This is a genomic window from Roseovarius sp. MS2 (assembly GCF_051447875.1).
GTDB classification, from domain to species: domain Bacteria; phylum Pseudomonadota; class Alphaproteobacteria; order Rhodobacterales; family Rhodobacteraceae; genus Roseovarius; species Roseovarius mucosus_A.
Window position 1 is genome coordinate 2,699,413 of the sequence record NZ_JBKHVF010000001.1, and the last position, 220,474, is coordinate 2,919,886.

Sequence of the window (220,474 nt, forward strand, 5' to 3'; positions counted from 1 at the left end):
CTCGGCTCCGGGCTGCGGCAGAGACACTCGAACACGTTGCATCACCGCATCCAGAAGCAGAGACAGGAACTGACGACTTGCCTGCCCCCCAACACACGCCAGTGGGCCAAGAGAAAACGTGGCCGTTGGTTGACGGGGCCGATCCAACAGGCAGGTGTCAGGCTCTTGCCAGAGCGCAGGGTCCCGGTTCGCAGCGGAAAAATCCAGCACCACAAGACTGCGCGGCGGTAGCCAGACATCGCCAAGGTTCAACCCCGTCGCTCCGATTTGCCGTGTTCCATATCGGATTGAAGTCATCAGCCGCTCCACCTCTCGGATATAGCCGGGGCGCAGCTCGGGCCGCGCGCGCAATGTCTCCTGAAGCTCTGGGGTCTCCGCCAAATGGGCCAGCATCGACACGCTTGTGTAGGTGATCGGCAAAAGCGCCAGAAACGCAGGAAAAATCCAATGCGTGATCGGCATTTCACGCGCCTTGCCGCGTGTTTTCTCCAAAATTGACAGGTCCTGCATCACGGCACGCGCCAGAGGTTCAACAGGTGCAAGATCGCTCGGCCCGTGCCGCTCGACCGTGAGCATTATCGCCAGCAACCCGTCTTCGACCCTCTGACCCAACTCGGGGTCGATGGCCAACGCCGTTGCCCGACATGCGCCAAGTATGGGGCGCAAGAGGTCCGCCATCACATCGACCGTGCGGCCTTCGGCTGAGGCAATAGCCCCAAGCGCGGACGCCATGTCCAGATCCTGAAGCGTGCCTTGAAAAAGCCGCGTGATTGCAATGGCATCACGTCTTTCTGCGTCGTTGGGAACCCGATGTGCGCGCGCCACGATCCTTACGATTTCCATCGTTTGCTCAAGTGTAACCCCCTGTTGCGACATAAACCGCGCCATCGCCTTGGGGGTCAGCATATCCACCGTCGTGGTTGGATCGGTCAGAACGGTCCGCACATCGCACATCCGCGAGACGATCCACTGCCCATATCCGCGCTGTTTTGGCAGCCCAACCAGCAACGGATCGGCGTTGGGGTCCAGCGCAGGCGGGGCGGCCAACCGCGGAGCATCTTGCGTTGGGGGGACAGGTGAGGGCATGAAAGGCTCTGGACAAGATGGGGCAGGGGAATCGATCAAGGATATGAGTAAAGTTTTCCCGGCCAAAGTGACAGATTTATCGACCCCAGACATCTCCATAGCCATCACCTGCTGGAACATGGAGCGGGAACTGCCGCGCACCCTTTGGTCTTTGTCCCGTGCCTTTCAGCAGGGGGCAGATGACTTGACCTGGGAGATCATCGTTGTCGACAACGGCTCAGACCGTCTTCCCCTCTCCCCCAAGATGAAGCCCGCGCCGCGCATCCTCACGGCCCGCCTCCCCGCGCCCTCGCCCGTGGGTGCCATGAATGAGGCGCTTGCGCTTGCGCGTGGGCAGATCATCGGTGCCTGGATCGACGGCGCTCGCATGGCCTCGCCTAATCTACTGGCCAGTGTCGCCCGCGCCGCCAAGGCCCATCAGGCGCCGGTCATCGCCATCCCCAATCGGCAATTCGGATCAGACCGCCAAGCCACCGCCGCGCTACAAGGATATGATCGCGCAGCAGAAGATGCGCTGCTTGCGGCGGCTGGCTGGCCAGAGCCCTCGGCCGATCTGTTCGCTGTGTCTTGGCCGGAAGAGCCCTCGCCAACAGCGCCCATGCTGGAATCAAACGCCTTGTTCCTGCATCGCGATACCTGGGCTGCGTTGAGCGGCTATGACCCTGCCTTTGTCGAGGCCGGCGGTGGGATGTGCAATCCGGATATGCTCGACCGCGCCCTAAGACACCCGGGCACCCAGTTCATCCGCATGTCGGGCGTGGCTACCTTTCACCAGTTTCACGGCGGCACGTCGACCTCGGACGAGATGCGGGCGGTTGAGATGGTCAAAAAGGCCACACGCGCCTACGTCGCTCTGCGCGGCCATCCCCCGCGCAAGCAGCGCGCGCGCGGTTGGGTTTACGACGCCACAACCGCCACGATGGACTATGGTTGGTCCAAAGTCTGATTGGCCCCGCGCGCATCGCGGAAAGATGGCATCCCCCCAACGGCTCAACTCCAAAGCGAGGGTCGACCCTCCCTACCGCGGGTCCGCGTCCAAGGTCGCCGCCTCGCGCATCACAATCCCGGCGGAATGGCGCAGGATGTCGCGGTGTCTCCTGAGGGCCTCTGGCTCCAGATCGATCTTGGGCTTTGCCTCGAGCAAATAGGTGCCGTGATCCTGACCACGGACCATTGTCGCATAGCCCTTGGCCGTGCCACGCTGCGCCACATCCCCGGCGATATACCGGATGGCAAACCCAATTCTGCGGCCCGTGGTTGCGCGGTTCGTCGCTGAGCCATGCACCAGCATCACATGGTGGAGCGACATTTCTCCGGGTCTGAGCACGCAATCCACTGCGCGCGTCTCGTCTACTGGCTCTCGCACTTCTTCGCCCAATGGCAGCATAGAGGACGCGGCATTTCGGACGGCATGGGGCACCGCCGCGGTATGGCTCTCTGGTATGACACGTAAACACCCGGTTTCCGGCGTGCTTGGCGTAAGAGCAAGCCACGCGGTCAACCCCCTTGGCGCATTCAGCCCCCAGCAGGTTCCATCCTGATGCCACGGCACCACATCGGCAGAGCCCGCTTGCTTGCAAAAGAAACTCGATCCCCAACACAGCACATCAGGCCCCAGGATTTCGGCAACGCGCGCAACGATCCGCGCATCTTGCACAACATCCCAAAGAAACGGAAAGAGCAGATGCCCTTTGACGTTCAGCAGTTTGAAAATACTTGGCCCGAGCCGCTCTTCCACCTGCTCGAACTTTGCGACAAGCTCTGCCGCCTCCGCCTCGGTCATCACCGGGACAGCCGAGACATAGCCGTCCCTCGCGTAGCTCTGCATGATATCTTCGGTCATGTCCCAGTCTCCGGTGATGGATCAACCTGCCTAAGATGGGCCTCTTTCGCGCGGCGGATCACCCGCCCGGCCTGGCGGATGACATCCGCATGCCGCGCCAGCGCGTCAGCGCTCAGCGCGCCCTCTGGTGCGGTTTCTAGCGGCATCCCCGATATATTGCGCCCGCTCACCAGTGTTACGGTGGCCCCATCTTGGCTGATGGTGGCTGGTACATAGCGGATAACGAACCCAAGCCGTCGATCCGACGAAAGATTGCGCCCAGACCCGTGCAAGACGAGCGGATGATGCAAAGACATTTGACCCGGTCGAAGCACCAGTGCGCGCGCAAGAGAGCGGTCGATTTCCTGCCGTACTGCCTCGCGCGCACCCAGCATGTTGCGGGCATCCTGCGTATCCAGATGCGCCAATTGCCGCGTGTGTGTGCCCGGGATCACCTCCATGCAGCCCGACTCGGAATTGGTAGCACTCAGCGCCAACCAGGCGGTCGCACCAATTGCGTCGCTCAGTCCCCAAAAGGTTGCGTCCTGATGCCAGGCCACATACCCGTCAGATCCCGCCGGCTTGTCGATAATGCTTGATCCAATGCAATAAATGTCAGGCCCCAGCAGGCTTGAAACGGGGCCGACGATCCGCGGATCATGCACAATGTCCCAAAGAAACGGCAGAAGCAAATGCGGCTTGACCCGTGTCAATCCCGAGAGGCGTCCATGCGATTGCGCCTCCTGTGCCTCGATATGCGCGCGTATCGTCGCGGCCTCCTCTTCCGACATGACGTCGAGAGGACAGAGCACGCCATCATGCCCGAAAGAGCCGCAGGATTCGGGGGTAAGCGCATGGCGTTGTGAGGAATAGGCATCCGTCGAGGGCATGGGTTAGAATGGCTCCGTTTCGTGTATGTCCTGCCCCGTCAGGGCGGCTTTGCGGTCCTGCGGCGTGCTGAAAGGCGTCATCGCCCAGTTCAACCCATCTTGCCTCAGACCTTCACGAAAGGCGAGCGCTGCGAACGCGAGCCGCTCACGCCGTTTCGCGTCTGGTCCGGCCCGAAATGTCTCGGCAACTCTGTCCCAATGGCGATCAAGTCTGGCGAGCACACCGGGCGGTATGGGCTGTGATGGGCCTTGCACAGCCTGTTCCAGCGCGGCAAGCGCCTCTGGCCAATCCTTCATCAGGTCGCAACTACGCCCCAGATGTCTGACAAGGCCGTCGAACTTTCGGTAGGCCGGGCGCGCCACCAAAAGCCCAGGCACACCATACGCAGCGGCGGTGATATAGCCGTGTAGCGATGACCCGGCATAGGCACGCGCATGCGCAAGAAGTGCTGCGATATCCCGGAGCCCGCGCGGCCGGTCAAGGGCTGCGGCGGCCACCCCCCGCGCAACAAGTGCTGCCGTCAGTTCGCGCGCCATCCGGTCGTCGGCATGCGCTGTGCCAAGCCCGATCACAATCGGCGATACGTCAAGGCGCGTGCACATCTGCGCCAGACCTTCGGCGAGGTCGCACAGCGATGCCTCCCCAAGCGATCTGCGCCGAACATGCGTCGCCAGCACCCGGTCTGTCCGTGTCACGCCCAGAGTGGCGCAGACCCGGGCAAAATCTTGGGCCAGTTCTGCTTTTGGCCAGACTGTTTCAAGGCCGAGAATCGTATCTGGAACGATCTCGACCTCTGGATGCTCTGACAGGCCCACCATCCGGATCGAACCGGCATCCCGGAGTGCAAGGTAATCGGCACAGTCAAAGGCCGCCGCCGCGAGCGGCTTTAGTCCGGGCCGAAGAGGGTGCGGAACGCCAGGGGCATTCCACGCTACAGGCACATCCCGCAACGCCGCCGCCAACGTGGCCCCGAGCCAGGTCAAGGGGCCAATCGCAGCGCCGATCCCACCCTCGCGATACTCTTTGAGCGGGTCCATGCGATGGGTATGCACAATATATCCGCCGCCTATGAGTAGGCCATCACACGGGGCAAGCGGATCAAACGCTGTGGCAATGTCGCGAGATGCCATCGCCTCGCGCAGGCCGGTCTCTGCCCCGGTCGGTGACATCGCATGCACGCGACATCCGCGACGGCCCAGTTCATGCGCGGCAACCACGGGGAACATGAGATCGCCGAAATTCGGCATATCGAACATGCCGGTGATCATGATATCGAGCGGTCTTTGGCCGCAAGCGTTACCCATGGCTATGCCGTCGCTCGGCTCTCGCCAATCGGATGAGCGAGATGGTGGCCAAGGACCCTGACGCTCGGATTGTCAAAAATCTCATTAGGGTTCACTTGAATGGCGAACTGCTCGTTCTTCTGGGCGCAGATGTTTGTGGTTTCGGTGGTATCAAGCCCGTAGACATCGAAACGGTCCTTCGTCGAAACGGGATCCGGCACCTTGATCACTGTGGTGATATATGCCGCAATCCCGCCGCGGATCACGCCCTTGTCAGCGGGTTGGATCAGAGGTGTTCGGCTGGGCATGAATCACCTGCGTTATTTCGTTACGGGCCAGATGTGGGTTGGCCTAAGTATCCCCGAATTATCCCGGTCTTGCAATCAATTGGGCCAGACGCCGATCAGATCACGACTGGGGAGAGAGGTCGTGTAACCCGCCCCCCTTTCGCGCCGCACAGGGCAGAACCAGCCCGCGTTCCAGTGCCAAGGCGTCAAACCACACGAAGCTTGCCCCAACACATTTGCTTTGGAATTCAAAGACGTGGTCGAACACCCGTTGCAGTGCCGTGTGACGCAATTCGCGCCCGATCCATTGTCATACTCAACGGGCCTGCCACGACCGATCATACGATCCTCGCCATAACGCTTCGCGACACCGGCCATTACTGCATCCAAGGCTCGTGACGCCTTCGCTTGTCCCTGCCGCGTCTAGGCCCTCTTTACTTGTGCAGCACCCAGGTTTGCCGTTTTGCCTCGATCTCGAACCCATGGTCGCGTGCGAACTCTTTGATTGCCTCCTGCATCACAAAGCATCCGGATTCGTCCGGCCAGAGCCAGTCATCACCACACAAGATCGCATCGGGATAGAGCGCATAAGCCGCATCAAGATCGGCCCGATGCTTGAACGCGTCGATATAGATCATGTCCACCGGAATTTCCCGGCGCCTCAGGTAATAGAGCGCCTCAGGCGAGAACCGACGAACCGGATAGAAGCGATGCCTGAAGTCCCGCAGATTGTTCAGGGCGACAGCAAAATTCCCATAGTCGGACAAGAGGCGGGCGATGCGTTTCACTTCGGTATCTGACAGATGTTCAACATGGAGCGACATCGACGGATGATGTGCCATCCCCAAAACGTAATCCGCCCAGTTGCCATCCCAAGGATCAACGCCAATCAAGTTTAGATCAGGATTTGCCGTCAGCCAGTGCAGCGCCGATCCCCCCAAGAAACAGCCCACCTCAACCATGAGACGCACGTCCTTTGCGACGATCTCACGCAACACGATGTCGCGTCCCCCATCGCCATTCGCGTCCAGCGCCAGCTTGAAGGGTGCGTGGTCTTCCCATGGGAAATCCGGCCATGGATTGTCGCGTCTCAGCGCCTCTAATCCCAACATGATCTGCGACCCCGGTGGCGCGTCTTCCGCAGGATAGCTAGCATCCACCTCGTTGCGCACAGTCCGAACCGCCGCCGAAGCCCCCGGTGCGATGGTCCTCTCAGGTTTTGGCGCGCTCTTGGATCGGGCTTCAGCCAAGACCACCGCAGGCGGATGCGCCCCCTTGCAATAGTGGAATACGCTATGCCCCGACGCGCCTTGACGCGCCGCCGTGGGGATCGCTGCGCGCCGCAGGTCGTCGCGGTCAAAGATCTCAATTGGCTCGATCAGATGTGGGCCTGTTCCCCAAACCTCTTGCAGCAAATCCCTCAGATCGCTTGACCCGAAAATGCGCATGTGATCCTTTTCGCCAAAGCGTGCCAGGCGCTCAGCATCCGTCAGATCAGGCGATAGATCTTCGTCAGTCTTCTCGCCACGGATCGGGACAGACAGGAAATGCAGCCCGCCCGGTGCCAATATCCGGTCCAACTGACGCAAGACTTCGCGCACGTCGCACGGGACATGCTCCAGAACATGGTTGTGAAGGATCACATCATAACTGGCATCCGGGATCGCCGCGAGGTCCGTGCATAAATCCAACATGCGGATGCTTTTGTTTTGGCTTTTCTGGAAACGTTCCGCGTTCACCTCGGCCCCGTGGTAGGCATCGCCGGACAATTCGCTGAACTTTCGCGCAAGGCTTGGTTCCGGTGCCAACTGCAGCACTCGCTTGCCCGGTTCAAATCCGCCCAGCCGATCCAAAATCATCCACATCAGCCGGTTGCGCTCTACGGCTCTGCGTGTCGAGCACCGCGCGTTCTGGCGACCGTTGAAGTCTTCGTACTCGGAGCCCTTGCAAATCGGACATTCCAGATCCTTGGCACGCTCCTGCACAGGCGGTTGCACGGCACTGTGAACGCTCCGCATCTCTGGCGATGCGACTTTGCGCATCACGAATGTCGCATTGGTGTAACAGGGCTCCTGCACGCCGCTGCGTCTCACCACGGCCAGATGCCCCCCAAAGAGCGGATGATCTCCGACAGATCGCTCCCGTAGTCGGTGAACACCAAGCATTTTGTCCCATCCCCAGCGTTATGATAGCGCTCGGGTTTGAAATGAACCAACGTTCCCTGCTCCAGTCGCGCCCGTGTCTCGGTGCGATCCGGTAGCGGATAGTCATTCGGGATAGAGAAGACATGGAGGCCACCGGGCCGAAGCACACGCAGCGTCTCGGCAAAGGCTTTCTCGATATCGGGAAGATGTTCCATCACATCGCTGGTGATGATCAGATCAAAGCTGTTGTCTTGGAAAGTCAGCCGGGTCAAATCTTCGTTGCGCACGCCGTCCGAAGAGACGTCTCCAAGCGGCTCATCGGGGCGGAAATAGGACCGGACGTAGTTTTGCAAGCCTTTGAGGCGTGCAACGAACGGCCCCCGCAGCGCCGGTTCATAGATCGATATGTCATTCAGCAGGCCGCGCTCGACAAGTTGATCAAGAGAAATCGCCTGTCCGCGACCGAACTCATCTACGATGACTCCAGCCTGGTCTCGCCAGCGCAACGTAAAGCGACAGTTCGAACAGGCATAGGATTCCCGCACAGACCGCTGATCGCCGCGAAGCATAGTGCCGACGTGACCACAGATCGTGCAGAGACCGAAAAGATCGGATTGTTGCAAGGTGTTCCCTCCGAATGACCGACTGCTTGACGCGCAGTTTCATTCGATCTTACGCACGCTCTCACCTTCTTGCGCAGGTCAAAAAATGTCAACTGCGGACACCGAACCGATGCGCCTCTGCAAGATGCCGGTGGTATCCAACTGTCATCTACGTAACGTCATGTAAGCAAGTATCCTCCCATGCCGTCATTTTTCCGCTCAACCGGAAGCATTCCACTGTTTACCTTAAATGCGACGCGAGATAGTGATGGGTCGAGAAAAACGGGACTGCTCTAGAATGAATAACAAGTTGTTTTCAAACCTTTTCCTGAGCATCGGTGCGATGAAAGCGGGCACAACATGGCTCTATGCAGTCTTGGAGCGTCACCCAGAGCTTCATTTCACGCCCGAAAAGGAACTGCATTATTTTTATCATAGGTATGTGGACAACAGTTACCTGAACGAAAAGCGACGGCTCAAGGACGCCAAGGATCGCTACCTGTTCCGCTACGATCCAGAAAAGGCGAATATCGACCGCATCCGCGCGAATTTGCATTGGGTGTCGAACTATCTGAACAGCCCATTGGATGATTTCTGGTATCGCAATCTGTTCCAGTTGCGGGATCATCAGGTCTGGGCCTGTGATTTCTCTAATCTTCATGCCTTTGTGCCCGAGGCGGCATGGCCTAGGATTTCTGCCGACTGCGAGCGGCTGCGCGTTCTTTATACGATGCGGCATCCGCTCAAGCGGCTGTGGAGCCACACCAAGTTTCATCTTCAACTGACCGGCAAACTGCACCTGCTTGATGAGTGGACCGCCGGCGATTACGAGACCTTCGTGCGTTTACCGCATATATGGGACAACGCGGAGTACGGGGCGGTTCTACGGCGCATGAAATCTGGCCTCAAAGAGCAGGAACGCATGGTAATGTTCTATGAAGATCTTCATGCCGACCAGCGCGGTACTCTGGCGCGCATCGAAGAGTTTCTTGGTGTGGCGCCCTTTCAGTATCCGCAACCCCTGCTGAACCGCCGGTTCACTGAAAGTGCTTCGCGCCCTATGCCTGATTTCTTTGCCAAGCTCTTCGCGCAGGACATAGAGCGCATTACACATGAAGTCGAAACAGAGGGTTTTGTCGTGCCAAAAGAGTGGCAGTCGCACTGAAATTTTTCGTTTCAAGAATCCGGTGCCGCGTTGCCGATAGAGGCATTTTTGAGATAACACCGCAAATACCACGGCCAGAAAGCGTCTGAAGTCACGGCTTGGGCACCGCAAACCGTGAGAGGAGCGACAAACGTCCATTTGGGCCCTTCGGCAGCAAGGGCTGAGGCGCGGCGCGGCCGGTCTGGAAAATCTTTGGACAAATCTGAGGCAGTGGGTTCTTTGAGCCTCAAATCTCCCAGACATGACTATGCCCTCGCCAGATGCCTCTAGCGTGAGGGATGTCGCGTAAAGCCGCGTCTCCCAGCTTAACTCAAGTTTTGCCACCAATCAGAAAAGATGGATTTATCCGATCATTTTTGTGGTTTGGGGCTTCAAAGGAGGAGAGCGCCTGAAGGCTTTACTTAACTCTTTGAAATCAGGGGTTTTTGGCGGAAGCTCAGGCCCCCCTAGTTATAAGTCAATAATTTGCACAGCTATGCACTAATATGTTGAAAGTAAAAAATTAAACGCGAAAAAATCCCAAAATATGTTTGCAATCTTGTGCAATTTTACGCCTTCAATTACACTTTTTTTGTGGGGTTTTATGAGGGATCAGGAAAATGCCTAGGATTGCAAGGGAGTTGACCGCGTTGGACGTGAAGCGTCTGGCCCATCCGGGCGGCAAACGTAATATGCTTTTTCCGGTTGGCGGCGTTCCCGGTCTGCATTTGCAGGTTTCCCCGAATGCAGGCCGTTCTTGGGTGTTGCGTGCCATGGTCGGAGAGAAGCGCCGGGATATTGGATTGGGCGGCTTTCCCGGCGTCACGCTATCGCAAGCCCGCGATAAGGCGCGTGAAGCGCGCGACAAGATCGAACGCGGTCTTGACCCCGTAGAGGAACGCAAGGCCGCTAAGGCTGCGTTGGTGGTGGCCCAGCGCCGTGGTCTGACCTTTGCCGATGCCGTGGACAAGGCGCTTGCCGCCAAGCTCGACGCCTTCAAGAATGCGAAACATCGCCAGCAATGGGAAAACACGCTGGCCGCCTATGCGACGCCAGAGTTGGGCAGAATGCTGGTGCAGGATATAACGACCCAAGACATTTTGCGCGTTCTCAAGCCGCTTTGGATGGAAAAGACCGCAACTGCGTCACGCCTACGCGGGCGGATTGAGGCCGTTTTGAGTTGGGCGACGGTTGCAGGGCATAGGAAAGGTGACAACCCGGCGCGCTGGGCTGGAAATTTGAAAGAGCTTTTGCCGCCCCCGTCCAAGGTTGCAAATGAGGGCAATCACCCCGCCTTGGCGCTGGAGGATGCGCCGCGTTGGTTTGCGGCTTTGCAGGCGCGCGAAGGTTTTGGGGCGCGGGCGCTGGAATTTGCCGCTCTGACCGCAACCCGGTCGCAAGAGGTGCGGGGCGCGCTTTGGGATGAAATCGACTTGAAAGCGGCGGTTTGGATCATCCCCGGCGCGCGCATGAAAATGGGTAAGGAACATCGCGTTCCCTTGTCTGCCCGTGCTGTTAATATGCTAGAGGCGCTTCCCCGGCTCAAGGATAACCCGTTTGTGTTTCCGGCGGCACGCGGCGGGCAACTGTCCGATATGACGCTATCGGCCACAATGAAGCGGATGCACGAGGCAGAGGTTGCCGAAGGCGGCACCGGGTTCCTTGACCGCACGTCCAAGCGCCCAGCCGTGCCGCATGGCCTGCGCTCGACGTTCCGGGATTGGGTAGGGGAAAAGACCGCTTATCCCGGTGATATGGCTGAGGTTGCCTTGGCCCATAAGATCAGCAACGCGGTCGAGGCCAGCTATCGGCGGGGCGACATGATCGAAAAGCGGCGGCGCATGATGGGCGATTGGGCGGATTTCGTGGCGGGTAAGGTCAAGGGCGGCAAGGTTGTGAGGATTGGGTGATGTGGTGTCCCGAAGGATACTATTCTTGGCTTCAAGTGTTTTCAGAATTGTCAGATGCTTCGGAGCAAATTCTGTCGTTAGTCTGCTTGGGTGGAGAGCCGAAAACACTCGTAAATGGCGAGCCTAAGTTGGTTCACTCTGCCGAATATTATTTGGTCAAGGCTGGCTTTGCCAAGTCGGATTCCGAAGCGAGGCTAATCACTGGCATCACGTCAACTTTTCTCATGTCGAAGTTTTGCGCCGATTTTCAACCAGTTGTCGCCAGCGTGAGTGGAAATAGGATTACACCTGACTGGCCAATGTTCAGTCACATCGACCAGCTTGAAGTGTGCAACTATGTATGGCCCCTGAAATCCGATACACAGTTTCAATCCTTGTTTACTTTCCACGACGAGAACGGCTTTGATACGCGAGCTTTGTTGGACAGATTTGCATTCGTCGATCCGGATACAGGGCAGATCAAGCCGAAAAACAGTTCAAAGGCACATCTTGAAAATGGTCTTGGTTTCGAGAGTGTCACAGCACGGCGTTTTGAAGAACTCGCGAACAACTTGCGAGATTTTGTAGTTTGTTGGCCCGGTTTTCCAGACGATGAAGAGTATCGCAGCTTTCTAGGATATATCGAAATTGATGAGATTTTTTCGAAAGCGCTCGATTTCGAGTTTGGATCAATAACCGATTTGAAGCCTCAAGCGAAAAAGCGGGCGGTCGGTAGACCCTCAAAGAGAGATGATGCAGCGCGGGTGTATTTCTCGCATTTTCCCGATGGACACGCGGCTGGCGGCAAAAGCTGGAAGGAAGCTCTAGCGGTGGTCAATCGCGGTCTAAAAGTCCCAATATCTGAATATACGCTCAAGCGTGCGGTCAACGATGTAGGGCAAAAATAGCATAATCTATTTTGCCCCATGTGATGTTTTTGCCGGTGTTTCAAAGACATATACATCATGCTTTGCTTTCCATAGCGAAACTATGGAGGCACATATGTCTGAGATTTACCTTTCTGACCGCCAACTTGGCGCTCGATATTCGGTCCATTTTCTGACCCCCCGGCGCTGGGCGAATGAAGACCCGACTTTCCCCAAACCTGTGAAGCTGTCGCCCGGTTGTGTGCGCTGGCGGTTGTCCGACATTCTCGCTTGGGAAGCCACGAAAGCCGATGCCAAGCCCAAGGCTTGAAGCGGGCGCGAAACAATCAAGGACAGGTTTGCACATGACTAAGCGCCCTAATCCGCGCGCCATCAAGGCTGCGCGCACCTACACAATCGAAGAGGCGGCCCTTGCCCTTGGCGTGACCGTTAGCACGATCCGCAGTTGGGTGAAATCCGGCTTACCTCTGATGAAATCGCGGCGGCCCTTCCTGATTTTGGGGGATGCCCTGCGCGCCTTTCTCGAAGACCGCGCGAAAGGGGCGAAGGTGCCATTGAAGCCCGACCAGCTCTATTGCTTTACATGCAAGGCGGCCCGCGCCCCAATAGGGCTATTTGTCGATTGCATCCCTCAGACACCCAAAACCGCCCGCCTGTTTGGTCTTTGCGAGGTCTGCGAAGGCACCTGCAACCGGATAATCAGCCGGTCCAAGATCGACTATTTCAGCCAAACTTTTCGTGTCGCGATCAAAGAGGGGCAATGCCCCTAAAGGATACCACGAAACCCCTCTAAAACCGTCACTTCGGAAAGGACGCACAATGAACCGGAAATTCAACGAAGAAAACGAACGGGTAAAGCGCCGATACCTGGAATTCCTGCGTGAAGCCAAACGCAGCGACATGGCCACGGTGGACAAGGCCGCCGATGCCATTTTGCGATTTGAACGCAGCATCAAATACAAGCCCTTCAAGCGGTTTCGTATTGAGCAGGCGGTCAAGTTTAAGCTGGAGTGACGTTGCCCCCTGCATCTAATCCAGTTTGAGATAGACTCTGGCCCAACCGAAAGGACCAGAGATGAAGCGCAGCAGATTTACCGAAGATCAGATCATTGGCATCCTGAAAGAGCATGAGGCGGGTATTTCCGTGGCCGATCTGTGCCGCAAGCACGGTGTCAGCGATGCAACTGTCTATAAATGGAAAGCCAAGTATGGCGGCATGGATGTCAGTGAGGCGAAGCGTCTGAAGGCGCTTGAGGATGAGAACGGGAAGCTGAAGAAGCTGCTCGCCGACGCCATGTTGGACAACTCGGCTCTGAAAGACTTGCTCGGAAAAAAATGGTGACGCCCGCCGCGAAGCGGCAAGCGGTCGCACATCTTGTGGAAGGCCACGGGATGAGCGAACGGCGGGCGTGTCGGGTCATCGGCTGCTGCAGGATGACGATGCGCTATGAGGCGATCCGGCAGGATGATCCCGCGCTGCGGGAGAGGCTGAAGGAACTGGCACGAGTTCGCCGCAGGTTCGGCTATCGGCGTCTGCATGTGTTTTTGCGGCGTGAGGGCCATGAGGTCAATCACAAGCGGCTGTTCCGCATCTACCGCGAAGAGCGGCTGCATGTGCGCCGTCGCGGTGGGCGCAAACGTGCCATGGGAACACGGGCCCCGATGGTGTTGCCGTTGATGCCGAACCAGCGCTGGTCGTTGGACTTCGTATCCGATCAACTGACGGATGGCCGCCGGTTCAGAATCCTAACCGTGGTCGATGACTGCACCCGCGAATGCCTCGCGCTCATCGCCGACACTTCGCTGTCCGGGGCCAGAGTGGCGCGTGAACTGGCGACGCTGTTCGAGGCCCGTGGAAAGCCCGGAACAGTGGTCAGCGACAATGGGACCGAGTTCACCTCGAACGCGATCCTGACGTTCGCCGATGACCGCAAGATCGACTGGCATTACATCGCGCCAGGCAAGCCGACCCAGAATGCCTTCATCGAAAGCTTCAACGGTCGACTACGCGATGAGCTGTTGAACGAGACCCTGTTTCCGTCCCTGAACCATGCTCGCGTCACGCTGGCCGCCTGGCGCAAGGACTACAACACCGAACGCCCCCATTCCCGCCTCGGCTGGCAAACGCCCGCCGAGTTCGCACAGACCTTCACCCCGCAACGGGGCCTGACGCTGCGCAATACGCAAAGCTCCGCGCCAGACCCCGTTGCCCAATCCGCCGAAAACGGCAAAACTCAAACCCGGAGTCTCGCTCACGCTGGATAAAAGTTGGGGGCAACGTCACTCTATGCCAGAATTGCAACAAAAGGTCAGAGGCGTTGGGCGCGCGCATAGGTTCTTCTGGCGCGTCTGTGCCAAGGATAATTCGCCACCGCTTGACTCTTCCAGCCGCAGAAAAGTCAGTGAGGGGTATGAACAACTTGGCAGCGTCCAAGCGTTTTTCTTTTGTGGGGCTTTATGTGGGGTGGAAATTTTTAAGGCAAAATTAGTGTTTTAAATCAAATGGTAATGGCGGAAGCTCAGGGATTCGAACCCTGGGTACCTCTCGGTACGCTGGTTTTCAAGACCAGTGCAATCGACCACTCTGCCAAGCTTCCATGCCTTAGACGACACCGGCGCATCCGGGCCGGGTTAGGCCTGACAATGCGCCGCTGTGTGGTGCGACTGTGCCTATAGAGGTCCGGGCGATTCTGAAAGGGGGGATGCTGGGGAAAATCGCGCATCGAACGCCTGCGCACTTTTCACGCGGGGGGCAAGGCGCTAGAGTGCGGGCGCGCGACAGGACCGGGACGATAACAGGCAAGACCGGACCACCGGCTAACACCGCTGAAAACTTGCGCATACGGGCACGGGGCAAAGGGCAAGGGGCAAGAGATGACAATTGCGGAACAGGGCAAGGGCGGACAGGTGCGGCTATCGCGGCTCGTCCTCGTCGGTGCGGCGATGATGCTGCTGGCTGGATGCGAAGAGGGCGCGCCCTCATGGCTCAAGCCCGACAGCGCCGCGCAATCCTCGACGGGGGGCGCGACGCCTGCGCGTCAGTCGGTCAAGCTGGTGGAGCGTGATGTCGAGGCCCCGGATGTCTTTCAGGTGACCGATATGGGCCTTTGGGACGGGCGGCCATCGCTCGGCGGGGTTTGGGTGGCACATCCTGACGTCAAGGAACCGGAGCGGGTCATCATCCGCAGCACGGCGGATTCGAAATTCGTGATCGGCGCGTTGTTCCGGCGCGCGCGAGATATTCCCGGACCGGCTTTGCAGGTGTCTTCGGATGCTGCCGCGGCACTTGGCATGCTGGCAGGCGCTCCGGTACAGCTCAATGTAACCGCCCTGCGCCGAGAAGAGGCCAAAGAAGAAACACCCGAGCCCGAGAGCGCGCCGGATGCGGCAGAGGTCCTTGCAGCACCGTCCGAGATCGAAGCGACGGCGCTTGATCCCGTCGCCGGGGCGGCGGCGGCAATTGATGCGGCCGAGGCTTCTGCGGAGACGCCAGCCACTGCGGCGCAACCAACCGTTGCGGCGGCACCAATCCCTGCTCCTGCGGCCACTCCCACTCCCCCTCGCGCCTCTGGCCTTGATAAGCCCTTTATCCAGATCGGGATTTTCAGCGTTGAAGAGAACGCTCGAAATACTGCGACGGCGATGCGGCAGGCCGGGATGGTGCCGACGGTGCTAGAGCAAAACAGCCAAGGCAAAGCATTCTGGCGCGTGATCGTGGGGCCCGCGACCAGTTCCTCGGAGCGGGCAGCCTTGCTCAAAAAGATCCAAGGCATCGGTTTTGAAGATGCCTATGCCGTCACCAACTAAGATTAGGAGGGTCTGATGCGCCTTATCCGCCATATTGCTGCTGCAACGCTTTGTCTTGGGGTGGCGCTGCCTGCGCAGGCCTTTGAAACCAGTGCCAAGGCGGCTTATGTCATGGATGTGACCACCGGGACGGTTCTGCTCGACAAGAACGCCGACACACCCATGCCGCCCGCGTCAATGTCCAAGTTGATGACGCTCTACGTGGCTTTTGAGGCTGTGCGCAGTGGGCGACTGACGCTGGACGAGCGTCTACCTGTATCCCAGCACGCCATGAGCTATGGTGGCTCGACAATGTTTCTTGACACCACCGACCGAGTCCGGGTCGAGGACCTGTTGCGCGGTATTATCGTGCTCTCCGGCAATGATGCCTGCGCGGTGATCGCCGAGGCCCTCAGCCCAGATGGGACCGAGGCCGGGTTTGCCCGCTTTATGACGCAGCGCGCGCAGCAAATGGGCATGACCAACTCCATTTTCCGCAATGCCAGCGGTTGGCCCGCCGAGGGGCATGTCATGAGCATGCGTGATCTGGCGCTTTTGGCGCGCCACATTATTGAGGATTTCCCAGAATTCTATCCGATGTTCGCCGAAACCGAGTTTCGCTTTGACGGTCGCGCACCGAGCAATATCAGCAACCGCAACCCGCTCTTGGGGCTGGGGATTGGGGCTGATGGTCTTAAGACTGGGCATACAGAACAGGCGGGATTTGGCCTGACCGGATCGGCCAAGCAGGGCGAGCGGCGGGTGGTTTTCGTGATCTCGGGGCTGGCGACAGCACAGGACCGGGCGCGCGAATCCGAGTCGATCGTAAACTGGGCCTTTCGGCAATTTGCAGAGAAATCCGTGCTCACGGCGGGCGAGGAGGTTGCGCGCGCTGCGGTTTGGATGGGCGAGGCCACCAGTGTGGGTCTGACCGTGGCCGAGGATGTCTCGACCCTGCTTCCGGTGCTTGATGGCGGTGAGCTAAAGGGCGAGGTGGTGTATACCGGCCCGGTGCGCGCGCCGGTGGCCAAAGGTGATGTGCTGGCCGAATTGGTCTTTGCGCCCGAGGGGCTGCCGTCCACGCGCGTGCCTTTGGTGGCTGCCGAGGATGTGGCGCAGGGTGGGTTCATGACCCGGATACGCACTGTTTCAGGCGTGCTTTTGGCGCGCTTGCAGCAGGGCCCCGAGGGGGCGCTTTGAGCGGGCAGGGGTTGTTCCTCAGCTTTGAGGGGATTGACGGGTCAGGCAAATCCACACAGGCGCGACGGCTGGCAGAGACGCTGCGCGCCAAGGGCCGCGATGTGGTCTTGACGCGCGAGCCGGGGGGCAGTCCGGGGGCTGAGGAAATTCGGCGTCTGGTGCTCGAAGGCGACAAGGACCGCTGGTCCGCCGAAACCGAAATTCTGCTTTTCACCGCCGCGCGGCGCGATCATCTAGAGCGGGTGATCGCCCCCGCTCTGGCCCGTGGTGCGGTGGTGATCTGCGACCGCTTTGCCGACAGCACGCGCATGTATCAGGGTCTTGGCCGCGCTGATTTGCGCGGGATTGTCGATCAGTTACATACGCTGATGATCGGGCGAGAGCCGGATTTGACCGTGCTGATTGATATTGATCCCGGTGTGGGCCTTGGGCGGGCGCTGTCGCGCGGGGGCGACGAGGCGCGGTTTGAATCCTTTGGCGAGGGGATGCAGGCGCGGATGCGCACCGGGTTTTTGGCCCTGTCGCAGGAATTCCCAGCACGTTTTACGGTGATCGACGGCGCGCGAGACATGGACGCCGTGGCCGAGGACGTCGCCCGTGTGGTGCAGGCGCACCTGCCATGAACGACGATGGCCTGCTGCCTGAACCTGACCGCGTCGAGGGCGCGCCGCATCCACGCGAGACGGTGCAACTGGTTGGCCAAAGTGCGGCGGAGGCCGAATTTCTCGAGGCTTTCAACACCGGACGGCTGCATCACGGCTGGCTGATCACCGGGCCGCGTGGTGTAGGCAAGGCGACACTGGCGTGGCGCATTGCACGGTTTTTGCTGGCAACCCCGCTGGTGCAGGACGAGGGGTTCTTTGGCGCGCCGCCGCCACCCGCAACGCTGGATGTCGCGCCGGATCATCCGGTAGCGCGGCGATTGCTGGCTTTGTCCGATCCGGGGCTATTTCTGCTGCGGCGCGGCCCCACCGACAAGGGCGACCGGCTGGCCGCCGAAATTCGCGTTTCCGAAGTGCGCAAGTTGGGCAATTTCTTTGCCCTCTCTGCCGCAGATGGCGGGCGGCGGGTTGTGATTGTCGATGCGGCGGATGATCTTAACACCCAAGCGGCCAACGCCATCCTCAAGATGCTGGAAGAGCCGCCTGCGCGCACGGTCCTGTTGCTCATATCGCATCAACCCTCTGGTCTTTTGCCCACCATCCGCTCGCGCTGTCGCACATTGCGGTTGGCCCCTCTGGGACCGCAAGAGATGGCGCAGGCGCTGGAGCAGGCAGGAATAGCGCCCGAGGGCGATCCAGCGGCCTTGGCGGAGCTTTCAGGCGGCTCGGTTGGGGCGGCGGTGCGGCTGCTCAATCTGGGCGGGCTTAAACTCTACGCAGAACTGGTGGGCCTGATGGAAAGCCTGCCGCGCCTTGACCGTCCTCGCGCCCTGCGGCTGGCCGAAGCGGCGGCGACGCGCGGAGCCGAAGACCGGCTGGATCTGCTGTTTTCTCTCACCGATCTTTTGCTGGCGCGGTTGGCGCGGACAGGCGCCACGGGCCAGCCCCCCTCCGCCGAGGCCGCAGCGGGCGAGGCCGCGATGCTGGCACGGCTGGCACCTGATGCCTATCAGGGTCGGGCATGGGCCGACTGTGCCGAAACCATCGGCGCACGGGCCCGGCATGGGCGGGCGGTCAACCTTGACCCTGCCAGCCTGGTCCTAGATACGGTGTTCAGGATTCAGCAAACCGCCGGGGCCTAATCCCCGCGCCCGAGGACAGGCATGAGCACCGACATTCGCATCACTGACAGCCACTGCCACCTCGACTTCCCTGATTTCGACGAGGAGCGGGATCAGGTCATTTCCCGCGCTGTGGCTGCGGGTGTGCATCGCATGGTAACGATCTGCACCCGTCTGGACCAAGAGCCGCGCGTGCGCGCAATTGCCGAGGCGCATGCGCCGGTGTTTTATGCGGCGGGTATTCACCCGATGCGCGCGGCCGAGAGCCCCTTGGTGAACGTCGATGATTTGGTAAAATTGGCGGAACATCCCAAGTTTGTCGGCATCGGCGAAACGGGGCTCGACTATTACTACACTGCCGAGAGTGCCGAGGTGCAAAAACAAAGCCTGCGGGTGCATATCGAGGCCGCACGGCGCACGGGACTGCCGCTGATCATTCATGCGCGCAGCGCGGATGACGACATGGCGCGCATTCTGGCCGAGGAATATCGCAACGGCGCGTATACCTGCGTCATGCATTGCTTTTCTTCCAGCGCTGAATTGGCGCGCGCTGCACTTGATCTGGGGTTCTACCTGTCGATGTCAGGCATTGCGGCGTTCCCCAAAAGCCAAGACTTGCGCGATATCTTTGCAAGTGCACCGGTAGAGAGAATCCTGTTGGAAACCGACGCGCCCTACCTGGCGCCGCCCCCCCATCGTGGCCGCCGCAATGAGCCCGCCTATACGCTTCACACGGGCCAAAAGGCTGCCGAAGTGTTTGGCATGGGCTGGGCCGAATTTGCCGCGCAGACCGAGGCCAATTTTGAGCGACTTTTTACCAAGGCGGTGCTGTGATGGCAGAGTTGCGTTTTATCATTCTGGGCTGTGGATCGTCTGGGGGGGTGCCGCGTCTTGGGGGGCATTGGGGCGAGTGCGATCCCACCAACCCCCGCAACACGCGCCGCCGCTGCTCCCTTCTGATCGAACGAGAGACCGAGGGGGGCATTACCCGCGTGCTGATCGACAGCTCGCCCGACCTGCGCGCACAACTGCTGGATGCAGGCATCGGCGCGCTGGATGCGGTTGTCTATACCCATTCCCACGCCGATCATGTTCATGGCATCGACGATCTGCGGATGATCGTGTTCAACATGCGCAAGCGTTTGCCGGTCTGGGCCGATGGCGACACGCAAAACGCGCTCTATTCTCGGTTCGGCTATGCTTTTGTCCAACCTGCGGATAGCCCTTATCCCCCCATTCTTGACATGCACACGATCGACGGTCCGTTTGAGATCGAGGGTGCGGGAGGGGCTATCGCGCTCACACCGTTTCAGGTCAATCACGGCTCGATTGACTCGCTTGGCTTTCGCGTGGGTGATCTCGCCTATCTGCCTGATGTGGCCGCCATTCCCGAGGATGTCTGGCCGGTGCTGAGCGGGCTGGATTGCTGGATATTGGATGCGCTGCGCCGCACGCCGCATCCGACGCATGCCCATCTGGCGCTGTCGCTTGAATGGATCGCGCGCGCGGCCCCGCGCCGGGCTGTCCTGACCAATATGCATATCGATCTCGACTATCAGACTGTGGCAGAGGAGACACCGGCGCATGTGACCCCCGCCTATGACGGGATGATCCTGCGTTACACGGTCTAAGCGCGATGCAGGCGCTGTTTGAAATCATCCTGCCGGTCTTTCTGGTGATCGGCTTTGGCTATCTCGCGGTTTGGCGGCGCTGGTTCAGTCAGGCGGGCGTGGATGGCCTGATGAGCTTTACCCAGAAATTCGCCATTCCCTGTTTGCTGTTTACGGCCATTTCGCGCCTCGATCTGGGGCAGAGTTTCGATTGGCGGCTCTTGCTCAGTTTCTACGTCGGGGCGAGTTCCGGCTTTGCTCTTGGTCTTTTCGGCGCAAGGCTGATCTTTGGCCGGACATGGGAGGATGCCGTCGCTATCGGCTTTTGCTGCCTCTTCTCCAACTCGCTGCTTTTGGGCCTGCCGATCATGGAGCGTGCCTATGGGGCGGATGCCTTGGCCGCCAATTTCGCCATCATCGCTGTGCACTCGCCGTTTTGCTACGGTCTGGGCATCACCGTGATGGAAATCGTCAAGGCGCGCGGAACGGCGGGGCCGAAGGTTGTTGTCAAAGTGCTCAAGGCGATGTTTTCCAACACGCTGATCATGGGCGTCGCGGCAGGGTTTGTTGTCAACCTGTCGGGTTTGGTTCTGCCTGCGCCGGTGGACGATGGGCTTGATCTTATGGCGCGCGCGGCGCTGCCGGCGGCGCTCTTTGGTCTGGGGGGCGTGCTGGTGCAATACCGTCCCGAAGGCGATTTGCGGGTGATCCTCTATGTCTGCCTGATCTCATTGGTGGTGCATCCGGCGATCACCTTTGGCCTTGGTCTGGGGATCGGGCTGCCGGTTGAGGGCGTGCGCTCGGCGGTGGTGACGGCGGCCATGGCACCGGGGGTCAACGCCTATGTCTTTGCCAATATCTATGGTCACGCCAAGCGTGTGGCGGCCTCGAGCGTTCTTTTGTCCACTGGCTTGACGATCGTTACGGCTTGGATCTGGTTGCAGGTTTTACCCTGAGCCAAGGCGGTGCGTGGATCAGCCTTAGCGCATCCAGAACCCGTTGCGCTTGATGGTATTGCGGATCACTTGCTCGCGACGGGGCAGATCGTTTTGGTCAAAAAGCGCGCGCACCTTCATTCCACGGCCCTGATAGATCATCCGCTTCGCAGGTTCGTAATTCTTGAGCACGCGCTTGATCTTGTTGGGGGCCGTCACCTCTTGCAGAACTTCGACCACATGATCGGCCTCGCGTGCATAAAGCAGCGGCAAAAGCCGATAGTGACAACTGATCTGACCATCCAGTAGGTCGGGTGGCAGCGTGTCCCGCCCGCCTCCAAACGAATGGATCACCAAGGGAAGTGCCACCTGATCGAGCCAAGGATCGAGGGATTGCAGGAGTAATTCGCGCGGCGCATCATCGCGTATGCTGAGCGCATAGTCGAGAAAGCGTCGGCCAAAGACATGCGGGCAATGATAGAAAAAAAAGCCTGCGTTGAAATAGAGATAGCGTTGCCAATAGCCCTCTGGCTGGCCCTGATCGAGAGAGGTTTCGAAAGTGAGGCCGAACTTGTCGTAGAGCGATTTCCAGATCTGCGTATGGGTTGGGCCATAAAGCTCGATCTGCGGCCATGTGCCTTCGCGGCGCAAAGAGGCTGTGGGGCGGCTGAAATCGAAGGGAATAGAGGCAAGATCGCCGCAGATCAGCGTGTCGGTGTCGAAGAACACAAAGGGCTCGCCCTTGGGCAGCGCGAACAGCGCCTCGATCTTGTTGCCATAGGGATAAGCTGCGCCGAAATGGCGGCTTTCAAAGGCCACGAATTCCGCGCCGAGATCAGTCAAGAGCGCGCGGCTGTCCTCGTCCTTGATGCGTGGATCGTCGCCCCAGAGCGGCCCGGGCTGCGGCTCTGCCACAAAAAGACGCCCCGCAAAGCCGGGTGAGGTGGCGCGCAGTGACGCTGCAAAGAGAATAGCCTCGTATTGCAACCGACCGGCCTGACCGACGATCAGGATATTGTAGGTCTGAGGCACCTCTGTCTCGGGGACATTTGTCTTGGGGGCCATTCTTGTCGTGATCCTGCCTGACTGCCACCCTCACTATGGGGTTTTCCACCGCACAGATAAAGCGGTTATCGCAGGTCAGGGCGCGCTGCGTGTCAAAAGCGCAGGGTTAATCCCGCAAGTGGGCCCGAGAATGTCGCGTCAAACTTTCGGCCATTCTTGCTATAATCGACGTAAAGATGCCGGTAGCCCGCCGAGAGCCAGAGCCGGTCACTGGCCTGCCAGTTGAGCGTGCCGACAAGCTGAGATGTCATGTCTGAGCCCGCCCCAAAGCCACCGACATCGACGTAACCGATAAAGGACCAGCGGTCCGTGAGCCGCAGATTGGTCCGCGCGGCGAGGATCGGATCGGTAAAGCTCACGTCGATCCCGGCTGCAAGCCCCGGCACCGGCGTGGTGGCGCGTCCTTCAACCTGCCAGTGGCGCAGGCCTGCCATGAAATCAACCGTGGCATCAGGCGTCGTAAGCGCCCTATATCCTGCGGTAAGCGTCAGCGAGGATTGCTCGATCCGGCCACGCGCGGGCAGGCCGGGGGCAGGGGGTGGCAACGGCACGGTACCGCGTCGCGAACTTGCCGAATGGGACAGGTCGCCCATCACCACCAAACGCTGATAGCGGGCATACCCCGTGAGAAAGAACGCCGTATCGAGATCTTCGAGAACGTCTGACAGCCCTTTGTCAAAGCGCAATGACGGGCCGCCTGCACGGGGTGTGATCGTTCCGCCAATGCCGGTCCCCCATGCATAGGGCGTGATCTGGGCGTTCCAGTCTTGCGCATGAGCAGGCAGCGCGAGGCTGAGTATCGTCAACAGGGCTGCGAGGCGCGCAAACATCAGAGTTGATCCTTCACGACCGCACCGCCCTTGACGATCATTGCAAGGCTTTGCTCGGGCGTATCAAGCCAGTCAAGCCCTGCCTCGGGATCGGTCTCGACCACCAGAAGATCGGCCATCGCCCCTTCTGCGATGACACCAAGTTGTCCGTCATAGCCGCTGCGTTCCCCAGAGAGCGCCAGCAGATCGCCCGCCGCCCCTGTCGCCATGCGCAACGCCTCGAGCGGGGGCATGAAGCGGGTCAGCTTGGCCAATTGCCGCCCCTGACTGCTGGCCCCTGTGGGGTTCATCAGGATGTCTGTGCCAAAGGCCATGTTGACCCCCACAGTGCGGCCCATTTCAAAGGCCTGCACGGTGCCTACCGACACCTCCTGCCGCTTGGCGTTCTGTCTTGGATCGCTGCTTGGGTTGGAATCCTCATCTGCCAAAAAGGGCTGGATCGACCACCACGCGCCCATGTCGCGCATCAGGCGAACCGTCTCAAGATCCGCTAATTGACCGTGTTCAATGGATTTCACCCCAGCCCGCAGGGCGCGCTGGATACCTTTGGGCGTATAGACATGGGCGCAAACATAGGTGCCCCAATCTTCTGCGGCCTCGACGGCGGCGCGCATTTCGTCTTCGGTGAATTGCAGGCTCTCGAGCGGATCATAAAGCGAGGTGACACCGCCGCCGGCCATGATCTTGATTTGGCTTGCGCCCTTCATCAATTGTTCGCGGGTGCGGCGCAGCACCTCGGCGCGCCCGTCTGCGATCGCCACCACGCCGACCCGTTCACTATAGCTCAGATCGCCGTCGGCGCGGGGAAGTTCCGAAGTCATGCGGAAATCGCCATGCCCCGAGGTTTGCGAAATCATCGCGCCCGACGCAAGAATGCGCGGTCCGGGCAAAGCACCGCGATCAATGGCCAGCTTGAGGCCAAAAGCCGGGCCGCCGGTGTCGCGCACGGTTGTGAAGCCGCGCAAGAGCGTGGCCCCTGCCTCGCGCCCGGCCATCAGATGCACAAAACCAATGTCGGCTGTCATGGCCTGCATTTGGGTCACACCAACCAGCGTACTATGCCAATGTGCGTCGATGAGGCCCGGAATGACCGCCCGACCACCACAGTCTATGCGCTCAGCATCCGTCGGTCCCTGTTCGGCGGCGGGCAGGCCGGTGATCCGCCCGCCTTCGATCAAGATCTCGCGGCCTTGGATCAGAGAGAGGTCATGGCCGTTGAAATAGCGCAGGTTGGTCAAGAGCAGCGGGCGACCGGGGGTCTGTGCCCGAGCCGGTTTTGACGCCAGACCAAACCCCGCATAAAGACCCACCACCGCCGCCAGACCACCCAACATAGCGCGGCGGTTGAGGTCTGCCTCGATCCGGGCAAAGGCCGCTTGAGTAGTGGGGGCGCCGCAGAGGCAGCAATCAATTTCGTCGTGGCTGTTTGAAGGGGAAGGGCAGCATATCTGGCACATCGGTCTCGCCTCTTACCTTGATCTTGATCGGCAGAGGGCACGCCGCGCTGTCTCCGCTTGTCAGAAGTTAGGGACATCAGGCGCGACGTCAACGCAATAGCACATAAACTCGCCAATGCTCTGCGCACAGGCGGGTCCGCGATCCCTTGAAATTAAGAGGGAAAGTGGTGGGCGACCCAGGAATCGAACCTGGCGTGCGTCTCCGCGAGGGAGTTACAGTCCCCTGCCACACCTTGCGGCCTGTCGCCCACTTTCCCAGCACTTACGCGCCGGACGTGGGGGGCTGATTACTAGTGGCCGGATGCTGCGTCAACCGGAAAATCGCTTGCAAGCAGTGGCCGCCCGTCGCATTGTCACGGGCCGGAAAAGAGGGGCCTTACAGCCATGAAAAAACCCCGTTGGGTGATCGATAAGGAACAGGCCAAGCGGGCGGCAGCCTCTGAGACTGTGTGGCTGTTTGGTTTGCATGCGGTGCGTGATGCGCTGGAAAACCCGGCCCGCGAAAAACTGCGGCTTATCGTGACGAAAAACGCCGCTGACAAGCTGGAGGCGGCGATTGCTGCAAGCGGCATAACACCCGAAGAGGTCGATCCGCGCAAGTTCAACGCGCCGCTTGATCCCGGTTCGGTGCATCAGGGTGCCGCGCTAGAAGTCAAGCCGCTGGATTGGGGCCCGATGGCTGAGGTCTGTTTGGGGGATGGTCGCACCGCGCCCCGCGTGGTTCTTTTGGATCGGGTCACAGACCCGCATAACGTGGGTGCTATTCTGCGCTCTGCCGAAGTATTTGGCGCGCGGGCAGTAATTGCCCCCCGCCATCACGCCGCACCCGAAACCGGGGCACTTGCCAAGACCGCCAGCGGTGCGCTTGAACGCCAGCCTTACCTCAGAGTGCGCAATCTGGCCGATGCGATCATTGAGTTGCAGGCCATGGGCTATACGGTGCTGGGGCTGGCCGGTGAGGCGGAACTGACCATTGAGGCCGCTCTTGAGGGCAAGCGTGACCGTCCGGTTGCCCTTGTGCTCGGCGCCGAGGGGCCGGGGCTGCGCGAGAGGACGCGCGAGGTGTGCGATGCCTTGGTGCGGATCGAGTTCGCCAGCGATTTCGGCTCGCTCAACGTGTCCAACGCGGCGGCTGTGGCGCTTTACGCAGCGCGAGGCTGAGGGCGGGCGGCGGCATCCTCGAAGGCTGCGATGAACCGCCCCTTGATCATCCAACTGAGGCCAAAGGCGCAGAGGCCGAGGGATTCAAACAAAAAGGTTAGGCGGAGACTGTCCCAAATGGCCTCTATGCTCTGAGCAAGGCCAAGAGGCAGGATCATCTCAAGCAGCGCGGCCTTGATCGCCAGCACGCCCACCACGGCAAAAATGATGCGCCCAAGCGTGCGATACCACAGATTGCGCCGGTCCTTGCGATTGCCAGCAAGGCGCGCGGCGGTGGAATTTTCACGGGTAAAGACATAGGCGGAGAAATACCCAAGCACCAAAAACATCACCCCCGCCGCGCCGAAATGCATCATTTTGAGAACGGTTGGCACATCTGCACCGAGCGCGGCAAAGCTGGCCCAAAAATCAAAGCTGATCGTGCCTTCGACCGTGCCGCCCGGCGGGTGAAACCCCTCTGAGCCGCTGGCATTGGTCAGGAACACACGCGCCACCTCGCCGGAATAGGTGCACCCTGATCCGGTGGTCGGCACGAAGGCCACGATGACGGCGGCCACCCCGGCCAGTTTTAGTAGTACCACATCATACCAATGCCAGCCCAAGCACCCCTCGCGCCCCGGCGCACGAAAACTGTAAAAGAACATGAGCAACAGGCCGATAAAGCTGAGCGCGCCCACAAGGATATCCCCGCCGATCCGGCTGAAGTAATAGTGGCTGATCGAGGCGTTGAAGCAGGTGTTGGTCAGCAGGGACACCAGCCCAAGTGATACCGGTAAACCAAGCGCCACATAGCCGACGCCCAGATTGAGGCGGCGCAGGTCTATGTCAAAAGGCAGGTCGCGCAGGTCGGGGAGAGGCGCATTCGTATCTGTCATCTGGCGTATCCCTTGTCACTGAGACAGGATCAGCCTAGCCCAAGATCGCCGCAATCCGAAACGCTTTCACGCCTCAGGCGGCGTCTTCTGTGCTCTCTTGATCTGGCGCGGTCCAGCGGTTGACGTAATCGGATTGATACACCTTGTCTGCTGATTTTGTTGAGCGCTTCGGCTTGCGCACCGCATAATCGAGGATGATCCCGCCCTCTGCCAATGAACCGGACAGGCGCGGGCGCTTGCCGGTCACATTGGGATTGGTGGTTGTCACCACCTTTCGGGCATGCGCAGGCTTGATCGGTTGCAATGCGCAATGCAGCACCTCATAGCCCAGTGTCGCCTCCCAAAAGCCATAGACCATCTCGGGGTTGATCTGGTAAAATGAATGATTGACCCAGTTGTTGCAGGGGCTGTGCCCGATCAGCACGCCACCGGGTTTGAGCATCTTGTGAATATTGCGATAGGCGGTGGGCAAATCAAAGATATGCTCGCAGGTGCCGCCGTCATAGATCACGTCGAACTTGCGCTCCAGTTTCTTGGGCAATTCGGCGCTGAGGTCTTGAATGATACTGGCCTTTTCAAAACCCGAGTAATCCATGGAATCGACCGAGGCAAAACCGAGTTTCTCGAAGAAGGGTTCGGAATAGGTTGCACCTTCGGGAACCAGATCGGCCTCGCTCAGGCCCGGCAAGTGGTCTGCCAACGCTTGCGCAAACACCCGCGATGACGCACCGCGCCGTGACCCGATCCAGCGCTGCCGCCCAAGCATCAAGAAACTACCGTTCAACTCATGACCTTTTACAGTCTCAATCAGCCGGGCAGCAAGGGTATCAGGAATGGCCATAACGGGGCTCCCTAGGTGTTGGATTGAGCGCGTCGACCATCCCAAGGCCCCCGCCGGTCAACTTTGCAGCCATTGCGCGGGCGCTTCAAGTAAAGATATGCGCGCCCGGCTTGGCCAAAATCGCCGACTCGCGACGGGTTCCGCTCAGTGCGACTATTCAGCGCGTGCATCAGCGTTTGGGCGCGCTTTTGGTCAAGACGCGTCGTGGCAAAAGTCCGGACAGCCGGGCTTGACCCTTGGGCGCGCCTCTACTAACTAGCGCAAGAGCGCGGGCGTTGTGTAATGGTAAGACCCTTGCCTTCCAAGCAAGAGACGCGGGTTCGATTCCCGCCGCCCGCTCCACCAAATTCCCCCTACCATGGCCCTTGTGGCTGATCTGTCCCCTTGACCACGGCCTCATCGCCCGCCAAGAACCTTGGCCAAAGGATGAGGAATAAAAATCTATGGTGCGCAGGGCCGAAAACGGGGCTGATCTGCTGGATCGCGAGAAATCGAAACATGTGGGCGCGTTGGCTGAACTGTGGCCATTCTTGCGCCCCTATCGTAAACTGCTGACTGCCGCGGTTCTGGCGTTGGTCATCACCGCAAGCGTGGCCTTGATGCTGCCACTGGCAGTGCGCCGGGTGGTGGATAATTTCAGCGCTGAGAACGGCGCTATCCTTGACCAGTATTTCGCGGCGGCCGTGCTGATCGCGGCGCTTTTGGCGGTAGGCACCGGGTTGCGGTATCTGCTGGTGACCCGGTTGGGCGAGCGCGTGGTCGCCGATATTCGCAAGGCCGTGTTTGACCGCGTGATCGGCATGAGCCCAGCCTTTTTCGAGCGGCTGATGACGGGCGAGGTTCTGAGCAGGATCACGACAGATACCACGCTGATCCTGTCAGTGATTGGCTCTTCGGTGTCGATCGCGCTGCGAAATTTGCTGATCCTGATCGGGGGCATGGGGTTGATGATGCTGACCTCAGCCAAGCTGACGGGGCTCGTTCTGTTGATCGTACCCCTCGTCATCGTGCCCATTCTAACGCTTGGCCGACGGATGCGCGTGCTCAGCCGCGAGAACCAAGACTGGATCGCGCAGAGTTCGGGCAATGCGTCAGAGGCGCTTTTGTCTGTGCAGACGGTGCAGGCCTTCACCCATGAGCGCGAGAGCCGCGCGCGATTTGGTGATGTGACCGAACGCAGCCATGACGCCGCACGCCGCCGGGTCAATACCCGCGCGCTGATGACCGTGATCGTGATCTTTCTCGTTTTCACAGGGATTGTGGGCGTGCTTTGGATCGGCGCACGCGATGTGCGCGCAGGGGGCATGACCGCAGGTAGTTTGGTGCAATTTGTCATCTACGCGGTGATGGTCGCAGGGGCGGTTGCGGCGCTCTCGGAAATCTGGGGCGAATTGCAGCGCGCTGCAGGTGCAACCGAGCGTCTGGTCGAGCTGTTGCAAGCCGAAGATCCGGTGCGCGATCCCGCCCGACCATCCCCTGTGCCACGCCCGGTGCGCGGTGAGATCGCCTTTGAGGATGTGCAATTCGCCTATCCATCGCGCCCCGGCATCCCTGCACTGGATCACGTGAGCCTGACGATCCGCCCCGGCGAAACGGTCGCTCTTGTCGGTCCCTCTGGGGCGGGTAAGACCAGCGTCATTCAGTTGATCCAGCGCTTCTATGATCCGGATGCAGGGCGAATCACGCTCGATGGCGTGTCGCTTGCGGATATGGCGCGGCACGAATTTCGTCGTGATCTGGCCTTGGTGCCGCAGGACCCGGTGATCTTTGCCGCCTCGGCACGCGACAACATCCGCTTTGGCCGGCTTGATGCGACCGACGCCGAGATCGAGGCCGCGGCGCACGCAGCCAATGCGCATGATTTCATTTGCCGCTTGCCGGACGGCTATGACAGTTATGTGGGGGAGCGTGGTGTGATGCTGTCCGGTGGGCAGAAACAGCGTATCGCCATTGCCCGCGCTATTCTGCGAGATGCGCCAGTTCTGTTGCTGGACGAGGCGACATCGGCGCTTGATGCCGAGAGCGAACGCGCGGTGCAGTCAGCGGTAGAAGCGATGGCGCGCACCCGCACCACGATTATCGTGGCCCATCGTCTGGCGACGGTGAAAAAGGCTGACCGCATTGTGGTGATGGATCAGGGCCGCATTGTCGCGCAGGGCACGCATGACAGCCTTGTCGCTGAGAATGGCCTCTATGCGCGGCTCGCGCGGTTGCAATTCACCGATGGCGAGGCGGCCTGACGTCGGCAGGATGCCGACGTTATCGACTATGGTGGACCGCCTCGCAAACGCGTCCCGTTCAGGACCAATTCACCGATTACACCGGGCGGAAATGTGAGGCGGCCCCGCAGATCATCCCTCAGAAGGACATGATCCGCGTCTCCTCCGCCAAGAGGCGCGCAGCCACGGCAGGTGGTTTCGCGGCGGTGATCCCGTCTAGCAAAGCGGTCTCATCCACGCCCTTGTTGGGCAGGTATATGGCGCAGACCTCAATCGTTGCCCCGGTCTCCATGATCTTTTGCATCAGGCCCTGTGGGCTCATCCCCATCGGCGCTTGCGGCGCGGTGGCACTGGCGGGGGCATCCTTGAGGGCCAGGTCGCCAGCCGGGCCGCAGAGCAGCACATAAGAGCTTGCCCCGGCCTGCATCGTCTGCATCGTCAGAACCATGCCCATGAGCTGCGTTTGGGGTTCTGCACTGGTCAGGATCGTGACCATCTGCTTTGCGTCCTCGGCCATGACAGGGCTTGTGAGGGCGGCCAGACCAAGCGTCGCCGCGGTGATGATTTTGCGCATGATGTCCTCTTTTCTAGCAAAGATGAATTCTGAATCCGTGTTTCACACGCACACCCTAGGGTGCCCGCATTGTCTCCGACCTTGATTTGGATCAAACATATTCCCAAAAAGGAATTTAATGATGCGCTTGCCCCAGCCGCGCCAGAATGGGGCCTGTGTCGAGCGTGCCAATCGCCCCGGCCACACGTCCACGCGGATCGCTGAGCCGCGTCGCGATATAGCCCTGCGCCACCGCGTCAGGGGCATGCCGCATCAGGACTGAAGCGGTCAGAAGCGTGGCGAGGCTCTCGGCATACCAACGGGCCTGTGCCTCTTCGGGCAGCTTGGGAAAGGTTTGCATATGCGCTTTCAGCGCGGCGTCAAACCGGCGGTCCTGCCCGGCGACGCTGGCCAACTCCGCAGTCAGAACCTCGCCTGCAAGCGGCTCTTTGCGCAGGGTGCGCAGGATATCAAGGCAGATGACATTGCCCGACCCTTCCCAGATCGAATTGAGCGGGGCTTCGCGGTACAAAAGGGGCAGGGGCGTATCTTCGACATAGCCCATGCCACCCATGGCCTCCATGGCCTCGTAGACCACACCGGGGCAGAGCTTGTTGCCGAGGAATTTCGCGAGTGCCACGCCAAGACGCGCAAAGGCGCGCTCTGCCGGGCTGCGCCCGTCAAATGCCCGCGCCACATGAAGCCCAAGCGCCAGCGTGCCCTCCCAATCAAGCGCGAGATCGGCCAGAACGGCGCGCATCAGCGGCTGGTCGATGAGTTGTTTTTGAAAGACGGACCGATGATGCGCCCAATGCCGCGCGTGATCCAGTGCCGCGCGCATCAGCCCTGCCGGGGCCATGGCGGTATCCAACCGCGTGTGATGCACCATTTCCAGAATGGTACGTAGCCCCGCGCCCTCGTCGCCCAACCGATAGGCGATGGCCCCGTGATATTCAATTTCCGCAGACGCATTGGCACGATTGCCAAGTTTATCCTTTAGTCTTTGGATCTGGATCTCATTGCGCGCGCCCTCCAGCCAGCGCGGCACCAGAAAGCAGGTCAGCCCCTCGGGCGCTTGCGCCAGCGTTAGAAACCCGTCTGACATTGGCGCGGAGCAGAACCATTTATGGCCGAAAAGACGATAATATGCGCCCTCTGGCGTCGCGGTGGTGGCATTGGCACGAATGTCCGATCCGCCCTGCTTTTCGGTCATTGCCATGCCCAGTGTGGCACCCGGTTTGCGCGCCAGCGGCTTTGCGCCCGGATCATAGGCGCGCGCCGTCAGTTTCGGCACCCAATCTGCAAAAAGCGCCTTGTCGCTGCGCAGGGCAGGCACGGCGGCATAGGTCATGGTCATCGGACAGCACACGCCCGGTTCCACCTGAGAGGTCAGATAGACCATCGCGGCATGGGTCACGTGGCCGCCCTTGGCCCCTTCCCACGGAATGGCCGCATAGCCCGCGCCGATACCAACGCGCATCAGATCATGATACGCGGGGTGAAACCGCACCTCGTCCAGCCTGCGCCCGCCCGCATCAAAAAGCACCAGTTCGGGTGGGTGTCGGTTGGCCGCGCGCCCTGCCGAACGCAGGGTTTCAGTGCCGATCCGTGCGCCATAGGCGGCCAGAGTTTCGGGATCGGCCCCTGCTGCCGTCGCATGGGTCTGCAAGCCAGAATCGTCTGCCCAAAGATCAAGATCACCGCGCGATGCGGGTTGGTTCGTCACCTCATGGGTACCAAGCATGTCCTTAGGCGGGCTGTCCTGCATCGCGCTCTCCTTTGGCGGGTATGCTAGTGGGGGTCGCGGAGCGGCGAAAGGGGATTCACAAAGCGCAGAGCCTGTGGCATGATGCCTGCAACGCCCGACACGAGGCGGATCGAAGAGGCAGAGCAGAGTATGACACCCCGCAGCCGCCCTTGGGGCCTGTTGATTTTTTTCCTGATCGCCTTTTTTCTAGGGGCGTATTTTACATTTGCGGCTGTTCAAGGGGATTACGGCCTATTCCGTCGCGCCGAAATTGATGCACAAAGCGTCGAGTTGCAGGCCCAGCTTGACGCGTTGAATGTGCGGCTGGCGCGGATGGAAAACCTGACCCGGCGGCTCTCGGACGGCTATCTTGATCTTGACTTGTTGGATCAGCAGGCGCGTGAAGTTTTGGGCCTGTTGCGCAGTGACGAGATTGTCATCCGCTGAGGCGCGCGTGACGTCTTGCTCAGAGTTTTCGCTTAAGCCCAACACCTTAGCCCGTTTAGGCCTCGGCCTTCTTTTCCCATCGCCCGCCGGCCTCGGACCAGTATTGCGCGGCGCAGCCTGCGCCGGTCAGCGCCTTCCATTGTCCACGCGCAACTTGAACGGCCGCGTCGTCATTCCCGTCAAAGAGAATGCAGACCCGTTGCAGTGACTGCACCTCCTCTGCGCTCACGTCTGCCCCGTCGATCGCCATAACGCAGGCTGCGCCATTGGGTCGGGCGTGGTCTGTCGTCAGCAAAACCGGCTGATCGGCGTCATGCGCCCCACCGGCCACGCCATGCGGCAAAAACCCATCCTCAGGCCCTAACCAGAGCCGTTCATCGAGCCAGACAAGCCGCGCCGCCTCTCTTCCCCGCACCACCACGCGCCAGCCAGCCCCCAAGGATTTCTCAAGCAACATCGGCAATGTCGCCTCAAGTGGCTGACGCGTCAGGTGATAGAAGTAGACGGCCCCCATCAACTCTCCTCAAGCATATCCGCAACCAGACGGTTGAGCGCCAGAACGCCCCAGCCTGTCGCGCCTTTGGGGGCGTAGGTCGTGTCCGCCTTGACGCTGGCCACCCCCGCGATATCAAGATGTACCCACGGCATGCCCTCCTGCACAAAGCGGTGCAGGAATTCCGCTGCCGTGATCGTGCCCGCAGGCCGCCCGGCAGAGTTCTTGATATCGGCAATCTGGCCCTTGATCATATCGGCATAGCCCGGCCCAAGCGGCAGACGCCATGCGCCTTCGCCTTCTGTCTTTGCGGCACGCAGGAAGGCGTTGCAGAGCCCTTCGTCATTGCTGAGAACAGCGGCATTCTCGTGACCCAAGGCCACAATGCAGGCCCCTGTGAGGGTGGCCAGATCAATCATCCCGCGCGGCTTATAGGTTTCTTGCGCATACCAGAGCACATCTGCCAGCACGAGCCGCCCCTCGGCGTCGGTATTGATCACCTCGATGGTGTCGCCCTTCATCGACGTCACCACGTCGCCGGGACGGGTGGCGCGGTCCGAGGGCATGTTTTCCACGATGCCCACAAGGCCCACGACATTTGCCTTGGCGCGCCGAAGGGCCAGCGTGCGCATGACCCCTGCGACAACACCGGCACCGCCCATGTCCATGGTCATTTCTTCCATGCCAGCGGCGGGTTTCAGGCTGATGCCGCCCGTGTCGAACACCACGCCCTTGCCGATGAGGGCCAGTGGTGCCTCGCCCTTTGGCCCGCCCAGCCATTCCATCACTGCCAGTTTCGACGGGCTGGCGCTCCCGTGACCCACAGACAAGAGCGCACCCATCCCGAGTTTCTCCATGTCCTTTTCCTCAAGAATGGTGATCTTGAGGCCCAGATCCTTCATCGCGGCGATGCGATTTGCGAATTCGGTGGTGGTCAGGTGATTGGCAGGCTCGTTGACCAGATCGCGGGTAAAGAATACCCCCCCGGCCAAGGCCAATGTGGGCGCGGCTTCGGCTTTGACTTCATCCGGCCTGCCGGTCATCAGCGTAACGGCACCGGGGTCCTTTGGTGCGGTGTCTTTCTTGGGCTGCGATTTGTGCGGGGTGAAATCATAGGCCCGCAGCAGCACGCCAAGCAGCACATCGACCGGACGGCGCAACGCCGATCCAAGGATCAAAAGCGGCTTGTCCCCCTTGAGGCGGCTTAGGTTCACACCTGCGCGGCGGCTTTCGGCGGGGCTGGCGCTGCGGGGAAGGATGACCACATCAATCGCCTCGGCCACCATCCCGGAGGGCCAGTTGATGCTGATCACGTCGCCAGGTTTTTTGTCGTTCAGGGCGGCCGCCTCGACCAGCCGGGCAAGCGTGCCGCGCGTCATGCGATTGATCTTTCGCGCACCGGCGTCAAGCTTGCCTTCGGGAGGAATGATCACAGCGATCCGGCCGGGCGCTGTGGCGAGCGCCTCTAGATCAGTCTCGGCAAAGACAACGTGCAGGGGGGTGGTCATCGAGGGCTCTCCTTGGTTCGGCTTTGCCAAGACCTAGCGCGGCTTGTCGCCAATGACCAGTTAGCAGTTTTCCCCCGCAATCAATTCCGCTAGGTTGCCCGGCAATACTGCTGCCACGGGGGATAAGAGTGACCAGATTCGACAGATACATGCTGTCGCAATTCATGGTTTTGTTCGGTTTCTTTGCGCTCGTTTTGGTTTCGATCTTTTGGATCAACAAGGCGGTGCGCATGTTCGACCGGCTGATCGGGGATGGCCAGCCCGCTTGGGTGTTTGTGGAATTCACGGCATTGACCCTGCCGGGGGTGATCGGCGTCGTGCTGCCGATTGCGGCCTTTGCTGCCGCCGTTTACGTGGTCAACCGCCTGTCAAGCGAAAGCGAGCTGACGGTGATGCAGGCCACTGGATATTCGCCTCTGCGCTTGGCCCGCCCGGTGTTTGTCTTCGGTGTGATCGTCGCGGTGATGATGTCACTCTTGGCGCATTTCCTCATACCCAGCAGCCTAAGCCAGCTGCGCCTGCGGCTGGATGAGGTCTCGCGCAACATCACGGCCAAATTGCTCAGCGAGGGCGAATTCCTGCATCCCGCCCCCGGCGTGACCTTCTATATTCGCGAGATCACATTGTCTGGCGAATTGCGCGACGTGTTTCTGTCTGACCGGCGTGATCCCGAAGCGCCTGTGACCTATACCTCGTCCCGCGCCTATCTGGTGCAAGAGGGGGGCGGCACACGGCTGGTCATGGTCTCGGGATTGGCCCAGAATATTCGCGCCGAGCAAAACCGGCTCTTTACCACCTATTTTGACGATTTTTCCTATGACATCAGCAGCCTTGTTCGGCGCGATGTGGTCAATTTAGACGAGGTGGCCTTTGCGGGCACGCTCGAGATGCTGCGCGACCCCGAGGCGGTTGCGGCGCGCACGGGCGTCAGTTTGGGGGCTGTGATGGCCCAGATGCATGGCCGCATCACGGCGGCTTTGCTCTGCGTGATCGCGGCTCTGGTTGGGTTCTGCACCCTCTTGGTGGGGGCACATAGCCGGTTTGGTGTATGGCGTCAGGTGTTGCTGGCCTTTGGTCTTTTGGTGGGGCTCAAGATCGTCGAGAGCCTTGTGCTGGCACCGGTTCTGGCCAGCGCTGTGCTGTGGCCGTTGCTTTATCTGCCGGCGCTGATCGGGCTGGCGTTGTCGGGGCTGCTCCTGGCGCTTGCCAGCTATCCGGGCCTGTGGCACCGGCTGCGGCGCAAGGGGCCTGCGGCGGAGGTGCCGACATGATCCTAGAGCGCTATTTCGGTCGACGTTTCTTTGTGAGCTTCATGGGGGTGACGATCACCATGCTCGTGATCATGGGGCTGATCGACCTGATGGACGAGTTGGGCGATTTCCCTGAATTGGCCTTTGGTCAGGTTTTGGGGATCGTGCTGTTGAAATTGCCCGAAGCCTATTACGAGATCATTCCATTGGTGATGATTCTTGCCTCGGTGGCGCTTTTCTTACGGTTGGCGCGCTCGTCCGAGATGGTGGTGCTGCGCGCCTCTGGCCGGTCTGCATTGCGCGGTCTGCTTGCTCCGGCAGCGGTGGCGCTGGCTATTGGCCTGTTGGGGCTGGCGGTAGGCAATCCGCTGGTGGCGGCGACTGCGAAACGGCATCACGATCTGGTCAATACCTACTCGGGTCAGACATATTCTGACCTTGCCATTGCGTCAGAGGGTCTGTGGCTGCGGCAGGGGGGAACGGCGGGCCAGACGGTGATCTATGCTGCCCGTTCCAGTTCCGATCTCAGCACACTTTACGGCCCCAGCTTTTACGACTTTGCCCCCGATGGCCAACCTCTGCGCCGCATAAGTGCCAGCACCGCACGGCTTGAGACGGGGGCATGGCTGCTCGAAGATGCCAAGATTTGGGATTTGGCCGAGAACATCAATCCCGAGGCTATGGCTCGCCAAGAGGCGCAGTTGAGCGTGCCCTCTGATCTGACCCAGGATCGAATTCTCGACAGTTTCGGCAGCCCGGAGTACATCCCGATTTGGGAGTTGCCCAAGTTCATTGATCAATTGGAAGAGGCTGGATTTTCTGCGCGACGTTACGCCATATGGTTCCAGAGCGAATTGGCGCAGCCGGTCTTTCTGGTGGCGCTTGTGTTGATTTCGGCGGCACTGACCATGGGGCACACGCGCGGTGCCAATGTCGGGCTTTCGGTATTGACGGCAGTTCTTTTGGGGTTCGGCCTGCATTACGTGCGCAATTTCGCGCATATCTTGGGTGAGAATGGCCAATTGCCGATCTTGCTGGCGGCTTGGGCTCCGCCCGTTGCCTCGCTGTTTATCGGTCTCGGCATCCTTCTGCATCTGGAGGATGGATGATCCGCCAAATACGCCTCTTTCTTGTTCTGCTGCTTTCGCTGGCAAGCCCGCTGGCCGCGCAGGATGCCCCCTCTGATCCGGCGGTGTTGGTCGCAGATGACGTGCGCCTCACGGCGGACAACCGCCTGATTGCAACGGGCAATGTTGAGGCGCTCTATCAGGGGCGCCGTCTGACTGCGCGCGAAATCACCTATGACCATGGCACCGGCCAGTTGGCGATTACCGGACCGTTGACGCTCACGGATGTCGAAGGTGCGTTGGTCGTGGCCGACAGCGCCGAGCTGGACCGCGACCTGACCAATGGCATCCTGCGTGGGGCGCGGATCGTCATGCAGGATCAGTTGCAATTGGCGGCCGTGGAGATGCGCCGCACCGATGCGCGCTTTAACCAGCTTTACAAGACTGCCGTGACCTCTTGCAGGGTTTGCGATAACGGCCGCCCTCCGCTGTGGCAGATCCGGGCGCAGCGGGTGATCCATGATGAGCAAGAACGTCAGCTCTATTTTGACAACGCGCAGTTCCGCATCCTGAACACCACCGTGCTCTATCTGCCGCGTCTTCGCTTGCCGGACCCGACGCTTGATCGCGCGCGTGGGTTTCTGACCCCGTCGCTGGTCAACTCTTCGCTTTTGGGCACGGGCATCCGCGTGCCCTATTTCATCCCCATTGGCGATAGCCGCGACCTGACGCTGGCGCCGTTCCTTGCGACCAATTCCAAGCGGCTGGAATTCCGCTATCGTCAGGCGTTTCGCCAGGGTGAAGTTGAATTCAACGGTGCCGTGGCCGAGGATGATTTCAGCCCCGACCCAACCCGTGGATATCTGTTTGGTACGGGTCGGTTCGAACTGCCGCGCGATTTCATCCTGCGGTTCAATGTCGAGCTGTCCAGCGACGATACGTTTCTGTTGGATCATGGATTTTCCGACAAGGACCGCCTGATCAATGAGGTGTCGGTCGAGCGTGCGCGCCGGGATGAGTATATCCGTGGCGCGATCACGCATTTTCAATCGCGGCGGGTGGGCGAGAGCAACGCAACCCTGCCCACGTTGGCGGGCAATGCCGAATATGAGCGCCGGTTCTTTCCCACACGGATTGGGGGCGAATTGCGCTTTGGCGCGGCACTGCACAGCCATTATCGCAGCTCGGATTCCACGCTGGCCACGCTCGACCGCTTTGCGGACGGGCGCGATGTAACACGGCTGACCACCCGGCTGGACTGGTATCGCGGTTGGACGCTGCCAGCAGGCGTGCTTGCCAGTTTCCAAACCGGCCTCATCCTGGATCATTTCGAGATTTCACAGGCGGGGATTACGGCCGCCTCGCAGGCCACCGAACTGACCCCCACACTCGCGCTTGAACTTCGGTGGCCGCTGCTCAAATCCACGCGCCATGCAGTCACCCATGTGATCGAGCCTGTGGCGCAATTGTCGTGGAGCGGTGGATCGAACCCCGATATTCCCCTCGACGAGGCGACGCTGATCGAGTTTGACGAAGGCAACCTTTTCAATCCCTCGCGGTTCAATTCCCCTGACCGGCGCGAACGTGGGTATAGTGCCGCCTATGGGGTTAGCTATACCCGGTTTGATCCGGCGGGCTGGCAAGGAAGCCTTGCTCTCGGGCAGGTCTGGCGCGAAGAGCGTTTGCTGGAGAGGGATGGCCTGACCCCAAGCTTTGCCAAATCCTCGGGGTTGCGCGCCCGTGCCTCGGACTTGCTGATCGCGGGACAGTTCCGCAATGCCACTGGCTTGACCGTGACGGCGCGGGGCCTGTTTGATTCCATGTTCGACACGACCAAGGCAGAGGCCCGCGCCAGTTGGCGTAACGATGATACCAATATTGCGGCCACTTATGTCTGGCTCTCGGCTGATCCGGCTGAAAATCGACCGGCGAAAGTGTCCGAATGGGCGATTGATGGCAGCTATCGCTTTGCTCAGCATTGGACTGGCCATGCCGAGTGGCGGTTTGACGCGGCGGCAGAGCGCAGCGTGCGTGCAGGGGCGGGGCTGACATATTCCAACGAATGCGTGGACATCACGCTTTCGGTCTCGCGCCGGTTTACCTCTTCGACTATCCTTGAACCGGAAACCAACTTCGGCTTTACGGTAGGGTTTACGGGGTTCTCGTCCGCGACCCGTGACCGAAGCTTTACCCGGACCTGCAGGAACTGACCAGAATGACACCGATCTTTCGCCGCCTGATTGCCGCCCTGACCCTCGCCGTGACGGGCTTTCTGGTGTGGCCCCTGAGCGGGGGTATGGCGCAGGCGCAAAACCTGTTCTCGCCGCAAATCTATGTGAACGATCAGGCGATCACCGGCTACGAGTTGCAACAACGCGCGCGCCTTCTGACGCTGTTTCGCGCGCCCGGCGACCCGCAGCGACTGGCCCGGGAGCAGCTGATCGAGGAACGTATCAAGCTTGACGCCGCCAGAGCCTCGGGCCTTGTGCTTGAAGAGGATTTGGTACGGGACGGGATGGAGGAATTTGCCGGTCGGGCAAATATGACCGCTGATCAGCTTATCGCGGCATTGGGAGATTCGGGCGTGTCGCAAGAATCCTTCCGAGAGTTTGTTCGCGCCGGGATCACATGGCGCGAGCTGACGCGCGCGCGGTTTGCTGCGCGCGTGTCGGTAAGCGAAGATGATCTGGAACGTGCAACGCGCGCCCTGACCGGGGGCGCTGCAGTGCGCGTTCTTTTGTCAGAAATCATCCTGCCGGTAACCAGTCTTGAGGATGCAGAGGCCAAGCAGGCCTTGGCCGCGTCTATTGCAGAATCCACCAGCGAAGGCGCATTCGCAGAGGCCGCGCGCCGTCACTCCGCGGCACCCTCGTCCTCGCGTGGGGGACGCATGGATTGGGTTGCGTTGTCTGAATTGCCCGCAGGGTTGCGGCCAATCGTTCTGGGGCTTGCCCCGGGCGAGGTGTCCGATCCGTTGCCTCTAGAAGGTGCTCTGGCGCTCTTTTACATGCGCGATATCGAGGAAATGACAGTGCCCTCTCCGGAATATGCCGCCATCGAATATGCCGCCTACTATATCCCCGGCGGGCGGAGTGAGGCGGCGTTGCAGCGTGCGGCACAGGTGCGCGCAGCGGTTGATACCTGCGATGACCTTTACGGCGTGGCGCATGGCCAGCCGCCTGAAGTGTTGGAGCGCGGGTCGAAGGCCCCAGAGGAAATTCCGCAGGATATCGCCATCGCGCTCGCCTCGCTTGATCCCGGCGAAACTTCGACCAGCGTGACGCGCGCCAATGGGCAAACACTGGTGTTCCTGATGCTCTGTGGTCGCTCGCCGAAACTTGACGGAGAGGCACCTTCGGTTGAGGATCTGTCGAATTTCATCCGCAACCAGCGGATCGAGTCCTTTGCCAATGGGTATCTCGAACAGTTACGCGCCGAGGCGCGGATCGTCGAGAAGTGAGCGCGCCCATTGCGCTCAGCTGTGGCGAGCCGGCTGGCATCGGTCCGGAAATCGCGGCCGCCGCATGGGACCGTCTGCGGGGTGCCCTGCCGTTCTTCTTGATTGGTGATCCGGCGCATCTGCCACCCGGAACACCTATCGCGCAAATTACAGATCCCGCCGAGGCATCCGCCGCCTGTGCCACTGCGTTGCCGGTTTTGGCGCATGCGTTTGATGGGCCGCTGACGCTTGGCACGCCCAACCCTGCTCATGCGCGTGGCGTGATCGACGTGATCGCGCGCGGTGTCGATCTGGTGCAATCCGGCGCGGCGTCGGCGCTCTGCACCGCGCCAATACACAAACAGGCGCTACAGGACGGGGCAGGTTTTGCCTTTCCGGGTCATACCGAGTTTCTTGCGCATCTGGCGGGGGTCGGGCGTGTGGTGATGATGCTGGCCTCGGATCAGTTGCGCGTCGTGCCCACGACCATCCACATACCGCTCAAGGACGTGCCGCAGGCGTTGACGCCCGGTCTGCTGGAAGAGACGATCCGCATCACCCATGCCGCGCTGATCCGTGATTTCGGCCTGAGTGCCCCGCGATTGGCCATTGCAGGTCTCAATCCGCATGCTGGTGAGGGTGGCAAAATGGGGCGCGAGGAAATCGAGGTTATTGCCCCAGTGATCAGCCGCCTTCGCGCCCAAGGGTTTGATCTGCGCGGGCCGCTCTCAGCGGATACGATGTTTCACGCCTCCGCCCGCGCGACGTATGATGCCGCAGTCTGTATGTATCACGATCAGGCGCTCATTCCGATCAAAACGCTGGATTTCGACCGGGGCGTGAATGTTACGCTTGGCCTGCCGTTTATCCGCACCTCGCCGGATCACGGCACAGCACTGGACATCGCGGGGCAGGGGCGGGCCAATCCCACCTCGTTGATTGAGGCCCTTAAGCTCGCGCAGACCATGGGCGAGGCGCGCCGCGCATGAGAGCGCTTGAAGACCTTCCACCACTGGCCAAGGTTATCGCGGCACATGGTCTTTCCGCCCGCAAATCCTTGGGTCAGAATTTCCTACTCGATCTGAACCTCACCTCGAAAATTGCGCGGCAGGCGGGGGACCTTGGCGGTTGCGACGTGCTGGAGATTGGCCCCGGACCCGGCGGATTGACTCGCGGGCTTTTGATGGAGGGCGCGCGACATGTGCTTGCGATCGAAAAGGATTCGAGGTGCCTGCCCGCCTTGCAAGAGATTGCCGAGGCCGCACCGGGCCGCCTGACGGTTCTAAATGCTGACGCGCTTGATCTTGATCCGCTGGCACATCTGACGCCGCCTATTCGCGTGGTGTCGAACCTGCCCTATAATGTGGGCACGGAGTTGTTGATCCGCTGGTTGACGCCGCCCGAATGGCCGCCCTTTTGGCAATCGCTTACCTTGATGTTTCAACGCGAAGTCGCAGAGCGCATCGTGGCGCAGCCGGGGGGCAAGGCCTATGGGCGTCTGGCCCTTTTGGCGCAGTGGCGCGCTTTGCCGCGCATCGTGATGCATCTGCCGCCGGGGGCCTTTACCCCACCACCCAAGGTGTCAAGCGCCGTGGTGCATCTGACCGCGTTGCCCGAGCCACGCTATCCCGCGGACCCCAAGATATTGGAGCGCGTGGTCGCCCGCGCCTTCAACCAGCGCCGCAAAATGCTGCGCGCAGCGCTCAAGGGGGCGGCCCCCGATATCGAGGATCGGTTGCTCTCTGCGGGGATTAAACCCACGGATCGCGCCGAGACTGTGAGTTTAGAGCAGTTTTGCGCGCTTGCACGCCGAATGCCGGGCGGAGTTGAGGCCTGAGGCTTTTGTTGTTTTGCTGGATGAGGGTGTCCGTGCTGCGGCATTTGGGCAGGGGTGTGCTGCACGACTTACTCTAGGTAAAATTCCCTCTCGCAACCGCGACGCGATTGGTGTATGAAATAGTTTAATGCTAAACTATATTCGCCAGCAAGGAGTCGCCATCCCATGGTTGCCCGGAAAAGCACTAAGAAATCCAACGTCTCAGCCGAAGATCTCAAGCAGTATTATCGCGATATGCTGCTCATTCGACGATTCGAGGAAAAGGCGGGCCAGCTTTATGGCATGGGTCTGATCGGCGGTTTCTGCCATCTCTACATCGGACAAGAGGCGGTTGTCGTCGGACTTGAGGCCGCCGCAGAAGAGGGCGACCGCCGCATCACCACATACCGCGATCATGGGCACATGCTGGCCTGCGGGATGGACCCCAACGGTGTGATGGCCGAACTCACCGGGCGTGAGGGGGCTATAGTCGCGGCAAGGGCGGCTCGATGCATATGTTTTCGACCGAAAAGCGGTTCTATGGTGGCCATGGCATCGTGGGTGCCAACGTGCCGCTCGGGGCCGGTCTGGCCTTTGCCGACAAATACCTTGGAAATGATCGTGTGACCTTCACGTATTTCGGAGATGGTGCCGCCAATCAGGGACAGGTCTATGAGACCTTCAACATGGCCGCCCTTTGGCAATTGCCGGTGATCTTCGTGATCGAGAACAACCAATACGCCATGGGCACATCGCAGAAACGATCAACCTCTAGCCCTGACATCTACACGCGTGGGCAGGCCTTTGGCATTCCCGGCGAAGCGGTCGACGGGATGGACGTGCTGGCCGTGAAAGAGGCGGGCGACAAGGCCGTTGCGCACTGCCGCTCGGGCGCGGGCCCCTACATTCTAGAAATCAAGACCTACCGCTATCGTGGCCATTCCATGTCTGACCCGGCCAAATACCGCACCCGCGAAGAGGTGCAGAAAATGCGCGAGGAGAAAGACGCCATCGAGCACGTGCGCGACCTGCTGGTGTCGGGGGGCCATGCCACCGAAGAGGACCTCAAGGCGATCGACAAAGAGATCAAGGATGTGGTGAACGCCAGTGCCGAATTCGCCAAGGAAAGCCCCGAGCCCGCGCTTGATGAGCTTTGGACAGATATTATTGCCGACGCGGCACCGCAGAACGCGTGAAGAGGAGAGACGACAATGGCAACCGAAATCCTGATGCCCGCCCTCTCTCCGACCATGGAAGAAGGCACACTGGCCAAATGGCTGGTTAAAGAAGGCGATACCGTCAAAGCTGGTGATATCCTCGCCGAGATTGAAACTGACAAGGCCACGATGGAGTTCGAGGCGGTCGATGAGGGCGTGATGGGCAAAATCCTGATCGCCGAGGGCAGCGAAGGCGTCAAGGTCAACACCCCCATCGCCGTGATGCTGGAGGAGGGCGAGAGCGCCGAAGACGTGGCAAGTGCCCCCGCCGCCAAGGCACCCGAGGCCGCCCCCGCCCCGAAAGCTGCCCCTGCTACTGCCAAGGCTCCTGAGGCACCGAAAGCGAATACCAGCCCCGATTGGCCTGAAGGCACCGAAATGCAGACCATGACAGTGCGCGAAGCGCTGAACACTGCCATGGCCGAGGAAATGCGCCGTGACGACACCGTGTTTGTCATGGGGGAAGAGGTTGCCGAGTATCAGGGGGCCTATAAGATCACCCAGAACCTGCTCGAGGAATTTGGTGCCAAGCGCGTGATTGACACGCCGATCACCGAGCATGGCTTTGCCGGGATAGGTGTTGGCGCGTCTTGGGGGGGCTTGCGGCCCATCGTCGAATTCATGACGTGGAACTTTGCCATGCAGGCGATTGACCAGATCATCAACTCTGCGGCCAAAACGCTTTATATGTCTGGTGGTCAGATGGGCAGCCCGATCGTGTTCCGTGGTCCCAACGGGGCAGCCGCGCGTGTCGGCGCGCAGCACAGCCAGGATTACGCGGCGTGGTACGCCCAAGTGCCCGGTTTGCGCGTGGTGCAGCCTTATTCGGCGGCGGATGCCAAGGGCCTGTTGAAAACCGCCATTCGCGATCCCAACCCGGTGGTGTTTCTTGAAAATGAAATCCTCTATGGCCGCTCGTTTGAAGTTCCCAAGCTCGACGATTTCACCATCCCCTTCGGCAAGGCCAAGATATGGCGAGAAGGCACGGATGTGACCATCGTCAGCTTTGGTATCGGCATGACCTATGCGCTAGAGGCCGCAGAGAAACTGGCCGAGGATGGGATCAGCGCCGAGGTGATCGACCTGCGCACGCTGCGCCCGATGGATACGGATACGGTCATCGCCTCTGTGATGAAAACCAATCGTTGCGTGACGGTGGAAGAAGGCTGGCCGGTGGCCTCAATCGGCAACCATATCTCGGCCGTGCTGATGCAAAAGGCGTTCGACTATCTCGATGCGCCGGTCATCAATTGCACGGGTAAGGATGTGCCGATGCCCTATGCCGCCAATCTGGAAAAGCTGGCGCTGACATCCACCCAAGAGGTGATCGACGCCGTTCGCCAAGTGACCTATCGCTGAGGGAGACCCTAAGATGGCAACCGAAATTCTGATGCCCGCCCTCTCGCCCACGATGGAAGAGGGCACGCTGGCCAAATGGCTGGTCAAAGAGGGGGATACCGTTTCTGCGGGCGATCTCTTGGCCGAGATTGAGACTGACAAGGCCACGATGGAATTCGAGGCAGTGGAAGAGGGCGTTGTTGGCAAGATCCTGGTGGCCGAAGGCACCGAAGGGGTCAAGGTCAACACCCCCATCGCGGTGATGCTGGATGAGGGCGAAAGCGCTGCGGATATATCCAGTGCCCCTGCCAAGGCCGAGGCTCCGGCAGCCAAACAGGCCGAGGCCACGCCGCAAGCCGAAGTTGCGGCCAAACCTGCCCCCGCCGCGCCGAAAACAGGCGATGGGGATCGCATTTTCGCCTCGCCGCTTGCGCGTCGCATCGCGGCAGACAAGGGGATTGATCTGGCAGGCATCACCGGTTCGGGCCCGCATGGCCGGATCGTCAAGGCGGATGTGGAAGGGGCCAAGGCTGGCGCTGCCCCTGTGGCAAGCGCTGCCGAGGCTCCGGCAAGCAAGGCTGCAACCCCGGCACCCGCTGCAGCCCCTTCTGGTCCGTCGTCGGATGCCGTGGTCGCCATGTATCAAGGCCGCGCCTATGAAGAGGTCAAGCTCGACGGCATGCGCAAGACCATTGCTGCGCGCCTGACCGAGGCCAAGCAAACCGTGCCGCATTTCTACCTGCGGCGTGAAATCCGCCTTGATGCACTGATGAAATTCCGCGCGGAGTTGAACAAACAGTTAGAGCCACGGGGCGTCAAGCTGTCGGTCAATGACTTTATCATCAAAGCCTGTGCGCTTGCCCTTCAGGCGGTGCCGGATGCCAATGCCGTCTGGGCCGGTGACAAGGTGCTGCGCCTGAAACCCTCTGACGTGGCGGTGGCGGTGGCCATTGAAGGTGGGCTCTTTACGCCGGTTCTAAAGGACGCCGAGATGAAATCTCTTTCGGCGCTATCGGCAGAGATGAAAGACCTCGCCAAACGCGCCCGTGACCGCAAGTTGGCACCACAGGAATATCAGGGCGGCACCTTTGCGATTTCCAACCTTGGCATGTTCGGGATCGAGAATTTCGATGCCGTCATCAACCCGCCGCATGGTGCGATCCTTGCCGTTGGCGCAGGGCTGAAAAAGCCGGTGGTGGGCAAGGATGGCGAATTGACCGTGGCCACGGTCATGTCGGTGACGCTCTCGGTGGATCACCGGGTGATCGACGGCGCACTTGGTGCGGAGCTTTTGACGAAAATCGTCGAGAACCTTGAAAATCCGATGGTCATGTTGGCCTAAAGATCGACGCCCCGGCTCTTAGTCGGGGCGTTACACCTTGCTCAGCGGGTCAGTACAAGACGTCCGCCAGTAATCTCGATGCTGGAAAAGCGTTGCAGATACTCCATCCCCAACAGAGATTGGCCCATTTCGCCCTGATTGACCACGGCCCGCAGGTTTTCATGCCGCACCGGCCCGACCGCGAGGCTTTCAAGACGCACCGGCGCTGTGCGCACCTCGCCATTGGCGGTATAGGCACGGCCCAGATAGGCCAAACTCTTGGTATCAAGCCCGATCCGTTCTGCGTCACTTTGGCTCAGCACGATCTGACTGGCCCCAGTATCGACGACAAACCGCACCGGCACGCCCTCGATCTCGACAGTCAGGTAGTAATGCCCGTCCGGCGCGCGCGGCACTTCGATCCGGTCGCCCGCGACGACGCTTTGCATTGGGCGCACCGTCTGGCGAATATCCTCCCAGAGGCCCACCGCCGCCAAGGCACCAACAAAGATAAGACCCCAGATCAACGCCTGCTGCGCCAATTTGCCCAAGGACGCGCGGTTCTGAGCCACAAACCAAACCAAAAGCACTGATCCAAGGATCATGAGATAGGTCAGTCGGGCGAAATCAAAATCCTGCATGGCCGCTATATAGGCGCTCAGCCGGCCAAACCAAAGCCGCGCAAGCCATCAAGCACGAATTGTACGGCAAGCGCCGCCAGCAGCATGCCCAAAAGCCGTGTCACCACGTTGATCCCTACCTTGCCAAGGGCGCGCTCTAACAGACCAGAGGTCAGAAACATCACGAAAACCAAGGCGATGACCGACAGCATAACACCGATGACCCAGAGTAGCCCCTCTGCCCCCGGCTTTTGCCCAGCCAATAGGATCACCGTTGCAATCGACCCCGGCCCGGCAATGAGCGGGATCGCGATGGGAAAAATCGACGGATCGTCGCTGTCGTCTTCTTCGGCCGCGTCGGCCTGTCCTTTGCGCCGCTGTCCGCGTCGCTCAAAAAGCATGTCGAGCGCCGTGAGAAACAGCAGCAAACCACCTGCAATGCGAAAGGCAGGCATCGAAATGCCGATAAAGCCCAACACCGCCTCGCCGAGCGCAGCAAACAGGATGAGCAACAGCGCAGAGGTGACGCAGGCCCGAATGGCAATCGCGCGCCGTCGCGCCGTGCTCATCCCTTGGGTCAGCGCCACAAAGAGCGGTGTCATCCCGATAGGATCAATGATCACGAAGAGCGTGACAAAGGCCGTGATGAGAAACGCAGTATCCATAAGGGTCTTGCACCATTTTCAGGCCGAAATGCCAAGGGTAAAGTCCCCTGATCCGAAAACCTGAGTGCCCGCAAAGGTAGATGCTCGTAAGGGCGCTCAGCGCTCTGCCGTTTCCAGCCGCTCCAATGCCTCCATCCAGAGGGTCTCGGCCAGCGACAGGCCATCCTCGATCTCGGCGTATTTCTTTTGCCATTGGGTCAGCCCGTGGATGTCATCGTAGATCGCGGGATCGGCCAATTTCGCGGCGACCTTGCTCTCCATGTCCTGCAGCTTGGCGATGCGCTCTTCGCAGCGTTTCACATCTTGTCGCAGCTTGAGGATCGCATCGCGCGAGGGCTTTTTGACCTTGATTTCCTTGGGTTTTTCACTTGGCTTTTCGGTGTCCGAGCCGCTGAGCAGCATGGCGCGATAGCTTTCCAGATCACCCTCATAGGGGGCCACAGCACCGTCCCGTACCAGCCACAGGCGATCCGCCACCAGCCCCAGCAGGTGCATGTCATGGCTGACCAGAATGATCGCGCCGGAATAGGCGGTCAGCGCCTCAACAAGGGCCTCACGGCTTTCGATATCAAGGTGGTTGGTCGGTTCATCGAGAATCAGCATATGCGGCGCATCGAGCGTGGCCAGCATCAGCGATAGCCGCGCCTTTTGCCCGCCCGAAAGCTTGCCGACCAGCGTTTCGGCCTGTTCGGCCCCGATTCCAAATCCGCCCAAACGCGCCCGCAGTTTCGCGGGTGCCTCTTCCGGGCGCAGGCGGCGGATGTGGTCAATTGGGGTTTCATCAAGGTGCAATTCCTCGACCTGATGCTGCGCAAAATAGCCGACGCGCAGCTTTGAGGCTTTGTGAATCTGGCCTTCAATTGGGTCAAGTTTGCCTGCCAAGAGCTTGGAAAGAGTAGATTTCCCTTCACCATTGCGCCCCAAGAGCGCGATCCGGTCATCTTGGTCGATCCGCAGGTTCAACCGCCGCAGCACCGGCACGCCATCATAGCCAACTGATCCGCTCTCGATCCGCAAGATGGGCGGTGACAACTCTTCGGGCGTGGGAAAGGTAAAGCGTTTGAGTGCTGCCTCTTGCGGTGTTGTGATCGGCTTGAGTTTGGCAATCATCTTGAGGCGGGATTGTGCCTGCACGGCCTTGCTCGCCTTGGCGCGGAAGCGGTCGACAAAGCTCTGGAGATGCGCGCGGCGGGCGTCTTGCTTTTTCGCCTCTGAGGCGGCGGCGGCAAGACGGGCGGCACGGGTTTCGGCGAAAGTCTCGTAACCGCCTTGATAAAGCGTGAGTTTTTTATCCTCAAGATGCAGAATCGAGCCCACCGCGCGGTTCAAAAGCCCGCGATCATGGCTGATGATGAGCACCGTATGGGGATAGCGCGCGAGGTAGGTTTCAAGCCAAAGCGCGCCTTCAAGGTCGAGATAGTTGGTGGGTTCGTCCAGCAGCAAGAGGTCGGGTTGCGAGAAAAGCACACCTGCCAAGGCCACGCGCATCCGCCAGCCGCCAGAGAAGGCGGAGCAGGGCATAAGCTGTTCTTCGTCGGTAAACCCCAGTCCTTTGAGGATGCTAGAGGCGCGCGCCTCGGCGGACCAAGCGTCGATATCTGCGAGCCGCGTCTGGATTTCGGCAATTCGTGCGCCATCGGTCGAGCGCTCGGATTCTTCCATGAGTTCAGCACGTTCCGTGTCATAGCTCAGAACGGTGTTGACCAGTGACACCTCGTTTCCGGGCACCTCTTGGGCAACGCCGCCGATGCGCGCGCGCGACGGCAGGCTGATGCTGCCACCTTCCAGTGCCAATTCGCCCCGGATCAGGCGGAATAGGGTGGTTTTGCCCGTGCCATTGCGGCCCACGATGCCAACCTTGTGGCCATCGGGGATAGAGGCAGAGGCGCTCTCGATCAGGGTTCGGCCCGCGACCGAATAGGTGATATCATCTATGTGCAACATGGCCCCCGCATGCCGTATGTGCGCGCCGCCGTCAATCGCGGCTTTTCAAGGCGCGGTGTGCATGTTATCGGACCCGCGATCAAACGCGGTCGGGCAAGGGGCCGGGCCGGTGAAACCTACGGAAAAGAGGCTGAAATGGCTGTTGAACGCACGCTGAGCATTATCAAACCCGACGCGACCAAGCGCAACCTGACCGGCAAGATCAATGCCAAGTTCGAGGATGCAGGTCTGCGCATCGTCGCGCAGAAGCGCATTCAACTGACACCGGAACAGGCGGGTGTTTTCTATGCCGTGCACAAAGAGCGCCCCTTCTACGGCGAACTGTGCGAATTCATGGCGTCTGGCCCGGTTGTGGTGCAGGTTCTGGAAGGCGAGGGTGCAGTTGCCAAGAACCGCGAAGTGATGGGCGCAACCAACCCTGCGGATGCTGCAGCGGGCACGATCCGTGCGGAATTTGCCGAGTCGGTCGGTGAAAATTCTGTCCACGGTTCGGATGCGGCAGAGACTGCAGCGGTCGAGATCGCCTATTTCTTTTCGGGTCTCGAACTGGTCGGCTGATCTGAAGGCGATAGATAAAGAAAGGGCCGTATCCTGTTGGGATGCGGCCTTTTTCTTTTATATACTTGCGTAGTCCTGGTAGACTGGCGCGGCATTTGGTTTGGGCTGCGGTCGCGCAGAGGGTTGCGGGGGCGCGGATTTGGCCCCGGATGTCGGGGGGGTGGCCTGTGGCATTGGACTGCTCCATTATGGGGTGGCAAACCTTGAACGGCTTGGCCTTTGATTATCCTTACAGGATCGGTAAGTTTCACGGCGCGGTTAGGGCGCGATTGTGGCGAAACTAAGGCGAATCAGGCGCTTAGCTGGTCGACCACGGTGACGCCATAGCCCTGAAAGCCGTCCATTGCGATCAAGGCATTGTTAAGTCCCGATAATCCGATGCGTTGGGTGATCAGGCGTTCAGGGTCGAGATGCCCGGCGGAGATCATGGCGAAGAGGGGGGCGAAGCGGTCAGCCCCCATGCCACGGGTGCCGTGCAACGTGATCTGGCGAGAATAGACCAGCTCTAACAGGGGTAATTCGGGTGTGGCATGGCGGCCAAGGGGCATGCCGATTTGAACGTGACGCCCCATTTTGCGAAGGCTTTTCAAAGAGTTGTGAAAGGTGTCCGTGATCCCGAGCGCGTCTAGAGAGACATGCGCGCCGCCGTCGGTCACGTCGCGCACGGCGGCACCGACATCTGGGGATTGGCTGGCATCAAGGGTGGCTGTCGCGCCGAGGGATTTGGCGATGCGCAGCGCCTCGGGGTTGACGTCGATGGCTAGAACACGGGCCCCGATGGCTGCGCCGATCATGATGGCCGAGAGACCGACGCCACCGCAGCCGTGGACGCTAAGCCATTCACCGGGTTGAGTTTTTGCGCGATCCACGACGGCGCGAAAGGCCGTGGTGACGCGGCATCCCATGCCAGCGGCGGCGGCATAGCCCATCGTATCGGGCAGGCGCACGAGGTTGAAATCGGCGCGCGGAATGGCGAGACGTTCCGCAAAGGCCCCCCAGCCGGTAAAGCCGATCACCTGTTGGTGATTGCAGACTGTGGGCTCTCCGCCCCGGCAATCGGGGCAGGTGCCGCACCCCAGAATGAACGGGGCCGTGACCCGGTCACCCACGGCGAAGGCCCGACATTCTGGCCCGATTTCAAGGACTTCTCCCGCGAATTCATGCCCCATGACATGCGGCAGGATGACATCGGGATCGGCCCCTTTCCACGCGTGATGGTCAGAGCGGCACACACCGCAGGCGCGCACAGCGATGATCGCGCCGTCACGGGGACAGTCGGGATCGGGCACTTCGGTGATGTCGGTGGGGGTATTGTAGCAGGTCAGGAGGGCTGCGCGCATCGGGCACCTGTAGCTGGAATTGTCGGCAGCCTAGGGGCGGGGTTTGGCGGGTGCAAGCCTGTAAGGTCTGTAAGGTTCTCAAGTCGATTTTGTAAGGTCCGGTAGGGTCGGGGCCGCCACAGGGAGAAGCGGCCCCAAGGTCGGGCGGGTCAGGCGACCATCCGCGCGACCACCTCGCCAAAGGAGGAGGGGGTCGGGACGATTGTGACACCCGCCTCGGAGAGGATCTCGACCTTTTCTTGCGCCGATTCGCCGAAGGCCGACACGATCGCCCCGGCATGGCCCATACGCCGACCTTTGGGGGCCGAGAGACCGGCGATATAGGCCGCGACCGGCTTGCTCATATGGTCGCGGATGTAAGCGGCGGCTTCGGCCTCTTGCGGGCCGCCGATTTCGCCGACCATGACCACGGCATCGGTGCCCTCGTCATTCTCGAACAACTCCAGAATGTCGCGGAAGGAGGAGCCGTTGATCGGATCGCCGCCGATGCCGACGGAGGTGGACACGCCGATGCCGCGCTCTTTCATCTGGCTGGCGGCCTCGTATCCAAGGGTGCCAGAACGCCCGATGATGCCCACCCGGCCCGGTTTGTAGATATGCGGCGGCATGAGGCCGGCAAAGGCCTGACCGGGGGTGATGATGCCCGCGCAGTTGGGGCCAATGAGGCGCATGCGTTTTTCCGCCTTGTAGCGGCGCATGTAGCGTTTGACCTTGATCATGTCGCTGGCGGGGATGCCATCGGCGATGCAGACGCAGGTGGTGATGCCTGCATCCGCCGCTTCCATGATGCTGTCGGCGGCAAAGGGGGGCGGGACGAAGCAGATCACGAGATCGGCGCCGGTTTCGGCCACGGCCCCTTTGACCGTGTTGAAGACGGGCAGGCCGTTATGTTTGGTGCCGCCCTTGCCCGGTGTCACGCCGCCCACGACGTTGGTGCCGTGGTTGATCATGTCCTGCGTATGAAAGCTGCCGATGCGGCCGGTGAGGCCGGTCACGAGCACGCGACTGTTCTTGTCGATGATAATGGCCATCATGCGGCTCCCTTGACGGTGTTTTTGGTGTCGGACCAGGCGCGGACCACCAGATCGGCGGCCTCGGCCAGGGTTTCGGCGGTCAGGATCGGCAGGCCGCTGTCGGCGATGAGGCGGCGACCCTCTTCGACATTGGTGCCCGAGAGGCGCACGACGAGGGGCAGGGTGAGGTTCAATTCGCGCACCGCGCGGATCACGCCCTCGGCGATCCAGTCGCAGCGGTTGATGCCTGCGAAGATATTGACCAATATCGCCTCGACGTTGCGGTCGTTGAGCACGGCGTTGAAGGACATCAGCACCCTATCGGGGCTGGCCCCGCCGCCCACGTCGAGAAAGTTGGCCGGTTCGCCGCCCGCCATCTTGATCATGTCGAGTGTGGCCATGGCGAGACCCGCGCCGTTGACGATACAGCCGATTTCGCCGGTCAGACCGATGTAGTTGAGGCCACGGTCAGAGGCGAAGGTTTCGCGCGAGTCCTCTTGGCTTTTGTCGCGGAGTTCCGAGATTTCGGGGCGGCGGAAAAGGGCGTTGTCATCAAAGCTGACCTTGGCGTCGAGCGCCATGATCTCGCCCGAGGTGGTGACGACGAGCGGGTTGATTTCCACCATATTGGCGTCGGTTTCCTCCATCATGCGGTAGCAGCCGATGATGGTCTTGACCGCCTGCGGGATGAGGGCGGCATCAAGGCCCAGGGAAAAGGCAATCTCGCGGGCCTGAAACGCCTGCATGCCCACGGCTGGATCGACCACGGAGCGGATGATGGATTCAGGCTCTTGCGCGGAAATCTCTTCGATCTCCATGCCGCCTTGGCCTGAGGCCACGACGACAACCCGCTCTTCTTTGCGGTCCATCACGAAGGCCAGATAGATTTCCTGCGCGATGCTGGTGGCCTCTTCGATATAGAGGCGGCTGACGAGTTTCCCTTGGGGGCCGGTTTGATGGGTGACGAGCATGCGCCCGAGCATCCATTGTGCGGCCTCGGAAATCTCGGTCTCGTTTTTGCAGATGCGCACGCCGCCTGCTTTGCCGCGCGCGCCGGAGTGGATCTGGGCCTTGACCACCCAACGGTCGCCGGACAGTTCTGAGGCGCGGTAGACTGCCTGTTCGGGCTATAGGCGATGCCGCCGCGCGGCACCTGCACGCCAAAGCGTTTCAAGAGTTCCTTGGCTTGGAATTCGTGGATATCCATTTGGTAGTCCTCCCTATCGTGGTTGGCCTTTTTGGGTGGCCCTCAGCCTTTGGCGGCGATGGCGTCGGCGACGCTGATGACGTTGTTGGCCATACGCTCGGATGCGGCGTCGATCATCTTGCCATCAAGGCTGGCGGCCCCTTTGCCTTGGGCCTCGGCCTTGCGCAGTTCCTCGATGATGCGGCGGGCGCGGGTGACTTCGGCCTCGGGGGGCGAGAAGACATCATTGGCGAGTGCGATCTGGCTGGGGTGGATGGCCCATTTCCCCTCGATCCCCAAGGTGGCGGCGCGTTTGGCGCTGAGCGTATAGCCGTCTGGGTCGGAGAAATCGCCAAACGGGCCGTCGATGGCGCGCAGGCCATACGCGCGGCAGGCGACGGTCATGCGGCTGAGGGCGAAATGCCACTGGTCACCGGGATAATCGGGGTTGAGGCCGCCGATGACCACGGTGCGGGCGCGGTTGGAGGCGGCATAATCGGCCACGCCAAAATGCAGCGCCTCGAGCCGTCCGGGGGCCGAGGCGATCGCCTCGACATTGGCCATGCCGAGGGCGGTTTCAATCAGCGCCTCAAGGCCGATCTGATGGGTAAAGCCCATCGCCGTCTCGATCTGGCTGACCATGGTTTCGACGGTGTAGAGATCGGCGGGCACGCCCACCTTGGGGACAAGGATGGTGTCGAGATGTTGGCCCGCCTGTTCCACAATCTCGACCACGTCGCGATACATGTAATGGGTATCAAGGCCGTTGATGCGGATCGAAATGGTCTTGCCCTTGGCTTTCCAGTCGATGTCGTTGAGGGCCTGAATGATATTGGCGCGGGCCTGCACCTTGTCCGGGGGGGCGACGGCATCTTCTAGGTCAAAGAAGATGTAGTCGACATCCGAGTCCGCCGCCTTGTCGATCATCGAGGGGCTGGAGCCGGGAACGGCGAGTTCCGAGCGTTGAAGGCGTTGCTTTTTCAGCGGGTGAAGCGTGTAGCTCATAAAGATGTCCGATCAGGCGGCGCGGGCGGGTGCGACGCGCACCTGCATTGTGGGGGTGGAGGCGCGGAAATGTTCCTGAGCGGCGGCGATGCCACAGCCCGGTTCGATCACAGCCCCGGCATCGCGCAGCGCCATTTCAGCCGCCGATATGGCCCCGCAGAGCATCACCGGGTTGAGCGAGCCCAAGTGACCGATGCGAAAGGCGCGACCGGCCAGTTTGGCAAGGCCAGAGCCAAGCGAGGTCTGGTATTTGTGATAGGCGGTGGCGATCACGTCGCGGGCATCGACGCCCTCGGGGGCATAGATGGCCGACACGGTATCGGAATGCCATTCCGGACCATGCGCCACAAGGCGGCAACCCTGCCATTCGGCAATCGCGGCACGTACGCCCGAAGCGAGGCGGTGGTGACGGTCCCAGACGCTTTCCATTCCTGCCGCCAGAAGCATATCGAGCGAGCAGCGCAGCCCGCGCAGGAGTTGGGTGGCGGGGGTATAGGGGAAATAGCCGGTGTCGTTCAGCTTGATCATATCGGCAAAGCTGAAGTAGCAGCGGGGCATTTTTGCGTGCTCATGGGCGGCGAGCGCCTTGTCGCTGACGCCCAAGAGACCAAGACCGGCGGGCAGCATGAAGCCTTTTTGCGAGCCTGCGACGGCGAGGTCGACGCCCCAATCCTCCATCTCGAATTCAATCGAGCCGATGGAGCTGACGCCATCGACAAAGAGAAGTGCGGGGTGGTTGGCCGCATCCATCGCGGCGCGAATGGCGGCAATGTTGGAGGTGACGCCGGTGGCTGTCTCGTTATGGGTGGCAAAGACCGCCTTGATCTTGTGCTCTTTATCGGCGGTCAGTTTGGCGGCGTAATCCTCGACCGGCACGCCCTTGCCCCAATCCACCTCGCAGAGGTCCACGTCGAGGCCCAAACGCTCGGCCATATCAACCCAAAGCATTGAGAACTGGCCAAACCGTGACATGAGCACGCGGTCGCCGGTGTTGAGCGTGTTGGAAATCGCGGCCTCCCAAGCGCCGGTGCCGGAGGTCGGGTAGACAAACACGCGGCCATGGGTCAGGCGGAACACCTTTTTCAGGTCCGAGAGCAGCGGAAGGATGAAATCGCCGAAATCCGGCGCGCGCATATCCTCCATCGGGATATTCATCGCGCGGCGCACCTCCTCGGGTACATTGGTGGGTCCGGGAATGAAAAGATGCGAATGGCCGTTCATGATTGTCCTCCTCTTGGCTTGGCCCTTTATGCGGGGTGGTGGCGCATGCCGTAATGCCCGCGCGCATGGAAAAACGCGGCCATGCGGGGGCTGATTGCCCCGGCGGGTAGGGGTGCCCTACCCGATGGGGGCGCGGCGGTATGCCGTTGCATTCTGAAAAATCGTTTGATTTCAGGACGTTCCTTGGTCTTGTATAGCGGGGCCGGAGGAGGAGACTGTGCGAGATATGATTGACGCGACCGTTCAGGACGCTGCATTGGAGCTGCCCGAGGTGATCGTGGCGGACCGGCAGGCAATTGTCTGTCAGGGCCTGGGATCATTGGTGGCGCAGATCGCGGCGGTGCGGCTTGGCCCCTTTGCCACCGATCTGGCCAGCCTGCGCAAGGCGCTGGGTGAGCGGCCGGGGCGGGTGGTGCTGGTGCTGGGGGTTCGGTTGGCGGATGCGGATCTGGGCCGGGTGTTGGACATGCTGCGGCGGGATCATCCGCGCGTGATGGTGGTGGTGGTTGCCGAGGAGGCGGAGTTTGCCTTTATCCGCACGGCGGTGAAGGCGGGGGCGCATTCGGTTTGTATGATGGGGCAGGTTCTGAGCAGTCTGCCGCGGGTGTTGGGCCATCTGGTTGAAGGCCACAGCATCCTGCCCGCCGAGATTCTCAAACGGTTGATGGGCGAGCAAGGCGATAGCCTGACCCGGCGCGAGCATGAGATATTGGGGCTGTTGGTGGATGGGTTGACCAATTTCCAGATTTCAGCGCGGCTGGGCCTGTCGGAGAATACGGTCAAATATTACCTCAAGGCGATTTACCAGAAACTGGACGTGAATTCGCGGGGCGGGGCCATCGCGAAATATGTCGCGGGGACGTATTGAGGGGCGCTGCGCGGCGGCGCTACGCGCCTTGATTCCGCGCGGGTTGAGTGCTGCGGATGACCGAGAAAATCCCTCTCAATCCACGACCGTCACCAGATGCCAGCGCAGCGCATCGTTGGGCACCGGATCGAAATGGGTCACGCGGTTGGAGAGCACCACGAGTTGCGTGACGTGAAAGGGGATGATCGTGCCGGAATTCATCGCCAGATATTCCTGCGCCTCGATATAGAGCGCGCGGCGGCGTTTGAAATCAAGCTCGGCGCGGGCGGTTTCGAGCAGTTGGTCGAATTTGGAATTCTTATAGAAAGTCTCGTTCCATTTAGCGGTGGAGTGAAACGCCTCGTTCAGCGCCTGATCGGCGGGGCGTTCGCCCCAAGAGGTGCTGAACGCATCCTTTTTCATCCAGACATTTGACCAATAGCCATCGGCGGCGGCGTTGATCAGGTTGACGCGGATGCCCGCGCGCGCGGCCTGTTCCTGAAACGCGACACCGATCACCGGCCAGCTGGGATCAAGGGCAGAGACATGCACATCGACATCGACCCCATCGGGATAGCCTGCCTCGGCGAGCAATTGGCGCGCACGCTCGGGGTTGGCGGGGCACTCCATCTCGGCGCGGTATTGGTCATTGGGGGCCACGGGCGTGTCGCAGGAAATCACCCCGCCGCCATCCAGCGCCAGTTGCAGCATCTCGTCGCGGTCGACGGTCAGGTGCAGCGCCTCGCGCACGCGGGGGTCATCAAAGGGTGGCACATCGGTGCGAAAGGCCAGACCCATCCAGTTGCCGGTGGGGATCTCTAGGAGTTGGTAGCGCAGCGATTTATCAAGCGCGCGGCGCATCATGGGGGCGATGCCGCGCTCCATGTCGAGCTGTCCGCCGAGGAACGCCTGAAGCCGGGCTTGGGCATCGGGCACGCCGATCACCTCGATTCGGGCGAGGGCGGGGGGGCCTTCCCAATAGTCCTCATTGGCGACCAGTGTGGTGATGCCGTCTGGGTCGAATTTCTCGACCTTGAATGGTCCGGTGCCAATTCCGGAATGGTGAATGGTATCGCCCGAGCCTTCTGGGATGATCCGAAGGCGGGGGTCCATCAATTGCAGCGGCAGATCGGCAAAGGGCGCGTCAAGGCGCAGTTCCACGCTGAGCGGCCCGGTGGTGGCAATGTGGGTGATCATCTTGACGGCGGCGCGGGCGGGGCTGCCGAAATCGGGGTCAATCACCCGCTTGATCGAATAGACCACATCGCCCGCATCCAGCGCGCTGCCATCGTGAAAGCGCACACCGTCACGAATCTGAAAGCTCCAGACGGTGCCATCTGAATTGGGGGTCCAAGAGGTGGCGAGATCAGGTGCGGGTTTGCCGCCGGGACCGGGGCGCACAAGGCGGCTCTGGATTTTCTCGATGATCTGGAGCACGCGACCCTGCGAGGCGGGATCAAGGCTCGAATGGGCGCCGAAGCCCACGTTATGCGCATGGCGGAACGTGCCCGAGGGGGCGGCGCCTGCCGGCGCGGCAAGCAGCAGGCACAGGATCGACAATAGGATGGGCCGCATCGACATCTCCCCGGGCTATTGGGGCAGAGTGTGCCAAGGCGGCGCGGGGAAATCAAACTATTCGGGATGCTGCGGAGATCACGATTTGGGCGCGGGGGGATGGGCATAGGAAAGTTGAAATTTCCGCCAGCCAGCGCTTGACGGGCGCGCAGCCCCGTCATAGAAGCGCCACACGTCGGGGGTTCGCCCCTGATCGTGCTGCGGGCGGTTGTAGCTCAGTTGGTTAGAGTACCGGCCTGTCACGCCGGGGGTCGCGGGTTCGAGCCCCGTCAACCGCGCCACCGCAGCCCTCAAAGGCCCCCGCCCCGGCGGGGGCTTTTGTGTTTGGGGGCTGGGTCTGAGGGCCTATCTGCCAATGCTTTCGATTCACGATTTTGGGATTGACGGGCGCGCGGGGGGCGCTTATGCAGCCTCCCACGCGCGGTTGTAGCTCAGTTGGTTAGAGTACCGGCCTGTCACGCCGGGGGTCGCGGGTTCGAGCCCCGTCAACCGCGCCACTTTCCCCTTAATGCCTGACAGACCAGCCTTGGCGGATCACTCTGCTGCGGCGATGCTTTGCTCTGCGAACTGCGGCATCACCTTGTCGATGAAGAGTTGCAGCGAGCGTTTTTGGCGATCCATATCAAGGCCCATGGACGCGTAGTAGATGAAGGCATCGACGCCCAAAGCCTCGTATTGGCGCACTTTGTCGGCCACGGTCTCGGGGCTGCCGAAGGCCAGATTTTCCTCGAGCATGGCGGGATCGGTGCGGGCGTTGCCCTCGAGTTCCGCGAGGGGGACGGGATCGGGGAAGCCATTGACCACTTCGCCGCGTTTCATCATCAGGTTGCCGAATTGGCCCAACACGCGGCGCAGGGCCGCGAGGGCGGCCTGCCGGTCGTCTTCGGTTTCATAGACCGCCGTGTGGCGCATGAGCGCCCAGCGTCCGTCATAGCGCCCGCCGTTTTTGGCAATCGCGGCGTCGAGCCGGGCGCGGTAATTCTCGGCCTCGGAAAAGGGCATGGTGAGCGGCCAGCTCATGATGTCGCAGCCATGTTCCACGGCATAGTCAAAGGTGATGGGGGCGCGGGCGGCGACCCAGATCGGCACCTCGGATTGCACCGGCTTGGGGCAGGAGGTGGCGGTGGGGAATTGCCAGTATTCGCCGTCATGGGCGTAATCGCCCGCCCAGAGGTTTTGAACCACGGGCAGCGATTCCTGCATGTAGCGCCAGCTGTCGGGCTGCGCGAGCCCCGGCATCATGCGGTCGAATTCGCGCTGATAGGCACCCGAGCCGATGCCGAATTCGAGCCGCCCGTCGCTGAGAAGATCCAGCATCGCGGCCTCGCCAGCCAGCCGGATGGGGTGCCAATAGGCGGCGTTGACCACGCCCACGCCCAAGCGGATGCGGCTGGTATGTTCGCCCCACCATGTCAGGATCTGAAACGGGTTCGGCGCGATGGTCATTTCCAGCGCGTGATGTTCGGCGGCCCAAGCGATTTCAAAGCCGCCTGCCTCGGCCATTTGGACCATTTCGAGGGTGTGGTCGCGCAGGGCCTTCATGTCGGCGCTGGGATCGAGCCGTTCGAGATTGATTGCGAGGTGGAATTTCATGCCGGTCTCCTGTGATCAGCGCATTTGAAAGGGGTTGGCCATGGGATCGTCGGACATATTCATCCAGACGGTTTTGGGCCGTGTGTAATCGTAAAGCGCCTGAAAGCCGCTTTCGCGGCCATAGCCGCTGGATTTCGTGCCGCCGAATTCGGCTATGGGGCTGATGGCGCGGTAGGTGTTGACCCAGACGATACCGGCGCGCACGGCGCGCGACATCCGCAGGGCGCGGGCGTTGTCGCGGGTAAAGATGCCTGCGGCAAGGCCATGCTCGGAGCCGTTGGCGAGGGTCAGCGCCTCGGCCTCGGTTTTGAAGCGCAGGACCGAGAGGACTGGGCCAAAAAGCTCGGTATCGACGATGCGCAGGTCGGGGGAGGGGCAATCGAGGATCGTGGGTTCAAAGAACATCTCGCCCGCCGCAGACCGTTTGCCGCCGCAGATCAGGCGTGCGCCTTGGGTCTGGGCATGGGCCACCTCGCGTTCGATATGATCCAGTTGCGCGCGGGTGCAGAGGGGGCCCATTTGCGTGGCCTCGTCCATCGGATCGCCGATGCGGATGTGGCTGGCGATGGCGCTAAGGCGGGTGAGGAAATCGTCGGCGATATCGGCGTGCACAATCAGACGCGAGCCTGCGACGCAGCTTTGACCCGAAGCGCCAAAAATGCCCGCGACAGCGCCGTTCACGGCACTTTCGATATCGGCATCGTCAAAGACGACAAAGGGGGATTTGCCGCCCAATTCAAGGCTGACTTGTGCGAAATTCTGGGTGGAGTTCGTGAGCACATGGCGCGCCGCGTTCGGGCCGCCGGTAAAGCTGATCCTTGCCACAAGCGGATGCGAGGTGAGCACGCGACCGCAGGGATCGCCGTGGCCGGTGACGATATTTACGACGCCATCGGGGATGCCTGCCTGCGCAATGAGCCGCCCGAATTCGAGAATCACGGCGGGGGCGTGTTCCGAGGTTTTGAGCACGAGGGTATTGCCTGCGGCCAAGGCCGGGCCGAGTTTGACTGCCGTGAGGAAGAGCTGGCTGTTCCATGGCACGATGGCGGCCACCACGCCCAAGGGTTCGCGGTGGGTGAAGACGAACATATCCGGCTTGTCGATGGGGAGGGTTTCGCCGGTGATCTTATCGGCGGCCCCGGCGTAGAACTGCAGGAATTCGGCGATATATTTGGCCTGCCAGCGGGTTTCCTTGAACATCTTGCCGGAATCGCGGGTCTCAATCTCGCCCAAGGATTCGCTGTGGTCGGCCAGAAGATCGCCCAAGCGACGCAGGCATTGGCCGCGTTGGGTGGGGGTCATGCGCGACCATGGGCCGTCATAGCAGGCGCGATGCGCGGCCTCGACGGCGCGGATCACGTCGGCCTCGGTCGCCTCGGGGGCGGTGGCCCAGATTTCACCGGTGGCGGGGTTGAAGCTCTCGAACCGTCCACCGTCCGAGGCATCGACCCATGCGCCGTCGATCAGCATTTGGTACTCAGTGGTCATTCTTTGCCTCTTATTCTGCGGCACAGCGGGCGGCATCCTTGGGCACGACCCGGTGATAGCCACCGTCGCGCCATGCCAGTGGCGCGGTGCCTGCGTCAAACACGCTGGTGACATGGCCTATCACGATGAGATGGCTGCCCGATGGCACGCTCTGCGCCATGTCGCAGGCAAAGCCTGTGGCCCCTTCGATCAGGGGGGCGGTGCCCGGCGTGCCGTAGCAGTCGATGCCGGAAAAGCGGTCGGTGATCCAGCCGTCGTGCCGCCCGGCGAAGCGGTCGGCGATGTCGGTGCTGCCTTCGGGCAGGATATTGACGCAAAAGCGGCCATTGGCGGCCACTGCCTGTGCGATGCGGCTTTGCCCGTGCAGGCAGACAAGGACCGAGGGTGGATCGGCGGAAACCGAGGCAAAGGCGCTGACCGTGGCCCCGAACCGGCCCATCGGCCCATCGGTTGTGACAACTGTCACCGAGGCTGCGACCTGACGCATGGCGCTGACAAAGCTGGCTCTGTCCACGGGGGCGGGGCTGGGGTGTTGCATGGGATGTCCTTGGGTCTGGCGGGTGGTTTTGAAGGGCAGGTACAGGCTGACATGAAAGGTGAATTTTTGAAAACGAATTGTTTTGCTGTATATGTTCGAATAATCCGAATTGATGCTCTGTGCGGGGCGTTTGCACCTGCAGCATTGCGGATTCCTGCCAAGTGATTGCGCTAACTTGGAAAAACGGGCTTGTTTGCGGGTTGCGAATCCGTATGAGGCTGGACTAGCTGACAGGAATGCGCCGCCGCAGCGGTGTCGGACAGGGTAGGGCGCCCACGCCCAAAAGGGAGAAAGACATGACGGCAGGACGGGTCAATCCGCGCTTTCGGTTGGAAGATCAGGGAATTTTGGGGCTGGGCAAGGTTCATTACAACCTGATGGAGCCCGCCTTGGTTGCGGCTTCGGTGCAGCGCGGTGAAGGGGAATTGGGGCAGGGCGGCACGCTCTTGGTCAGCACGGGTGAATTCACCGGCCGGTCGCCCAAGGATAAGTTCACGGTGCGCACACCGACCACGGAAAACACGATCTGGTGGGATAACAATCTGGCGATGTCGCCAGAGCATTTTGATCAGTTGCACAAGGACATGCTGGCCTATCTGGCGGGGCGCGAAGTGTTTGTGCAGGATCTGGTGGCGGGTGCGGACTCTGAGCACAGCATCAATGTGCGGCTGGTCAATGAGCTGGCATGGCACAACCTGTTCATCCGCCACATGCTGCGCCGTCCCGAGCGTGAGGCGCTGGATCATTTCGTAGCCGATTACACGGTCATCAACTGCCCCGGTTTCAAGGCGGACGCCGCGCGGCACGGCTGCCGGTCGGAGACGGTGATCGCGGTCAATATCGACGCCAAGCTGATCCTCATCGGCAATACCGAATATGCCGGGGAAAACAAGAAATCCATCTTTGGCCTGATGAATTACCTTCTGCCCGAAAAGGGCGTGATGCCGATGCATTGCTCGGCCAACCATGCCAAGGATGATCCCGAGGATGCGGCGGTGTTCTTTGGTCTGTCGGGCACCGGCAAGACCACGCTGTCGGCTGATCCCAACCGGACCCTGCTGGGCGATGACGAGCATGGCTGGTCGGACACAGGCACGTTCAATTTCGAGGGTGGCTGCTATGCCAAGACGATCCATCTGAGTGCGGAAGCCGAGCCGGAAATCTATGCCACCTGCTCGATGTTCGGCACGGTGATCGAGAACATGGTCTATGACGCAGAGACGCGCGAACTGGACTATGAGGATTCGAGCCTTACAGAGAATATGCGCTGCGCCTATCCGCTGAACTATATCCCCAATGCGTCGGCCACCGGGCTGGCGGGGCATCCGCGTAATGTGGTGATGCTGACCTGTGATGCGTTCGGCGTGCTGCCCCCGATTGCGCGTCTGACGCCGGCGCAGGCGATGTATCACTTCCTGTCCGGGTTCACCGCCAAGATGGCCGGGACCGAGCGGGGCCTGACCGAGCCGCAGCCGGTGTTTTCCACCTGTTTCGGCGCGCCCTTCATGCCGCGTCGCCCAGAGGTGTACGGCAATCTGCTGCGCGCCAAGATCGAGAGCCAAGGCGCGTCGTGCTGGCTGGTCAATTCGGGTTGGACGGGCGGGGCCTATGGCACCGGATCGCGGATGCCGATCAAGGCGACCCGTGCGCTTTTGACCGCAGCCCTTGATGGGTCGCTCAACGGGGTCGAGTTCCGCAAGGATGCGAATTTCGGCTTTGACGTGCCTGTGGCCGTTCCCGGCGTGGCGGATGTGTTGCTTGATCCGCGCCGCACATGGCATGATCCGGCGGCCTATGACGCGCAAGCGGCCAAGCTGGTGCGCATGTTTGCGGATAATTTCGCGCAATATCTGCCGCATGTCGATGAAGACCTGCGCGCGGTGGCGCTGGGCTAGGAGGCCTTGGCCGCCCTTTGAACCCGCGCGTGCGGTGTGCGATGGGCGGTCAAAACATGCCAAAGGCGTTTTGCACCGCAAATTAATGTGCTAGGACCGGGGCGACGCGGGCGTTACGACCCGCGCATCGCAACTGAGAGTGAGATCGCGCATGAAAATCGGCACGTCCCGAGCCAGGCTATTGGGTGCCCTTGCTGTGGCCATGGTCATAGCGGGCTGTGGTGAGAGAGAAAGCGTCGAGCGCGGCAACGTCAATTATGAGAATTACACCGCGCAGCAAATTTTCGAGCGGGGTGAGTACGATCTGGCGCAGCGCGATCCCGATTTGGCAGCCAAAAGCTTTGCCGAGGTCGAGCGGCTTTATCCCTATTCGGATCTTGCGAAGCGGGCGGTGATCATGCAGGCCTTTGCCCATCATCAGGACAAGGCCTATGAGGAAAGCCGCGCCGCGGCCCAACGCTTTATCGACTTTTACCCGACCGATGAGGACGCGGCCTATGCGCAGTATCTTCTGGCGCTGAGCTATTATGATCAGATCGACGAGGTCGGACGCGATCAGGGGCTGACCTTTCAGGCGTTGCAATCGCTGCGCGAAGTGATCGAGCGCTACCCCGACAGCGAATATGCCAATTCCGCGATCCTGAAATTCGATCTGGCCTTTGACCATCTGGCCTCGAAGGAAATGGAGATCGGGCGCTATTATCTCAAGCGCGATAATTTCGCCGCTGCTGCCAACCGGTTCCGGGTTGTGGTCGAGGATTTCCAGACCACGACGCATACCGCCGAGGCGCTGCACCGGCTGGTGGAATCCTATCTGTCGCTGGGGCTGGTGAACGAGGCGCGCACGGCGGGGGCCATTCTGGGCCACAATTTCCAAGGCACCGATTGGTATGAGGACAGCTACAAGCTCTTGACCGGGCGGGGCTATACGCTGGAGGCGGCCGGAGATGGCTGGTTGCAGCAGATCTATCGGCAGACCGTTCAGGGTCGCTGGATCTAGAGGGGGCGGGGATGCCCCTGCCTGACGGGATGGCCTGATGCTGCGCGCGCTTGAGATTCGCGACATGCTGATCATTGACCGGCTGGACCTTGTGTTTCAGCCGGGTCTTAACGTGCTGACCGGCGAGACGGGGGCGGGCAAATCAATCCTTTTGGACAGTCTGGGCTTTGTGCTGGGCTGGCGCGGGCGGGCGGAATTGGTGCGCCGGGGGGCGGATCAGGGCGAGGTGGTAGCCGAGTTCGAACTGCGCCCCGATCATCCGGCGCGCGCGGTGCTGCGCGAGGCGGGATTGCCCGAAGAGGACTTGCTGATCCTGCGTCGGGTCAACAGCGCGGATGGGCGCAAGACGGCCTGGGTCAATGATCGGCGGGTCTCGGGCGAGGTGTTGCGACAGCTATCGGATGTGTTGGTAGAGTTGCACGGTCAACAGGATGATCGCGGCCTGCTCGACCCCAAGGCGCATCGCGATTTGCTGGATGCTTATGGAGATCTGGGCGCGCGGCGCGAGGGCTTGCGGGTGGCGTGGCGCGATCTGGGCGCGCGGCGCAAGGCGCGCGCGGCGGCGGAGGCGGCGCAGGCGGCGTTGCGGGCCGAGGAAGAATTCCTGCGCCATGCGGTGGCGGAACTGGATGCGCTTGACCCACAGCCGGGCGAAGAGGTGGAGTTGGACGCGCGCCGTCGCATGATGCAGGGCGCGGAGCGCATTCGCGAAGACATTGCCAAGGCCGCCGAGGCGCTGGGCCTTAACGGGGCCGAAGGGGCGGCGGGCGACGCGCTGCGCTGGCTTGAGGGGGCGGCAGAGCGGGCCGAGGGGCAGCTGGACGAGGCGATTGCCGCCATCGGCCGGGCACTGGTGGAGCTGGACGAGGCCGGGCGCGGCGTGCTGCGCTGCCTTGAGGCGCTGGATTTCAACCCGGTGGAGTTGGAAGCGGTGGAAGAGCGGCTGTTTGCGATCCGGGGGCTGGCGCGCAAACATGGGGTTCTGGCGGATGATCTGGCAGGCTTTGCCGAGGGGCTGCGTGGGCAATTGGCAGCGCTCGACCGGGGTGATGCGGATATGCGCGCGCTGGTCGCGGCGGTGGCCGAGGCCGAGCGCGCCTATGGCGCAGAGGCCGAAGCGCTGAGTGTGGCGCGGGCCGAGGCCGCCGCGCGGCTTGATCGGGCAGTGATGGCGGAACTGGCCCCGCTCAAGATGGAGCGGGCGGTGTTCACCACCGAGATTGGCCGGGCGGAGCCGGGAGCATCGGGGCAGGACGAGGTGGTGTTTCGGGTGGCCACCAACCCCGGTGCGCCCTCTGGTCCGCTGGCCAAGATCGCCTCGGGCGGGGAGCTGAGCCGGTTTCTTCTGGCGCTCAAGGTCTGCCTGACGGGCACGGATAGTGGTGTCACGATGATCTTTGACGAGATCGACCGGGGCGTGGGCGGGGCCACGGCGGATGCCGTGGGCCGCAGGCTGGCGCAATTGGCGGCGGGTGGTCAGGTGCTGGTGGTCACGCACTCGCCGCAGGTGGCCGCGCGCGGCGCGCATCACTGGCGGGTGGAAAAGCGGGTCGAGGGGGAGGAGACGCTCTCGACCGTGCGGGCGATGCGCGGGGGCGACCGCGTGGACGAGATCGCGCGGATGCTGTCGGGCGAGCGGATCACGCCCGAAGCCCGCGCCGCCGCCGAGGCGCTGATGGAGGGCTGAGGTTTGGGGGCGCTGCCCCCGCCGCCCGTGCCGGGCGTCCCCCCCGAGGTATTTTTTGGCCAGATGAAAGTGGGGGCACCCTGCGGCTGAAGAATGGCACGTCATAGCCAGTTGCCTGCACATGGCACGGTTGAAATGAAAGCACGTGACTTGCGCGCAGCTTGTTGAAAAGCTGGGGGTGTTGGAATCAGTGACAGAAGGGGGTGACGTTGCGGACAGGCTTGCCCGAGGGAAGTTTGGCGCGGCGTTCGTGTTGTGATGCTTAAGAGCTGTTGGATCATCGCGGTTGTAATTGGATTAGCGTTTTCGCAATCATTACAAGCCCAAGAGCAAACAAGCCCTACTGAGGATAGGGCAATTCACCTGCAAGAGCTTCTCGATCAGAAGCCTTCTGGAATTCCTATTCGGATTATCGAAGACAGTGACGCCCGCGACGCCCGTGAGCGCAGCGATAGGGAACGCGAGCAACGAGAGAAAGCTGACCTTGAAGCGCAAACCAAAATGGCCCAATGGGCGGAAGGTATGCTGTGGGTATCAATTTTTTCGGCACTAGTTTCCGGTTTTGGCCTGTTTCTTCTCGGTTTTACCCTCCGATACACCAAAAAGGCCGCTGATGCTGCCGCTGAACTTTATGAATTGGAAAGTCAGCCCTTTCTTTCTCTGGAGGTCATAGACGGGGCAAATTTTCGGATCATAGATGGCAAGGCTGGCTTCATGTGTGGCGATGAATTCAAAGAGGGTCCATTGTTCTGCAAGATCGTCAATGGTGGTAGGTCGTCGGCAATCGCTACAAGAATTTGTAGAAAGTGGAGTTTCTGCGAAAAAGGCAGCCCAACTGCGATAACTATCGGCGATCCGGACGACAGAAAGAATCCAGTGGATAATTCTAAACGGGACTTTCTTACGTCCATCCCGGTCGGGGCACAAAGCTCGTCGCCACCCATCACTACTTTCAATGATCAGACATCTATTCCTTTGGAGCCCAAGAACGCGTATTTTCACGGCTTCGTGGAGTTCTCGGATGCGTCTGGAAGAAGACGTGGAAGGACTGGGTTTTGCTTCGTATTTCTTCCGTCAATCAGCAGCAGAGGTATGAGCGTTGGCTTCCCCGAGGATACAAAAGGTCACTGGTATTATAATAAGATCGATGACTAGCGCCGTGACCGTCGTTCATCTCCTTTCGGGGCTGGTGCGTTCGATACATAAGGCCGGGTATCTCGGGCGAACCGCCCCCCCTCCCTCAATTCCTCGGTGGGACCAGTTTGCCGGGGTTGAGGATGTTGAGCGGGTCGAGGGCGTGTTTGAGCGCGCCCATCAGCGCCCAGCCGCCTCCGTGTTCGCGCTGCATATAGTCTAGTTTTCCCACGCCGATGCCGTGTTCGCCGGTGGCGGTGCCGCCAAGGGCCAGGGCGCGCGTGACCATGCGGTCGGAGGCGGCTTTGGCGGCGGTGAGTTCGTCGGGGTTGTCGGGGTCGATGAGCAGGACCGCGTGGAAATTGCCGTCGCCGACATGGCCCAGAATGGGGCCCATCACACCCGCCTGGTCGAGATCGGCGCGGGTCTCCTCGATCGCTTTGGCCAGTTTCGAGATCGGCACGCAGATGTCGGTGACGATGGCGCGCGCGCCGGGGCGCTGTCCAAGGATCGCGTAATAGGCATTGTGGCGCATGGCCCAGAGGGTGGTGCGGGCCTCGGTCTGGGTGGCCCAGTCGAAATCCGAGCCCTTGTGCTCGCGCGCCAAGGCGCCAAAGCTTTCGGCCTGTTCGGCGGTGCTGGCGGGCGTGCCGTGGAATTCGAGCAGGAGGTGGGGTTTTTCGGGCAGGGTCATCTTGGCATGGGCGTTGACCGCGCGCACGCTTTCGGTGTCCATCAGTTCGATCCGCGCGATGGGGATGCCGCATTGGATGGTGTCGATCACGGTGGCGACCGCATCGGCCACGCTGTCAAAGGCGCAGACCGCGGCCGATATCGCCTCGGGCTGGCCTGAGAGGCGCAGGGTGAGTTCGGTGATGAGACCGAGCGTGCCCTCGGCCCCGACGAATAGCCCGGTGAGGTCATAGCCTGAGGAGGATTTGCGCGCGCCGGTGCCGGTGCGGATCACCTCGCCCTTGGCGGTCACGACCTCGAGCGCCAGAACATTGTCGCGCATGGTGCCGTAGCGCACGGCGGTGGTGCCGCTGGCGCGGGTCGAGGCCATGCCGCCCAAAGAGGCATTGGCACCGGGATCAACGGGAAAGAAGAGGCCGGTCGCGCGCAGCGCGTCATTGAGCGCTTGGCGTGTCAGGCCCGGCTGCACCCGCGCGGTCATATCTGCCGTGGCCACGTCGAGCACGGCGTTCATCCGGCTGAAATCCACCACGATGCCGCCGCGAAAGGCCTGCGCCTGCCCTTCCAGAGAGGTGCCGGTGCCCCAAGCCACCACCGGCACGCGGTGGCGGGCGCAAAGGGTGACGATCTCGGCCACCTCTGCCGTCGTCTCGGGATAGGCCACGGCATCGGGGGGCTGGGTGGAAAATGCGATTCGCTTTGGCCATGCAGGGCGAGATCGGACTTGGACAGGGTGATCCGTTGGCCTAGAGAGGATTGGAGGTCTGCGATGGCGCGGGCAATGTCCATGGATGTGCTTTCTGAGAGAGGCGATGGGCGTAGCCTAATGCATGCCGCGCTGACGGAAAAGCGCGCGCGAGGCGTGAAGGGGAACGATGCAGGCCGAAGAGCCATCCTTTTGGGGCCAGTTGCGCCGGAGCATGGGTGACTCCCTGCGCGAAGGCTGGCGGGTGCTGCGCAAGCGGGGGCCGAGCCAGTTTCAATTCTGGCTGATCGCTCTGGGCATCGGGATTGCCGCGGGGTTCGCGGCGCTGCTGTTTCGCAAGGGCATCACCGCCTTGCAGCAGCTGGTTTATGGCACTGAGGATGTGGCGCGTCTGCATAGTTTTGCAGAGCATTTGCCGTGGTATTGGATCCTGATGTTGCCCATCGCGGGCGGGCTGGTTGTGGGGTTGATCCTGCACCGGTTCACGCCGGATGGGCGGGTGCGTTCGGTGGCGGATGTGATCGAGGGGGCCGCTCTTTATGAGGGGCGGGTCGAGCGGCGCGAAGGTCTGGCCTCGGCTGCGGCGTCACTCATTACGCTGGGCACGGGCGGGTCTTCGGGGCGCGAAGGGCCGGTGGTGCATCTGGCGGGCGTCATCTCTAGCTGGGTGAGCGACCGCATCAATGCTGATGGTGTGACGGGGCGCGATCTTTTGGGCTGTGCCGTGGCGGCGGCGGTGTCTGCCTCGTTCAATGCGCCCATTGCCGGGGCGCTTTTTGCGCTGGAGGTGGTGCTGAGGCATTTCGCGGTGCATGCCTTTGCCCCTATTGCCATTGCCAGCGTAGCGGGCACGGTGATCAATCGGCTGGAATTTGGCGGTGTGACCGAATTCAGTCTGCCGCAGGCGAGCGTGCTGGAATTCTATGCCGAATTGCCGGCCTTTCTGATCCTTGGGCTGATTTGCGGGGTGGTGGCGGCGGCGCTGATGCGGGCGATTTTTTTGGCTGAGGATGTGGCGGGGCATGTGCAGGCGCGGATGGGCCTGCCGCGCTGGCTGCGGCCTGTTGGGGCGGGGGCGCTGCTGGGCCTTATGGCGATCTGGTTTCCGCATATCATCGGCGTGGGATATGAGACCACCTCGGCGGCGCTCACGGGCAAGCTTTTGTGGCATGAGGCGGCGGTGTTTGCCGTGCTCAAGGTGGTGGCGGTGGCGATCACCATTGGCGGGCGCATGGGCGGAGGCGTGTTTTCACCTTCGCTGATGGTGGGCGCGCTGACGGGGCTGGCCTTTGGCCATGTGGCGACCGCACTGTTGCCCGAGGTTTCGGGCGCGCACACGCTCTATGCATTGGCGGGCATGGGCGCGGTGGCGGCGGCGGTGCTGGGCGCGCCCATATCGACCACGCTGATCGTGTTCGAATTAACGGGGGATTGGCAGACGGGGCTGGCGGTGATGGTGGCGGTCTCGACCTCGACGGCGCTGGGATCACGGCTGGTGCGGCGGTCGTTCTTTCTGGCACAGTTGATGCGGCGGGGCATCCGGCTTGCGGCGGGACCGCAGGATTATCTGCTGGGGATGTTCCGGGTGTCCAAGGTGATGCGTGCGCCCGATGACGCGCGCGCAGCGGATGAGGCGCAATGCTGGTCATTGATCGAGCAGGGCGTGTATCTGGACGTGACCGCCACGCTGGAACAGGCGATGCCGCTTTTCGAGCGGGCAAATGTGCCCTTTGTACCGGTGGTCACGCTGTCGGGGGGAGATCAGCCGCCCGAATTGTCGGGCGCGCTGTTTCATGTGGATGCGCTCAAGGCCTATAACCGCGCCTTGGCGGCGGTGTCAGAGGAAGAGCACAGCTAAAGCCGGTCAGACCCGTTCGACGGTCACAGAGTCGGTTGCGTAGAAGGCGATGTGATCCTTGATCTCTGCCACCTCGGGTTTGGGCGATTCATAGCTCCAGGCGGCATTCTCGAGGGTTTGGCTTTTGGTGATGATCGAGTAATAGCGCGCGTCGCCTTTGTAGGGGCAATGGCTGAATTGTTCGGTTTCATCGAGAAAGGCCATGGCGATATCCGCACGCGGGAAATAAATCACGAAAGGATAGTCCCCTTCGGTCAGTTCCAGTGCATTGCGGCTCTCGCCCAGAACGGCGCCACCAGCGCGGACCGTCCAGGTGCCTTCGGCCTTGCGAATCGTGATACGTGCCATTGTCCATCCCCTTGTTCTTTGATCTTGATTTTTTGGTGTGACGCAGGAACCTAACAGGAATATGTCAGCTTGTCTGCGTTACTTTCTCCAACCATAGCCGCGCTTGGGGCGAAAGCAGAGGGCCAATCTTGTCGCGGCAGGCCCTGTGATAGGTATTCAGCCAGTCGCGTTCCGCTATGGAGAGCATATCGCGGTCGATGAGGCGGGTATCGAGGGGTGTATAGGTCAGGGTTTCGAACCCAAGCTGCGTTGCGCCGTCGCCGTCGGGCAGCGGGTTGAGCGCCGTCACGACGATGAGATTCTCGATTCGGATGCCAAAAGCGCCCTCGCGGTAATAGCCGGGCTCATTGGAGAGAATCATGCCTGGCTCAAGCGGCACCTCGGAGAGGCGCGAGAGGCGTTGTGGGCCTTCGTGGACGCAAAGATACACGCCAACCCCGTGGCCGGTGCCATGGGCGTAATCCTGATCGGCCAGCCAGAGGGGGGTGCGCGCGATGGCGTCAAGGTCTCGGCCTGCGAGGCCGCGTGGGAAGCGCAGCCGCGAGATGGCGATCATGCCCTGCAACACGCGGGTAAAGGCCGCGCGCTCGGCGGCACCGGGGGTGCCGATGGGCAGGGTCCGGGTGATGTCGGTGGTTCCGTCGAGATATTGCCCGCCACTGTCGAGCACGAGCAGGTCGCCATCAAGCAGGCGGCGGTTGCTGGCCTCGGTCACGCGGTAATGCGGCAGCGCGCCGTTGGGGCCGGAGCCAGCGATGGTGTCAAAGCTGATGTCGAGGAGTTGCCCGGTGGCGGCGCGGGCCTGCTCAAGCTGGCGCACCACGTCGATTTCGGTGAGCGTGCCGGGGGATTGCGCGTCGAACCACGCCAGAAACTCGCACATTGCCGCCCCGTCGCGCAGATGCGCGCTGCGGGTGGCGGCAATCTCGGCGGGGGTCTTGCGCGCCTTGGGCAGGATGCAGGGATCGGCCCCCCAAACATGGGGCACGCCTGCCGCGTCAAGCACTTGCACCACGCGCAGCGGCACATGGGCGCGGTCAAGGCGCACCGGGCCGGGGAGGGCGGCAAGGGCTGTCTCGAAGGCCTCGGAGGGGCTGAGGGTGATCTCGGACCCAAGATGCGCGCGGGCGGCGGCATCGAGCTTGGCGGGGTCGGTGAAGAGGGTGGCGCGCCCGTCATCGCGCAGGATGGCAAAGCCCTGTGCGACCGGGTTGCGGGGAATATCACGGCCCCGGATGTTGAAAAGCCATGCCAGTGAGTCGGTGAGGGTGAGGACCGCCGCTGTCTGGCCTGCGGCGCGCAGGGTTTCCGCCAAAGCGGCGCGTTTTTCGGCGTGGCTGGTTCCGGCGAGGGTGTCGGGCCATGGGGTGATGGCCCCCTGCGGCGGGGCGGGGCGGTCAGGCCAGATGCTGTCGAGCAGATTGGTGTGGGGCTTGAGGTGGATGGCGGTGCCCGCGAGCGCCTCGGTCAGGGCGTCGATCTGTTCGGGGGTGTAGAGCCAGGGATCAAAGCCCACGGTGCCGCCCTCTGGCAGATGTTCGCGCAGCCATGGGCCAAGGCGGGTGTCGGGCCAATCAACGGGGGTGAAATGCGGGATGGCGACCTGTGCGCGAACCTGCACGCGGTAGCGCCCATCGGTAAACACGCCCGCCACATCCGGCAGCACCGCGCAGAACCCGGCAGAGCCGGTAAAGCCGGTGAGCCATGCCAGACGATCATCGCAGGCGGCGACATATTCGCCCTGATGCGCGTCAGCGCGGGGCACGAGCCAGCCCGCAAGCCCGGCCTCGGCCATGGCGCGGCGCAAATTGGCCAGACGGGGCGGGCCCTGATCGGGGCGGGCGGATTGGGTGAAGGACTGGAACATGCGGTCTCCTGCGGGGCGGTCGGGGTTTGGGGGCGCTGCCCCCGTCCCGGATTTCATCCGGGCCTCCCCGAGGTATTGAGAGCCAGATGAAACCGGCCAGAGGACACCGGGCCGGATCAGCCCGCGCGGCGGATGCCCATGACGCGGGCGCGGGCGCGCGGATCGCTGTCAAAGAGCGCGGCCAATTGTTCGGTCATGGCCCCTGCCAGTTGGTCGGCGTCGGTGATGGTCACGGCGCGCTGGTAATAGCGGGTGACGTCATGGCCGATGCCGATGGCCAAAAGCTCGACCTGTTTGCGACGCTCGACCATGGCGATCACATCGCGCAGGTGTTTTTCCAAGTAATTGGCGGGGTTGACCGACAGGGTGCTGTCATCAACCGGCGCGCCGTCAGAGATCACCATCAGGATCTTGCGCGCCTCTTTGCGCTGGATCATGCGGCGATGCGCCCATTCGAGCGCCTCGCCGTCGATGTTTTCCTTCAAGAGCCCCTCTTTCATCATCAGCCCGAGATTGTCGCGGGTGCGGCGCATGGGGGCGTCGGCGGATTTGTAGATGATATGGCGCAGATCATTGAGGCGGCCGGGCAGTTGCGGGCGCCCCTCGGCCAGCCATTTTTCGCGGCTCTGGCCGCCTTTCCACGCGCGGGTGGTGAATCCGAGGATTTCAACCTTGACCGAGCAGCGTTCGAGCGTGCGCGCCAGAACATCGGCGCAGATGGCGGCGATGGAAATGGGGCGGCCGCGCATCGAGCCGGAATTGTCCAGAAGCAGCGTCACCATCGTGTCGCGGAACTCGGTATCCTTTTCCACCTTGAAGCTGAGCGGGGTGGTCGGGTTGGCCACCACACGGGCGAGGCGGCCTGCATCGAGGATGCCCTCTTCGCGGTCGAATTCCCAAGACCGGCTTTGCTGCGCCTGAAGGCGGCGTTGCAGCTTGTTGGCAAGGCGGCTGACAGCACCTTTGAGCGGTTCCAACTGTTGATCGAGATAGGCGCGCAGGCGTTCAAGCTCGACCGGGTCAGCGAGGTCTTCGGCGCGGATTTCTTCGTCAAAGGCGGTGTTGTAGACGGCGTAATGTGGATCGGCGTCGGAAATGGGCGCAGGTGCGGGCGGCTCAAGCGGGGCTTCGCCCTCGGGCAGCTCGGTTTCATCCTGCATCTCGTCGTCGGCCAGCTCCTCCATGCTGACCTGTGCCTGCGCCGCGTCCTGCTGTTCGTCCTGAGAGCGTTCGGGATCGGCTTCGGCCTCGGTTTCGTCGCTGTCGTCCTGACCGGTGCTGTCGGGCTCTTCTTGTTCTTCGCCGCTTTCTTCGGCCTCGTCTTGCTGGTCGTCATCCATGCTGTCGGGGTCATCGCCCAACTGGTCGCCGTAGCCGAGATCTTCGATCATGCGGCGGGCGAATTTGGCGAAGGCGGTCTGATCGGCGAGAATATCCTGAAGCGCGCCCAAGGTGCCGCCAGCCTGTTCCTCGATAAAGCCGCGCCAGAGGTTCATGACGTTTTGCGCGCCTGCAGGCATATCGCGGCCCGTGGCGAGGTGGCGGATCAGGTATCCGGCGGCGGCGGGCAGGGGGGCATCGGCGGTGGAGGTGATCCGCTCGAACCCCAGACGGTTTGCATCCTGCGCGATCTTGGCGTCGATATTGGTGGCGGTGCCGGGCATGTCGCGGGCGCCCACCGCCTCGCAACGCGCGGTTTCCATCGCCTCGTAGAGGTCGCGCGCCATGTCGCCGGGGGGGGCGTAGCGCGCATGGGTGCCCGCGTCGTGGAATTTGTGGCGCAGCGCCAGCGCATCGGCGGTGCCGCGCGCCAAGAGCACCTCTTCGCGGCTCATGCGGCGGGAGACCTGCGGCAGGCGCATGGCATCGCCGGAGATACCGCTGGGGTCCACCGAATAGCTGACGGTCAGTTCAGAATCGTCGGCCATCACCTTGGTGGCGTTGGCGAGCGCCTTTTTGAACGGATCGGCGGGGTTGTCGGTGGGTTTGTTCATCGGGCTGTCCCAGTGGCGCTTAGCGCACTTTTACATTCGCGGCACTCTCGGGCAGTTCCTCGTCAAAGCAGCGCTGGTAGAATTCGGCGACGGTCTGACGCTCCAATTCATCGCATTTGTTGAGGAAGGTGAGGCGGAAGGCGTAGCCCACGTTGCGGAAGATGGTGGCGTTTTGCGCCCATGCGATCACGGTGCGGGGGCTCATGACGGTTGAAAGCTCGCCATTCATGAAGGCCGTGCGCGAGAGGTCTGCGACTGTGACCATTCGGCTGATGGTCTTGCGCCCCTCGGCGGTATTGTAGAGGGGGTTCTTGGCGATCACGATAGCGGTTTCAGCGTCATGGCTGAGATAGTTCAGCGTGGCCACGAGCGACCAACGGTCCATCTGGCCCTGGTTGATCTGCTGGGTGCCGTGATAAAGCCCGGTGGTGTCGCCGAGACCCACGGTGTTGGCGGTGGCGAAGAGGCGGAAATAGGGGTTGGGCGAAATCACTTCGTTCTGGTCCAGAAGCGTGAGTTTGCCATCCGCCTCGAGCACGCGTTGGATCACGAACATCACGTCGGCGCGACCGGCATCGTATTCGTCGAACACAATGGCGGTGGGGTTGCGCAGCGCCCAAGGCAGGATGCCTTCGTGGAACTCCGTGACCTGCACGCCGTCGCGCAGTTTGATCGCATCCTTGCCGATCAGGTCGATCCGGCTGATGTGGCTGTCAAGGTTGACGCGCACGCAGGGCCAGTTGAGACGCGCGGAGACCTGTTCGATATGGGTGGATTTGCCGGTGCCGTGATAGCCTTGGATCATCACGCGGCGATTGTGGGAAAACCCGGCGAGGATCGCGAGCGTGGTGTCGGGATCGAATTTATAGGTCGAGTCGAATTCCGGCACGCGCTCGGTCCGGGTGGCGAAGCCTTTGACGATCATATCGGTGTCGATACCGAATGTCTCGCGGACCGAGATTTCCTCGGTCGGTTTCGCGTTGATGTCCATCATTCCGTCAGCCATTCCGCCGGTCCTTTAATCGGGTCGTTTCTCAGATATCGTCGTGCAACATATCGCAGCAGAGGGCAAGGGGAAGGGGCAAGATTGCGCTGGCCTTATGAGGGTTGCGCGATTGGCCTCATGGGCGGTCATTCGGTGCTTTGGGCGATCTCGGACAGGGTTTCGGCGTCGAGAATATGGACCATCCCGCGCTCTATCGTCACGATGCCCCTCCGCGCCAGCGCATCAAGGCGGCGCGAGACCACTTCGCGAGCGGAGCCGATCATCACGGCGATTTCAGCATGGGTGGCGCGCAGGATGCCATTCTCGGCGCGGTCGAGCAGGCATTGCGCAAGCCGGGTTTCGATCCGCTGAAAGGCCACGCGGTCGAGCAGGTGCATCATGGATTGCAGGCGTTGCGCGAAGGCGGCGAAGACGAAATGCCGAAAACTGTCGGAGAGGTCCATCAGGTGCAGGAACGTATCGCGGGGGACGAGTACGAGTTCGGAGGGGGCGCGTGTGATCGCCTCGCCGGAATAGGCGTCACCGCCCATCAGGCCAAGGGTGGATTGCACGCAGCTTTGGCCCGGCTCGACGGCGTAGAGCAGCAGCTCTCGCCCCGACGCGCCGGTCAGATAGACCTCGACCCGGCCCGACAGCATGATGACAAAGCCCTTGACCGTATCGCCTGGGTGAAAAAGCACGGTGCCCGCTGGCGCGGTCATCGGCGTCAGGCGGTCGAGAATGGCGCGCGCCTCTGGCTCGAGCACGGGCAGGCCGGGTGCGCGCGCCACCCACGGCATCAGCCGCGCCCGCGTTTCTCGAACCGGGGCAGCATGGCCGAGAAATCGCGGCCCTTGCCATCTTCGGCTTCCACGAATTGCGCGTAAAGATCGCAGGCGGCGCGGCCCATGGGGGTGTCGGCATCAGCCGCCTCTGCCGCCTGTTGCGAGAGGCGCAGATCCTTGAGCATGAGATCGGCGGCAAAGCCCGGTTTGTACTCATTGTCGGCGGGCGATTTGGGGCCAACGCCGGGGGCCGGGCAATAGGCATTCATCGACCATGAGTAGCCCGAGGAGGTTGAGACCACATCAAACATCGCCTGCCGGTCGAGGCCCAGTTTGTCGGCCAAGGCAAAAGCCTCGCAGGTGGCGATCATAGTCACGCCCAGGATCATGTTGTTGCAGATTTTGGCGGCCTGCCCATTGCCGGAGGGGCCACAATGCACCGCTTTTTGCCCCATGATGTCAAAGAGTTCTCGGGCGATGTTAAAGCCTGTTTCGTCGCCGCCCACCATGAAGGTGAGCGTGCCGGCGGTGGCCCCGCCGACGCCACCCGACACGGGTGCATCAAGCGCGGAGAGGCCCGCCGCCTGCGCCTCTGCCGCGACATCGCGGGCGCTGGCGACATCGACGGTCGAGCAGTCAAGCAGCACTGCGCCAGTGTCCATGGCCGGGATCACCTCGGACGCGACCTTGCGCAGGATGGAGCCATTGGGCAGCATGGTGATGACCACGGCCGCACCGCGCGCGGCCTCGGTGGCGCTGGCGGCCATGGTGACGCCGTCGATCTGTACCGCTGCCATGTCATAGCCGGTGACGTCATGCCCGGCCTTGGCGAGATTGGCCGCCATCGGTGCGCCCATATTGCCCAGCCCGATAAACCCGATTTTCATGTCTTTGCCTCCTCCAGCGTCAGGGCGTCTTTGCCCAAGGGTTGCAGCATCTGCGCCACGGCACTGCCCGGCAAGCTGTCAAGCCCATGTTTCCAATGTGGTTTTCTGTCCTTGTCGATGATTGCGGCGCGGATGCCTTCTAGGAAATCGCCCTGTTCCATGGCACGATAGGTGAAACGGTATTCAAGGCCAAGGGCGCGCCCGATATCGGCCGCGGGGCCGCGCAGACGGTGGATCATCTCGATGGTGCAGGCCATCGAGAGGGGGGAATTGCGGCTGAGGGATTTTACCGTGTCGCGGGCAAAATCGCTGTCCTCGGCGCGTAGCGCGTTGAGGATGTCGCGCAGCGTCTCGCCGCTGAAATGCTGGGTGATCTGCGGGGTGAGGGCGCGCAGGGGGCCGGGGGGCGGCGTTCGCGCATGGTCGGTGATGAGGCTTGGGTCGCCGGTCTCGATCAGTTTTGCGATGAGGGTGGGCCACATGAGCTGTGGCACGTAAGTATCAGCGAAGCCTGCGTAAATCGCGTCATCCGGCCCCATGCGTGTGCCGGTGGTGCCAAGGTATTCGCCCATGCGCCCCGGCGCGCGGGCCAGGATCAGCGAGCCGCCGACATCAGGCACAAGGCCGATGCCGCATTCGGGCATGGCGATTTGCGTGCTTTCGCAGGTGATGCGGTGTGACCCGTGACAGGAAATGCCCACGCCGCCGCCCATGACAAACCCCTGCATGAACGCGGCATAGGGTTTGGGATAGCCTGCGATCTTGGCATTCAGGCGGTATTCATCGGCCCAGAAGCGACGGCCAAAATCGTAATCGCCCGCGCGCCCGGTGTCATAAAGCTGCTGAATGTCGCCGCCGGCGCAAAACGCCTTGTCCCCTTCGGCGTCGATCAGGATCAGGGCCACGTCATCGTCGGTGCGCCAGTCCTCCAGCGCCGCTTCGATGGCCATGGCCATCTCGTAACTCAGTGCATTCAGCGCCTTGGGGCGGGTGAGGGTGATGCGCCCGGCGCGCCCTTCTTTGCGGATGTGGATATCGGCGGTCATTGGCCCGCCAGCATCTGCCGCGCCACGATCAGGCGCATGATCTCGTTGGTGCCTTCAAGGATTTCATGCACGCGCAGGTCACGGACCAGTTTTTCAATCCCGTAATCGGCGAGATAGCCGTAGCCGCCATGCAATTGCAGGCATTGGTTGACCACGCGGCTGCCGGTTTCGGTGACGAATTTCTTGGCCATGGCGCAGAATTTCGTGGCATCGGGGGCGTCATTGTCAAGCTTCCACGCCGCCTGGCGCAGAAAGGTGCGGGCGGCCTGAAGCTCGATTTCCATATCGGCAAGGCGGAATTGCAGCGCTTGAAACTGGTCGATCGGTTTGCCGAAGGCGCGGCGCTCGGCCATATAGGCGAGGGTTTGGGTGAGGCCCTGCTGCGCTGCGCCCAAGGAACAGGCGGCAATGTTGAGGCGGCCACCGTCAAGGCCGTTCATCGCATAAGTGAAACCTTTCCCGTCTTCACCCACCAAATTCTCGGCAGAAATGTTGCAATTGTCAAACTGCACCTGCCGGGTGGGTTGGCTGCGCCAGCCCATTTTATCCTCGAGCCCGCCATAGCTGAGGCCCTCTGTGCCCGCCTCGACATAGACGGTCGAGATGCCCTTGGGGCCATCGCCGCCGGTGCGGACCATGACGATATAGGCGTCGGAATAACCGCCGCCCGAGATGAACGCCTTGGTGCCGTTGAGGGTGTAGCCCGCATTGGTGCGCTCGGCGCGGGTCTTGAGGGCGGCGGCGTCAGAGCCGGAACCGGGCTCGGTCAGACAATAGGACAGCACGGTTTCCATGGTCAGGGCGCGGGGCAGAACGCGCGCCTTCATCGCGTCAGAGCCGAATTTGTCGATCATCTTGGCGCACATATTGTGGATCGACAGGAACGCCGCGACCGAAGGGCAGGCCATCGAGAGCGCCTCGAACACCAGCGTTGCCTCAAGGCGCGTAAGGCCAGAGCCGCCCGCCTCCTCGCTCACATAGAGGCCGCCAAAGCCAAGGGCGGCGATTTCCGGCCAAAGCTCCTTGGGGATGGTGCCCGCCCGCTCCCAGTCGCGGGCATGGGGCGCGATGCGGTCCTGTCCAAAGGCGTGCGCCATGTCGAAAATGGCGGTCTGTTCCTCGGTAAGGGCGAAATCCATCGGCGGCTCCTCTGCGCTGAAATGAACGGCTGTTTAATTAACAACTATTTCAGAACTATTGCAAAGGCCAGTGTTGCGTGACTGTTGTAGCTGTAGCGTGTGTAGCGTGACAGCGAAGTTTGCAGTGAATTACAGTCAAGTTTACAGCAACGGGTTTTTGGTTAAGGGGATGCTAGAGGGATGGTTAAAATACTGTCTGATCACTTGACTGGATTAGGCGAATCCAGTCAAAAGCCTTCCCCTGCTTTACGCAAAGAATGGCTGGGTTGACGATAGCTTGGATGATCATTGCGCTTGCTAGAACGCCCCGTTCGGTTCACGCTCTATAAAACTTACATCATGTACATTTCGTGCGGCAAAAAAAGCGGATTGGGTTTTACTAACTTGAGCACGAATGACTCGCACCTCACAATCAATACGGGGACAGCACTTGCCCTTCTGACTACAGTGGTGCTTGGCGCAATTACCACCTTGTCTCCGCCTTACTGGCTTTCTATGGCTCTGATCATTTGGGTCGTGCTCTGCCCTGTTGCGGCATTGGTTTTGTCCGATGCGGAGAAACGAAACATGATTGCGCATCAGCTTGAAGCGCCAAGTTACACGCAGCTCTACACCTATTTTATGAAAGGATCTATCAAATGGGTCTGGAGGCGGTTTTGTAATCCGGTGTCCGAAAAAGCCCCATGGGTTTCCTATTTTCGCGCGGCAATGACATGGCGGCTTTATGATCGCGCAATTCTTCTGGCAGTGGCCTATCCGATTCTGTTGATGGTCGGACAATGGACCGTAACAGGAGCAGAGGGGCGTTTAGACGGCTTAGTGGTGCTACCGGGCACGGAGTTTTGGCCCAATCGCGCAGCTTTTTTGTTTATGGTCATTCTTTTGATTGTGGGAATAGCAGGCACTAAGCGCATGGCGGCTAGCGAACAGCCTAGGGTAAGGCGGAATGCTGGCTGGCTACTTATTCTCGCATTCGTATTCGCATTTGCAATAGCAGTCGCTTTCGTAGGCGCGTTCTCATTTGCGTTCGCAGGCGCATTCTCAGCCGTAGTCGCAATAGCATTTGCAGGCGCGTACGCGTTAGTTGTTGAGGGCACATTCGCGGTCGTATTTGCGGGCGCATTTGCAAGCGCATTCGCTGTAGCTGTCGCATTCGGCGTCGTACTCTCAGGCGCGTTCGTAGGGGCATTCACAGTTGGGTTCGCAGTTGCAGGCGCAATGGTGCTAACAGTCCCGATTGTGTTCGCGGTTGAGGCGGCAGACAAGCGCGGCAGGCAGGGGATCATGCGCTTGTTAATTGCAATGAGCATCTTGATTGCCGCGATTGCAGTTACAGGCTTGTTTGACTGGTCGGCCGCTCCCGATAACCGCCGTGCTATATTCCTGTTTCTTGGAATGCTGCCGATCTTCAACGCGCTGTTTGACGTGGTGTCCTACGCCTTAACCCTTTCGCTCATCCGTTTCGGGCTTCGCTCCTCGCGCCCGTGGCTATGGGGGCTAGTTGACTTGAGCCTCGCAGGTTTTTTGTTTCTCGCCCTTGGCACAAGTTTGGTAGCAATCATTCACGGACTGAATCAGCTGGCTAGTGTGCCCCTAATCGATCTACAGGCGCTCTTCGGCAGCATTTATGAGCGCCCCGCAGAGTACATTTGGCTGTATCTTATGTTGTTTTCAACTATTTTGCCCACTGGGTTACATGCGGTGATCAGCCTAATCAGCCTGCAAGGTATTTGGCCCTATTTTTTTCGCGATGCCTTGAGCTCGTGGATCGCTCTGGCTCCGCAAAGCCCAATTCACGCGATTGGTGCAATTCTTGGGCTAGGAGCTTTTTGGGCCGCGCCCATCGCCGGTGCAGCAGGCATTATCTGGCTTGCGCTGCATTTTGGTTGGGGTTTTCTTCTTTCGCTTATGGAAGGGTATTTTAACCTATTGTTGTGGCTGGCCGCTATCCCATTGGGAGCGATTTGATTTCCTCAATTTTCTCAGTAGAAGATTATTGGAACGCTTGCATCTTTCGCCTGATCTGCCAATAACTGCAGTGCTTTGGAATTTCTGTGTTGGGGAAAATTAGCTGTAGTTTGACGGCTGGATGCCCCCCTAACCCCCCCTCACTCGACATACCGAAACCCCTGCACGGCGCGGAAATGGCCGCCGTAGCCGGTCCCGGCGGGTTTGAGCCCTTTGCGCGCCCGGGCGGCGGCGAGGGTCTTCATGCTGCGCTCCTTGGACTCGGCGTAGAGGATGGCCGAGACCTGCGCCCAGAGGGGATCGCGGCGCAAGGCTGCGGCGAGGCCGGGGTGCGAAGTGTGAAAGAGCATCGGCATCGGTTTGTCATAGCGGTTCACGCCGCGCCGCCAGAGGGCACAGACCTCGTTGAGAAAGCGCAGGCCCAGCCCCGCGCCCTGCCACTCGGGCATAACGACAAGGCGGCAGGCGCGGCCCTCGACCAGCCCCGGCCGGGTCGAGACGGCGAGATGCGCCACGGGCGCGCCGTCGACGAAGCCCACGTAGTAATTGGCCGCGATCATGCGGGGCAGCTTCAGGTAGTGATGCGGCTCAAAGGCGGGCCAGAAGGAGCCGTCTGTCTGGTGAATGTCCATGGCAATGCGCGGTGCCCGTCGAAGACGCCTCCAGCGAAATTCGGCGCGCCGGGTGTCGATCACCCAATCGGGCTGCAACCAGGACACCACGTCCTCGTGACAGGTGACGGCGACGAACTGGCCTTTGCCGCGCCGCCACGCCTTGGCAAAGGCGGCCGCGCCGATCTGGGCCACGCGCCGGTCGATGGTCGAGGTGAACTCGTCGAGAATGGCAAAGCTCGGCCGCTCGGCGAGAATGCGCGCCAGCTCAGCCCGGAACTGCTCGCCGGTCGAGAGGTGGCGGAAGGGGCGCAGCCAGCTCGGGACCGTGCCAAGGCCCACGGCGGAGAGCGCCGCCGCGACGGCGTCGAATTCCCCCTCGGGATCAATCGCGTCGATCAGCGCGCCCTCGGGCCACGGGCGCGGATCAAGCTGCGCACCAAAGGCCGCGCGGGCGAGGGAGGATTTCCCGCTGCCCGAGGGGCCGACGATGAGGCCGATCTGCCATGGGCGGGCCAAGAGATCAGCCTCGACCTCGAGGCGGAAGTCGGCGTCGCCCTCGACGTTGAAGAGGCTTGAGACCCGGGCGGCGCGGTAGGTGTCCGGGATGGGGCTGGCGTGGTGAATGGCGAGCTTCATGTCACCACCACGCGGCATTTGAAGCCTTGGCGGCGCAATCGGCCGAAGGCGTCGACTTGGGCGGCCTCGTCCTCGAGCAGGACAATGACGCCATATTGCCGCCGGTAGCGGGTGCCCTTGGGCAGGCCCGGCGCACCGGGCGGCAGGTCAGGTTTCGGGAGGGTGGTCGATCTGGCCAAGGTTGGCTCCTTCTCTCTGCGCAGCGCGCTTTGGGGGAAGGGCTCTGGGCCTCAGGATATTCATCGCCCGGCATCTTGGGCATTTTATCGAGACGCCGGATATCTGCGCGCCTCTCTCGTATTTAAATAGCAAACGGCTGCAGGCGCAGCAACGCAGTTCTAGACCTTCCAAATCGAATCGCCTCATAAAGTCGCCGCCCCTTTGGGGCAGGGAGCGGCCATGAGGTTTACCTGGTCGGCGGGGTTTGTGTTTGGCGACCTGGCCCCGCGTCCCCGGGCGTGCTCTCCAGCGCGCTCGGGGCCTCCTGTGGTTTTGGGATCAGAAGCGCGCGGTGAGGCCTGCGACGCCCTCGGGCACCTCGGGCCAGACCGGATCGTCGCCCGTCTCGATGGCGCGACGGCACTCGGCCTGCATCGCGGCCACCCATGCTTTCCAGCCTTGGGCAAGGTCCAGATCGCCCTCTTGAAGCCCGGAGGCGCCCAGAGCCTCGGCGCGCGGCGCGCCGTTGATCATGGCGGCCGTGAAGACGATCCCGGCCTGGGCAATGTTCATCTGCGTGGTCTCGGAACTGACGGCGAGGATGCGCGCACGGCACTCGGCCTTAAGGACCAAGGCCCGCGCCGCCATTTCCCGCGCGGCCAGTTCCTCCGGCGTCATCACAGGCACTAGCGCGGTATCGGCCAACATCGCCGCGCGCAGCTCGGTCACGTCGAGCGCCGCGCTCTCGTCACCCTCAACCGCCGTGAACGGTATCCAGCCCAGAGCGGGATGGTTGATCTCGCAATCAATACGCCCGTCTGGCCACTGTTTGGGATTGCGGTATTCGATCATTATGAAACCCTCCGAAATACGGTTGATGAAGCGGCGGCAACGCTCGAAAGAGCCATCCACGTGCCGCTCTGGGATGGCGTGAGAGCACTCCCTGCGACAGTCGCGCCCTGAGCATGCGCGGCCCCTGACGTGTTTGTCAGGACGAGGTGCGACCCAACGGCACCGGCTGCCAGAGCGGCGTATTGCGCGCCGATATTGAGCGCGGTCGTGACTTCGGTCCAAGCGGACCAGACCGGGCCAGTGGTATCTGTCAGATGCCGTACAAAAATCTGACTGCTCACCCCAAAGGCCACCTGCATGAAGCCGCTGGCACCGGACGAGGATAGCCGCGCCATGTGCAGAACAACCCCCGCCGAACTTGGTGCGCCGATGGTGGTGTTGGCGTAGCGATAGAAGCCCGTCGCGGTCTGAGTATCGAGCGAGGCCGGGGCCGGAATCGAGGTGGCCACCCCCAGACCGAAGGCCCCGACCGCCATCAACCGACCGCTCGTTGTGTCCGTGGGGCTGGATTGCTCGATGGTGGCGCGCGCGATCAGCGCCCGCGCGGCGGCGGTAATATCCGCCAGCCCCATGGTGCCGGTCCCGGTGAAATAGGGCAGCTTGTTTGCCGCCCCGGATAGGGCCGCGAGACTGGTGAGGTTTCCCGATCCGAGGGCGGCCACGATGTCATTCAGGGCCTTGAGGGACCGCTCGCCCGCGTCGATCAGACGGACGGAGTAGTTGGCCGATGTCTGCCCACCGCCGGGCCAAGCGCGGGCAAGGGTAATCGAGGTGGCGCTGTTAACCGCTGCGATCTCGACCGTGAGACCCGCCGCGCGGAAATCGTCCCCGGGCAGGATGCCGCCCGCGATCCAGTTGGTGCCCACGCCTGTGACCGTGGTGCTGCCGTTGCTGACCGAGATGGTCCCTGTATCGTATGTCGTGGTCATGGCTTACTCCTGTTGATCTGGCCGCGCGGGCCACTCGATTTGCGCGGGGTCCATTACCCCATCAGTCAAGTCGCGCAGGGCCTGACGGTAGGTGGCCCATGCCGCCCGCGCATCGGTGTCCAGCGGCGCGTCGGGCATCTGCGTCCAGTCGCAGGCCGCTAGAAGCTGGTTTCGGATGTGCCGAATGTCGTCCATCACACGAACCCCGCGATTGCTTTTTCCTCGGTCCAGATTTCCGTGCCGGTGTTGATGGTCACGGCCGCGATGCCTGCGCCGTTCGTGGCAACGCGGGCCTCGAGCGTGTAGATCGTGAAAACCTCATTGGCGGTGGTGCGCTGCTTGATCCCGACAAACTCCTGCGCCACCTCACCGGGGCGCACGTCGCGCTTCAGCGGCGGCACGCCCGACATCAGCACGCCGTTGCGCAGGATGCGGTATTCGAGGATGTTCCCGGCCGCCGCGCTGGAGCCCTCGATCTGCATCCGGCAAAAGAGGATCATGTTCCGCTCGGTCGTCCTGTCCTTGTGGCTGGCGACATGGGTCAGCACGGTGCTGTAGCTGGTGCCGAGGCCCCCGGTGTTGGTCGCGCGCCGCGTGTTGCTGATCTTGCCCACCGCGTCGAGGCCGATGATCTCTTCGACCACCACAAGCCGCCCCACCACGGCCTCTTCAGCAAAAATCTTGGTGGCGAGGAAATCGCCTGTGACTTCGACATTGCCGTCGAGACGCAGATAGTCCCCCGACCAGCGCCCGGTGACGATGGGTCCGTCGGTGCCGCCGCTCACGCTGATGGCCTCAAAGACGTTCTGCTCGTTTAGGCGCATGACAAAGCCTGCGGCGATCCCGTCCGCCGTGGCTTCGGCAAAGGCCGTGGCCTCGGCCAGTGCGGTCAGATCGCCGTAATTGGCCGAGACGGTCTGATTGACGGCCGCGACCGCCTCCGCCTCCGTTACTTTGGTGGCCTCGACCGTCGAGACCCGTGCAAGAAGGCCGGTGTCGGGCGTATTGAGAGCGCTCTCGACGGTGGTGGTGCGCGAGGCGAGGGCGGTCAGAGCGCCGTCGATCTCCGTCACTTCGGCGGTCAGCAGGTCGAGTGCGTTTGCCGTCGCAAGCCCCGGGATGGCCGCCTGAACCAAGGTGACGGCCGCAGAGACAATCTGGATTTGCTCCTCGGTCAGGTCGATCCGGGTGTTGAGGTCCTGGGCCGCCTGCGCCACGACCTCGCGCGCGGAGATACCGTCCAGAAGCGCGCGCGCGGCCCCTTCAGCCGACTGCGCACCGGAGAGCTTGACGCGCGACCGCACCGCGCGGGTCGCATTGGATTGGACCCGCTCGCCGCCTTCCAACTCGTCCGTCCTGACGGTCAGCGTGTCCACCGCCTCGCCGGTCTGGGTGAGGCCGGTTTCCAGGTCTGTGATCTCGCCGCCGAGGGCCGTGGTGGCATCGGTCAGGGTGGTAATGCCCGTCTCGGTGGCGGTGACGCGGGCGGTGGTTGCGGTCAGGGCCTCGGCTGTGCCCGTTGCCAGCCCCTCCAGATCGGTCAGATCGGCCCCGAGTGCCGTGATATCCTCGGCCAGCGCCAGCACCTGCGCGATCCGCGCCGCGCGCTCTGCGGCCACCTCTGCACTGGATGCGCCGGGGGCAGGGCGGCCGATGGCCAGCCAGTCGATTTCGACGCCTGCGGGCAGGTCGATCCGCACCCGGTCGACCGTGCCAGACCAAGCAAGATCAACCGTCAGAAGCGCCACATCGTCGGCCCATTCCGGCTCGATCACGTCAACGCGGCGCGCGGCCTCGAACGCCTGGCCGGAGGCGGCCCACCAAACCTGTGCCGCCCAAGTGGGGGCACCGGCGCGGCGCAGCCGGGCGCGGATTTGCCGATAGGTCTGCGCCGCAATGCCAAGGCCTATGGGCGAGATGGCACCGCTTCCCGAGGCGGGGGCCAGCCAGCCGTCGGCGGTGACGCTGGGGGCGGTGGTGACGCCGGTCCAGCCTTCGGGTTCCGTGTCCCAATGCCAGATCGCGGCGTGATCGAATTGCGTGACCGTGCCCACGGACAAAAGCGCGATCTGATTGGCCAGTCCCTCGTCGCCGTCAATCCGCGCCTGGTCGATGGTCTGGGCGAGGGCCGAGATATCGGCAGTTGTCGTCTCGAGGGTCTGGACCGCCTGCGCAATCTGAGCCTGCCCATCCGCCACCACGGTGAGCGCCGAGGCGGCTTCGGCCCGCGCGCCCTCGACCTCGGCCACGAGCGCGGTGCGCACCGCGTCGCGCGCCAGAAAGTCCCGCGCGGTGGCGTCGAGTGCCAGCTGCGCCGCCGATTTGATCCGGCCGCGCGCCGCGCGGACACCGCCCGCGACCCCGAGCATGTCCCCCGCGCGGGCCTGCGCCTCTGCCACCAGTGCACCGTCGAGCCGCGCCACATGCGGCAGCTCCGGCACGTCGCCCGGGCCGATGGGTGCGATCACCTGCTCGATGCGGCCGAAAAGATCGGCCACGCTCGGCGGAATACCATCCTCGCCAAGGCGTGCTTGGGTCAGGGCAAAGGCCGCGTCGAACTGGTCGCGCAGGGTATCGCTGAGATCGGCCGCGGCCACCCGCACGTCGTCGGATGTCACCCAAATCCAAGCCGACCAGGTGCCCCGGCGATTGTCGGACAGGGCCTTTGCGCGGACGCGCAGGTTGGTGAGCAGCGGCACAGGCTGGATTGTGGCCAGCCCCCGCTCGACATCAAGCACGGTGCCGCTCCAGACCTCTTCTTCGGTCTCGCGCTTTTGGCACTCGATGGCGATGCCCTTGATGGTCTCGGCGATGCCGGAGGCGTCCCAAGTGACGTCGACGGCCGCATGGGCGCGGGTGCCTTCGGCGTTGGTGACGGTGCGCGCGGCGGCATTGAAGAACGGCAGGCCTGCGTCGTTGGGCACCGGGCGGGGCAGGATCGAGCTGCGGTCGGGGATCTCGAGCGCGGCGTCGATCTCGAAATCCCCCGGATCGCGTTCGCGCAGCGAGGCCACGACGGTCAGGCGGTGCAGGTCGAGCACGATCTCGGTGACTTCAAAGAGCTTGTCCGCGTAGTCATTCCACGCGCTGGTCACCGAGACGGTGTTGAGCGGGCGCAGCCCGGCGTAGTCAGGGGGCAGCGGCCAAGCATGCCGCCGCCAGCGCCGGTGATCTTCGAGCGCGGATTTGGCCAGCTGTCCCCCCTGCGCGGCGTTGAAGACGGCGGGCAGGTCCATCTCGAAGTTGCGCACAATGCCGTCTTCGGCTTGCCATGCGGGATTGCTGATTTGCTCAAGCGGCACGCCGTTCCAGAGCGCGCCGGGCGAGACGTATTTGGCGGTGACGCGGTTGAAGATCTCGAGCAATTCGGGAAAAGGGTCCTTGGTCGCGGCATCCGTCACCAGAAGGTCGTCGTCGGTAATGCTGGCCACAGGGATATCGGGGGCGTCGACCTGAATATAGAAGAAGCCGCCGAACTCGGCGATCTGCCCGTTGCAGGCGGCAAGCAGCTCGTCGATCACCTCGCCGGGCGTGTCCTCGGCGAATTTGATCTCATAGCCCGCCTCGTATTTCCGGCGGTCGCCAAGGTCGACGTCGCAGGCGTTCATGCCGGGCACCCAGTTCCAGCCGGGCAGGTCTTCGGCCTCGGCCTCGCCGCCCCAGACCGATCCGTCATAAAGGTCAATGCCGCGCAGGATGTTGTAGATCTGGACCACCGGGTTGCGCGTGGGCTCCCAGGTGGTGGGATCGTCCCAGCGATGCGGCCCCGTGCCCCCGGCGGTGCTGTCGCGGCGCAGGTCGTAAAAGGGGATGCCGCGCGCCTCGTAGCGCTGCTCCGGTGCGCCATTGGGCCAGACCTTGGAGCTGACTTCCATCGTGAGGATCGCATACGGGATGCCCCGCCCGATATGGGCCTCCGTCCAGGGCGTCTCGGGGTCCTCGGCATAGTTCGCAACCAGCGTCGGATCGGCGGCGGTCTGGGTGCCGTCATAGACCTTGATCCAGGCATAATCTCGGCCGAGGTCGCGCTTGGCAATGAGCGGGAAGCCGTAGTCGGGATGCGCCTCTTCACCCAGTTCGGAATAGACGCCGTCCACCATCACGCGGCTGAAGGTGGCACCGGGCAGGCCGCCCAACTCGATCACGGTCTGGTAATACTTGTTATTGGGGCCGTGACTGTTGTGATAGATCAGATGCCCCTTGGTGGCGTAAGAGCCGGTGATCGTCGTTTCGCTTTCCAACTCGCCGCGTGTCGTCGCCGTGACTTGAAGACCGAAGGCCTTGTTGCGCCCGCGCCGGGCGCGGCGTTGTTGCAGGATCGATAGGCCCACACCGGCAAAGAGGCGCAGGGCAAAAAGGGCCACAGCCTTGACCGTGATCCCGGCAAAGACGGCCGCCACGGCGGCGGCCACTGGCCCGGCCGAGGTAGGGGCGGCGGAGGCGAGTACGAGTGCCATGACCCATGCGAGCAGTCTCATGGCCGGTAAATCCTGACGGCGCGGTTGAGTGGCACCGCGCCCAAGCCCCGCAGGGGACGCAGCACATGGATATGCCCGCCCCCCACAAGGCCCATGGCCTCGTCACCCGCCTCAATTAGCACCACGACGTCGCCCGCCTGTGCCTGCATCCAGCCCGCATCCGGCAACAGGATCGAGGCCAGAACCTCGGCAGGGGAGGCAAACCCGTCCGCCAAGAGAAGCGCGCGGCCTTCTTCTAAGGTGCGATATTGCCCGCGCCATTGCGCCGCCGGATCGGTGCCGGTCAGTTCTGCAATCCAGTCGGCTGCGAACATGGCGCAGTCGGAAAGGCTCGGGCGGAAAGGCTCTGCGCGCCGGGCATCGAGGAATTTCCGAAGGAGGCGTTCGCGTGTCATCATTTGCGGTCGCTCGGGTCGTTTTCCCGTATGAAGGGGGGCGGCTGCTCGGTTACGACCGTCTCTTGACCCCATGGGATCGGGCGGTCGGCGATGCTGGCGGCATGCTCGCGGAAGCGGTCGGACGGGTCGCGCAGCCGCTGTGCCGCATCGGATTTGAAAAGCGGCTGGCGGAAGGTGAGTGGGCGCGTAGCCGAGGAAATCACCAGCTCTGTGCGAGACTGATCACCGAGCTTTGCCAAGGTCTCGGGTGCCGTTTCGAGCCGTCCTTTGATGACGCGCTGCGGGGTCCCAAGCGGCGCGCCGGTGTAGATATCGAGCGGCTGCGACCAGACGCGCACCCGGGCCTGTGCGGCCTGATAAACCTGCAACGCCAGCTTGGCGGCATCGGTCATGGGCGGCAAGATCACACGGTGGCGGCGCACCTCGAGGCCGATGCCTGCGCGGATCGGCGGCACCTCGATCACATTGCCCGCACCCAGAAAGAGATGGGTTTCGCCGTCGACGGTAAAGGTCTGGTGATCGTCCCCGGTCCAAAGGCCCATGGGCACGATCTCGCCCGTGACCCGGTCGCGCGGCTCGATCAGAACGAGGATATGGGCATCGGTGCCGCTGCGCTCGGCCAGCTGGTCCATTTGGGCAAGATCAAAGCTCATACTCCGCCCCCCAGCGTTTGCTGCCAGCTGAAGCTGCCGCCTTCGGTGCGCCGTGAGCGGCCCGGCCCCGGTTTGAAACTGAGCAGCTTTGCGCGCAGTTGCGGACGCTCAAGGATCACCGAGGCCCCGACCACCACGCCGGGGCGGATAAAGGGCGAGACCTCGAACCGGGCTGTGGCCCCGGTGCTATCCGCCGTGACCGTGGCATTCATGATCCGGTGGACGGCATAGCGCACGGGGCTCGCCAGATATTGAAACCCGATCTTTTGCCCCCGCCGAAGGGTAAAGTTGGGCGGCAGGCCTTGCAGGCTCAGTTCTCGGTTGCCGGGGACAAGGCTCTTGATCGTGACCGGCTGTGCGGCCCAGTTGACGCCTGCCGGATAGGCGGGGTCTTGCGGCGCAAACTGGCGGCGGTCGTGGATCATGAAGGACGCGCCCGGCTCGAGCAGGCTTTCGATCAGTGTATCTTGGGCAGCGATCACATCAGGCTCGGATTTGCCCAAAACCACTTCGCCTTGCCAAAGCCGCGTGCCGCGCCGATGCACGATGACCTCGCCCCCGGCGGTGACCGAATTGGTGCTCTCACCGCTGAGGAAAAACGTGGCCTCCTCGATGCCCAGAAGGTCAAAGAAGGCCGAGACCGGAAGGGGCCAATCCTGTACCGCCATCATCCTCTCCCTAATGGATCGCGCCGGATCGCCTCGACCCGGCCCGGCAGTTGTTGCGCCGAGAAATCGTCAACCACCTCGATGGCCACGTCGCGCGCGCGCTCTTCGGCGACGACGCGGAAAAGCTCCGACGGCTCGATGCGCAGGCGCGTGACGCTATTGCTCTGCGGGCCTGCGCCGCCCGCCGCCCCGACTGCACCCCCCGCCTGCGCGGGCAGCGGCAGGCCGCCCCCGGCAAAGCCCGGGATGATCGCGCCTGCGTTCATGGCTTCGAGCAGCGCGCGATTGCGGGCTGTGGCCTCGGCCGTCATGATGAATTCCCCCGCGCTGACCATCGCGGGAATGCGGTCGCCCCGGCCTGTGCCTGCGCCCAAGAGGATGCCGGGGCGGGTGACGAGAGGATCGCCGCCGCTGGCAAAGCCAGACACCAACTCACCGGGCAGACCGCCCGTGGCAATGTTGATCAGCGAGCCGCCGGAGAAGAGACCAAAGAGATCGCCAAGCGCGCCGCCGCTGCCGCCCCCGCCGAAGATCCCGCCCAGAAGGCCGCTGCCGCCAAAGAGCCCGCCCAAAGGACCTGACCCGAGGATGAGCGCCTCCTTGGCCGCGCGCACAATCATGTCGCCGATGCCTCTCCAGACGTCCCGCAGGCTTTCGGCCTCGAGGAGCACGTCATCTACGGCGCGGCTGAACTCCTCTTTGCGCTCCAAGGCGATGCGCTCGTTTTCATGGGCCTCGACAAGGGCCTCTATCTCTTCGCGCTGTTTTGGGGTTGCGGCAGTCAGGCTCTCGCGCAGACGGATCATTTCGCGCTGCACCGGGTCGCTTTCGCGCAGCGCCTCGATCTCGCGCCGCTTGCTCTCGATCAGCCGGTCGAGCGCCTGTTGTTCGCGCAAGGTGGCATTGGTGGACCCGCCGCGCGCGCCGCTGGTGGACCGAACGGGGCGGGCCAGTTCATTGAGCCGGGCGGTCTCGCGCGCCAGTTCGATGGCCGCTTGCCGTTGATTGTTAAGAAATGCCTCTTCGCCTACGTTCTCAAAACCTGCGTCCCGGATCGGGGCAGACGCGCGGTCGAACCGGGCACCAGCCAAGGCTCCGGCGCGCCCAATCGGGTCATCACGAAACTCTGCCCGGATACGGGCGTTCTCTAACCCGACCTCGCCTTGGGACTGCAAGTCGAACATTGCATCGACGGCACCGCGCACCTCTGCCGAGAGACGGGCGGCCTCATTGGCGGCTGCATTGAGCGCCCCGGAAATATCTGCGGTCGAGAGATCAAAGGCGGCCTCTGCGGCGTCGCGCAGGGCGTCTTTCGTCGCCTCGCTTGCGTTTGATGCCTCGATTTCCTCGAGCTTGGCGTTGAGCGCGAATTGCGCGCGCAGGCGCGTCACTTCGGTGCTGTCCGCCCCATGCTGCGCGATGGCTTGAGCCAGTGCGTTCTGCTCGGTCATGGTCGAGAGCATGGCCTGCGCCGCCGCCTCGGCCTTGAGCTGCTCGCCGGTGGCCTTGGTCACCAGGTCGAGGAAGGTCAGCATTTCCTCGGTCTGACGGTTCCGCGCCGGGTCCTCGCTTTGCAACTTGGCAACCTCGGCCAACCGGATGCGCATCTGGTCGAGCGTGTCGAGCCGCGCCTGTTCCGCTTCGGAGATTTCTCCCGAGGCCTGCGCGGCTGCGGTGTAGCTTTCAATCAGCGCGTCAACGGCAGCGGCTTGTTCCTCGACGGTGCCTTGGGCCGCCTCTTGCAACTGCACCAGGTCGGCCAAGACGTCGTTGATCAGGCTCCGGCTCTCGCGGCGCGCCTTGCCGAAGAAGATGTTGCCGAGGTCGAACTCCTGCGCAAGCCGCACTTGGTCGCCGCTGTCGAAACGGGGCAGGTTGATATTGCCCTCGTCAAGGAAGCTGGTGATCCCGGCCGCCGCCTCGCGTTGTGCCGCGCGCTTTTCGGCCTCGACGATCCGATCGAGGATGTCTTGCGCGCGCTCCACGAAGCCTTCACCGAACCGGCCGGCCAGCTCAAGGCGCGTGGCAGAGGCCTCGGCGATCTTGTCCTTCAGGCTGTCGATCCGGGTCTCCAGCGCCTCGATGCTATCGGCGAATGTCTCGCCTTCCTCTGACGCGGACATGAACCAATTGACCACGGCGGCCGTGGCCGCCAGTGCGGCGATGGTGATCAAGTTGATCGGGCTCAACATCGACAGGACCGCGCCGCCCAGAGCCCGGAATGCGCCTGCGGCCCCGAGCGGCCCGATCACCTGAGTGATCTGTGTGCCCTGTTGAATGGCCAGCTGCAGCGGGTTTTGCCCCGCCGCCAGCATGACGAACACGTCATTGCCTTGTGCGACGAGGTTGCCCATCGAGCCTGCGGCGAGGCGATTGGCCGAGGCCACTTTCTGGGTCGCGGCCGCGTTGACCTCGGCGGCGCTGCTGGCGGCGGTCAGGCCGGTTGCCGAGGTCCGGGCTGCGGTCTCGAGCTGTTTCACGCCGCGTGACGCAGCCGCACCTTGCGTGCCGACGCCACGAATGTCCTGAGCGGCTCCTTTGGCGGCGGTGCCGGTGGCCTGCAGTTCCGCCTTCGCCTGGTCGGCGTCCATGAGGATCTCGGCCCGTGCGACCAATGTCATGTCAGCTCTCCCGCATCGCGGCCACGGCCGCGCCTTCGATCACCTGCACCTCGGCCCAAAGCTCGGGCGTGACCTTGATCCCGCTCATGCGCAGGCCCGCCCGCGCGGCCGTGTAGTCAAGGCCCACCACGCGGAAACCCGCCAGACCGGCCGAAACGGTGCGCCATTGATTGCAGACCGCGAGAAAGGCGCGCAGCGCCGGGACATTCTGCGGCCAGACACCAGAGCCGGAGCCGGACGGATCACGATTGAGCTGGCCCGGGTCGATACCCCAGAACGCCGCCTCGTCGTCATGGTCGCGTCCCTCGTCATCCTCGATCAGGTCGCCGCGCGCCCATGCCCGCCCGGCCCATTTCAGTTTTTTACCCGTTTCCCCATCAGCGCCGCGTAATATGCGTTGATCAGGGCCACACGGACATAGGCCACGCCAATCAGCCGGTCGCGCAGGGCGTCGCTATAGGGCAGCTTCTTGCCGTGCTCGTCCTCGACATCGTCAAAGCCCACGACGGCCGCCGCCAGAAACTCCCGCTCGCCGCGCGAGGTGCGCATGTCAAAGGCCTCAATTTCGTCGTCGGGCAGCACGCGGAATGTGACCTTCATGTCCTGCAGCTCGTGGCCGCCGTCGGCGGGCACCTTGATCTCGACGCGGTGGGTGAAGGTCGGGGTCTGGTCGATCTTGAACATGAGGGTGAACTCTCTTTGAAAGGGGCGTTGAAGGGGGCGTTGAACCGTCTCAGGTGAGGGTCAGCACCCACTGGTCGGCAGCGGTGGCGGTGTTGGGCAGCGGCACAAGCCGCAGCGGCCATTCCTTGCGGCCTTGCCCGTCCTCGAGACCCTCGGGGCGCTGCATCTGCGCATTGGGGGCCGCGATGTTGACGATGTTGCCAGCCGTCTTGCCGTGCTCGATCTCGACCGCGACCTTCTCTTGGGCGGCCGCCATGCTGAACGGGTTGAAGGTGGCCAGCGCCACGGCGCGCACCCGCGCCTCAATGGTGTTCTCGTGCCCGTCGAGCAGCACCTCCTCCTCGCCGATCAGGAACTGCGCCTCGATGCGGTTGGCGAGGGTTAGCTTGAAGTTGCGCATCACCAGCGGCGTCTCATCAATCGTGAAGACGGGCGTGTTACTGTCGGAGGCGGCGAGCGGGTCGGGAATGCCGGTGAAGTCGGGCGTGGGAATGGCCACATCGGCCGGGGCCACGTAGAGGGCCGTGAACTCGAACTCGATATAGGGGATGCCCGAGGCCGAGACGTCAAAGGCGGCGGTGCCGCGCACGCCCACCATGGAATAGAGCGTGCCGTCGATATTGAGATGCAGCGTGACGCTCTCGAGGTTCGAATAGACCCGGTTGTAGACCACGGAGGTCCCCACAGTCACGGTCTCGGCACAGCCGCAGGCGCGCAGGAGGCGGCCCCAGCGGGGCGCGGTCCCGGCGGTACCGGAGCCTGCCAGCTCGACCTTGAACGAAATCGTGCGGTGCAGATCGACCGGGATCGTGCCCGTGGGGCCGCCGTGTGGCGTGTCGAGATTGCGGTCGAGGTCCTGACCCTGCATCGGCGACAGGCGCACATCGGTGGCGAGGATCGCGTCGCCTCCCGTGGGGGCGGCGTCGGTGCCGTAGGTGGTCTCAAGCTTCGCGAGCAGGACCTTGCGTCTCCAGAGGCGGCTCATTTGTCAGCGTCCTTCTTTTCGGGTTTCGACGCGGGTTTGGGGTTGGCCCCTGCGGGTTTGAGCGCGCCCTTGTCGTCGCGGGTGTAGGACCCGCCGGAGGTGGGGAGATTGGTCATGTGAAGATCCTCAGTTGATCGTCGATGGAGAAATCGAGCTGATAGGAGAGGCGACCGGCCCCGCTCTCAATAAGCTGGCCGCGCTCAAACCGGTGCACGCCCACCTCGTCGCCCGGTGCCCAGCCCGCCACGGCGCGCACGACGCGCATGAGGAACAGGTCGATCTTGTCGAGGGCGGCGACGCCGGTGCGGTCAAAGGACTGGACGAAGATCACCACGCTCGTGCGGAAGGTCAGCATCTGGCTGTAGACACCCGAGGCGGCATCGGCGCGCCCGCCCTGCATGCCGGAGGGAAAGACGTAGGCCGCAACCGACTGCGCGGGCAGCTTTTTCGAGCGGATCAGATCGACAAAGGCGCGCCCGCCGTCGACCCGGCCTGCCAACTCGGGCACCTCAGCCTCGATCCGGGTGATCACGTCGCCGATCATCTCAGAACCCCTTGAGGCTGTCGCGGCTGAAAGTGCCGGCAGGCGCGCTGATCTGTGGAAGCTGGGGATTGCCCCGGCCGGTGTCCTCGGGCGTCTCGTCGCCCAGCGAGGCCTCGCCCCGGCGCACTTGGCGCAAAAAGGCGACGGCGGCCTCATGGCCGTCTTTCGCCCCGTCAAAGGCAGCGGCCCGCGCGCCCAAGAGCCGGTACCAGGCAATCGCGGCGGCATGTACGGTGAGCGCGCGCGGCGGGTTGGCCGCAGTGTAAAGCCCCGCGACATAGCTCTCGACCAAGGCCACGGCATCGTCGACAGCCACTTGCAAAACGGCCGTGTCGATGACGCCCGGCGTGCCATCGCGGGCGGTGATCTCGGCCAAAAAGCCCTCGCCGTAGCGGTCGATCATATCCTGTGCAGTGAGATAGGGCATGTCCGCCTCCGGCTGGGTTGTTTGGGTGCCGGTCTTTCCCGGCTGTCACGCCTGACCCTTGGTGGCGTCCCTTTGGGGTGTGCTCAGGAAGCCGCGTTGGCGGCGGCCTGCATCTCGACCCAGATCGCATCGCGCGCGGCGGCGGTGATCTGGTCGGCCAAGCCGGGGAGCGCGTCTTGCAACGCCTTGACCTTCGGCTTGCCGCTCTTGTCGAAGGCCTCGCCGGGCAGGTCGTTGATGGCATTGGTCAAGGCCACGCGCTGCGCGTCGTCGAGGACGGGTGGCGGCGCGGCACCGTCCCCGCCATCCGCCTCCTCGATTGCGTCCAGGGCGAGAAGGCGCGTGATCTGCGCCTCGTCGCCGATATCCTTTGCGGCCACGAGGCGGCCCGCCTCCAGCCGCGTGGCGGCGATCACAGTGCGTTTGATGCGGTAGCTCATGCTGCGTCCTCGATCAGATAGCCGGTGGCGGGGGCCGCGATGACCTCGCGGAGTTGCTCGCCCACGCGCAGGGTTGTGGCCCCTTTGAGGCCCACCTTGGGATCGAAGAAGCGCCCCGAGACGCGGCCTTCGAACTGGGCGGTCCAGCCCCATGCGGGGGCGGTGCCGTCGGGACCGGCCTGCATGTTGCGGTGAAGGAGGGCGATATTGCCGCCCCAGACCTTCTCGAAGGCGGCCGTCTGACCTTTGCGGGCCGAGTTGATGTAGCTGTCGCCCACGAGGATTTCCGAAAGCTCGAAGAGCTCGGCCACCGCCTCGCGGCTGGCGCGGCCCTTGTCGCCCGAGGTCCGGTTGATGGCCTTCAGGATATCGGGATGGGTTGAGAGCGCCGTCCAGGCCTTGCGCCCCATCGCGGCCACATTGGGGCGCATGATGAAGGTGGCGTCGAGGGCGGCCGAGATCACACCGATGGGGTCAGAGGTGGGATCGGTGAACTGGCCTGCGCCCGACAGCACCACCCGCTTGTCGGCATCATAATTGGCCGCGTCCTGCACCATGGCGGCCACGCGCTTTTCGCGGTCAAGCTGGATCAGATGGGTGAGGCCCTCGACGGCACGGGCCTCGGGATCGAAGGCCGAGTTGCCAGCGGCGCGCAAGCTGCGAGCAGCGGCGATGTCACGCTGCGGCACCACATCGTCGAGACCGTAGTCCTTGACCGAGGAGGTGCGTTCTTCGCCGGTGAACTCGACCTGCTGGACCAGGCCTTTGCGACCCACTTCCGTGTCGGGCACGGTGAACATCTGCTCGGGCGGATAATAGGTCCATTTGAAATCCATCCCCATGACCGGCACGCGGGGCATCACCTGGTCGGCAATGAAGAAGATATCGGGGTTGCGGTAGTTGACGGCGATGGCGGTCAGGACCGGATCGACGACAAAGGGGGTGGGGGTGCTCATGGATCAGCGCTCCTAAGGATCAGGTGACAGAGTGACGGGCAATGGCCACGTCGATGATGTCGCCAGTCACGCCCGCCTGCAGCGCGTAGCCGATGGTGATGTTTCCGGCCCCGGCAGCGGCGGCCACGCCAAGGCCCGAGGCGTTCGACGCGACGGGCGCACCGGCGGCGACCGTGCCCGCAAGCTCGAGCTCGGCCGAGCCGGACATGATCACGTCCTGAAGATCGCCAAGTTTCGCGTCGAGCTGGTCCGAGATGCCAATCGCGAGATCGGTCGCGGCAGCGGCCACGAGGATGCCGCCCGCAGCACCGAATTTGACGATCCGACGGCCGGGCACCGCCGCTTCGGCGGTGTAGGATTTGATGAACAGTCCGGGGTTAGCCATTGTCGCTCTCCATGGTTGCCTCGATCTGGCGCGCGGCCTCGGCGAAGCTCAGCGTGCGGCCCTCGGCCTCTGCGTCCTTCATCAGGCGCTTGGCGGCGGCGGTGATGTCGTCTGGCCCTTTGACCTGCGGCAGGGCGTCACCGCCCGCCCGCTCGCTGAAATCGATCAGCGGCTTGGTCTGCTTTGAGAGCAGGTCGCGGAACCAGTCGCGCGGGCTGGCGCTCTTGCCTTCGGCAAAAGCCACCTCGTCCGTCGCGTCGAGGTTTTCCATGAACGCGGCCAACTCGTCCTTGAGGCCCGGCGCGATGCGGCCGTTTTTGGCAAGGGTGTCGAGAAGGGCTGCGTCCTCGGCGCGACGCGTCTTGGTCAGGGCCTCGGCGAAGGCCGCTTCCTTTGCGTCAAGTTCGGCCGCGCGCGCATCGAGCGCGGCTTGGCGGTCTTCGGGGGTTGGCTTGTCCGTGCCGGACATATCGGGGTCTCCTTTTTGGGGTTCGGCGAATGGGATTTGCGTGGTCTCGGGTGCGCCTGCGGCGTCGCGGAGGGCCTCTTGCCCTGCGGGCGTGCGTGCCCAGGACAGGACGGCGGAGATCGCGCCTTTCAGGGCATCGCCGAAACTGGCAACGGGCGCGTCCTCTTCCGAGAAGGCGATCTCGAGGGTGACGGCCTCGGCGTCCTCTGCGAACTCGGCGGCCTTGAGGCCTTTCACGGCGGGGGGCTGGGCACCCAGAAAGCCCACGTGCTTGAGGTAATAGGTGCCGGGGGTCGGGTTGGCGGCGGCCTTGGGGGGATAGAACGAGGCGCTAATCCGCTTGAAGCGCCCGGCGCGGACCATCTCCGCAAAAGCAGGCTCCACCTGGTCAGGCTCGGCAAAAAGCTCCGCCCCTTCGGCGCGCAAGGATTTGACCCAGCCATAGGCCGGGGCATCGGTGCGGGGATGGCCCACGACGATGGGGGCCTCATGGAGGGCGGGATCATAGGCGGCGGCGATGCCCTCGACCTCGGCTTCGGAAAACTCGAAGCTCTGCCCGGATTGGGCGGTGTGGCGACCAGCGCGGAAGATGTGAAGCGGTTTTGTCATGACCCGACATTAAGCCGGGGCGACGGGCCAGATCAGATGAAGGGCTTCAGGGGAAAGCGGCCGGGGCGCACGGGCCGCTTTGGGTCAGAGTAGCGCCCGAGGGGTGGGCGCGGCAAGCCCGGATTGAACAAGGCCGCTGAGCGCCCCGCTGAGTGCGGGTCCGGCTCTGGCGGGGGTTGGGTCGCAAAATCCCGGAGGGGGGTATTAAAAGGGTATTTAATGACGCGCTGAGAGGCCATTGCGGGCGAGGGGGCATGGCTGAGGTGCGTTCGCAGGGGGGAACGGCACCCAATTCGCCCGAAGTCGGGGCATGGGCTATGGACCGGCGGCGCTGGCCAGATACTCTTCGATGGTGGCGACGATGGCGTCGGTGTCCTCGTCGCCGACCCCGAGATAGGGGCGCGCGGGAATGGCCCCCCACGGGATCGACATCAAGAACTCGCGCCCGTTCTTGTCCCGGCCGATGCGCGCGCCGAATTCCCCGGCCTCGGCCCCGAACTGCATCACGGCCGCCTGAATGACATTTGATCCCCATGCGACCCGGTCCGCCGAAGGCTCCGCATTGATCGTGGTCGAGAGGGTCCGCGAGGGGCCGATCAGGGGGCGGGTGGGCTGGCCGTCACCGCGTCGACGGTAGGCCTCGAGCGTGGCCGGGCTCTTGGGTGCCCAGGGATTGCCATCCGGATCGGTGCCGTCTTTGAAGTTCTCCCGCGTGCTGTTGACCATCAATTCGCCGATGTCTTGCATCAAAGGGGTCATGTCGGTCAGGGCTGCGGACACCCGGGCGAGCGCTTGGGTGATTTCCTCTTCATTGATTTCGACGGTGATCATGGCTATGTTCCTTTTGTCGGCTGTGCATCCACCCACCGCATTCAGGTTGCGGGAACGCGTAAGGGCGTACGGGAGGGGTTAGCCGATATTTTCCACCCAATAGGTCAAGAGCACGAGGCGGCGACGGCGCGGCCTTAGAACGAAGTGCGCAACGTAGCGGCGTGCGCCAATCACCTTGGTCAGCCTTAAAACGCGTGACTGCAGGCTACGCGCGTCAGACCATTCGAAGCTGTCCGGAAATTGTAAAATCTCGGGCAACAGTCCAAAATCTTCTGGGCGGACAGCAATCTGCCCCCGCGCGGCCTCCCGCGCCGGGTCTCCATGCCGGACGAACACATGGCGGATGGCGTCGGCATCGACGGCGATATCGTAGAGATCGAGGTCGCGCCCCGAGCCCTCTCGATAGGCACGGGCCTGCACTGAGGTCACCAAACCGAGAGAGTGGATTGGTTCGCGCTCTGAGAGGGCCTTGCGGGCAGCGTCAGTCTTGGCCGCGCCGACGCGGGTTGCGTATCGGGCTAAACCGTCAGCCAGGGACGGCAGGCCCCTGTATCCTTCCACCAGAAGATCGCGGGTCCGGTCCGGCAGGCTGGTCATGTAGGCCACTGCGAGGTTATACCGCCAGTCGACGACCTTGGCCGCCATCGTTCGAATTTCGTCCGCAGTGCTGGCCCCGGGCGTGTAATCCCAGCCCTTGTCGATCCCTTTTGGTGCGCCGGTGCGCGGGTCCCGCGACTGCCAATCGTCGGGCAGACGCTTGTCCGGATCGCCGCCGCGACGACGTGCGCCGTCCTCAGAGCGCGCGCCAATCACGTAGCAACTGCAGCCCCAGCCGTTGGGTGGGCCATGCGTGAGCCAGAACGGATGATCAGGCGGCAAGACCAGCCCATCCCAGCCCAGATGGATCACGCGCGGCTCGGTCGATCCGCCGTGCCGGTAGACCCAGAACGCAAAATTGCCCTCGATGAGCTGCGCCATGCGTCCGGCTGCGTAGCTGGTCGCGATGTTGGTGCGGTAAATCACCCGCGTGCGCCACGCCTCGCCGCGCGTGCTGCCCTCGCCGATCCAGCCGTGCCAGCCGCGCCGGGTGACGGTCGCGCGAAAGTCGCGCCGGAAGTCCTCGAGTGAGGTGCCTTGCGAGATGGCCTTGTCGACAGCGGCCGCCAGATCGGCCAGCAGGTCCGCCTTTTGCGCCCCGGCCACCATGAAGGCGCGGTCGTGCTGGGCGCGGGTGATGTCATCCCACCGCGCCGTCGGCACAAGGTCGCCCAGGCGCAGGCGAAAGGCAGCGGTCTGCTCGCGGAACGGACGCCGGAACGTCGCGGCAAGATCAGCCACTGTCTTCCTCCAGCGCGGCCCGGCCTCCGGCATGGGCGGCCGTGAGCGCCACCGCGATCACGTCCCGCAGCGCCGTGTCGTCGAGGTCGGGGAAGCCTGCCAGCAGATGCTCGCGGAACTCGGCAAGGCTTGAGGCTGTCTCCAGCATTGCCTCGATCTGTTCGAGCATTGCCAGCATCGGCCCCGAGGCCTCATTCGCCAGCCGATCCGCCAGCGCACCCACCGGCCCTGAGAGCGCGCCGTCATGCTCGGCAAAACCGGCCTCCGGGTCCTCCTCCTCCGGCGGGGTGTTGTCCGGGGGGGCCGCGCGCTCATACCCGTCGCCATAGATTTCCTTGACGCGGTCTTCGGTCATCTGCCAGCCGATGCGGTGCAATTTCTCGTCGCGGTCCACGGCGGCGGTCGTATCCTCCGGGTCTTCCATCTTGCGCCAGACCCTCGGCGGCGTCACGCCGGGGAAGTTGAACTCGGAAAGCCGCGCCACCGGCCCTTCGTTGAAGGACTGGCAGACGAGATCTGCGTCGGATTTCTTGACGGCGTCGCCCACGTCATCATGCACCTCGGCCTGCGACCGGCTGGAACCATTGTCGGTGGTCATGGTCTGCGACAACACGATTTTCGAGATCGCGGCATCCATCGTGTCGTGCAGCTTCTGGTAATCAAGAGAGCTGGCACCTGCGGGTGCGGACAAAAGCTCGATATCCATGCCCTCGGGAATGATGATCCCAGCCTCCGAACGGATGGCCAGAACCGCCTCGAGCAGGGTCTTTTGCTCCTCGACCGTCGCCTGCGCGGGATATTTGCCGCGCGCGGTGGGCATGCCGAACTTGTCGAGGGCAATGAGCCAGAGCTTCAGCCCGTTGCGCTTGAACCAGACCGGCCAATAGAGCCAATGCGCGAGGCCAAGCCCGTAAGGCTCGTCGTCGTGATCCGCCCCGGTCGAGAACACCCAGAACTTCTCGGGGGGCATTTCCTCGCCGGTCAGCATGTTGGACATGGTCAGCAGGCGCAGGCCGCAATTCTCGTCAAAGCGAAACCGCACCCGGTCGCGGACGCGGATTTCCTCCCAGCCCCAGAGCCGCCCATCGCGGCGATACATCTGTTCGGCGACGGAATAGCCATAAAAGAGGCCCCAGAGCATTTTCTCGGTCAGCCGGTCGAACTTCATGGCCGAAAGCTCGTCGCGCAGCCAGTCGGCCGCGCGTTTGCCCGCCGACGTCTCCTCGCCCGGCACCACCTCCCATTCCCGGCTGGTCACGGCCGAGATGCGCTGCGTCATCACCGATTTGACCTGCGGGTCGGTCAGGATGGGCTTGTAGATGTCAAAACTGCCACCGCCGCGCGTGCGCAGGATCGGGTCCGTTGGTTCGAGCAGCGGGCCGATCCATGGCCGGGTGATGTCGCGCCCGTCCCGAATGCCCGCGAGTTCCATCGGGTTGCGCAGCCGAACCGAGCGCAGCCGCATGGTGCTGGTCTTTCTCGCCATCTCAGAACCCTCCGAAATCCAAGCCGCCCCGGCCTCGGGCAAAGCCCATGCGCTGCCCACCCAAGGGGCTGATGAAGTCCTCGGCCGTCAAAGCGGTGCGCCGCCCGGTCGATTGAAACTCCATGGGCACCACGTCCTGATTGCTCGCATGCCAGGCGAGCGCGCCTGCGATGGCGCTGTCTCCATGCCGGTCGAGACCGTCCGAGCCTTTGAAGCGGAAATTCTCGGGCACGCGGATGATGCCGCCCGTGTATTGCAGCGCCTGATGGTCGCGCAGCACGTCCTCATGTGCGGGCAGAACGATGGTGCGATCTGAGAAGGCCTCGATATAGGGCGGCATCTCCAGCTCGTACCATTGCCGCGTGAACGAGACTTCGACGATCCGCGCGCCGTAGCGTTGGGCGGCGACCTCGGCGAGATAGGCCCCGTTGCCGGTGCGGTCCATCGCGCCTTTATGGAAATTGGGCAGGCGGTCGAGCAGCCAGAAGAGCACGTCGCGCTGCTGGTCAAAGGGGATATTGCGCAGCTCGACGATGAGCTTGGTGCGCCGGGTGAGATCGACGCCCTGTTCGAGAATGATGATGTCGGTGGCATCCCCAGAGCGCGCAAAGTCCTCGCCCATGAAATGCGGCCGGGTTGGGTCGAGGGTTTTAAGCACCGGTTCAAGGTGGGTTTTACACCAGGCTTCAGCGGCGGCCTTGCGCACCGCCTCGTCGGCATTCTTGAAGCTGTCGGGCTGCGTCCAGCGATGGAACGGGATGCCCTGAACCATGCAGGCCTCGATCTGCACCCGGGTGAGGGCCGCGCCTTCCATCTCGGCCGGTTCGGCATCAAGCTCCTGGCGCATCGCGGCCTCGCGCGCTCCGTAAGCCCGGCGCACGGTGGCCTCCCACGCGGCCTCAGCCTCTGGCGTCCAGGTCTTGCCTTGCATCATGCAGACGCGGGCGTAAAGCCCGTTGGCGACCGCGTCGCCGAAGGTGTAGCGATGCACCGCAAAGCCATTCTTGCCTGCGCGCGCCTCGCGGATCAGCTCGTTGAAGGCGTTGAGATAGCCGTTATGGGTCGAGATGATCCGGACCTTGCCGCCCCAGATCAGCATCGCGTTCACGGCGTCGATCACCTCGCGCACGTCCTTGTGAAACGCCGCCTCGTCGATCACCACTGTGCCCTGAAGGCCCCGGATATTGGCCGGGTTGGAACTCAGCGCCTCGACCCGGAACCCGGAGGCAAAGCGCACCCGGTAGGCTGAGATGAACTTGGTGGTGCCGTCGGGCTGTTGATCCTCGAAGAGAAACTCCTCGATGGGGTGCGCCGCCCCCGCAATCACCCGCGCGAAATGCGCCACATAGCCAATGGCCTCGCGTCCCTTGTCCTTGGTGTCGCCGATGTAAAAGCAGTTCTGCCCGCCCGCACCGCGCGCGGCGGCGGCAATGAGCGCACAGCCCAGCATCTCGGCAAAGGTAATGCCGGTGCGGCGGCCCTTTTCGCAAACCTTGAGGTCGCTCTCATCGGCGAGCCAGGAGCGTTGGTGTTCCATCAGGATGCCATCGGCGAGCGGATCGAGGCTCTCGGGGATCTCCGAGCCGCGCGGCAGTTCCTCGGGGAGGGCGTCGGGGTCGCGGGTGAGGACGGGGGCGGTCATGCGCGCACTCCCAGAAACTCCCGGCGCAGCTTGCCGATGACGTCGCTCGAAAGCCCCAGCTCGTCGCGGGCGCTGTCCAGCGCCTCGACCGCATTGGCGCGTTCTTCGGCCGCGATGCGGGCGCGTTCGGCTTTAATGATGCCGTCGCGCAAGCTGCTCGAACGGATCAGGTTGTTGAGCGCCGTGGTAAGATCCTTCATGCCGCGCGGGTCTGGCATTTTCGTCTCATCCGACATCATCATCTGCAGCCGCCACTGGATCGTGGTGAGCTGTTGGAAAAGGGCAGAGGTCACGTCCGCCTCATCTTTGAGGCTGGCCTCTTGCAGGAAGGTGCGGATTTCGTCCTGGGCGCGTTCCTGCATCAGCGCGTATTCGCGGAATTCCTGCCCGTAGGAATGGATCGCCGATTTGCCGATCCGCAGCTCCAGCCCTTCCTCCTCGCAACGGAAATTCAGCGCCTCTGCAATGCGTTCGTATTGCGAAAAGCCGCAGTTGCGCAGCTCTTCCTGCAGCCACTGCCGCAGCTCCTTGGGCAGCAAGTCGACCTTGCGGGGTGGGGGCATGTCAGAGCCTCCGCGCGCTTGGACGCTGGATTTCCGGATGCACGGCCTCGCCGCGCGCGACCTCGATGCCGCGCCGGGTGGCCTCGGCAATGACGAAGTCGCCATGGTCGGCCACCGTCACCATGCCCACCTCCTGCAGCCATGCCAGTTCGGTGGTCACCTGGTCGAAGGTGGAGCCGACGCCCACGCCATTGAGGACGTCGCGCAGGATCGAGGCATTGGCGGTATAGCCCGAGACCTGTTCGAGATGCCGCAGGATCGCAAGGCGGCGGTGTTTGCGCAAGGTTGCCTGATAATCGCTCACTTCTTGCCTCCATCGAGCAGGTGTTGTTCGTGGCGGGACACGATGGCCTCCAGCCGCGCGGTGATCATGGCGTTGCCCTCCATGACGGCGGCCATCTTCTCCATCGACCCGGTTTGTCGGACCAGCTCGAGCTGGAGCGCGTGCATGTCATCCTTGCCCGGCATGTTCTGCACCGCCTGTTCGAGCCGCGAGATGCGCGCTTCGTGCCGGTCCATGCGCTCGTGACCCGCCTCGAGCTTTTTATCCAGGTCTTTGCGGCGGGTGGCCACGAAGGTGTAGAGGGCCACCAGCATCGGGAAGATGACGCCCAGCCCTTTCCAGAAGAGGTCCCAATCCATCATGCCGAGCGCTTCCAGTCGTCGAGCGCTGGATTGTCGGTCACGTCCACGGCGGCCAAGGTGATCTCGGCATCCGGCCCTGTATCGGCCGCACCCGGGCTGTCAGGGCGCAACGCCCGCAATTGGGCGACGCTGCGCGCCACTTGCGGGGCCTGTGCGATGATCCGCGCGGCCTCCTTTTGCATCGCGGTTCCTCGGAACTTATGCAGCTCGCGCGCGCCGAAGTAGAAGGCAACAATCGCCCCCATCAGCGCCCAGAGCGGCTCGGGCACGAGGGCGAGGCCGGTCATCCGCTCCGCAAACCAGATCGGGTCGGACATGGCCGACCAGAAGAGGAAAATGCAGCCAAAGGCCATAGCCGGGCGCGGCAAGCGGTTGAGACCGTCCACGAACTGCCCCCAAAGGCCCTGCGCGCCGGTGAACTCCGCCGCCATCTGGCTCAGCGCCGCCTGCTGAAACGCGGCCTCGCGCATATCCGCCTTCTCGGCATTGGGCCGAAAGACCTCTGCCGTCTCGGCAATGACATTGCGCCCGCCGCCAAAGAGCGCGCCCAGAAATCGGATCAGCCCCATGATGCCACCCTCTCTTTGAAATCTGCGTCGGTCATTCGGTAGCGCGCTGACATGAATTCCTCGGCGCGCCTGATCCAGCCGCCTTTGCCGCCCGAACGGGCTCGTGCGAACTTGCGGCTTGCGGGGCGCGCATCGGCGAGGCGGAAATAGTAGTTGCGCCGGGCAATCGCATAGGCGTCGGCGATATGGGCGGGGGCCGCGTCATGGGCGGCCTGAACCGCCCGCAAAGTGGCCGGGCCGATCACACCGTCGACCGTGGCCGGGAAGCCCATTTCGGTGACGAGGCGCTGCAGGATTTTGACGGCATTGGAGCCTGCGTTGACCTGCATGTCAAAGACGCTCGCCTGCAGCGCCTCGGGCAGTTCCGCGATGCGGGGCCGCACAAAGTAATGCTCGATGAAGATGTCGACGGCGCGGGCGCGGGTCATGAGGCGCACATCGGCCACGTCCACGTCGCCATCCCGGTCGAGATCAAGACCGAGGCTGCGCATGGTGTGGATCGTGACGCCAAAATTGGTGGCCCCGCCGGGATCGGCCGGGTCATTCACAAAGCCGCCTTCGCGGGCCACAATCTCTTCGGCAATGGTTCGGACTGTTTGCATGGGTGCCCCCTTTCCCGTCAGGATAAAGGGGGCGACATGGCTTATTCAGATGAAGCCTTTCGCATGACCTGGAGGAGCGGTGGTTCTTCCTCCTCTGCCAGCTCTGCCTTGACCTGCAAAACGCGGCGGGCGGTCACGCCGAAACGGTTGGCCAGTTCATTGACCGGCGTATCCGGGGCCACGCGCAGGGCTTGTTTGAGGCCTTCCCGGGCCTGAGCGCGCCCCGAGGGCACGTCCAGATATTCGCCAGCGTAGCGGGCGGAAATCCATCTGGCAATATCCCGGCCCGCCAGCGTCACGAGGAGGCTGTCGGCGATGCGGGTACCCGGCACATAGAGCCGCATGCCGCCTGCGCGAGACAGGAAACGCTCGACCGGGGCATCGCCCAGATCGGCGCGCATCTCGTCGATCCAAGAGGGGTCACGCTCCATGGGGAGGCTTCCTGCGCCGCCGCCCCGGAGGCGGCGTGTGCTGCCGGGTCACGGTCACAACGCAACCGCCCTCGATCCTGTAGACGAACCCGCCGCTGATTACGCCGCAGGCTCCGGCCTCGAGACCTTGATCCACCACGCGCCCGATCTCGCGGCGCACCGCGTCGATATCCACGCCCTTGACCCGCTCGAGATAGCGGATCACGGCGTGGTCAGAGGCAGGGTGGCGCGGCTTTTTCACCGGCGGTGGTCCTCCCAGTCGAAGTCGATCTCGGCGCGCTCGCCCCAAGACTTGAGCGCCTGAATGACGGCGTCGATCTGTTCCCACTCGCGGAGCATGTCGACGTCAGCCGGGACCGATCCCCAGACGCCTCCGAACCGGGCGCGGATAAATTTGTTCAGCCCGGCGCGGGAGGGATCGCGCAGCGCGCCGGACTGGCCGAGCTTGCGCCACAGCACATGGATCATGCGCAGATCGGCGCGCGGTGCGGGCTTGTGGCGCGGGTTGCGGGGTTTGTCTTCGAACCCGGCCTGCTTCAGCCGGTTGACGATCAGCCGCAACTCGCCGTCGTTCATATCGCGCAAAGACGCCTTGCCGGTGACGCTGACCTGCAGATCGCGGCGCGCGTCCTCGTCGAGGCCCAACTGGCGGCAGGCCGCGAAGATCAGTTGTTGCAGCGCGCGGTTCATTGGCTCAGACCTTCGCCAGATCGAGAACCACCGTCTGCCACGGGGCTTCGGTGTTGGGGCGGTGTTTGACGCGGACATAAGTCGCCTTTCCGACCACGCGCATAGCGTCGCGGATGGCGTCCATCGCCCGGTTCCACCGCGCGTCGGCGATGTCGAGCCTCAGGAGCATGAAGATCTCGGCGCGGTTGATCTGGCCTTCTTTGTCGGTGTTGAAGGCGCGCGTCACGATGGCCTGAATTTCTGGGCGGCTGTCGGCGGACCATTCAGTGAGGCATTCGTCGATCAGGCCCTTGGCGATCTGCAACTCGGGGCCGAAGTCCACCCGGTCCTGCACTTGGACCTGCACCTGAAAGAGCCCGTCATAGGTGGTCAGCGTCTTGTTGCCTTTGGCCCCGCCAACAGTGGTTCCATACTCCTGCGCGAGGATGGCCTCGAAATCCGAAATGTCGTCGAAGGTGTGTTCCTTGAACCGGCGGAGCTGGTCGCTTAGGGCCAGCGCATATCCGGCAATCTTCCGCACCTGTTCGTCCTGCAACTGGTCCTGCGGACGGACGAGATCGAGCGGCACTTCGCGGCCCTTTGCGTCGACCATCTTGCGGCGGCCGTTCTCCTCGATGATGCCCGAGGGCACCGGGTGGGGGTGAATGCAGACATTTTACTCTCCTGTTGAAGGGGGTGTTGAAAGGAGGCTTGGACCCACGCCATGGAGCGCGCAGACGGCGGCCATGGCGGCGATCTCGTCCATCGAGCAAAGCGTGCTACCGCGCGGGCCAAGCAGGTCGACCTTGGCCACACCCGAGGCCGCGAGGCGCAGCATCTCGTCGGGGTTCCAGCGGGCGATTTCGGGGGCGGTCATGGGTTGGTCTCCTTGTCGTCGAGAATGGCGTCGATCAGATTGTCGCGTGCGGCGCGGTCGAGCAGGTCGCGCGCCAGCACGCCCACGGTCACGCCGCGCAGATCGGCATGCACCTTGAGCAGGTCGCGCAAATCCTCGGGCACGCCAGTGGCGCAAATCTTGCGGCGCGCGGGCTGGGGCCCGTGGCGGGCGGGTGCTACCTTGACGCCGCGCTTGCGCCAGTAGCTCAAACGGCAGGAGACGGCATTGGGGGACATGCCGGTCACCTCGGCGATCTCGCAGGGGCGCATGCCGCGCCGCGCCATGTCCAGCACCGCCGGAAGAAGGTGGCTATGCTTCTGCATCGTCGGCCCCCTTGTGGATGGGGCAGCGATTGCAGGCGCGGTACATGGAGACACTGAGCGAGTTCACATTCTCGAACTGCGCCGCCTTGCCGCGCCAGCGCCGGCAGACCTGTTTGCCGATCTCGCCCAAGGCGGGGCAGTCGACCACTTCGCGCATGAAATGCCCGCGCACGAGGTCCTCGACGATGCCGGTATCGGCGGGATAGCGGTTGCGCAGGATGTTCGACACAAGGGTCGCGCTGCGCTCCATCTTGACCGCGACCTTGTTCTGGCTGGTCTCGTCGCAGGCGCGCGCCAAGGCGGCCACCCAATCGGGCAGGTCCTCGCCCCAGAAGGTGCGGGCGGTGTCGAGCGCGCTCATGCTGCACCGCCTTTCGCCGGGCTGAAATCGCCGGTGTTGGGATCGAGGATGCCCGCCAGACGCACCGGCTTGGGCGCGCGCGGGCCGGTATCTTCGACAAGGCGGTAGAGCGCCTCGCGGCGGCCCGGGATGGCCATCTCGACCACGCGCAGATGTTCGGAGGCGAGAAGCTGGCGACAATAGGCGCGGGCCTTCTCGACGGTGACGGCAACGCCGCCTGCGTTGGCATGGGCAGCGATGTCGACGGGGCTGAAACTGTGGCGCAAGACGCGCATGGCGCGCCACATATTGCCCTCGGGTGTGGCCTCGCCTGTGACCGGTTGCAGGTCGGGCGGGGTGCGGTCGGCGGGCACATACCAGCGCTTGCCGTTGCGGGTGACGCGGCTCACGCGGATCTTGCCTGCGTCCCGCCAGTGGCGCAGGTAGCGCACGGCGGTCTCGCGGCTGCAGCCGAGCCGGGACACGGCCTCCCAGTCGAACTCCTCCAGCTCGCGGACCTGTGCCCAGAGACGCTCAAAAAGATCGCTCATGCCCGGCCCGCCTTCTTCTCAGCCGCGAGCGGCACGATCTTTTCGGGGGCGCGTGGGGCGACGGGGCGGAAATCGTCGACGCGCCGAACAGCCGGGGGCTGGCCGGTGTCAAAGACCCGGTTGCCCCAAAGCTCGAGGTCGGCGAGACGCCGTCCCCGGCCCATGGCCAGCTCCTTGGCGCGGGCAAGGTTGATCGCCACCCGGCGGATCGAGCCGCCCGAGGCGTCCACGATGGCCCCGAGCAAATCGGCGGCCACGTCGATGCCTGCCGCGTAGATCGGCGCGAGCTTTTCTGCGTCCGAGAGGTTGCAGGCGAGGGCGGGTTGACTGTCCACGCTGCCCCCGTCACCGCCCCCACCCTACAACGCACAGAAATGGCCGCCGAAGTTTCTCCGGCGGCCTGTTGGGATGGTTTGCGTGACGGTTGGGGCCCCGGTGGGTGCTCAGAGCAGCAGGACCTGTGTGCCGACCTCGACCTTGGCGAAGAGTTCCTCGATATGCTCGTTGTAGAGGCCGATGCAGCCTGAGGAGGATTGCCGCCCGATCTTGCGGGTGTCGTGGGTGCCGTGCACGAGATAGGCGGGCCAGCTGAGGTAGAGCGCATGGGTGCCCAGCGGGTTGCCGGGGCCGGGGGGCATGTAGGCGGGCAGGGTGGGATCGCGCTCGCGCATGGATTGGGTGGGGGTCCAGTCGGGGCCGACGCGCTTGCGCACGATCTGGGTATAGCCGCGGCGGGTGAGATCCTCGGTCATCGGCACGGAGGAGGGGTAGAGCGCATAGGTCTCGCCGTCCGGGCCCCAGTAATGCAGCGCGCGGCTGTCGATATCGGCCAGGATAGCGCCCTTGCCCAGGCTGTCGAAATGATCGCGCCAGTCGCGGGTGATAAAGGCGGACGCATTGCGCCGGTTGGTCACGTCTGCCGCAGGTTCTGCGCGCAGGATACCGGGGGTTGCAAGGGCGGCGAGGCCGGTGGCCATGGCATGGCGGCGGGTCAAAAGGCCGGGTTTCACGGGAATTCATCCTCTTTGTCGTGGCTGCTGTGCCCTATTTAGGGAAAGGGACGGGCGAAGCGAAGGGCAGGACGGGCAGAAACCTGCGTCACCTCACGAGATTGTCATCGCGAAGAGGCCGTGTGGTGGCAACGCCCCGCTCGCGTCAAGATTGCGAGAGGGGCGCGTTTGTGGTCTCTTGTCGGAATAAGACCTGTTGATTTCAGCACACATATTTTGAGGGGGCAGTGCGATGCCAGAAGAACACCGGGTTGCCGTGGCGGTCATTCACGGCATGGGCAGCCAAGGCGACCGGCCACAGGCCGCGAATGCCGTCAGCTTTTCGCGGGATCTCTACACGGCCTTGCGCAAGCGGATGGGGGCGGCGCGGTTTGATACGCTGGTTGGCTGGCGCGAGATTTTCTGGTCGGACATCCTGCAAGAGCGGCAACAGAGCTATATGGACCGCGCGCTGAAAGGGCAGGCCAATTGGATGGGGGCACGGGATTTCGTGATGCACCGTCTGGCCGATGCCGCCGCTTACCGTTGGGAAAAGGGCGATCATGCCTATGTCTATCCGCAGGTCCATGCCCGCGTGTCCAACGCCATTGCGCATCTGGAGGGTGTGACAGGCGGCCGCGCGCCGCTGATCGTGCTGGCGCATTCGCTGGGCGGGCAGATCATCTCGAACCATATCTGGGATCTACAAAGCAAATACACCACCGCGCCTACGCCGTTTCAGCGGTTCGAGACGATGGCGGGGATGATCACCTTTGGCTGCAATATCCCGGTCTTTATCTTTAGCTGCAAGCCCGACGATGTGAAGGCGATTGAGCGCCCCGGCACCGCCATTCCGGTGAGCAAAAGGTTCAATCCGTGGTGGGTCAATCTGAACAGTCGCAATGACATTCTGGGGATGCCGCTGGCAGAGGCGGGCGACGGGTATGCAGCGTTGAAGGATCGAGAAGAGTTGCGGGATCGCTGGATCAGTGCGGGCAATGTGCTGACCGCGTGGAATCCGTTGTCGCATAATGCCTATTGGGCGGATTCGGATGTGCATGGGTCGGTCGTGGCAATGATCGAAAAGTCGATGCAGATCGGGCCGGTGGGGTGATACGAAAAGGCCCCGGTGAAACACCGGGGCCTTTGGTCGTGAGTGATGGGTGAAGATTAATCCATCGGTTTGAAATTGAATTCCCCGCCTTCCTTGATCCCGGACGGCCAACGGGCGGTCACGGTCTTGGTGCGGGTGTAGAATTTGAATGAATCCGGGCCATGTTGGTTGAGATCGCCAAAGCCGGATTTCTTCCAGCCGCCAAAGGTATGATAGGCGAGCGGCACCGGGATCGGCACGTTGATGCCGACCATGCCGATATTGACACGCGCGGCGAAATCGCGGGCGGCGTCGCCATCGCGGGTAAAGATCGCGGTGCCGTTGCCGTATTCGTGATCCATCGCCAGTTTCAGGGCCTCTTCGTAAGAGCCTGCGCGCACGGTTGCGAGCACGGGGCCAAAGATTTCTTGCGTGTAGATGTCCATATCCGGGGTCACGCGGTCAAAGAGATGCGGACCGACAAAGAAGCCATCCTCATAGCCCTGCAATTTGAAATCACGCCCGTCGACCACCAGTTCGGCCCCCTGCGCGATACCGCTTTCGACCAGACCAAGGATGCGTTGCTTGGCCTCTGCGGTAACAACGGGGCCGTAATCCACGTCATTGCCTGCGGTGTAAGGCCCAACTTTCAGCTTTTCGATGCGCGGCACCAGTTTTTCAATCAGGCGGTCGGCGGTTTCATCGCCCACCGGAACTGCCACGGAAATGGCCATGCAGCGTTCGCCCGCCGCGCCATAGCCTGCGCCCACCAGCGCATCCGCGGCCTGATCCATATCGGCATCAGGCATGATGATCATGTGGTTCTTGGCCCCGCCAAAGCACTGCACGCGCTTGCCGTTGGAACAGCCGCGACCGTAGATATATTGCGCGATGGGTGTCGAGCCGACAAAGCCGATGGACTGAATGACCTCGTGGTCGATGATCGCATCCACGGCCACCTTGTCGCCGTTGACGACCTGCAGGATGCCTTTGGGCAATCCGGCCTCTTCCATCAGTTCGGCCAGCATGAGCGGCACGGAGGGGTCACGCTCGGACGGTTTGAGGATGAAGGCGTTGCCGCAGGCGAGCGCCGGGGCGAACATCCACATCGGGATCATGGCAGGAAAGTTGAACGGCGTGATGCCCGCCGTCACGCCAAGCGGTTGGCGCATGGAATAGATGTCGATGCCGGGGCCCGCGCCATCAGTAAACTCGCCTTTGAGCATTTGCGGCGCACCGATGCAGTATTCCACCACTTCGAGGCCGCGCTGGATGTCGCCCTTGGCATCGGGGAAGGTCTTGCCATGTTCGCGGCTCAGCGCCTCGGCCAGCTTGTCCATGTCGCGGTTGAGCAGGCGGACGAATTCCATCATCACCCGCGCCCGGCGTTGGGGATTGGTGGCGGCCCAAGCGGGCTGTGCGGCCTGTGCGGCGGCGACAGCGGCATCCATTTCTTCGACGCTGGCGAGCGGGCATTTGGCCTGCACTTCGCCGGTGGCGGGGTTGAACACATCTGCAAAGCGCCCGGAGGTGCCTTTGACATGTTGACCGTTGATGTAATGGGTAAGCTCTTGCATTGGGAATCCTCCTAATCCGTTGGTGGCAGGGTAGTCTTGCAAAACCTCTGCGGAAAGAGGCAATATTCCAAAAGTGATTTGCATTTCTGCAAAGGGGGCCGGGAATGACGCCGCATTGGGACGATATCCGCATATTCCTGGCCGTTGCCCGGTCTGAGAGCCTGTCGGGGGCGGGGCGGATATTGCGGATTGATCCGGCGACGGTGGGGCGGCGTATCGCGCGGCTGGAAGAGGAGTTGGGCGCGCCGCTTTTTGCCAAATCGCCCACGGGGTATGTATTGAGCGAGGCGGGGCAGCGCCTGATGGGGCCGGCGCTGCGGGCGGAAACCGCCATGCAGGAAGCCACCGAGGAAATGGCCGGACAAGCCGGGGGGCTGAGCGGGCAAATCCGCATCGGCGCGCCGGATGGCTGCGCCAATTTCCTGTTGCCGCAGGTCTGCGCCGCGATTGGAGCGGAAAATCCCGATCTGGAAATTCAGATCGTGGCGCTGCCGCGTGTGTTCAACCTGACCCGGCGCGAGGCGGATATGGTGATCGCGGTGAGCCCGCCCACGGCGGGGCGACTGACGGTGCAGAAGATCACCGATTACCGCCTGCATCTGGCGGCGACGGTGCGCTATCTGCGTTCGCATCCCCCGATTGCGACGCTGGCGGACCTGCGCGCGCATCGGATGGTGGGCTATATTCCCGATATGATCTTTGACAAGGAATTGGACTATCTCAGCGAGGCGGGGATCGAGCGCGTCAGCCTTGCGTCGAATTCGGTGTCGGTGCAGCTCAATTGGGTGCGGCAGGGCGGTGGCATCGGGGTATTGCATGATTTCTCACTGCCTTGGGCGCGGGGGCTGCAAAAGGTGCTGCCCGACCAATTTTCGCTTACCCGCAGCTTTTATCTGGTGCGCCATGCGGATGACCGGCGGCTGGAACGGCAGAACCGGTTTGCTACCGCGCTGGTCGAGAGGCTTCGGCAAGAGGTGCAGAGCCTGGAGGCGCGCACTTGACAGAAATTTTATTATAGATCACGCTGATTTTATGGACATATTCTTGCGGAGGGTCGTGTCATGCTGGTGCAGCAAATCCTGAAATCCAAGGGCGATAGCGCGGTGATCACGATCTCGCCTCAGACAAAGGTTTCGGAGGCGGCGCAGACCCTTGCAGAGCGCCGGATCGGCGGGCTTGTGGTGTCACGGGATGGCGAGACGGTGGAGGGGATCATCTCAGAGCGCGATATCGTGCGCAGCCTGGCCGTGCGCGGCGTGGTCTGCATGACCGAAACCGTGTCTGAAATGATGACCCGTAATCCGGTTTGCTGTTCGCGGCAGGATACATCTGATGCGGTGTTGGCGCGTATGACCGATGGCCGGTTCCGTCACATGCCGGTGGTGGAGGCGGGCAAGCTGGTGGGGATCGTGACCATCGGCGACGTGGTTAAGGCGCGGCTGGAAGAGCTGGCGATGGAGAAGACAGCCCTTGAAGGGATGATCATGGGCTACTAAGCGCTTGCATCGCCTTGCATAGTATTGTTGCGTGAGCGGCGATTGCAGCAAAGGAGGGCCGCATGCGCATTGGTCTTTATCCCGGCACGTTCGACCCTATTACCTTGGGCCATATTGATATTATCCGCCGGGCAGCCGTGCTGGTGGATCGGCTGGTTCTGGGGGTTGCGATCAACCGGGACAAGGGGCCGCTGTTTTCGCTGGAAGAGCGGGTCGAGATGATCGAGGCGGAATGTGCCAAGCTGAGCGCGCAGACCGGCACCGAAATCGTGGCGCATCCCTTCGAGAACCTGCTGATCAATTGCGCCCATGATGTGGGCGCGCAGGTGATCGTGCGCGGTCTGCGCGCGGTGGCGGATTTCGAATATGAATTCCAGATGGTCGGGATGAACCGGGCGCTGGATAATTCGGTCGAGACCGTCTTTCTTATGGCGGATGCCAATCATCAGGCGATTGCCAGCAAACTGGTCAAGGAAATCGCCCGGCTGGGCGGGGATGTGACCAAGTTTGTCACCCCCCCGGTCCGCGAAGCGCTGCTGGCCAAGTTTTCCTAAGGCTGCTCAGGTCGGTTCCATCACCCGCGTGTGGTGCGGGACGGGGCCGCGCCCGGTTTCGAGGTGGCGGCCCATTTCGGCGGCGACATCGAGCATGCGGTTGGAAAAGCCCCATTCGTTGTCATACCAGCTGAGCACGCGGCAAAGCCGTCCTTCCATCACCCGTGTCTGATCGGTGGCAAAGATCGAGCTGTGGGGATCGTGGTTAAAGTCCGAGGAGACAAGCGGGCAGCTGGTAACATCGAGCACGCCCAAAAGCGCGCCGTTGGCGGCACCGCTGACGGCGGCGTTGATCTCGTCTACGCTGGTGTCGCGCGCGGCCTCGAATGTCAGGTCCACGACGCTGACATTGGGGGTGGGCACGCGGATAGCGGTGCCGTCGAGCCGCCCGGCGAGGGCGGGCAACACGAGGCCCACGGCACGGGCAGCGCCGGTGGTGGTGGGGATGATGTTGAGCCCCGCCGCGCGGGCGCGGTAGAGGTCCTTGTGCATGGTGTCGAGTGTTGGCTGGTCACCGGTGTAGCTATGGATTGTGGTCATGAAACCACGGGTGATGCCGATGCTTTCATGCAGCACCTTGGCCAAGGGGGCGAGGCAATTGGTGGTGCAAGAGGCGTTGGAAACGATCACATCCTTGGCGGTCAGATCCGCATGATTGACGCCGTAGACCACGGTGCGATCGGCACCGGCTGAGGGGGCCGAGACCAGAACGCGCCGCGCGCCGTTCTTGAGGTGGCGGGCGGCGGCGTCGCGGTCTGTAAAGATGCCGGTGCATTCCAGCACGATATCGACATCACCCCAAGGCAGCGCTTCGGGGTCGCGCAGGGCGGTCACGCGCATCGGCCCGCGGCCTGCGTCAATCGTGTCGGCGGTGGTGGTGATCTGACCCCGAAAGCGGCCATGCACGCTGTCGAATTCGAGCAGATGGGCGTTTGTTTCGACCGGGGCCAGATCGTTGATGGCCACGACTTCGATGTCTTGGCGGTCCGAGTCGAGCAAAGCGCGCAGCACGTTGCGTCCGATACGACCAAATCCGTTTATGGCAAGTTTCAGGGGCATGGCATCCTCCGAGAGTTATGTTAGCGCTAACAATTGAAGGCGAACATAAACGAATTTCGAAACGAGTCAATGCGGAGGAGTGTCAGTTGCGTTATCGCCAAAAGGCGACATATTCGATCAGATCAATCAGCTTGCGCCCGAGGAACAGGGTGGATTGGCTATCGTTCAATATGACATCGGCACCGAGCGCCACTAGGACGATCCCCCCAAGGCCAATCGCGATTGTGTTGGTCATGCCGCGCGCCTTTGCCGTCTGCGTCCCGCAGGGTATGCAACAGAGGCTGCCGCCATGCAAGCCGGATCAAGGGCCGGGAGGGGGCTGGCCATGGGGCCGGAGGCGCAAAACGGCCCCCGGCGCCGGGCACCGGGGGCTTGCGATCAGGTCTGATCACTCGTCAAGGGGCAGGTAGATATCGCCAGCTTCGCGGAATTTTTCGGCCATCGCCGCCATACCCTCTTTCTGGGCCTCGGCGCGGATGTCGTGGCTGATCTTCATCGAGCAGAATTTCGGCCCGCACATCGAGCAGAAATGCGCCACCTTATGCGCCTCTTTGGGCAAGGTCTGATCGTGGAAGTCGCGGGCGGTTTCCGGGTCGAGCGAGAGGTTGAATTGATCCTCCCAGCGGAATTCAAAGCGCGCGCGGCTGAGCGCATCGTCACGCCGCTGCGCCCCCGGCAGGCCCTTGGCAAGGTCGGCTGCATGGGCCGCGATTTTGTAGGTGATGACGCCGGTTTTCACATCGTCGCGGTCGGGCAGGCCCAGATGTTCCTTGGGGGTGACATAGCACAGCATCGCACAGCCGAACCAACCGATCATCGCCGCCCCGATGCCGCTGGTGATATGGTCATAGCCCGGCGCAATATCGGTGGTGAGTGGCCCAAGGGTGTAGAACGGGGCCTCGTGGCAGCATTCAAGCTGCTTCTCCATATTCTCTTTGATCTTGTGCATGGCGACATGGCCCGGCCCCTCGATCATCACCTGGCAATCCTTGCGCCATGCGATTTTCGTGAGTTCGCCCAGCGTCTCCAACTCGGCGAATTGAGCGGCGTCATTGGCATCGGCGATAGAACCGGGGCGCAGCCCATCGCCCAATGAAAAGCTCACGTCATATTGGCGACAGATGTCGCAGATGTCTTCGAAATGCTCATAAAGAAAGGACTCGCGGTGGTGATGCAGGCACCACTTGGCCATGATCGAACCGCCTCGGCTGACGATGCCTGTCACCCGATTTACCGTCATTGGCACCATGTGCAGGCGCACGCCCGCATGGATGGTGAAATAGTCCACGCCCTGTTCGGCCTGTTCGATCAGCGTGTCACGGAACACCTCCCATGTCAGGTCTTCGGCAATGCCATTCACCTTTTCCAGCGCCTGATAGATCGGCACGGTGCCGATGGGCACGGGGCTGTTGCGGATGATCCATTCGCGCGTGTTGTGGATGTTGCGGCCCGTCGAGAGATCCATCACCGTATCCGCGCCCCAGCGGATCGCCCAGACCAGTTTCTCGACCTCTTCTTCCATCGAAGAGGTGACGGCGGAGGTGCCCATGTTGGCATTGATCTTGACCAGAAAATTGCGGCCGATGATCATCGGCTCCAGTTCCGGGTGGTTGATATTTGCGGGGATGATGGCGCGGCCTGCTGCAATCTCTTGCCGTACGAATTCGGGGGTCACGTAGTCGGGAATATTCGCGCCCCAGTCGTTGCCGTCGCGGTGACAGGGTGTCAATTCCCGCAGCTGGTTTTCGCGGATGGCCACGAATTCCATCTCGGGCGTGATAAGGCCTGCGCGGGCATAGGCCAGTTGGGTGGGGGCCGCCCCCGGTTTGGCGCGCAGTGGCCGGTGCTGAACCGGAAACTCCGGCACCAGTCTATCGCCGGTGACAAAGCCGTTATCCTCGGGCTTGACGTGGCGGCCCTCGTAATCCTCCACAGTCCCGCGCGCCATGATCCACGAGCGGCGAAGCGGCGGCAAGCCTTGGCGAATATCGGTGGTGCGGTCCGGATCGGTATAGGGACCAGAGCTATCATAGACGGCCAGCGGTGCCTCGCCTGCGGTGGGATGGGTCGAGATTTCGCGCATGGGCACTGCGATTTCGGGATAGTGCTGGCCGGTCACATAGATTTTTCTAGAGGCGGGCAGGGGGCCCGTGGTCACGCTAGGGGTGATGTTCTGGGTGGGGACGTTCATTTTGGTGCTCCTCGAGTCAGTTTCTACAAAGAGACCAGATGAGCGTGGCAGGGAGGCAGGAGGGCAGCATATACGCCCCGGTTCAGGCCATGGGATCTGCCGGAACGTGGCATGATCGCGAGCCCTAGCTTCCTACGCCAGTATCAACTGGGTCAGGTTCAAAGGGTCGCGACACTGCAATATCCGCAAAGATGATTGCCAGCCGCCTCTCAGTCCCTCAGTTGGGACTCCCCTGCGTAGGAGAAGCGTAAGCGGTAACACAGGGCCGCGCAACCCGAAGTTTCGGGCCTGCGAGCCCAGAGGCAGATTGGCGCGTTCCAATGGCAAAGTGCCGGGCTGCGCGTATCGCGGCCCGGCGCTGCACAAAATGTGAGGGCTTGTTTACTGCAACCGGCCCATGGCAACGGCGACATCGGCCATGCGGCAGGAAAAGCCCCATTCGTTGTCATACCATGCCAGCACCCGCACCAGACGGTTGCCGATCACTTTGGTCTGATCTGGGGCGAAGATCGAGCTTTCCTCGGTGTGGTTGAAGTCGATGCTGACCTTGGGTTCGGGATCATAGCCCAGAACGCCCTTCATCGCGCCAGCGGCGGCCTCGGCCACCACGGCGTTGACATCGGCCTTGGTCACGTCGCGCTTGGCGACAAAGGTCAGGTCCACCGCCGAGACATTGGGCGTGGGCACGCGGATGGCAGAGCCGTCGAGTTTGCCCGCGAGTTCCGGCAGCACCTCACCAAGCGCTTTGGCGGCCCCGGTCGAGGTGGGGATCATCGACATCGCGGCGGCGCGGGCGCGGTAGAGGTCATTGTGGCGACGGTCCAGCGTCGGCTGGTCACCGGTATAGGCGTGGATCGTGGTCATGATGCCGCTCTCGATCCCGATTGTATCATTCAGCACCTTGGCCAGCGGCGCGAGGCAATTGGTGGTGCAAGAGCCGTTCGAGATCATCCGCTCAGAGGCCAAGAGCGCGTCATGGTTGACGCCGTAGACCACGGTGCGATCCACGTTCTTGGCCGGGGCCGAAATCAGCACCTTGCGCGCGCCGCGCTCAAGATGGGTGCGGGCCTTGGCACCATCATTGAAATTGCCGGTGCATTCGAGCACCACATCAACCCCGTCCCAATCCAATTCGTTCATGTCATAGGTCGAGAACATCTGGATCGGGCCGCGCCCGAGGTCCATCGTCTGGCCCTCGACGGTGATCGGATGGGCAAAGCGGCCATGCACGCTGTCATAGCGCATCAGATGCGCTGCGGTCTCAATCGGCCCGGTTGCGTTCACCTTGACCACCTTGATATCGTTGCGCAGGCTTTCCGAGATATGGGCAAGCGTGGCGCGACCGATACGGCCGAAACCGTTGATTCCTACGGTGATGGTCATGGGCGACTCCTGATAGCTGAATTGGCGTCCGTATAGACGGGGCAGAGGTCGCCGGAAAGCGGTAAAAGTCGTTTTCCAGTTGGAATACAGGATGTTAGCGGTAACCTTGCGGGGGTGGGCGTGGCTTTGCCGGTGATTGCGCTAACGCAGGATGGCAGGTTTGGGCGATCGGAAGGCGCATATTTGCCGCCAAGACATAGGGGCGCCCGAGAGCGCCCCTGTCGTTGATCTGCCAGTCCGAACTAGAGGAACGTGAAATCGTCCACTGTCAGTTGCGCGGCGGTGATGCCTTCGACGAGGATCGTGTTGCCATTAACCGTCATCTGCGCGCCGCCCGTCACGTCGATGATATTCATCGCCGTGACGAACCCCGCCAGACCGTTGCCGCCGTTGTTGATGTTTTCAACGCCAGTATCGGGATCGAAACGGCGGATGAAGAAACTGTCCAAACCGTCCTCGAAATCGGTGATCACATCCGCCTCGCCATCGAAGAAGGACGAAAAGACAAACTGATCAGCCCCGGTTCCGCCGGTGATCACATCGTTGCCAGCACCTGCATTGATCGTGTCATTGCCCGCGCCGCCATCGATGGTGTCGTTGCGCCCGCCACCGGCAAGGAAATCATTGCCCTCGCCGCCAAGGATGCTGTCGTCGCCTTCACCGCCGCCCACGCTGTCATTGCCCGCACCGGCATCAATGGTGTCCTGTCCGGTGCCGCCGCCGATGTCATCCGCGCCCTCGCCGCCGTCGATCAGGTCATTGCCAAAGCTGCCCGACATGCTGTCATTGCCATCGCCGCCCGAGAGCGTGTCGTCGCCCGCGCCGCCTGCGACCACGTCATTGCCAGCCCCGCCGGTCACGGAATCCGCGCCAAAGCCGCCGCCCAGAATGTCGTCACCATCGCCACCGTCTAGGGTGTCATCCCCCAGACCGCCGCCGATATTGTCGTTGCCCGCCCCGCCAATGGCCAGATCATTGCCATCAGAGGACGAAATCCGGTCATCGCCAGCACCGCCGTCAAGGGTGTCATTGCCCTCGCCGCCGCTGAGTTGGTCATTCCCGCCGCGCCCCTCGAGCCGGTCATCGCCACCCAGACCGCTGAGCGTGTCGTCAAGCGTGGCCCCGAGCAGGGTGTCATTGCCTTCGGTGCCTTCGAGGTTGAGCGAGACCGGATCAGCGGTGGTGACGGTTTCGGTCACTGAGGCAGGCACCTCGGCGGCCGAATCGAAGAACGAGCTATCGCCTGTCAGGGCAAAGTCGAGCACGGCGTTTTCGAAATTGGGCGTGCCTTGGATCAGGCCCGCATCGAGCGCCGCAGCAATCGCGGCATCCCGCACCGCCGGGTCGAGCGTGTCGAGGCTGACAATCTCGCCGGGGAATTCGGGCAAGTAAAACCCATCAAGGCTTTCGCCCGCGTCATAGGTAAAGAGGCTGTCCGCCTCAGAGGCGACGCGCCAATCCTCGCGGTATTGACCGTAGAGATCGGCAAAGGCAAAGGGACGGGCCAGCACGGTGCCATCGGCGCGCGCGACATCATTGCTGGCGTCGCCGTCGCCATCGCCCAGCAGACCTTCGAGACGGCCCAGCAGCTCTTCGTTGAGGCGCACGTCGATATCGACCCGCCCGTCACGCACGATCACGCGCACCTGGCTGTCGCCATTGCCGACCACGTTATCTGCGCCCGCATAGACGATGATATAGGTATCGCCTTCGCGGAAAATACGGTCATTGCCAACCGCGACAGAGCCGAAATCTTCAATCTCGGTGGCCACGCCGCCGATATGCAGCGGGGTCGCGTCATTGGCGTCGATCATCACTGCCGTGCCGCCGAGATTGGTGGCGATGGCCTGATTGACGCTGACGTTATCGCCCACTGGCACCATGCGCGCCTGAAGCTCGAAATCGTTGTCGGTGCCACGCAGCAGGACAAATTCGCCTGCCGCCTGGAAATCATAGCCGACCCCGTCGAGTGTCGCGAGATGCGGATCACCTGCGACCCAGCCGCCCGCGCCGACCGGCGGCAAGAGCGGCACGATGGAATCGACCACGCCGCCATTTCGAACGGCAAAGTTCCAGATGCCGATCAGTCCGGTATTGCCGGGGATCACATCGAGGCTGAGGATTTCGTCCTGAAGGCCAGATTGTGGGAGTTCAAAGAACGTGCCTTCAACGCCGGTGCCCGACGTATACCCGGCGCGGGCCACGGTGCCGCCTAGGCCATTGGTGCCGCCGCTCGCTCCGCCAGTGGTCCAGTTCACGTCTTCATAGCGGAACTGGATGTCGAAATCGCCATTGCCGCGATCCGTGAGGATGAGCTGAAAGGCGTTGAGCAGATCGGTTCGAGAGGAAAAATAGCCCACATCGTCCCAAGTGACGATGAGTTGGTCGCCCAGCGTGTTGAAATCCCAATGCACAAGGTTGGTGCCCTGCGAATTGCCGCCCGGAGTGGGTGTCACGACTCCACCGCGCGTGTCGACATCGGCGAAGAAGGGCGTGATCTCGGGGTTATTTGATACCCCCGTGATGACGTCGGGCGTGAAGGCGCGGCGCGGCGCGCCAAAGGTGACGGAGCCGTTGTTGTTGATCCAGAGACCTTCGTAAACGGTGCCAAAGAAATTCAGCCCGTTCTCGAAGATTGGCCTGATGTCGATCTGCGCGGTCGATTCATCATCATTGCGGACCAGAAAATCCTCGCCGAACCCGGCATCGCCGCCCAGACCCCGGATCAGGCCGGGGCTGGTGTTGTCTGGGTTGAGCAGCACATCGGTGCTGATGTTGTCGAATTGCAGGCGCTGGATATTGACTAGAATGTCGGTGTCGCCGGTTGCGGTATGGGTGATCGTGCGCTGTGCACTTTCATTCACGCCGGTGCTGTAATCGGCGGCATTGCCCGCGAAGACGGCCGTATCGAACCCCGCGCCCCCATCCAGCAGATCGTTACCCGCGCCACCTGTTAGCGTGTCATCCCCAGCATTCGCAGTGATCGTATCGTTATCGGCGGTGCCGACCAGATCATCAGCCTCCGATGTTCCCGGAATTAAAAGACCTTCCATGGTAAAACTCCCCAGTTTTCCAAATGCGCCTTATTCAAACACTATGATCACGATTCTGTGAAGTGTTTTAAATTCGGAGTTTCGCATGCATGAATTTGGGGGGAGGGGGAGACCTTTAGAGGAACGTGAAATCGTCCACTGTCAGTTGCGCGGCGGTGATGCCTTGGACGATCACAGTCTGTCCGTTGAAGGAAATTTCTACGCCGCTGGCAGTGTCGACGATGCCCAGCGTTTCGAAGGGCGCTGCTGATGAGGGGGCTGTGGGTGGCTCTGGTGTATCCATGGCCATGAACCGAATGACGATAAGGTCGACGCCATCTTCGAAATCGAGAACACTATCGGTTTCTCCCTCTTTAGCGACGGTGAATTCGAAGTGATCTGCACCCGCGCCGCCGCTGAGTACGTCGTCGCCACGTGCGCCGTTGACCGTGTCATTGCCATCCCCGCCCTCAATCGTGTCCGCACCGCTGCCACCCGAGAGGTCGTCATTGCCGCTCCCGCCTTGGATGCTGTCGTCGCCCTTGCCGCCGCCGACTTGGTCGTCACCTGCGCCGCCGATGATCGTATCTCGGCCTGTGCCACCGCCAATCTGGTCGGCCCCGTCGCCCCCATCAATCCGGTCATCGCCCGCGCTGCCGGACAGGAGATCATTGCCCGCGTCGCCCGTGATGCGGTCATTGCCGGACGCACCGGCAACTATGTCATCGCCCGCGCCCCCCGAGAGGTAATCCGCGCCGCTGGCACCCGTGAGCGTGTCATGGCCGTCGCCACCGTCCAAGGTATCGCGGTCCCAGCCACCGGACAAAAAATCATCCCCGAGACCGCCCGTGATCAGGTCGTTTCCTGAGCCACCGCCAACGGTGTCGTCGCCATCGCCTGCGTCAATCGTGTCATTGCCCAGCCCGCCACCAATATTGTCATTTCCAGCATCGCCGGTGAGGGAGTCATCCCCCAATCCGGCGCTGAGGGAGTCGTGACCTTCACCGCCGTTGAGGGTGTCGTGGCCGAGACTGCCGTTCAGGCGGTCATCCCCGCTCTCGCCGAATATCTCATCACCGCCCTCCTGACCAAAGAGCCTGTCGTTGCCATCGCCGCCCAAAAGCGTATCGTTTCCTTCGTCCCCCGCGAGACGATCATCACCGGCAAGACCGTTGAGAAAATCATCGTCACGATTTCCCAAGAGCGTGTCATTCCTAAGGGTGCCGACTTCGGTCAAAGGGAGAATCGCGTCTACCCATGTGACGGAATAGGGGTTGGGAAAAAAGTTGGCATATCTGTCGTATCCCACTGCATATCGCGCGCTGACATAGAATGTGCCGGACTCGTCTGGAATGTAGGTCACATACTTGTTTGACGCTCGCGCGTCCGAGCTTGCGAGGCTTTCTCCATCGGCATCCCGCACTGCCAGATCGGAGAGCGCGATGCCGTCCAGTTCAAAGCTCGCGGCCTCACCCGCGGTCAATTCCACTGCGAACCAGTCATAGTCGTTGCCGAAATCCATCTGCGCTTGGACCGAGGTGTTGGGGGCCAGCGTCGCGTGCGTGGTCACATCGCCGGGGACGTCGTCTTGAAACACGTTGGCCCGGATGACGTAGTTGTCCAAGTCGCCGCCCATGGTGCCGAATGTTGCGCCGATGGATATGAAATGCCGCCCGGATTGCTGCGGTGAGAAAACAAAAACGTTGTCTTGGTCGGACCGCAGCTCTGGGTCGCCGGTGTTGTTCATAAGCGGTATCTCATCGGGTGACAGGATTTGGACAAAAGGCAATCCCATGTCGATTTCGAACTGATAGGCGGTGTCTGCCTCAAGGTTTACCGCGATCCAATCCCGACCGTCCGCGACGCTGCCACTGACGGAGCCACCGATTTCCAAAAACCCAGTTGTCTGCGCATTTGCGGTAAAATTATCCATAATATCATGTCCTTGTCTTGGAAATGGCGGTCGGTCCTTTAGTGTTTTCACGATTCTTGGTGGAGGTCTATGCCCCTCTTTCCCTGTTGCCCCCTTCGTGCGCCTGTCCTAGAACGCCTCTGATATGTCAGCCGGAGGCAGTGCCATGCTCGATCTCGCCTATGAAACGCCGAAACCTCGCGTCATTGCGGGGGCCAAGCATGATTGGGAACTGGTGATCGGGATGGAGGTGCATGCGCAGGTCGCCTCGAAATCCAAGCTGTTTTCCGGGGCGTCTACGCAATTCGGGGCGGAGCCCAATTCCAATGTCGCCTTTGTCGATGCGGCGATGCCGGGCATGTTGCCGGTGATCAACGAATTCTGCGTCGAACAGGCGGTGCGCACGGGGCTGGGCCTTAAGGCCAAGATCAACCTTTGGTCGGCCTTTGACCGCAAGAACTATTTCTACCCCGATCTGCCGCAGGGCTATCAGATCAGCCAGCTCTATCATCCGTTGGTGGGCGAGGGCGAAATTTTGGTTGATATGGCCCCCGGCGTGGCGCGTCTGGTGCGGATCGAGCGCATCCACATGGAACAAGACGCGGGCAAGTCGATTCACGATATGGACCCGGCGATGTCCTTTGTGGACCTGAACCGCACCGGCGTCTGCCTGATGGAAATCGTGAGCCGCCCCGATATTCGCGGGCCGGAAGAGGCCGCCGCCTATGTGACCAAGCTGCGCCAGATCCTGCGCTATCTGGGCACCTGCGATGGCAATATGCAGAATGGCAATCTGCGGGCGGATGTGAACGTATCGATCTGCCGCCCCGGCCAGTATGAGAAATACATGGAGACGCAGGATTTCAGCCATCTGGGCACGCGCTGTGAGATCAAGAATATGAACTCCATGCGCTTTATCCAAGCGGCCATCGAATATGAGGCGCGACGTCAGATCGCGATTGTCGAGGCGGGCGGCACGGTGGTGCAGGAAACCCGGCTCTATGATCCGGACAAGAACGAGACCCGCTCCATGCGCTCCAAGGAAGAGGCGCATGATTACCGCTATTTCCCCGATCCTGACCTCTTGCCGCTGGAAATCGAGCAGGCTTGGGTGGATGAGATTGCGGCCAACCTGCCGGAACTGCCGGACGCCAAGAAGGCGCGGTTCGTGCTGGAATTCGGGCTATCGGAATATGATGCCAACGTGCTGACCGCTGATCTGGCCAATGCCGCCTATTTCGAAGCGGTGGCAGAGGGCGCGGGCGATGGCAAGCTGGCGGCGAATTGGGTGATCAACGAGCTCTTTGGACGGCTCAAGAAAGAGGATCATTCGATCGAGGATAGCCCCGTTAGCCCGGCGCAATTGGCCGGGATCGTCCGGCTGATCAAGTCTGACGCCATTTCCGGCAAGATCGCCAAGGACCTCTTCGAGATTGTCTATACCGAAGGCGGCGACCCCGAAGAGATCGTCGAGGCGCGCGGCATGAAGCAGGTGACGGACACCGGCGCGATTGAGCAGGCCGTGGCCGAGATCATCGCCGCCAACCCCGCACAGGTGGAAAAGGCGAGAGGAAACCCCAAACTCGCGGGCTGGTTCGTGGGGCAGGTGATGAAAGCCACGGGAGGCAAGGCCAATCCCAAGGCGGTCAATGACATCGTGATGGCGAGGTTGGGGCTGTAAAAGGCCCCGGGCCATCCCGTCGCGGCGCATGGCCGCGACGCAGGCCTCTTACGCTCAGTTCTTCGGCACCTCGATATTGATCGTGAGGGACCGGCGGAACATGTCGGGGCGGGGGGCCTTGATCGGCTCAACGGCGTGCCAGGAATTGAAAGTCTTGACGAAGATCATGCATTGGTTCGAGTTGAACTCGTAGCAATCGAGCGTGTCCACCTCTTCGAACGGCAAGAACGTGTTGCGGAAGTTGAAGCTGCGCGTCTTGTCCTTGGGCCAGACGACCGAAGTGCCGCCGCCATATTCCGGCTTCCATTCGCCCGGCGCGACCATCGAGACGACCACGGTGATCAGTTTGGCGGGCGCGTCTGTGTGCGGCAGGATCGAGCCGCCATCGCCCGGCATCATCGAGAATTCAAAGCGCGAGCGCAGCGGAGTCTTGCGCCGCTCGACCAAGGCCGCGCCGCAGAGCGCCTCGGTCAGGCGCAGGCCAAGGCGCGCGCCGGGCGTGTTGGTGAGCACCATCTTGCGGCCAAGGTCGAGGTCGATGTTGTGGCTGGCCAGAAAATCGACGATGCCGCGCACGAAGCGTTCGCTTTTGACCTCGTCGTGAAAGCGTTTCCAGACCGGGGTCGACTTGATGAAGTCGTGATACTGTTTGGCGTTGTTCACCTCGGAGAGGGAATATTTGTTGCCCAGCTTGGGCATGAACTGAAACCGCTCAGTGTCGGGCCAGTTGTCCAGCATCTCTTGGTAGAGGTCGGCGTCAAACACCGGCTTGGCAAAGGCGATGGGAAAGGGATCGTGGCGGACGTCAGCGCCGTCGAGATTGAACATCATGGGTGTCTCCTTGTTCGGGCGGTGCGGGTCTTAGGCCGCAGCCGGAGCGTAGATTGCGTTATGCGCAATCAACACCGGATCGGCGCCGCGTGCAAGTTTGCGTAAACCGATGTCGGTGCGGTGCCGCTTTTGCGCCCGGTAGCCAAGCCCGTCCATGAAGGCATCGAGATCCTCTGCGTAGTGGGGGCTGACCTCGACCTGAACCGAGCGGGGGCGTTTGGCAGAGCCAAGCACGTTGCGCATCCCCGCCATGACCAGAAGCTCGTTGCCGTCGACATCGACCTTGATCACATCGGGTGTAGGCACAATGCCTTCGGCAACCAGATGATCAAGGGTAAAGGCGGCCTTGAATTCGCGCAGGACCGGCACGAAGGGGCGCTCGTGCCCATCAAGGGTGCGGTCAAGCTGGCTCATGGCCGAGCCCGCCGTCGCCTCGATGATATTGAAGTCGAAAAAGCCGTTGCGGTCGCCCAAAGCGGCCGAAATCACCTTGGCGCGGCTGCTCAGACCGTTCAACGCCATGTTTTGCATCAGGCTGAGCGCATTGGCGGCATGCGGCTCGAAGGACAGGATATGCCCGGTCTCGCCCACAAGGTTGCCGGAAAAGACCGAGTAGAGGCCGACATTGGCCCCGATGTCGCAAAAGGTATCGCCGGGGCGCAGCGTGTCGCGCAGCCAGCGGATCGTGCCCTCTTCCTTTTGCAGGAGAGTGACGGCGCGTTTGTATTCGGTATAGCTGCGGCACGCGAACCGGTAGCTGCCTGTGTCGGTCCGAACCTCGATGGTCATGCTGAGGGCCTGCGCAAGCGCGAAGCGTAATCTGAACAATCGACTGGTTAAGACATTTGGGCGGCGCGTGCCGGAAACAATCATACAAATACCTTTCAGAATCACGCCGCACCGTGCTGAAATTTTGCACACGTCGCTTCGTCCCCTTAGTGCTGCGATTTGAACCTGTAAAGTTACTTTTTCAGCGTGAAAGCACGCTCTCACAGGCTCTGGGACGCGTGTTTGGCAATTGCATCGCTCTGGCATTGCTCTATTCCTTGGACGGATCCGCAGGGACAAGAGGAGGTGCGCGATGGGCTGGATGAAGGAGGAGACCGGGCTGGAGAAATGCGCCGCGAATTTTGTGGCGCTGACGCCGCTGTCGCATCTGAGGCGCGCGGCGCAGATATTTCCCGATCGTGAAGCGCTGGTTTATCGCGGCACGCGGCGCACCTATGCAGAGTATCACGCGCGCGTATCGCGGCTGGCCTCGGCCTTGGTCAAGCTGGGGATCGAGCCCGGCGATGTGGTGGCCACCCTCCTGCCCAATATACCTGCCCATTGCGAGGCGCATTTTGGGGTGCCCGCCTGTGGTGCGGTGCTCAATGCCATCAACACAAGGCTAGAGGCCGATACAATCGCCTATATTCTCGATCATGGCGGGGCGCGGGTGGTGCTGTGCGATCCGCAATTCCTGCCGGTGCTGGCGCAGGCAATCGAGTTGATGGAAGGCCCACCGCCCGGCGTGGTCGAGGTGGCGGATGATGCGGCGGGCGTGCATGCCCATGGGCATTACATGGAGTATGAGGAGTTGCTGGCCTCTGGCGATCCCGATTTTGCGTGGATTATGCCCGAGGACGAATGGGAGAGTTTGGCGCTCAATTACACCTCTGGCACCACCGGGCGGCCCAAGGGCGTGGTCTATCACCATCGCGGGGCGTATCTGATGACCATGGGCACGGTCGTGAGTTGGCAATTGCCACGCTATCCGACCTATCTGACCATCGTGCCACTGTTTCATTGCAACAACTGGAACCATGTCTGGCTGATGCCGATGCTGGGGGGCAGGGTGGTTTGCTGTCGCGATATTACGGCGCGGGCGATTTATGACGCGATTGCCGATGAGGGGGTCACGCATTTCGGCGGCGCGCCCATCGTGCTGAATATGATCGTCCATGCCAAAGAGGGCGAGCGGCGCGCGTTCGACCATGTGGTCGATGTGTTCACCGCAGGGGCCCCGCCGCCCGCCGCGACATTGGCTGCGATCGAGCCGTTGGGCTTTACCGTGACGCAGGTCTATGGCCTGACCGAGACTTATGGTCATGTCACCGAATGTCTGTGGCAGGATGGCTGGGATGCCCTGCCTGAGGATGAGCGCTATACGATCAAGGCGCGCACCGGGGTTTTGATGCCGATGATGGAAGAGATCACGGCGATGGACCCCGAAACCATGGCGCAAATCCCGATGGATGGCGCAACCTTGGGCGAGATCATGATCCGGGGCAATTCGGTGATGAAAGGCTATCTCAAGAATCCGGCGGCGACCGCAGAGGCGTTTCGCGGGGGCTATTTCCATTCCGGCGATATCGCGTTTCAGCATCCCGACGGCTATCTCAAGATCGCGGATCGGGCCAAGGATATCATCATTTCGGGTGGCGAGAATATTTCCTCGGTCGAGGTCGAGGGGGTATTGATGCGCCATCCTGCCGTGATGCTTTGTGCCGTGGTCGCCAAGCCGGATGAGAAATGGGGCGAGGTGCCTTGCGCCTTTGTCGAGTTGAAGGACGGGGCCGAGGTGAGCGAGGCCGAGTTGATCGCCTTTGCGCGTGAGCGGCTGGCGGGGTTCAAGACGCCCAAGGCGGTGGTGTTTCAGGAATTGCCCAAGACATCCACCGGCAAGATCCAGAAATTCGAACTGCGCCAGAGCGCCCGCGCGCTTTGATTTGGCGGGCTGCGTCATACGCCTGACACAGGCCCGCGTTTGGGTGGGGTGAGGCTGGGTTAGGGCGCGCGCAGGCTGCAGGGCAGGAGGTTTGCCGGATGAAGATCGAGAACCGCGTCTTTGACGAGTTGCAGGTGGGGCAGAGCCAGAGCCTGCGGCGGCTGTGCACGCAGGATGATTTGCTGGTCTTTGCCAATATGTCGGGCAATCACAACCCGATGCATCTCTATGATCTGGATGGCGATGGTGATGGTCAGCCCGAGGCCTATGTGCCGGGGATGTTTCTGGGGGCTTTGATATCGGCGGTCTTGGGCAATCTTTTGCCGGGGGCGGGAACGCTTTACCGCGCGCAAAGCCTTGTGTTTCACAACCACGCCCATGCCGGCGACGAGGTTGAAAGCCAGGTCACCGTGACGGATCGCAATGACCGCGACATGACCGTGACGCTGGCCACCGAGGTGCGGCGCCTGCGCGATGATGCGCTGATCGTATCGGGCGTGGCGGTGGTCGAGGCCCCGCGCCGCAAGCTGAACTATTCCAGCCACGATCTGCCCGGCCTGATCGTGCAGCGGCACCGGCATTTCGAAAAGCTGCTCAAGCGGGCGGAGCCGCTCGAGCCGCTGGTAACGGCGGTGGTCTGTCCCGAAGAGGTCAATTCCTTGGGCGGCGCGCTGCGGGCGCGGGCGCATACGCTGATCGCACCGATCCTGATTGGGAATCCCATCCGCATTGCGGCTGCAGCGCAAGCGCTGGAGGCGGATCTGACAGGGATCGAGATCATCGCAGAGAAAGACCCCGAGGCCGCAGCCCGGCGCGCTGTGGCGCTGGTGCAGGCGGGGCGGGCAGGGGCGGTGATGAAGGGGCATCTGCATACCGACCAACTCTTGCGGGCGGTGCTGGACAAGGCGGCGGGGCTGCGCACCGCGCGGCGGCTGACGCATATCTTTGTGATGGACGTGCCGGGGCTGGCGCATCTTTTGTTGGTGACGGATGCGGCGATCAACATCACGCCTGATCTGCGCGCCAAGATGGACATCGTGCAGAACGCGATTGATCTGGCGCTGAGCCTTGGGATCGAGATGCCAAAGGTCGGCGTTCTATCGGCGGTCGAGACGGTCAATCCCGATCTGCCCTCGTCGATTGATGCGGCGCTCTTGTCCAAGATGGCCGAGCGGGGGCAGATCACCGGCGGGCTGGTGGATGGGCCACTGGCGATGGACAATGCCGTTGATATGGCCGCGGCACGGACCAAAGGGCTGTCATCGCCGGTGGCGGGACGGGCGGATATTCTGGTGCTGCCCAATCTTGATGCGGGCAATATGCTGGCCAAGCAATTGACCTATCTCGCCCATGCCGAGGCGGCGGGTGTGGTGCTGGGCGCGCGGGTGCCGATCATTCTCAATTCGCGGGCGGATGACGATATGGCAAGGCTGGCGTCCTGCGCCGTGGCAGCGCTGCATCATGCCTGGCTGACCGGGCCGGGCTGATCGCGCTTAGCCGGGCAGCCAGACGGTGAATTCCGCGCCGCCTTCAACACGATTGCGCACGGTGATCCGTCCGCCTGCCTGTTGGATCAGGGTCTGACTGACCGAGAGACCAAGCCCGGTGCCTTCGCCCTGTTTGGTGGTGAAGAACGGATCGAACACCAGCGGCAGCTTGTCTTTGGGAATACCGGGGCCGGTGTCTGCAACCAAGAGCGCGGCACCGGGGCAGCTGCCGCGATCCTCGGGACGGGTGGTGAGGGTCAGGTGACCGGGCGTTTTCATGGCCTGCGCCGCGTTGGTGACAAGGTTGATGATCACCTGCTGCAACTCACCCGGATTGATGCGCACCGGCGGCGTGTCGGGATGGGCGTTCAGCGTCACCGTATGCCCGGATCTGGTCACAACGTGATCCACCAGAACCAGACAGTCGCGCAGAACACTGGCCAGATCGACATTTTCCTCAAAGGTGCCGAATTCGCCGGGGCGGGCGAATTGCAGCAATTTGCCCACGATGGCGGTGATCCGCCCGATCTGACGGTCAATGAGGTTAAGTTCGGTGATCACCGGTTCGGTGTGCGCCCCCAGCGTCTGGCGGATCACGTCAAGATTGCCTTGGATCACCGCCGCCGGGTTGTTGATCTCATGGGCAACACCGGCGGTGATCTCGCCGATAGAGGCCAGTTTTTCGGACATCACCAGTTGCTGATAAGTGGTCTCAAGCTTGGCATTCGCCTCGCGCAATTCGGCGGTGCGGGCCTCGACGCGGGCGTTCAGGTCTTCGTTCCATGCGCGCAGGGCGCGGTCGCGCTCCTGCACCTGATCGAGCAGCGTGTCGAGATGGGCCGCCACGGTGCCAATCTCGTCGCGTGCGGCGATCGGGCCGATGCGCGCGGTCATATCGCCGGCTTCGACCTCTTCCATGGTGCGGGTCATGCGTTCGAGCGGAGCAAAGATATTGCGCGCAAGCCTGAGAAAGAGCGGCGCGCTGACGGCCAGAACAACCAGAAACGCGGCAAGAACCAGTAGGTAGGCGCGCCGTTTGGCGGCATCAAACGGGGCCTGAAGAAAACCCACGTAAAGCATGCCCACCCGTTTGCCAAAGCTGTCGGTCAGGGGGCGATAGGCCGAGATATACCAGTCATTGACCACGAACGCGCTATCAAGCCAGGTCTGGCCCTTGTCGAGCACGGTGGCGCGCACCGCCGCCGAAACCCGCGTGCCAAGCGCGCGTTCGCCCGCAAAGAGCCGCACATTGGTCGATACGCGCACATCCTCGAGAAAGAGCGTGGCGGTGCCTTGGCGGTCGCCGGTGGTGCCGGTGTCGCGGTACACCAGCGCATTGATTGTGTCGATGAAATCAAGATTGCGGTTGAGCAGAAGCCCACCGATCAGCACACCTTGCGCCCCGATTGCTGTAACTGGCGTGGCGCTGTGCACGACCATGCCGCGATCCTCGGTCTGGCGGCTGGTGGGCTGCGCGGCAACAGTCGCAACAAGCGGGACGCGCGCGCGATTGGCAAGGGTTACGCCGGTCTGGGGCAGCGAGAGCAGATCGCCGGGCGTGAAAATGTCGATCTCGGTGGCGGGTTGGCCGCGTAGGGCGGTGTCAATCACCGGCCAGTCGGCCGAGCGTTTGCGCGCCTCGTGTTGCGGCATAAAATAGAGAAAATCAAGGCCAAGCGCGCGGCGGTTCTCTTCCAGAAACGCGGGCAGGCCGGCGGGAGAGGTGCGCGCCACCTCGTCAAAGCGCAAAGAGCGGGCCAGGCTTGTGACCTCAGAGCCGGTGCTGGTCAGCAGGCGTTGCAGATATTGGTCTGCGATGCGCAGATCACTGGCCACATTGGTGATCAGCAGGTTGTCATAATTCGCAGACCAGCGGTTGATCGCCACCAGCAACAAAAGCGGCATCAGCACCGCCAAGGGCAAAAGTGCCAGGATCAGCAATCGTAGCCGAACGGATGTCATGAAAAAGCCGGGCCCCTGTTGAGGAGCCCGACCTTAGGTCAATCATGCAAGCCGCGCAATCGTGCAGGGCCGCAGAGGGGGTGACGGATCAGTTCCAGCCAACTTCGTTGAAGATGGCCTGTGCCTTGGCGGCATTCGCGCCAAACGAGGCGGTGGGCGTTGTGCTGTCGGGTTTGAACTCGCCCAGCTTGGCCACATGCTCGCCGATATCCACACCGGCCAGCACCGGGTATTCGTTGTTGCCATTGGCGAATTGCTCTTGTGCGGTTTCGCTGGCGAGGAATTCGAGCAGGGCAAGTGCCTCTTCCGGGTTGGGGGCGTTGACGGCAATGCCCGCCGCCACAAGGTTCATATGCGCGCCCCGGTCTTCCTGATTGGGCCAGACCCAGCCGATGCCGTCGATGCCGCTGGTCAAACCGTCCACGTCCCCGGCAAGGCCACGGGCAAAGTAATAGGTGTTGGAGACAGCGATATCACATTCGCCCGACACGATGCCGCGCAGCTGATCGGTATCCCCGCCCTCTGGCGCGCGGGCCATATTGGCGACGATGCCTGCCGCCCACTCTTTGGCCGCCTCTTCGCCATGCACTTCGATGATCGAGGCCAGCAGCGACTGGTTATAGACGTTCGACGAGGAGCGAATGCAGATCTGGCCCTGGTATTTGGGGTCGGCCAATTCCTCGTAGGTTTGGGGCGGGGTCTCGACCCGGTCCTTGGCGTAGAAGATGATGCGCGAGCGCTGCGAGAGGCCGGTCCAGAGATTGTCGGGATGGCGCAGATTGGCCGCGACATTGCTCTCGATCAGATCCGAGGAAAAGGGTTGCAACAGGCCCTCATCCACCGCGCGCGAGACATTGCCCACGTCCACGGTCATGAACACATCCGCCGGGCTGTTGGCGCCTTCGGCCTTCATGCGCTCGATCAACTCGGCTTCTTTGCCTTCGATCCGGTTGATCTTGATGCCGGTTTCCTTGGTGAAAGCCTCGTAAAGCGCATCATCCGAATCGTAATGGCGGCTGGAATAGAGGTTGACCTCTTGCGCCAGCGCAGGGGCGGTCAGGGCAAGCAGAGCGGTCACGCTCAGGGCGGCTTTGATCGGGTGCATCGGGAGTCCTTTCGAGGTATCCGAGTGATTTGATAGGATATCTCTCGTATTTCCGACAAAAAGAGTCAAGGGTGATTTCCGACTGTTTTAGTCGGATGCCGCGCCGTGATGCCGCAGGCCGCTGCGGATCAGGGCGGTCGTGGCAAAGATCAGCGCCGCGACACAGACGATCGTCGGCCCTGTCGGCGTATCGAACTGAAACGAAAGCCGCAAACCGCCCAAGGCAGAGCCCCCCGCAATCAGCGTGGCGATAGCCGCCATGCGTTCGGGCGTTGCGGCCAAGGGACGGGCGGCGGCGGCGGGCACGATCAGCATGGCGGCGATGAGCAGCACGCCCACCACCTTGATCGCCACGGCAACCACGACGGCCAGTGCCAGCGTGAGCACAAGCTGTTCGCGGCGCGGGTCGATACCTGCGGACCACGCAAGATCCGGGCTGAGCGTTGCCGTCAAAAGCGCCTGCCAGCGCCATGCAAGCAGGCTGAGCACCAGGGCTGCGCCGCCCCAGATCACCAGCAAATCCCCCCGGCTGACCGCCAGAATATCGCCGAAAAGATACGCCATAAGGTCAATCCGGACGCCCGACAGAAAGGACACCGCCACAAGGCCAAAGGCCAGCGCCGAATGGGCCAGAACGCCCAGCATCGTATCCATGGCAAAGCCGCGCCCCGAAAGGGTGGAGACCGTCGTTGCCATGATCAGCGACATGGCCAGCGCGCCAACAAAGACTGACATCGAAAAGGCCAGCGCCATCGCCACGCCCAGGATTGCGGCATGGGCCGTGGCATCGCCAAAATAGGCCATCCGCCGCCAGACCACAAAGCTGCCCAAGGGGGCGGCGGCCAGCGCCACACCTAGGCCAGCAAGGGCCGCGCGCACCATGAAATCATCCAGCATTATTCGGCGGCCTCGTGGCTGTGGGGGTGATCATGTGCAGGACCGTGGTCATGGTCATGGTCATGGTCATGATCATGGGCGTGGTTGTGTTCATGCCGGTAGAGCGCCAGCGCGCCTTGGGTGCCGGTGCCAAAAATCGCGCGATATTCCTCGGCTTGGGCGACCACCTCGGGGTGGCCTTCGCAGCAGATATGCCCATTGAGGCAGATCACCCGGTCAGAGGCGCTCATCACCACATGGAGTTCGTGGCTGACCATCAGAACGCCGCAGTTCAATTCGCGCCGCACCTCTTCGATGCGGCGGTAAAACGCGGCAGAACCGGGTTGATCAAGCCCCTGCGTGGCCTCGTCGAGGATCAGCAAATCTGGCTTTTCCAGAAGCGCACGCGCCAGCAGAACGCGCTGAAACTGCCCGCCCGAGAGGTCTGTCATTTGTCGATTGCGCAGGTCTGGCAACCCCGCCTGTTCGAGAGCGGCGCGCGTGGCCTCGGCCGGGTGGTGGCGTGGCAGGCTGAGAAAGCGGGTGACGGTCAGCGGCAGCGTTGGGTCGATATGCAGCTTTTGCGGCACATAGCCGATGCGCAGGCCGGGGCGGCGGATGATCTCGCCGCGTGCCGGTTTCTGCGCCCCGATCAAGGTGCGCAGCAGCGTGGATTTGCCCGATCCATTCGGGCCGACGATGGTCACGATCTCGCCCCGGTCGAGCGCAAGGCTGACATTCGACAGAACCGTCGAGCGGCCAAACTGAACGGTCAGCCCCTTGGTTTCGATCAGGCGCATGGCTGGGCGCTCTCGCGACATTGCGGACACAGGCCCATCGCCTCGACCACTGCCTGTTCGATGGTAAAGCCCGAGTCGGCGGCGGCCCGGCCCAACATCCCCTTTGAGGGTTCGGCATGGGCCTCGGCCACCGCATCGCATTGGCGGCAGATGAGGAACGCGGGCGTGTGATCCTGCCCCGGATGGGTGCAGGCGATAAAGGCGTTCAGGCGCTCGATCTTGTGAACAAAGCCATGTGTCACAAGGAAATCCAGCGCCCGATAGGCCACTGGGGGCTGGGAGCCCAACCCCTCGCTACGCAGCGTGTCGAGGATTTCATGGGCCCCCATGGCGCGGTGTTCGCTGAGCAGGATTTCCAGCACGCGACGGCGGACGGGGGTGAATTGCAGCTTGTGGCGGGCACAATGCGCCTCGACAGCGGCGAGGGCGGCGCGCATGCAGCCCTTGTGATCATGCGCCTCGAATCCGATCGTATCCATCTCGCCCTCCGTCGGTGTTGCCCGTGGGATCATTTGGGGGTTGATATGTTATAGGGTTACATTTATCAAGTGGCGCTAAATGTTATGATATCACATATGGAGACTGCCATGCCGATCCGTTTTCTTGCTCCACTCAGCCTTGGGATGACGCTTGCCTCAGCCGCGATGGCCGACGCGCCCCGAGTGGCCACGGATATTGCGCCGGTGCAATCGTTGGTGGCGCGGGTGATGCAGGGGGTGGGCGAGCCTGATGTGATCGTGCGCTCGGGTGCCTCGCCGCATGGCTATGCAATGCGCCCCTCCGAGGCGGCGGCACTGGAAGAGGCTGATCTGGTCTTCTGGATGGGAGAGGGGCTGACGCCGTGGCTGGAAGGGGCGATTGATGCGCTGGCATCCGAGGCACATGCCGTGGAGTTGCTGGGGGCTGCGGGCAGCCGCGTCTTGCCGTTCCGGGAGGGGGTTGCGTTTGAGGCGCATGCGGATCACGGGCATGAAGATCATGCGCACGAAGATCATGGGCATGAAGATCACGACCACGAAGATCACGACCACGAGGACAAGGGCCACGAGGATCATGCGGAGGCGCATGGTCACGACCATGATCATGACCACGAACATGGGCACGATCACGCCCACGACGGGGCCGATCCGCATGCTTGGCTTGATCCGGCGAATGCGCAGGCTTGGTTGGGATTGATCGCGCAGGAATTGTCCGAGCATGACCCGGAGAATGCCATGATCTATGCCGCGAATGCAGAGGCAGCGCAGGCGGAATTACAGGCCCTGTCCGAAGAGATCAAAGCGCAGTTGGCCCCAGTGCGGGATGTGCCGTTTTTGGTGTTTCACGATGCCTATCAGTATTTCGAGACCGCCTTTGACATTTCCGCAGCGGGGGCGATTTCGCTAAGCGATGCGGTGGCGCCGGGACCGGCCCGGATTGCCGCCTTGCGGGAAATGGCTGAGGCGCGCGGTGTCACTTGTGTCTTTTCCGAGCCGCAGTTCGATCCCAAGCTGGTCGAAACGGTGTTTGGCGAGGGGGTGTCGCATGGCGTGATTGATCCGCTCGGCAGCCAGCTTGCGGCAGGGCCGGGGCATTATCCGCAGATGCTGCGCGATATGGCTGGCGCGATGGTCGCCTGTGTGTCGGGGGCAAGTTAGAGCCACGCGGTACAAATGCGTCAAAACGCAGCGTAAATCTTGCACGAACCTGAATTCCCGCACATTCTGCCGTGAACGGGAGAAACCCGCGCCGGGAACGCGGGATAAATCAGGGAGGACGGACCGATGGCGTTCATGACGCGACAGGATGCGCTCGACATCCAGAACGAAATGCCTTGGGCGGCGCGCGAGCGCCCCCAAACGATCTATCAAATGTTGAGCAATGTCGCGCGTAGCTTTCCGGACAGGCCCGCAATCAGCTATCAGCTGTTTTCCGGTGCAACGGACAAGGCGCAAACCCTGACATGGCAGCAGTTTCATGATCAGTGCTGCCAAGCCGCCAATCTGTTTCGCAGCCTCAAGCTGGGTGAGGGCGATGTGGTGGCGCTGGTATTGCCCAACTGTCTGGAAACTGCGGTTGCAACGATTGGCGGGATGATCGCGGGCATCGTCAACCCGATCAACCCGTTGCTCGAGCCAGAGCAGATTAGCGCCATCCTGCGCGAGACGGGGGCCAAGGTGGTGGTCACGCTCAAGGCGTTTCCCAAGACCGACATCGCGCAAAAGACCGCCGAGGCGGTGCGCCACGCGCCGAGCGTGCATACGGTGATCGAGATTGACCTCAACCGCTATCTCACGCCGCCGAAAAGCTGGATCGTGCCCCTCGTGCGGCCCAAGAACCCGGTGCAGCACCATGCCGATTGTCTGGATTTCAACAAGGCGATCGCGCGTCAGCCCAAAACGCTGAGCTTTGCCGATAGCACAGGCGACCGGGTGGCGGCCTATTTCCACACCGGCGGCACCACCGGCATGCCCAAGGTGGCGCAGCACAAATATTCCGGCATGATCTACAATGGCTGGATCGGTCACACGCTGCTCTTTACCGAGCAGGACAATGTGATGTGCCCGCTGCCGCTGTTTCATGTGTTTGCGTGTCATGTGATTCTGATGGCGATGATCAAATCGGGCGCGCATGTCGTGTTTCCGACGCCCGCAGGCTATCGCGGCGAGGGCGTGTTTGATAATTTCTGGAAGCTCTGCGAGCGCTGGAAGATCAGTTTCATCATCACCGTGCCCACGGCCGTTTCGGCGCTGATGCAGCGCAAGGTTGATGCGGACCTGTCGACCGTCAAGAACGCCTTTTCTGGATCGGCCCCGATGCCGCTGGAACTGTTCAACCGGTTCGAATCGGCCACCGGCATCGCGGTGATCGAGGGCTATGGCCTGACCGAGGCGACGTGCCTCGTCTCGGCCAATCCGCCCGAAGGCGAAAAGAAGGTGGGATCGGTGGGGGTGCCGTTTCCTTATACGGATGTGCGGATCATCAAGGGCACGCCGGATGGGCCGATGGATTGCGCCGTCGATGAGGTGGGCGAAATCTGCATTTCCAATCCGGGCGTTTACGCCGGCCATACCTATACCGAGGGCGACAAGAACCGCGATCTTTATTACCATGGCGACTACCTGCGCACTGGCGATCTGGGCCGGATTGATGCGGAGGGTTATCTCTGGATCACAGGGCGCGCCAAGGATCTGATCATCCGGGGCGGGCATAACATCGACCCCGCCGAAATCGAAGAAGCGCTGATGGTGCATAAGGCGGTTGCCATGGCCGGGGCCATTGGTCAGCCGGATGCCCATGCGGGCGAAATCCCCTGCGCCTATGTCGAACTGGTGGCCGGGGCCACGGTCACGGGCGAGGAGCTGCTCGAGCATTGCAAGCGGCATGTGCATGAGCGCGCGGCGGTGCCCAAGCATGTCGAGGTCTTGGCGGAATTGCCGAAAACCGCCGTGGGCAAGGTGTTCAAGCCCGACCTGCGCAAGCTGGCGATCACGCGAATTTACAATGCGGCCTTGGCCGATGCCGGGATTGATGCGCGGGTGACATCTGTGGTGGATGACAAGAAACTTGGGCTTGTGGCCAAGGTATCGGGGTCTGCCAGTGCCGAGGGCGAGGCCGTGGGGCATGTGCTGGGCCAATTCGTGCGGCCTTGGGATTGGGCGAAGTAGGGCGCGCTTGCGCGTCCCGCGCGGCTCGGCCAAGGAACGCATGACACCAGAGCACCGACAAAAAAGCCCGGATGATCCTGTCATCCGGGCTTTGCTGTTCTGTGCTCAATGGACCGTTACGATACGTCTTTGTAGCTGACCTCGCGCGCGTCGCTGCCGGTTTTCTCGCGGCGCACGAGCAGGCGGTTGAGGGCGTGGACATAGGCCTTGGCCGAAGCCACGACCGTATCGGTATCGGCCGATTGGCCCATTACGATGCGCCCGGCCTCTTCCATCCGCACGGACACGGTGGCCTGTGCGTCTGTCCCCTCGGTCACCGCGTGCACCTGATAGAGTTGCAACCGCGCCTCATGCGGAAAGAGCGCTTTAACCGCGTTGAACGTGGCATCGACGGGGCCGTCTCCGGTGGCCTCGGTCGAGACCTCGCGCCCGTCAATGTCCATCGTCAGCGTCGCCTGTTGCGGGCCATCGGTGCCGCAGATCACGCGCAAGTGTTTGATCTGAAGGCGGTTATTGTCGGGGTCCACGCCTGCGTTGACGAGCGCCACAAGATCGTCATCGTAGATTTCTTTCTTGCGATCTGCCAATTCCTTGAAGCGGACGAACACATCGTTGAGCTGGTTGTCGGCCAATTCATAGCCCAAATCCTTGAGCTTGGAGCGCAGCGCCGCGCGGCCTGAATGCTTGCCCATGACGATATTGGTCTCGGTAAGACCGACATCCTCGGGGCGCATGATCTCGAATGTCTCGGCGTTTTTGAGCATGCCGTCCTGATGGATGCCGCTTTCATGCGCAAAGGCGTTCTTGCCAACAATCGCCTTGTTGAACTGCACCGGAAAGCCCGACACGGCGGCAACCCGGCGCGAGATGTTCATCAGCTTGCGGGTATCGACGCCCGTTTCATAGGGCATGATGTCGCCGCGCACCTTGAGGGCCATCACCACCTCTTCCAATGCGGTGTTGCCGGCGCGTTCGCCAAGGCCGTTGATCGTGCATTCGATCTGCCGCGCGCCGCCTGCGACAGCGGCCAGTGCATTGGCCGTCGCCATGCCCAAATCGTTGTGGCAATGGGTGGCAAACACTACCTCATCGGCCCCCGGCACGGTGGCGATCAGCCGACGGATGAGCGAGGCCGATTCCTCGGGTGCGGTATAGCCCACGGTATCGGGGATATTGATCGTGGTCGCCCCCGCCTTGATCGCAATCTCGACCGTGCGGCAGAGATAATCCCATTCGGTGCGGGTGGCATCCATCGGCGACCATTGCACATTGTCGCAGAGGTTGCGGGCATGTGTCACCGTTTCGTGGATACGCTCGGCCATTTGGTCCATGTCGAGATTGGGAATGGCGCGGTGCAGCGGTGAGGTGCCGATAAAGGTATGGATGCGCGGGCGGGCGGCGTGTTTCACCGCCTCCCAGCAGCGGTCGATATCCTTGAAATTGGCCCGCGCGAGGCCGCAGATCACGGCATTTTTCGAGTTCTTGGCTATCTCGCTGACGGCGTTGAAATCGCCCTCAGAGGCGATGGGAAAGCCCGCCTCGATGATATCGACGCCCATGTCATCGAGCAGCCCGGCAATCTCGAGCTTTTCGGCATGGGTCATGGTGGCGCCGGGGCTTTGTTCGCCGTCGCGCAAGGTTGTGTCAAAGATGACGACGCGATCTTTAGAGGTGTTGGTCATGTTGGTCTCTTTCAAAAAATCCTAAGCCTGCGGCGCGAAACGGCACATCCTCTGAGCGGTCGCGCCAAGACGGCACGCTCAGAGGCGGCTTAGGCCTAGCAGGACAGCCCGAGCGGCACGCCGAAGGGCGTGGGGCAAGGGCGTGATATGATCCTGCATCAACATGGGCGAAACTATAGGCATGCGGCGCGGCGATGAAAACCCCGAAATTGCGCTTGGCTTTGGGGGTTGAAGCTGTGCTGGCTTCGGCTAGGTCTGCGCCATGGAAAAAGCATTGATCATCGGCGCTTCGGGCGGCATCGGGCAGGCTGTAAGCGCGGCCTTGGAAGCGCGTGGTGTGACGGTCACGGGCCTGTCGCGCAGCGGCGACGGTTTGGACGTGACCGATGAGGCGTCGGTTGCGGCAGCCCTTGGCGCGCTGGACGGGCCGTTTGACCTGATATTGGTGACGACTGGCGCGTTGGAAATTGCCGGGGCCGCGCCGGAAAAGGCGCTGCGGCAGGTGAGCGCGCAGGCGATGCTGGATCAATTCGCGCTCAATTGCATGGGGCCGTCCTTGGTGCTCAAGCACAGCCTGCGCCTTTTGCCGCGCGAGGGGCGGGCGGTCTTTGCCGCACTCTCGGCGCGGGTGGGGTCGATTGGCGACAATAATTTCGGCGGTTGGTATAGCTATCGCACCGCCAAGGCGGCGCTGAATCAGATGATCCACACCGGCGCGATTGAATTGGGGCGCAGTCACCGAGGGGCGATTTGCGTGGCCTTGCATCCGGGCACGGTTGAGACAGAGTTTACCCGCAAATATCTGGGGCGGCATCCGGCGGTGCCCGCAGCGCAGGCGGCAGAGAACCTGCTTGGCGTCATCGAACGCTTGCGGCCCGAAGAGAGCGGCGGCTTTTTTGATTGGCAGGGGGCAACCGTGCCATGGTAGCGCGGCTGCTTCTGGTGCTGGGGGATCAACTCAGCCCGGATCTTTCGGCGCTGCGCGCGGGCGACAAGACGCGCGACGTGGTGGTCATGGCCGAGGTGAGGGATGAGGGCAGCTATGTGCCGCACCATCCCAAGAAAATCGCGCTCATCCTGTCGGCGATGCGGCATTTCGCAGAGGCGTTGACGGCCGAGGGCTGGCAGGTGGCCTATACGCGGCTGGACGATCCTGCGGCCACGCCCTCGATTGTGGGGGAATTGATGCGGCGGGCCGAGGAATTTGGGGCGTCTGAGGTGATCGCCACACAGCCGGGGGAATGGCGGCTGATCGAGGCCCTGTCGGACGCCCCGTTGACGGTGCGGCAACTGCCGGATGATCGGTTCGTCTGTTCATTGGAAGAGTTCGACCAATGGGCCGAGGGGCGCAAAGAGCTGCGGATGGAGTATTTTTACCGCGAGATGCGCCGCAAGACCGGGCTGATGATGGAGGGCGACCAACCGGCGGGGGGTAAGTGGAATTTCGACCATGACAACCGCAAGCGGGCGCAGGCGGATTTGCTGCGCGAGGGGCCGTTGCGGTTTGAACCGGATGCGATCACGCAAGAGGTGCTTGATCTGGTCGAGGCACGGTTTGGCACCCATTTCGGAGCGCTGCGCCCGTTCTGGTTTGGCGTGACGCGGGATGCGGCGGCGCAGGCGTTCGACCATTTCGCGCGGCATCTGCTGCCGGGGTTCGGCGACACGCAGGATGCGATGCTGGAAGGGGATGCGTTCCTGCATCATTCGGTGATTTCGATGTATATGAACATCGGATTGCTTGATCCTGTGGATATCTGCGCCCGTGTTGTTGAGGAATGGAAAGCAGGCCGGGTGCCCATCAATGCCGCCGAGGGCTATATCCGGCAGGTGATCGGCTGGCGCGAATATATGCGCGGCCTCTATTTCCGCGAGGGGCCGGACTATGTGACGCGCAACGCGCTGGGACATAAGCGCAAGTTGCCGGCGATGTTCTGGGGGGCCAAGACGCGCATGAACTGTGTCGCCCATGCCGTTGAGACCACGGCAAAAGAGGCTTATGCCCATCACATTCAGCGCCTGATGGTGACGGGCAATTTCGCGCTTTTGGCCGGGATTGACCCGGGTCAGGTGCATGAGTGGTATCTGGCGGTCTATGCCGATGCCTTTGAATGGGTCGAGGCCCCGAATGTGATCGGGATGAGCCAGTTTGCCGATGGCGGCATTATCGCAAGCAAACCCTATGTGAGTTCGGGCAATTACATCGACAAAATGTCGGATTACTGCCGGTCCTGCGCCTATTCTGTCAAGGAAAAGACGGGCGAGAATGCCTGCCCCTTTAACCTGCTTTACTGGGATTTCCTGATCCGGAATCGCGACCGGTTCGGGCGCAATCCCCGTATGGGGCCGGTCTATCGCACATGGGACAAAATGGAGGCGGGCCGCCGTCAAGCGGTGCTTGATGGGGCCGCGCGCGTGTTGGCCGATCTTGATGCGGATCGGGCGATCTGATCACTCGGTCTGGGTTGTCGCCCCGGAGAGCGCGCCATCTTCCCATGTGCCGCTGGCCTCTTGGCCGCTGGCATAGCGCATAGTGCCTTCGCCCTGCCGCTTGCCCGCACGGAACATGCCCTCATAGACATCGCCATTGGTGTAGGTGGCCACACCCTGGCCAGAGATTTCGCCGTTTTGCCATTCGCCCTCGTAGACAAAGCCATCGGGCATGGTGATCTTGCCTTGCCCGTGGCGCTGGCCTTCGACGAACCCGCCCACATAGATCGTGCCATCGGGATAGGTGGCGGTGCCGGTGCCGTGACGCTGGCCGTCCTGCCATTCCCCCTCATAGCGATAGCCGTCGGGGTAGGTCATAACCCCCGTGCCATGGTTGCGGGCGTTCTTGAATTCGCCTTCATAGACAAGGCCATTGGGATAGGTGGCACGCCCAGTGCCCTCGATCACGCCGCCAACCCATGACCCTTCATAGGTTGCGCCGTCCGGATAGGTGATGCGCCCCGCGCCATTGGCCAGATCATCGCGGAACTGCCCCTCATAGACCGAACCATCGGGATAGGTCACGCGCCCCTGACCCGAGATTTTACCCGCGACCCATTCGCCCTGATACAGATAGCCATCGGTGCCGGTGAATGTGCCCTGACCATGGCGGCGGTCCTCCTTAAAGGCCCCCTCATAGAGATCGCCATTCTGATAGGTCACACGGCCCGTGCCTTCGCGCCGTCCGGCGACAAGATCGCCCTCATAGATATCGCCATTGGGCTGCGTGAGTTTGCCCTTGCCGTCAATCTCTCCGGCGCGCCACGTGCCCTGATAGATCAGCCCATCGGGCATGGTGAGCGTGCCCTCACCCTCGCGCGCACCACGTGCAACAGCCCCCTCATAGACCGCGCCATCAGGATAGGTGATCTTGGCCGCGCCTTCCTTGACGCCATTCACCCAATCGCCGTCATAGATATAGCCACCGGGGCTTTGCATCCGGCCGCGCCCGTGGTGCATGGCATTCAGAAACCCGCCCTCGTAGCGCACGCCATTGGCATAGATCGCAACCCCTTGGCCAGTGATCTTGCCATCCTCCCATGCGCCCTCATAGGTGCCGCCATCGGTGAAGACGATCTTGCCGATGCCATTGGGTTTGCCGCGCGCGAATTCGCCCTCATAGACCGAGCCATTGGGAAAGCGTGCTACACCCTTGCCCCTGATCTCGCCTTCGACCCATTCGCCGGTATATTCATAGCCATTGGGCAGGGTATAGCTGCCGGTGCCATGTTGCAGCCCGTCCTTGAACGTGCCCTCATAGATGCCGCCATCGTCATATTGCTTGGTCTGCACCTCCGCATCCTGAGCGGCGGCCATACTGGCCGCACCAAGTGCGATGCTCAGAAGGATGGGTCTTGTGCGCGAAAACGTCATATTTGCCCCGATGCCCGATCCCGCCCGATGATGCGGCGGCTGAGGCAAATCTAGAGGACGGGGCAGGGGCTGACAACGGCTTTTGGGCAAATCGGCTTTTCCTCCGGCGGCGATCTGCTACATCGGAGGCGTGGATATGCAGAGGGCACGCGCATGGCTGACCGGTTTCGCCTGACTTTGGCGCAGTTGAACCCCACGGTGGGGGATCTGGCGGGCAATGCGCGTCTGGCGCGCGACGCATGGGACAAGGGGCGCGCGGCGGGGGCCGATCTGGTGGCGCTGCCCGAGATGTTCATCACCGGCTACAACACGCAAGACCTTGTGCAAAAACCCGCCTTTCATCAGGCGGCGATTGCCGCGATCGAGGCGCTGGCGCGTGACTGCGCCGACGGGCCGGCGTTGGCGATTGGCGGCCCGGCCTTGGATGGTGTGAGCCTGCACAATGCCTATTATATCCTGCAGGGCGGGTCTGTGCGCGCCCGCGTGCTCAAGCATCATCTGCCCAATGAGACGGTCTTCGACGAGGTGCGTCTTTATGACAGCGGGCCGGTGGCGGGGCCCTATACGGTGGCAGGGGTGCGGATCGGCAGCCCGATTTGCGAAGATGCCTGGCACGAGGATGTGGTCGAGACTTTGGCCGAAACCGGCGCTGAAATCCTGCTCGTGCCGAACGGATCGCCGCATTACCGCGACAAGATGGACCTGCGCCAGAATATGATGGTGGCGCGGGTGATCGAGACTGGATTGCCGCTTATCTACCTCAACATGGTGGGCGGGCAGGACGATCAGATGTTCGATGGCGGCTCTTTCGTGCTCAATCCCGGTGGGGCGCTCGCGGTGCAATTGCCGATGTTTCAAGAGGCGGTGGCGCATGTCGATCTGGAGCGGGGGCCGGAGGGCTGGCGCGCGCTGCCGGGGGATCTGGCGCATCTGCCCGATGATATGGAGCAGGACTATACCGCGATGGTGCTCAGTTTGCGCGATTACCTGCGCAAATCGGGGTTTTCCAAGGTCTTGCTGGGGCTTTCGGGCGGGGTGGATAGCGCCATTGTGGCAACCATTGCCGTTGATGCGGTGGGGCCTGAGAATGTGCGCTGCGTGATGTTGCCATCGGAATATACCTCGGCAGAATCGCTAGAGGATGCCAAGGCGGTCGCTGAAAACTTGGGGTGTCGCTATGATTTCGTGCCCATCGACGCGGGGCGCGCGGCGATCACGGCGACGCTGGCGCCGCTGTTTGACGGCAGGGCACCGGACCTGACCGAAGAGAATCTTCAGTCACGCCTGCGTGGTCTGTTGCTGATGGCGCTGTCGAACAAGTTTGGCGAGATGCTGCTGACCACCGGCAATAAATCCGAGGTGGCGGTGGGCTATGCCACGATCTATGGCGATATGGCGGGGGGCTATAACCCGATCAAGGATCTCTACAAAACGCGGGTGTTCGAGATTTGCCGCTGGCGCAACGCCCAATATCGCGGCTGGATGCTGGGGCCAAAGGGGGCGGTGATCCCCGAGCAGGTCATTTCCAAGCCGCCCAGTGCCGAATTGCGCGCCGATCAAAAGGACAGCGATTCGCTGCCGGATTACCCGGTGCTGGATGGGATTCTGGAAATCCTCGTGGATCAGGATGGCTCTATTTCGGATTGCGTTGCGGCGGGTTACGATCTGGCCGATGCCAAGCGGGTGGAACATCTGCTCTACATCAGCGAATACAAGCGGTTTCAGGCGGCCCCCGGCACACGGCTCAGCAAGCGGGCGTTCTGGCTTGACCGGCGCTATCCGATTGTGAACCGCTGGCGGGATGGATCTGCTCAGGGGTGACCCACGCAGAACAGCCGGATCACATCCGCGTTATCTGATGGGGAATGCCACGCGCGCGTGATCTCGATCTGTCAGGTTTGACGACAGGATAAGGCATGCGGGTTCAAGGAGAGTGCGATGCGGGTTCTTGCAATTTTGTTGGCATTGTCGGCACTTACGGGGCCTGCTTGGGCCTGTGGGCCCGATACAGATTGTCAGTTGGGCGATCGGCATTACCGCATCGCCATGCCCGAAGGACAGATAGGCAGCCCGGTGGGGGCGGTGGTTTTTGCCCATGGCTATCGTGGTTCGGCGGCGGCGGTGATGCAGAACCAGAACCTGCGTCAGGTGGTGTCTGACATGGGGCTCGCACTCATCGCGCTCAAATCCGCCGATGACGATTGGGTGATTCCCTATGCGCCGCGCCATATGGACAGCGACGGATCGGTGGAATTTCGCTATGTCGAGGCGGTGATCGAGGATGCCACGCGCCGGTTTCCGATTGATACCAAGCGCTTGATGGCAGCAGGGTTTTCTGCGGGCGGCATGATGGTCTGGAACCTCGCCTGCACCATGCCTGAGCGTTTCGCGGGCTTTGCGGCGATTGCCGGAACCTTTTGGATGAAACCGCCCGAGACCTGCGCCACGCCTGCGGCGAGCCTTGTGCATATTCACGGCACGACTGACCCGACAGTGCCGCTGGCCGGGCGCCCCATTCTGGAAACGCGGCAGGGCGATGTGGCCGAATCGTTGGACATGTATCAGGCGCTGGGCGGGTTCACCCCGACTGGCGAGACTGAATTCGAGGATCTCGCCTGTCAGAACCGCCGCAACGCCACGGGCGACGTGCTCGATTTTTGCCTGCATCCGGGCGGTCACAGCTTTCGCAGCAGCTATTTGCGCTTTGCATGGGAAAAGTTGCAGGCGGCGGGACAGCTCTGAGCGGGGGCTTGTCTGAGGGGCCACTTCGCGGAATACTCCATTGAACGGGTATTCAGTCGGAGGCTGCTCATGTCTGAGGATATTCTCTACGATCAGAGCCATATCGGTTTTCTCGAAGACCTTTGGGGTGAGGGGTTTCTGTCGCCCGGTGGCCAGGACGAGGTGGCGCGGGTGCTGGATGGGGTCGATCTGACAGGGGCCAAGGTGCTGGACATTGGCTGTGGGTCGGGGGCGATTGCGGTGCTCATGGTGCGCGATCACGGCGCGGCGCATGTCACCGGCATCGACGTGGAAGACCCGGTTTGCGCTGCCGCGCGCGCCCGTGCCACAGCTGCGGGGCTGGCTGGACAGATCACTATAGACAAGGTCACGCCGGGGCCGTTTCCCTATCCAGATCAAACCTTTGATGTGGTGTTTTCCAAGGATTCGATCATCCATATCCCCGACAAGGAGGCGCTGGCAGCCGAGGTGTTTCGCGTGCTCAAACCGGGCGGCGTCTTTGCCGCCTCGGACTGGTTGCGCGCGCATGACGGCGCGCCCTCGCCCGAGATGGCGCATTACATCGCGCTTGAGGCGCTCGATTTTGCCATGGCGTCACCGGCGCGCTACCGCGCGGCGCTGGCGGCGGCGGGGTTTGCCGATGTCGCACTGGTGGATCGCAGCCCATGGTATGCCGAGGTGGCAGCGGCCGAATTACGGGAGCTGTCAGGCCCACGCCGCGCCGAATGGGAGGCGCGGCACGGCGCGGAGTTTATCGCGCATCAGATCGAGACATGGACCGCGATGGTGCCGGTCGTGCAATCGGGCGAGCATTGTCCGCACCATATCCGGGGCCGCAAACCGGGCTGACATGGGCGCTCAGGCGTCGAACCAATAGCCATCTGGATCGCCGGGATAGACGCCCAGATTGCGGCCGTGGCCCTGATAGCCCAACAAGCGGCGCACGTCATCGGGATAGGCATCGGCCTTGGATTTCGGCACTGAGAGATACATGTTTTCCTCTTGCCGGAGCCAGCCCAGCGAATAGGTGGTAATCAACCCCTTGCGCGGCGCAGCGGCGCGGTTGGCCCCACCTGCATGCACCGTGGCCCCAAGGTAGAACAGCACCGAGCCGCGCGGCATCACGGCTTGGGTGATCTGGTCGTCGGTGATGCTGTTGATCGGGCGCAGATCCTGCGAGCCGGGGACAACCCGCGTCGCGCCATTCTCGGCGGTGAAATCGTCGAGCGCCCACATCGCGGAAATCTGGAATTCCACACCGGGAATGCGGATCGGATAGAAATCATCGTCGCGGTGCAGCACCTGCGCTTTTTCGCCCGGCAGGATTTCGATCGCGGTCGAAGACCCGATGCGATAGGTGACACAGTGACGTTTCAGCACCCGGTCAGCCACCTCCATCACCAGCGGATGCGCCAGAATATCCGCCGCCGCCTCGGAAATCTTGAGGATACTGCCCAAACGCCGGGTCTTGTAGCCGTTGAAATCATTGGCAAACTTGTGCCCTTGCTGATCGAACGGGCCGCGCAGATCACTGGTGACCCGGTCAAGCAAGTTTGAGCCTGCCACGTTTTCAACCACCACGCCGCCGTCTTGCAGCAGACGCTTGGCCACCGTGCCCGGATCGGTATCCGCCTTGAGGCGCGCGATCTCAACCATCGTATTCGGCGCTGAGTTGGGTCAGCCCCGCCTCCATGATATCGAACATTTCATCTATCTCCTCTGTGGTGATGATCAGCGGCGGCGAGAACACCGCCATATTGCCATAAGGCCGCAACAAAAGGCCGCGCGCCTCGCAGGCGGCATCGAGTTTGGCCCCGAATTGCAGGTGTTTGGCATAGCTTTCGTCGCTAAGGTCGGGCCGACATTCGAGACAGCCCAAAAGGCCCATGCCGCGCGCGTCGCCCACGATGTCAAACCTCTCGCCGATGGCGCGCAACCGCGCCTGAAACTGCGGGGTGATGCGGCGGACATGCGCCAGAAGATCCTCGCGCTCGATGATCTCGATATTCTTGAGGGCGGCGGCGCAGGCCACGGGGTGCCCGCAATAGGTATAGCCGTTGTAGAACACATCATCGCCCTCGACCCCGGCCAAACGCTCCATCAGCGCATCGGACAGGATGCAGGCCCCAAGCGGCACATAGCCCGAGGTAAGACCCTTGGCGCAGGTGATGATATCGGGGGTGAACCCGAACACATCCTGAGAGGCGAACCAATGGCCAAGCCTGCCAAAGCCGGTCACAACCTCGTCCGAGATATAGAGGATGTCGTGCTTGCGGCATATCTCGTGGGTGCGTTGGTGATAGCCGGGGGGCGGTACGACAACGCCACCGGAACACAGGATCGGTTCGGCGATAAAGGCGGCGATGCGCTCGGGGCCAACCTCGGCGATCATCTGCTCGAACTCGGCGATTTTGAGATCACCCCAATCCGCCACGCTCATCCCTGCGGGGCGGCGGTAGGGGTTCACATCGGGCAAGAACCGCACCAGATCATCGGCCTTGTCGAACCTTGTCTTGAAGCGTTCCTTGCCGGTCACGGTTGCCGCCAGATAGGTCGAGCCGTGATAGGCCTTTTCGCGCGAGAGCACGATTTTCTTGTCGGGCCGACCTAGCCGGTTGTTGAGAAATTGCACGACCCGGATGGCGGTATCGACAGCGGTCGAGCCGCCGGTAGTGAAATGCACGGTGTTGAGGTCGCCGGGGGTCAGCTCGGCCAGTTTGCGCGCCAGAAGGGCGGCGGGTTCGGTGGTAAAGGACCAAGGCGAAGCATAGGGCATCGCCATGGCCTGCGCCGCAATCGCCTCGGCCATCTCGGCCCGGCCATACCCGATCTGCACGCACCACATGCCCCCCGGCCCGTCGATATGGCGCTTGCCCGTACTGTCCCAGATATGGATGCCCTGCGCGGTGTTGACCCGCAAGAGATCAGATTTGCGCCAGTCGCGGATGCCGGTCCAGGGGTGCAGGTTATGCGTGCGATCCCAGAGGGTCAGATCATCGGGGGCAGGGGTGTTTGCATGTGTGTTCATGTCATCTCCGTCGGAATTCAGGTGTTGCCGGGCGGGGTGGCGCGGGCGCGGGGCGGGCGGAAGAAGGCAGATTTGACCGGCGTCAGCCGTGCCATGCGGCGATCCCATTGCCCTTCTTCCAGCGTGTAAATCTCGGCCCAGAGATTGCTCGGGTGCTGCGCCGCCATAGGCATCCGCACATGCGCAAGGGCGATATTGCGCTTGGCCGTGGGGGACCAGACACCCGAGGTGACATGCCCCACCTCGCGCCGCTTGGCGTGATAGACCAGCGCGCCCTGCGCCGGTTTGAACCCCTCGACATCGAGCCGCATCAAGAGGCTGCGGGGTTTGGCAGCCAAAAGTGCGCGGCGGCCGTTGAAATGCCCTTTGGTGAGATCGACCATCGGGCCAAGGCCCAATTCTATCGGGGTGTGCCCCCGGTGCAGACGTTCCGTGGCATGGGCGGGCTGAAAATCGACGCCCGCGACCATGAACCCCGCCTCGATCCGGGCGATATTCACCGCCTCATAGCCGATGGCGCGCAGGCCAAGGTTTTCACCCGCCTGCCACAGCCGGTCCCAGAGGGGCAGGGCATCGCCCCACGCCGTCCAAAGCTCATATCCCAAGTCGCCGGTGAACCCGGTGCGCGAGATCATCAGCCCCGGTTCCACCCCGGCCAGATCAAAGGGGCGCAGATGCCCCACATCCAGCCCGGCCGCGCGCAGCACTGCATAGGCGGTCGGCCCTTGCAGGGCCAGCCCGGCAATCTTGCGGCTTTCGTCAAGAATATCCACGTCAAAGCCCCAGGCCGCATCCAAGAGCCATGTCAGCATCGGTTCCTGACAGCAGAGCCGCCAATCCTCCGCCCCAAGGTGAAAGAGCGTGCCATCGTCGATCACCATCCCCTCTTCATCGCACCAGATCGCATAACCAACCCGGTGCAGGGGGATCTTGGTCACATCGCGGGTGACAAGGCGGTTGAGAACGCGCGCCGCATCCGGCCCGGTGATGCGGTATTTATGCAAGGGTGAGACGTCAAAGAGCGCGGCTTGGTTGCGCAGGGCGAAATATTCGAACTCCACCGTATCGAGCAGGCTTGGTGCGGCGTATCCGGCCCAGCCATACCAGCCCTGCGCCCGGTTGAGCGGCGCGAGGCGGGGATGCACCGGCCCGTCGATCAGGCCCAGCTTGGGATCAGTGGCGATGCTCATGGCGCGCCTCGTAGGGCTGCGTGCGCCGCGTTGCGCCCCGCCAGCCCCATCAGATCGCCGCCGGGATGGGCGGAGGCCCCGCAGAGAAAAAGCCCCGATGGACCCATCCCATAACGCCCGATGCCGATGGCGGGGCGCAGGGCAAGAAGCTGATCAAGGCTCATCTCTGCATGGTGCCAATGCCCGCCCGGTGCGCCGGTCTCGGCCTCGATCTGATCGGGCGGGATCACCTCTGCACCGGTCACAAGGTCGGACAGGCCGGGGGCGTAGCGGGTAAGCGTGTTGAACGTGGTCTGGAGCAAGGCATCGCGCGCGGGGTCATCCCAGCCCCCCGCCAAATCGACCGGCGCATAGTTCACAATGAGCGAGAGAGCATGGCCTTGCGCGCCCCGTTGTGCAGGGTCTGTCTGACCAGGCAACAGCGCCTCGATCACCGGATGGGGCGAGGTTTCGCGGTATTTCGACGGGTTGAACGCCTCTTCGACGTAAGATGCGGAGGGCGCAATCACGAGGCGGGCCGAGAGCAGATCATCAGGCAGGCCGGGGATGGTGGGCAGGGCGTCAAGGGTCAGGTTGATCTTGGCCACCGTGCCGCGCGCGCGGATGTGGCGCAGACGGCGCGTGGCTTCGATGTCGAAATGCGCGAGCCCGGCCATCTCTGCGGTCATGCGCGCGCCGCCGCTGCTCAGCACGCGGGTGGTATGGAGTGTCTCGCCCCGGTCGGTGATCACGCCGGTCACGCGGTCCTGATCGGTCAGGATACGCGCCACACCGCAGCCCGTCTTGATCACCGCCCCAGCCCGCCCGGCCGCCCCGGCAAAGGCGTCGATCACCGCCGTCATGCCGCCCATGGGCAGGCTGGCACCGCCGCCATGCCCCATGCGGTAAAGCAGGCCAAAGACCGTGCCGGGCGCGCGTGGCCCCGCCGCAGCCCCGCGCACCGCATCCGCCGCCAAAAGGCCCGCAAGCGGGCCGTCGGGGATGTCATCAAGGATAAGATCATAGGCATTCGACAGCAGGATTTGCAGGAACCGCCGCATCTCGGGCTTGCCCATGCGGCGCAGGCCAAGGCCGACCCGGCCCAGTCGCAACACCTCTTTCAGCCGTGCCGAGGAGAGGATCGGCGCATCGCCCCCCGGCGGGGCTGCTTCGGCCAGATGTCGCAAGAGCGCGGCATAGGCGGTCAGGCGTTCGTGCAGCGCCGCAAAAGCCGCCGCATCGGGATGGGGGCTGCCATCGACAAAGCGCGCGATTGCGCCCTGCGTGACCACATGGCGGCCATCCTCGGACAGCGCCACCGTGGGCAAGGCCGCAGTTTCGAACGGCCAATCGCGGGCACCCAAGCCCAGATCGCGGCGCACCACGGGGCTGAGGTTATAAAGCAGGTGCGCCATGCGCGGCGCGCCGCTGGCACCGGGGGCGGCCATGCCGCCCAGATGCGCTGCACGTTCTAGCAGGCACACAGATTGCCCCGCCCGCGCCAGCACGCCCGCGGCCACCAGACCATTCAGCCCGCCGCCGATCACGATGCTGTCAAAGGTGCGGATGGCGCTCATGCGGCATAGCCCTTGCGCGGGGCGCGGGGCCATTCGCGGCGCAGGATCGCGCGGGCGGCATTGGCCCCCGGCGCCGCCATCACCCCGCCGCCCGGATGCGCGGACGAGCCACAAAGATAAAGCCCCCTGATGGGCGAGCCATAGCCGGAATAGCCGGGCACGGGCCGGTTGAAGAAAAGCTGATCAAAGGTCAACTCACCCTGAAAGATATTGCCCTCGGTCAGCCCCACCTCTGTCTCTAATTCGAGCGGCGAGCGGATCTCCATATGCTGAATGCGGTCGCGGATATCCGGGCAGGCGATGCTGATCTGATCCAGCACCGTCTCGGCCAGCGCGTGCCGTGCGGTATCTGTCCAGTTCTGGCCGCTGCGCTGGCCATCTGCCACCAGGTCATAGGGCGCGTATTGCACAAAGACCGTCATCATATGGCTGCCGGGCGGGGCCATGGTCGGGTCGATCTGGCTGGGGATCAGCATGTCGATATAGGGGCGCGCGGACCAGCGCCCGGCCTTCCAGTCATCATAGGCGCGCTCCAACTCCCAAAGGCTTTGGGACACATGCAGATCACCGCGCAGGAAGCTGGCATTTGCGTGCGCGGCGGGAAAGGCGGGCAGGCGGTCAAGCGCGATATTGAGCTTGGCAGAAGACCCCCGGATCTTGAATCGCTCTACCGCGCGGGTGAAGTCCTCGGGCAGGGCGGCGCGATCGACATGGCGCAGAAACGTGCATTTCACATCCATGTTCGACGCCACGACCGGCGCGTGGAACTCGCGCCCATCCTCCAGCGCCACGCCGGTCACGCGGCCCTCTTTGACAAGGATTTGCGCCACGCCTGCGCCAATATGAATGGTGCCGCCCGCCGCCTCAAAGGCCGCACCAAGGGCGTTGGAAATCGCCCCCATGCCCCCCCGGGCAAAGCCCCAGGCTCCGATGCCGCCGTCAATATCGCCCATGTAATGATGCAAGAGCACATAGGCGGTGCCCGGAGAATAGACCCCGAGCCCCGTGCCGATGATGCCCGAGCCTGCCAGATGCGCCTTGATCAGATCGCTCTCGAAATGCTCGTCCAGTAGATCGCCGATCGACATGGTCCAAAAGCGCAGGGTTTCAGCCAATTCGCGCCGCCCCAGCCCATGCGCCCGTTTCACCATATAGGCCATCTCGCCCAGATCACGGGGATGAAGCGAGGCGGGATCAGGGGCATCGCGCAACAGGAACGGGCGGATGAACCGGCATTGCCGCATGATCATCTGTGCATAGCGCGGATAGGCATCGGCATCGCGGGGCGAATGGCGGGCCATTTCGCGCTGCAAGGCGTCGTGATCCGAGTAATAGGCGAAATAATCGCCGTCTGGCGTGAAACTCGCCCCGCCCTCATAGGGGATCACCTGAAGGCCGTATTTCGGCAGGTCGAGATCGCGCACAATCTCGCGCCGCAAGAGCGAGCAGACATACGAGCAGTTGGAATAGGTCCATCCGTCGTGCAGCGACCGGCTGACCGCTGCGCCGCCGATCCAGTCGTTCTTTTCCACCACCAGCACCTGACGCCCGGCGCGCGCGAGATAAGCGGCAGCGGTAAGGCCATTATGGCCCGCGCCGATGATGATGGCATCAAATGAGGATTGGGGTCGCATGGCATTGCTCCTGTGATCATCCTAGCCAAAGCGGATTTTCTCGTAAAGTTTTTTTGAGCGCTCAAATAAATAAATTTGGGCTGACGTGCCGCGCGGCCTGTGGCATGGATGGAAAAACCACCGCACAAAGGGGCAAATGTGACCGACGCGACGCCCAGAAAACCGCGAAAAGAGCGCAAGGAGAATGCCGAACGCCGCCGCAGGCAGCTTCTGGATGCGGCGCGGCGGTCGATCCTGACGCATGGTCTGGCCAAGACCACGCTGGCGACGGTGGCGGATGAGGCGGGGTTATCGCAGGGCGTGGCGGTGTTCTATTTCACCTCCAAAAGCGGGCTGCTCACGGAAACCCTGCGCGATCTCTATGAAGGCTATGAAAATCTCTGGATGCGCGCCTTGGAACAGACCGGCGATGCCCCGCTCGACCGATTGATGGCGCTGCTGGATGCGGATTTCAGCGCCGAGGCCTGTGGCCCCGATGTGCTGCCGCTGTGGTTCGCCTTTTGGGGCGAATTGCGTTTCACCGGGCACTATGCCGAGGTCGCGGCCGAGTTCGATGCACGGCGGCATAGGGCGCTCTCGGGCATCTGGGCGGCGCTCTTGCCCGAAAGCTGTCGCAGCGATGCGGATCAAATGGCCGAATGGATGGAATCGCTGACCGATGGCTATTGGCAGCGCCTGCATCTGGCGCCCGAGAGCCATGATCGCATGCACGCCTTGGCGGCGAGCAAGCTCTGTCTGTCGCGGCTGGTGCCGGAGCTGCTGCCTGCGCCGCCTGCGTAATGGATCGTGTCAGCCGTCGGGGCGGTTCTCGGGATCAAGGGCTGCGTAGAATTTGCGCAGGTAGCTGGGCACATGCCAGATGCAGGGCGTGCCTGCAGGGATAAAGAACACATCTCCGGCGGTGAAATGATGCCGTGTGCCATCTGCCTCGGTCAGATACACCTCGCCCTCCAGAACCTGCGCCATTTCGTGATAGGGGAACGGCTCTAATTCAGTGTTCAGCACCTGCGTATCCCAAAGGCCGACATCGAAATTGCCAAGGTCATTGCTAAAGAGGATGCGGTCGCGCTGGGGCGTGCTGGTGTCTTCCATCAATTCGGCATCGGTCAGCGTCATTTCGGGCGAGAGCGTGGTCAAGCCGCCCTCTGCCGTCAGGTCCTGCGGCGCTGCGGCGCGAGGATCGTTGTAGGTCATGAAGAATTTTCTGACAGACCCGTCTTGGTGCCAACTGACCGGGATGCCGTTGCGAATTGCCGCGCATTGCCCCGCCTTGGCCCCCACGCCCACGCCCGTGCCAGCGCCATCGCGCAGGCCAAACGCGCCCTCGAGCATGACGATGAACTCATCCCCGGGGAAGGGACCGAACGCCTCTTGCATCGGGGCCGATTGCCAGACGCCCACGTTAAGACCAAGTGCCGGATCGGCAAAATAGATATGCAGGTTCTGCGCCTCTGGCGGGGTGTCAAACTCTGCCGGATCAACGGCGACGGGCGTCAACCCGTCTGGCCCATTGGCATGCAGGCGGATGATTCCGGTGTTGTCGCGCATTCCTTGTCTCCCTCGAAATAGGCGGCCGCGCCGCTTGATCCTTGATCACTCCGGGTCTGCCCGACACTCCCGGTCGGGGCAGGTCGAGCAAAACGCTTGACTCGATTCCCCAATGGCTGAAATGATTGAATGACCATTCAATGACATGCCCGAGCGACGGAAAATGTCAACAGCCCTGAGCTATGGCGCATGAACCATAACGATTGTGTGACGGGGCCCATCCCATAGGTGGGTCCGCGCCAACAGGGGAGACTGGGACCACATGGATATTCTGGACCAATTGGGTGCTGTGCGCGAAGGCAAGTTAAGTCGGCGGAAATTCACCAAGGGCCTTTTGGCGGCAGGGGTGGCGATGACAACGGTGCCGTTGCCCGCGCGCCGGGCCATGGCCTCTGAGGGTGAGCAGGCCACCTATTTCACATGGGGGGCTATGACATCCCCGAACTGTTTGGCCCCTATCAGGAGCAAAACGGCACCCTGCCGAATTTCGCCATTTTCGGCGGCTCGGAAGAGGCGCTGACCAAGATGCGGGGCGGGTTCGTGGTGGATGTATCGCACCCTTGCAACCAGTCGATGCCGCGCTGGGTGCAGACGGGGCTATTCCAGCCGATTGACACCGCGCGTGTCGCCAATTGGGGCGATGTGATCCCTGAATTGGTCGATCTGCCCGGCAATGGTGCCGAGGCGGGCAAGGTCTGGATGGCGCCCTTTGATTGGGGTCAGACCTCGATCACCTATCGCACTGATCTGGTGGAGTTGGAGGGCGAGGAAAGCTGGGACATCCTGTGGGACCCGCGCTATGCTGGGCGGTTGGGGTCGCTGGCCTCGGGCGGGGATGCGTGGTGGTGCGGGGCGATCAAGGCTGGCATTGATTTCGCCAATATCGACACACCCGAAGCCTTTGACAAAATCGCCGCCGTGATGCGCGAACAGCGCCCGCTGATGCGCCTTTATACCGATGATACGACCACGCTCGAACAGGCGCTTTCCGCTGGCGAGATGGTGGCCTCGATGACGTGGAACAGTTCGGCGGTGCTGCTGCAGGCCGAGGGCATCCCTGTCAAATTCGCGCGGCCCAAAGAGGGCGCGCTGACATGGGTCTGCGGCGTGATGATCCACAAGGACGCGCCCAATCTTGACCGCGCCTATGACGTGATCGATTCCCTGCTCAGCGTCGAAACCGGCCATTTCATGATCAACGACTGGGGGTACGGCCATTCCAACAGCAAGGCGTTCGACCAGTTCGAGGAAGAGACGCTGGCCGGGCTGGGCCTGAGCAAAAACCCGGTCGAAATCCTGAATGCGGGGCATTTCCAGCAGCCGCAGACGCAGGAATGGGAAACCCAGATGAACGAGCTCTTCGAGCAGATCAAGGCCGGGTTCTGACCCTGCCCGCACCGCCCGTCCGCCCCGGCGGGCGGGCCTCTTGATCCAGCCCCTGAGGAGTGCGCGCAGGAATGGCCGAAACCTCTTTGCCCAAAAGCCGGACAGCGGACAGGCCCCCTCGCGCCTCTGGGTCGCGCATTCTGCGCCTGTTCCAACGCAGCGAAAGCGCGCGTGGCTATCTGATGATGGGCCCCACGCTCGCGATCATGACCTTTGGCATCGTGGTGCCTTTTGTCATTCTGTTGGTAATCAGCCTCTGGACGCGGCAAGGCTTTGGCTTTGACACCACGCTCACGCTCAACAACTATATCCGAAGCTGGAATGAGCCGATTTACGGCACGTTGATGTTACGGTCGTTCTGGATGTCGGGCCTGGCCACGGTGGCTACGGTGCTGCTTTGCTATCCCATGGCCTATTTCGTGGCTTTTCATGTCCACAGAAATAAGATGCTGTGGATCATCCTGATGACTCTGCCATTCTGGACAAGCTATCTGCTGCGGGTTTTCGCGTGGAAGGTGATCCTTGGCTACGAAGGTGTCATTAACTCGGGGCTGATGTCGGTGGGGCTCATTGAGGCACCGCTCAGTTTCCTGCTTTATAGCCCCACGGCGGTCATCATCACGCTGGCCCATGCCTGGGCGGCCTTTGCGATTCTGCCGCTCTATGTGTCGCTGGAAAAGATCGACCGCTCTCTTTTGGAAGCCGCGACCGATCTGGGCGACGGGCCGATGGCGCGATTTTTCCGCGTGACGCTGCCTTTGTCGATGCCGGGGGTGATCGCGGCCTCGTTCCTGATCTTTATCCCGACCACTGGCGATTACATCACGCCCGCGCTTTTGGGTGGGCCGGATGGGGCGATGATCGGCAATCTTATCCAGTTGCAATTCGGCGCGGTCAACAATTGGCCGATGGGGGCCACCCTGTCGATTGTCCTGATGTTCTGGATTGCGGCGCTGGCGCTGGTGTTTCTGCTTGTCACACGCAAAGTGCAGGGGCGCATTACATGAGCAGCTATATCAAGCGCCCGAACCGCGCGCTGCAACTCTACGCGGTGCTGTTTTTGATCGTGCTCTATGTGCCGGTGCTGTTCATCCCGCTCTTCAGTTTTAACGACTCGATCTATGTCCGCTTCCCGCTTCAGGGCTTTACCCTGCAATGGTACGGCGAGCTTTGGACGCGCGAGCCGGTGTGGAATGCGCTTTGGAACAGCGTCAAAGTGGGGCTGGTGGTTTCGGTCATCTCGACCGTGCTGGGGGTGATGGCGGCCCGCGCGATCACCCGCACGCGGATGCGGGGCAAGGGCGCGCTTGTGACCTTCATCATGATGCCGCTGGTCATTCCGGGGATCATTTTCGGCGTGGCGCTTCTGGTGCTGCTCAGCCGGATGGGCGTGCCGCTCTCGCTTTATACGGTGGGTCTGGGGCATCTCATTATCTGCCTGCCCTTTGCCGTGGCCACGCTCTTGCCGCGCTTCGAGGGCTTTGATCCGTCGATGGAAGAGGCCTCGGCTGATCTGGGGGAAAACGGCTGGTGGACCTTTTGGCGCGTGACCTTTCCGATGGTCCTGCCGGGCATCGTGGCAAGCCTGCTGCTCACCTTCACGATCTCGTTTGACGAATTCATCATGGCGTTTTTTCTGACCGGCACCGATCCGACGTTGCCGATGTATATCTGGGGGCAACTGCGCTTTCCCAAGGAATTTCCATCGGTGCTGGCAATGGCCGCGCTGATCCTGTTCGTGTCTTTCGCCCTTGTCTTTGTCGCCCAATGGATCGGGCGCAAGGGGCTGGAGGATCAAGAGTGAAGGCCGCCCAACGATGACCCCCTCGGACCGTTTCATTTCTATCCGCAATGTCAGCAAGCGCTTTGGGGCCTTTACCGCCATCGAAGAGGTGTCGATGGACATCGCGCAGGGCGAGTTCTTTTCCCTGCTTGGGGCCTCGGGCTGTGGCAAGACCACGCTTTTGCGGATGCTGGCGGGGTTCGAATCCACCTCGAATGGCGAGATTTTCATTGACGACCAACCGATGTCGGACGTGCCACCGCATCATCGCCCGGTCAATATGGTGTTTCAGAGCTATGCGATTTTCCCGCATCTCAACGTGCGTGACAATATCGCTTACGGTCTGCGCAAACAAAAGCTGACCGCTGCCCGCCGTGCCGAAATGGTCGAGGAAATGCTCGATCTGATCAAGCTGCCGGGCTATGGCAGCCGCAAGGCCAATGAGTTGTCGGGCGGTCAGCGCCAACGCATCGCCTTGGCGCGCGCCTTGATCCTGCGACCCAAGGTGCTGTTGCTCGACGAACCTTTGGGGGCGCTCGACAAACAATTGCGCGAGCAGATGCAGCTTGAGTTGCGCGCGCTGCAACGACAGGTCGGCATCACCTTTGTGTTTGTCACCCATGATCAGGAAGAGGCGCTGACCCTGTCGGATCGGATCGCGGTCATGTCCGGGGGCAAGGTGTTGCAGGTCGACACGCCTGCGGGTCTCTACGAGGCACCAAGAACGCGCGCCGTCGCAAGTTTTATCGGCAATATGAATTTCTTTCACGGCACGGTGCGGCGCAATGGCTCTGCCATGGCCGCGATCGAGGCCGAGGGGCTGGGCACCATCCCCATGGCCACGGCGCAGCTTACCAAACCTGACGGCGCGCCTGTGCATATCGGCCTCAGGCCCGAGAAATTCAGCCTCTCGCCAACGCGGCCCGAGGCGGGGCTGGCGGTTGAGGGGCGCTTGCGCACGGCGGCCTATATGGGGGAGCGCAGCCAGTATTACCTGAGCATTCCCGGCAAGGCAGAGCCGGTCGCGGTCTCTGCCCCGAACACCGATCGACGGATGGGGGCCGATGATCTGCCCGAGGGTCAGGCGCTCTGGCTCTCGTGGTCACCAGAGGCCATTGTCATTCTCGATACCGAATAATCAAAGGAGAGGGGCGCGTCACGCCACGGCGGCGACCCGGAAACAGAATGCAGCAGATCGCACCACCCCCAACCCGCGACACCGGCAAGCCCCGCCGCACCGAGCCCAAGCAGGTCCGGCGCAGGCAATTGATCGAGGCCACCATCGATTCCATTGCCCAATACGGCATCGCGGGCACCACCATGTCTACCGTCACGGAAATTGCCGGGCTGTCGCTCGGACTCGCCAACTTTCATTTCCAGAGCAAGCAGAACCTGCTGGAAGAAACCCTTAAGTTTCTGGCGCGCGAACACCATGACCATTGGCGTCGTGCCTATGGCGATGCGGGGCTGAGCGCGCGCGACAAACTGATGGCGATTGTCGACTCGCATTTCGATCCAAAGATTTGCACGCAAAGAAAGCTGGCGGTCTGGTATGCCTATTTTGGCGAAGGGGGGCGGCGTACGGTCTATCGCGCGCTGGTGGATGCCCTTGATAACGAACGCTTTGACCTGTCGAAACGCCTCTGCCGCGATATCGCGCGCGAGACCGGGTATTCCGGCCCGTCAGCCGATACCATCGCGCACACGCTCGAGGGGCTCTACGATGGGCTTTGGCTCAATATCCTCATGTATCCCGACACTTTTGATCGCGATGCGGCCCGCGCCAAGGTGCAGGCCTATCTGGCCATGGCCTTTCCCCGGCATTTCGACATGCCGCAGGATGAGACCGCTGATCAATCAATCAGAACAGAGCGTTGCGAATGAGCCGGGACCCAAGCCATGACATCCTGTTCGAGCCGGTACGCATCGGTCCTGTGACAGCCCCCAACCGGTTCTATCAGGTGCCGCATTGCACCGGCATGGGCTGGATGCGCCCGCGCACGCTTGCGGCCATGCGGGGCGTCAAGGCCGAGGGCGGCTGGGGCGTGGTCTGCACCGAGTATAACTCCATTCACCCCACATCGGATGACCTGCCGCATCCGTCCGCCTCGCTCTGGGACATGAGCGATGTGCGCGCCCATACCCTGATGACCGAGGCGGTGCATGCCCATGGATCGCTGGCTGGGGCAGAGCTCTGGTATGGCGGGGCGCGCACGCCCAACATGATGACACGGCTGCCGCCGATGGATCTGGGGTCGGTGCCCAATCTTGCGGGACACCCCTATCAGACCCGCGCCATGGACAAATCCGATATCCGGCAGTTTCGCCACTGGCATAAACGCGCCGCGCTGCGCGCCCGCGATGCAGGGTTTGACATCGTCTATGTCTATGCCACGCATGGCTATCTGATCTCAAACTTCCTCAACCCGCGCATCAACACGCGGGGTGATGAATATGGCGGCAGCCTTGAAAACCGGGTGCGTCTGGTGCGCGAGTTGATCGCGGACACCAAGGATGCGGTTGGCGACCGCTGTGCCGTGGCGGTGCGGTTCTCGGCGGATGAAGAGGGGGGCAGCGACGGGCATCCGGTCTGGGGTGAGCGGCGCGACATGTTCGCGATGCTGGCCGAATTGCCTGATCTCTGGGATATCAACATCGCGGATTATTCGCTGGAAATGGGCGTCTCGCGCTTCGTCAAGGAGGGCGCGCTGGAACCCTATATGACATGGGTGAAATCGGTCACGACCAAGCCCGTCGTGACCGTGGGCCGCTTCACCTCGCCCGATACGATGGCGGCCCAGGTCAGGCGCGGCATCGTGGATTTCATCGGCGCGGCCCGTCCCTCGATTGCCGATCCCTTTTTGCCGCGCAAGATCGAGGAGGGGCGGTTGTCGGCGATCCGCGAATGTATCGGCTGCAATATCTGCTATTCCGGCGACAGTCTGGGCGTGCCCATCCGCTGCACGCAAAACCCGACCATGGGCGAGGAATGGCGGCGCGGCTGGCATCCTGAACGTATCGCGCCGCAGGGCAGTGCCGCCCATGTGCTGATCGTCGGCGCCGGACCAGCGGGGCTTGAGGCGGCGCGCGCCTTGGGCGCACGCGGCTATCGCGTGACACTGGCCGAGGCCACGCGTGATCTGGGCGGGCGCGTTCTGCGCGAGGCGGGCTTGCCGGGGCTGCGTGAATATATCCGCGTGCGCGACTACCGCGAGCAAGCCTTGCGCGACATGCCCAATGTCGAGATTTTCCGCGAAAGCCGCCTGACGGCGCAGGATGTGCTGGATGTGGGCGCGGATCACGTGGCCATCGCCACCGGCGCGCAGTGGCGCAAGGATGTGTTCGACGGCGAAGTCTTTCAGCCCGTAGCCGAAGGCGCGGCAGACGCGCATATCCTGACCCCCGATGATATAATGGCGGGCCGATTGCCGGATGGGCCGACCGTGGTCTATGATGGCGACGGCTATTACATGGGGGGTGTTCTGGCCGAGCGTCTGCGCATGGCGGGGCTTGAGGTGACACTTGCCACGCCCGATGACAGCCTGTCGCGCTGGGCAGGCAATACCGCAGAACGCTGGCGGGTGCGCCGCCATTTGCAGGGCCTTGGCGTCAGGTTTGAACCGGCGCGCGAGATTGCGGGGTTTGACGGGCGTGCGGTGGTTTTGCCCTGCGCCTATGGCGGGGCGGAGTTGACCGTTGCCGCCTCTCATCTCGTGATGGTCAGCGCGCGGCGACCCGAGGATGGGCTGTATCACGACCTATGTGCCATGGCCGGTCCGCTGCCCTTTACCCTTACACGCATCGGCGATTGCGAGGCGCCGGCGATTATCGCGGCGGCGGTCCATGCCGGGCATCGCTACGCACAGGAACTGGACGCGCCGGTTGATCCCGACCTGCCGCTAAAACACGACCGAATCGACGTGGGCGCGCCCGGTGGGGCCGCCTAGACGACAGGAGAACAGCCGATATGACCGAACCGGATCACGCCTATCTTGCCAAGCTCTTGCTCTATTACGAAGAGGAGATTGAGGGCGAAGCCTATTTTGACGCGCTCGCCCGCCGCTTTCCCGAGCCTGCGCAGCGCAAGCGCCTGAGGCTTTTGGCCGAGGTTGAACGCCACGCCGCCCAAGGCGTCGCCCCACTCATCGCGCATTATGATCTAACCCCCCGGTCGGTCGAGAGCCTAACCCTGAGCGGCCATGAACAGGCGCGCCGCGCGCCGGGCACTTGGGCGGGGCTTCTGGACGAGATGAACCGCACCTATCCTGCCTATCTCGCAGCGTTCGAGGCGCTCGAGGCGATGGGGCCAGAGGCGGATCAAACCCGTCTGCGGTTCTTGACCGAACATGAGGTGGCCGCGCTCGACTATCTCGCGCTGGAAAATGCAGGCGCGCCGCAGTCCTACGCGCCGCTTGAGCGCTACCTTGCGTCCTCCCCGGTGCCCGCATGAGGGCAGGCGCGCTGCTTGTGGCTCTGATCTGCGCGGCCTTTAGCCTTGGCGCGCAAGAGGCACCCGTCGTCGCGTCGCCACAGGAGTGCGATACCTGTCAGGCCCGGCACCGGGCTTTGCAATCGCTCCAATCGGCAGGTGTCGGGGCTGGGCGGCAGGAAGAGGTAAACACTACTCAACCCGCTGCTTCCGTCTCAACCGGGGCAGGGCCGCAAGCGGTGACGCCCGCCAAACCGTGACGCAAAGACCGGCGTTACGACAAACTTGACTCTTTCAGTCAACTCAGTCAAAACCGGGTCAATCCCTGCGCTCTACCGGCGCGGGCCATCTCTCACCCCGTGCCAGCCCCGCGCCAGCCATGCGGTTTCCAGCCCCGTCTGATGATCGGGGAAAGGAGCTTTTCATGCTGGCATTCCACCGCCCTGCGTTTTGTTGTGCCCTGGCGTTCTTGGGCGCGGCGACCATGGCCCAAGCGGATCAGACCGCTGCCGCCTCGGCGCTTACCCTCACGCTCAACAGCCTGCACACCACCGAGACAGGCGGCTGCCGCCTGAGTTTCGTGCTGCAAAACGATCTGGGTGTCGCGCTCGACAGTCTCAAGGCCGAAGCAGTGCTCTTTGATGCGACGGGGCAGGTGGCAACGCTCACGCTTTTTGATTTTGGCGCGCTGCCCGAGGGGCGCCCGCGCGTGCGCCAGTTCGATCTGGCGGGGCAGGGCTGCGACGCCATCGGGGGGGTGCTGATCAATGGCATCGGCACCTGCGAAGGCGCGGGGCTTGCCCCGGATGTCTGCCTCGGCGCGCTCCACCTTGCGAGCGAGACCGACATCGAGGTGACAGGATGAGCGGGATAGCGGCCATGATCGACAGGCTGAACGGGCTGATTGCCATGGGCGGGCCGGTGATCGCGATGATCGCCGTGCTTTCTGTCGGCACGCTTGCGGTCATTCTTTACAAACTCTGGCAATTTCGCGCTTCGGGGGTGGGGCGGCATCATGCGCTGCGTGCCGCAGTGACCGATTGGGATCACGGCGAGACCGCCGCCGCACATCGCAGACTTGCCACATCACGCAGCTATCTGGCCCCGGTCATCGCCCGCGCTTTTGCCGTAGACCCGCGCGATACCGTCGCCACACGGCGGTTGATGGCCGAGGCCGAAGCCCGTTTTGCCCGGCTCGAACGCGGCTTTCGCTTTCTCGACACCGTGGCACAGGTGGCCCCGCTGCTGGGGCTTTTCGGCACGGTTCTGGGCATGATCGAGGCGTTTCAGGCGCTGCAATCCGCCGGATCACAGGTTGATCCGTCGCTCCTCGCAGGGGGCATCTGGGTGGCGCTTTTGACCACAGCGGCGGGGCTTGCCGTGGCGATGCCCGCCTCGGTCGTGCTGTCGTGGTTCGAATCGCGCATGGCCGAGGAACGTGCGCTCGCCGATCATGCGCTCAGCATGGTTCTGGGCCCAGATGGGCAGGAGGCGCGACAAGCGATACCAGAGGGCCGGGCGGTGCCCGCATGTGCGTAAGTCCGGGTTCCAGCGCCGCAAACTGTCGCTCACCTCGCTTATCGACGTGATTTTTCTGCTGCTGCTTTTCTTCATGCTATCCTCGACCTTTTCACAATTCTCAGAGGTGGCTCTGGCCACGGCGGGGCAGGGGCAAGCGCCCTCCGAGGCGCAACCGATCTTTCTGCAACTGCGGACCACGGATCTGAGCGTGAATGCGCGCGCCGTGCCACTTGCCGCTCTGGCCGAGGCGCTGCGCCCTCTGATGTCAGACGAGACGCAGGTTTTGGTCAGCGCCAGCGCTGATGTCACGGCACAGCGGCTGACCGACCTGCTGGTGACCCTGCGCGCCATCCCCGGCCTCTCGGTGCAGGTTTTGGTGCCGTCATGAAAACCGACCGCACCCGCCGCGAACCCACGATTGCCCTGATCAACATCATTTTCCTGATGCTGATTTTCTTCATGGCCGCCGCCACGCTTGCCCCGCCGCTTGCGCAAGATCTGCGGCTGGTGCGCACCGCCGAGTTGGAGGGCACCGCGCCACCTGATGCGCTGGTGGTTCACGCCGATGGGCGGCTGACCTATCGCGGCGCGCCCGTGTCGGATGCCGCCAGCCATGTCGCAACCTTGCCCGAAACGGCCCGCGGCACCCTGCGCCTTGTGCCCGATGCCGCGCTGCCCGCACCGGATCTTCTGCGATTGGGCGAGGCGCTACGCCGGGCGGGGGCAGGGCGGGTGGTGATGATCACCGAACGGGGGCTGCCATGATCCGGGGGTCGCGTTTTGTGCTGTCGGTTTGTGCGGTCACGGCGCTTGGCCTGCATGGGGCGGGGTTCTGGGTTTCGCACAGCCCGGCAGGGCCAGAGATCGAGGGGGGGGCCGGGGCGTCTGAGGTCGTGTTGGGGTCAAGCTTTGCGGATCTGGTTGCCGGCGCGGCACAGCCAGTGTCCGACACCCCCGTAACCCCGAGTGTGACGGCGGCAGAGGTTCTGCGCCCGACCAAGCCCGATGGCACCGAGGCTCAGGCGGTTCGTCCTCAAAAGGTTCAAGCGGTGGCCAAGGCCAGTGAGGCCCTCCAATTGCCGGTGGTTCCATCAGCACCGGCGGTGACAGCCGCCACACCGGCCACCCCAGCCACGAAGGATCCAGCCCCCGCACCTGCGTCACAGCCCAGTGTCGCCCAGCCTAAGGCTGAAACTGGCCTTGAGATATCCAAGCGCCCCAAGGCGCGGCCCACCCAACTCACCGCCACGGCCACGCCCCGTGCCGCGCCAAAGCCAGACCGCAAGACCGCGGCGCGGGCGACGTCCGGCAGCAATGCCGACCAGACCGCCACACGCGGCAGCATGACCGGCCATGAGACCGCCACCGCCGCCACCGAAGGGCGACCCAAAGATCACCAAAGCAAGACGCCCGGCACCGCCGCCACGAGCAACTATCCCGGTCAGGTCATGCGCCATCTCGCGCGTGTGCCACGCCCCCGCGCTGATACGCGGGGTGTGGCGCTGGTGCAGTTCTCGATTTCTGAGGGGGGGCGTCTGGCATCGGTCCGCGTCGCGCGATCGTCCGGGTCGACCCGGCTTGACCGGGCCGCGCTGACTGTGGTCGAGCGCGCAGCACCTTTTCCCGCGCCTCCGGCGGGCGCGCAGCGCAGCTTTTCCGTGCAGATCAAGGGGGAATAGGGCGGGGCGATGCGGCCCCGCCTCAGGTTTCGTCTAGTCCCAGCAACTGACCAAAACGGTCATCTCACCAGCGCGATCCGTCAGTGCCTCGGCCGGGATGCGGTCTTGATCCGAGGTCACGCGCGGGGTGATGCCCCCCTGCGTCAGCACCGCTTGCAGCGCGCCATTGGTGGCGGCAAAGCTGACCTCGTCGGGCAGGGTGCGGCCATCTTGCGCCCGTGCCAGCAACATGCCCAACACCGCACCGCCGGTATCTAGCACCGGACCGCCCGCATCCCCCTCAAGCGCGCTCAGGGCCAGCCGTTTGAGATGCGCCTCGCCATTCAGCCCCTGCAACTCGGCCAATTGGCCGAAGGTAACTGTGGGGGCACCCAAAAGACCGCCATAAGAATAGCCAGAAACCGCCACATCGCTTAGCAAGCGGGGCGTCACCTCTTGAAAGGCTGCAACCCGCACCGGTGCAAGCGGCTGACGCGGGCGCAGGATCGCCACGCCAAGATCCGCATCGCTCAGCACCACATCGGCCTCATAGGCTTCGTCAATCGTGATCCGCCCACAGTTCGCCACGGCCTCGGCGGTGGTCAGCACGGCGCCGCTGGCATCCACGTAAAAACCCGACCGCGCCTGCTTGGGCTTGCGGATTTCCAACCCTGAAATCAGGTCAATATCCTGTGCCCCGCTGCCCTCGGCGGGATCAAGCGTGCCGGGCAGCCATTCGAAACTGTCCTGCATCCGCCCCAAAAGACGGCTGCGCCTTGCCTCGTCACCGGCGGGCCAGATCAGCGTAAAGCCCTTGATCGCACCGTCGCGCAACCAGACCTGAGTATGCGAGATTTGCAACGCCCCTTCGCCGATCAGCGTGAAACGATCACCATCAAGGCTGCGCGGCCCACTCTCGGGTACGATTTCCAGCGTTTGCATGATGTCATACAGCCCCGCCAGCGTGGCACGGTCGCCCGATTGGCTGATCAATAGAAGCCGCGCGTCGATATCGCCGGTGGCGTTGAAATGCGCGAAAGGCGGCTCGTAGCGGTCAAAGCCCAGCACGGCGGTGGGCAATTCCATGGCGATGCCGGTGGCATTATCGCGCACCACCTCTAGGCCAAGCCCGTCAAACACCGCGTTGAATTGACGAAACAACTCTGCCCGCTGCCGGGTGGTCAACACGCCGGTTGCCTCAAAGCCGTTTTGCGCCTGCCACCGCGCCATGGCGGCACGGGTGCCTTGGCCAAAGGCCGCGTCGATAGCCCCGTCATAGACCCCGGCCCATGTCATCGCCTCTTGCAAGGCGGCGCGCGCGTCGCGGTCAAGCAGGCTCTCGCTTTCGCGCGCCTCGCGAAGGGTCTCGTCGGCGGGCTCGGGGATGGGCGCGGGGGCCGGGTCTGCCGCCACAACGGGGGGGCTATCGGGGGCCGCAATGGCCGGGGCGGCGGGACCCTCCAGCAGATTGGCCCCGATGGGCCAGAATTGTTGTTGATAATCGCTGCTTTCAGCGATGTAGCTGTCTCGCGCGATCACCCCCTCGGCGCGGTAGACCTGAAGCACACGCTCCGCCTCTTCGCGCCGGTAGGGTCCAAGGGCGATGGCATACCAACCGCGCCCCAAGGCAAATCCGTTCACATCCGCCAAAGTCGCGGCATAGCGGCGCGCGGCGTCCTGTGCTGCGTTCAGGCTGGGCTGCGCTTCGACCTGGACCCAGACAACCGGCTCCTCTTGCGCACGCGCCGCAGGCAGCGCCATGAAAACCGCAAAAATGAACCCCAGTAAGATACGCGCCATAAGTTTCCCTAAATTCTGTCTTGATAACGGTCGTTGCGACCTTTTTGGCGTTTTATCAAAATTGCCGGGCGATGCACTCGAAAACTTCGGGGTTTGTGCAGGGGCATTGGGGGCCAAACGCCCGATTGACCCTGCCCCGCACCCGGCCTAGGTAGGGGCGGCAAATCAGGGCAGCATTGGGGTCAGGCATGAGCGACACGACCGGCAAACCGCGCAGCTTTCAGGAAATCATCCTGAGATTGCAGAGCTATTGGGCCGCACAAGGCTGTGCCATGATGCAGCCCTATGACATGGAGGTGGGGGCCGGCACCTTTCACCCTGCCACCACGCTGCGTTCTTTGGGATCAAAACCCTGGGCTGCGGCCTATGTGCAGCCCTCGCGCCGCCCCACCGATGGCCGCTATGGCGAAAACCCCAACCGCCTTCAGCATTATTACCAGTATCAGGTGCTGATCAAACCCAGCCCGCCCGATATGCAAGACCTCTACCTTGGCAGCCTGCGCGCCATCGGCATCGACATGGCGCTGCATGATATCCGCTTTGTCGAGGATGACTGGGAAAGCCCCACGCTCGGCGCTTGGGGTCTGGGATGGGAGGTGTGGTGCGACGGGATGGAAGTGTCGCAATTCACCTATTTCCAACAGGTCGGCGGGCATGACTGCGCGCCGGTCTCTGGCGAGTTGACCTATGGTCTGGAACGTTTGGCGATGTATGTGCTGGGCATTGATCATGTGATGGACATGCCCTTCAACGATCCTGCCGCGCCAATTCCATTGAAATATGGCGATGTCTTTCGCCAGACCGAGGAAGAATACAGCCGCTGGAATTTCGACGTGGCCAACACGGAGGTGCTCTTGCGCCACTTTGAAGAGGCCGAGGCCGAATGTCAGGCCATCCTCGCGCAAGAGGCGGTGGACCCCAAGACCGGCAAGCGGATCATCATGGCGCATCCCGCCTATGACCAATGCATCAAGGCCAGTCATCTCTTCAACCTGCTCGATGCGCGCGGGGTCATTTCCGTGACCGAGCGGCAGGCCTATATCGGCCGGGTGCGGGCGCTGGCGAAACAATGCGCCGATGCCTTCGTGCAGACAGAGGCAGGGGGGCAGGTGGCATAATGGGCAAGATATTGGCGGGGGCGATCTTGATTTCGGCATTGGTGGCCGGTGCGGCCATGTATTATCTGCAAGTCTATCACTTCTACGAAGAGGTGGCGGCGGATGGCACGAATGATGTTGTCCTGACCTCTCTGGTCACGGGCGCGCCGGAACCGGTGCTCTACGACAACTTCACCGCCATTGACGCCAACAGCAGCCCGATCCGCTATCGCGCCTGTTTCACCACCGCGATGAGCCATGCCATGCTGACCGAGACCTATGAGCTATATGAGCGGGCAGAGCCGCTGACCGCGCCCGACTGGTTCGACTGCTTCGATGCGCAGGCCATCGGCCTTGCGCTGGAAGAGGGGCGCGCGCTGGCCTTTCTGGGCCAGCGGGATGTGATTTACGGCGTCGACCGCGTGGTGGCCATCACCGAGGACGGGCGCGGCTATGCCTGGCACCAGATCAACCGCTGCGGCGAGGTGGTGTTTGACGGACAGCCCGCGCCCGATGATTGCCCCGAACCGCCCCAAGGATACTAAGCCATGCCTGACCTCTTGATCGAACTCTTCTCCGAGGAAATCCCGGCTCGCATGCAGTCCAAGGCGGCGGATGATCTGCGCGCGCGCCTGACCGAGGCGCTGGTTGAGGCAGGGCTGACCTATGCGGGGGCGGCGGCGTTTTCCACGCCCCGGCGGCTGGCGCTGACAGTGCAGGGGCTCAGCGGCCAAAGCCCGACCACCCGCGAAGAACGCAAAGGCCCGCGCGTCGATGCGCCCGAACAGGCGATCGAGGGCTTCTTGCGCGGCGCGGGGCTGACGCGCGACGATCTGGAAATCCGCGACGAGAAAAAAGGCCAGGTCTATTTCGCCACGATCACTAAGCCCGGACGCGCGGCGGCCGAGATTGTGGCCGAGGAACTTGATAAGATCATCCGCAATTTCCCTTGGCCCAAGTCGATGCGTTGGGGGGCGGGGTCTTTGCGTTGGGTGCGCCCGCTTCATTCCATCCTCTGTATCCTGACCGATGAGGCGGGCGAGGTGACGGTCGTTGATCTCGATGTCGACGGCATCCGCGCGGGCAACACGACCGAGGGGCATCGCTTCATGGCGGCAGGGCGCTTTGCGGTGTCCTCTTTTGACGATTACCGCACCAAGCTGCGCCGCGCGCATGTCATTCTCGAGGCCGAAGAGCGGGCCGCGCATATCTGGCAAGAGGCCAGCAATCAGGCCTTTGCATCGGGGCTGGAACTGGTCGAGGACCCTAGCCTTTTGGCCGAGGTGGCGGGGCTGGTGGAATGGCCCGTGGTGCTGATGGGGCGGATTGACGACGCCTTTTTGGGTCTGCCGCCCGAGGTGCTGCAAACCAGCATGCGCGAACATCAAAAGTTCTTCTCGGTGAAAAACCCCAAGACAGGCCGGATCGAACGCTTTGTCACCGTCGCCAATGTCGAGACCGCCGATCAGGGCGTGACCATTCTGGCGGGCAATCAAAAGGTGCTGGCGGCGCGTCTGTCGGATGCCAAATTCTTTTGGGAAAACGACCTGCGCACCGTGCAGGCCGAGGGGTTGGAGGGGATGGGCGCAGGGCTCGCGCATGTCACCTTCCACAACAAGCTGGGATCGCAGGCGGACCGGATCGCCCGTATCGCCGCACTGGCGCGCGAGATTGCGCCGCATGTGGGCGCCGATGCCGATCTGGCGGAACAGGCGGCCAAGGTCGCCAAGGCCGATCTGCAATCCGCCATGGTCGGCGAATTCCCCGAATTGCAGGGGCTGATGGGGCGCTATTACGCGGCGGAGGTGGGGCTGGCCCCCGAGGTGGCGGCCGCCTGCCAAGAGCATTATTCGCCGCTGGGGCCGGGCGACGCCGTGCCAAGCGCGCCGGTATCGGTGGCGGTGGCGCTGGCGGATAAGATCGACACGCTGACGGGGTTCTGGGCGATTGACGAGAAACCGACGGGGAGCAAAGACCCCTACGCGCTCAGACGCGCGGCACTGGGTGTTATCCGGTTGGTGTTGGGGAATGAAAATAAACTGCCTTTGGTCCAATTACTTCGTTTTGCCTGCGACGAAGCAACAACCATCGTGTTTAAAAGTGCAGTTTCAGGCCTTGGGATAGCATACGGTGAGGTTATTTCTTCTCTGTCTCAAAACGCTGATGATATGCCACAGGTTACAGAGTTGATAAGGAAAAGCGCAGAGAGTTTCTCGGGTTTGACGGGAGATGCGAGCGAAGAAGATAAACGTGCAGCATCTGAAACTGTCAAGCGCCTGTTCATTAAGTCAGACGCTACCGCTCAAGAGCTTTTGATATTTTTCCACGACCGCCTCAAGGTCCATCTGCGCGATGAAGGCATCCGCCATGACGTGATTGACGCGTGCCTTGCCATGCCGGGCAATGACGACCTCACGCTTCTCGTCCACCGCGCCCGCGCCCTCAGTGACTTCCTGAAAACCGACGATGGTGAGAACCTGCTGCAGGGCTTCAAACGCGCCAACAATATCCTCACCCAGGCCGAGGAAAAGGATGGGGTGGAATATTCCTATGGCGCGGATGTGAAATTCGCGGAAACCGACGAGGAAAAGGCGCTCTTTGCTGCCCTCGCCACCGCAGAGCCCGCCATTGCCAGCGCCCTCAAAGCCGAGGATTTCGCGCGCGCGATGGGGGCCATGGCGGCGCTGCGCGCGCCCATCGACGCTTTCTTTACCGCCGTGCAGGTCAATGCCGAAAGCCAAGTCATCCGCCGCAACCGCCTCAACCTGCTGAGCAGCATCCGCAATATCTGCCTGCAAGCGGCAGACCTTGGCCGGATCGAGGGCTGATTTCACCCGCCCCGGGCTTGACCCGGGGCCTTTCCAAAATAAGCAGAGGCCCCGGGTCAAGCCCGGGGCGGGTGAGGCTGCGGGGCGGGAGAGGCCCCGGTTCAAGCCCCGGGCGGGGTTTTCTAACCAAGCCGGACCGATCCCAAACCCGTGATCCTTTCCCTTGCCTTGTGCTGCAACGCGCGTATGGTGCGGTCAAAGGAAAGGTGCCGCAGTGCAGCAAGACGACAGCCATATCACCCTCATCACCCCCACGGCCCCGATGCATACCCATACCCATGGGGGGCGTGCGAAATGTCTGCAACGCCTTGTGCGGCTTGATCTGCCGGTGCCGCGCACCGTGGCCCTGTCGTTTGAGGCGGTGCATCGCATCGCGGCGGGGGAATTGCCGGATATGGCGCGGTTTCTGGCCCCGTTCGGCGCGGCCCCGCTCCTGTGTGTGCGCCCCTCGTCCGAAGACCCTGATTGGGGCGGGCCTGGGGCTGTGCTCAACATCGGCATCAATGATACGCGCTTTGTCGAACTTGCGGAGCGCATCGGCAAAGAGGCCGCCTCGCATATCTATCTGCGGTTTGTGCAGGCCTATGCCATCCATGTCGCCCGGCTTGATCCGGATGTGTTCGAGGATGTCTCGCCCGATCCGGTGCTGGGGCTGAGCCAAGCGCTCAAGGCCTATGAATCCGAAGCAGAAGAAGAATTCCCCCAAGATCCCGGCAAGCAATTGACCGAGGTGCTGCGCTCTATGGCGCGCGCCTGGGAGGGGACGACGGCGCGGCTCTTGCGACAGGCCAAAGGTGCGCCCGCCGATGCGGGCCTTGGCCTTGTGGTGCAGGAATTGGCGCTGGGGTTGGGGCAGGGGGAATGTGGCTCTGGAGTGATGCAACTGGTCAATGGCCAGACCGGCGCGCGGCAGATCATTGGCCGCTACCTCAGCCAAAGCCAGGGGCGCGATGCGCTCAGCAGCGGTGCGGATGCGATCTATCTCACCCGGGATCCGCGCGGCCCCTCGCTCGAGGATCTGGCCCCCGATGCCTTTGCCGAAATCCGCGCCTATGCCGAACTGATGCGCGCCCGCCTGCGCGAGGAAATGCAGGCCGAATTCACCATCGAGAATGGCAAGGTCTGGATTTTGGACGGGCTGCGCGTGCCGCGCAACGGCCGCGCGGCGGTGGCCATTGCCGTAGGGCTTGCCGAGGATGACATCATCAGCCGGGACGAGGCCTTGATGCGGGTCGAGCCGCGCGCGCTTAATGAATTGCTGCACCGACAGGTTGATCCCAACGCCCCGCGTGATGTGCTGGCGCGAGGTATCGCCGCCAGCCCCGGTGCTGCCACGGGCCGCGTGGTTTTTTCCGCCGCCGAGGCGCAGGCCGGCCATTCGCGCGGCGAGGCCTGTATCCTTGTGCGCCGCGAAACCAGCCCCGAGGATATTCGCGGCATGCATGCCGCCGTGGCGGTTCTGACCGAGCGGGGCGGCATGACCAGCCACGCGGCGGTGATCGGGCGCGGCATTGGCCTGCCCTGCGTGGTCGGTGCCTCGGAAATTCATTTTCAGACCCGGCGCAAGCAACTGACCATGCCCGATGGCCGCGTGGTCAAGGCCGGTGATGTGATCACCGTGGATGGCACCGGCGGTCTGGTGCTGGCGGGCGAGACGCCGCTTCTTGAAGTGGCACGCGACGACGCCTTTCAGACCCTAATGAGTTGGGCGGATGACGTGCGCGACATTGCTGTGCGCGCCAATGCCGATACCCCCGCGGATGCCGAGGTGGCGCGCAAGTTCGACGCGCGCGGCATTGGGCTGTGCCGCACCGAACATATGTTCTTTGATACCGAGCGTCTGACGGTGATGCGCGAGATGATCTTTGCCGATGGCAGCACCGACCGTGCCGCCGTGCTGGAACGGCTCTTGCCGATGCAGCGTGCCGATTTGGCCGATCTCTTTCGGATCATGCAGGGGCTGCCGGTTTGTATCCGCCTCTTTGATCCACCGCTGCACGAATTTCTGCCCACCGACCGCGCGGGGCATCTGCAACTGGCCGAGGCGCTGGATCTTCCGCTCTCGGATGTCACCCGTCGGGTCGAGGCGCTGAGCGAGTATAACCCCATGCTGGGTATGCGCGGTGTGCGGCTTGGCATCACGGTGCCCGAAATCTATGACATGCAGGCGCGCGCCATTTTCGAGGCCACGCTTGAGGCCAGCCGCGAAGGCGCGCCCGTTGTGCCCGAGATCATGATCCCGCTGGTCAGTGCCAAGCGCGAGGTCGAGTTGGTCAAGACACGCGTCGATGCCGTGGCCGCTGCCGTGCGCAACGAGACCGGGCGCGATTTCACGTATCGTCTGGGCGTGATGGTCGAGACACCGCGCGCGTGCCTGCGCGCGGGCGAGTTCGCGCCGCTGGTGTCCTTTCTCAGCTTTGGCACCAATGACCTGACACAGATGACCTATGGCCTCTCGCGGGATGACGCGGGCCGCTTCATGTCGGAATATGTCAAGCAGGGCGTCTACCCCGAAGACCCGTTCCACATGCTCGATGTCGATGGTGTGGGCGAGTTGCTGAAAATAGGGGCCGAGCGTGGGCGCGCGGCAAATTCCGACATCAGCCTGTCAATTTGTGGTGAACATGGCGGCAATCCCGAATCAATCGCCTTTTGCCGCGATGCCGGATTTACCTATGTCTCCTGCTCGCCGTTCCGTGTTCCGGTGGCGCGACTCGCTGCCGCACAGCTGACGGTGCGCGACAAGATGCGGTAGTTTCCGTGCCTGTTTGCGCAAGATAAGACAAAGTCGAGCCATAATTTGCGATAGAAAATGCCATCGGCGGGAACCCGCCGGTCCCTCAGGTGGACGCCTGTGCCGATTTTGGCTAAGGGGCGCACATGCCGTGGACCATACGTCCACCCGCCTGGAGACGAGAATGAGACGGATTGCACTCGCTGCGGCAATCGCAGTGCTGGCAGGCCCGGTCATGGCCGACGCCCCTGTGACCCGATTGATGGAACAAGAAATGCGCGCGTTGCGCGCGATCTCAGGCGACCGGATGGCGCGCTATCTCAGCAGCCCCGAGACCGAGATTAGCTATTCAAGCACCTGGCTCGATCAGCAAGCCCCGGCCCAAGGTGGCCCCGAGTGGCGCTGTCTGGCAGAGGCGCTTTACTTCGAGGCGCGCGGCGAAAGCGTCAAGGGACAATTCGCAGTGGCCGAAGTGATCCTGAACCGCGTCGATGATCCCAATTATCCTGATTCCGTTTGTGGCGTGATCCATCAGGGCACGGGCCGCAAATATCAGTGCCAATTCACCTATACCTGTGATGGCCATGCCGACGTGATCGCCGAGGGCGACGCGTTTCGCCAAGTGGGCAAGGTGGCCCGCGCCATGGTCGATGGCGCACCGCGCAGCCTGACCAGTGGGGCCACGCATTACCACACCCGCAACGTCAACCCCCGCTGGGCCCGGCAGTTTCCGCGCACGGCCTCGATTGGCGTGCATTATTTCTACCGCCAGCCAACGCGCCTGTCCTCGAACTGAGGCACGGCGTAACGAAATCGCCGACTTTCATGACAATCGCGGTTGACTCGGCTGCGGGCGTCGCTAAAAGGCAGGCTTCATAAGAGATTCACGGGCGGTTTGACTGCCCGGCGCAGGAGACAAAAAATGGCAAAGCCGACGACCATCAAGATCCGTCTGAACTCGACCGCGGGCACGGGCCATTTCTACGTGACCAAGAAAAACGCACGCACCATGACCGAAAAGATGACCGTACGAAAGTACGATCCCGTGGTGCGCAAGCATGTCGAGTACAAGGAAGGCAAGATCAAGTAAGATCCCCCTTCCAGACCAGACAGCCAAAGCCGCGCCAACCCGAGCGCGGCTTTTTCCTTTTGGGCGCTCCGGTGGCCGGCGATTTTACCCAAAAGGGTTTGCCGATGTCCGAGATTCTGATCCGCCCCGTCTTTCCTGCCGACCATGCAGCGATTTCCGATCTGATGCGCGCGGCCTATGCCCGCCACATGTCGGGCACCTATCCCGAGACGCTGGTCCGCGCCGCCCTTCCTCATCTGACACGCCCGGTGCCATCGCTGCTTTTTGGTGGCCGCTATGTGCTGGCCGAGGCAGGGGATGAGGTGCTGGGCATTGCGGGCTGGAGCGATATCAGCCCCTTTGGCCGGACCTGCCCGCCGGGTCAGGCGCATCTGCGGCATCTGGCCATTGCGCCAGAATGGCAGAGGCAGGGACTAGGCCGCGCGCTCATGGGGCATCTTCTTGCGATGGCAGAGCAGACAGGGGTGCAGCAGATGCACTGCCTGTGCCCGCTCAATGCCGTGCCTTTTTGCAAGGCCACGGGTTTTGACACGCTGGGCGAGGTCTTTCTGAGCCTCTCGCCCGATGTCAGCCTGCCCGCCGCACAGATGCGTCTTGAGTTGGGGGGGCCTTCCGGATCTGCATCCCAAGGCATTCGTGGCTGGTGCGGCTCTCTGACCTGTGGCAATGTCCTGCGGGTGATGCGTGCCCCACTAACCCTGCTCTCAAAACTGATCGTGGTCTTTGCCGTTAGCTTGGCATTGGCCGGGGTAAGTTTTGCACATCGCCCTGTCGACACCCGCACGCTCGATCCCTCGTATCTTGCCTTCATCGCGGCTGGAGGGACGGCGCAGGATCTGTGCGAGGATCACACTGCCCACGACACCGCCCCCGGACATTCCGACCATCGGGCTGCCCCTGGCTGTGAGGCCTGTCGTCTGGTTGATAGCGTGCTCGTTCTGGCGCTGCCGGAGACTGTCCGGACGTGGCAGGTGCCGCGCATCTCCCCCTTGTTCCGGGCGCATCTGAGATACTTGCGCAATCCATTGCATATCGGTTGCAACAGGGACGCGCGCCGCCGCGCGTTTGAATTTCAAATCCAACAGCTTTTGAAATTCACCCCCACCATGGGGGCTGTCCCAATGGAGTCGTTCATGACGTCGATTGATCCAACCTATGCCCCTGCGCAGACGCGCACCGGGGTCAATAAATTCTACTTTGCCGCCTGGCGCTGGCATTTCTACGCGGGCCTGTTTGTCATTCCCTTCTTCTGTATCCTTGCCGTCACTGGCATGCTGATGCTGTGGATTTCGTGGATCGACGGGCGCGACGGCGAACGCACGCCGGTGGTGCCGCAAGAGATGGCGCTCGCCGTCTCGCAACAGGCTGAGAGCGCGCTGGCCGCCATTCCCGGTGGCACGCTCAAGCAATATGTGGCCCCTCGCCGGGATGATCTTGCCGCGATCTTCCGCGTTGATCTTGGCGATGAGGCCAACATGGTCGTTGTCGATCCCTACACGGCGGCGGTGCTCGAGATTTTCCCCCGCCGCTCGGGTTGGTATGATTTCGCCGATGGTATCCACAGCAACCTGATGCTGGGCGTGACCGGCGATCGGATTCTGGAAATTGCGGCCTCTCTTGGCATGGTGCTGATTGCCACCGGTCTCTACATGTGGTGGCCGCGCGGGGCAGGCTGGCGAACGGCCCTTGTCCCGACCTTCGGCCGGGGCCGCGCGCTCTGGCGGTCACTGCATGGCGTGCTGGGCTTTTGGATTTCCATCGTGCTCGCGTTCTTTCTTGTCTCTGGTCTTGCGTGGGCGGGGATCTGGGGCGAAAAGTTGGTGCAGGCCTGGAGCCAGTTTCCAGCCGAGAAATGGGATAACGTGCCTCTCTCGGATGATATCCACGCCAGCATGAACCACGACCGCAAAGAGGTGCCTTGGGCGCTTGAACTCACGCCGATGCCAGCCTCTGGTAGCCATGCCGGTCACGCAGGCGTCGATACAGAGGCCGGGACGCCGGTGACGATTGACACGCTCGACGCGCTCGCACGCGATATCGGTTTTGACGCCCGCTATCAGCTCAACCTGCCCAAGGGCGAGGCAGGCGTCTGGACCATCAACCGCGACTCCATGAATACCGACGACACCGACCCGACCACCGACCGCACGGTGCATGTCGATCAATACACCGGCAATATCCTCGCCGATGTGCGGTATGAGGATTACTCGCTGGCGGGCAAGGCGATGGCGGTGGGGATCGCGCTGCACATGGGCACGATGGGCCTTTGGAGCGTGCTGGCCAATACCGTCTTCTGCGTCGCGGTGCTGTTTCTCTGCGTCAGCTCCGTTGTGATGTGGTGGAAGCGTCGCCCTGCCGGGGCGGGCGGGCGTTTGGCCGCACCGCCGCTGCCCCGCGACATGCCGATGTGGCAAGGTGCGGTGCTGGTGGGGATAGCGGTCTCGCTGGCGTTTCCGATGGCGGGGCTAACGCTCATCACCGTGTTGGCACTCGATGGGCTGGTGCTCTCGCGCTTGCCGATGCTGCGCCGCCTTGTGAACTGACCGGCGCGCGCGCCCCTCTTGCCTGACCAAACCCAAGCAGAACCTCGCTGTAGGGTTACACCTTAGTTTACAGTGATGCCGGAAGAACCAAACTGACGCCGGACTTTGCCGGATAGGCCAATGAAATAAGGGGTTTTGCGGGCGGGCTGGGCGGGCAAGGGCGGGGCGCGCGAAGTTTGCAGTAAACGGGCAAATTCGCCCAAAAGAGCGAAAACGGGGCCGACGAGGAAGGCGGGCGACGGACGCGCTCAAAAGCGCCCAAACCCCATTAAAACAGGGTTTAAACGGCTCTTTCAGGGGCGTTTAGAGGGCGACATCGAGGCTCTCGAAGGGTCCGGAACTGCGAAGTAGCGCGCGCAGTTCGGTTTTGACTTCGCAGAAAGAGAATATCGCTTTAAAAACAAAGGGTATGGTGTTTTCACCATACCCTAATCCGAAGCGCTAACTGCGAAGTGATTTCACGCTTGGCCGCGCCCACGCGCCGCGTCTAGACGCCGCGACAAATCGGCGAGGTCAGCCGAAATATTCGCCGCCGTATTAGGCTCTAACCCTCCTGCATGCTCTAGGCTTCCGGAGACCGAGCTTGGGATTTCATCCAGCGCCGGGTTTAGTGAACTTGGCGCGATGAGCGCGTCGCGGATATCGACAAGTATGGATAAGGCTCGGTCAAAGGCCAGAAACAGCACCCCGACAATAGAGACGGATACTGCAGGTACAATGAAGAAGACTTCTTCGCTGACAAAAAACGCAACAATGCAGAGAAATGACGCCGCGAAACATGCGTATGCAGCGTACCTTAAAGCAGCCATTTTGAGCTCCTAAGTAATGTTGTCTTTGCCTTACCATTCATGCGCCGACCAGACAATCTCGCCCAGTATACGGAGGCGGTTCATGTCGTCGCCGTGCCGCGTTTCAGTGGGGTGTGCGGGGTTATCGGAGGTCAAGATGACCAGCTGGCCGGGCACGTGTTCCACGCGCTTGACGCGGGCGCTGCCGTCGACGTCGACGAACGCGTAGACGTGGCGGTTGCGTACCGAGGTGCGGCGCTCGTCGATCATGACCAAGTCGCCGTCGTGCAGGGTGGTTGACATGCTGTCGCCCGCGACCGTCAATAGGCAGGCCTGCGCAGGTGCGATGCCCCGCTCGCGGAGCCAGTCCAGGCGAAAGGCCAGCGCGCCTTGCAAGCTCACGTCGCCGTTCATTGCCCCAGCCCCTGCCGCTAGCCGCGCGTCCACGCGCGGGATCGCGGCGAAGTCTTCGTGGTCGATCTGAGTGGTGTACACCGTGCCGGTCTCGCGTTTTGGGCCGATATAGAAATCGAGGTCGAGGGCTTCGGCTATCTCGCGAGCACGGTTTAAAGTTGGGCCGTCTTGCTTCTCACTTCGGAGAACATTCCTGATCGCGTCGCGTGGCAAGCCACGCTCCTGCTCTACGGTAAATGCCCGTTTATCAAGCTCTTCTAGCCGCTGCCGAACGATGTCGGCAAATGATTGTTCGAGGGTGTTCATGATTCGGTGACTTTACCGAAAAAATACCCGCTTGCATATCGGTAAAGTTACCACTAGTTTAATCGGTAACGTTACGGAGGCGAGCATGAATGAACTTCAGTTACTAGCGCTGGCGAGGGCCCTCGCGTCGCACAGGGGGCTCTCCCTATCGACGGTCTCAACCTACGCCGCGAATGACGGCAAGTTCTTCGGAAGTCTTGCGGCCGGTAGCGGGTGCACGGTCAAGCGCGCGGCGGCGCTGCTCGCATGGTTCGATGAAAACTGGGACCGGGACCTCGAATGGCCCCGCGACATCCCCCGCCCATCCAGCAAACAGGAGGACGCCGCATGAGCCCGCGCCCCATGTCCGGAACCGGCTTCGTTCTGGCCTTTGCCTTTGCCCTGGTCTTCTGGGCCGTGGTTGCCACGGGCCTGTCTGTCGCGGTGCTGCGCCAAGGTGCCGCCCCTGAAACACCCCCTTCAACACAGGATTTAATGTGATGCGGCTTTCCGATCTCATTCCCGATGCGGGCCAGTTGCAGGCCGAGATTGCGGCCATACCGCAGGTGCAGCGCGTGGCGCTGGCGCTGCAATTGGTGCGCGATATCGACGAGCCGTGTTGCGCGTTGCCGCTGATGCGCCTGAGCCGCTTGGCCGAGGACCATCACCTGTCGATCCGCAGGGAAGCGTTTGTTCGGGAGCGTGCCCGATGATCCGCCGCCTTGCCCATAAGTTTCGTCTCCGCGCGCGTGCTTGCCTGTATGGCGCGCGGTTCCTGCGCTCCGGCCGTGCCCAGTCTGCTTGCTCCGGCCGGGGCGTTTTTTCTGTCATCGGCGATGTGGTGGGGGCGCTGGCGCTGTTCGCCGTGCTCTTTGGCGTCGCCAGTTTTGGTGGGTGAACGGGATGTGCCTGCATGTTAAAAAATGGGGCCACGGCTATGCCGTTTTCCGTGGCAAGGATCGCGTCTCCGGCGCATTCAGCAACCGCGATGTCGCCCTGCGCGCCCAAGACCGCATGGAAGACGAGGCGGCCAAGGCCAAGCATGCCCGCAACCGCCCCTGCCTGACCTGCGGCACTGAGTTCTGGTCGACGGGACCGGGGCATCGCATGTGCGGCGACTGCCGCGCCAATTGCGCCGGGCTTGACGCCCAGATGGTGGGCTGATGCATCACGCGCCGCTCACCTCGCCCCGCCTGCAACGGGTGCTTGCCGTCCTGAAGGATGGCCGCCCGCATACCACGCGCGAGATCGTGCGGCGGGCGCATGTGGTGGCGGTGAATAGCTGCATTTCCGAGCTGCGCGCCAACGGCGCAGAAATCCTCTGCACCCGCGAACGCAAAGCTGACCGGCTGATCTGCCGGTACACAATGACGAAGGCCCCAGAATGATTGAACGTCTCACCACAATAACCGAATTGCCCGTGTCTGAAATCGGGATCGAAGGCCGCCTGCGCGAGGTTTCGCCAAGCGGCGTTGCTACATTGGTCGAAGCGATCCGCGAGAATGGGTTTGTGGGCCGGATCACGGTGCGTCGCAAGAAGGACGGCGACTATGTGCTCGACGGCGCGCACCGGCTGACCGCGATGCGCGAACTTGGGGCCGAAACGATCCCCTGCGACGTGGTGCGCTGCTCGGACGCCGAGGCGGCAATGTTCGAGATCGACGGCAACCTTGCCGGGGCCGATATGAGCACGCTCGACGAGGCCTATTTCCTCGCGCGGCGGCGTGAGGCGGTCCAGAAGCTACACCCGGAAATGAAACAGGGGATGGCCGGGGCGGCGGCGCGTTGGTTCGAACTGAACTTTAGTTCACTGGCACTGAGCATCGCCGAAAAGCGTGGTATCACCCCGCGTCAAGTCTACAAGATCATGGCCGCCGGGTCAAAGCTCGACCCCCGGGATTACCAGCTGTTGCGCCGCGCGCCCAAGCCCATCGCGCTCTCTGATCTGATCGAGATCGGCAAGATCGAGGAGACGGTTGAGCGCTACGACGTGGTTGGGGCGCTGTCGGCTGGCACGGTAAAGAGCGCCAAAGCCGCCCGCAAAGCCTATCGCGCTGCGCGCGGTGAGGCCCCCGCCGCTGCCAGCCCCAAAGACGCTACCCTCGCGCGCCTCTTGGACGCATGGGACCGGGCGGGCAAGGGCGCGCGCATGGCTTTCCTAGAGGAGCGCGGCGCGGAGGTTGCGGCGCTGTTCAGCGAGCTTGAGCAAGGGGGCGCAGCATGACTGGGCCAGCCCCCGCGCAAGAGTGGTGGAATGCCGCAGAGTTGGCCGAGGCCGGGCTGCCCGACCTGCCGGAAACCGTGCGCGCCGTGCAGCTGATGGCCGAGCGCGAGGCATGGGCGCGGCATCCGGGGAAGGCGCGGCGTCGCAAAGGGCGGGGCGGCGGGTTCGAGTATCACTGGAGCATCTTGCCACTGCGCGCCCGGATGCGGCTTAGCGCCGGTCTTGTCGCGGCCCCGGCGGATAAGCCGGGCACAGGCGCGGCATGGGAGCGCTATGCGGCGGCGGGCGACAAGGCGCGCGCCGAGGCCGGGGCGCGGCTTGGGGCAATTGCCGAAGTCGAACTGCTGGAAGGAGCCGGGCTGACCCGCTCGGCCGCTGTGCGCGAGGTGGCGCGCAAGCTGGGGCGGTCGGAGAAATCTCTCTGGAATTATCTCGGGCTGGTCGAGGGCGTCGCGCGCGCTGACCGTCTGGCTTACCTGATCGACGGGCGCGCGGTACGGCGTGCTCCCACCCAGCGGGGCGATATCGCCCCCGACTTTCTGGCGCTGGTGCGCAGCGATTGGCTGCGCCTGTCGCAGCCCTCACTCACCAGTTGCTATGACCGCGCCGTGCGTGTCTGGACCTCCGAGCGCCGCAACAGCACCGTGCCGCCCCTGCATCAGGTGCGCCGTTGGCTCAAGGCCAGCGTCTCGGCCCCAACAGAAATCTACCTGCGCAAAGGCGAGGAAGCGCTCCGCCGTCTCTATCCCGCGCAGGTGCGCAGCAAGGCTTTCATGGTCCCGCTGGAATGTGTGCAGGGCGATTATCACAAGTTCGACGTCTTTGTGAGTTGGCCGGGCTACGACAAGCCCGTGCGACCGCAGATGATGGTCTGGTCGGACGTCTATTCCGGCAAGCTTTTGGCGTGGCGGCTATCGCCGACGGCAAATAGCCATACGGTGCAATTGGTCACCGGCGATCTGATCCGGACCTATGGCATCCCGCAATCGGTTCTCATCGACAATGGCCGGGAATTCGCCGCCAAGGCGATGACAGGAGGCACGCCCACACGGTTTCGCTTCAAGATCACCGATGAGGATATCCCCGGCCTTCTGCCCCTTTTGGGCGTCGATATCCATTGGGCCACGCCCTATTCGGGGCAATCCAAACCTATCGAGCGCGCATTCCGTGATCTCTGCGACCGGGTGGCCAAGCATCCCGCCTTTGATGGGGCCTATACCGGCAACAAGCCGGAGGCCAAACCGGAGGATTACGGCACCCGCGCCATCCCGCTCGACGAGTTCCGTCTCGTCCTCGAGGAAGAACTCGCACATCACAACGCCCGCCCGGGGCGGCGCAGCGAAGTGGCCATGGGACGGTCGTTCAACGAGGTGTTCAACGAGGGCTACGCCAAGGCGACAATCAAACGCGCGACCGACGAGCAGCTGCGCCTCTGGCTCCTGCGGGCCGAAGGCGTGCGGGCCAAGACCGGCAATGGCGCTCTGAAGCTCTACGACACGGAATACTGGTCCGAGTGGATGTACCGGATCGCGGGCGAAAAGGTGGTTGCGCGGTTCGACGCGGATGATCTCACGGCGGGGCTGGAAGTCTACAATCTGGCGGGCCACTATCTTGGCCACGCCGCCTGTACCGAGGCGGCGAAGTTCTTCGACGTCGAGGCCGCACGCGACCATGCGCGCAAGCGTGGGGCGTGGGCCAAGGCACAAAAGGCCGAAGCCAAAGCGGCGCGCGAACTGTCTGCGGCAGAGGTCGCGGCCCGGGTGCGCGCGGCGTCAGGTTTGGCGGCAGACGAACCGCTGCCTGAGGCGCAGGTGCATCAACTCGCCACGCCACATAAGGCCGCGCCCAAGCGGCAACGGCGCGCCCAAAGCGCCGAGGAAATCGAGCATCTGGCCGAGATTGAGGCCCGGGTTATGCGGCTCGAAGAGCATCGCGCCCGGCCCGTCGACCCGGTCGACGAAGACCCTGCCGCCGTGTTCGCCCGCGCCTGTGCCCTAGAGCGCGCGCGAGATGAGGGTGAGGCGCTGACGCAGGCACAAGCCGACTGGCTGGCCGACTACCAGCAGAGTTCTGACTTCCGCGCCCAGCTGCGCATGGCGCGCCATTTCGGTGCCCAAGAGTAACAAGAAAAGGAGAGCAGTATGACACCTTCCATTGCGCCCCTGCGAAACGTCGCGGCCCTGATTGGCCTTGTCGAACGTGTGCAGACCCGCGCCTTTGGCCTGCCCGGGATGGCCACGTTCTATGGCCCCTCCGGCTGGGGCAAGACCACCGCCGTGACCGTCGCGGCCAATGAGTATCAGGCCCATGTTGTCCAGGTCAAAGACTGCTGGACGCCGACCTATCTGGCGCAAGCAATCCTGCGCGAAATCGGCCTGCCGCCCCAACGCGGGGTGGCCGCCATGGTCGACGCCATTGGCGCACAGCTTGCCCGCAGCGACCGCCCTCTGATCATCGACGACGCGCAATACCTCCTGCGCAAGCGGATGGTCGAGTTGGCGCGCGATATCTACGAGAGCAGTCAGGCCCCGGTCATTCTGGTCGGCGAGGAAAAGCTGCCGCAGGATCTGACCCGTTGGGAGAACATCCACAACCGCCAACTCGCGTGGGAACCGGCGCTCGCCTGCAACCTCACGGACGCGGAGAAACTCGCCCCGATCTACGCGGCTGGCGTCGACGTGGCCCCCGACCTGCTTGGTGCCATCGTGGCCGCCTCGGGTGGCTCGATCCGCCGGGTATCCACCAATCTGGCGCGCGCCAAGGAACTGGCCATGGGCCGGGGGCGGCGTCTGGCCGACCTCGAGCTTTGGGGTAACCGCGTTTTTGACACCGGCCAGCCTCCGGCGGTGCGTCGGGTCGACGATTTCCGCCCGGTGGCCCGGCCTGAGAAGCGGGAGGACACGGTCGTACCTCTGGCGAAGATCGCGAAGGAGACGCGCGAATGAAGCCTTTCCGCAGCACAATGGAACGCCACACTTGGGACCGTGTCAAAGGCATGCAGGAATTCCACTGGACCGATATCGCGGCTCTTGGGGTGCATGACGACACCGCGCAGAAGTTCGTGCGCCGCTGGGAGCGCGCGGGCCTCGTGAAATGCATCCGCAAGGACATGCACCGCAAGATATTCCGGAGCGTCGAGTTGAACGCGGCGAGTTTGGCCGCGCCCGAGGTGCAAGACGGCGTCCCGACCCCCGAGGGCAATATGTGGCGCGCGATGCGGCGGTTGGTCCAGTTCGGCCCGACGGATTTGGCCGCGCATGCCAACGCAGGCGGGGTCGAGGTCTCCGTCGAGAAGGCCCGCGCCTACTGCCGTCAGCTGCTGGGGTCCGGCCATCTGAAAGTGAGGCAAACGGCGATCATTGGACGCCGTGAGGCGATCTATCAGTTGATCGAGGACAGCGGGCCTTTCCCGCCGAAAGCCGTCCGCCTCGCGGGGGTTCTCGATCCCAACACCGGGGCCTTTGCCCCCGCGAAAGGCGGTGCGGTATGATCTCTGTATCCCTCCCATTTTTGGGGTGGCTTGCGACCGTAATGATGATCTTTGCCTCCGGAAAGTTCTTGCAGGAGGGCGCGCGCCGATACGAGCGCGGAGACCCTTGGCAAATCAAGACCTTCATCGGCGTCGCACTGCAACTCATGTCCGTCGTCTACCTTGTGCTTGGATACCTGATCGGGGGTGCCGCGTGAGCGCGCGTGACACCGCCCGGGAATTCTGGGGCGAGGCCATGCCGGATTGGGTGGCCGCCTTGGCGCGGGCCTGCGACGAGACCAGCCAAAACAAGGTCGCGCTCAAGTTGGAACGCAGCGCAACGCTTGTGTCGAACATCCTGCGCAACCGCTACCCCGCCGACACCAGCATCGTCGAGGACCTTGTGCGGGGGCATTTCATGCGCGCGGTGGTCGACTGCCCCGCCTTGGGCGAGATCGGCAAACAGGTCTGCCGCAAGTGGCGCGGCAAGGCGGCAAACTTCGAGAATGTGAACTCGCAGACCGTCACCATGTACCGCGCCTGCAATCGGTGCCCCATCCACAAGGGGGCCGACGATGACGCGGCATGACGACAGCCTCGATGCGCCGGTGAGGGAGCTTGCGGCGCAGGCGGTGCCCGCCTCAGAGATCGCGCGCCGCCTCGGGGTCACGACGCAGCGCGTCCACTCCGTGCTGCACTACCTGCGCCGTCACGGGATCTCGTTCCCGCCGGTTCGGCTTGGGAAGCCTTGCGGGCCTCAGGGCGCACAGTTGACCCGGCTCAACGCTGAGGTCCGCGCCGCCCTCGAGCCGCATGCCATCGCGCGCGGGATGGAAACCAAGGCGCTCGCCGTCCGCATCCTCGACGTCGTGATCCGCGACGGTTTGATCGACGCCATTCTCGATGACAAGGAGACCGAAGTATGAACGCCCCCGAAATCGCCCGCTGGAGTCCCGACGAGATGCTGCGCCTTGCGGCCTCGGGCGTGGCCAAGGTGGATCTCCTTGGCCCGCGCGGTAGCACGCTTTGCTCGATGGACGAGATCGCCGCCATGGCCGCCGTCTGCGCGCTCCATGGCGTGGGTCCAAGCCTCCTTTCAACACCCCCTTCAACAGGAGAGTAGCGGTGCTGGATTTCTACCTCCTTGCCCGGTTCAAACTCGGATCATGGATGCTGCATCGGTCTTTGGACGTGATGCCGCGTTGCAGCCTTCGAGACACGCTGCGGATGGCCGTCGTGCAGGCCTATGCCTTCGAGCGCGAGCAATTCGAAACACCCCCTTCAACAGGAGAGTAAAATGTCTGAATTCACCCCCCATCCGGTGCCGTCAGGCATCATCGAGGAGAACGGCCGCCGCAAAATGGTCGACGCCAAGGGCCGCGAAGTGCCGCTTGATCTCGTCCGTCCGCAGGACCAGTTGCAAGACGAACAGGTGCGCAAGATCGCTGGGTATGCGCTGGCGCTCAGCGACCAGCTCCGCCGGTTCAAGGAACACACTTTCGACGACATCTCGGATTTCGGGGCCATCCTCGCGCAGGAGTATGGGACCAGCGTCGGCGGGGCCAAGGGCAACAAGACGCTGACCACCTATGACGGGCTCTTTCAGGTGCAGGTCCAAGTGCAGGACCGGGTGGACTTCGGCCCCGAGTTGCAGATCGCCAAGGGCCTGATCGACGAGTGCCTCAATGAATGGTCCGCCGACAGCCGCCCGGAAATTCAGGCCATCGTGACGCGCGCCTTCAACACCGACAAGGAAGGTCAAATCAACCGCGCCGAGATCTTCATGCTCCTGCGGCTCGACATCGCCGACGCGCGGTGGAACCGGGCAATGGACGCCATCCGCGACGCCATGCGCGTGGTGGGCAAGGCGACTTACGTCCGCGTCAAGCACCGGCCAAACACAGAGGCCCCGTGGCAGACGGTGGTTCTCGATCTGGCGAAGGTCTGAGGGGATGGGTAGTTCCGCCGCGTCACTCGGCCTGCTGCACGGCCCAGTTCAAAACGGTCCCGACATTGGCGGTGGGATTGCTAGTGCAACTGCGCGCGTATCTCTCGACAAGAGGCGGTTGGCTCCGGTCTTTAAACTCGATGCCCCGCTTCAGGCCAGCGTAGAACAGAACTGCGTCACCTTTCAGCAGGCCCGGATCGCGCAAGAACGTCAGAAATGCTACGCAGCTTGCGTCGAGATACTTGGAGGCGGCGCTGTCGGTTATGTCAGCTTTGACAGGTGCCGCCACGGCTATCAGCAGGATTGTGAATGCTCTGATCATTTGAACTCCTCCGTTTCGGCGAGCCTACACGCGGTGTCGCCGCCATACAATTTGACAATTTCAGCGAACCGCTGCATTCTGATCTCGTCCGAAAGCGAAGTAGCTCTCGCCCGGGCCTCGATACCGAAGGCGGTTACGCCCCGACACGGCGTCTCATCACATGAGACGATCCTTCTCCGGGTGCCCCGCGTGCATGTCCAGGGCTCACGCCTAAAGACGTGGGGAGGCTGTCCTTCGGCAGTCGAGCTAACACCCGGGGGCTGTGTGCCCCCCGTAACCGAAGGAACGATCAAAAATGACTTCCCACGACAGCCGAATACCGACCATTCTGGACATTCAGGACAAGGCCTTGCTCTTGCCGGGACGCCCGCAGTTCTGGACGTCGCACCATATGGCGGGTTTCTATCAAACGACCCCGGACAATGTTGTTCGGCAATTCAGGCGCAACCCCAACCGGTTTCCCGACGATTTCTGGTTCGAGCTTCGCGAGGGCGAAGTGCAGGTTTTGGTCCGTCATTTTGGCGGACCAAGCCGCGTGAACCGTGGTGTTCTGATCGGCTTCACGAAGGCCGGGGCGTTGGCACTGTCTGGGGTTTTGAAAACGCCGGTCGCGGATGCAGTTTCGGTGCAGATCGTCCGCGCCATTGTCGCGATGGAAGAGCAGGCGATTTCGGACGCAAAGCGCATGTTGCTCAAGTTGCGCAGCGACGTCTTTCAGAAGAAGCCGATTTACAATCGGATAAAGGTCTACGTCGACGCCGGTCTGAGCTTCGACCAGCTCTGGCGGGACACGAATTACAGCCGGTTCAAATTGGAGCAGGCGGCGCGCGAGATGCTGGCGCAGGGTCTCATCCCGCATCTGCCCACGGGCATGCAGCCGGGGCTGTTCGACAATGCCTGATCCCCGCGACGAGGTGCACGAGGTCACCACGGCCCTCTGGGGCGTGGTCAGCCTGCTCACCATGGCCGACGAGCCGGTTGACCGGCGCGGCTTGGAATACCTGCTGCGCCTCATCTATGACCGGCTGGAACCTGCAAGCGAGGCGCTGCAAGACTTCCAACCGCGCCAGTGACCCCGCGCGGCCCCTCTCACGGGGGGCCGCCGCATGAACCGCGCGCTGCAACAGCTGATCTTCGCCGCCTGCCGCCAGCTGGGCCTCGACGAGGACGCGCGCCGCGACTTGCAGGTCAGCGTCACCGGCAAGACGTCGTTGCGCGACATGAACGACGGCGAGTTGAAGCTGATCGTCAACCGGCTGAAGCAGGCCGGGTTCGAGGACAAACCCCGCAATCCGCGCCACAAGCCTGCACCGCGCGCCGATCTGCGCATGATCCATGTGCTTTGGCGCAAGCTCGGCCAGTCGGGCGCGCTGCGCGATCCCTCCCGCGCCGGGCTCAACAAGTTCATTCGCGCCCGGTTCGGAGGCGTCTGGGGATCGGTCCCGGCCGACGTCGACATGCTGCGCGAGTGGCAGCAGATCGACGACGTCATTCAGGCGCTCAAATCTTGGGGCCAGCGCCAGAACATCGACTTCGATTGGGAGGATCACCGCCGGTGAAAAAGCCGCGCCACCCCGCCTCTGACCATGCCGTGATCCGCTATCTCGAGCGGGTCAAGGGCGTGGATATCGACGCGGTGCGCCGCGAGATCGGGCGCGTGGTGGAGGAGGGTCTCGAGGCCGGAGCCTGCGGCGTGATCAGCGGCGGATTCGTCTACAGGATCGAGGGCGGATGCGTTGTGACCGTCACCCGGCGTCATACGCAGCCCCCGGGGCGGCGACGCAAGAAGACCCAACCATGACAGAGGGCGAGGTTTTTACCCCGGTCCAGATCCGCCCCTACGTCGAGGCCCTCGGCGAGGCAGACGCGGTCGAGTTCCTCCTCGAGTTTGGCGGTGCCGAGCTTTACCTCGGGCGCAACCCGCGCCGCAGCCGTGTCGCCAAGCGCTTTGGCCGCGAGAAAGCCGCGCTCTTGGCCCGCACGGCCGAGCATCTTCCGGCCCGCGTGCCGCTTGCCCGCCGATGGATTGCGCAGGTCCTCTACAAACAAAACTTGCCCATTTCGGAAATTGCACGCAAAGTGCGGGTGTCCGACGTGACGGTGCGCGCCTACCTCAAGGGCATGGGCGCGGCACCGACGTCCCAACCGGACCTATTCAACTGGAAAACCGACTGATCTGACCCGCAAGGACTTGCGGGTGTCTCGGATGCTGCCTTGCGCGGCATTCTGATCCTGTTTTCAGCAGGACAGAGAGGCCCCCAATGTCCTTTATCGACGGCTTGCATCCGCGCATCCCATTCAATCAGGCAAAGTGGTCGGGCGGGGCTATTACTCCCCGCATCGTCGTGTTGCACGACACCGCCGGGCCGTTGGACGCGGGCTCTTCCCGCGATTACCTGCGCGACAATGATCAAAAGGTTTCGGTGCATTTTGTCTTGGAACGGGACGGGGGCATCGAACAACAGGTCCGGGTGGGGCACCGGGCCAATCACGCCGGGCGGTCCAACTATCATGGGCGGTCCGGCGTGAACGATTTTTCGGTGGGCATCGAGATCGTGAACCCCGGGCGCATGACGCGGTTCTCGGCCACCGAGGCGCAGGCGTGGTACGGTCGGCGTTTCGACATTGGGGAGCACGGCATTCAGGAGATCGAGACGCCGCAGCACGGGCGCGGCCTCTGGATGCCCTACACCGAGGTGCAGCTGACGTCTTTGAGGCATCTCTTGCGCAACCTCTTTGAGGGCATCCCGACGCTCACTGACATCACGACGCATTGGTATATCTCGCCGGGCCGCAAGGTGGACACCAACCCGCTTTTCCCGCTGGAGCATATGCGCTCTTTGATCTTTGGTCGGGAGGACCCGCTCGACGCGGCCGAGGACGAAGTCGCCGTCGACGTCCCCGGCGAAGAGTTTGTCCAGATCGAGGTACCCGACGACGCGCTCAACATGCGCCGGTGGCCGAGCTTCAATCCAAACGTCCTCGCGCGCATTCCCGACGGGGCCGTGGTGCCGGTTATCCGGTGCGGCGAATTCGGCGGGCGCGCTTGGCTCAAAGTTATCTACGGCGGCCATGAAGGCTGGATCGTGGGGCGCTACGCCGCGCCGATTGTTCACTCGAAGGGGAGGGCCGCATCATGAAGCGCCAACTCAAGGAAATCATCGGCGCGGTCGCGCCAACCATCGCCACAGCTTTGGGCGGGCCGCTGGCGGGTGTTGCGACCCGCGCCATTGCGGGCAAACTGCTCGGCAATGAGGCGGCCGACCCGCTTGCGGTCGAGCGGGCCATCGCGGAGGCGACCGGCACGGACCTTGCCAAGCTCAAGGAACTGGAATTCGAGTTTCGCGCCCAGATGGAGGAGGCCGGGATCGAGTTGGAGCGCGTGGCCGCAGGCGACCGCGACAGCGCCCGCAACCGTCAAGCCGCAATGAAGGACTGGACGCCCTCCGCCTTGGGCCTTGTCGTGATCGTCGGGTTCTTCGGGGTGTTGGCCTACATCTTTGCCTACGGCCTGCCCGCGCAGGGGGGCGAAGTGCTACTGATCATGGTTGGCTCGCTCGGGGCGATGACGACGCAGGTCGGCAACTACTTCTTCGGGTCTTCGGTTGGCTCGAAAACCAAGGAAGGCATCATCGCCGACCTCAAGAGAGGCGGTGCGGTATGATCCGGATCACGCTCTTGGGTGTTCTGGCAGCGATCCTGTTGGCCGTACAACCGGCGCAGGCGCAGACCTGCATGGCGCGCGCTGAACTTCTGCGCGCCTTGTCTGAGCGGTATGGCGAGGTTCTGGCGATGCAGGGCGTGATTTCGACCGGCCCGCTCCTTGAAATATTCATCGCCCCTTCGGGCAGCTGGACGATTGTCTTGACCCGTCCCGAGGGCGTGTCCTGCGCGCTGATGGCCGGGGAGGGCGCGGCGATCCTCACGCCGCCAGCAGGCGACCCGGCATGATGGTTGACTGGGACCTGTTCTGGAAGGGCCTCAGCGTCGTGTTCTCGATGCTGGTGGCCTTCTACACCTTCGTGGCTACCCGCCGCAAAGATTTGGACGCGAAGCTCGAGGCGGGCCACGAGCGCATGGACCGGCACGAGGCGCGTATCTCGCGACTTGAGCAGGCAGTGCAGATCATGCCGGGAAAGGATGACATGCACGCGCTCCAGCTCGAACTGGTCAAACAGACCGGCGCGATGGAGAAGATGGCCGCCGTCATGGAGGGCAATGCCAAGATCACCGCGCGCCTCGAGGTCATCGTGTCCCGTCACGAACAACACCTGCTCGACGGAGGCAAGAAGTGAGCGATTATCAGACAACCCTGCGCAAGCACCGCCGCCTCGCAATCCTGCGGCATCTCGAACAGGTCTCTGGCTACACCGCCAACGCCTCGATCCTGCGTGACGTGCTCAATGGCGTGGGCGTCGGCTCCACCTTTGACCAGGTGACCACCGAATTGGCATGGCTGCAGGAGGTGGGCATGGTGACGGTGGCCGACCATGGCGACTTTGTCATTGCCGAGGCCACCCGGCGCGGCATCGAGGTCGCGCGCGGCGAGGCCGTTCATCCGGATATCCAGCGTCCAAGCGCACGGAGGCTCTGACATGCCCCCGCCCCGCAAGGTCGAGCTATTGCCGCCCGAGCTGCGCCAGTGGCTGCATGACTGGTGGAAAGCCAAGGGTTTTCACGGCTACGAGGAACTGGCCGAAGAACTGAATTTCCGCCTTGCAGAAGACGGGCTCGAGCTGCGCATCGGCAAGAGCGCACTGCATGCCTACGGTCAGGAATACGAGCAGTTCGTCAAGCTGCAGGACGAGGCCGGGGCATGGGCCAGCCAATGGCTGGCCGACAATGACCTCTCGGAGGAGGCCGACCGGCACCGCGTCCTGTTCCAGATGATGACAAGCGTGGCCTTCAAGGTTCTGAAATCGCAGATGACCAAGGAGGGCGAGGATATCGACCCGCGCGAGCTGCATTTCTTGGGCAAGATGATGAAGGACATCATGTCGAGCGCAGGCATTCGCGAGCAGCTGATGGTCAAGGAACGCGCCCGCATAGCCGCCGAAGAACGCGCCAATGCGGTCGAGGCGCTCGAGGCGCAGAGCGAAGAGCTGGGCCTGAGCAGCGCGGTCATTGGCAAGCTCAAGCGCGAGTTTCTGGGGGTGCGCGGTGGATGAATTGATACCGACAGCAATGGATGACCTCGCGGGAATACCGTCCAAGGACCTCTCGACCGGAGGGAAAGTGATGGTTGGTGACCACAACTGGCGTCGCGCGCCCTTGTCCCGCCGCGTGCGGATATTCCTGTTCGGACGCAGGGAGCGCATCACGCATCTGGGCATGCGCTGCACGGTCGCGTGGTGGCGGGAGCAGCCCTATCTGATCTGGATTGCCGAGGCGCGCCCATGATCCGCGCCATCGAATTCCCCAACCCGGCCGAGTTCCGGCGGCAAAAGCTGCCCGGGAGTTTCCACATCGACCTGACCCAAGGTGGCCCCGACTGTGCGGCCTTCTGGTTTTACTGCCCCTGCGGCTGCGAAGGTCCAAACCGGATCATCATCGGCTTGCGCGTCAAGCCCGCGTCTACCCCAAGCTGGGAGTGGAACGGGTCCCTGTCCGAGCCGACGCTCACGCCGTCGGTCAATCAACTGCGTTGCGGCTGGCACGGCTGGCTGCGCGATGGCTACTGGGAGGCAGTGTGATGGCTACGCCTGCCCAAATCGCAAACGACATGGCCGCGCATGCCCAATACTGGGCGAAGCGCGACAAGAACATCGAGCGCGCCTGCCGGGACGCCGCGCGGGTAATCCGGGCCCTTCTCGCGGGCGAAGAGGTTGACGGGCGCACCTATTACGGCGTGCAAAAACGTCTGATGGACCGGGCCAGAGGGCAGGGGGACTACGCCGTGGCCATTGGCGGCTATCCCGACTTTGACCGCGCCCGGATCTGCATGGAGCGGCTTCGCGCGGAGGCTGCGCAGTCATGACCGCCCCCGTCCTCACCCGCGACCCCGACGCGCTCCCCGAGGAACTGCCGCGCGGCTCGGAGATCCCCGAGAGCCTCGATCCGCTCGCCGACGGCATTCTGATGGCGCATCAACGCTCCTGGCTGGCTGACGAGAGCGACCTCAAGGTTTGCGAAAAGGGCCGCCGCACCGGCATCACCTTTGCCGAAATGCTGGGCTGCGCGCTCATTGCCGCCGCCGCGCGCGGCGCGGGCGGGCAAAACTGCTTTTACATCGGCGACACCAAGGACAAGGGCCGCGAGGCCATTGGCTATGTCGCGCATTTCGCGCGGGTGATTGCGGGGGCAGCCCATCCCATCGAGGAGTTTCTCTTCGAGGATCAGCAGCCCGACGGCACTACCAAGTTCATCTCAGCCTACCGGGTGCGCTTTGCCTCCGGGTTCCGGGTCGAGGCGCTGAGTTCCAACCCTGCCAATATCCGGGGCCTTCAGGGCACCGTGGTGATCGACGAGGCCGCATTCCACAAGGACGTGCGCGAGGTGATCGACGCCGTGAACGCGATGCTGATCTGGGGCGGCAAGGTCCGGATCATCTCGACCCATAACGGCTATCTCAATGCCTTCAACGAGCTGATCCGAGAGGCGCGCGCGGGCAAGAACGGCTTTGCGGTGCATCGCTACACCTTCGGCGACGCGGTCGCCAACGGGCTTTTTAAGCGCGTCTGCATGATGCAGGGCAAGACCTGGACGCCAGAGGCCGAGGCTGCGTGGGAGGCCACCGTGCGCCGGGCCTATGGCTCGCGCGAAGCCGCGATGCGCCAAGAGCTTGATGCCGAACCCGCCGAGATGGAAGGCGCGGCCCTCACCCGCGTGCAGATCGAGGCCTGCATGGCCAAGGGCATCCCGTTCCATCGCTGGACGCAGCCCGACAGCTTCAAGAATGCCGACGAACCCGTCCGCAAGGCCGCCGCTGAAGCCTGGTGTAAAACCCACCTTGAACCGGTGCTTAAAACCCTCGACCGAACGCGCCCGCATTTCATGGGCGAGGACTTTGCGCGCTCGGGTGACGCGACCGACATCATTATTCTCGAACAGGGCGTCGACCTCACCCGGCGCACCAAGCTCATTGTCGAGCTGCGCAACATCCCCTTTGACCAGCAGCGCGACGTGCTCTTCTGGCTGCTCGACCGGCTGCCCAACTTCTACAAGGGCGCGATGGACCGCACCGGCAACGGGGCCTATCTCGCCGAAGTCGCGGCCCAACGCTACGGCGAGCGGATCGTCGAAGTCTCCTTCACGCGCCAATGGTACGAGCTCGAGATGCCCCCCTATATCGAGGCCTTCTCGGACCGCACCATCGTTCTGCCCGCCCATGAGGACGTGCTGCGCGACCACCAGGCGCTGCAATACACAAACGGCATCATCCGCGTGCCGGAGAATTTCCGCTTCAAAGGATCGGACGGGCTCGACCGGCACGGCGACAGCGCCATAGCGGGTGCACTTGCCTGGTATGCGAGCAATCAGGAGGTCGAGGCCTACGGATATCGTGGCGTGCGCCGGGATCAGCCTGCGGAGGCCACAGGGCGCATGCAGCGCCGCCCCGATCACAGCGACGATGACCGGCCGCGACGCGGTTGGTGGCAGCCCCCGGCAGGGGCACGGATCAGAGGAGGCTTGTGATGCCAGAAGAGAACACCAACGCGTGCGCAACGTTTCCCAGTTCAAGCGACACACGCGCGGCGAACAACAGCACGCGGCAGACTTGGCGTGTCCTTTCGGAAGCCGAGAAGGCCCGGGTCGACGCGGTAAAGGAACTGGGTGCCACGTTTATCGGCCTCTGCCATGAAATCGGCGGCACCGATCCCGACGGCGAGCGCTTGGCCTCCCGCCACCTGAGCCTCGCGGTCACCCATGTCGAGGACGCCGTCATGCGCGCGGTCCGGCATATCACAAAATAGGAGCGACCATGGCCAAACTGCCCCAGATCCTCGACCAGTTCGGGCGGCCCGTCCAGCGGGCCGAGCTGAAGCGCGAGATCTCTGCGCCCACCTTCGGCGGGGTGCGCTCGCCTCTGGGCGGATACCCCAGTCAGGGTCTCGATCCGGTGCGCCTTGCAAACATCCTGCGTGCGGCCGACATCGGCGACCCGGTGCGCTATCTGGAGCTTGCCGAGGAGATTGAGGAAAAGGACCTGCATTATCTGGGCGTGTTGGGCACACGCAAACGCTCGATCAGCCAGATCGAGATCACGGTGGAACCGGGCGGCGACACCCAGTTCGATCTCGACGCCGCCAAGGCGGTCGAGGACTGGCTCAAGCGCGACGAGCTGCGCGACGAGGTGTTCGATATTCTCGACGCCGTCGGCAAGGGCTACAGCCACACCGAGATCATTTGGGACACGTCGATGGGCGATTGGGTGCCCGAGCGTCTGGAGTGGCGCGATCCGCGTTGGTTCCGGTTTGACCGGGTCGATCATCGCACGCCGGTGCGGCTCAACGATCAAGGGCAGGAGGAGCCCTATCCGGGCTTCAAGTACATCTTTGCCAACATGAAGGCCAAAAGCGGCTTGCCGATCCGGTCGGGTCTGGCGCGCGCCGCCGTCTGGGCCTTCATGTTCAAGAAATTCACCGAGCGCGACTGGGCTATCTTCACCCAGACTTACGGACAGCCTCTGCGCGTCGGCAAATACGGCAGCGGGGCCAGTGAGCGCGACCGCGATACGCTCTTTGCGGCCGTCGCCAATATCGCGGGCGACTGCGCGGCGATCATCCCGCGCGAAATGGAAATCGAATTCGTCGAGAGCGCCAATGTCGGGTCGAGCACCGACCATTACGAGCGCCGTGCCGATTGGTACGACAAGCAGATTTCCAAGGCGGTCCTTGGCCAGACCTCAACCACCGACGCTCAGGTGGGCGGGCTTGGGTCCGGCAAGGAACACCGCGAGGTACAGGAGGACATCGAGAAAGCCGACTGCAGCCAGCTGCAGGCGATCCTCAACCGGTGGCTCATCCGGCCTTGGCATGCGTTGCAATACGGCGAGAACGCACCGCCCGCGCCGCGTCTCAAAATCGGCAGACCCGAAGAGGAGGACCTCAAGGCGTTCACGGAAGCCGTGGGACCTCTGATCGACCGGGGGCTTGAGGTTGACGCCGCCCAGGTCTACTCGCGTTTCGGGCTGAGCAAACCGGCGGCGGGGGCGCAAGTTCTGCGTCCGATGGGCGGTTCTGCCCCTCCGGCGGGTGTTGTGATCGACCCCACAATGCAGGCTTCGCTGACTAAACGGTTTTTAGCCTCGATTAAACGGCCTCTGGGGTCCACGGCGGGCACAGTGGCCCTCAACGCGGAGGAGCACTCAGCGGCCCTCTCAGGGCCTCTGGGCGATGCAGCGGATCGGCTGGCGAATGAGGCCTCCGGGCCGACGCTGGCCATGCTCGAACAGATCGAGGCGATGCTGGAGACGTCAACCAGCCTCGCCGAATTCCGCGAGCGGCTGCTGGCCGGGTTTCCGGACCTCGACGATGCCGCACTGCGCGACGTGATCGCAGCGGCGCTCACCGCCGCCCATGCCGGAGGCCGGGCCGCGCTGGAGGAAGACAGTGGCTGACCTCAGCACCACGTTCCGGCGTCCGTTCCGCGAGCAGATCGCTGCCTTTCGCCTGCGCCTGGGCGACCTTGTGCCGACGGCGCGGTGGGATGACATCACCCGCGCCCAGCACGACCGCGCCTTCATGGTGGCCGGGGCGCAAAAGGCGGACCTGCTGGCCGATCTGGCGGCTGCCGTCGACAAGGCCATCTCGCAAGGCACCTCACTCGAGGAATTCCGGCGCGACTTTCGCGCCACCGTCACCCGGCGCGGCTGGCACGGTTGGACCGGCGAAGGCACCAAGCGCGGCGAGGCATGGCGCACCCGGGTGATCTACCGCACCAACATCGCCACCAGCTACGCGGCCGGGCGCATGGCGCAGCTCATCGAGGGCAATTTTGCGTTCTGGGTCTATCGGCACGGAGGATCGAGCGAACCGCGCGTGATCCATCTGGGCTGGGACGGGCTGGTCTTGCCGCCCGATCACCCGTTCTGGATCACGCATGGCCCGCCCAACGGCTGGGGCTGCAGTTGCTACGTGATCGGCGCGCGAACCGAGGCGGGCGCACGCCGTCGCGGCGGCGACCCGGACAAGCGCCTGCCCGACGATTGGCAGTCGCGAGATCCGCGCACCGGTGCGCCGAAAGGGATCGACAAGGGCTGGGATTACACGCCCGGGGCCAGCACTGTGGACGAAATTCGAACGATGGCGGCCAAGGTCGTCGACTGGCGGTATAATCTCGCAGTGGCCTACATGACCAGCCTGCCGGACCGGACCCGCGATCTTCTGGTGGAAGGATACCGAGGCCTGCCGTCCCTGGCTGACAGCCTCGCCCGATATGCAACCCGCGTCAGCGCGGCCAAGACTGACGCCGCCCGCAAGGCCCTCTCAGAGCGCGAACCAATCCAGTCTCTTGGCTTGGTGACCTCCGTGCAGGCCCGTGCCTATCGAGAGGGCGCGGGGCGCGACCTCGATCTCTACGACATAGCCGTCGACGCCGATGCCATCCGCCATGTGTTCGTCCGGCATGGAGACCCGGCGCGGGAGGCCGCGCGGGGGCAGATTGCCGTCCGCCCGGAAGATTTTGGACTGTTGCCAGAGATTTTCCAATTTCCGGACAGCTTCGAATGGTCTGACGCGCGTAGCCTGCAGTCACGCGTGTTAAGGCTGACCAAGGTGGTTGGCGCACGCCGTTACGTTGCGCACTTCGTTCTAAGGCCGCGCCGTCGCCGCCTCGTGCTCTTGACCTATTGGGTGGAAAATATCGGCTGACCCCTCCCGTACGCCCTTACGCGTTCCCGCAACCTGAATGCGGTGGGTGGATGCACAGCCGACAAAAGGAACATAGCCATGATCACCGTCAAAATCAATGAAGAGGAAATCACCCAAGCGCTCGCCCGGGTGTCTGCTGCCCTGACCGACATGACCCCTTTGATGCAGGACATCGGCGAACTGATGGTCAACAGCACGCGGGAAAACTTCACGGACGGCACCGATCCGGATGGCAATCCTTGGGCACCCAAGAGCCCGGCCACGCTCGAAGCCTACCGGCGGCGCGGTGACGGCCAACCCACCCGCCCCCTGATCGGCCCCTCGCGGACCCTCTCTACCACGATCAATGCGGAGCCTTCGGCGGACCGGGTCGCGTGGGGCTCGAACGTCATTCAGGCGGCCGTGATGCAGTTCGGGGCCGAGGCCGGGGAGTTCGGCGCGCGCATCGGCCGGGACAAGAACGGGCGCGATTTCGTGATGTCGATCCCGTGGGGGGCCATTCCCGCACGTCCCTATCTCGGGGTCGGCGACGAGGACACCGACGCCATCGTCGCCACCATCGAAGAGTATCTGGCCAGCGCCACCGGACAGTAGTTGACTGACAGCGCGGCGTCGGGCAACCTGAGGCCCGGCAGCATAGCGCCACCGCCCCGCAAACAGTTGCGGGTGTTTCGGGACCCCTGCGTTGGCGATGATCGCCAACATGAAACAGTCCCTCGCCTCCCTTTTGAACGCGCGCATCAGCGCCCTTGCCCCTTCCTCTGAGGAAGAGGCGGCGCTCGTTGCCAAAATGGCCGCCGCAGCCGGTATCGAGACCGGCACGGTGCGGCAAATCCTGCGCGGCGATATCGAAACCCCGCCTGAAGAGCGGCTGCGCGGTTTCGCGCAAGCCTTGGACGTCTCCTTTGAGAGCCTGCGCGACGCGGTTGCCGCGTCTGCCCCAGAGGTGCAATCCGACCGTGTCATGATGGCGGCGCGAGAGATGGTGGCGGCAGACGGCACCGAAGCCCCCGAGTGGGTGCATTTGCTGCCCGTTGGGAGCGCTGAGACCTTCGACGGGCGCGGTCCCTACGAGATTGCCGACATGCAGGCCGTCATCGAGCAAAGCATGTCACAGCGCGGCGATCTGGAGATCGACGTCAACCACGCCTCTTTCCTTGCAGCCCCCAAAGGCGGCGATGCCCGCGCCGTGGGCTGGATCACGGAAATGCAGGCGCGCGCGGACGGTATCTGGGGCCGGGTCAAATGGACTGAAGAGGGCCGCCAGCTTGTGGGCGGGCGCGCCTATCGCCGGATTTCGCCGGTGCTCAATTACATCGAGCGCGGCGGCAAGAAAATCGTGGCCAGCATTTTGAATGCCAGCCTCGTCAATCGCCAGAACCTGCGCGGCCTGGTCGCGCTCAACAACGAGGAGACTGACATGTCGTTCATCCAACGACTGGCAAAAGCGCTTGGACTTCCCGAGGACGCGGACGAAGAGGCGGTTCTCGCCAAGATCACGTCAATGTCCACAGCGGCCGCGCAGAGCGCAACCATCGGCAAGATCGGCGTGGCGCTTGGCCTGCCCGAGGGGGCCGACGCCAATGCGGTGCTCAATGCCGCGCGCGAGCGTGCCACCACCGGTCAGGACGGCGATCTGATCACCGCCTTGCAGGCTGATTTGACCAAGGTCACGAGCGAACTCACGACGCTCAAGACTGACCGGCAGCGCGAGCGCGCGCAGGGTGTGGTCGATGCGGCCATGGCCGAGCGCCGCGCGGGCATCAATGCGACGTCGCGCGAGCGGATCGTGTCGATGCACATGAGCGATCCCGAGGGCACCGAGGCGTTTATCGCCGGGCTGCCCAAGCTGGAGGCCTCCGGCATGCATGTCGTGCCGCCTGCCTCAAAGGACGGCTCCGTGGCCCTCAACGCCGAACAGGCGCAGGTCGCGGCGCAGCTGGGCATTGCGCCCGAGGAATTCGCCAAGGCGCTTGCCGCTGAGCAGAAGGAGCTGACCCAATGACCGCACTGACCGCAGACCGCAACACCCCCCAGTCGATGGGTCCCCGCCGCGTGGGGCTGGTCGCCGCCGCGACCACGATCTTTGCCGGGGCGATGCTGATGCGCAACGCCACAGGCTTCCTCGTGGAAGGCCAGACCGCGACCGGCCTGATCGGCGTGGGCCGCGCGCAGGAATATGTCGACAACGCGGCCGGGGCGAATGGCGACATCCGGGTCGAGTTCGAGCCGGGCATCTTCCGGTACGAGAATTCGGCCGCCGCAGATGAAATCACCGAGGCCGACCTGGGCAAGGTGTGTTTCGCGGTCGATGACCAGACCGTCGCCAAGACGAGCGCCACAAACACCCGCTCCCCCGCCGGGGTGGTGGATCACGTCGATGAGCTCGGCGTCTGGGTTCGTTTCGACGAAGCCCTCACCCGCGCCGCTGCAGCCTGACAGGAGACACTGAGATGATTATCAACACCGCCACGCTGAATGCGCTGCGCACCGGGTTCCGGCGCGAGTTCATGGGCGCTCTCGAGCAGGCCCCGACCCAACGGGAGCGCATCGCCACCACCGTGCCCTCGACCACACGCTCCAATACCTACGGCTGGCTGGGCAAGCTTCCCAACATGCGCGAATGGATGGGCGACCGCGTCGTGCATGGTCTCGCCGAGCACAACTACACCATCGTCAACAAGGATTACGAACTGACGGTCGGGGTCGACCGCAACGACATTCTTGACGACAATCTCGGCGTCTACGCGCCCATCATGCAGGAATTTGGCGACAGCGTTGCCGCCAAGCCGGACATGCTGGTCTTCGAGGCGCTCAAGGCTGGCTTCGTCAACACTTGCTACGACGGCCAGAACTTTTTCGATACCGACCACCCGGTCCTCGACGAGGATGGCAAGGAAGTTTCGGTCGCCAATACCGACGGCGGCTCTGGCACGCCGTGGTTCCTGATCGCGTCAGGCCGCCGCATCCGCCCGATCATCTTCCAGGAGCGCCAGCGCCCTGAGTTCGTCGCCATGGACAACGCCACCGACCCGGCAGTGTTCTCCAAGAAGGAATTCCAGTACGGCACCGACGCGCGCTGGAATGTGGGGTACGGCCTCTGGCAGATGGCGTGGGGCTCCAAGCAGACCCTCGACAAGGCCCATTACAAGACCGCCCGCGAGGCGCTGATGGGCATGAAGGGCGATTACGGCCGCCCGCTGGGCCTCACGCCCAACCTCCTTGTCGTGCCGCCCACGCTGGAGGGGCAGGCGCTCGAGCTGCTCAACGCAGAGCGGGACGCGGCCGGGGCCACCAACGTCTACCGCAACACGGCCGAACTGCTGGTCGTGCCGTGGCTGGCATAAGGGGTTTCTGAGATGACCGGCACCCCGCAGACCCGCGAAGAGATGGAGGTCCGGGCGCAGGCGCTCGGGCTCCAATACCCGGCAAATATCAAGGACGCGACCTTGGCGAAGAAGATCGCCGAGGCCGAGGCTAAAAAGCCGGGCACCGGGGAGAGTGTCGAAGGCGTCGTCACTCCGCCTCCGGCGGAGGGCGCTCCGGCCCCGGAAATCCAAAGCGAGAGCGGCCCGCTCGTGCTCGAGGTGACCGGTCCCGCGCAGGGCCGCCGCCGGATCGGGCGGCGCTTCACCCGCGAGCCGCAGGTCATACTCGCCGACGATCTGAGCGAGGCCGAGGCGGCCGCGCTGACCGGCGACGAGACGCTGACCATCCGCGCGTACCATTTGGCGCAGGACGAGGGCTGACCCGCGCACGCTCTGCCTGCCAGAGCCACCCCGGCGGCGGCCTTCCGCCGTCGGGACCCGCAAGGACAGGAGAGCTGAGACGTGCCCTACACCACCCTTGAAGAGCTTACGGATCGCTTTGGCACGCCGATGCTGGTGTCGTTGACCGACCGCGCCGAGGCCGCCACAGGCCTGATCGACGCGGACGTGGTGGCCTCTGCGCTGGCCGATACCGACGCGCTGATCGACGGCTATCTCAAGGCCCGCTACGTTCTGCCGCTGTCAGACGCGCAGCCCCTTGTCGCCGCAATTGCCCGCGATATCGCGATCTACAAGCTGCACACCTATGAGCCCGACGCCAAGATCACGGCCGACTACAAGCAGGCCCTCGCCAGTCTGAAGGATATTGCGGCAGGCACGGTGCAACTCAGCGCCGCAGGTGTTGTGCCGGCATCATCCGGCGGGGGTGAGGCCCGGGTAACGGACCGGCCGCGCCCGATGACCGGTGAAAATCTGAAAGGCTTCATCTGATGATCGACGATGTGATCACCCGGATCGAGGCTGAGGTGCCCGAGTTGGCAGGCCGGGTCGACGGCGGGCGCGCCTTTGTCGATCTGATCCGCTCGAAAAAGCTGCCCGCGCACTCGGTCGCGGCCTACGTCTTTCCCTCCGGCATTCAGGGCGGGCGCGCCGATGCCGCCTCGGGCGTCTACAGCCAGATGCTGACCTATCGCACAAGCGTGGTGATCTTCGTCCAGTCCTTTGATCGCACCGGGGCCACAGCCCTCGACAAGATCGACCAGTTCCTGATGCGTGTGGTGCGCGCCTTGGCGGGCTGGGCACCGGGCGACGAGGTCGGCGTGCACCGGTTCGAGCGCGGCCAGCTTATTGAGAGCGGGGCCGGTCGCCTCGCCTATCAGCTCGATTTCTCCATCGATGACCAACTGAGGATCCTCTCATGACCAATCTCCCCACCTCCGGCGGGTCTTACACCCGCGACGACAAGGGCGCGCTGAAGCCTGCCGGGTCTACCCCCAAGCCCGCGCCGAAACCCGAGAAGAAGGACGCTGAAAAATGAGCCGCCTCTGGAGACTCAAAGTACTGCTCGCCAAGCTCGAGACCACCTATGGCACCGACGCCGCCCCCACGGGTGGCGACGCAATCCTCGCCACCGATGTGCGCCTGTCGCCGATGCAGGGTCAGGACCTCGACCGCAATCTCGACACGCCGCATGGCGGCCCCACGGGCACGATCCCGGTCGATCTGCACCGCACGATCTCGTTCAAGGTCGAGCTGGCAGGCTCCGGCACCGCCGGAACAGCCCCCCGCTGGGGCCGCCTCCTGCGCGCCTGTGGCTGCGCCGAGACCGTGACGGTGGCCACCTCCGTGGTCTACAACCGGGTCTATTCGAACCTCGAGAGCGTCACGCTGCACCTCAATATCGACGGCACGCTCTATGCCATGGTGGGCGTGCGCGGCACCGCCGCCTTTGACATCTCGGCCTCGGGCATTCCCTATATCGAGTTCGAGTTCACCGCGCTCTATGTGGCCCCGGCAGACGTGGCGGTGCCCACGGCGGATTTCACCGGCATTCCCGATCCGCTCGCAGCCTCGGATGCCAACACGCCCGTCTTCACGATTGATGCGACCCCGCTCGTGATGCGCAATTTCAAGCTCACCCTCGCCAACCGCATCGAGGCGCAGTTCCTGATCGGTGAGGAGGAGGTGCTGCTCGACGGGCATGAAAACACCATCGAAGCGCGGGTGCGCGCGGTGGCGCTCTCCACCTTCAACCCGTTCACCATGGCCGCCACCCAAGAGAAGGTCGCGGTCGAGATCGAGCACGGCAAGAGCGCCGGAAACATCGTCAATATCGCGGCCCCGCGCGCCCAGATGCAGCGCCCCGAAGGGCTTGAGGACGGGCAAGGCCGCAAGGAATGGCCGCTGCGCCTTGTGCCCTTGCCCACCACCGCCACCGCCGCCGACCAGTGGACGATGACGCTCACCTGAGACGGTTCAACGCCCCTTCAGCGCCCCTTTGAAAGAGAGTTCACCCCCATGTTCAAGATCGACCAGACACCGACCTTCACCCACCGCGTCGAGATCAAGGTGCCCGCCAACGGCGGCCACGAGCTGCAGGATATGCAGGTCACGTTCCGCGTGCTGCCCGACGACGAAATTGAGGCTTTCGACATGCGCACCTCGCGCGGCGAGCGGGAGTTTCTGGCGGCGGCCGTGGTGGGCTTTGACGACGTCGAGGACGAGAAAGGTGCAAAGCTGCCCTATAGCGACGCCCTGCGCGACCGGCTGGTGGGCCTCGCCTATGTCCGCGTGGCGATGATCAACGCCTATTACGCGGCGCTGATGGGGAAACGGGTAAAAAACTGAAATGGGCCGGGCGGGCATGGGCGCGCGGCGACCTGATCGAGGATGACGAGGGGCGCGACCATGACGACGAGGCGGCGTTCTGGGGCATCGACCCGGGCCAGCTCAATCGTGATCCGTCCGGCCCCGGCTCTGGTGTCTGGCCGCAGAATGTCCCGGCGCTGCGCGCCTTCCTCGCGGTCTGCAATCAATGGCGCACCGTCTCGGCCGGGCTCGCGGGCTTCCGCGTGGTGGGCCTCGACTACACGGCCGCGCGGGCGGGCCTGCGCATGAGCGGGATCAAGGTCACGCCTCAGCTTTGGGCCGAGGTGCAGGTGATCGAAGGCGCGGCCGTGGCCGCGATGCGGGAGAGCTGACATGACATTGGTCGCACGGGCCGAGATCCTCATGGACGCCGACCAGGCGAAGGCGGAGCTGCAGGCCACCGGCACCGCCGCCAAAGGAGCCGCCCAGGACATTCGCGGCGTGGGCACGCAAGGCGCTGCGGCCGCGCGCGGCGTGGGCCAGCTTGGGACTGCCGCCCGGACCTCGGCGACGGGTCTCACGACGGCCAGCAGCGCCGCCGAGGTCAACGCGGCGGCGACCCAGAAAGTGGCCTCGGCCAATCGCCTCGCTGCGGGCTCGATGGGCAATCTGGTGGCGCAGGGCAATGACGTCGTGCAAATGCTCATCGCCGGGCAGAACCCGCTGACGCTGGCCGTTCAGCAGGGCACCCAGATCACCCAAGTCATCGGCCCGCTCGGAGCGGCGGGCGCATTCCGGGCCTTGGGGGGCGCGGTCCTGTCGATGTTGAGCCCGATCAACCTGATCACCATCGGCGCACTGGCGGCGACGGCAGCCGTGGTCAATTGGTTCATGTCCGCCTCTGAAGAGGGCGAGACATTCGCAGATACGGTCGAGGCGCTGGAAACCCGCATAGACAGCCTGAAAGACAAGATCGCCGAGGCCTCGGCCACGCGGCTCGAATTGGCCGAGCGCTTTGGCGAAGGCTTCGTCGAGCGCGCGCAAGACATCCTTGACCGGATCGTCGAGGCCGAAAAGCGTGTGGCGCAGCGCGAGGCCACTGCGAGCATCAACAGTTTTATCGCGGAGAGCGGCGTCGATGTCGGTGCCGCGGTTGCGGCGCGTAACCAGAACCCGGCGGCGGCCACGGGATTTGAACTGGCAACCGACGGGCTGGAATTCGATGTCGCGCGCCAGTTTGAATTGACGGAGGGCCTGTTCGGTCGGCTCCGCGCCGGAAATCGCGCGCTTGTGCAGGAGTTCATCAATGACCTCGCGACGCTGAGCGAGGCGGCGTCCGGCACCTTGGAGGAACAGCTGGCGGCGCTTACGGCTGTCATTGAAAGCTACGACGCGCTGGCAGTGGCCTCTGGCGAGCGAAACGCGCAAGAAGACGCGCAGCTTCTGCTCCTCCGCCAGCAGCAAATTGAGCTCGCCCGTGTGATCGAGCTGCAAAAACAAGACCCCGCGCAGAACCGCCAGAACGAGGAAATGCTTGCCTTCCTCGAACTGGTAACCAAGGCCACCGGCGAGCAGCTCAAGGCCGAGGCGGCGGCGCAGGCGTTGCTCTCGACGATGACCGAGCAGAACGCGGTTGCCGAGGCAATCTTGCGCCATGGCGCGGACAGCGCCGAGGTGACGCGGCTGCGCGCCCAATTCGCCCTCGACGCCAAGCTCGCGGAGATCGAAGCCTCCGCCGCGAGTGAGACGACAAAGCAGGCCCTGCGCGATGCGGCACAAGCCGCTTTTGATCTCGCCACGGCTGATATGTCGGGGGCACTGGCTGCCGCCGCTAATGAGGCGGCACGCCTCTCTGACGAGGTGCGCCGCGCCGTGGACGGCATGTTCGATCTGGCAACCCAAGGCGAGCTTGATCTGGAGATCGCGCGCCTGCGCGTGCGCTTCAAAGACGATCCCGCGCGCATGGCAGAGGAAATCGCGGCCGAGCGTGCAGCGCGCCGGTTTGACGCGGAAACCGAGGCGCTGCGCAAGGATTTTGCCAATCCGGGCGAAGAGTCATTCCTGAATGTTCAAAGGCAGGCAGCCATTGACCGCGCAAGGGAGGCTGCACGTCTCAATGAACTGGCACGCCCCGCGCGCGGCGGATCGGGCGGCGGCGCGCGCGGTGGCGCGACCAATGCCACCTTGCGCGAGCAACAGGCGCTCGACCGGCTGATCGAGAGCAAGCGGCGCGAAATCGAGGCGCTGCGCGAAAGCGACCCGGTGCAACGCGAGATGATCCGCCTGCGCGAGCGCCTGACCGCCGCCACCCCCAAGCAGCGCGCTGAGATAGAGGCCCTTGTCGAGGCCCATGAGAACGAGCGCGTGGCGATGGAGCGCAAGGAGGAGTTTCGCGACGCGGTGGGCGACGTCCTGCTCGAAGCCGAAAGCCTGCGCGACGTCTGGAGCGGGATCGGCGACATGATCATCCGCGCGGCCAAGGAGGCGCTGATCCTTGGCTCCGGGCCTATGGGCGGCCTCTTCGGCGGCAGCGGCATCCTGGGCGGCCTGGTCAACGGCATTGGCGGCGGGCTTGGCGACCTCTTTGGTCTGTTCTCGGGCGGCTCGCTCCTGTCCTTCGCGGACGGAGGCCTGCCCGGCTTTGCCAGCGGCGGCGATCCGCGCGTGACACGCCCCGGCCTCCTTTTGGGCACGGGCACCGGCCGAGGCGACAAGATCCCGGCTTTCGTGAGCGCCGGGGAATTCATCATGACGGCCGAGGCCACAGCCCGCAACCGCGCGGTGCTCGAGGCCATGAACGCAGGAGCCATCATTCCCGGATTTGCCGGAGGCGGCCTCCCCCTGCCTGCGCAAGGGGCCGGTGCGGCGCAGGCCTCGGGTCGCGCGGGGGCGTCGGGCGACGGTATCACGCGCCTGCGGATTGAGCCTTCGGAGCTTTTCCGCGTCGTGGCCGAAGAGCGCGCACGCTCCGTGGCAGTCGAAGTGGTCGACGGCTTTGCAAATGAAGAACTGCCGGGCCGGGTCGAAGCGATCCGGCGCGATCCATTGGGGAGAGGATGATGGCGGTACAGGATTGGCCCCTTCCGGTCACGGGTTTCTTTGACCTTTTGGGTATCGAGGAGGCCACGTTTTTCCTCAGCGGCGAGAGCACCAATTCGGTCACCGCCGGGGGCGAGGTCATCGTGCATCGGCGCGGCGCGCGGCTTTGGCAGGGCGAGGTGGTGTTGGGCAAATCCGAGCCTGACGTTATCGCCGCCCAAGATACGCTGATCGAAAGCCTGCTTGAGCCGGGCGCATCCTTCATGATCTACGACCGTCGCCAGCTCGCGCCGCAAGACCCCGGCTATCCGGCGGGCGTCAACTGGGGCGCACAACCCGTTACGATCAAGAGCCTTGTCCCCGGTAACCGGGAACTGAGCCTTCAGGGCCTGCCGCCGAACTTTACCCTGCGGCGGGGGCAAAAGATCGGCTTTCAATATCTGGCAAGCCCCGTGCGCTTTGCTGTCCACCGGGTCATGAACGCCACGGTTACGGCGGATAGCACCGGGGCCACCGCCCGGTTCGAGGTCTCGCCCTTTATCCGCCCCGGAGTGGTGGTCGGGGCCTCGGTGGTCCTTGATCGCCCGCAGGTGCGCGCAAAGCTGCTCAGCTTCAAGCCGGGGCCGGGCCGATCACGGCGTACCGAGGGCGGCAGCTTCAGCTGGCAGCAAACGCTGGGAGGCGGCGTATGAGCTTCGACCTTGCCCAGACGGATCAGTTCGACGAGCGCAGCGGCACCGATGCCCATATCCTCGTTCTGATCGAGCCGCGCGACCGGATCACGGGTGAGATCGTGCCCATGGGGCTCTGGACCGGGGACGATCACCAGACCTTTACCGTCGACGGCGAAACCCATCTCTTTCGGGGCGCGGGCAACGTGATCGAGGTCCCGCCGATCCGCGCAGGCATCGGCCTTGAGGTGCGCCGCCACCGCGTGATCCTGCCGCCGATGACGGATGAGGCCAAGCTGGCGCTGCAGGTTTATCAGGCGGCGCAGGCGCGGGTGCGGGTCTGGTCGCAGCCGCTCGATATCTACACCGGTGCGCCGCTCGGGACGCCACATCGCGTGATCAAGGGGCGTCTCGAGACGGCACCCGAGAACTTGGCCAAGCTCGGCGATCAATCTCGCACAGAGCTTGTGATTTCATCTGCCACGCGCCCGCTCACCTTCCGCCAGCCGCTCTTCAAATCCGATGCCGCACAGCGGCTGCGCGACCCGTCCGACCGTTTCCGCGAACATGCCGCCAGCATCGCCGACCGCCCGATCCCTTGGGGTCAAGAGACGGTCGTGACCGAGCGCCCGTCGCCGCCGCCGCCGCCCAGTCGAGAGGAAAGAAGTAAATGACCGACCGCGCGCTTCTCCTGCGGCAGTTTCTTGACGCGCGGCGCAAGGAGCCATTCCGCCCGAGCCTGTCCGACTGTGCCATGTTCGCAGCCGACTGGATTGCAGAGCTGACCGGCTCTGATCCGGCGGCCCAGTGGCGCGGCCGCTACAGCTCACTGGACGAAGGTCGTGCGCTTCTCTTGTCGGACGGCTTTGCCACTCCCGCCGAGGTTCTGGCACTGATCCTCGTCAAGGACGCAGGCTGGATGCAGGCGCAGACCGGCGATGTCGCCGTGCTGATCGAGGCGGGCGAGGAGGCTATGGGCATCGTCGGCGGCGGGCATATCCATGTGCTGCGCCCCCTGCGGGGCCTGGGCGCGGTGCCGCTTGATCGCGCCGTCAGGATTTACCGCCCATGAGACTGCTCGCATGGATCACGGCGCTCCTGCTGACCTCTACCGCCCCGGCCTCGGCCGGGCCGGTCGCGGCGCTGGTGGCGACAGTTTTCGCCGGAATTACGGTCAAGGCCGTTGCCCTTTTTGCCCTGCGCCTCTTTGCCGGGGTCGGCCTCTCGATCCTGCAACAGCGCCGCGCCCGGCGGGGGCGCAACACGGCATTCGGGCTGCAAGTAACCGCCACCACACGCGGCGAGTTGGAGAGCGAGACGACGATCTCCGGCTTCTACGCCACCAAGGGGCATCTGATCTATCACAACAGCCACGGCCCCAATAACAAGTATTACCAGACCGTGATCGAGCTGGGCGGCCTGCCCCGTGCCGCCTTCAGCCGCGTGATGGTGGACGGCGTCTATTCCGAGCTTGGTGATGAGGAGCATCCCGACTACGGCTTCCCGCTCATCGCCAAGCGCGATCTCGGCGCCGATTTCGCTTGGATCCGGGTCTACGACGGCACCCAAACTGCCGCCGATCCGACGCTTGTTGCGAACTATGCCGAGGATCCGGAAACGCCCTGGACCGAAGCCCATGTCGGGCGGGGCATTCCTTATGCCATTCTCACGATGGAAGTGAGCTCAAAGGTCTGGCCCAATGGCGCGCCGGAGCAACGCTACGAAGAATACGGCGTGCCCTATTACGACCTGCGCCGCGACAGCACCGCCGGAGGCACCGGGCCGCAACGCTGGGAGGATCCCGCCACCTGGGAGCCCACGCGCAACCCGGTGGTCCAGATCTACGGCATCCTGCGCGGCGTTGATCTTTATGACGGATCCGTTTGGGGCGGCGAGGCCGAGGCCGAAGACCTGCCCGGCTGGAACTGGGTGCCCGCAATGAATGCCTGCGACGTGGACGTGGACGGTCGCCGGAAATACGAGGCGGGCTATGAGATCAAATTCGCCGAGGATACGCCCGGCGAGGTGATCGACGAGCTGCTCGCCGCCTGCAACGGGCAGATCGCCGAGTTCGGGGGCTTCTTTTATATTCAGGTCGACGTCCCCGATATGCCCGTGGCCACCATTACCGACGACGATCTGTTGGTGACCGACGCCGCGACCAAGGACCCGTTTCCCGAACTGCTGGAGATCTTCAACCGCGTCACCGCCAAATACGTCTCGCCCGGCGCGCTCTGGAATGGCGTGCCGCTCGAACAGATCAGCAACCCCGCATGGCAAGCCGAAGACGGCATTGTGCGCAACTTCGAGATGGACCTGCCCGCCGTCTTCAATGCCGCGCAGGGGAACCAGCTGGCCAAATCCGCGCTCGAGGATCATCGCCGCTGGCGGCGGCATGCTTGGCCGCTGCCGCCCGATTATGCCGGGCTGCGCCCGCTCAACACCGTCTCGGTGACAAGCGCGTGGAACGACTATGCGGACAAGCTCTTTGAAGTCACCGAGATCGTGCTCGATCTGCACCGCCTGACCGTCGTGGCCTCGCTGCGCGAACGCGATCCGGAGGATTTCGAGATCGATGCGGCGCTCGAGATCCCCGACCGCAGCTCGATCCCGCCCCGCGCGGTGCCGAGCGACGCAGGCCTACCGCTCTTTGATGCCGCCGCGCGCACTGTCACGAATGCAGAAGGCACCCGTGCCCATGCCGTCGTCGACGTCTTCTGGGACGCCTCGGGTATCGCCGAGACCATCAAGGGCATCGCCATCGAATGCCAAAAGCGCGAGACCGAAGAGGAGGTCTGGAGCGTCACTGTGCTCGATGTCGAGCGGGGCCTTGCGACCATCCAGCCGGTGCCGCCCCTCACCAACCTGCGCGTGCGTGCCAAGGCGCTGTCCGACAATCGCCGGGGGACATGGTCGGCTTGGATTTGGGTGACCACGGATGACGTGCGCATCGCGGCGGCCGACCTCAGCGATACGTTGCGCGACCAGTTTGACGCGGCCTTTGCCCTGACCCAATCGCGCCTGGGCGAGGATGGTATTCCGCCGAGCGTCGCCGATCTTTTCGACCGCATCGAGCAGGTGATCGCCCCCATTGGCGTGGCCGACGTGCCGGAGGTGCCGCATGTGGCGCGGCTCGACGGCGCGCTGCTGACAGAGGCGCAGGCGCGCGCCGGGGACGTGCTTTCCGTCGCAGGGGGCGTTCGCGCGGCGCGGGACCGTATCAAATCCTCGGCGCAACTGGCGCTTGAGGCCACCGCGCGGGACTTTCTGGCGCGCGACGAGGTGCGCACCGCACTGGTGGCGGAGATCGAGGGCGCACGGGCCGAGGCCTCGGCGGCGCTCACCGTGCTGGCCGACGGGCAGGCGCAGATCGCGCAGTCAGTCCAGACGCTTCAGACCACGACCGCCGATACCGCAGCCCTTGCCCAGACCGTCGACCAGGCGCGGATCGACGGCGATGACGCGCTGGCCAATCAGATCGCGCTCCTCTCCGTGGGCACGGTCACACAGTTCGACGCCGCCGCAGTCTGGTATTGGGATGCAGACGCGGAAGGGTGGACCGGCGTCACCGCCGCCCCAAGCGTCACCTCTGACGGCTGGCTTGCGCCCGCCTCGGGCAGCGGTGCGGTATCGCCCGCTGGCCTCGCTATCCCCACTCAGACCTATCGACAGCTGCGCGCCCGGTTGCGACGCAGCGGCGCGCCAACATGGGCGGCGCAATTCTGGTGGGCCGCAACTGGGCAGGCGTTTGACGCCGTGCGCCGCGTCGACGTGGCCGAGCCGGAATGGGCGGAGGACGTGGCACTCCTCACGGTCGATCTGGCGTGGTCTGGCACCGTGGACCGCGTGCGGCTGGACCTGCCCGCAGGCGCCGAGATTGACTGGTTGGCCATCGGTCGCCCTGCGCCGGGCGCGTCAAGCGCCGACCTGACCGCCGAACGATCTGCCCGCATCGCGCAGGGGTTAGCACTGGCCGAGGATATCACGGCGCTCGGCTCCGAACTTACCGATCTAGAGGGGCTTGCCACGGGCACGGCGGATGCACTGACCGAGACCAACGCCCGCGTCACCGAGACCGAAGCAGGCGTCGCCACGCTGACCGACGCGGCCACGGCGCTGACCGGCGAGATCGCCGACCTCGAAACCGGCCTCAATCTGGTGGGCGATGCCGTGGACACACTGTCTGTGCGCACCGAACAGCTTGAAGGCGGCGAGCGGGCGCAATCCAACGCCACCCGCGCCGTGCGCTCCCGGCTCAAGCTCACGGGCGCGCAGTCCGTCGAAGGGGCCGCACGCGCGATCCTTGACGGGATTGCGGCGCGCGAGGTGGTGGCGCAGGCGGCCCAAGACCTCAACTCTCGGATAGACCTGACCGAGGATCAAATCCGCATCGTCGCGGCGGCTGTCACTTTGGTGCAGGCGGCCATTCCGGGGCTGGCGACGGCAAATGCTCTGGACGTGCTAACCGCCGAGGTCACAGATATTGGCGGCGCTCTGGCTTCCGTCGCCACGCGCACCTCTACGGTTGAGAGCGCCCTCGATACGCCCGAAACCGGGCTGTTCGCGCGGGTTTCAAACGTCGAGGGCGCGTACGTGACCGCGGAGCAGGCGGTGGCGGCGGTGAGCCAGATTGTCAGCGCCAGATACGCCGATTTTGCTGCGCTGGCCGAGGCCACCGCCTTTGCCGAGGCGACGGCGGACGGGATTTCGGCGGGTTACGTGATCCGGCTGAATGAGGCGGGCGTGTTCGAGGCGGTCAGCGTCAGCGATGGAACCGTTGAAGGGACAAAGATCACGGGTCGCTGGTCCGGCGACTATCTGCGCCTTGACGGCGACGTCGAGGTGACGGGCGATTTTCTGGCGAACAAGATTTTATCCGAAGAGGCTGTTGTCGGGCGGCTGACGGTGACTGAGGAAATCATTGGGCTAGACGCCGTGGGCAGTATCAGCAATACGAGGCGCTCGACCGACAGCGGCGGCTTGGGCACCTCTTACAGCACGGTCCTGACCCATGTTGCAAATCACAAGAACCGCCAGGCCGATAAAAACCTGATCCTTTTTTGCCGGATGCAGATCGAGGGTAGTGCAGCAGCGGCGGGCAATGTTCTTGAATACCGCGTTCTGCGCAACGGCGTGCTGATGTCAGGCGTGCCGCCCCTTAAGCGCGATGTGCGCCCCGGAGAAATGGTGCAGGAGTTTTTCGGGATCAAGCAGCGCACCACGTCGGACGCGGCCAGCACGACCTACACGCTCGAAGCGCGGGTTGCAACCAACGGCGCGGGCATCGCTGCGGTCACGATCAACACCGGCACAGAGATGTGGGCCGAAGAGAAATCAATCGCGGGGCTAGTGTGATGGACGACATTCGCCGGATCCGAAACCAACTGCTGGCCGCGTCAGATTGGACGCAGATGCCTGACGCCCCGCTTGGGCCGGAAACGCGGGAGGCTTGGGCCGCCTACCGCCGGGCGCTTCGCGACGTGACCGAGGGGGTGACTGACCCCGCCCAAATCAACTGGCCTCTGCGGCCGGATCAACAGGAGTGACGCATGACAACCACTTATAACACCGGGACGATCTCCGTCAGCAACGGCAGCACGACTGTCACGGGCGTGGGTACCAACTGGATCGCGGGCGGCATCTTGCCCGGCGATGATTTCCGCGCGGCGGGCCTCACGGTCGAGATTGCCTCGGTCAACAGCGCCACGTCGATCACGCTGGCCCGCGCGTGGCCGGGGACGGGGCAATCCTCGGCCAACTACTCGATCCGCTTGATCGACGCGGGCGAGCGGTCGCTCGTGGCGCTCAACCAGATTGTCGGAGCACTCGGCTCCGGCAACCTCATCAGCCTTGCCGGATTGCCCGGTGCCACGAACAAGATGCCTTACTTCACCGGCGTGGGCGCGATGGCTCTGGCAGACCTGACCCCAGCCGCACGCGCGCTCTTGGCAAGGACGGCGATTGAACAATCCTCGCCTTCTGACGCCACGGTGGGACGGTTGATGGCGGTCGGGGCCTTTGGATTGGGGCCAGCGATCACTTTGGGGTCTGGGGACAATCTCGACAACATTCTGGCGTCCGGGTTTTACTATAACCCGACGGGAGGCAACACGACCGGGAACAATTATCCCATTTCGTCGGCTGGGTCGCTGACTGTTGCGTCTCGGCAGGCCTCGAACACCACACAAAAATTTGTGTCCTTTGCCCCAAACGCCCTCGCATCGGACGTGCGTGAGTTCACGCGGACGCGTGGCTTATCTGGTTGGTCCCCGTGGGTGGAGGTCTTTCACCAAGGCCGTATCCTAGGCACCGTGAGCCAATCGGGCGGCGTGCCGACAGGGGCCGTGATCGAGCGCGGCAGCAATGCAAACGGAGATTACGTGCGGTTCGCGGATGGCACACAGATTTGCGATCATCGTATAACGACCACCACGATTTTCGGCACTTCTGAATCTGGAACGTGGACATTTCCCGCTGCCTTTGCAGCAACGCCGGAATGCGTGGCGACTGCGCAATGGGTAGCTAGCGGCAGCGGTCTTGGTCACCGTTTCAACTCTGGATACGGGACAATAAACACGACATCCGCGATTTGGGGCATACGAGACCTGAGCAGTGGCGGCGCTGGCTCCATCTCTGTCCATCTCGTTGCCCGCGGCCGCTGGTTCTAAAGGAGACATACAATGCAGATTACCCTATCCCCCACCCGCCGCGACACGCCCCTTATGCTAAGCCGCGCTGGCGACACCCTCACTCTCAATGGCGAGGTGTTCGATTTCTCGCCACTGCCCGAGGGCGCGACCCTGCCACCCGAGGCCATCGCAAGCGACTGGTTCGCAGGCCCGGTCGAGCGTGTGGGCGGCACGCTGCGCCTCACGCTCGTCCTGCCGCACGGGGCCAACGCGCCGCAAGAAACGCTCTTTCCCGCACCCCTCACCCTTACGGGCAACGGCCCCGTGGCCCTGCCGCCCTATGAGTTGGAGATCCCCGATGCAGATTGATTTCGCCCAAGCCGTCACCGCCGAGGCCAAGGCCCAAGCCGCCGCTCTGGCGCGCGCCACCGCGATCAAGACCGACTGCCGCGCGCGCATCCTTGCCGTCGGCTCCGAGACCACGCAGATGAACATCGCTCAAGCTGGGATCGTGTTCATGGCCGCTGTGCTGGACGGTGTGCCCCGCGCCGATGCTCTGGCTGCGTCCGGCCTGATCGAGGGCGATCTGGAACTGGCGCAAAGTTGGAAAGCATGGGTCGCCGCCATGCAGGCCGAGTGCCGCCGCGCGATCGAGACAGGCGACGATCCGGTCTGGCCAGAGGTGCCTGTGGGCGTCGCGGACCTTGCCGCGCGCTTCTGATCCAAAACCACAGGAGGCCCCGAGCGTGCCGGAGGGCACGCCCGGGGACGCGGGGCCAGTCGCCAAACAGTAACCCCGCCGACCAGGCATAACCTCATGGCCGCTCCCTGCCCAAAGGGGCGGCGGGACTATGAGGCGATTCGATTTGGAAGGTCTAGAACTGCGTTGCTGCGCATGCGGCCGTTTGCTATTTAAATACGAGAGAGGCGCGCGGATATCCGGCATCTCGATCAAGTGCCCAAGATGCCGGGCCATGAACACACCGAGGCCAAGAGCCCTTCCCCCAAAGCGCGATGCGCAGAGAGAAGGAGCCAAACTTGGCAAGATCGTCCACCCTCCCGAAACCTGAGCCGCCGCCCGGTGCGCCGGGCCTGCCCAAGGGCACCCGCTACCGGCGGCAATATGGCGTGATCGTCCTGCTCGAGGACGAGGCCGCCCAAGTCGACGCCTTTGGCCGGTTGCGCCGCCAAGGCTTCAAATGCCGCGTGGTGGTGACATGAAGCTCGCCATTCATCACGCCAGCCCGATCCCCGACACCTATCGCGCGGCCCGGGTCGCGAGCCTCTTCAACGTCGAGGGCGACGCGGATTTCCGCATCGAGGTCGAGGCCGATCTCTTGGCCCGCCCGTGGCAGATCGGCCTCATCGTCGGCCCCTCTGGCACTGGCAAATCCTCGCTCGCCCGCGCGGCCTTTGGGGCGCAGCTTGATCCGCGCCCCTGGCCCGAGAGCGCTCTAATCGACGCGATTGATCCCGAGGGGGAATTCGACGCTGTCGCGGCCGCCCTCTCAGCCGTGGGCCTTGGCACCGTCCCGAGCTGGCTCCGCCCGTATCCTCACCTGTCCACCGGCGAGCAGTTCCGGGCTGAGCTCGCGCGCATTCTGGCCGAGCGGCCGAGCTTTGCCATCCTCGACGAATTCACCTCGACCATCGACCGGCGCGTGGCCCAGATCGGGGCCGCCGCCTTTGCCAAGGCGTGGCGGCGCGGCAAAGGCCAGTTCGTCGCCGTCACCTGCCACGAGGACGTGGTGTCCTGGTTGCAGCCCGATTGGGTGATCGACACCCGCCGGGCCGAGTTCCGCTGGAGGCGTCTTCGACGGGCACCGCGCATTGCCATGGACATTCACCAGACAGACGGCTCCTCCTGGCCCGCCTTTGAGCCGCATCACTACCTGAAGCTGCCCCGCATGATCGCGGCCAATTACTACGTCGGTTTCGTCGACGGCGCACCCGTGGCGCATCTCGCCGTCTCGACCCGGCCGGGGCTGGTCGAGGGCCGCGCCTGTCGCCTCGTCGTCATGCCCGAGTGGCAGGGCGCGGGGCTGGGCCTGCGCTTTCTCAACGAGGTCTGCGCCCTCTGGCGGCGCGGCGTGAACCGCTATGACAAGCCAATGCCGATGCTGTTTCACACCTCGCACCCCGGCCTCGCTGCAGCGCTCCGCCGCGATCCCCTCTGGGCGCAGGTCTCGGCCATCCTCTACGCCCAGTCCAAGGAACGCAGCATGAAGACCCTCGCCGCCGCCCGGGCGCGTCGCGGCCTGAAGCCCGCCGGGACCGGCTACGGCGGCCATTTCCGGGCGGTGCAGGGGTTTCGATATGTGGAGTGAGGGGTAGGTGAAGGGGGCGTTAAATGCCCCCTTTAAACGCGCGGCGCAGGGCCGCCCGCTAAAAACGCGTTGCTGTAAACTTCAGTGTAATTCACTGCAAACTTCGCCGTCACGCTACACTCGCCCAAGTGGCGGGGTTCTGTCGTTTTGGCTATCCGCGTTTGCAGTTTGATGGGAATGTATGGGACAGATTTGAGGAATCAGGTCTTTTCCACGTGATTTCGCGAATCACTTTCGATATTTGGGCGAGAGTTATGAGTGATTCACAGCTGATATGCGGGGTTTCTGTGGGAAAGGACGATGGATTCCATCCAAAGTGTCGGAATAGTCAGGGAAATCACGGGATATTTTAATCGCCCCAAGTTTCCGTATATTTTGTGATCAAGATTGAGTACCACACAAGATAAGGTAAATTTTTTGCGAATTTTGCTACAGAATGTTGTTTTCACGGGCCTGCTACAACAATATCCTGCGCTTATCCCGTAAAAAATCGTTGCTATGGGACAATTTCCCAGTGTATCAAGAATACACGATGAGGACGGGATCACAGAGGGGCGCCAAGACCCCGAAAAACTCCCAAGTCAGGTTTCATACAGGCACCCGCTTTCATCGAACAAAGAGATCCGGCGCGCGAGCGAGCAGACATCCCCCCAGGTGGCGCGCGCAGTCGGACACCCCGCTCAAGCGGGACGAGGGCGGCGGGTTGATCAGTGGCAGCAGATCAACCCGCCGTTTCGTGTCTCAGGGGTACGTTTTCAATCTGGGGCAGATATAGGGACCAACGGGACAGTGGGCCGGATTTTTAGAGGCGAGAGCCTCCACAAGGTGGATGGAAAGGGCAGGGTATCAATCCCGGCCCTGTTTCGCCGTGTGATCGAGGCCTCAGACCCGAGCTGGACCGACGGGCTTAACCCGGAACTCATCATCGTTTATGGCGACCACCGCCGCCGCTATCTCGAGTGCTATACCATCGAGGCGATGCAAGAGGTGGATGCCAAGATCGCCGCCCTGCCGCGCGGCTCGAATGCGCGCAAACATCTGCAGCGCCTGTTTCACGGC

225 protein-coding genes, 5 tRNA genes, 5 pseudogenes and 1 riboswitch (2 of these 236 running past the window's edge) are annotated in these 220,474 nt (G+C 62.8%); of the genes and pseudogenes, 131 read left to right on the top strand and 104 right to left on the bottom strand.

Going from position 1 to position 220,474, the window contains the following annotated elements; translation table 11 throughout:
* On the bottom strand, positions 1-1,086 hold the 5' portion of the coding sequence (locus tag ACLGGT_RS13235; protein WP_219436295.1) for a cytochrome P450. 75 nt of this gene lie to the left of the window's left edge; only the first 1,086 of its 1,161 coding nucleotides appear in the window; its start codon is at positions 1,084-1,086; its stop codon lies off the left edge, out of view.
* Positions 1,087-1,129: 43 nt separating this feature from the next.
* Here ACLGGT_RS13235 and ACLGGT_RS13240 point away from each other — a divergent pair, with 43 nt between their 5' ends.
* Complete coding sequence (locus ACLGGT_RS13240) at positions 1,130-2,032, top strand: glycosyltransferase family 2 protein (protein WP_437196454.1); 903 nt, start codon at positions 1,130-1,132, stop codon at positions 2,030-2,032.
* A 72-nt stretch (positions 2,033-2,104) separates the two neighbouring features.
* Here the strand turns inward: ACLGGT_RS13240 and ACLGGT_RS13245 are convergent, their stop codons facing one another.
* The 6 genes from ACLGGT_RS13245 to ACLGGT_RS13270 all read right to left on the bottom strand — a co-directional run bounded on the left by ACLGGT_RS13245 (position 2,105) and on the right by ACLGGT_RS13270 (position 8,136).
* Complete coding sequence (locus tag ACLGGT_RS13245; RefSeq protein ID WP_437196456.1) at positions 2,105-2,929, bottom strand: phytanoyl-CoA dioxygenase family protein; 825 nt, start codon at positions 2,927-2,929, stop codon at positions 2,105-2,107.
* Positions 2,926-3,798, bottom strand: a complete 873-nt coding sequence (locus tag ACLGGT_RS13250; RefSeq protein WP_151978878.1) for a phytanoyl-CoA dioxygenase family protein — start codon at positions 3,796-3,798, stop codon at positions 2,926-2,928. Before ACLGGT_RS13250 ends, ACLGGT_RS13245 begins: the two co-directional genes overlap by 4 nt.
* 3 nt (positions 3,799-3,801) lie before the next feature.
* Positions 3,802-5,103, bottom strand: a complete 1,302-nt coding sequence (locus tag ACLGGT_RS13255) for a polysaccharide pyruvyl transferase family protein (protein WP_151978877.1) — start codon at positions 5,101-5,103, stop codon at positions 3,802-3,804.
* A gap of 2 nt (positions 5,104-5,105) precedes the next feature.
* Positions 5,106-5,390, bottom strand: coding sequence for an acyl carrier protein (locus ACLGGT_RS13260; protein WP_151978876.1), 285 nt, complete (start codon positions 5,388-5,390; stop codon positions 5,106-5,108).
* 413 nt (positions 5,391-5,803) lie between these two features.
* Positions 5,804-7,465: a methyltransferase domain-containing protein gene (locus ACLGGT_RS13265; RefSeq protein ID WP_437196459.1), complete on the bottom strand. Its 1,662-nt coding sequence runs from the start codon at positions 7,463-7,465 to the stop codon at positions 5,804-5,806.
* Positions 7,459-8,136, bottom strand: coding sequence for a class I SAM-dependent methyltransferase (locus ACLGGT_RS13270; protein ID WP_437196461.1), 678 nt, complete (start codon positions 8,134-8,136; stop codon positions 7,459-7,461). The genes ACLGGT_RS13265 and ACLGGT_RS13270 overlap by 7 nt, the downstream gene beginning before the upstream one ends.
* A gap of 277 nt (positions 8,137-8,413) precedes the next feature.
* Between ACLGGT_RS13270 and ACLGGT_RS13275 the strand changes: the two genes are divergently transcribed.
* The 8 genes and pseudogenes from ACLGGT_RS13275 to ACLGGT_RS13310 all read left to right on the top strand — a co-directional run.
* Positions 8,414-9,280 (top strand): sulfotransferase, encoded by an 867-nt coding sequence (locus ACLGGT_RS13275; protein ID WP_081508071.1) that lies wholly within the window; start codon positions 8,414-8,416, stop codon positions 9,278-9,280.
* Between the two features lie 599 nt (positions 9,281-9,879).
* Positions 9,880-11,169 (top strand): tyrosine-type recombinase/integrase, encoded by a 1,290-nt coding sequence (locus ACLGGT_RS13280; protein ID WP_437196462.1) that lies wholly within the window; start codon positions 9,880-9,882, stop codon positions 11,167-11,169.
* Complete coding sequence (locus ACLGGT_RS13285) at positions 11,169-12,056, top strand: hypothetical protein (protein ID WP_437196464.1); 888 nt, start codon at positions 11,169-11,171, stop codon at positions 12,054-12,056. The genes ACLGGT_RS13280 and ACLGGT_RS13285 overlap by 1 nt, the downstream gene beginning before the upstream one ends.
* Positions 12,057-12,150: 94 nt before the next feature.
* On the top strand, positions 12,151-12,345 hold the full coding sequence (locus tag ACLGGT_RS13290; RefSeq protein ID WP_297781699.1) for a helix-turn-helix transcriptional regulator: 195 nt from the start codon (positions 12,151-12,153) through the stop codon (positions 12,343-12,345).
* A gap of 34 nt (positions 12,346-12,379) precedes the next feature.
* On the top strand, positions 12,380-12,805 hold the full coding sequence (locus ACLGGT_RS13295) for a helix-turn-helix domain-containing protein (protein WP_437196466.1): 426 nt from the start codon (positions 12,380-12,382) through the stop codon (positions 12,803-12,805).
* Positions 12,806-12,854: 49 nt separating this feature from the next.
* The gene (locus ACLGGT_RS13300) at positions 12,855-13,049 is read left to right on the top strand and encodes a hypothetical protein (protein WP_437196467.1); all 195 of its coding nucleotides are present in this window, start codon (positions 12,855-12,857) and stop codon (positions 13,047-13,049) included.
* 61 nt (positions 13,050-13,110) lie between these two features.
* Positions 13,111-13,377 carry a transposase gene (locus tag ACLGGT_RS13305; protein WP_437195341.1) on the top strand — a complete coding sequence of 89 codons (267 nt, stop codon included), beginning with the start codon at positions 13,111-13,113 and terminating at the stop codon, positions 13,375-13,377.
* Positions 13,362-14,300, top strand: a pseudogene (locus ACLGGT_RS13310) (IS3 family transposase); the annotation flags it as partial. The gene ACLGGT_RS13305 and the pseudogene ACLGGT_RS13310, both read left to right, overlap by 16 nt.
* 244 nt (positions 14,301-14,544) lie before the next feature.
* On the opposite strand, the gene ACLGGT_RS13315 reads toward ACLGGT_RS13310, so the two are convergent.
* Positions 14,545-14,632, bottom strand: a tRNA-Ser gene (locus tag ACLGGT_RS13315).
* A gap of 277 nt (positions 14,633-14,909) precedes the next feature.
* On the opposite strand from ACLGGT_RS13315, the gene ACLGGT_RS13320 reads away from it, so the two are divergent.
* The 7 genes from ACLGGT_RS13320 to ACLGGT_RS13350 are packed head-to-tail and all read left to right on the top strand — an operon-like array spanning position 14,910 to position 21,310.
* Entirely contained in the window at positions 14,910-15,842 is a 933-nt protein-coding gene (locus ACLGGT_RS13320) for an SPOR domain-containing protein (RefSeq protein ID WP_437196468.1), read from the top strand.
* A 15-nt stretch (positions 15,843-15,857) separates the two neighbouring features.
* Positions 15,858-17,021 carry a D-alanyl-D-alanine carboxypeptidase family protein gene (locus ACLGGT_RS13325; RefSeq protein ID WP_081508073.1) on the top strand — a complete coding sequence of 388 codons (1,164 nt, stop codon included), beginning with the start codon at positions 15,858-15,860 and terminating at the stop codon, positions 17,019-17,021.
* Entirely contained in the window at positions 17,018-17,644 is a 627-nt protein-coding gene (gene tmk / locus ACLGGT_RS13330) for a dTMP kinase (RefSeq protein ID WP_081508074.1), read from the top strand. Before ACLGGT_RS13325 ends, tmk begins: the two co-directional genes overlap by 4 nt.
* A complete protein-coding gene (locus ACLGGT_RS13335) occupies positions 17,641-18,765 on the top strand; it encodes a DNA polymerase III subunit delta' (protein WP_437196470.1) in 1,125 nt (374 codons plus the stop codon). Before tmk ends, ACLGGT_RS13335 begins: the two co-directional genes overlap by 4 nt.
* A gap of 21 nt (positions 18,766-18,786) precedes the next feature.
* Entirely contained in the window at positions 18,787-19,578 is a 792-nt protein-coding gene (locus ACLGGT_RS13340) for a TatD family hydrolase (protein WP_219436301.1), read from the top strand.
* A complete protein-coding gene (locus ACLGGT_RS13345) occupies positions 19,578-20,375 on the top strand; it encodes an MBL fold metallo-hydrolase (RefSeq protein WP_008280127.1) in 798 nt (265 codons plus the stop codon). The genes ACLGGT_RS13340 and ACLGGT_RS13345 overlap by 1 nt, the downstream gene beginning before the upstream one ends.
* Before the next feature lie 5 nt (positions 20,376-20,380).
* On the top strand, positions 20,381-21,310 hold the full coding sequence (locus tag ACLGGT_RS13350; RefSeq protein ID WP_437196472.1) for an AEC family transporter: 930 nt from the start codon (positions 20,381-20,383) through the stop codon (positions 21,308-21,310).
* Positions 21,311-21,334: 24 nt separating this feature from the next.
* On the opposite strand, the gene ACLGGT_RS13355 is transcribed toward ACLGGT_RS13350, so the two are convergent.
* From ACLGGT_RS13355 to ACLGGT_RS13370, 4 genes are all read right to left on the bottom strand, one after another.
* Positions 21,335-22,354 (bottom strand): hypothetical protein, encoded by a 1,020-nt coding sequence (locus ACLGGT_RS13355; protein WP_437196473.1) that lies wholly within the window; start codon positions 22,352-22,354, stop codon positions 21,335-21,337.
* Positions 22,355-22,446: 92 nt separating this feature from the next.
* The gene (locus tag ACLGGT_RS13360) at positions 22,447-23,184 is read right to left on the bottom strand and encodes a hypothetical protein (protein ID WP_422002130.1); all 738 of its coding nucleotides are present in this window, start codon (positions 23,182-23,184) and stop codon (positions 22,447-22,449) included.
* Positions 23,184-24,641, bottom strand: coding sequence for a metal-dependent hydrolase family protein (locus tag ACLGGT_RS13365; protein ID WP_151978867.1), 1,458 nt, complete (start codon positions 24,639-24,641; stop codon positions 23,184-23,186). Before ACLGGT_RS13365 ends, ACLGGT_RS13360 begins: the two co-directional genes overlap by 1 nt.
* A 165-nt stretch (positions 24,642-24,806) precedes the next feature.
* Positions 24,807-24,890 (bottom strand) — tRNA-Tyr (locus ACLGGT_RS13370).
* A gap of 135 nt (positions 24,891-25,025) precedes the next feature.
* Between ACLGGT_RS13370 and rlmB the strand changes: the two genes are divergently transcribed.
* Entirely contained in the window at positions 25,026-25,802 is a 777-nt protein-coding gene (gene rlmB, locus ACLGGT_RS13375) for a 23S rRNA (guanosine(2251)-2'-O)-methyltransferase RlmB (RefSeq protein ID WP_008280132.1), read from the top strand.
* On the opposite strand, the gene ACLGGT_RS13380 is transcribed toward rlmB, so the two are convergent.
* Positions 25,784-26,677, bottom strand: a complete 894-nt coding sequence (locus ACLGGT_RS13380; RefSeq protein WP_437196476.1) for a hypothetical protein — start codon at positions 26,675-26,677, stop codon at positions 25,784-25,786. The genes rlmB and ACLGGT_RS13380 overlap by 19 nt on opposite strands.
* A gap of 73 nt (positions 26,678-26,750) precedes the next feature.
* The gene (locus ACLGGT_RS13385; RefSeq protein WP_437196478.1) at positions 26,751-27,518 is read right to left on the bottom strand and encodes a class I SAM-dependent methyltransferase; all 768 of its coding nucleotides are present in this window, start codon (positions 27,516-27,518) and stop codon (positions 26,751-26,753) included.
* A 268-nt stretch (positions 27,519-27,786) separates the two neighbouring features.
* On the opposite strand from ACLGGT_RS13385, the gene ACLGGT_RS13390 reads away from it, so the two are divergent.
* A tRNA-Gly gene (locus ACLGGT_RS13390) sits at positions 27,787-27,860 on the top strand.
* Between the two features lie 101 nt (positions 27,861-27,961).
* Complete coding sequence (locus ACLGGT_RS13395; RefSeq protein ID WP_437196480.1) at positions 27,962-29,758, top strand: ABC transporter transmembrane domain-containing protein; 1,797 nt, start codon at positions 27,962-27,964, stop codon at positions 29,756-29,758.
* Between the two features lie 118 nt (positions 29,759-29,876).
* Here ACLGGT_RS13395 and ACLGGT_RS13400 read toward each other — a convergent pair whose 3' ends face one another.
* Complete coding sequence (locus tag ACLGGT_RS13400; RefSeq protein WP_008280136.1) at positions 29,877-30,311, bottom strand: hypothetical protein; 435 nt, start codon at positions 30,309-30,311, stop codon at positions 29,877-29,879.
* 115 nt (positions 30,312-30,426) lie between these two features.
* Positions 30,427-32,058, bottom strand: a complete 1,632-nt coding sequence (locus ACLGGT_RS13405) for an acyl-CoA dehydrogenase family protein (RefSeq protein WP_437196482.1) — start codon at positions 32,056-32,058, stop codon at positions 30,427-30,429.
* Positions 32,059-32,187: 129 nt separating this feature from the next.
* On the opposite strand from ACLGGT_RS13405, the gene ACLGGT_RS13410 reads away from it, so the two are divergent.
* Positions 32,188-32,484, top strand: coding sequence for an FtsB family cell division protein (locus ACLGGT_RS13410; RefSeq protein WP_081508659.1), 297 nt, complete (start codon positions 32,188-32,190; stop codon positions 32,482-32,484).
* A 55-nt stretch (positions 32,485-32,539) separates the two neighbouring features.
* Here ACLGGT_RS13410 and ACLGGT_RS13415 read toward each other — a convergent pair whose 3' ends face one another.
* The gene (locus tag ACLGGT_RS13415; RefSeq protein ID WP_081508086.1) at positions 32,540-32,998 is read right to left on the bottom strand and encodes a DNA polymerase III subunit chi; all 459 of its coding nucleotides are present in this window, start codon (positions 32,996-32,998) and stop codon (positions 32,540-32,542) included.
* A complete protein-coding gene (locus ACLGGT_RS13420; RefSeq protein WP_437196485.1) occupies positions 32,998-34,485 on the bottom strand; it encodes a leucyl aminopeptidase in 1,488 nt (495 codons plus the stop codon). The genes ACLGGT_RS13415 and ACLGGT_RS13420 overlap by 1 nt, the downstream gene beginning before the upstream one ends.
* Positions 34,486-34,634: 149 nt before the next feature.
* Between ACLGGT_RS13420 and lptF the strand changes: the two genes are divergently transcribed.
* The 9 genes and pseudogenes from lptF to ACLGGT_RS13465 all read left to right on the top strand — a co-directional run bounded on the left by lptF (position 34,635) and on the right by ACLGGT_RS13465 (position 45,954).
* Entirely contained in the window at positions 34,635-35,756 is a 1,122-nt protein-coding gene (gene lptF / locus ACLGGT_RS13425) for an LPS export ABC transporter permease LptF (protein ID WP_437197418.1), read from the top strand.
* Entirely contained in the window at positions 35,753-36,844 is a 1,092-nt protein-coding gene (lptG, locus tag ACLGGT_RS13430) for an LPS export ABC transporter permease LptG (RefSeq protein WP_037297185.1), read from the top strand. The genes lptF and lptG overlap by 4 nt, the downstream gene beginning before the upstream one ends.
* A complete protein-coding gene (locus tag ACLGGT_RS13435) occupies positions 36,841-39,012 on the top strand; it encodes an LPS-assembly protein LptD (protein ID WP_437196487.1) in 2,172 nt (723 codons plus the stop codon). Before lptG ends, ACLGGT_RS13435 begins: the two co-directional genes overlap by 4 nt.
* Positions 39,013-39,017: 5 nt before the next feature.
* Positions 39,018-40,262 carry a peptidylprolyl isomerase gene (locus tag ACLGGT_RS13440; protein WP_437196489.1) on the top strand — a complete coding sequence of 415 codons (1,245 nt, stop codon included), beginning with the start codon at positions 39,018-39,020 and terminating at the stop codon, positions 40,260-40,262.
* The gene (gene pdxA, locus ACLGGT_RS13445) at positions 40,259-41,230 is read left to right on the top strand and encodes a 4-hydroxythreonine-4-phosphate dehydrogenase PdxA (protein ID WP_437196490.1); all 972 of its coding nucleotides are present in this window, start codon (positions 40,259-40,261) and stop codon (positions 41,228-41,230) included. Before ACLGGT_RS13440 ends, pdxA begins: the two co-directional genes overlap by 4 nt.
* Positions 41,227-42,078 carry a 16S rRNA (adenine(1518)-N(6)/adenine(1519)-N(6))-dimethyltransferase RsmA gene (gene rsmA, locus ACLGGT_RS13450; RefSeq protein WP_081508090.1) on the top strand — a complete coding sequence of 284 codons (852 nt, stop codon included), beginning with the start codon at positions 41,227-41,229 and terminating at the stop codon, positions 42,076-42,078. The genes pdxA and rsmA overlap by 4 nt, the downstream gene beginning before the upstream one ends.
* Before the next feature lie 165 nt (positions 42,079-42,243).
* Positions 42,244-43,253, top strand: a pseudogene (pdhA, locus tag ACLGGT_RS13455) (pyruvate dehydrogenase (acetyl-transferring) E1 component subunit alpha).
* Between the two features lie 15 nt (positions 43,254-43,268).
* Positions 43,269-44,633, top strand: coding sequence for a pyruvate dehydrogenase complex E1 component subunit beta (locus ACLGGT_RS13460; RefSeq protein WP_422002115.1), 1,365 nt, complete (start codon positions 43,269-43,271; stop codon positions 44,631-44,633).
* 13 nt (positions 44,634-44,646) lie between these two features.
* The gene (locus ACLGGT_RS13465; RefSeq protein WP_008280149.1) at positions 44,647-45,954 is read left to right on the top strand and encodes a pyruvate dehydrogenase complex dihydrolipoamide acetyltransferase; all 1,308 of its coding nucleotides are present in this window, start codon (positions 44,647-44,649) and stop codon (positions 45,952-45,954) included.
* Between the two features lie 41 nt (positions 45,955-45,995).
* Here the strand turns inward: ACLGGT_RS13465 and ACLGGT_RS13470 are convergent, their stop codons facing one another.
* The 3 genes from ACLGGT_RS13470 to ACLGGT_RS13480 form a co-directional block, all read right to left on the bottom strand.
* Positions 45,996-46,574 (bottom strand): TIGR02281 family clan AA aspartic protease, encoded by a 579-nt coding sequence (locus tag ACLGGT_RS13470; RefSeq protein WP_151978857.1) that lies wholly within the window; start codon positions 46,572-46,574, stop codon positions 45,996-45,998.
* Between the two features lie 17 nt (positions 46,575-46,591).
* Positions 46,592-47,218: a MarC family protein gene (locus ACLGGT_RS13475; protein WP_008280151.1), complete on the bottom strand. Its 627-nt coding sequence runs from the start codon at positions 47,216-47,218 to the stop codon at positions 46,592-46,594.
* A 96-nt stretch (positions 47,219-47,314) separates the two neighbouring features.
* Positions 47,315-49,162: an ABC-F family ATP-binding cassette domain-containing protein gene (locus tag ACLGGT_RS13480; RefSeq protein ID WP_008280152.1), complete on the bottom strand. Its 1,848-nt coding sequence runs from the start codon at positions 49,160-49,162 to the stop codon at positions 47,315-47,317.
* Positions 49,163-49,297: 135 nt separating this feature from the next.
* Between ACLGGT_RS13480 and ndk the strand changes: the two genes are divergently transcribed.
* The gene (gene ndk, locus ACLGGT_RS13485; protein WP_008280153.1) at positions 49,298-49,720 is read left to right on the top strand and encodes a nucleoside-diphosphate kinase; all 423 of its coding nucleotides are present in this window, start codon (positions 49,298-49,300) and stop codon (positions 49,718-49,720) included.
* Between the two features lie 290 nt (positions 49,721-50,010).
* Here the strand turns inward: ndk and ACLGGT_RS13490 are convergent, their stop codons facing one another.
* From ACLGGT_RS13490 to ACLGGT_RS13510, 5 genes and pseudogenes are all read right to left on the bottom strand, one after another.
* Positions 50,011-51,060: a zinc-dependent alcohol dehydrogenase family protein gene (locus ACLGGT_RS13490; protein WP_437196491.1), complete on the bottom strand. Its 1,050-nt coding sequence runs from the start codon at positions 51,058-51,060 to the stop codon at positions 50,011-50,013.
* Between the two features lie 149 nt (positions 51,061-51,209).
* Positions 51,210-52,091, bottom strand: coding sequence for a succinate--CoA ligase subunit alpha (gene sucD, locus ACLGGT_RS13495; protein WP_198133574.1), 882 nt, complete (start codon positions 52,089-52,091; stop codon positions 51,210-51,212).
* A pseudogene (locus ACLGGT_RS13500) lies at positions 52,091-53,280 on the bottom strand (malate--CoA ligase subunit beta). The gene sucD and the pseudogene ACLGGT_RS13500 overlap by 1 nt, the downstream one beginning before the upstream one ends.
* A gap of 42 nt (positions 53,281-53,322) precedes the next feature.
* A complete protein-coding gene (locus tag ACLGGT_RS13505) occupies positions 53,323-54,264 on the bottom strand; it encodes an HpcH/HpaI aldolase/citrate lyase family protein (RefSeq protein ID WP_008280157.1) in 942 nt (313 codons plus the stop codon).
* Positions 54,265-54,276: 12 nt separating this feature from the next.
* Positions 54,277-55,485: a pyridoxal-phosphate-dependent aminotransferase family protein gene (locus ACLGGT_RS13510; protein ID WP_008280158.1), complete on the bottom strand. Its 1,209-nt coding sequence runs from the start codon at positions 55,483-55,485 to the stop codon at positions 54,277-54,279.
* 226 nt (positions 55,486-55,711) lie between these two features.
* Between ACLGGT_RS13510 and ACLGGT_RS13515 the strand changes: the two genes are divergently transcribed.
* Entirely contained in the window at positions 55,712-56,353 is a 642-nt protein-coding gene (locus ACLGGT_RS13515; protein WP_008280159.1) for a helix-turn-helix transcriptional regulator, read from the top strand.
* Positions 56,354-56,428: 75 nt separating this feature from the next.
* On the opposite strand, the gene ACLGGT_RS13520 is transcribed toward ACLGGT_RS13515, so the two are convergent.
* Positions 56,429-57,907, bottom strand: a complete 1,479-nt coding sequence (locus ACLGGT_RS13520) for an ABC transporter substrate-binding protein (RefSeq protein ID WP_375553956.1) — start codon at positions 57,905-57,907, stop codon at positions 56,429-56,431.
* A gap of 204 nt (positions 57,908-58,111) precedes the next feature.
* Here ACLGGT_RS13520 and ACLGGT_RS13525 point away from each other — a divergent pair.
* Positions 58,112-58,188 (top strand) — tRNA-Asp (locus ACLGGT_RS13525).
* Between the two features lie 139 nt (positions 58,189-58,327).
* Positions 58,328-58,404: transfer RNA gene (locus ACLGGT_RS13530), tRNA-Asp, on the top strand.
* A 37-nt stretch (positions 58,405-58,441) separates the two neighbouring features.
* Here ACLGGT_RS13530 and ACLGGT_RS13535 read toward each other — a convergent pair.
* From ACLGGT_RS13535 to ACLGGT_RS13545, 3 genes are read right to left on the bottom strand one after another with little or no spacing between them, the layout of a single operon-like run.
* A complete protein-coding gene (locus tag ACLGGT_RS13535) occupies positions 58,442-59,500 on the bottom strand; it encodes an LLM class flavin-dependent oxidoreductase (RefSeq protein WP_437196492.1) in 1,059 nt (352 codons plus the stop codon).
* 15 nt (positions 59,501-59,515) lie between these two features.
* Positions 59,516-60,988: an aldehyde dehydrogenase gene (locus tag ACLGGT_RS13540; RefSeq protein WP_437196494.1), complete on the bottom strand. Its 1,473-nt coding sequence runs from the start codon at positions 60,986-60,988 to the stop codon at positions 59,516-59,518.
* A gap of 10 nt (positions 60,989-60,998) precedes the next feature.
* On the bottom strand, positions 60,999-61,526 hold the full coding sequence (locus ACLGGT_RS13545; RefSeq protein ID WP_237183473.1) for a flavin reductase family protein: 528 nt from the start codon (positions 61,524-61,526) through the stop codon (positions 60,999-61,001).
* Positions 61,527-61,822: 296 nt separating this feature from the next.
* Between ACLGGT_RS13545 and ACLGGT_RS13550 the strand changes: the two genes are divergently transcribed.
* The 4 genes from ACLGGT_RS13550 to ACLGGT_RS13565 all read left to right on the top strand — a co-directional run bounded on the left by ACLGGT_RS13550 (position 61,823) and on the right by ACLGGT_RS13565 (position 67,263).
* Positions 61,823-63,421 (top strand): phosphoenolpyruvate carboxykinase, encoded by a 1,599-nt coding sequence (locus tag ACLGGT_RS13550; RefSeq protein WP_037297196.1) that lies wholly within the window; start codon positions 61,823-61,825, stop codon positions 63,419-63,421.
* 151 nt (positions 63,422-63,572) lie between these two features.
* The gene (locus ACLGGT_RS13555) at positions 63,573-64,421 is read left to right on the top strand and encodes an outer membrane protein assembly factor BamD (RefSeq protein WP_037297199.1); all 849 of its coding nucleotides are present in this window, start codon (positions 63,573-63,575) and stop codon (positions 64,419-64,421) included.
* A 37-nt stretch (positions 64,422-64,458) separates the two neighbouring features.
* Positions 64,459-66,108: a DNA repair protein RecN gene (gene recN, locus ACLGGT_RS13560; protein WP_437196497.1), complete on the top strand. Its 1,650-nt coding sequence runs from the start codon at positions 64,459-64,461 to the stop codon at positions 66,106-66,108.
* A gap of 258 nt (positions 66,109-66,366) precedes the next feature.
* Positions 66,367-67,263, top strand: a complete 897-nt coding sequence (locus tag ACLGGT_RS13565) for a hypothetical protein (protein ID WP_437196499.1) — start codon at positions 66,367-66,369, stop codon at positions 67,261-67,263.
* An 85-nt stretch (positions 67,264-67,348) separates the two neighbouring features.
* Here the strand turns inward: ACLGGT_RS13565 and ACLGGT_RS13570 are convergent.
* Positions 67,349-68,724: pseudogene (locus ACLGGT_RS13570) on the bottom strand (FAD-binding oxidoreductase).
* Positions 68,725-68,855: 131 nt separating this feature from the next.
* On the opposite strand from ACLGGT_RS13570, the gene ACLGGT_RS13575 reads away from it, so the two are divergent.
* Positions 68,856-70,499: a chloride channel protein gene (locus ACLGGT_RS13575; protein WP_437196501.1), complete on the top strand. Its 1,644-nt coding sequence runs from the start codon at positions 68,856-68,858 to the stop codon at positions 70,497-70,499.
* Positions 70,500-70,505: 6 nt separating this feature from the next.
* On the opposite strand, the gene ACLGGT_RS13580 is transcribed toward ACLGGT_RS13575, so the two are convergent.
* The 8 genes from ACLGGT_RS13580 to ACLGGT_RS13615 form a co-directional block, all read right to left on the bottom strand.
* Positions 70,506-70,847, bottom strand: coding sequence for a DUF427 domain-containing protein (locus ACLGGT_RS13580; RefSeq protein WP_008280170.1), 342 nt, complete (start codon positions 70,845-70,847; stop codon positions 70,506-70,508).
* Between the two features lie 64 nt (positions 70,848-70,911).
* Positions 70,912-72,714, bottom strand: coding sequence for an aminopeptidase P family protein (locus ACLGGT_RS13585; RefSeq protein ID WP_437196504.1), 1,803 nt, complete (start codon positions 72,712-72,714; stop codon positions 70,912-70,914).
* A 116-nt stretch (positions 72,715-72,830) separates the two neighbouring features.
* Positions 72,831-74,708 carry a cobaltochelatase subunit CobT gene (cobT, locus tag ACLGGT_RS13590; protein WP_081508105.1) on the bottom strand — a complete coding sequence of 626 codons (1,878 nt, stop codon included), beginning with the start codon at positions 74,706-74,708 and terminating at the stop codon, positions 72,831-72,833.
* Between the two features lie 19 nt (positions 74,709-74,727).
* A complete protein-coding gene (gene cobS / locus ACLGGT_RS13595) occupies positions 74,728-75,714 on the bottom strand; it encodes a cobaltochelatase subunit CobS (protein ID WP_008280174.1) in 987 nt (328 codons plus the stop codon).
* Positions 75,715-75,839: 125 nt separating this feature from the next.
* Complete coding sequence (locus ACLGGT_RS13600) at positions 75,840-76,493, bottom strand: Crp/Fnr family transcriptional regulator (RefSeq protein WP_008280175.1); 654 nt, start codon at positions 76,491-76,493, stop codon at positions 75,840-75,842.
* Positions 76,493-77,365, bottom strand: a complete 873-nt coding sequence (mmsB, locus tag ACLGGT_RS13605; RefSeq protein ID WP_437196508.1) for a 3-hydroxyisobutyrate dehydrogenase — start codon at positions 77,363-77,365, stop codon at positions 76,493-76,495. Before mmsB ends, ACLGGT_RS13600 begins: the two co-directional genes overlap by 1 nt.
* Positions 77,362-78,411: an enoyl-CoA hydratase/isomerase family protein gene (locus ACLGGT_RS13610; RefSeq protein ID WP_437196511.1), complete on the bottom strand. Its 1,050-nt coding sequence runs from the start codon at positions 78,409-78,411 to the stop codon at positions 77,362-77,364. The genes mmsB and ACLGGT_RS13610 overlap by 4 nt, the downstream gene beginning before the upstream one ends.
* Entirely contained in the window at positions 78,408-79,550 is a 1,143-nt protein-coding gene (locus ACLGGT_RS13615) for an acyl-CoA dehydrogenase family protein (RefSeq protein ID WP_008280178.1), read from the bottom strand. Before ACLGGT_RS13615 ends, ACLGGT_RS13610 begins: the two co-directional genes overlap by 4 nt.
* Before the next feature lie 294 nt (positions 79,551-79,844).
* On the opposite strand from ACLGGT_RS13615, the gene ACLGGT_RS13620 reads away from it, so the two are divergent.
* On the top strand, positions 79,845-81,518 hold the full coding sequence (locus ACLGGT_RS13620; protein ID WP_437196513.1) for a hypothetical protein: 1,674 nt from the start codon (positions 79,845-79,847) through the stop codon (positions 81,516-81,518).
* Positions 81,519-81,658: 140 nt separating this feature from the next.
* On the opposite strand, the gene ACLGGT_RS13625 is transcribed toward ACLGGT_RS13620, so the two are convergent.
* The 39 genes from ACLGGT_RS13625 to ACLGGT_RS13815 form a co-directional block, all read right to left on the bottom strand.
* Entirely contained in the window at positions 81,659-82,768 is a 1,110-nt protein-coding gene (locus ACLGGT_RS13625; RefSeq protein WP_437196515.1) for an ABC transporter ATP-binding protein, read from the bottom strand.
* Positions 82,765-82,947, bottom strand: coding sequence for a hypothetical protein (locus ACLGGT_RS13630; protein WP_081508111.1), 183 nt, complete (start codon positions 82,945-82,947; stop codon positions 82,765-82,767). The genes ACLGGT_RS13625 and ACLGGT_RS13630 overlap by 4 nt, the downstream gene beginning before the upstream one ends.
* Positions 82,916-83,134: a Com family DNA-binding transcriptional regulator gene (locus ACLGGT_RS13635; RefSeq protein ID WP_437196517.1), complete on the bottom strand. Its 219-nt coding sequence runs from the start codon at positions 83,132-83,134 to the stop codon at positions 82,916-82,918. Before ACLGGT_RS13635 ends, ACLGGT_RS13630 begins: the two co-directional genes overlap by 32 nt.
* 132 nt (positions 83,135-83,266) lie before the next feature.
* Entirely contained in the window at positions 83,267-83,779 is a 513-nt protein-coding gene (locus ACLGGT_RS13640; protein ID WP_437196519.1) for a hypothetical protein, read from the bottom strand.
* Entirely contained in the window at positions 83,779-84,708 is a 930-nt protein-coding gene (locus ACLGGT_RS13645; RefSeq protein ID WP_437196521.1) for a pyocin knob domain-containing protein, read from the bottom strand. Before ACLGGT_RS13645 ends, ACLGGT_RS13640 begins: the two co-directional genes overlap by 1 nt.
* 3 nt (positions 84,709-84,711) lie before the next feature.
* Positions 84,712-84,903 carry a tail fiber assembly protein gene (locus ACLGGT_RS13650; protein ID WP_437196523.1) on the bottom strand — a complete coding sequence of 64 codons (192 nt, stop codon included), beginning with the start codon at positions 84,901-84,903 and terminating at the stop codon, positions 84,712-84,714.
* Positions 84,903-89,186 carry a hypothetical protein gene (locus ACLGGT_RS13655; RefSeq protein ID WP_437196525.1) on the bottom strand — a complete coding sequence of 1,428 codons (4,284 nt, stop codon included), beginning with the start codon at positions 89,184-89,186 and terminating at the stop codon, positions 84,903-84,905. The genes ACLGGT_RS13650 and ACLGGT_RS13655 overlap by 1 nt, the downstream gene beginning before the upstream one ends.
* A complete protein-coding gene (locus tag ACLGGT_RS13660; protein ID WP_437196527.1) occupies positions 89,183-89,581 on the bottom strand; it encodes a DUF6950 family protein in 399 nt (132 codons plus the stop codon). Before ACLGGT_RS13660 ends, ACLGGT_RS13655 begins: the two co-directional genes overlap by 4 nt.
* The gene (locus tag ACLGGT_RS13665; protein ID WP_081508117.1) at positions 89,581-90,237 is read right to left on the bottom strand and encodes a hypothetical protein; all 657 of its coding nucleotides are present in this window, start codon (positions 90,235-90,237) and stop codon (positions 89,581-89,583) included. Before ACLGGT_RS13665 ends, ACLGGT_RS13660 begins: the two co-directional genes overlap by 1 nt.
* Positions 90,234-90,905 (bottom strand): hypothetical protein, encoded by a 672-nt coding sequence (locus ACLGGT_RS13670; RefSeq protein ID WP_437196529.1) that lies wholly within the window; start codon positions 90,903-90,905, stop codon positions 90,234-90,236. The genes ACLGGT_RS13665 and ACLGGT_RS13670 overlap by 4 nt, the downstream gene beginning before the upstream one ends.
* Complete coding sequence (locus ACLGGT_RS13675; protein ID WP_437196531.1) at positions 90,905-93,526, bottom strand: phage tail length tape measure family protein; 2,622 nt, start codon at positions 93,524-93,526, stop codon at positions 90,905-90,907. The genes ACLGGT_RS13670 and ACLGGT_RS13675 overlap by 1 nt, the downstream gene beginning before the upstream one ends.
* A 1-nt stretch (position 93,527) precedes the next feature.
* Positions 93,528-93,920, bottom strand: a complete 393-nt coding sequence (locus ACLGGT_RS13680; RefSeq protein WP_437197419.1) for a DUF1799 domain-containing protein — start codon at positions 93,918-93,920, stop codon at positions 93,528-93,530.
* Complete coding sequence (locus ACLGGT_RS13685; protein ID WP_437196533.1) at positions 93,881-94,210, bottom strand: hypothetical protein; 330 nt, start codon at positions 94,208-94,210, stop codon at positions 93,881-93,883. Before ACLGGT_RS13685 ends, ACLGGT_RS13680 begins: the two co-directional genes overlap by 40 nt.
* Positions 94,211-94,259: 49 nt before the next feature.
* Positions 94,260-95,195, bottom strand: coding sequence for a phage tail tube protein (locus ACLGGT_RS13690; protein WP_437196535.1), 936 nt, complete (start codon positions 95,193-95,195; stop codon positions 94,260-94,262).
* A 112-nt stretch (positions 95,196-95,307) separates the two neighbouring features.
* The gene (locus ACLGGT_RS13695; RefSeq protein ID WP_437196536.1) at positions 95,308-95,739 is read right to left on the bottom strand and encodes a phage tail terminator protein; all 432 of its coding nucleotides are present in this window, start codon (positions 95,737-95,739) and stop codon (positions 95,308-95,310) included.
* Position 95,740: 1 nt separating this feature from the next.
* Positions 95,741-96,166, bottom strand: coding sequence for a gp436 family protein (locus tag ACLGGT_RS13700; protein WP_437196538.1), 426 nt, complete (start codon positions 96,164-96,166; stop codon positions 95,741-95,743).
* Positions 96,167-96,249: 83 nt separating this feature from the next.
* Positions 96,250-96,606 carry a hypothetical protein gene (locus tag ACLGGT_RS13705; protein WP_437196539.1) on the bottom strand — a complete coding sequence of 119 codons (357 nt, stop codon included), beginning with the start codon at positions 96,604-96,606 and terminating at the stop codon, positions 96,250-96,252.
* Positions 96,603-97,562 carry a hypothetical protein gene (locus tag ACLGGT_RS13710; protein ID WP_437196540.1) on the bottom strand — a complete coding sequence of 320 codons (960 nt, stop codon included), beginning with the start codon at positions 97,560-97,562 and terminating at the stop codon, positions 96,603-96,605. The genes ACLGGT_RS13705 and ACLGGT_RS13710 overlap by 4 nt, the downstream gene beginning before the upstream one ends.
* A gap of 19 nt (positions 97,563-97,581) precedes the next feature.
* Positions 97,582-97,947 carry a capsid cement protein gene (locus tag ACLGGT_RS13715; RefSeq protein ID WP_437196541.1) on the bottom strand — a complete coding sequence of 122 codons (366 nt, stop codon included), beginning with the start codon at positions 97,945-97,947 and terminating at the stop codon, positions 97,582-97,584.
* Complete coding sequence (locus ACLGGT_RS13720) at positions 97,940-99,025, bottom strand: hypothetical protein (RefSeq protein WP_437196542.1); 1,086 nt, start codon at positions 99,023-99,025, stop codon at positions 97,940-97,942. Before ACLGGT_RS13720 ends, ACLGGT_RS13715 begins: the two co-directional genes overlap by 8 nt.
* 315 nt (positions 99,026-99,340) lie before the next feature.
* Positions 99,341-99,856, bottom strand: coding sequence for a phage virion morphogenesis protein (locus ACLGGT_RS13725; protein ID WP_437196544.1), 516 nt, complete (start codon positions 99,854-99,856; stop codon positions 99,341-99,343).
* Positions 99,857-99,934: 78 nt separating this feature from the next.
* Complete coding sequence (locus tag ACLGGT_RS13730) at positions 99,935-101,194, bottom strand: phage minor head protein (RefSeq protein ID WP_437196546.1); 1,260 nt, start codon at positions 101,192-101,194, stop codon at positions 99,935-99,937.
* The gene (locus tag ACLGGT_RS13735; protein WP_437196548.1) at positions 101,187-102,680 is read right to left on the bottom strand and encodes a DUF935 domain-containing protein; all 1,494 of its coding nucleotides are present in this window, start codon (positions 102,678-102,680) and stop codon (positions 101,187-101,189) included. Before ACLGGT_RS13735 ends, ACLGGT_RS13730 begins: the two co-directional genes overlap by 8 nt.
* A gap of 1 nt (position 102,681) precedes the next feature.
* A complete protein-coding gene (locus tag ACLGGT_RS13740) occupies positions 102,682-104,322 on the bottom strand; it encodes a hypothetical protein (protein ID WP_437196549.1) in 1,641 nt (546 codons plus the stop codon).
* The gene (locus ACLGGT_RS13745; RefSeq protein ID WP_437196550.1) at positions 104,319-104,885 is read right to left on the bottom strand and encodes a phage protein Gp27 family protein; all 567 of its coding nucleotides are present in this window, start codon (positions 104,883-104,885) and stop codon (positions 104,319-104,321) included. Before ACLGGT_RS13745 ends, ACLGGT_RS13740 begins: the two co-directional genes overlap by 4 nt.
* Before the next feature lies 1 nt (position 104,886).
* The gene (locus ACLGGT_RS13750; RefSeq protein ID WP_008280207.1) at positions 104,887-105,189 is read right to left on the bottom strand and encodes a VpaChn25_0724 family phage protein; all 303 of its coding nucleotides are present in this window, start codon (positions 105,187-105,189) and stop codon (positions 104,887-104,889) included.
* Complete coding sequence (locus ACLGGT_RS13755; RefSeq protein WP_437196551.1) at positions 105,186-105,530, bottom strand: DUF2730 family protein; 345 nt, start codon at positions 105,528-105,530, stop codon at positions 105,186-105,188. Before ACLGGT_RS13755 ends, ACLGGT_RS13750 begins: the two co-directional genes overlap by 4 nt.
* Positions 105,527-106,099 (bottom strand): holin family protein, encoded by a 573-nt coding sequence (locus ACLGGT_RS13760; protein ID WP_437196552.1) that lies wholly within the window; start codon positions 106,097-106,099, stop codon positions 105,527-105,529. Before ACLGGT_RS13760 ends, ACLGGT_RS13755 begins: the two co-directional genes overlap by 4 nt.
* Positions 106,090-106,701 carry a holin-associated N-acetylmuramidase gene (locus tag ACLGGT_RS13765; protein WP_437196553.1) on the bottom strand — a complete coding sequence of 204 codons (612 nt, stop codon included), beginning with the start codon at positions 106,699-106,701 and terminating at the stop codon, positions 106,090-106,092. The genes ACLGGT_RS13760 and ACLGGT_RS13765 overlap by 10 nt, the downstream gene beginning before the upstream one ends.
* 41 nt (positions 106,702-106,742) lie before the next feature.
* Positions 106,743-107,132: a hypothetical protein gene (locus tag ACLGGT_RS13770; protein WP_437196554.1), complete on the bottom strand. Its 390-nt coding sequence runs from the start codon at positions 107,130-107,132 to the stop codon at positions 106,743-106,745.
* The gene (locus tag ACLGGT_RS13775) at positions 107,122-107,373 is read right to left on the bottom strand and encodes a hypothetical protein (RefSeq protein WP_081508142.1); all 252 of its coding nucleotides are present in this window, start codon (positions 107,371-107,373) and stop codon (positions 107,122-107,124) included. The genes ACLGGT_RS13770 and ACLGGT_RS13775 overlap by 11 nt, the downstream gene beginning before the upstream one ends.
* Complete coding sequence (locus ACLGGT_RS13780; RefSeq protein WP_437196555.1) at positions 107,370-107,822, bottom strand: gp16 family protein; 453 nt, start codon at positions 107,820-107,822, stop codon at positions 107,370-107,372. Before ACLGGT_RS13780 ends, ACLGGT_RS13775 begins: the two co-directional genes overlap by 4 nt.
* A gap of 4 nt (positions 107,823-107,826) precedes the next feature.
* Positions 107,827-108,414: a DUF3164 family protein gene (locus ACLGGT_RS13785; protein ID WP_437196556.1), complete on the bottom strand. Its 588-nt coding sequence runs from the start codon at positions 108,412-108,414 to the stop codon at positions 107,827-107,829.
* Between the two features lie 63 nt (positions 108,415-108,477).
* Positions 108,478-108,678 (bottom strand): hypothetical protein, encoded by a 201-nt coding sequence (locus ACLGGT_RS13790; protein ID WP_437196557.1) that lies wholly within the window; start codon positions 108,676-108,678, stop codon positions 108,478-108,480.
* The gene (locus tag ACLGGT_RS13795) at positions 108,675-109,022 is read right to left on the bottom strand and encodes a hypothetical protein (RefSeq protein ID WP_437196558.1); all 348 of its coding nucleotides are present in this window, start codon (positions 109,020-109,022) and stop codon (positions 108,675-108,677) included. Before ACLGGT_RS13795 ends, ACLGGT_RS13790 begins: the two co-directional genes overlap by 4 nt.
* On the bottom strand, positions 109,009-109,383 hold the full coding sequence (locus tag ACLGGT_RS13800; protein WP_437196559.1) for a hypothetical protein: 375 nt from the start codon (positions 109,381-109,383) through the stop codon (positions 109,009-109,011). The genes ACLGGT_RS13795 and ACLGGT_RS13800 overlap by 14 nt, the downstream gene beginning before the upstream one ends.
* Positions 109,380-109,913, bottom strand: coding sequence for a hypothetical protein (locus tag ACLGGT_RS13805; RefSeq protein ID WP_437196560.1), 534 nt, complete (start codon positions 109,911-109,913; stop codon positions 109,380-109,382). The genes ACLGGT_RS13800 and ACLGGT_RS13805 overlap by 4 nt, the downstream gene beginning before the upstream one ends.
* Positions 109,910-110,248, bottom strand: a complete 339-nt coding sequence (locus ACLGGT_RS13810; protein ID WP_437196561.1) for a hypothetical protein — start codon at positions 110,246-110,248, stop codon at positions 109,910-109,912. Before ACLGGT_RS13810 ends, ACLGGT_RS13805 begins: the two co-directional genes overlap by 4 nt.
* A 108-nt stretch (positions 110,249-110,356) precedes the next feature.
* Entirely contained in the window at positions 110,357-110,890 is a 534-nt protein-coding gene (locus tag ACLGGT_RS13815) for a L,D-transpeptidase (protein WP_037297378.1), read from the bottom strand.
* A 265-nt stretch (positions 110,891-111,155) separates the two neighbouring features.
* Between ACLGGT_RS13815 and ACLGGT_RS13820 the strand changes: the two genes are divergently transcribed.
* On the top strand, positions 111,156-112,016 hold the full coding sequence (locus ACLGGT_RS13820; protein ID WP_437196563.1) for a hypothetical protein: 861 nt from the start codon (positions 111,156-111,158) through the stop codon (positions 112,014-112,016).
* A 56-nt stretch (positions 112,017-112,072) separates the two neighbouring features.
* Here the strand turns inward: ACLGGT_RS13820 and ACLGGT_RS13825 are convergent, their stop codons facing one another.
* Entirely contained in the window at positions 112,073-113,572 is a 1,500-nt protein-coding gene (locus ACLGGT_RS13825; RefSeq protein ID WP_081508215.1) for a CoA-acylating methylmalonate-semialdehyde dehydrogenase, read from the bottom strand.
* Between the two features lie 104 nt (positions 113,573-113,676).
* Here ACLGGT_RS13825 and ACLGGT_RS13830 point away from each other — a divergent pair, with 104 nt between their 5' ends.
* From ACLGGT_RS13830 to coaD, 3 genes are all read left to right on the top strand, one after another.
* Positions 113,677-114,573 carry a LysR family transcriptional regulator gene (locus ACLGGT_RS13830; RefSeq protein ID WP_008280245.1) on the top strand — a complete coding sequence of 299 codons (897 nt, stop codon included), beginning with the start codon at positions 113,677-113,679 and terminating at the stop codon, positions 114,571-114,573.
* A gap of 60 nt (positions 114,574-114,633) precedes the next feature.
* The gene (locus ACLGGT_RS13835; RefSeq protein WP_008280246.1) at positions 114,634-115,068 is read left to right on the top strand and encodes a CBS domain-containing protein; all 435 of its coding nucleotides are present in this window, start codon (positions 114,634-114,636) and stop codon (positions 115,066-115,068) included.
* A gap of 62 nt (positions 115,069-115,130) precedes the next feature.
* On the top strand, positions 115,131-115,622 hold the full coding sequence (gene coaD / locus ACLGGT_RS13840; protein WP_008280247.1) for a pantetheine-phosphate adenylyltransferase: 492 nt from the start codon (positions 115,131-115,133) through the stop codon (positions 115,620-115,622).
* Between the two features lie 6 nt (positions 115,623-115,628).
* Here the strand turns inward: coaD and gap (ACLGGT_RS13845) are convergent, their stop codons facing one another.
* The 6 genes from gap (ACLGGT_RS13845) to ACLGGT_RS13870 all read right to left on the bottom strand — a co-directional run bounded on the left by gap (ACLGGT_RS13845) (position 115,629) and on the right by ACLGGT_RS13870 (position 125,220).
* Positions 115,629-116,681, bottom strand: coding sequence for a type I glyceraldehyde-3-phosphate dehydrogenase (gap, locus tag ACLGGT_RS13845; protein ID WP_437196564.1), 1,053 nt, complete (start codon positions 116,679-116,681; stop codon positions 115,629-115,631).
* Positions 116,682-116,772: 91 nt separating this feature from the next.
* Complete coding sequence (locus tag ACLGGT_RS13850; RefSeq protein WP_008280249.1) at positions 116,773-116,916, bottom strand: hypothetical protein; 144 nt, start codon at positions 116,914-116,916, stop codon at positions 116,773-116,775.
* A gap of 153 nt (positions 116,917-117,069) precedes the next feature.
* The gene (gene thiC, locus ACLGGT_RS13855) at positions 117,070-118,872 is read right to left on the bottom strand and encodes a phosphomethylpyrimidine synthase ThiC (protein WP_081508217.1); all 1,803 of its coding nucleotides are present in this window, start codon (positions 118,870-118,872) and stop codon (positions 117,070-117,072) included.
* 112 nt (positions 118,873-118,984) lie between these two features.
* Positions 118,985-119,116: riboswitch (TPP riboswitch) on the bottom strand.
* 137 nt (positions 119,117-119,253) lie between these two features.
* Entirely contained in the window at positions 119,254-120,255 is a 1,002-nt protein-coding gene (gene gap / locus ACLGGT_RS13860) for a type I glyceraldehyde-3-phosphate dehydrogenase (protein WP_081508218.1), read from the bottom strand.
* Positions 120,256-120,497: 242 nt separating this feature from the next.
* The gene (locus tag ACLGGT_RS13865) at positions 120,498-123,308 is read right to left on the bottom strand and encodes a nidogen-like domain-containing protein (protein ID WP_437196566.1); all 2,811 of its coding nucleotides are present in this window, start codon (positions 123,306-123,308) and stop codon (positions 120,498-120,500) included.
* 115 nt (positions 123,309-123,423) lie between these two features.
* A complete protein-coding gene (locus ACLGGT_RS13870; RefSeq protein ID WP_437196567.1) occupies positions 123,424-125,220 on the bottom strand; it encodes a pre-peptidase C-terminal domain-containing protein in 1,797 nt (598 codons plus the stop codon).
* Between the two features lie 145 nt (positions 125,221-125,365).
* Between ACLGGT_RS13870 and gatB the strand changes: the two genes are divergently transcribed.
* Positions 125,366-126,880 (top strand): Asp-tRNA(Asn)/Glu-tRNA(Gln) amidotransferase subunit GatB, encoded by a 1,515-nt coding sequence (gatB, locus tag ACLGGT_RS13875; RefSeq protein WP_375553936.1) that lies wholly within the window; start codon positions 125,366-125,368, stop codon positions 126,878-126,880.
* A 54-nt stretch (positions 126,881-126,934) separates the two neighbouring features.
* On the opposite strand, the gene ACLGGT_RS13880 is transcribed toward gatB, so the two are convergent.
* Positions 126,935-127,711, bottom strand: coding sequence for a 2OG-Fe(II) oxygenase (locus ACLGGT_RS13880; protein WP_008280257.1), 777 nt, complete (start codon positions 127,709-127,711; stop codon positions 126,935-126,937).
* Positions 127,712-127,741: 30 nt separating this feature from the next.
* On the bottom strand, positions 127,742-128,500 hold the full coding sequence (locus tag ACLGGT_RS13885; RefSeq protein WP_199861264.1) for an FkbM family methyltransferase: 759 nt from the start codon (positions 128,498-128,500) through the stop codon (positions 127,742-127,744).
* Between the two features lie 292 nt (positions 128,501-128,792).
* Here ACLGGT_RS13885 and ACLGGT_RS13890 point away from each other — a divergent pair, with 292 nt between their 5' ends.
* Positions 128,793-130,421: an AMP-binding protein gene (locus ACLGGT_RS13890; RefSeq protein ID WP_008280259.1), complete on the top strand. Its 1,629-nt coding sequence runs from the start codon at positions 128,793-128,795 to the stop codon at positions 130,419-130,421.
* A 98-nt stretch (positions 130,422-130,519) separates the two neighbouring features.
* A complete protein-coding gene (locus ACLGGT_RS13895) occupies positions 130,520-131,908 on the top strand; it encodes a bifunctional enoyl-CoA hydratase/phosphate acetyltransferase (RefSeq protein WP_437196568.1) in 1,389 nt (462 codons plus the stop codon).
* Positions 131,909-131,914: 6 nt separating this feature from the next.
* On the opposite strand, the gene ACLGGT_RS13900 is transcribed toward ACLGGT_RS13895, so the two are convergent.
* From ACLGGT_RS13900 to ACLGGT_RS13920, 5 genes are all read right to left on the bottom strand, one after another.
* A complete protein-coding gene (locus ACLGGT_RS13900) occupies positions 131,915-133,870 on the bottom strand; it encodes a sensor histidine kinase (protein WP_081508224.1) in 1,956 nt (651 codons plus the stop codon).
* Between the two features lie 88 nt (positions 133,871-133,958).
* Positions 133,959-134,975, bottom strand: a complete 1,017-nt coding sequence (locus ACLGGT_RS13905; RefSeq protein WP_081508225.1) for a Fe(3+) ABC transporter substrate-binding protein — start codon at positions 134,973-134,975, stop codon at positions 133,959-133,961.
* Positions 134,976-135,062: 87 nt separating this feature from the next.
* A complete protein-coding gene (locus tag ACLGGT_RS13910) occupies positions 135,063-135,872 on the bottom strand; it encodes a metal ABC transporter permease (RefSeq protein ID WP_437196569.1) in 810 nt (269 codons plus the stop codon).
* Positions 135,872-136,651 (bottom strand): metal ABC transporter ATP-binding protein, encoded by a 780-nt coding sequence (locus tag ACLGGT_RS13915; RefSeq protein WP_437196570.1) that lies wholly within the window; start codon positions 136,649-136,651, stop codon positions 135,872-135,874. The genes ACLGGT_RS13910 and ACLGGT_RS13915 overlap by 1 nt, the downstream gene beginning before the upstream one ends.
* Positions 136,642-137,130 carry a Fur family transcriptional regulator gene (locus ACLGGT_RS13920; RefSeq protein ID WP_437196571.1) on the bottom strand — a complete coding sequence of 163 codons (489 nt, stop codon included), beginning with the start codon at positions 137,128-137,130 and terminating at the stop codon, positions 136,642-136,644. The genes ACLGGT_RS13915 and ACLGGT_RS13920 overlap by 10 nt, the downstream gene beginning before the upstream one ends.
* Positions 137,131-137,238: 108 nt before the next feature.
* Between ACLGGT_RS13920 and ACLGGT_RS13925 the strand changes: the two genes are divergently transcribed.
* Both ACLGGT_RS13925 and ACLGGT_RS13930 read left to right on the top strand, forming a co-directional pair.
* Positions 137,239-138,288 (top strand): zinc ABC transporter substrate-binding protein, encoded by a 1,050-nt coding sequence (locus ACLGGT_RS13925; protein ID WP_422002054.1) that lies wholly within the window; start codon positions 137,239-137,241, stop codon positions 138,286-138,288.
* Between the two features lie 126 nt (positions 138,289-138,414).
* Entirely contained in the window at positions 138,415-140,298 is a 1,884-nt protein-coding gene (locus ACLGGT_RS13930; protein WP_151978821.1) for an acyl-CoA synthetase, read from the top strand.
* A gap of 116 nt (positions 140,299-140,414) precedes the next feature.
* Here the strand turns inward: ACLGGT_RS13930 and ACLGGT_RS13935 are convergent, their stop codons facing one another.
* The gene (locus ACLGGT_RS13935) at positions 140,415-141,980 is read right to left on the bottom strand and encodes a 2-isopropylmalate synthase (RefSeq protein WP_008280268.1); all 1,566 of its coding nucleotides are present in this window, start codon (positions 141,978-141,980) and stop codon (positions 140,415-140,417) included.
* Positions 141,981-142,242: 262 nt separating this feature from the next.
* Here ACLGGT_RS13935 and ACLGGT_RS13940 point away from each other — a divergent pair, with 262 nt between their 5' ends.
* Positions 142,243-142,908 carry an SDR family oxidoreductase gene (locus ACLGGT_RS13940; protein WP_437196573.1) on the top strand — a complete coding sequence of 222 codons (666 nt, stop codon included), beginning with the start codon at positions 142,243-142,245 and terminating at the stop codon, positions 142,906-142,908.
* The gene (locus ACLGGT_RS13945; protein ID WP_437196575.1) at positions 142,902-144,431 is read left to right on the top strand and encodes a cryptochrome/photolyase family protein; all 1,530 of its coding nucleotides are present in this window, start codon (positions 142,902-142,904) and stop codon (positions 144,429-144,431) included. Before ACLGGT_RS13940 ends, ACLGGT_RS13945 begins: the two co-directional genes overlap by 7 nt.
* On the opposite strand, the gene ACLGGT_RS13950 is transcribed toward ACLGGT_RS13945, so the two are convergent.
* On the bottom strand, positions 144,432-145,844 hold the full coding sequence (locus ACLGGT_RS13950) for an MORN repeat-containing protein (RefSeq protein WP_437196577.1): 1,413 nt from the start codon (positions 145,842-145,844) through the stop codon (positions 144,432-144,434). It abuts the gene before it with no gap.
* 153 nt (positions 145,845-145,997) lie between these two features.
* Between ACLGGT_RS13950 and ACLGGT_RS13955 the strand changes: the two genes are divergently transcribed.
* From ACLGGT_RS13955 to ACLGGT_RS13965, 3 genes are all read left to right on the top strand, one after another.
* A complete protein-coding gene (locus tag ACLGGT_RS13955) occupies positions 145,998-147,665 on the top strand; it encodes an NAD+ synthase (RefSeq protein ID WP_437196579.1) in 1,668 nt (555 codons plus the stop codon).
* Between the two features lie 117 nt (positions 147,666-147,782).
* The gene (locus ACLGGT_RS13960) at positions 147,783-148,586 is read left to right on the top strand and encodes an alpha/beta hydrolase family esterase (RefSeq protein ID WP_437196581.1); all 804 of its coding nucleotides are present in this window, start codon (positions 147,783-147,785) and stop codon (positions 148,584-148,586) included.
* 69 nt (positions 148,587-148,655) lie between these two features.
* Positions 148,656-149,435 (top strand): methyltransferase domain-containing protein, encoded by a 780-nt coding sequence (locus ACLGGT_RS13965; RefSeq protein ID WP_437196583.1) that lies wholly within the window; start codon positions 148,656-148,658, stop codon positions 149,433-149,435.
* A gap of 9 nt (positions 149,436-149,444) precedes the next feature.
* On the opposite strand, the gene ACLGGT_RS13970 is transcribed toward ACLGGT_RS13965, so the two are convergent.
* The 5 genes from ACLGGT_RS13970 to ACLGGT_RS13990 are packed head-to-tail and all read right to left on the bottom strand — an operon-like array spanning position 149,445 to position 155,994.
* Positions 149,445-150,242: a phytanoyl-CoA dioxygenase family protein gene (locus tag ACLGGT_RS13970; RefSeq protein ID WP_422002042.1), complete on the bottom strand. Its 798-nt coding sequence runs from the start codon at positions 150,240-150,242 to the stop codon at positions 149,445-149,447.
* The gene (locus ACLGGT_RS13975) at positions 150,235-151,614 is read right to left on the bottom strand and encodes an aminotransferase (protein WP_081508234.1); all 1,380 of its coding nucleotides are present in this window, start codon (positions 151,612-151,614) and stop codon (positions 150,235-150,237) included. Before ACLGGT_RS13975 ends, ACLGGT_RS13970 begins: the two co-directional genes overlap by 8 nt.
* A gap of 17 nt (positions 151,615-151,631) precedes the next feature.
* On the bottom strand, positions 151,632-152,804 hold the full coding sequence (locus ACLGGT_RS13980; protein WP_081508235.1) for an aminomethyltransferase family protein: 1,173 nt from the start codon (positions 152,802-152,804) through the stop codon (positions 151,632-151,634).
* Complete coding sequence (locus tag ACLGGT_RS13985; protein ID WP_437196586.1) at positions 152,801-154,360, bottom strand: phytoene desaturase family protein; 1,560 nt, start codon at positions 154,358-154,360, stop codon at positions 152,801-152,803. Before ACLGGT_RS13985 ends, ACLGGT_RS13980 begins: the two co-directional genes overlap by 4 nt.
* Entirely contained in the window at positions 154,357-155,994 is a 1,638-nt protein-coding gene (locus ACLGGT_RS13990; RefSeq protein WP_437196588.1) for a phytoene desaturase family protein, read from the bottom strand. The genes ACLGGT_RS13985 and ACLGGT_RS13990 overlap by 4 nt, the downstream gene beginning before the upstream one ends.
* A 138-nt stretch (positions 155,995-156,132) precedes the next feature.
* On the opposite strand from ACLGGT_RS13990, the gene ACLGGT_RS13995 reads away from it, so the two are divergent.
* Positions 156,133-156,774 carry a TetR family transcriptional regulator C-terminal domain-containing protein gene (locus ACLGGT_RS13995; protein WP_437196590.1) on the top strand — a complete coding sequence of 214 codons (642 nt, stop codon included), beginning with the start codon at positions 156,133-156,135 and terminating at the stop codon, positions 156,772-156,774.
* A 9-nt stretch (positions 156,775-156,783) separates the two neighbouring features.
* On the opposite strand, the gene ACLGGT_RS14000 is transcribed toward ACLGGT_RS13995, so the two are convergent.
* Positions 156,784-157,542 (bottom strand): cupin domain-containing protein, encoded by a 759-nt coding sequence (locus ACLGGT_RS14000; protein WP_437196592.1) that lies wholly within the window; start codon positions 157,540-157,542, stop codon positions 156,784-156,786.
* A gap of 420 nt (positions 157,543-157,962) precedes the next feature.
* Here ACLGGT_RS14000 and ACLGGT_RS14005 point away from each other — a divergent pair, with 420 nt between their 5' ends.
* From ACLGGT_RS14005 to ACLGGT_RS14060, 12 genes are all read left to right on the top strand, one after another.
* On the top strand, positions 157,963-158,928 hold the full coding sequence (locus ACLGGT_RS14005) for an ABC transporter substrate-binding protein (RefSeq protein ID WP_437196594.1): 966 nt from the start codon (positions 157,963-157,965) through the stop codon (positions 158,926-158,928).
* Between the two features lie 71 nt (positions 158,929-158,999).
* Complete coding sequence (locus ACLGGT_RS14010) at positions 159,000-159,935, top strand: ABC transporter permease (RefSeq protein WP_008280283.1); 936 nt, start codon at positions 159,000-159,002, stop codon at positions 159,933-159,935.
* Positions 159,932-160,732: an ABC transporter permease gene (locus ACLGGT_RS14015; protein ID WP_008280284.1), complete on the top strand. Its 801-nt coding sequence runs from the start codon at positions 159,932-159,934 to the stop codon at positions 160,730-160,732. Before ACLGGT_RS14010 ends, ACLGGT_RS14015 begins: the two co-directional genes overlap by 4 nt.
* Positions 160,733-160,745: 13 nt before the next feature.
* Positions 160,746-161,849: an ABC transporter ATP-binding protein gene (locus tag ACLGGT_RS14020; protein WP_437196597.1), complete on the top strand. Its 1,104-nt coding sequence runs from the start codon at positions 160,746-160,748 to the stop codon at positions 161,847-161,849.
* A gap of 47 nt (positions 161,850-161,896) precedes the next feature.
* Positions 161,897-162,595, top strand: a complete 699-nt coding sequence (locus ACLGGT_RS14025) for a TetR family transcriptional regulator C-terminal domain-containing protein (protein WP_437196599.1) — start codon at positions 161,897-161,899, stop codon at positions 162,593-162,595.
* A complete protein-coding gene (locus ACLGGT_RS14030) occupies positions 162,592-164,658 on the top strand; it encodes an FAD-dependent oxidoreductase (RefSeq protein ID WP_437196601.1) in 2,067 nt (688 codons plus the stop codon). The genes ACLGGT_RS14025 and ACLGGT_RS14030 overlap by 4 nt, the downstream gene beginning before the upstream one ends.
* Before the next feature lie 20 nt (positions 164,659-164,678).
* Complete coding sequence (locus tag ACLGGT_RS14035) at positions 164,679-165,161, top strand: hypothetical protein (protein WP_219435528.1); 483 nt, start codon at positions 164,679-164,681, stop codon at positions 165,159-165,161.
* A 403-nt stretch (positions 165,162-165,564) separates the two neighbouring features.
* Positions 165,565-166,005 carry a hypothetical protein gene (locus ACLGGT_RS14040; protein ID WP_375553917.1) on the top strand — a complete coding sequence of 147 codons (441 nt, stop codon included), beginning with the start codon at positions 165,565-165,567 and terminating at the stop codon, positions 166,003-166,005.
* On the top strand, positions 166,002-166,679 hold the full coding sequence (locus tag ACLGGT_RS14045) for a MotA/TolQ/ExbB proton channel family protein (RefSeq protein WP_254700118.1): 678 nt from the start codon (positions 166,002-166,004) through the stop codon (positions 166,677-166,679). The genes ACLGGT_RS14040 and ACLGGT_RS14045 overlap by 4 nt, the downstream gene beginning before the upstream one ends.
* Positions 166,672-167,049 carry an ExbD/TolR family protein gene (locus ACLGGT_RS14050; RefSeq protein ID WP_437196603.1) on the top strand — a complete coding sequence of 126 codons (378 nt, stop codon included), beginning with the start codon at positions 166,672-166,674 and terminating at the stop codon, positions 167,047-167,049. Before ACLGGT_RS14045 ends, ACLGGT_RS14050 begins: the two co-directional genes overlap by 8 nt.
* Complete coding sequence (locus ACLGGT_RS14055) at positions 167,046-167,426, top strand: ExbD/TolR family protein (protein ID WP_219435524.1); 381 nt, start codon at positions 167,046-167,048, stop codon at positions 167,424-167,426. The genes ACLGGT_RS14050 and ACLGGT_RS14055 overlap by 4 nt, the downstream gene beginning before the upstream one ends.
* Positions 167,423-168,340 (top strand): TonB family protein, encoded by a 918-nt coding sequence (locus ACLGGT_RS14060; protein WP_437196604.1) that lies wholly within the window; start codon positions 167,423-167,425, stop codon positions 168,338-168,340. Before ACLGGT_RS14055 ends, ACLGGT_RS14060 begins: the two co-directional genes overlap by 4 nt.
* Before the next feature lie 33 nt (positions 168,341-168,373).
* Here ACLGGT_RS14060 and ACLGGT_RS14065 read toward each other — a convergent pair whose 3' ends face one another.
* The gene (locus ACLGGT_RS14065) at positions 168,374-170,119 is read right to left on the bottom strand and encodes a serine protease (RefSeq protein ID WP_008280294.1); all 1,746 of its coding nucleotides are present in this window, start codon (positions 170,117-170,119) and stop codon (positions 168,374-168,376) included.
* A 188-nt stretch (positions 170,120-170,307) separates the two neighbouring features.
* Here ACLGGT_RS14065 and ACLGGT_RS14070 point away from each other — a divergent pair, with 188 nt between their 5' ends.
* The 8 genes and pseudogenes from ACLGGT_RS14070 to ACLGGT_RS14105 all read left to right on the top strand — a co-directional run bounded on the left by ACLGGT_RS14070 (position 170,308) and on the right by ACLGGT_RS14105 (position 180,411).
* Positions 170,308-171,237, top strand: coding sequence for a glycine--tRNA ligase subunit alpha (locus ACLGGT_RS14070; protein WP_081508251.1), 930 nt, complete (start codon positions 170,308-170,310; stop codon positions 171,235-171,237).
* Positions 171,237-171,761, top strand: coding sequence for a DUF6446 family protein (locus tag ACLGGT_RS14075; protein ID WP_437196607.1), 525 nt, complete (start codon positions 171,237-171,239; stop codon positions 171,759-171,761). Before ACLGGT_RS14070 ends, ACLGGT_RS14075 begins: the two co-directional genes overlap by 1 nt.
* Before the next feature lie 3 nt (positions 171,762-171,764).
* A complete protein-coding gene (gene glyS / locus ACLGGT_RS14080) occupies positions 171,765-174,044 on the top strand; it encodes a glycine--tRNA ligase subunit beta (protein ID WP_437196609.1) in 2,280 nt (759 codons plus the stop codon).
* Between the two features lie 262 nt (positions 174,045-174,306).
* The gene (locus ACLGGT_RS14085; protein WP_437197420.1) at positions 174,307-176,799 is read left to right on the top strand and encodes a putative PEP-binding protein; all 2,493 of its coding nucleotides are present in this window, start codon (positions 174,307-174,309) and stop codon (positions 176,797-176,799) included.
* Positions 176,800-176,962: 163 nt separating this feature from the next.
* A complete protein-coding gene (locus tag ACLGGT_RS14090) occupies positions 176,963-177,574 on the top strand; it encodes a cell wall hydrolase (RefSeq protein ID WP_037297247.1) in 612 nt (203 codons plus the stop codon).
* 126 nt (positions 177,575-177,700) lie between these two features.
* Positions 177,701-177,868, top strand: a complete 168-nt coding sequence (gene rpmG / locus ACLGGT_RS14095) for a 50S ribosomal protein L33 (protein ID WP_007799108.1) — start codon at positions 177,701-177,703, stop codon at positions 177,866-177,868.
* Positions 177,869-178,056: 188 nt separating this feature from the next.
* Positions 178,057-178,353 (top strand): annotated as a pseudogene (locus ACLGGT_RS14100) (GNAT family N-acetyltransferase); the annotation flags it as partial.
* 648 nt (positions 178,354-179,001) lie between these two features.
* Complete coding sequence (locus ACLGGT_RS14105; RefSeq protein WP_437197421.1) at positions 179,002-180,411, top strand: PepSY-associated TM helix domain-containing protein; 1,410 nt, start codon at positions 179,002-179,004, stop codon at positions 180,409-180,411.
* Positions 180,412-180,869: 458 nt separating this feature from the next.
* On the opposite strand, the gene ACLGGT_RS14110 is transcribed toward ACLGGT_RS14105, so the two are convergent.
* Positions 180,870-181,220 (bottom strand): hypothetical protein, encoded by a 351-nt coding sequence (locus tag ACLGGT_RS14110; protein ID WP_437194788.1) that lies wholly within the window; start codon positions 181,218-181,220, stop codon positions 180,870-180,872.
* 30 nt (positions 181,221-181,250) lie between these two features.
* Positions 181,251-181,919, bottom strand: a complete 669-nt coding sequence (locus tag ACLGGT_RS14115) for a S24 family peptidase (RefSeq protein WP_437194787.1) — start codon at positions 181,917-181,919, stop codon at positions 181,251-181,253.
* Between the two features lie 85 nt (positions 181,920-182,004).
* Here ACLGGT_RS14115 and ACLGGT_RS14120 point away from each other — a divergent pair, with 85 nt between their 5' ends.
* Genes ACLGGT_RS14120 through ACLGGT_RS14195 form a run of 16 tightly spaced genes read left to right on the top strand, consistent with a single transcriptional unit; the run spans position 182,005 to position 189,539 of the window.
* Positions 182,005-182,250 (top strand): hypothetical protein, encoded by a 246-nt coding sequence (locus ACLGGT_RS14120; RefSeq protein ID WP_437194786.1) that lies wholly within the window; start codon positions 182,005-182,007, stop codon positions 182,248-182,250.
* Complete coding sequence (locus tag ACLGGT_RS14125; protein ID WP_437194785.1) at positions 182,247-182,399, top strand: hypothetical protein; 153 nt, start codon at positions 182,247-182,249, stop codon at positions 182,397-182,399. Before ACLGGT_RS14120 ends, ACLGGT_RS14125 begins: the two co-directional genes overlap by 4 nt.
* Entirely contained in the window at positions 182,399-182,611 is a 213-nt protein-coding gene (locus ACLGGT_RS14130) for a hypothetical protein (RefSeq protein WP_437194784.1), read from the top strand. The genes ACLGGT_RS14125 and ACLGGT_RS14130 overlap by 1 nt, the downstream gene beginning before the upstream one ends.
* A complete protein-coding gene (locus ACLGGT_RS14135; protein ID WP_437194783.1) occupies positions 182,608-182,796 on the top strand; it encodes a hypothetical protein in 189 nt (62 codons plus the stop codon). Before ACLGGT_RS14130 ends, ACLGGT_RS14135 begins: the two co-directional genes overlap by 4 nt.
* A 5-nt stretch (positions 182,797-182,801) precedes the next feature.
* Complete coding sequence (locus ACLGGT_RS14140; RefSeq protein WP_437194782.1) at positions 182,802-183,062, top strand: hypothetical protein; 261 nt, start codon at positions 182,802-182,804, stop codon at positions 183,060-183,062.
* Positions 183,062-183,286: a helix-turn-helix domain-containing protein gene (locus ACLGGT_RS14145; RefSeq protein WP_037268626.1), complete on the top strand. Its 225-nt coding sequence runs from the start codon at positions 183,062-183,064 to the stop codon at positions 183,284-183,286. The genes ACLGGT_RS14140 and ACLGGT_RS14145 overlap by 1 nt, the downstream gene beginning before the upstream one ends.
* Positions 183,283-184,122: a ParB N-terminal domain-containing protein gene (locus ACLGGT_RS14150; protein WP_437194781.1), complete on the top strand. Its 840-nt coding sequence runs from the start codon at positions 183,283-183,285 to the stop codon at positions 184,120-184,122. Before ACLGGT_RS14145 ends, ACLGGT_RS14150 begins: the two co-directional genes overlap by 4 nt.
* Positions 184,119-186,245, top strand: a complete 2,127-nt coding sequence (locus ACLGGT_RS14155; protein WP_437194780.1) for a transposase domain-containing protein — start codon at positions 184,119-184,121, stop codon at positions 186,243-186,245. The genes ACLGGT_RS14150 and ACLGGT_RS14155 overlap by 4 nt, the downstream gene beginning before the upstream one ends.
* Positions 186,246-186,263: 18 nt before the next feature.
* Positions 186,264-187,067 (top strand): AAA family ATPase, encoded by an 804-nt coding sequence (locus ACLGGT_RS14160; RefSeq protein ID WP_437194779.1) that lies wholly within the window; start codon positions 186,264-186,266, stop codon positions 187,065-187,067.
* Positions 187,064-187,612, top strand: a complete 549-nt coding sequence (locus ACLGGT_RS14165) for a hypothetical protein (RefSeq protein ID WP_437194778.1) — start codon at positions 187,064-187,066, stop codon at positions 187,610-187,612. Before ACLGGT_RS14160 ends, ACLGGT_RS14165 begins: the two co-directional genes overlap by 4 nt.
* On the top strand, positions 187,609-187,809 hold the full coding sequence (locus ACLGGT_RS14170) for a hypothetical protein (protein ID WP_437194777.1): 201 nt from the start codon (positions 187,609-187,611) through the stop codon (positions 187,807-187,809). Before ACLGGT_RS14165 ends, ACLGGT_RS14170 begins: the two co-directional genes overlap by 4 nt.
* Entirely contained in the window at positions 187,806-188,180 is a 375-nt protein-coding gene (locus ACLGGT_RS14175) for a hypothetical protein (protein WP_437194776.1), read from the top strand. The genes ACLGGT_RS14170 and ACLGGT_RS14175 overlap by 4 nt, the downstream gene beginning before the upstream one ends.
* Complete coding sequence (locus tag ACLGGT_RS14180) at positions 188,167-188,517, top strand: hypothetical protein (RefSeq protein WP_437194775.1); 351 nt, start codon at positions 188,167-188,169, stop codon at positions 188,515-188,517. The genes ACLGGT_RS14175 and ACLGGT_RS14180 overlap by 14 nt, the downstream gene beginning before the upstream one ends.
* Positions 188,514-188,714 carry a hypothetical protein gene (locus tag ACLGGT_RS14185; RefSeq protein ID WP_437194774.1) on the top strand — a complete coding sequence of 67 codons (201 nt, stop codon included), beginning with the start codon at positions 188,514-188,516 and terminating at the stop codon, positions 188,712-188,714. Before ACLGGT_RS14180 ends, ACLGGT_RS14185 begins: the two co-directional genes overlap by 4 nt.
* Positions 188,715-188,716: 2 nt before the next feature.
* The gene (locus ACLGGT_RS14190) at positions 188,717-188,887 is read left to right on the top strand and encodes a hypothetical protein (protein ID WP_437194773.1); all 171 of its coding nucleotides are present in this window, start codon (positions 188,717-188,719) and stop codon (positions 188,885-188,887) included.
* Position 188,888: 1 nt separating this feature from the next.
* On the top strand, positions 188,889-189,539 hold the full coding sequence (locus ACLGGT_RS14195) for a DUF3164 family protein (protein WP_437194772.1): 651 nt from the start codon (positions 188,889-188,891) through the stop codon (positions 189,537-189,539).
* A 22-nt stretch (positions 189,540-189,561) separates the two neighbouring features.
* On the opposite strand, the gene ACLGGT_RS14200 is transcribed toward ACLGGT_RS14195, so the two are convergent.
* Complete coding sequence (locus ACLGGT_RS14200) at positions 189,562-189,861, bottom strand: hypothetical protein (RefSeq protein ID WP_437194771.1); 300 nt, start codon at positions 189,859-189,861, stop codon at positions 189,562-189,564.
* A gap of 295 nt (positions 189,862-190,156) precedes the next feature.
* Between ACLGGT_RS14200 and ACLGGT_RS14205 the strand changes: the two genes are divergently transcribed.
* The 41 genes from ACLGGT_RS14205 to mraZ all read left to right on the top strand — a co-directional run.
* The gene (locus ACLGGT_RS14205; protein WP_437196613.1) at positions 190,157-190,762 is read left to right on the top strand and encodes an ORF6N domain-containing protein; all 606 of its coding nucleotides are present in this window, start codon (positions 190,157-190,159) and stop codon (positions 190,760-190,762) included.
* On the top strand, positions 190,755-190,934 hold the full coding sequence (locus tag ACLGGT_RS14210; protein WP_437196615.1) for a hypothetical protein: 180 nt from the start codon (positions 190,755-190,757) through the stop codon (positions 190,932-190,934). Before ACLGGT_RS14205 ends, ACLGGT_RS14210 begins: the two co-directional genes overlap by 8 nt.
* A 33-nt stretch (positions 190,935-190,967) precedes the next feature.
* Positions 190,968-191,420, top strand: coding sequence for a gp16 family protein (locus ACLGGT_RS14215; protein WP_437194769.1), 453 nt, complete (start codon positions 190,968-190,970; stop codon positions 191,418-191,420).
* Entirely contained in the window at positions 191,417-191,662 is a 246-nt protein-coding gene (locus tag ACLGGT_RS14220) for a hypothetical protein (RefSeq protein ID WP_437195520.1), read from the top strand. The genes ACLGGT_RS14215 and ACLGGT_RS14220 overlap by 4 nt, the downstream gene beginning before the upstream one ends.
* Entirely contained in the window at positions 191,659-192,036 is a 378-nt protein-coding gene (locus tag ACLGGT_RS14225; protein ID WP_437195522.1) for a helix-turn-helix domain-containing protein, read from the top strand. The genes ACLGGT_RS14220 and ACLGGT_RS14225 overlap by 4 nt, the downstream gene beginning before the upstream one ends.
* A gap of 86 nt (positions 192,037-192,122) precedes the next feature.
* Positions 192,123-193,001 (top strand): N-acetylmuramoyl-L-alanine amidase, encoded by an 879-nt coding sequence (locus ACLGGT_RS14230; protein ID WP_437195523.1) that lies wholly within the window; start codon positions 192,123-192,125, stop codon positions 192,999-193,001.
* Positions 192,998-193,525 (top strand): hypothetical protein, encoded by a 528-nt coding sequence (locus tag ACLGGT_RS14235; protein ID WP_437195525.1) that lies wholly within the window; start codon positions 192,998-193,000, stop codon positions 193,523-193,525. Before ACLGGT_RS14230 ends, ACLGGT_RS14235 begins: the two co-directional genes overlap by 4 nt.
* Positions 193,522-193,812 (top strand): hypothetical protein, encoded by a 291-nt coding sequence (locus tag ACLGGT_RS14240; RefSeq protein WP_437195526.1) that lies wholly within the window; start codon positions 193,522-193,524, stop codon positions 193,810-193,812. Before ACLGGT_RS14235 ends, ACLGGT_RS14240 begins: the two co-directional genes overlap by 4 nt.
* A complete protein-coding gene (locus tag ACLGGT_RS14245; RefSeq protein WP_437195527.1) occupies positions 193,809-194,156 on the top strand; it encodes a DUF2730 family protein in 348 nt (115 codons plus the stop codon). The genes ACLGGT_RS14240 and ACLGGT_RS14245 overlap by 4 nt, the downstream gene beginning before the upstream one ends.
* The gene (locus ACLGGT_RS14250) at positions 194,153-194,455 is read left to right on the top strand and encodes a VpaChn25_0724 family phage protein (RefSeq protein ID WP_437195529.1); all 303 of its coding nucleotides are present in this window, start codon (positions 194,153-194,155) and stop codon (positions 194,453-194,455) included. The genes ACLGGT_RS14245 and ACLGGT_RS14250 overlap by 4 nt, the downstream gene beginning before the upstream one ends.
* 1 nt (position 194,456) lies before the next feature.
* Positions 194,457-195,029, top strand: coding sequence for a phage protein Gp27 family protein (locus tag ACLGGT_RS14255; protein WP_437195531.1), 573 nt, complete (start codon positions 194,457-194,459; stop codon positions 195,027-195,029).
* Positions 195,022-195,261: a hypothetical protein gene (locus ACLGGT_RS14260; protein ID WP_437195533.1), complete on the top strand. Its 240-nt coding sequence runs from the start codon at positions 195,022-195,024 to the stop codon at positions 195,259-195,261. Before ACLGGT_RS14255 ends, ACLGGT_RS14260 begins: the two co-directional genes overlap by 8 nt.
* The gene (locus ACLGGT_RS14265) at positions 195,258-195,554 is read left to right on the top strand and encodes a DUF6527 family protein (RefSeq protein ID WP_437195534.1); all 297 of its coding nucleotides are present in this window, start codon (positions 195,258-195,260) and stop codon (positions 195,552-195,554) included. The genes ACLGGT_RS14260 and ACLGGT_RS14265 overlap by 4 nt, the downstream gene beginning before the upstream one ends.
* Positions 195,554-195,838, top strand: a complete 285-nt coding sequence (locus ACLGGT_RS14270; protein WP_437195535.1) for a hypothetical protein — start codon at positions 195,554-195,556, stop codon at positions 195,836-195,838. Before ACLGGT_RS14265 ends, ACLGGT_RS14270 begins: the two co-directional genes overlap by 1 nt.
* A complete protein-coding gene (locus ACLGGT_RS14275) occupies positions 195,835-197,496 on the top strand; it encodes a hypothetical protein (RefSeq protein ID WP_437195537.1) in 1,662 nt (553 codons plus the stop codon). Before ACLGGT_RS14270 ends, ACLGGT_RS14275 begins: the two co-directional genes overlap by 4 nt.
* The gene (locus tag ACLGGT_RS14280; RefSeq protein WP_437195539.1) at positions 197,496-197,774 is read left to right on the top strand and encodes an Acb2/Tad1 domain-containing protein; all 279 of its coding nucleotides are present in this window, start codon (positions 197,496-197,498) and stop codon (positions 197,772-197,774) included. The genes ACLGGT_RS14275 and ACLGGT_RS14280 overlap by 1 nt, the downstream gene beginning before the upstream one ends.
* An 8-nt stretch (positions 197,775-197,782) precedes the next feature.
* Positions 197,783-199,420, top strand: a complete 1,638-nt coding sequence (locus tag ACLGGT_RS14285) for a DUF935 domain-containing protein (protein WP_437195541.1) — start codon at positions 197,783-197,785, stop codon at positions 199,418-199,420.
* Positions 199,413-200,672, top strand: a complete 1,260-nt coding sequence (locus ACLGGT_RS14290; RefSeq protein WP_437195543.1) for a phage minor head protein — start codon at positions 199,413-199,415, stop codon at positions 200,670-200,672. The genes ACLGGT_RS14285 and ACLGGT_RS14290 overlap by 8 nt, the downstream gene beginning before the upstream one ends.
* Positions 200,673-200,750: 78 nt before the next feature.
* On the top strand, positions 200,751-201,266 hold the full coding sequence (locus tag ACLGGT_RS14295) for a phage virion morphogenesis protein (RefSeq protein ID WP_437196617.1): 516 nt from the start codon (positions 200,751-200,753) through the stop codon (positions 201,264-201,266).
* Between the two features lie 109 nt (positions 201,267-201,375).
* Entirely contained in the window at positions 201,376-202,677 is a 1,302-nt protein-coding gene (locus ACLGGT_RS14300; protein WP_437195545.1) for a phage protease, read from the top strand.
* A complete protein-coding gene (locus ACLGGT_RS14305; RefSeq protein ID WP_437195546.1) occupies positions 202,674-203,111 on the top strand; it encodes a hypothetical protein in 438 nt (145 codons plus the stop codon). The genes ACLGGT_RS14300 and ACLGGT_RS14305 overlap by 4 nt, the downstream gene beginning before the upstream one ends.
* A 14-nt stretch (positions 203,112-203,125) precedes the next feature.
* A complete protein-coding gene (locus ACLGGT_RS14310) occupies positions 203,126-204,019 on the top strand; it encodes a Mu-like prophage major head subunit gpT family protein (RefSeq protein ID WP_437195547.1) in 894 nt (297 codons plus the stop codon).
* Positions 204,020-204,031: 12 nt separating this feature from the next.
* On the top strand, positions 204,032-204,421 hold the full coding sequence (locus ACLGGT_RS14315; RefSeq protein WP_437196619.1) for a hypothetical protein: 390 nt from the start codon (positions 204,032-204,034) through the stop codon (positions 204,419-204,421).
* An 81-nt stretch (positions 204,422-204,502) separates the two neighbouring features.
* Positions 204,503-204,931 carry a gp436 family protein gene (locus tag ACLGGT_RS14320; protein ID WP_437195551.1) on the top strand — a complete coding sequence of 143 codons (429 nt, stop codon included), beginning with the start codon at positions 204,503-204,505 and terminating at the stop codon, positions 204,929-204,931.
* On the top strand, positions 204,931-205,362 hold the full coding sequence (locus ACLGGT_RS14325; RefSeq protein WP_437195552.1) for a phage tail terminator protein: 432 nt from the start codon (positions 204,931-204,933) through the stop codon (positions 205,360-205,362). The genes ACLGGT_RS14320 and ACLGGT_RS14325 overlap by 1 nt, the downstream gene beginning before the upstream one ends.
* A gap of 112 nt (positions 205,363-205,474) precedes the next feature.
* The gene (locus ACLGGT_RS14330) at positions 205,475-206,410 is read left to right on the top strand and encodes a phage tail tube protein (RefSeq protein ID WP_437196621.1); all 936 of its coding nucleotides are present in this window, start codon (positions 205,475-205,477) and stop codon (positions 206,408-206,410) included.
* A 48-nt stretch (positions 206,411-206,458) separates the two neighbouring features.
* A complete protein-coding gene (locus ACLGGT_RS14335) occupies positions 206,459-206,788 on the top strand; it encodes a hypothetical protein (RefSeq protein ID WP_437195555.1) in 330 nt (109 codons plus the stop codon).
* A gap of 86 nt (positions 206,789-206,874) precedes the next feature.
* Positions 206,875-207,141: a DUF1799 domain-containing protein gene (locus ACLGGT_RS14340; RefSeq protein ID WP_437197422.1), complete on the top strand. Its 267-nt coding sequence runs from the start codon at positions 206,875-206,877 to the stop codon at positions 207,139-207,141.
* Position 207,142: 1 nt separating this feature from the next.
* Positions 207,143-209,809 carry a phage tail length tape measure family protein gene (locus ACLGGT_RS14345; RefSeq protein ID WP_437196623.1) on the top strand — a complete coding sequence of 889 codons (2,667 nt, stop codon included), beginning with the start codon at positions 207,143-207,145 and terminating at the stop codon, positions 209,807-209,809.
* Positions 209,809-210,480, top strand: a complete 672-nt coding sequence (locus tag ACLGGT_RS14350) for a hypothetical protein (protein ID WP_437196625.1) — start codon at positions 209,809-209,811, stop codon at positions 210,478-210,480. Before ACLGGT_RS14345 ends, ACLGGT_RS14350 begins: the two co-directional genes overlap by 1 nt.
* Positions 210,477-211,133, top strand: a complete 657-nt coding sequence (locus tag ACLGGT_RS14355) for a hypothetical protein (protein ID WP_437196626.1) — start codon at positions 210,477-210,479, stop codon at positions 211,131-211,133. Before ACLGGT_RS14350 ends, ACLGGT_RS14355 begins: the two co-directional genes overlap by 4 nt.
* On the top strand, positions 211,130-211,531 hold the full coding sequence (locus ACLGGT_RS14360) for a DUF6950 family protein (protein ID WP_437196628.1): 402 nt from the start codon (positions 211,130-211,132) through the stop codon (positions 211,529-211,531). The genes ACLGGT_RS14355 and ACLGGT_RS14360 overlap by 4 nt, the downstream gene beginning before the upstream one ends.
* On the top strand, positions 211,528-215,814 hold the full coding sequence (locus ACLGGT_RS14365; protein ID WP_437196630.1) for a hypothetical protein: 4,287 nt from the start codon (positions 211,528-211,530) through the stop codon (positions 215,812-215,814). The genes ACLGGT_RS14360 and ACLGGT_RS14365 overlap by 4 nt, the downstream gene beginning before the upstream one ends.
* Positions 215,814-216,005, top strand: coding sequence for a tail fiber assembly protein (locus ACLGGT_RS14370; protein ID WP_437196632.1), 192 nt, complete (start codon positions 215,814-215,816; stop codon positions 216,003-216,005). The genes ACLGGT_RS14365 and ACLGGT_RS14370 overlap by 1 nt, the downstream gene beginning before the upstream one ends.
* 3 nt (positions 216,006-216,008) lie before the next feature.
* Positions 216,009-217,127: a pyocin knob domain-containing protein gene (locus tag ACLGGT_RS14375; RefSeq protein ID WP_437196634.1), complete on the top strand. Its 1,119-nt coding sequence runs from the start codon at positions 216,009-216,011 to the stop codon at positions 217,125-217,127.
* Positions 217,128-217,139: 12 nt separating this feature from the next.
* Positions 217,140-217,457 (top strand): hypothetical protein, encoded by a 318-nt coding sequence (locus ACLGGT_RS14380; RefSeq protein ID WP_081507111.1) that lies wholly within the window; start codon positions 217,140-217,142, stop codon positions 217,455-217,457.
* Positions 217,447-217,809 carry a hypothetical protein gene (locus tag ACLGGT_RS14385; protein WP_437196635.1) on the top strand — a complete coding sequence of 121 codons (363 nt, stop codon included), beginning with the start codon at positions 217,447-217,449 and terminating at the stop codon, positions 217,807-217,809. The genes ACLGGT_RS14380 and ACLGGT_RS14385 overlap by 11 nt, the downstream gene beginning before the upstream one ends.
* A gap of 130 nt (positions 217,810-217,939) precedes the next feature.
* Complete coding sequence (locus tag ACLGGT_RS14390) at positions 217,940-218,158, top strand: Com family DNA-binding transcriptional regulator (RefSeq protein WP_437196636.1); 219 nt, start codon at positions 217,940-217,942, stop codon at positions 218,156-218,158.
* Positions 218,127-218,309 carry a hypothetical protein gene (locus ACLGGT_RS14395; RefSeq protein WP_437196637.1) on the top strand — a complete coding sequence of 61 codons (183 nt, stop codon included), beginning with the start codon at positions 218,127-218,129 and terminating at the stop codon, positions 218,307-218,309. Before ACLGGT_RS14390 ends, ACLGGT_RS14395 begins: the two co-directional genes overlap by 32 nt.
* Positions 218,306-219,415 carry an ABC transporter ATP-binding protein gene (locus tag ACLGGT_RS14400; RefSeq protein WP_437196638.1) on the top strand — a complete coding sequence of 370 codons (1,110 nt, stop codon included), beginning with the start codon at positions 218,306-218,308 and terminating at the stop codon, positions 219,413-219,415. Before ACLGGT_RS14395 ends, ACLGGT_RS14400 begins: the two co-directional genes overlap by 4 nt.
* Before the next feature lie 789 nt (positions 219,416-220,204).
* Positions 220,205-220,474, top strand: partial view of a division/cell wall cluster transcriptional repressor MraZ gene (gene mraZ / locus ACLGGT_RS14405; RefSeq protein WP_081508255.1) — the 5' portion only. It continues 234 nt past the right edge of the window; 270 of the gene's 504 nt are visible here — the first part of the coding sequence; the start codon lies at positions 220,205-220,207; its stop codon lies off the right edge, out of view.

What these genes read in the sequence shown, in the direction of transcription:
- ACLGGT_RS13550 (WP_037297196.1), top strand. Translation starts at nt 61,823, where the DNA reads ATGACGGCAGGACGGGTCAATCCGCGCTTTCGGTTGGAAGATCAGGGA.
- ACLGGT_RS13610 (WP_437196511.1), bottom strand. Translation starts at nt 78,411, where the DNA reads ATGACCGCCGATATCCACATCCGCAAAGAAGGGCGCGCCGGGCGCATC.
- ACLGGT_RS13340 (WP_219436301.1), top strand. Translation starts at nt 18,787, where the DNA reads ATGAGCACCGACATTCGCATCACTGACAGCCACTGCCACCTCGACTTC.
- ACLGGT_RS13635 (WP_437196517.1), bottom strand. Translation starts at nt 83,134, where the DNA reads ATGAGGCGATTCGATTTGGAAGGTCTAGAACTGCGTTGCTGCGCCTGC.
- ACLGGT_RS14020 (WP_437196597.1), top strand. Translation starts at nt 160,746, where the DNA reads ATGACCCCCTCGGACCGTTTCATTTCTATCCGCAATGTCAGCAAGCGC.
- ACLGGT_RS13275 (WP_081508071.1), top strand. Translation starts at nt 8,414, where the DNA reads ATGAATAACAAGTTGTTTTCAAACCTTTTCCTGAGCATCGGTGCGATG.
- ACLGGT_RS13660 (WP_437196527.1), bottom strand. Translation starts at nt 89,581, where the DNA reads ATGACACGCGAACGCCTCCTTCGGAAATTCCTCGATGCCCGGCGCGCA.
- ACLGGT_RS14060 (WP_437196604.1), top strand. Translation starts at nt 167,423, where the DNA reads ATGATCCGGGGGTCGCGTTTTGTGCTGTCGGTTTGTGCGGTCACGGCG.
- ACLGGT_RS14255 (WP_437195531.1), top strand. Translation starts at nt 194,457, where the DNA reads ATGCCCCCGCCCCGCAAGGTCGAGCTATTGCCGCCCGAGCTGCGCCAG.
- ACLGGT_RS13335 (WP_437196470.1), top strand. Translation starts at nt 17,641, where the DNA reads ATGAACGACGATGGCCTGCTGCCTGAACCTGACCGCGTCGAGGGCGCG.
- ACLGGT_RS13970 (WP_422002042.1), bottom strand. Translation starts at nt 150,242, where the DNA reads ATGGTTGAGATCGCGCGCCTCAAGGCGGATACCGATCCGGGCACGGTG.
- ACLGGT_RS13385 (WP_437196478.1), bottom strand. Translation starts at nt 27,518, where the DNA reads ATGGCCATTCCTGATACCCTTGCTGCCCGGCTGATTGAGACTGTAAAA.
- ACLGGT_RS14215 (WP_437194769.1), top strand. Translation starts at nt 190,968, where the DNA reads ATGAACCGCGCGCTGCAACAGCTGATCTTCGCCGCCTGCCGCCAGCTG.
- ACLGGT_RS14235 (WP_437195525.1), top strand. Translation starts at nt 192,998, where the DNA reads ATGAAGCGCCAACTCAAGGAAATCATCGGCGCGGTCGCGCCAACCATC.
- ACLGGT_RS14385 (WP_437196635.1), top strand. Translation starts at nt 217,447, where the DNA reads ATGCAGATTGATTTCGCCCAAGCCGTCACCGCCGAGGCCAAGGCCCAA.
- ACLGGT_RS13665 (WP_081508117.1), bottom strand. Translation starts at nt 90,237, where the DNA reads ATGAGCTTTGATCTTGCCCAAATGGACCAGCTGGCCGAGCGCAGCGGC.
- ACLGGT_RS13770 (WP_437196554.1), bottom strand. Translation starts at nt 107,132, where the DNA reads ATGGAGCGTGACCCCTCTTGGATCGACGAGATGCGCGCCGATCTGGGC.
- ACLGGT_RS14400 (WP_437196638.1), top strand. Translation starts at nt 218,306, where the DNA reads ATGAAGCTCGCCATTCATCACGCCAGCCCGATCCCCGACACCTATCGC.
- ACLGGT_RS13465 (WP_008280149.1), top strand. Translation starts at nt 44,647, where the DNA reads ATGGCAACCGAAATTCTGATGCCCGCCCTCTCGCCCACGATGGAAGAG.
- ACLGGT_RS14285 (WP_437195541.1), top strand. Translation starts at nt 197,783, where the DNA reads ATGGCCAAACTGCCCCAGATCCTCGACCAGTTCGGGCGGCCCGTCCAG.
- ACLGGT_RS13355 (WP_437196473.1), bottom strand. Translation starts at nt 22,354, where the DNA reads ATGGCCCCCAAGACAAATGTCCCCGAGACAGAGGTGCCTCAGACCTAC.
- ACLGGT_RS13905 (WP_081508225.1), bottom strand. Translation starts at nt 134,975, where the DNA reads ATGCACCCGATCAAAGCCGCCCTGAGCGTGACCGCTCTGCTTGCCCTG.
- ACLGGT_RS13800 (WP_437196559.1), bottom strand. Translation starts at nt 109,383, where the DNA reads ATGAGCGCGCTCGACACCGCCCGCACCTTCTGGGGCGAGGACCTGCCC.
- ACLGGT_RS14225 (WP_437195522.1), top strand. Translation starts at nt 191,659, where the DNA reads ATGACAGAGGGCGAGGTTTTTACCCCGGTCCAGATCCGCCCCTACGTC.
- ACLGGT_RS14045 (WP_254700118.1), top strand. Translation starts at nt 166,002, where the DNA reads ATGAGCGGGATAGCGGCCATGATCGACAGGCTGAACGGGCTGATTGCC.
- ACLGGT_RS13585 (WP_437196504.1), bottom strand. Translation starts at nt 72,714, where the DNA reads ATGTTCCAGTCCTTCACCCAATCCGCCCGCCCCGATCAGGGCCCGCCC.
- ndk (WP_008280153.1), top strand. Translation starts at nt 49,298, where the DNA reads ATGGCTGTTGAACGCACGCTGAGCATTATCAAACCCGACGCGACCAAG.
- ACLGGT_RS14185 (WP_437194774.1), top strand. Translation starts at nt 188,514, where the DNA reads ATGAACGCCCCCGAAATCGCCCGCTGGAGTCCCGACGAGATGCTGCGC.
- ACLGGT_RS13790 (WP_437196557.1), bottom strand. Translation starts at nt 108,678, where the DNA reads ATGACCGCCCCCGAAATCGCCCGCTGGAACCCCGACGAGATGCTGCGC.
- coaD (WP_008280247.1), top strand. Translation starts at nt 115,131, where the DNA reads ATGCGCATTGGTCTTTATCCCGGCACGTTCGACCCTATTACCTTGGGC.
- ACLGGT_RS13785 (WP_437196556.1), bottom strand. Translation starts at nt 108,414, where the DNA reads ATGGTCGACGCAAAGGGCCGCGAAGTGCCGCTCGATCTCGTCCGTCCG.
- mmsB (WP_437196508.1), bottom strand. Translation starts at nt 77,365, where the DNA reads ATGAAAATCGGGTTTATCGGGCTGGGCAATATGGGCGCACCGATGGCG.
- ACLGGT_RS13850 (WP_008280249.1), bottom strand. Translation starts at nt 116,916, where the DNA reads ATGACCAACACAATCGCGATTGGCCTTGGGGGGATCGTCCTAGTGGCG.
- ACLGGT_RS14245 (WP_437195527.1), top strand. Translation starts at nt 193,809, where the DNA reads ATGATGGTTGACTGGGACCTGTTCTGGAAGGGCCTCAGCGTCGTGTTC.
- ACLGGT_RS13515 (WP_008280159.1), top strand. Translation starts at nt 55,712, where the DNA reads ATGATTGACGCGACCGTTCAGGACGCTGCATTGGAGCTGCCCGAGGTG.
- ACLGGT_RS13980 (WP_081508235.1), bottom strand. Translation starts at nt 152,804, where the DNA reads ATGAGCATCGCCACTGATCCCAAGCTGGGCCTGATCGACGGGCCGGTG.
- ACLGGT_RS13955 (WP_437196579.1), top strand. Translation starts at nt 145,998, where the DNA reads ATGGCTGACCGGTTTCGCCTGACTTTGGCGCAGTTGAACCCCACGGTG.
- ACLGGT_RS14390 (WP_437196636.1), top strand. Translation starts at nt 217,940, where the DNA reads ATGAGGCGATTCGATTTGGAAGGTCTAGAACTGCGTTGCTGCGCATGC.
- ACLGGT_RS14170 (WP_437194777.1), top strand. Translation starts at nt 187,609, where the DNA reads ATGATCTCTGTATCCCTCCCATTTTTGGGGTGGCTTGCGACCGTAATG.
- ACLGGT_RS13710 (WP_437196540.1), bottom strand. Translation starts at nt 97,562, where the DNA reads ATGAGCACCCCCACCCCCTTTGTCGTCGATCCGGTCCTGACCGCCATC.
- ACLGGT_RS13650 (WP_437196523.1), bottom strand. Translation starts at nt 84,903, where the DNA reads ATGGACGACATTCGGCACATCCGAAACCAGCTTCTAGCGGCCTGCGAC.
- ACLGGT_RS14295 (WP_437196617.1), top strand. Translation starts at nt 200,751, where the DNA reads ATGATCACCGTCAAAATCAATGAAGAGGAAATCACCCAAGCGCTCGCC.
- ACLGGT_RS13880 (WP_008280257.1), bottom strand. Translation starts at nt 127,711, where the DNA reads ATGATGTTCAATCTCGACGGCGCTGACGTCCGCCACGATCCCTTTCCC.
- ACLGGT_RS13690 (WP_437196535.1), bottom strand. Translation starts at nt 95,195, where the DNA reads ATGAGCCGCCTCTGGAGACGCAAGGTCCTGCTCGCGAAGCTTGAGACC.
- ACLGGT_RS14310 (WP_437195547.1), top strand. Translation starts at nt 203,126, where the DNA reads ATGATTATCAACACCGCCACGCTGAATGCGCTGCGCACCGGGTTCCGG.
- ACLGGT_RS13395 (WP_437196480.1), top strand. Translation starts at nt 27,962, where the DNA reads ATGGTGCGCAGGGCCGAAAACGGGGCTGATCTGCTGGATCGCGAGAAA.
- ACLGGT_RS14270 (WP_437195535.1), top strand. Translation starts at nt 195,554, where the DNA reads ATGGCTACGCCTGCCCAAATCGCAAACGACATGGCCGCGCATGCCCAA.
- ACLGGT_RS13540 (WP_437196494.1), bottom strand. Translation starts at nt 60,988, where the DNA reads ATGACCACTGAGTACCAAATGCTGATCGACGGCGCATGGGTCGATGCC.
- ACLGGT_RS14105 (WP_437197421.1), top strand. Translation starts at nt 179,002, where the DNA reads ATGACGTCGATTGATCCAACCTATGCCCCTGCGCAGACGCGCACCGGG.
- ACLGGT_RS13470 (WP_151978857.1), bottom strand. Translation starts at nt 46,574, where the DNA reads ATGCAGGATTTTGATTTCGCCCGACTGACCTATCTCATGATCCTTGGA.
- ACLGGT_RS13410 (WP_081508659.1), top strand. Translation starts at nt 32,188, where the DNA reads ATGACACCCCGCAGCCGCCCTTGGGGCCTGTTGATTTTTTTCCTGATC.
- ACLGGT_RS14055 (WP_219435524.1), top strand. Translation starts at nt 167,046, where the DNA reads ATGAAAACCGACCGCACCCGCCGCGAACCCACGATTGCCCTGATCAAC.
- ACLGGT_RS13250 (WP_151978878.1), bottom strand. Translation starts at nt 3,798, where the DNA reads ATGCCCTCGACGGATGCCTATTCCTCACAACGCCATGCGCTTACCCCC.
- ACLGGT_RS14205 (WP_437196613.1), top strand. Translation starts at nt 190,157, where the DNA reads ATGACTTCCCACGACAGCCGAATACCGACCATTCTGGACATTCAGGAC.
- ACLGGT_RS14370 (WP_437196632.1), top strand. Translation starts at nt 215,814, where the DNA reads ATGGACGACATTCGCCGGATCCGAAACCAACTGCTGGCCGCGTCAGAT.
- ACLGGT_RS13400 (WP_008280136.1), bottom strand. Translation starts at nt 30,311, where the DNA reads ATGCGCAAAATCATCACCGCGGCGACGCTTGGTCTGGCCGCCCTCACA.
- ACLGGT_RS13260 (WP_151978876.1), bottom strand. Translation starts at nt 5,390, where the DNA reads ATGCCCAGCCGAACACCTCTGATCCAACCCGCTGACAAGGGCGTGATC.
- ACLGGT_RS13930 (WP_151978821.1), top strand. Translation starts at nt 138,415, where the DNA reads ATGGCGTTCATGACGCGACAGGATGCGCTCGACATCCAGAACGAAATG.
- ACLGGT_RS14070 (WP_081508251.1), top strand. Translation starts at nt 170,308, where the DNA reads ATGAGCGACACGACCGGCAAACCGCGCAGCTTTCAGGAAATCATCCTG.
- ACLGGT_RS13545 (WP_237183473.1), bottom strand. Translation starts at nt 61,526, where the DNA reads ATGCAACACCCCAGCCCCGCCCCCGTGGACAGAGCCAGCTTTGTCAGC.
- ACLGGT_RS14040 (WP_375553917.1), top strand. Translation starts at nt 165,565, where the DNA reads ATGCTGGCATTCCACCGCCCTGCGTTTTGTTGTGCCCTGGCGTTCTTG.
- ACLGGT_RS13830 (WP_008280245.1), top strand. Translation starts at nt 113,677, where the DNA reads ATGACGCCGCATTGGGACGATATCCGCATATTCCTGGCCGTTGCCCGG.
- ACLGGT_RS14265 (WP_437195534.1), top strand. Translation starts at nt 195,258, where the DNA reads ATGATCCGCGCCATCGAATTCCCCAACCCGGCCGAGTTCCGGCGGCAA.
- ACLGGT_RS14115 (WP_437194787.1), bottom strand. Translation starts at nt 181,919, where the DNA reads ATGAACACCCTCGAACAATCATTTGCCGACATCGTTCGGCAGCGGCTA.
- ACLGGT_RS13950 (WP_437196577.1), bottom strand. Translation starts at nt 145,844, where the DNA reads ATGACGTTTTCGCGCACAAGACCCATCCTTCTGAGCATCGCACTTGGT.
- ACLGGT_RS14300 (WP_437195545.1), top strand. Translation starts at nt 201,376, where the DNA reads ATGAAACAGTCCCTCGCCTCCCTTTTGAACGCGCGCATCAGCGCCCTT.
- ACLGGT_RS13475 (WP_008280151.1), bottom strand. Translation starts at nt 47,218, where the DNA reads ATGGATACTGCGTTTCTCATCACGGCCTTTGTCACGCTCTTCGTGATC.
- ACLGGT_RS13920 (WP_437196571.1), bottom strand. Translation starts at nt 137,130, where the DNA reads ATGGATACGATCGGATTCGAGGCGCATGATCACAAGGGCTGCATGCGC.
- ACLGGT_RS13760 (WP_437196552.1), bottom strand. Translation starts at nt 106,099, where the DNA reads ATGGGGCTGATCCGATTTCTGGGCGCGCTCTTTGGCGGCGGGCGCAAT.
- ACLGGT_RS13895 (WP_437196568.1), top strand. Translation starts at nt 130,520, where the DNA reads ATGAAGATCGAGAACCGCGTCTTTGACGAGTTGCAGGTGGGGCAGAGC.
- rsmA (WP_081508090.1), top strand. Translation starts at nt 41,227, where the DNA reads ATGAGAGCGCTTGAAGACCTTCCACCACTGGCCAAGGTTATCGCGGCA.
- ACLGGT_RS13870 (WP_437196567.1), bottom strand. Translation starts at nt 125,220, where the DNA reads ATGGATAATTTTACCGCAAATGCGCAGACAACTGGGTTTTTGGAAATC.
- ACLGGT_RS14380 (WP_081507111.1), top strand. Translation starts at nt 217,140, where the DNA reads ATGCAGATTACCCTATCCCCCACCCGCCGCGACACGCCCCTTATGCTA.
- ACLGGT_RS13965 (WP_437196583.1), top strand. Translation starts at nt 148,656, where the DNA reads ATGTCTGAGGATATTCTCTACGATCAGAGCCATATCGGTTTTCTCGAA.
- ACLGGT_RS14325 (WP_437195552.1), top strand. Translation starts at nt 204,931, where the DNA reads ATGATCGACGATGTGATCACCCGGATCGAGGCTGAGGTGCCCGAGTTG.
- ACLGGT_RS13765 (WP_437196553.1), bottom strand. Translation starts at nt 106,701, where the DNA reads ATGCAAACAGTCCGAACCATTGCCGAAGAGATTGTGGCCCGCGAAGGC.
- ACLGGT_RS13325 (WP_081508073.1), top strand. Translation starts at nt 15,858, where the DNA reads ATGCGCCTTATCCGCCATATTGCTGCTGCAACGCTTTGTCTTGGGGTG.
- ACLGGT_RS13795 (WP_437196558.1), bottom strand. Translation starts at nt 109,022, where the DNA reads ATGCAGAAGCATAGCCACCTTCTTCCGGCGGTGCTGGACATGGCGCGG.
- ACLGGT_RS14150 (WP_437194781.1), top strand. Translation starts at nt 183,283, where the DNA reads ATGATTGAACGTCTCACCACAATAACCGAATTGCCCGTGTCTGAAATC.
- ACLGGT_RS14075 (WP_437196607.1), top strand. Translation starts at nt 171,237, where the DNA reads ATGGGCAAGATATTGGCGGGGGCGATCTTGATTTCGGCATTGGTGGCC.
- rlmB (WP_008280132.1), top strand. Translation starts at nt 25,026, where the DNA reads ATGAAAAAACCCCGTTGGGTGATCGATAAGGAACAGGCCAAGCGGGCG.
- ACLGGT_RS14155 (WP_437194780.1), top strand. Translation starts at nt 184,119, where the DNA reads ATGACTGGGCCAGCCCCCGCGCAAGAGTGGTGGAATGCCGCAGAGTTG.
- ACLGGT_RS14140 (WP_437194782.1), top strand. Translation starts at nt 182,802, where the DNA reads ATGTGCCTGCATGTTAAAAAATGGGGCCACGGCTATGCCGTTTTCCGT.
- ACLGGT_RS14005 (WP_437196594.1), top strand. Translation starts at nt 157,963, where the DNA reads ATGGGGGGCTATGACATCCCCGAACTGTTTGGCCCCTATCAGGAGCAA.
- ACLGGT_RS13520 (WP_375553956.1), bottom strand. Translation starts at nt 57,907, where the DNA reads ATGCGGCCCATCCTATTGTCGATCCTGTGCCTGCTGCTTGCCGCGCCG.
- recN (WP_437196497.1), top strand. Translation starts at nt 64,459, where the DNA reads ATGCTGCGCGCGCTTGAGATTCGCGACATGCTGATCATTGACCGGCTG.
- ACLGGT_RS13885 (WP_199861264.1), bottom strand. Translation starts at nt 128,500, where the DNA reads ATGACCATCGAGGTTCGGACCGACACAGGCAGCTACCGGTTCGCGTGC.
- ACLGGT_RS13695 (WP_437196536.1), bottom strand. Translation starts at nt 95,739, where the DNA reads ATGATCGGCGACGTGATCACCCGGATCGAGGCTGAGGTGCCCGAGTTG.
- ACLGGT_RS13960 (WP_437196581.1), top strand. Translation starts at nt 147,783, where the DNA reads ATGCGGGTTCTTGCAATTTTGTTGGCATTGTCGGCACTTACGGGGCCT.
- ACLGGT_RS13510 (WP_008280158.1), bottom strand. Translation starts at nt 55,485, where the DNA reads ATGAACGGCCATTCGCATCTTTTCATTCCCGGACCCACCAATGTACCC.
- ACLGGT_RS13350 (WP_437196472.1), top strand. Translation starts at nt 20,381, where the DNA reads ATGCAGGCGCTGTTTGAAATCATCCTGCCGGTCTTTCTGGTGATCGGC.
- ACLGGT_RS13745 (WP_437196550.1), bottom strand. Translation starts at nt 104,885, where the DNA reads ATGCCCCCACCCCGCAAGGTCGACTTGCTGCCCAAGGAGCTGCGGCAG.
- ACLGGT_RS14125 (WP_437194785.1), top strand. Translation starts at nt 182,247, where the DNA reads ATGAGCCCGCGCCCCATGTCCGGAACCGGCTTCGTTCTGGCCTTTGCC.
- ACLGGT_RS14315 (WP_437196619.1), top strand. Translation starts at nt 204,032, where the DNA reads ATGACCGGCACCCCGCAGACCCGCGAAGAGATGGAGGTCCGGGCGCAG.
- ACLGGT_RS13460 (WP_422002115.1), top strand. Translation starts at nt 43,269, where the DNA reads ATGGCAACCGAAATCCTGATGCCCGCCCTCTCTCCGACCATGGAAGAA.
- ACLGGT_RS13990 (WP_437196588.1), bottom strand. Translation starts at nt 155,994, where the DNA reads ATGCGACCCCAATCCTCATTTGATGCCATCATCATCGGCGCGGGCCAT.
- ACLGGT_RS13640 (WP_437196519.1), bottom strand. Translation starts at nt 83,779, where the DNA reads ATGATCGAATACCGCAATCCCAAACAGTGGCCAGACGGGCGTATTGAT.
- ACLGGT_RS14010 (WP_008280283.1), top strand. Translation starts at nt 159,000, where the DNA reads ATGGCCGAAACCTCTTTGCCCAAAAGCCGGACAGCGGACAGGCCCCCT.
- ACLGGT_RS14360 (WP_437196628.1), top strand. Translation starts at nt 211,130, where the DNA reads ATGACCGACCGCGCGCTTCTCCTGCGGCAGTTTCTTGACGCGCGGCGC.
- ACLGGT_RS13625 (WP_437196515.1), bottom strand. Translation starts at nt 82,768, where the DNA reads ATGAAGCTCGCCATTCACCACGCCAGCCCCATCCCGGACACCTACCGC.
- ACLGGT_RS13675 (WP_437196531.1), bottom strand. Translation starts at nt 93,526, where the DNA reads ATGACATTGGTCGCACGGGCCGAGATCCTCATGGACGCCGACCAGGCG.
- thiC (WP_081508217.1), bottom strand. Translation starts at nt 118,872, where the DNA reads ATGAACGTCCCCACCCAGAACATCACCCCTAGCGTGACCACGGGCCCC.
- ACLGGT_RS14365 (WP_437196630.1), top strand. Translation starts at nt 211,528, where the DNA reads ATGAGACTGCTCGCATGGATCACGGCGCTCCTGCTGACCTCTACCGCC.
- ACLGGT_RS13280 (WP_437196462.1), top strand. Translation starts at nt 9,880, where the DNA reads ATGCCTAGGATTGCAAGGGAGTTGACCGCGTTGGACGTGAAGCGTCTG.
- ACLGGT_RS13420 (WP_437196485.1), bottom strand. Translation starts at nt 34,485, where the DNA reads ATGACCACCCCCCTGCACGTTGTCTTTGCCGAGACTGATCTAGAGGCG.
- ACLGGT_RS13415 (WP_081508086.1), bottom strand. Translation starts at nt 32,998, where the DNA reads ATGGGGGCCGTCTACTTCTATCACCTGACGCGTCAGCCACTTGAGGCG.
- ACLGGT_RS14000 (WP_437196592.1), bottom strand. Translation starts at nt 157,542, where the DNA reads ATGCGCGACAACACCGGAATCATCCGCCTGCATGCCAATGGGCCAGAC.
- ACLGGT_RS13935 (WP_008280268.1), bottom strand. Translation starts at nt 141,980, where the DNA reads ATGACCAACACCTCTAAAGATCGCGTCGTCATCTTTGACACAACCTTG.
- ACLGGT_RS13705 (WP_437196539.1), bottom strand. Translation starts at nt 96,606, where the DNA reads ATGAGCTACCGCATCAAACGCACTGTGATCGCCGCCACGCGGCTGGAG.
- ACLGGT_RS13825 (WP_081508215.1), bottom strand. Translation starts at nt 113,572, where the DNA reads ATGCAAGAGCTTACCCATTACATCAACGGTCAACATGTCAAAGGCACC.
- ACLGGT_RS13405 (WP_437196482.1), bottom strand. Translation starts at nt 32,058, where the DNA reads ATGCAGGACAGCCCGCCTAAGGACATGCTTGGTACCCATGAGGTGACG.
- ACLGGT_RS13805 (WP_437196560.1), bottom strand. Translation starts at nt 109,913, where the DNA reads ATGAGCGATCTTTTTGAGCGTCTCTGGGCACAGGTCCGCGAGCTGGAG.
- ACLGGT_RS13295 (WP_437196466.1), top strand. Translation starts at nt 12,380, where the DNA reads ATGACTAAGCGCCCTAATCCGCGCGCCATCAAGGCTGCGCGCACCTAC.
- ACLGGT_RS13900 (WP_081508224.1), bottom strand. Translation starts at nt 133,870, where the DNA reads ATGACATCCGTTCGGCTACGATTGCTGATCCTGGCACTTTTGCCCTTG.
- ACLGGT_RS14345 (WP_437196623.1), top strand. Translation starts at nt 207,143, where the DNA reads ATGACATTGGTCGCACGGGCCGAGATCCTCATGGACGCCGACCAGGCG.
- ACLGGT_RS14135 (WP_437194783.1), top strand. Translation starts at nt 182,608, where the DNA reads ATGATCCGCCGCCTTGCCCATAAGTTTCGTCTCCGCGCGCGTGCTTGC.
- sucD (WP_198133574.1), bottom strand. Translation starts at nt 52,091, where the DNA reads ATGGCCATTATCATCGACAAGAACAGTCGCGTGCTCGTGACCGGCCTC.
- ACLGGT_RS13685 (WP_437196533.1), bottom strand. Translation starts at nt 94,210, where the DNA reads ATGTTCAAGATCGACCAGACCCCGACCTTCACCCACCGCGTCGAGATC.
- ACLGGT_RS13320 (WP_437196468.1), top strand. Translation starts at nt 14,910, where the DNA reads ATGACAATTGCGGAACAGGGCAAGGGCGGACAGGTGCGGCTATCGCGG.
- ACLGGT_RS14145 (WP_037268626.1), top strand. Translation starts at nt 183,062, where the DNA reads ATGCATCACGCGCCGCTCACCTCGCCCCGCCTGCAACGGGTGCTTGCC.
- ACLGGT_RS13305 (WP_437195341.1), top strand. Translation starts at nt 13,111, where the DNA reads ATGAAGCGCAGCAGATTTACCGAAGATCAGATCATTGGCATCCTGAAA.
- ACLGGT_RS13240 (WP_437196454.1), top strand. Translation starts at nt 1,130, where the DNA reads ATGAGTAAAGTTTTCCCGGCCAAAGTGACAGATTTATCGACCCCAGAC.
- ACLGGT_RS13945 (WP_437196575.1), top strand. Translation starts at nt 142,902, where the DNA reads ATGGTAGCGCGGCTGCTTCTGGTGCTGGGGGATCAACTCAGCCCGGAT.
- ACLGGT_RS14275 (WP_437195537.1), top strand. Translation starts at nt 195,835, where the DNA reads ATGACCGCCCCCGTCCTCACCCGCGACCCCGACGCGCTCCCCGAGGAA.
- ACLGGT_RS13580 (WP_008280170.1), bottom strand. Translation starts at nt 70,847, where the DNA reads ATGGCACGTATCACGATTCGCAAGGCCGAAGGCACCTGGACGGTCCGC.
- ACLGGT_RS13820 (WP_437196563.1), top strand. Translation starts at nt 111,156, where the DNA reads ATGCCAGAAGAACACCGGGTTGCCGTGGCGGTCATTCACGGCATGGGC.
- ACLGGT_RS14335 (WP_437195555.1), top strand. Translation starts at nt 206,459, where the DNA reads ATGTTCAAGATCGACCAGACACCGACCTTCACCCACCGCGTCGAGATC.
- ACLGGT_RS13565 (WP_437196499.1), top strand. Translation starts at nt 66,367, where the DNA reads ATGCTTAAGAGCTGTTGGATCATCGCGGTTGTAATTGGATTAGCGTTT.
- ACLGGT_RS13480 (WP_008280152.1), bottom strand. Translation starts at nt 49,162, where the DNA reads ATGTTGCACATAGATGATATCACCTATTCGGTCGCGGGCCGAACCCTG.
- ACLGGT_RS13700 (WP_437196538.1), bottom strand. Translation starts at nt 96,166, where the DNA reads ATGCCCTATCTCACTGCACAGGATATGATCGACCGCTACGGCGAGGGC.
- ACLGGT_RS14240 (WP_437195526.1), top strand. Translation starts at nt 193,522, where the DNA reads ATGATCCGGATCACGCTCTTGGGTGTTCTGGCAGCGATCCTGTTGGCC.
- ACLGGT_RS13505 (WP_008280157.1), bottom strand. Translation starts at nt 54,264, where the DNA reads ATGAGCTACACGCTTCACCCGCTGAAAAAGCAACGCCTTCAACGCTCG.
- ACLGGT_RS14350 (WP_437196625.1), top strand. Translation starts at nt 209,809, where the DNA reads ATGGCGGTACAGGATTGGCCCCTTCCGGTCACGGGTTTCTTTGACCTT.
- ACLGGT_RS14065 (WP_008280294.1), bottom strand. Translation starts at nt 170,119, where the DNA reads ATGGCGCGTATCTTACTGGGGTTCATTTTTGCGGTTTTCATGGCGCTG.
- ACLGGT_RS13835 (WP_008280246.1), top strand. Translation starts at nt 114,634, where the DNA reads ATGCTGGTGCAGCAAATCCTGAAATCCAAGGGCGATAGCGCGGTGATC.
- ACLGGT_RS13735 (WP_437196548.1), bottom strand. Translation starts at nt 102,680, where the DNA reads ATGGCGAGAAAGACCAGCACCATGCGGCTGCGCTCGGTTCGGCTGCGC.
- ACLGGT_RS14210 (WP_437196615.1), top strand. Translation starts at nt 190,755, where the DNA reads ATGCCTGATCCCCGCGACGAGGTGCACGAGGTCACCACGGCCCTCTGG.
- ACLGGT_RS14375 (WP_437196634.1), top strand. Translation starts at nt 216,009, where the DNA reads ATGACAACCACTTATAACACCGGGACGATCTCCGTCAGCAACGGCAGC.
- ACLGGT_RS14085 (WP_437197420.1), top strand. Translation starts at nt 174,307, where the DNA reads ATGCATACCCATACCCATGGGGGGCGTGCGAAATGTCTGCAACGCCTT.
- ACLGGT_RS14230 (WP_437195523.1), top strand. Translation starts at nt 192,123, where the DNA reads ATGTCCTTTATCGACGGCTTGCATCCGCGCATCCCATTCAATCAGGCA.
- ACLGGT_RS13780 (WP_437196555.1), bottom strand. Translation starts at nt 107,822, where the DNA reads ATGAACCGCGCGCTGCAACAACTGATCTTCGCGGCCTGCCGCCAGTTG.
- ACLGGT_RS13360 (WP_422002130.1), bottom strand. Translation starts at nt 23,184, where the DNA reads ATGTTTGCGCGCCTCGCAGCCCTGTTGACGATACTCAGCCTCGCGCTG.
- ACLGGT_RS13975 (WP_081508234.1), bottom strand. Translation starts at nt 151,614, where the DNA reads ATGAACACACATGCAAACACCCCTGCCCCCGATGATCTGACCCTCTGG.
- ACLGGT_RS14130 (WP_437194784.1), top strand. Translation starts at nt 182,399, where the DNA reads ATGCGGCTTTCCGATCTCATTCCCGATGCGGGCCAGTTGCAGGCCGAG.
- ACLGGT_RS13435 (WP_437196487.1), top strand. Translation starts at nt 36,841, where the DNA reads ATGATCCGCCAAATACGCCTCTTTCTTGTTCTGCTGCTTTCGCTGGCA.
- glyS (WP_437196609.1), top strand. Translation starts at nt 171,765, where the DNA reads ATGCCTGACCTCTTGATCGAACTCTTCTCCGAGGAAATCCCGGCTCGC.
- ACLGGT_RS13670 (WP_437196529.1), bottom strand. Translation starts at nt 90,905, where the DNA reads ATGGCGGTACAGGATTGGCCCCTTCCGGTCTCGGCCTTCTTTGACCTT.
- ACLGGT_RS14025 (WP_437196599.1), top strand. Translation starts at nt 161,897, where the DNA reads ATGCAGCAGATCGCACCACCCCCAACCCGCGACACCGGCAAGCCCCGC.
- ACLGGT_RS13555 (WP_037297199.1), top strand. Translation starts at nt 63,573, where the DNA reads ATGAAAATCGGCACGTCCCGAGCCAGGCTATTGGGTGCCCTTGCTGTG.
- ACLGGT_RS13575 (WP_437196501.1), top strand. Translation starts at nt 68,856, where the DNA reads ATGGGTGACTCCCTGCGCGAAGGCTGGCGGGTGCTGCGCAAGCGGGGG.
- ACLGGT_RS13535 (WP_437196492.1), bottom strand. Translation starts at nt 59,500, where the DNA reads ATGAAATTCCACCTCGCAATCAATCTCGAACGGCTCGATCCCAGCGCC.
- ACLGGT_RS13285 (WP_437196464.1), top strand. Translation starts at nt 11,169, where the DNA reads ATGTGGTGTCCCGAAGGATACTATTCTTGGCTTCAAGTGTTTTCAGAA.
- ACLGGT_RS13725 (WP_437196544.1), bottom strand. Translation starts at nt 99,856, where the DNA reads ATGATCACCGTCGAAATCAATGAAGAGGAAATCACCCAAGCGCTCGCC.
- ACLGGT_RS13925 (WP_422002054.1), top strand. Translation starts at nt 137,239, where the DNA reads ATGCCGATCCGTTTTCTTGCTCCACTCAGCCTTGGGATGACGCTTGCC.
- ACLGGT_RS14110 (WP_437194788.1), bottom strand. Translation starts at nt 181,220, where the DNA reads ATGGCTGCTTTAAGGTACGCTGCATACGCATGTTTCGCGGCGTCATTT.
- ACLGGT_RS13865 (WP_437196566.1), bottom strand. Translation starts at nt 123,308, where the DNA reads ATGGAAGGTCTTTTAATTCCGGGAACATCGGAGGCTGATGATCTGGTC.
- ACLGGT_RS14160 (WP_437194779.1), top strand. Translation starts at nt 186,264, where the DNA reads ATGACACCTTCCATTGCGCCCCTGCGAAACGTCGCGGCCCTGATTGGC.
- ACLGGT_RS14120 (WP_437194786.1), top strand. Translation starts at nt 182,005, where the DNA reads ATGAATGAACTTCAGTTACTAGCGCTGGCGAGGGCCCTCGCGTCGCAC.
- lptF (WP_437197418.1), top strand. Translation starts at nt 34,635, where the DNA reads ATGCTGTCGCAATTCATGGTTTTGTTCGGTTTCTTTGCGCTCGTTTTG.
- ACLGGT_RS13290 (WP_297781699.1), top strand. Translation starts at nt 12,151, where the DNA reads ATGTCTGAGATTTACCTTTCTGACCGCCAACTTGGCGCTCGATATTCG.
- ACLGGT_RS14195 (WP_437194772.1), top strand. Translation starts at nt 188,889, where the DNA reads ATGTCTGAATTCACCCCCCATCCGGTGCCGTCAGGCATCATCGAGGAG.
- ACLGGT_RS13615 (WP_008280178.1), bottom strand. Translation starts at nt 79,550, where the DNA reads ATGGATTTCGCCCTTACCGAGGAACAGACCGCCATTTTCGACATGGCG.
- cobS (WP_008280174.1), bottom strand. Translation starts at nt 75,714, where the DNA reads ATGGCTGACGGAATGATGGACATCAACGCGAAACCGACCGAGGAAATC.
- gap (WP_437196564.1), bottom strand. Translation starts at nt 116,681, where the DNA reads ATGCCCCTGAAACTTGCCATAAACGGATTTGGTCGTATCGGACGCAAC.
- ACLGGT_RS13245 (WP_437196456.1), bottom strand. Translation starts at nt 2,929, where the DNA reads ATGACCGAAGATATCATGCAGAGCTACGCGAGGGACGGCTATGTCTCG.
- ACLGGT_RS13890 (WP_008280259.1), top strand. Translation starts at nt 128,793, where the DNA reads ATGGGCTGGATGAAGGAGGAGACCGGGCTGGAGAAATGCGCCGCGAAT.
- ACLGGT_RS13645 (WP_437196521.1), bottom strand. Translation starts at nt 84,708, where the DNA reads ATGACCACGACATACGATACAGGGACCATCTCGGTCAGCAACGGCAGC.
- ACLGGT_RS13740 (WP_437196549.1), bottom strand. Translation starts at nt 104,322, where the DNA reads ATGACCGCCCCCGTCCTCACCCGCGACCCCGACGCCCTCCCCGAGGAA.
- ACLGGT_RS14035 (WP_219435528.1), top strand. Translation starts at nt 164,679, where the DNA reads ATGACCGAACCGGATCACGCCTATCTTGCCAAGCTCTTGCTCTATTAC.
- ACLGGT_RS14355 (WP_437196626.1), top strand. Translation starts at nt 210,477, where the DNA reads ATGAGCTTCGACCTTGCCCAGACGGATCAGTTCGACGAGCGCAGCGGC.
- ACLGGT_RS13300 (WP_437196467.1), top strand. Translation starts at nt 12,855, where the DNA reads ATGAACCGGAAATTCAACGAAGAAAACGAACGGGTAAAGCGCCGATAC.
- lptG (WP_037297185.1), top strand. Translation starts at nt 35,753, where the DNA reads ATGATCCTAGAGCGCTATTTCGGTCGACGTTTCTTTGTGAGCTTCATG.
- ACLGGT_RS13815 (WP_037297378.1), bottom strand. Translation starts at nt 110,890, where the DNA reads ATGGCCACCGGCCTCGCCGCCCTTGCAACCCCCGGTATCCTGCGCGCA.
- ACLGGT_RS13440 (WP_437196489.1), top strand. Translation starts at nt 39,018, where the DNA reads ATGACACCGATCTTTCGCCGCCTGATTGCCGCCCTGACCCTCGCCGTG.
- ACLGGT_RS13715 (WP_437196541.1), bottom strand. Translation starts at nt 97,947, where the DNA reads ATGGCTAACCCCGGACTGTTCATCAAATCCTACACCGCCGAAGCGGCG.
- ACLGGT_RS14090 (WP_037297247.1), top strand. Translation starts at nt 176,963, where the DNA reads ATGAGACGGATTGCACTCGCTGCGGCAATCGCAGTGCTGGCAGGCCCG.
- ACLGGT_RS13345 (WP_008280127.1), top strand. Translation starts at nt 19,578, where the DNA reads ATGGCAGAGTTGCGTTTTATCATTCTGGGCTGTGGATCGTCTGGGGGG.
- ACLGGT_RS14180 (WP_437194775.1), top strand. Translation starts at nt 188,167, where the DNA reads ATGACGCGGCATGACGACAGCCTCGATGCGCCGGTGAGGGAGCTTGCG.
- ACLGGT_RS14305 (WP_437195546.1), top strand. Translation starts at nt 202,674, where the DNA reads ATGACCGCACTGACCGCAGACCGCAACACCCCCCAGTCGATGGGTCCC.
- ACLGGT_RS13490 (WP_437196491.1), bottom strand. Translation starts at nt 51,060, where the DNA reads ATGCGCGCAGCCCTCCTGACCTGCTACAATACCCCCACCGACATCACC.
- ACLGGT_RS13910 (WP_437196569.1), bottom strand. Translation starts at nt 135,872, where the DNA reads ATGCTGGATGATTTCATGGTGCGCGCGGCCCTTGCTGGCCTAGGTGTG.
- ACLGGT_RS13915 (WP_437196570.1), bottom strand. Translation starts at nt 136,651, where the DNA reads ATGCGCCTGATCGAAACCAAGGGGCTGACCGTTCAGTTTGGCCGCTCG.
- gap (WP_081508218.1), bottom strand. Translation starts at nt 120,255, where the DNA reads ATGACCATCACCGTAGGAATCAACGGTTTCGGCCGTATCGGTCGCGCC.
- ACLGGT_RS13655 (WP_437196525.1), bottom strand. Translation starts at nt 89,186, where the DNA reads ATGAGACTGCTCGCATGGGTCATGGCACTCGTACTCGCCTCCGCCGCC.
- ACLGGT_RS13720 (WP_437196542.1), bottom strand. Translation starts at nt 99,025, where the DNA reads ATGACAAAACCGCTTCACATCTTCCGCGCTGGTCGCCACACCGCCCAA.
- ACLGGT_RS14200 (WP_437194771.1), bottom strand. Translation starts at nt 189,861, where the DNA reads ATGATCAGAGCATTCACAATCCTGCTGATAGCCGTGGCGGCACCTGTC.
- ACLGGT_RS14280 (WP_437195539.1), top strand. Translation starts at nt 197,496, where the DNA reads ATGCCAGAAGAGAACACCAACGCGTGCGCAACGTTTCCCAGTTCAAGC.
- ACLGGT_RS13985 (WP_437196586.1), bottom strand. Translation starts at nt 154,360, where the DNA reads ATGAGCGCCATCCGCACCTTTGACAGCATCGTGATCGGCGGCGGGCTG.
- ACLGGT_RS14015 (WP_008280284.1), top strand. Translation starts at nt 159,932, where the DNA reads ATGAGCAGCTATATCAAGCGCCCGAACCGCGCGCTGCAACTCTACGCG.
- ACLGGT_RS13940 (WP_437196573.1), top strand. Translation starts at nt 142,243, where the DNA reads ATGGAAAAAGCATTGATCATCGGCGCTTCGGGCGGCATCGGGCAGGCT.
- cobT (WP_081508105.1), bottom strand. Translation starts at nt 74,708, where the DNA reads ATGAACAAACCCACCGACAACCCCGCCGATCCGTTCAAAAAGGCGCTC.
- rpmG (WP_007799108.1), top strand. Translation starts at nt 177,701, where the DNA reads ATGGCAAAGCCGACGACCATCAAGATCCGTCTGAACTCGACCGCGGGC.
- ACLGGT_RS13600 (WP_008280175.1), bottom strand. Translation starts at nt 76,493, where the DNA reads ATGCCGTGGGTGGCGCGCGCACCCGGCCTGCCCGTGCTCGAGCCAGAG.
- ACLGGT_RS14030 (WP_437196601.1), top strand. Translation starts at nt 162,592, where the DNA reads ATGAGCCGGGACCCAAGCCATGACATCCTGTTCGAGCCGGTACGCATC.
- ACLGGT_RS13380 (WP_437196476.1), bottom strand. Translation starts at nt 26,677, where the DNA reads ATGACAGATACGAATGCGCCTCTCCCCGACCTGCGCGACCTGCCTTTT.
- ACLGGT_RS13255 (WP_151978877.1), bottom strand. Translation starts at nt 5,103, where the DNA reads ATGGGTAACGCTTGCGGCCAAAGACCGCTCGATATCATGATCACCGGC.
- gatB (WP_375553936.1), top strand. Translation starts at nt 125,366, where the DNA reads ATGCTCGATCTCGCCTATGAAACGCCGAAACCTCGCGTCATTGCGGGG.
- ACLGGT_RS13365 (WP_151978867.1), bottom strand. Translation starts at nt 24,641, where the DNA reads ATGTGCCAGATATGCTGCCCTTCCCCTTCAAACAGCCACGACGAAATT.
- ACLGGT_RS14330 (WP_437196621.1), top strand. Translation starts at nt 205,475, where the DNA reads ATGAGCCGCCTCTGGAGACTCAAAGTACTGCTCGCCAAGCTCGAGACC.
- ACLGGT_RS13755 (WP_437196551.1), bottom strand. Translation starts at nt 105,530, where the DNA reads ATGATGGATTGGGACCTCTTCTGGAAAGGGCTGGGCGTCATCTTCCCG.
- ACLGGT_RS14165 (WP_437194778.1), top strand. Translation starts at nt 187,064, where the DNA reads ATGAAGCCTTTCCGCAGCACAATGGAACGCCACACTTGGGACCGTGTC.